At 70.1% G+C, this 225784-nt stretch carries 200 protein-coding genes, 2 tRNA genes and 5 pseudogenes (2 of these 207 running past the window's edge); 108 read left to right on the forward strand and 99 right to left on the reverse strand.

Annotation, left to right across the window (positions count from 1 at the left end; translation table 11 throughout):
- The 5 genes from GY170_RS03270 to GY170_RS03290 form a co-directional block, all read right to left on the reverse strand.
- On the reverse strand, positions 1-281 hold the beginning of the coding sequence (locus tag GY170_RS03270) for a translocation/assembly module TamB domain-containing protein (protein ID WP_163889923.1). 6010 nt of this gene lie to the left of the window's left edge; only the first 281 of its 6291 coding nucleotides appear in the window; it begins with the start codon at positions 279-281; its stop codon lies off the left edge, out of view.
- Positions 281-2077, reverse strand: a complete 1797-nt coding sequence (locus GY170_RS03275) for an autotransporter assembly complex protein TamA (RefSeq protein WP_163889925.1) — start codon at positions 2075-2077, stop codon at positions 281-283. The genes GY170_RS03270 and GY170_RS03275 overlap by 1 nt, the downstream gene beginning before the upstream one ends.
- 172 nt (positions 2078-2249) lie before the next feature.
- Complete coding sequence (tmk, locus tag GY170_RS03280) at positions 2250-2882, reverse strand: dTMP kinase (RefSeq protein WP_163889927.1); 633 nt, start codon at positions 2880-2882, stop codon at positions 2250-2252.
- A gap of 3 nt (positions 2883-2885) precedes the next feature.
- Positions 2886-4133: a D-alanyl-D-alanine carboxypeptidase family protein gene (locus GY170_RS03285; protein WP_163889929.1), complete on the reverse strand. Its 1248-nt coding sequence runs from the start codon at positions 4131-4133 to the stop codon at positions 2886-2888.
- A 61-nt stretch (positions 4134-4194) separates the two neighbouring features.
- Positions 4195-5073, reverse strand: coding sequence for an SPOR domain-containing protein (locus tag GY170_RS03290; protein WP_394351474.1), 879 nt, complete (start codon positions 5071-5073; stop codon positions 4195-4197).
- Between the two features lie 198 nt (positions 5074-5271).
- Here GY170_RS03290 and GY170_RS03295 point away from each other — a divergent pair.
- Positions 5272-5361: transfer RNA gene (locus GY170_RS03295), tRNA-Ser, on the forward strand.
- 366 nt (positions 5362-5727) lie between these two features.
- Here GY170_RS03295 and GY170_RS18340 read toward each other — a convergent pair.
- From GY170_RS18340 to GY170_RS03320, 6 genes and pseudogenes are all read right to left on the reverse strand, one after another.
- Positions 5728-6690, reverse strand: a complete 963-nt coding sequence (locus GY170_RS18340; RefSeq protein ID WP_235937803.1) for a recombinase family protein — start codon at positions 6688-6690, stop codon at positions 5728-5730.
- A pseudogene (locus GY170_RS18675) lies at positions 6675-7396 on the reverse strand (recombinase family protein). Before GY170_RS18675 ends, GY170_RS18340 begins: the two are co-directional and overlap by 16 nt.
- Positions 7393-7797 (reverse strand): annotated as a pseudogene (locus GY170_RS03305) (DUF2924 domain-containing protein). The pseudogenes GY170_RS18675 and GY170_RS03305 overlap by 4 nt, the downstream one beginning before the upstream one ends.
- A gap of 61 nt (positions 7798-7858) precedes the next feature.
- Entirely contained in the window at positions 7859-8026 is a 168-nt protein-coding gene (locus tag GY170_RS18680) for a DUF3489 domain-containing protein (protein WP_163889931.1), read from the reverse strand.
- A 467-nt stretch (positions 8027-8493) separates the two neighbouring features.
- Positions 8494-9870 (reverse strand): 5'-nucleotidase C-terminal domain-containing protein, encoded by a 1377-nt coding sequence (locus tag GY170_RS03315; RefSeq protein WP_163889933.1) that lies wholly within the window; start codon positions 9868-9870, stop codon positions 8494-8496.
- 82 nt (positions 9871-9952) lie between these two features.
- Complete coding sequence (locus GY170_RS03320) at positions 9953-13582, reverse strand: hydantoinase B/oxoprolinase family protein (RefSeq protein ID WP_163889934.1); 3630 nt, start codon at positions 13580-13582, stop codon at positions 9953-9955.
- A gap of 150 nt (positions 13583-13732) precedes the next feature.
- Here GY170_RS03320 and GY170_RS03325 point away from each other — a divergent pair, with 150 nt between their 5' ends.
- The 4 genes from GY170_RS03325 (at position 13733) to GY170_RS03340 (ending at position 17153) form a co-directional block, all read left to right on the forward strand.
- Positions 13733-14707 carry a TRAP transporter substrate-binding protein gene (locus tag GY170_RS03325; RefSeq protein WP_235923996.1) on the forward strand — a complete coding sequence of 325 codons (975 nt, stop codon included), beginning with the start codon at positions 13733-13735 and terminating at the stop codon, positions 14705-14707.
- A 71-nt stretch (positions 14708-14778) separates the two neighbouring features.
- A complete protein-coding gene (locus tag GY170_RS03330; RefSeq protein ID WP_163889936.1) occupies positions 14779-15330 on the forward strand; it encodes a TRAP transporter small permease in 552 nt (183 codons plus the stop codon).
- On the forward strand, positions 15330-16622 hold the full coding sequence (locus GY170_RS03335) for a TRAP transporter large permease (protein ID WP_163889938.1): 1293 nt from the start codon (positions 15330-15332) through the stop codon (positions 16620-16622). The genes GY170_RS03330 and GY170_RS03335 overlap by 1 nt, the downstream gene beginning before the upstream one ends.
- 3 nt (positions 16623-16625) lie before the next feature.
- Positions 16626-17153, forward strand: coding sequence for a winged helix DNA-binding protein (locus GY170_RS03340; protein WP_394351475.1), 528 nt, complete (start codon positions 16626-16628; stop codon positions 17151-17153).
- A gap of 178 nt (positions 17154-17331) precedes the next feature.
- On the opposite strand, the pseudogene GY170_RS03345 reads toward GY170_RS03340, so the two are convergent.
- A pseudogene (locus GY170_RS03345) lies at positions 17332-17582 on the reverse strand (TRAP transporter large permease subunit); the annotation flags it as partial.
- On the opposite strand from GY170_RS03345, the pseudogene GY170_RS03350 reads away from it, so the two are divergent.
- The 4 genes and pseudogenes from GY170_RS03350 to GY170_RS03365 all read left to right on the forward strand — a co-directional run.
- Positions 17579-17729, forward strand: a pseudogene (locus tag GY170_RS03350) (IS5/IS1182 family transposase); the annotation flags it as partial. The pseudogenes GY170_RS03345 and GY170_RS03350 sit on opposite strands and share 4 nt — an antisense overlap.
- 194 nt (positions 17730-17923) lie before the next feature.
- Positions 17924-18283, forward strand: coding sequence for an ArsR/SmtB family transcription factor (locus GY170_RS03355; RefSeq protein ID WP_235923997.1), 360 nt, complete (start codon positions 17924-17926; stop codon positions 18281-18283).
- Between the two features lie 41 nt (positions 18284-18324).
- Positions 18325-19734, forward strand: a complete 1410-nt coding sequence (locus GY170_RS03360) for an NAD(P)-binding domain-containing protein (protein ID WP_163889940.1) — start codon at positions 18325-18327, stop codon at positions 19732-19734.
- Positions 19731-20909 carry an MFS transporter gene (locus GY170_RS03365; protein ID WP_163889942.1) on the forward strand — a complete coding sequence of 393 codons (1179 nt, stop codon included), beginning with the start codon at positions 19731-19733 and terminating at the stop codon, positions 20907-20909. Before GY170_RS03360 ends, GY170_RS03365 begins: the two co-directional genes overlap by 4 nt.
- A 526-nt stretch (positions 20910-21435) precedes the next feature.
- Here GY170_RS03365 and GY170_RS03370 read toward each other — a convergent pair.
- Positions 21436-21546 (reverse strand): annotated as a pseudogene (locus GY170_RS03370) (IS3 family transposase); the annotation flags it as partial.
- 424 nt (positions 21547-21970) lie between these two features.
- Here GY170_RS03370 and GY170_RS18640 point away from each other — a divergent pair.
- Together GY170_RS18640 and GY170_RS18645 are read left to right on the forward strand one after the other, a co-directional pair.
- On the forward strand, positions 21971-22186 hold the full coding sequence (locus GY170_RS18640; protein WP_328800195.1) for an ATP-binding cassette domain-containing protein: 216 nt from the start codon (positions 21971-21973) through the stop codon (positions 22184-22186).
- Positions 22183-22566, forward strand: coding sequence for a creatininase family protein (locus tag GY170_RS18645; RefSeq protein WP_328799882.1), 384 nt, complete (start codon positions 22183-22185; stop codon positions 22564-22566). The genes GY170_RS18640 and GY170_RS18645 overlap by 4 nt, the downstream gene beginning before the upstream one ends.
- Before the next feature lie 264 nt (positions 22567-22830).
- On the opposite strand, the gene atzF is transcribed toward GY170_RS18645, so the two are convergent.
- Genes atzF through GY170_RS03415 form a run of 8 tightly spaced genes read right to left on the reverse strand, consistent with a single transcriptional unit; the run spans position 22831 to position 31082 of the window.
- Positions 22831-24648 carry an allophanate hydrolase gene (atzF, locus tag GY170_RS03380; protein WP_163889946.1) on the reverse strand — a complete coding sequence of 606 codons (1818 nt, stop codon included), beginning with the start codon at positions 24646-24648 and terminating at the stop codon, positions 22831-22833.
- A gap of 4 nt (positions 24649-24652) precedes the next feature.
- A complete protein-coding gene (locus GY170_RS03385; RefSeq protein ID WP_163889948.1) occupies positions 24653-24994 on the reverse strand; it encodes a cupin domain-containing protein in 342 nt (113 codons plus the stop codon).
- Positions 24987-25664 (reverse strand): cysteine hydrolase family protein, encoded by a 678-nt coding sequence (locus GY170_RS03390; RefSeq protein ID WP_163889950.1) that lies wholly within the window; start codon positions 25662-25664, stop codon positions 24987-24989. The genes GY170_RS03385 and GY170_RS03390 overlap by 8 nt, the downstream gene beginning before the upstream one ends.
- Complete coding sequence (locus GY170_RS03395) at positions 25661-27208, reverse strand: ABC transporter ATP-binding protein (protein WP_235937784.1); 1548 nt, start codon at positions 27206-27208, stop codon at positions 25661-25663. Before GY170_RS03395 ends, GY170_RS03390 begins: the two co-directional genes overlap by 4 nt.
- Positions 27205-27909 (reverse strand): biuret amidohydrolase, encoded by a 705-nt coding sequence (biuH, locus tag GY170_RS03400; RefSeq protein ID WP_163889952.1) that lies wholly within the window; start codon positions 27907-27909, stop codon positions 27205-27207. The genes GY170_RS03395 and biuH overlap by 4 nt, the downstream gene beginning before the upstream one ends.
- Positions 27910-27941: 32 nt before the next feature.
- Positions 27942-28865: an ABC transporter permease gene (locus tag GY170_RS03405; RefSeq protein ID WP_163889954.1), complete on the reverse strand. Its 924-nt coding sequence runs from the start codon at positions 28863-28865 to the stop codon at positions 27942-27944.
- Positions 28862-29971, reverse strand: a complete 1110-nt coding sequence (locus tag GY170_RS03410) for an ABC transporter permease (RefSeq protein ID WP_163889956.1) — start codon at positions 29969-29971, stop codon at positions 28862-28864. Before GY170_RS03410 ends, GY170_RS03405 begins: the two co-directional genes overlap by 4 nt.
- Position 29972: 1 nt before the next feature.
- Positions 29973-31082 carry a BMP family ABC transporter substrate-binding protein gene (locus GY170_RS03415; RefSeq protein WP_163889958.1) on the reverse strand — a complete coding sequence of 370 codons (1110 nt, stop codon included), beginning with the start codon at positions 31080-31082 and terminating at the stop codon, positions 29973-29975.
- Between the two features lie 126 nt (positions 31083-31208).
- Here GY170_RS03415 and GY170_RS03420 point away from each other — a divergent pair, with 126 nt between their 5' ends.
- The 6 genes from GY170_RS03420 to GY170_RS03445 all read left to right on the forward strand — a co-directional run bounded on the left by GY170_RS03420 (position 31209) and on the right by GY170_RS03445 (position 35845).
- A complete protein-coding gene (locus GY170_RS03420) occupies positions 31209-32120 on the forward strand; it encodes a LysR family transcriptional regulator (protein ID WP_163889960.1) in 912 nt (303 codons plus the stop codon).
- A 184-nt stretch (positions 32121-32304) separates the two neighbouring features.
- Complete coding sequence (locus tag GY170_RS03425; RefSeq protein WP_163889962.1) at positions 32305-32889, forward strand: TetR/AcrR family transcriptional regulator; 585 nt, start codon at positions 32305-32307, stop codon at positions 32887-32889.
- A complete protein-coding gene (locus tag GY170_RS03430) occupies positions 32886-33659 on the forward strand; it encodes an enoyl-CoA hydratase/isomerase family protein (protein ID WP_163889964.1) in 774 nt (257 codons plus the stop codon). Before GY170_RS03425 ends, GY170_RS03430 begins: the two co-directional genes overlap by 4 nt.
- Positions 33652-35136 (forward strand): class I adenylate-forming enzyme family protein, encoded by a 1485-nt coding sequence (locus GY170_RS03435; RefSeq protein ID WP_163889965.1) that lies wholly within the window; start codon positions 33652-33654, stop codon positions 35134-35136. Before GY170_RS03430 ends, GY170_RS03435 begins: the two co-directional genes overlap by 8 nt.
- The gene (locus GY170_RS03440) at positions 35133-35486 is read left to right on the forward strand and encodes a MaoC/PaaZ C-terminal domain-containing protein (protein ID WP_163889966.1); all 354 of its coding nucleotides are present in this window, start codon (positions 35133-35135) and stop codon (positions 35484-35486) included. Before GY170_RS03435 ends, GY170_RS03440 begins: the two co-directional genes overlap by 4 nt.
- On the forward strand, positions 35486-35845 hold the full coding sequence (locus GY170_RS03445) for a hotdog family protein (protein ID WP_203531148.1): 360 nt from the start codon (positions 35486-35488) through the stop codon (positions 35843-35845). The genes GY170_RS03440 and GY170_RS03445 overlap by 1 nt, the downstream gene beginning before the upstream one ends.
- A gap of 35 nt (positions 35846-35880) precedes the next feature.
- On the opposite strand, the gene GY170_RS03450 is transcribed toward GY170_RS03445, so the two are convergent.
- The 11 genes from GY170_RS03450 to GY170_RS03500 form a co-directional block, all read right to left on the reverse strand.
- Positions 35881-36648, reverse strand: a complete 768-nt coding sequence (locus tag GY170_RS03450) for an alpha/beta fold hydrolase (RefSeq protein WP_163889970.1) — start codon at positions 36646-36648, stop codon at positions 35881-35883.
- Positions 36645-37697, reverse strand: coding sequence for a branched-chain amino acid ABC transporter permease (locus tag GY170_RS03455; protein ID WP_163889972.1), 1053 nt, complete (start codon positions 37695-37697; stop codon positions 36645-36647). The genes GY170_RS03450 and GY170_RS03455 overlap by 4 nt, the downstream gene beginning before the upstream one ends.
- 7 nt (positions 37698-37704) lie before the next feature.
- Positions 37705-38736 carry a branched-chain amino acid ABC transporter permease gene (locus GY170_RS03460; RefSeq protein ID WP_163889974.1) on the reverse strand — a complete coding sequence of 344 codons (1032 nt, stop codon included), beginning with the start codon at positions 38734-38736 and terminating at the stop codon, positions 37705-37707.
- 37 nt (positions 38737-38773) lie between these two features.
- Positions 38774-39496, reverse strand: a complete 723-nt coding sequence (locus tag GY170_RS03465) for an ABC transporter ATP-binding protein (protein WP_163889975.1) — start codon at positions 39494-39496, stop codon at positions 38774-38776.
- The gene (locus GY170_RS03470) at positions 39489-40250 is read right to left on the reverse strand and encodes an ABC transporter ATP-binding protein (RefSeq protein ID WP_163889977.1); all 762 of its coding nucleotides are present in this window, start codon (positions 40248-40250) and stop codon (positions 39489-39491) included. Before GY170_RS03470 ends, GY170_RS03465 begins: the two co-directional genes overlap by 8 nt.
- A gap of 106 nt (positions 40251-40356) precedes the next feature.
- The gene (locus GY170_RS03475) at positions 40357-41538 is read right to left on the reverse strand and encodes a substrate-binding domain-containing protein (protein ID WP_163889979.1); all 1182 of its coding nucleotides are present in this window, start codon (positions 41536-41538) and stop codon (positions 40357-40359) included.
- Positions 41539-41764: 226 nt separating this feature from the next.
- Entirely contained in the window at positions 41765-42460 is a 696-nt protein-coding gene (locus GY170_RS03480) for an ABC transporter permease (protein ID WP_203531149.1), read from the reverse strand.
- A 33-nt stretch (positions 42461-42493) separates the two neighbouring features.
- On the reverse strand, positions 42494-42745 hold the full coding sequence (locus tag GY170_RS03485; protein WP_163889981.1) for a hypothetical protein: 252 nt from the start codon (positions 42743-42745) through the stop codon (positions 42494-42496).
- An 11-nt stretch (positions 42746-42756) separates the two neighbouring features.
- Entirely contained in the window at positions 42757-42981 is a 225-nt protein-coding gene (locus tag GY170_RS03490) for a hypothetical protein (protein ID WP_163889983.1), read from the reverse strand.
- Between the two features lie 302 nt (positions 42982-43283).
- Complete coding sequence (locus GY170_RS03495) at positions 43284-45737, reverse strand: beta-glucosidase (RefSeq protein ID WP_163889985.1); 2454 nt, start codon at positions 45735-45737, stop codon at positions 43284-43286.
- A 30-nt stretch (positions 45738-45767) separates the two neighbouring features.
- Positions 45768-46418, reverse strand: a complete 651-nt coding sequence (locus GY170_RS03500; RefSeq protein WP_163889987.1) for a GntR family transcriptional regulator — start codon at positions 46416-46418, stop codon at positions 45768-45770.
- 93 nt (positions 46419-46511) lie between these two features.
- On the opposite strand from GY170_RS03500, the gene GY170_RS03505 reads away from it, so the two are divergent.
- Genes GY170_RS03505 through GY170_RS03540 form a run of 8 tightly spaced genes read left to right on the forward strand, consistent with a single transcriptional unit; the run spans position 46512 to position 54986 of the window.
- Entirely contained in the window at positions 46512-47888 is a 1377-nt protein-coding gene (locus GY170_RS03505) for an acyclic terpene utilization AtuA family protein (RefSeq protein ID WP_163889989.1), read from the forward strand.
- Positions 47885-48277 carry an AtuA-related protein gene (locus tag GY170_RS03510; protein ID WP_163889991.1) on the forward strand — a complete coding sequence of 131 codons (393 nt, stop codon included), beginning with the start codon at positions 47885-47887 and terminating at the stop codon, positions 48275-48277. The genes GY170_RS03505 and GY170_RS03510 overlap by 4 nt, the downstream gene beginning before the upstream one ends.
- The gene (locus GY170_RS03515; RefSeq protein WP_163889993.1) at positions 48274-49833 is read left to right on the forward strand and encodes an ABC transporter substrate-binding protein; all 1560 of its coding nucleotides are present in this window, start codon (positions 48274-48276) and stop codon (positions 49831-49833) included. Before GY170_RS03510 ends, GY170_RS03515 begins: the two co-directional genes overlap by 4 nt.
- Before the next feature lies 1 nt (position 49834).
- On the forward strand, positions 49835-50722 hold the full coding sequence (locus tag GY170_RS03520) for an ABC transporter permease (RefSeq protein ID WP_163889995.1): 888 nt from the start codon (positions 49835-49837) through the stop codon (positions 50720-50722).
- A 1-nt stretch (position 50723) separates the two neighbouring features.
- Positions 50724-51668: an ABC transporter permease gene (locus tag GY170_RS03525; protein ID WP_163889997.1), complete on the forward strand. Its 945-nt coding sequence runs from the start codon at positions 50724-50726 to the stop codon at positions 51666-51668.
- Positions 51665-52672, forward strand: a complete 1008-nt coding sequence (locus tag GY170_RS03530; RefSeq protein WP_203531151.1) for an ABC transporter ATP-binding protein — start codon at positions 51665-51667, stop codon at positions 52670-52672. Before GY170_RS03525 ends, GY170_RS03530 begins: the two co-directional genes overlap by 4 nt.
- Positions 52669-53610, forward strand: coding sequence for an ABC transporter ATP-binding protein (locus GY170_RS03535; protein WP_163889999.1), 942 nt, complete (start codon positions 52669-52671; stop codon positions 53608-53610). The genes GY170_RS03530 and GY170_RS03535 overlap by 4 nt, the downstream gene beginning before the upstream one ends.
- Positions 53589-54986, forward strand: coding sequence for a carboxylesterase family protein (locus tag GY170_RS03540; protein ID WP_163890001.1), 1398 nt, complete (start codon positions 53589-53591; stop codon positions 54984-54986). The genes GY170_RS03535 and GY170_RS03540 overlap by 22 nt, the downstream gene beginning before the upstream one ends.
- A gap of 19 nt (positions 54987-55005) precedes the next feature.
- Here GY170_RS03540 and GY170_RS03545 read toward each other — a convergent pair whose 3' ends face one another.
- From GY170_RS03545 to GY170_RS03560, 4 genes are read right to left on the reverse strand one after another with little or no spacing between them, the layout of a single operon-like run.
- Positions 55006-55755: a sulfite exporter TauE/SafE family protein gene (locus tag GY170_RS03545; RefSeq protein WP_235937785.1), complete on the reverse strand. Its 750-nt coding sequence runs from the start codon at positions 55753-55755 to the stop codon at positions 55006-55008.
- A gap of 5 nt (positions 55756-55760) precedes the next feature.
- Complete coding sequence (locus GY170_RS03550; RefSeq protein WP_163890003.1) at positions 55761-57266, reverse strand: aldehyde dehydrogenase family protein; 1506 nt, start codon at positions 57264-57266, stop codon at positions 55761-55763.
- 17 nt (positions 57267-57283) lie between these two features.
- The gene (locus GY170_RS03555) at positions 57284-58672 is read right to left on the reverse strand and encodes an NAD(P)/FAD-dependent oxidoreductase (RefSeq protein WP_163890004.1); all 1389 of its coding nucleotides are present in this window, start codon (positions 58670-58672) and stop codon (positions 57284-57286) included.
- Positions 58673-58681: 9 nt separating this feature from the next.
- A complete protein-coding gene (locus GY170_RS03560; protein ID WP_163890006.1) occupies positions 58682-59068 on the reverse strand; it encodes a nuclear transport factor 2 family protein in 387 nt (128 codons plus the stop codon).
- Positions 59069-59343: 275 nt separating this feature from the next.
- Here GY170_RS03560 and GY170_RS03565 point away from each other — a divergent pair, with 275 nt between their 5' ends.
- From GY170_RS03565 to GY170_RS03600, 8 genes are all read left to right on the forward strand, one after another.
- The gene (locus GY170_RS03565) at positions 59344-60831 is read left to right on the forward strand and encodes an aminotransferase-like domain-containing protein (RefSeq protein WP_163890008.1); all 1488 of its coding nucleotides are present in this window, start codon (positions 59344-59346) and stop codon (positions 60829-60831) included.
- A 205-nt stretch (positions 60832-61036) separates the two neighbouring features.
- Complete coding sequence (locus GY170_RS03570; protein ID WP_163890010.1) at positions 61037-62602, forward strand: ABC transporter substrate-binding protein; 1566 nt, start codon at positions 61037-61039, stop codon at positions 62600-62602.
- An 87-nt stretch (positions 62603-62689) separates the two neighbouring features.
- Positions 62690-63712 (forward strand): ABC transporter permease, encoded by a 1023-nt coding sequence (locus GY170_RS03575; protein WP_163890012.1) that lies wholly within the window; start codon positions 62690-62692, stop codon positions 63710-63712.
- The gene (locus GY170_RS03580) at positions 63709-64710 is read left to right on the forward strand and encodes an ABC transporter permease (RefSeq protein ID WP_163890014.1); all 1002 of its coding nucleotides are present in this window, start codon (positions 63709-63711) and stop codon (positions 64708-64710) included. The genes GY170_RS03575 and GY170_RS03580 overlap by 4 nt, the downstream gene beginning before the upstream one ends.
- Entirely contained in the window at positions 64710-65708 is a 999-nt protein-coding gene (locus tag GY170_RS03585; RefSeq protein ID WP_163890016.1) for an ABC transporter ATP-binding protein, read from the forward strand. Before GY170_RS03580 ends, GY170_RS03585 begins: the two co-directional genes overlap by 1 nt.
- Positions 65705-66691, forward strand: coding sequence for an ABC transporter ATP-binding protein (locus GY170_RS03590; protein WP_163890018.1), 987 nt, complete (start codon positions 65705-65707; stop codon positions 66689-66691). Before GY170_RS03585 ends, GY170_RS03590 begins: the two co-directional genes overlap by 4 nt.
- Positions 66692-66711: 20 nt before the next feature.
- A complete protein-coding gene (locus tag GY170_RS03595; RefSeq protein ID WP_163890020.1) occupies positions 66712-68352 on the forward strand; it encodes an amidohydrolase in 1641 nt (546 codons plus the stop codon).
- On the forward strand, positions 68352-69257 hold the full coding sequence (locus GY170_RS03600) for a CobW family GTP-binding protein (protein WP_163890022.1): 906 nt from the start codon (positions 68352-68354) through the stop codon (positions 69255-69257). The genes GY170_RS03595 and GY170_RS03600 overlap by 1 nt, the downstream gene beginning before the upstream one ends.
- Before the next feature lie 196 nt (positions 69258-69453).
- Here GY170_RS03600 and GY170_RS03605 read toward each other — a convergent pair whose 3' ends face one another.
- Complete coding sequence (locus GY170_RS03605) at positions 69454-69981, reverse strand: cupin domain-containing protein (protein ID WP_163890024.1); 528 nt, start codon at positions 69979-69981, stop codon at positions 69454-69456.
- A 580-nt stretch (positions 69982-70561) separates the two neighbouring features.
- On the opposite strand from GY170_RS03605, the gene GY170_RS03610 reads away from it, so the two are divergent.
- The gene (locus GY170_RS03610; protein WP_328799903.1) at positions 70562-72043 is read left to right on the forward strand and encodes a fumarylacetoacetate hydrolase family protein; all 1482 of its coding nucleotides are present in this window, start codon (positions 70562-70564) and stop codon (positions 72041-72043) included.
- Between the two features lie 186 nt (positions 72044-72229).
- Here GY170_RS03610 and GY170_RS03615 read toward each other — a convergent pair whose 3' ends face one another.
- From GY170_RS03615 to GY170_RS03640, 6 genes are all read right to left on the reverse strand, one after another.
- Positions 72230-72529 carry a c-type cytochrome gene (locus GY170_RS03615; protein ID WP_163890026.1) on the reverse strand — a complete coding sequence of 100 codons (300 nt, stop codon included), beginning with the start codon at positions 72527-72529 and terminating at the stop codon, positions 72230-72232.
- Positions 72530-72799: 270 nt separating this feature from the next.
- Positions 72800-73393: a DJ-1/PfpI family protein gene (locus GY170_RS03620; protein ID WP_163890027.1), complete on the reverse strand. Its 594-nt coding sequence runs from the start codon at positions 73391-73393 to the stop codon at positions 72800-72802.
- Positions 73394-73457: 64 nt separating this feature from the next.
- Entirely contained in the window at positions 73458-74429 is a 972-nt protein-coding gene (locus GY170_RS03625; RefSeq protein WP_163890029.1) for a substrate-binding domain-containing protein, read from the reverse strand.
- Between the two features lie 36 nt (positions 74430-74465).
- Positions 74466-75464, reverse strand: a complete 999-nt coding sequence (locus tag GY170_RS03630; protein WP_163890031.1) for an ABC transporter permease — start codon at positions 75462-75464, stop codon at positions 74466-74468.
- Complete coding sequence (locus GY170_RS03635) at positions 75461-76999, reverse strand: sugar ABC transporter ATP-binding protein (RefSeq protein ID WP_235937786.1); 1539 nt, start codon at positions 76997-76999, stop codon at positions 75461-75463. Before GY170_RS03635 ends, GY170_RS03630 begins: the two co-directional genes overlap by 4 nt.
- 8 nt (positions 77000-77007) lie before the next feature.
- The gene (locus GY170_RS03640) at positions 77008-77655 is read right to left on the reverse strand and encodes a GntR family transcriptional regulator (protein ID WP_235937787.1); all 648 of its coding nucleotides are present in this window, start codon (positions 77653-77655) and stop codon (positions 77008-77010) included.
- A 301-nt stretch (positions 77656-77956) separates the two neighbouring features.
- Here GY170_RS03640 and GY170_RS03645 point away from each other — a divergent pair, with 301 nt between their 5' ends.
- The 6 genes from GY170_RS03645 (at position 77957) to GY170_RS03670 (ending at position 88607) form a co-directional block, all read left to right on the forward strand.
- Positions 77957-79159 (forward strand): iron-containing alcohol dehydrogenase, encoded by a 1203-nt coding sequence (locus GY170_RS03645; RefSeq protein WP_163890037.1) that lies wholly within the window; start codon positions 77957-77959, stop codon positions 79157-79159.
- Positions 79160-79171: 12 nt separating this feature from the next.
- A complete protein-coding gene (locus GY170_RS03650) occupies positions 79172-80635 on the forward strand; it encodes an NAD-dependent succinate-semialdehyde dehydrogenase (RefSeq protein WP_163890039.1) in 1464 nt (487 codons plus the stop codon).
- Position 80636: 1 nt separating this feature from the next.
- Positions 80637-81485 carry an alpha/beta hydrolase gene (locus GY170_RS18590; protein ID WP_163890041.1) on the forward strand — a complete coding sequence of 283 codons (849 nt, stop codon included), beginning with the start codon at positions 80637-80639 and terminating at the stop codon, positions 81483-81485.
- 52 nt (positions 81486-81537) lie between these two features.
- On the forward strand, positions 81538-82089 hold the full coding sequence (locus GY170_RS03660; protein WP_163891143.1) for an aminotransferase class I/II-fold pyridoxal phosphate-dependent enzyme: 552 nt from the start codon (positions 81538-81540) through the stop codon (positions 82087-82089).
- A gap of 267 nt (positions 82090-82356) precedes the next feature.
- Complete coding sequence (locus GY170_RS03665) at positions 82357-86373, forward strand: glycosyltransferase family 2 protein (protein ID WP_163890043.1); 4017 nt, start codon at positions 82357-82359, stop codon at positions 86371-86373.
- Entirely contained in the window at positions 86370-88607 is a 2238-nt protein-coding gene (locus GY170_RS03670) for a glycosyltransferase family 2 protein (protein ID WP_163890045.1), read from the forward strand. The genes GY170_RS03665 and GY170_RS03670 overlap by 4 nt, the downstream gene beginning before the upstream one ends.
- Positions 88608-88632: 25 nt before the next feature.
- Here the strand turns inward: GY170_RS03670 and GY170_RS03675 are convergent, their stop codons facing one another.
- From GY170_RS03675 to ytfQ, 6 genes are all read right to left on the reverse strand, one after another.
- Positions 88633-89640 (reverse strand): NAD-dependent epimerase/dehydratase family protein, encoded by a 1008-nt coding sequence (locus tag GY170_RS03675; RefSeq protein ID WP_163891145.1) that lies wholly within the window; start codon positions 89638-89640, stop codon positions 88633-88635.
- Positions 89641-89892: 252 nt separating this feature from the next.
- Entirely contained in the window at positions 89893-90645 is a 753-nt protein-coding gene (locus tag GY170_RS03680) for a FadR/GntR family transcriptional regulator (RefSeq protein ID WP_163890047.1), read from the reverse strand.
- Positions 90642-91619 (reverse strand): galactofuranose ABC transporter, permease protein YjfF, encoded by a 978-nt coding sequence (gene yjfF / locus GY170_RS03685; RefSeq protein ID WP_163890049.1) that lies wholly within the window; start codon positions 91617-91619, stop codon positions 90642-90644. The genes GY170_RS03680 and yjfF overlap by 4 nt, the downstream gene beginning before the upstream one ends.
- Positions 91616-92641, reverse strand: coding sequence for an ABC transporter permease (locus GY170_RS03690; RefSeq protein ID WP_163890050.1), 1026 nt, complete (start codon positions 92639-92641; stop codon positions 91616-91618). The genes yjfF and GY170_RS03690 overlap by 4 nt, the downstream gene beginning before the upstream one ends.
- Positions 92638-94161 (reverse strand): sugar ABC transporter ATP-binding protein, encoded by a 1524-nt coding sequence (locus tag GY170_RS03695; protein WP_163890052.1) that lies wholly within the window; start codon positions 94159-94161, stop codon positions 92638-92640. Before GY170_RS03695 ends, GY170_RS03690 begins: the two co-directional genes overlap by 4 nt.
- 68 nt (positions 94162-94229) lie before the next feature.
- Complete coding sequence (ytfQ, locus tag GY170_RS03700; protein WP_163890054.1) at positions 94230-95180, reverse strand: galactofuranose ABC transporter, galactofuranose-binding protein YtfQ; 951 nt, start codon at positions 95178-95180, stop codon at positions 94230-94232.
- Between the two features lie 218 nt (positions 95181-95398).
- On the opposite strand from ytfQ, the gene araD reads away from it, so the two are divergent.
- The 4 genes from araD (at position 95399) to GY170_RS03720 (ending at position 100681) form a co-directional block, all read left to right on the forward strand.
- Complete coding sequence (gene araD / locus GY170_RS03705) at positions 95399-97141, forward strand: L-arabinonate dehydratase (protein WP_163890056.1); 1743 nt, start codon at positions 95399-95401, stop codon at positions 97139-97141.
- A 148-nt stretch (positions 97142-97289) separates the two neighbouring features.
- Entirely contained in the window at positions 97290-98210 is a 921-nt protein-coding gene (locus GY170_RS03710) for a Gfo/Idh/MocA family protein (protein WP_163890058.1), read from the forward strand.
- Positions 98211-98228: 18 nt separating this feature from the next.
- Positions 98229-99146: a dihydrodipicolinate synthase family protein gene (locus GY170_RS03715; RefSeq protein ID WP_163891147.1), complete on the forward strand. Its 918-nt coding sequence runs from the start codon at positions 98229-98231 to the stop codon at positions 99144-99146.
- Positions 99147-99166: 20 nt separating this feature from the next.
- Positions 99167-100681, forward strand: coding sequence for an aldehyde dehydrogenase (NADP(+)) (locus GY170_RS03720; RefSeq protein ID WP_163890060.1), 1515 nt, complete (start codon positions 99167-99169; stop codon positions 100679-100681).
- A 93-nt stretch (positions 100682-100774) separates the two neighbouring features.
- Here the strand turns inward: GY170_RS03720 and GY170_RS03725 are convergent, their stop codons facing one another.
- The 5 genes from GY170_RS03725 to GY170_RS03745 all read right to left on the reverse strand — a co-directional run bounded on the left by GY170_RS03725 (position 100775) and on the right by GY170_RS03745 (position 106612).
- Entirely contained in the window at positions 100775-101812 is a 1038-nt protein-coding gene (locus GY170_RS03725) for an ABC transporter substrate-binding protein (RefSeq protein ID WP_163890062.1), read from the reverse strand.
- A 24-nt stretch (positions 101813-101836) separates the two neighbouring features.
- Positions 101837-103078: a DUF1501 domain-containing protein gene (locus GY170_RS03730; RefSeq protein ID WP_163890064.1), complete on the reverse strand. Its 1242-nt coding sequence runs from the start codon at positions 103076-103078 to the stop codon at positions 101837-101839.
- A 14-nt stretch (positions 103079-103092) separates the two neighbouring features.
- Entirely contained in the window at positions 103093-104808 is a 1716-nt protein-coding gene (locus tag GY170_RS03735) for a DUF1800 domain-containing protein (protein ID WP_163890065.1), read from the reverse strand.
- A 95-nt stretch (positions 104809-104903) separates the two neighbouring features.
- Positions 104904-105749, reverse strand: a complete 846-nt coding sequence (locus GY170_RS03740) for an ABC transporter ATP-binding protein (protein WP_235937788.1) — start codon at positions 105747-105749, stop codon at positions 104904-104906.
- The gene (locus GY170_RS03745) at positions 105746-106612 is read right to left on the reverse strand and encodes an ABC transporter permease (protein ID WP_163890068.1); all 867 of its coding nucleotides are present in this window, start codon (positions 106610-106612) and stop codon (positions 105746-105748) included. Before GY170_RS03745 ends, GY170_RS03740 begins: the two co-directional genes overlap by 4 nt.
- 145 nt (positions 106613-106757) lie before the next feature.
- On the opposite strand from GY170_RS03745, the gene GY170_RS03750 reads away from it, so the two are divergent.
- Both GY170_RS03750 and GY170_RS03755 read left to right on the forward strand, forming a co-directional pair.
- Positions 106758-107849, forward strand: a complete 1092-nt coding sequence (locus GY170_RS03750; RefSeq protein ID WP_167803285.1) for a LysR family transcriptional regulator — start codon at positions 106758-106760, stop codon at positions 107847-107849.
- A gap of 83 nt (positions 107850-107932) precedes the next feature.
- On the forward strand, positions 107933-109120 hold the full coding sequence (locus GY170_RS03755) for an alpha-hydroxy acid oxidase (RefSeq protein ID WP_163890072.1): 1188 nt from the start codon (positions 107933-107935) through the stop codon (positions 109118-109120).
- A 25-nt stretch (positions 109121-109145) separates the two neighbouring features.
- Here the strand turns inward: GY170_RS03755 and GY170_RS03760 are convergent, their stop codons facing one another.
- Entirely contained in the window at positions 109146-109475 is a 330-nt protein-coding gene (locus GY170_RS03760) for an L-rhamnose mutarotase (RefSeq protein WP_163890075.1), read from the reverse strand.
- Positions 109472-110323 carry an amidohydrolase family protein gene (locus GY170_RS03765; RefSeq protein WP_163890077.1) on the reverse strand — a complete coding sequence of 284 codons (852 nt, stop codon included), beginning with the start codon at positions 110321-110323 and terminating at the stop codon, positions 109472-109474. The genes GY170_RS03760 and GY170_RS03765 overlap by 4 nt, the downstream gene beginning before the upstream one ends.
- Positions 110324-110386: 63 nt before the next feature.
- On the opposite strand from GY170_RS03765, the gene GY170_RS03770 reads away from it, so the two are divergent.
- Positions 110387-111376: an aldo/keto reductase gene (locus GY170_RS03770; RefSeq protein ID WP_235923999.1), complete on the forward strand. Its 990-nt coding sequence runs from the start codon at positions 110387-110389 to the stop codon at positions 111374-111376.
- Here the strand turns inward: GY170_RS03770 and GY170_RS03775 are convergent.
- On the reverse strand, positions 111368-112270 hold the full coding sequence (locus tag GY170_RS03775) for a GntR family transcriptional regulator (RefSeq protein ID WP_163890079.1): 903 nt from the start codon (positions 112268-112270) through the stop codon (positions 111368-111370). The genes GY170_RS03770 and GY170_RS03775 overlap by 9 nt on opposite strands.
- A 136-nt stretch (positions 112271-112406) precedes the next feature.
- Here GY170_RS03775 and GY170_RS03780 point away from each other — a divergent pair, with 136 nt between their 5' ends.
- The 5 genes from GY170_RS03780 to GY170_RS03800 all read left to right on the forward strand — a co-directional run bounded on the left by GY170_RS03780 (position 112407) and on the right by GY170_RS03800 (position 117777).
- Positions 112407-113432 carry an ABC transporter permease gene (locus tag GY170_RS03780; protein ID WP_163890080.1) on the forward strand — a complete coding sequence of 342 codons (1026 nt, stop codon included), beginning with the start codon at positions 112407-112409 and terminating at the stop codon, positions 113430-113432.
- Positions 113433-113473: 41 nt separating this feature from the next.
- A complete protein-coding gene (locus tag GY170_RS03785) occupies positions 113474-114412 on the forward strand; it encodes an ABC transporter substrate-binding protein (RefSeq protein ID WP_163890082.1) in 939 nt (312 codons plus the stop codon).
- A 61-nt stretch (positions 114413-114473) separates the two neighbouring features.
- A complete protein-coding gene (locus GY170_RS03790) occupies positions 114474-115250 on the forward strand; it encodes an ATP-binding cassette domain-containing protein (RefSeq protein ID WP_163890084.1) in 777 nt (258 codons plus the stop codon).
- The gene (locus tag GY170_RS03795) at positions 115247-116257 is read left to right on the forward strand and encodes a zinc-binding alcohol dehydrogenase family protein (RefSeq protein ID WP_203531152.1); all 1011 of its coding nucleotides are present in this window, start codon (positions 115247-115249) and stop codon (positions 116255-116257) included. The genes GY170_RS03790 and GY170_RS03795 overlap by 4 nt, the downstream gene beginning before the upstream one ends.
- On the forward strand, positions 116254-117777 hold the full coding sequence (locus tag GY170_RS03800; RefSeq protein WP_163890086.1) for a UxaA family hydrolase: 1524 nt from the start codon (positions 116254-116256) through the stop codon (positions 117775-117777). The genes GY170_RS03795 and GY170_RS03800 overlap by 4 nt, the downstream gene beginning before the upstream one ends.
- Before the next feature lie 107 nt (positions 117778-117884).
- Here GY170_RS03800 and GY170_RS03805 read toward each other — a convergent pair whose 3' ends face one another.
- A complete protein-coding gene (locus GY170_RS03805) occupies positions 117885-118799 on the reverse strand; it encodes a cation diffusion facilitator family transporter (RefSeq protein WP_163890088.1) in 915 nt (304 codons plus the stop codon).
- A gap of 99 nt (positions 118800-118898) precedes the next feature.
- Positions 118899-119585 carry an SH3 domain-containing protein gene (locus GY170_RS03810; protein WP_235924000.1) on the reverse strand — a complete coding sequence of 229 codons (687 nt, stop codon included), beginning with the start codon at positions 119583-119585 and terminating at the stop codon, positions 118899-118901.
- A 103-nt stretch (positions 119586-119688) separates the two neighbouring features.
- Between GY170_RS03810 and GY170_RS03815 the strand changes: the two genes are divergently transcribed.
- Entirely contained in the window at positions 119689-120678 is a 990-nt protein-coding gene (locus GY170_RS03815; protein ID WP_163890090.1) for a 2-hydroxyacid dehydrogenase, read from the forward strand.
- Between the two features lie 176 nt (positions 120679-120854).
- On the opposite strand, the gene epmA is transcribed toward GY170_RS03815, so the two are convergent.
- Positions 120855-121889 carry an EF-P lysine aminoacylase EpmA gene (epmA, locus tag GY170_RS03820; RefSeq protein ID WP_163890092.1) on the reverse strand — a complete coding sequence of 345 codons (1035 nt, stop codon included), beginning with the start codon at positions 121887-121889 and terminating at the stop codon, positions 120855-120857.
- 101 nt (positions 121890-121990) lie between these two features.
- Here epmA and efp point away from each other — a divergent pair, with 101 nt between their 5' ends.
- The 3 genes from efp (at position 121991) to GY170_RS03835 (ending at position 123514) form a co-directional block, all read left to right on the forward strand.
- Entirely contained in the window at positions 121991-122557 is a 567-nt protein-coding gene (gene efp, locus GY170_RS03825) for an elongation factor P (protein ID WP_163890094.1), read from the forward strand.
- The gene (locus tag GY170_RS03830; protein WP_163890096.1) at positions 122535-123194 is read left to right on the forward strand and encodes an FkbM family methyltransferase; all 660 of its coding nucleotides are present in this window, start codon (positions 122535-122537) and stop codon (positions 123192-123194) included. The genes efp and GY170_RS03830 overlap by 23 nt, the downstream gene beginning before the upstream one ends.
- Before the next feature lie 110 nt (positions 123195-123304).
- The gene (locus GY170_RS03835; protein WP_163890098.1) at positions 123305-123514 is read left to right on the forward strand and encodes a CsbD family protein; all 210 of its coding nucleotides are present in this window, start codon (positions 123305-123307) and stop codon (positions 123512-123514) included.
- 60 nt (positions 123515-123574) lie between these two features.
- On the opposite strand, the gene panB is transcribed toward GY170_RS03835, so the two are convergent.
- The gene (gene panB / locus GY170_RS03840; RefSeq protein ID WP_163890100.1) at positions 123575-124396 is read right to left on the reverse strand and encodes a 3-methyl-2-oxobutanoate hydroxymethyltransferase; all 822 of its coding nucleotides are present in this window, start codon (positions 124394-124396) and stop codon (positions 123575-123577) included.
- Complete coding sequence (panC, locus tag GY170_RS03845; RefSeq protein ID WP_163890102.1) at positions 124393-125241, reverse strand: pantoate--beta-alanine ligase; 849 nt, start codon at positions 125239-125241, stop codon at positions 124393-124395. Before panC ends, panB begins: the two co-directional genes overlap by 4 nt.
- Before the next feature lie 555 nt (positions 125242-125796).
- Here panC and GY170_RS03850 point away from each other — a divergent pair.
- Both GY170_RS03850 and GY170_RS03855 read left to right on the forward strand, forming a co-directional pair.
- Positions 125797-126312: a hypothetical protein gene (locus GY170_RS03850; protein ID WP_163890104.1), complete on the forward strand. Its 516-nt coding sequence runs from the start codon at positions 125797-125799 to the stop codon at positions 126310-126312.
- Between the two features lie 123 nt (positions 126313-126435).
- Positions 126436-128934 carry a GcvT family protein gene (locus tag GY170_RS03855; protein WP_163890106.1) on the forward strand — a complete coding sequence of 833 codons (2499 nt, stop codon included), beginning with the start codon at positions 126436-126438 and terminating at the stop codon, positions 128932-128934.
- A 79-nt stretch (positions 128935-129013) separates the two neighbouring features.
- Here GY170_RS03855 and trpS read toward each other — a convergent pair whose 3' ends face one another.
- On the reverse strand, positions 129014-130033 hold the full coding sequence (gene trpS / locus GY170_RS03860) for a tryptophan--tRNA ligase (protein WP_163890108.1): 1020 nt from the start codon (positions 130031-130033) through the stop codon (positions 129014-129016).
- Between the two features lie 77 nt (positions 130034-130110).
- Between trpS and GY170_RS03865 the strand changes: the two genes are divergently transcribed.
- On the forward strand, positions 130111-130788 hold the full coding sequence (locus GY170_RS03865; RefSeq protein WP_163890110.1) for a rhomboid family intramembrane serine protease: 678 nt from the start codon (positions 130111-130113) through the stop codon (positions 130786-130788).
- A 130-nt stretch (positions 130789-130918) separates the two neighbouring features.
- Here GY170_RS03865 and murJ read toward each other — a convergent pair whose 3' ends face one another.
- The 3 genes from murJ to GY170_RS03880 all read right to left on the reverse strand — a co-directional run bounded on the left by murJ (position 130919) and on the right by GY170_RS03880 (position 136954).
- Positions 130919-132493 carry a murein biosynthesis integral membrane protein MurJ gene (gene murJ, locus GY170_RS03870; protein WP_163890112.1) on the reverse strand — a complete coding sequence of 525 codons (1575 nt, stop codon included), beginning with the start codon at positions 132491-132493 and terminating at the stop codon, positions 130919-130921.
- Positions 132494-132951: 458 nt separating this feature from the next.
- The gene (locus GY170_RS03875) at positions 132952-135777 is read right to left on the reverse strand and encodes a [protein-PII] uridylyltransferase (RefSeq protein ID WP_163890114.1); all 2826 of its coding nucleotides are present in this window, start codon (positions 135775-135777) and stop codon (positions 132952-132954) included.
- The gene (locus tag GY170_RS03880) at positions 135737-136954 is read right to left on the reverse strand and encodes a penicillin-binding protein activator (RefSeq protein WP_163890115.1); all 1218 of its coding nucleotides are present in this window, start codon (positions 136952-136954) and stop codon (positions 135737-135739) included. Before GY170_RS03880 ends, GY170_RS03875 begins: the two co-directional genes overlap by 41 nt.
- Positions 136955-137088: 134 nt before the next feature.
- Between GY170_RS03880 and rsmI the strand changes: the two genes are divergently transcribed.
- From rsmI to GY170_RS03900, 4 genes are all read left to right on the forward strand, one after another.
- Positions 137089-137946 carry a 16S rRNA (cytidine(1402)-2'-O)-methyltransferase gene (gene rsmI, locus GY170_RS03885; protein ID WP_163890116.1) on the forward strand — a complete coding sequence of 286 codons (858 nt, stop codon included), beginning with the start codon at positions 137089-137091 and terminating at the stop codon, positions 137944-137946.
- Positions 137947-137978: 32 nt separating this feature from the next.
- The gene (locus GY170_RS03890; RefSeq protein ID WP_163891157.1) at positions 137979-138335 is read left to right on the forward strand and encodes a YraN family protein; all 357 of its coding nucleotides are present in this window, start codon (positions 137979-137981) and stop codon (positions 138333-138335) included.
- A gap of 103 nt (positions 138336-138438) precedes the next feature.
- Positions 138439-139380 carry a glutathione synthase gene (gshB, locus tag GY170_RS03895; RefSeq protein WP_163890118.1) on the forward strand — a complete coding sequence of 314 codons (942 nt, stop codon included), beginning with the start codon at positions 138439-138441 and terminating at the stop codon, positions 139378-139380.
- A 7-nt stretch (positions 139381-139387) separates the two neighbouring features.
- On the forward strand, positions 139388-140335 hold the full coding sequence (locus tag GY170_RS03900; protein ID WP_163890120.1) for an alpha/beta hydrolase fold domain-containing protein: 948 nt from the start codon (positions 139388-139390) through the stop codon (positions 140333-140335).
- On the opposite strand, the gene GY170_RS03905 is transcribed toward GY170_RS03900, so the two are convergent.
- The 4 genes from GY170_RS03905 to cobU form a co-directional block, all read right to left on the reverse strand.
- Positions 140301-141812, reverse strand: a complete 1512-nt coding sequence (locus tag GY170_RS03905; RefSeq protein ID WP_163890122.1) for a YifB family Mg chelatase-like AAA ATPase — start codon at positions 141810-141812, stop codon at positions 140301-140303. The two genes, GY170_RS03900 and GY170_RS03905, sit on opposite strands and share 35 nt — an antisense overlap.
- Before the next feature lie 238 nt (positions 141813-142050).
- Positions 142051-142731, reverse strand: coding sequence for a glutathione S-transferase (locus tag GY170_RS03910; RefSeq protein ID WP_163890125.1), 681 nt, complete (start codon positions 142729-142731; stop codon positions 142051-142053).
- Positions 142732-142808: 77 nt separating this feature from the next.
- Positions 142809-143384 carry a histidine phosphatase family protein gene (locus tag GY170_RS03915; RefSeq protein WP_163890127.1) on the reverse strand — a complete coding sequence of 192 codons (576 nt, stop codon included), beginning with the start codon at positions 143382-143384 and terminating at the stop codon, positions 142809-142811.
- Positions 143381-143890, reverse strand: a complete 510-nt coding sequence (gene cobU, locus GY170_RS03920; RefSeq protein ID WP_163890129.1) for a bifunctional adenosylcobinamide kinase/adenosylcobinamide-phosphate guanylyltransferase — start codon at positions 143888-143890, stop codon at positions 143381-143383. The genes GY170_RS03915 and cobU overlap by 4 nt, the downstream gene beginning before the upstream one ends.
- Positions 143891-143984: 94 nt before the next feature.
- Between cobU and GY170_RS03925 the strand changes: the two genes are divergently transcribed.
- The 10 genes from GY170_RS03925 to GY170_RS03970 all read left to right on the forward strand — a co-directional run bounded on the left by GY170_RS03925 (position 143985) and on the right by GY170_RS03970 (position 153637).
- Positions 143985-144863, forward strand: a complete 879-nt coding sequence (locus GY170_RS03925; protein ID WP_163890131.1) for an RNA polymerase factor sigma-32 — start codon at positions 143985-143987, stop codon at positions 144861-144863.
- A gap of 115 nt (positions 144864-144978) precedes the next feature.
- Complete coding sequence (gene coaBC / locus GY170_RS03930) at positions 144979-146202, forward strand: bifunctional phosphopantothenoylcysteine decarboxylase/phosphopantothenate--cysteine ligase CoaBC (protein WP_163890133.1); 1224 nt, start codon at positions 144979-144981, stop codon at positions 146200-146202.
- A gap of 100 nt (positions 146203-146302) precedes the next feature.
- Positions 146303-146770, forward strand: a complete 468-nt coding sequence (dut, locus tag GY170_RS03935) for a dUTP diphosphatase (protein ID WP_163890135.1) — start codon at positions 146303-146305, stop codon at positions 146768-146770.
- 3 nt (positions 146771-146773) lie between these two features.
- Positions 146774-147856 carry a HesA/MoeB/ThiF family protein gene (locus GY170_RS03940; RefSeq protein ID WP_163890137.1) on the forward strand — a complete coding sequence of 361 codons (1083 nt, stop codon included), beginning with the start codon at positions 146774-146776 and terminating at the stop codon, positions 147854-147856.
- A gap of 414 nt (positions 147857-148270) precedes the next feature.
- Entirely contained in the window at positions 148271-149053 is a 783-nt protein-coding gene (locus tag GY170_RS03945; protein ID WP_235924001.1) for a transporter substrate-binding domain-containing protein, read from the forward strand.
- A gap of 4 nt (positions 149054-149057) precedes the next feature.
- Positions 149058-149846 carry an amino acid ABC transporter permease gene (locus tag GY170_RS03950; protein ID WP_235924002.1) on the forward strand — a complete coding sequence of 263 codons (789 nt, stop codon included), beginning with the start codon at positions 149058-149060 and terminating at the stop codon, positions 149844-149846.
- Positions 149843-150418, forward strand: a complete 576-nt coding sequence (locus tag GY170_RS03955; protein WP_163890143.1) for a sigma factor — start codon at positions 149843-149845, stop codon at positions 150416-150418. Before GY170_RS03950 ends, GY170_RS03955 begins: the two co-directional genes overlap by 4 nt.
- A gap of 13 nt (positions 150419-150431) precedes the next feature.
- Complete coding sequence (locus GY170_RS03960; RefSeq protein WP_163890145.1) at positions 150432-150806, forward strand: VOC family protein; 375 nt, start codon at positions 150432-150434, stop codon at positions 150804-150806.
- Between the two features lie 85 nt (positions 150807-150891).
- The gene (locus GY170_RS03965; RefSeq protein WP_163890147.1) at positions 150892-151428 is read left to right on the forward strand and encodes a hypothetical protein; all 537 of its coding nucleotides are present in this window, start codon (positions 150892-150894) and stop codon (positions 151426-151428) included.
- A 184-nt stretch (positions 151429-151612) separates the two neighbouring features.
- On the forward strand, positions 151613-153637 hold the full coding sequence (locus tag GY170_RS03970; protein ID WP_163890149.1) for a M3 family metallopeptidase: 2025 nt from the start codon (positions 151613-151615) through the stop codon (positions 153635-153637).
- A 2-nt stretch (positions 153638-153639) separates the two neighbouring features.
- On the opposite strand, the gene GY170_RS03975 is transcribed toward GY170_RS03970, so the two are convergent.
- From GY170_RS03975 to moaA, 3 genes are all read right to left on the reverse strand, one after another.
- Entirely contained in the window at positions 153640-153888 is a 249-nt protein-coding gene (locus GY170_RS03975) for a hypothetical protein (RefSeq protein WP_163890150.1), read from the reverse strand.
- A 133-nt stretch (positions 153889-154021) separates the two neighbouring features.
- A complete protein-coding gene (locus GY170_RS03980) occupies positions 154022-155266 on the reverse strand; it encodes a 3-deoxy-D-manno-octulosonic acid transferase (RefSeq protein WP_163890152.1) in 1245 nt (414 codons plus the stop codon).
- A complete protein-coding gene (gene moaA / locus GY170_RS03985; protein ID WP_163890154.1) occupies positions 155263-156261 on the reverse strand; it encodes a GTP 3',8-cyclase MoaA in 999 nt (332 codons plus the stop codon). The genes GY170_RS03980 and moaA overlap by 4 nt, the downstream gene beginning before the upstream one ends.
- A 172-nt stretch (positions 156262-156433) precedes the next feature.
- Between moaA and GY170_RS03990 the strand changes: the two genes are divergently transcribed.
- Entirely contained in the window at positions 156434-156955 is a 522-nt protein-coding gene (locus GY170_RS03990) for a D-galactarate dehydratase (RefSeq protein ID WP_163890156.1), read from the forward strand.
- 64 nt (positions 156956-157019) lie between these two features.
- Here the strand turns inward: GY170_RS03990 and GY170_RS03995 are convergent, their stop codons facing one another.
- On the reverse strand, positions 157020-158600 hold the full coding sequence (locus tag GY170_RS03995) for an ATP-binding cassette domain-containing protein (RefSeq protein ID WP_163890158.1): 1581 nt from the start codon (positions 158598-158600) through the stop codon (positions 157020-157022).
- Positions 158601-158779: 179 nt separating this feature from the next.
- The gene (locus GY170_RS04000; protein ID WP_163890160.1) at positions 158780-161446 is read right to left on the reverse strand and encodes a hypothetical protein; all 2667 of its coding nucleotides are present in this window, start codon (positions 161444-161446) and stop codon (positions 158780-158782) included.
- Between the two features lie 158 nt (positions 161447-161604).
- Between GY170_RS04000 and GY170_RS04005 the strand changes: the two genes are divergently transcribed.
- A complete protein-coding gene (locus GY170_RS04005) occupies positions 161605-162282 on the forward strand; it encodes a thiamine diphosphokinase (RefSeq protein WP_235937789.1) in 678 nt (225 codons plus the stop codon).
- On the opposite strand, the gene GY170_RS04010 is transcribed toward GY170_RS04005, so the two are convergent.
- From GY170_RS04010 to GY170_RS04030, 5 genes are all read right to left on the reverse strand, one after another.
- Entirely contained in the window at positions 162230-163138 is a 909-nt protein-coding gene (locus tag GY170_RS04010) for a DMT family transporter (protein WP_163890162.1), read from the reverse strand. The two genes, GY170_RS04005 and GY170_RS04010, sit on opposite strands and share 53 nt — an antisense overlap.
- A gap of 121 nt (positions 163139-163259) precedes the next feature.
- Positions 163260-163712 carry a baeRF12 domain-containing protein gene (locus GY170_RS04015; RefSeq protein WP_163890164.1) on the reverse strand — a complete coding sequence of 151 codons (453 nt, stop codon included), beginning with the start codon at positions 163710-163712 and terminating at the stop codon, positions 163260-163262.
- Positions 163713-163891: 179 nt separating this feature from the next.
- Positions 163892-165265: an L-serine ammonia-lyase gene (locus GY170_RS04020; RefSeq protein ID WP_163890166.1), complete on the reverse strand. Its 1374-nt coding sequence runs from the start codon at positions 165263-165265 to the stop codon at positions 163892-163894.
- A 1-nt stretch (position 165266) separates the two neighbouring features.
- Positions 165267-165932, reverse strand: coding sequence for a glutathione S-transferase family protein (locus GY170_RS04025; protein WP_203531153.1), 666 nt, complete (start codon positions 165930-165932; stop codon positions 165267-165269).
- Positions 165933-166002: 70 nt separating this feature from the next.
- The gene (locus GY170_RS04030; protein ID WP_163890168.1) at positions 166003-166356 is read right to left on the reverse strand and encodes a YbaN family protein; all 354 of its coding nucleotides are present in this window, start codon (positions 166354-166356) and stop codon (positions 166003-166005) included.
- A 992-nt stretch (positions 166357-167348) separates the two neighbouring features.
- On the opposite strand from GY170_RS04030, the gene GY170_RS04035 reads away from it, so the two are divergent.
- Both GY170_RS04035 and GY170_RS04040 read left to right on the forward strand, forming a co-directional pair.
- The gene (locus tag GY170_RS04035) at positions 167349-168815 is read left to right on the forward strand and encodes a TrkH family potassium uptake protein (protein WP_163890170.1); all 1467 of its coding nucleotides are present in this window, start codon (positions 167349-167351) and stop codon (positions 168813-168815) included.
- Positions 168816-168894: 79 nt separating this feature from the next.
- Complete coding sequence (locus GY170_RS04040) at positions 168895-170052, forward strand: M20 aminoacylase family protein (protein ID WP_163890172.1); 1158 nt, start codon at positions 168895-168897, stop codon at positions 170050-170052.
- A gap of 537 nt (positions 170053-170589) precedes the next feature.
- Here GY170_RS04040 and GY170_RS04045 read toward each other — a convergent pair.
- Positions 170590-171069: a DUF4177 domain-containing protein gene (locus GY170_RS04045; RefSeq protein ID WP_203531154.1), complete on the reverse strand. Its 480-nt coding sequence runs from the start codon at positions 171067-171069 to the stop codon at positions 170590-170592.
- A 108-nt stretch (positions 171070-171177) separates the two neighbouring features.
- Complete coding sequence (gene gatB / locus GY170_RS04050) at positions 171178-172692, reverse strand: Asp-tRNA(Asn)/Glu-tRNA(Gln) amidotransferase subunit GatB (RefSeq protein ID WP_163890174.1); 1515 nt, start codon at positions 172690-172692, stop codon at positions 171178-171180.
- A 173-nt stretch (positions 172693-172865) separates the two neighbouring features.
- On the opposite strand from gatB, the gene GY170_RS04055 reads away from it, so the two are divergent.
- Positions 172866-173651 (forward strand): transglycosylase SLT domain-containing protein, encoded by a 786-nt coding sequence (locus GY170_RS04055; RefSeq protein ID WP_163890175.1) that lies wholly within the window; start codon positions 172866-172868, stop codon positions 173649-173651.
- An 82-nt stretch (positions 173652-173733) separates the two neighbouring features.
- Here GY170_RS04055 and pepN read toward each other — a convergent pair whose 3' ends face one another.
- The gene (pepN, locus tag GY170_RS04060; RefSeq protein ID WP_163890177.1) at positions 173734-176280 is read right to left on the reverse strand and encodes an aminopeptidase N; all 2547 of its coding nucleotides are present in this window, start codon (positions 176278-176280) and stop codon (positions 173734-173736) included.
- Between the two features lie 95 nt (positions 176281-176375).
- On the opposite strand from pepN, the gene GY170_RS04065 reads away from it, so the two are divergent.
- The 5 genes from GY170_RS04065 (at position 176376) to GY170_RS04085 (ending at position 181131) form a co-directional block, all read left to right on the forward strand.
- Positions 176376-176615, forward strand: a complete 240-nt coding sequence (locus GY170_RS04065; RefSeq protein ID WP_163890179.1) for a hypothetical protein — start codon at positions 176376-176378, stop codon at positions 176613-176615.
- A 92-nt stretch (positions 176616-176707) separates the two neighbouring features.
- Positions 176708-178864, forward strand: a complete 2157-nt coding sequence (locus GY170_RS04070; protein WP_163890181.1) for a malate synthase G — start codon at positions 176708-176710, stop codon at positions 178862-178864.
- Positions 178865-179413 carry a sigma-70 family RNA polymerase sigma factor gene (locus tag GY170_RS04075; protein WP_163890183.1) on the forward strand — a complete coding sequence of 183 codons (549 nt, stop codon included), beginning with the start codon at positions 178865-178867 and terminating at the stop codon, positions 179411-179413.
- Positions 179410-180093, forward strand: coding sequence for an anti-sigma factor (locus GY170_RS04080; protein WP_163890185.1), 684 nt, complete (start codon positions 179410-179412; stop codon positions 180091-180093). The genes GY170_RS04075 and GY170_RS04080 overlap by 4 nt, the downstream gene beginning before the upstream one ends.
- A gap of 486 nt (positions 180094-180579) precedes the next feature.
- Entirely contained in the window at positions 180580-181131 is a 552-nt protein-coding gene (locus GY170_RS04085; RefSeq protein WP_163890186.1) for a fasciclin domain-containing protein, read from the forward strand.
- Between the two features lie 157 nt (positions 181132-181288).
- Here the strand turns inward: GY170_RS04085 and GY170_RS04090 are convergent, their stop codons facing one another.
- Entirely contained in the window at positions 181289-182299 is a 1011-nt protein-coding gene (locus tag GY170_RS04090) for a GT-B fold glycosyltransferase domain-containing protein (RefSeq protein ID WP_163890188.1), read from the reverse strand.
- A 244-nt stretch (positions 182300-182543) separates the two neighbouring features.
- Between GY170_RS04090 and gor the strand changes: the two genes are divergently transcribed.
- The 5 genes from gor (at position 182544) to GY170_RS04115 (ending at position 188930) form a co-directional block, all read left to right on the forward strand.
- Positions 182544-183905, forward strand: a complete 1362-nt coding sequence (gene gor, locus GY170_RS04095; RefSeq protein ID WP_163890190.1) for a glutathione-disulfide reductase — start codon at positions 182544-182546, stop codon at positions 183903-183905.
- Positions 183906-184471: 566 nt separating this feature from the next.
- Positions 184472-185701 (forward strand): FtsH protease activity modulator HflK, encoded by a 1230-nt coding sequence (gene hflK, locus GY170_RS04100; RefSeq protein WP_163890192.1) that lies wholly within the window; start codon positions 184472-184474, stop codon positions 185699-185701.
- A 1-nt stretch (position 185702) separates the two neighbouring features.
- Positions 185703-186956: a protease modulator HflC gene (gene hflC / locus GY170_RS04105; protein ID WP_163890194.1), complete on the forward strand. Its 1254-nt coding sequence runs from the start codon at positions 185703-185705 to the stop codon at positions 186954-186956.
- The gene (locus tag GY170_RS04110) at positions 186956-187150 is read left to right on the forward strand and encodes a DUF2065 family protein (RefSeq protein WP_163890196.1); all 195 of its coding nucleotides are present in this window, start codon (positions 186956-186958) and stop codon (positions 187148-187150) included. Before hflC ends, GY170_RS04110 begins: the two co-directional genes overlap by 1 nt.
- Before the next feature lie 241 nt (positions 187151-187391).
- The gene (locus GY170_RS04115; RefSeq protein ID WP_163890198.1) at positions 187392-188930 is read left to right on the forward strand and encodes a Do family serine endopeptidase; all 1539 of its coding nucleotides are present in this window, start codon (positions 187392-187394) and stop codon (positions 188928-188930) included.
- A gap of 183 nt (positions 188931-189113) precedes the next feature.
- Here the strand turns inward: GY170_RS04115 and GY170_RS04120 are convergent, their stop codons facing one another.
- The 4 genes from GY170_RS04120 to GY170_RS04135 are packed head-to-tail and all read right to left on the reverse strand — an operon-like array spanning position 189114 to position 191175.
- Complete coding sequence (locus GY170_RS04120; protein ID WP_163890200.1) at positions 189114-189422, reverse strand: phosphoribosyl-ATP diphosphatase; 309 nt, start codon at positions 189420-189422, stop codon at positions 189114-189116.
- Positions 189419-190213, reverse strand: a complete 795-nt coding sequence (gene hisF / locus GY170_RS04125) for an imidazole glycerol phosphate synthase subunit HisF (protein ID WP_163890202.1) — start codon at positions 190211-190213, stop codon at positions 189419-189421. The genes GY170_RS04120 and hisF overlap by 4 nt, the downstream gene beginning before the upstream one ends.
- Positions 190214-190252: 39 nt before the next feature.
- On the reverse strand, positions 190253-190540 hold the full coding sequence (locus tag GY170_RS04130) for a hypothetical protein (RefSeq protein ID WP_163890204.1): 288 nt from the start codon (positions 190538-190540) through the stop codon (positions 190253-190255).
- A gap of 53 nt (positions 190541-190593) precedes the next feature.
- Positions 190594-191175 carry a YdeI/OmpD-associated family protein gene (locus GY170_RS04135; RefSeq protein WP_163890206.1) on the reverse strand — a complete coding sequence of 194 codons (582 nt, stop codon included), beginning with the start codon at positions 191173-191175 and terminating at the stop codon, positions 190594-190596.
- Positions 191176-191273: 98 nt separating this feature from the next.
- Here GY170_RS04135 and GY170_RS04140 point away from each other — a divergent pair, with 98 nt between their 5' ends.
- The gene (locus GY170_RS04140; protein WP_163890208.1) at positions 191274-192425 is read left to right on the forward strand and encodes a THUMP domain-containing class I SAM-dependent RNA methyltransferase; all 1152 of its coding nucleotides are present in this window, start codon (positions 191274-191276) and stop codon (positions 192423-192425) included.
- Positions 192426-192716: 291 nt separating this feature from the next.
- On the opposite strand, the gene hisA is transcribed toward GY170_RS04140, so the two are convergent.
- Positions 192717-193442, reverse strand: a complete 726-nt coding sequence (gene hisA / locus GY170_RS04145; RefSeq protein ID WP_163890210.1) for a 1-(5-phosphoribosyl)-5-[(5-phosphoribosylamino)methylideneamino]imidazole-4-carboxamide isomerase — start codon at positions 193440-193442, stop codon at positions 192717-192719.
- 127 nt (positions 193443-193569) lie between these two features.
- Between hisA and GY170_RS04150 the strand changes: the two genes are divergently transcribed.
- Complete coding sequence (locus tag GY170_RS04150; RefSeq protein ID WP_163890212.1) at positions 193570-193968, forward strand: DUF2147 domain-containing protein; 399 nt, start codon at positions 193570-193572, stop codon at positions 193966-193968.
- Between the two features lie 155 nt (positions 193969-194123).
- Here the strand turns inward: GY170_RS04150 and GY170_RS04155 are convergent, their stop codons facing one another.
- From GY170_RS04155 to GY170_RS04170, 4 genes are all read right to left on the reverse strand, one after another.
- A complete protein-coding gene (locus GY170_RS04155) occupies positions 194124-195161 on the reverse strand; it encodes a zinc-binding metallopeptidase family protein (RefSeq protein ID WP_163890214.1) in 1038 nt (345 codons plus the stop codon).
- Positions 195162-195373: 212 nt separating this feature from the next.
- Positions 195374-196012, reverse strand: coding sequence for an imidazole glycerol phosphate synthase subunit HisH (gene hisH, locus GY170_RS04160; protein WP_163890216.1), 639 nt, complete (start codon positions 196010-196012; stop codon positions 195374-195376).
- Positions 196009-196596 carry an imidazoleglycerol-phosphate dehydratase HisB gene (hisB, locus tag GY170_RS04165; RefSeq protein ID WP_163890218.1) on the reverse strand — a complete coding sequence of 196 codons (588 nt, stop codon included), beginning with the start codon at positions 196594-196596 and terminating at the stop codon, positions 196009-196011. The genes hisH and hisB overlap by 4 nt, the downstream gene beginning before the upstream one ends.
- A gap of 61 nt (positions 196597-196657) precedes the next feature.
- Positions 196658-197488 (reverse strand): DUF6635 family protein, encoded by an 831-nt coding sequence (locus GY170_RS04170; RefSeq protein ID WP_203531156.1) that lies wholly within the window; start codon positions 197486-197488, stop codon positions 196658-196660.
- Between the two features lie 138 nt (positions 197489-197626).
- Between GY170_RS04170 and speB the strand changes: the two genes are divergently transcribed.
- Positions 197627-198607 (forward strand): agmatinase, encoded by a 981-nt coding sequence (gene speB, locus GY170_RS04175; RefSeq protein WP_163890220.1) that lies wholly within the window; start codon positions 197627-197629, stop codon positions 198605-198607.
- Positions 198591-199865, forward strand: coding sequence for a glycerate kinase type-2 family protein (locus tag GY170_RS04180; RefSeq protein WP_163890222.1), 1275 nt, complete (start codon positions 198591-198593; stop codon positions 199863-199865). Before speB ends, GY170_RS04180 begins: the two co-directional genes overlap by 17 nt.
- A gap of 304 nt (positions 199866-200169) precedes the next feature.
- Here GY170_RS04180 and GY170_RS04185 read toward each other — a convergent pair whose 3' ends face one another.
- Positions 200170-201918, reverse strand: coding sequence for a trypsin-like peptidase domain-containing protein (locus GY170_RS04185; protein ID WP_328799960.1), 1749 nt, complete (start codon positions 201916-201918; stop codon positions 200170-200172).
- 180 nt (positions 201919-202098) lie between these two features.
- On the opposite strand from GY170_RS04185, the gene GY170_RS04190 reads away from it, so the two are divergent.
- From GY170_RS04190 to GY170_RS04210, 5 genes are all read left to right on the forward strand, one after another.
- Positions 202099-203016 carry a glycine--tRNA ligase subunit alpha gene (locus tag GY170_RS04190; protein ID WP_163890224.1) on the forward strand — a complete coding sequence of 306 codons (918 nt, stop codon included), beginning with the start codon at positions 202099-202101 and terminating at the stop codon, positions 203014-203016.
- A 3-nt stretch (positions 203017-203019) separates the two neighbouring features.
- Positions 203020-203541 (forward strand): DUF6446 family protein, encoded by a 522-nt coding sequence (locus GY170_RS04195; protein ID WP_163890226.1) that lies wholly within the window; start codon positions 203020-203022, stop codon positions 203539-203541.
- Positions 203538-205595, forward strand: coding sequence for a glycine--tRNA ligase subunit beta (glyS, locus tag GY170_RS04200; protein WP_163890228.1), 2058 nt, complete (start codon positions 203538-203540; stop codon positions 205593-205595). Before GY170_RS04195 ends, glyS begins: the two co-directional genes overlap by 4 nt.
- 52 nt (positions 205596-205647) lie before the next feature.
- On the forward strand, positions 205648-208200 hold the full coding sequence (locus tag GY170_RS04205) for a putative PEP-binding protein (protein ID WP_163890230.1): 2553 nt from the start codon (positions 205648-205650) through the stop codon (positions 208198-208200).
- Positions 208201-208430: 230 nt separating this feature from the next.
- Positions 208431-209033, forward strand: coding sequence for a cell wall hydrolase (locus tag GY170_RS04210; protein ID WP_235924003.1), 603 nt, complete (start codon positions 208431-208433; stop codon positions 209031-209033).
- Here GY170_RS04210 and GY170_RS04215 read toward each other — a convergent pair.
- Complete coding sequence (locus GY170_RS04215) at positions 209024-210046, reverse strand: RluA family pseudouridine synthase (RefSeq protein ID WP_163890233.1); 1023 nt, start codon at positions 210044-210046, stop codon at positions 209024-209026. The two genes, GY170_RS04210 and GY170_RS04215, sit on opposite strands and share 10 nt — an antisense overlap.
- Between GY170_RS04215 and GY170_RS04220 the strand changes: the two genes are divergently transcribed.
- The 3 genes from GY170_RS04220 (at position 210045) to GY170_RS04230 (ending at position 213008) form a co-directional block, all read left to right on the forward strand.
- Positions 210045-210350: a DUF6476 family protein gene (locus GY170_RS04220; RefSeq protein ID WP_163890235.1), complete on the forward strand. Its 306-nt coding sequence runs from the start codon at positions 210045-210047 to the stop codon at positions 210348-210350. The two genes, GY170_RS04215 and GY170_RS04220, sit on opposite strands and share 2 nt — an antisense overlap.
- Before the next feature lie 720 nt (positions 210351-211070).
- Positions 211071-211925 carry a dioxygenase family protein gene (locus GY170_RS04225; protein WP_163890237.1) on the forward strand — a complete coding sequence of 285 codons (855 nt, stop codon included), beginning with the start codon at positions 211071-211073 and terminating at the stop codon, positions 211923-211925.
- A gap of 60 nt (positions 211926-211985) precedes the next feature.
- On the forward strand, positions 211986-213008 hold the full coding sequence (locus GY170_RS04230) for a uroporphyrinogen decarboxylase family protein (RefSeq protein ID WP_163890239.1): 1023 nt from the start codon (positions 211986-211988) through the stop codon (positions 213006-213008).
- Between the two features lie 79 nt (positions 213009-213087).
- Here GY170_RS04230 and GY170_RS04235 read toward each other — a convergent pair whose 3' ends face one another.
- Both GY170_RS04235 and GY170_RS04240 read right to left on the reverse strand, forming a co-directional pair.
- Positions 213088-213792, reverse strand: coding sequence for a glyoxalase superfamily protein (locus GY170_RS04235; RefSeq protein ID WP_163890241.1), 705 nt, complete (start codon positions 213790-213792; stop codon positions 213088-213090).
- Between the two features lie 190 nt (positions 213793-213982).
- Positions 213983-214059: transfer RNA gene (locus tag GY170_RS04240), tRNA-His, on the reverse strand.
- Positions 214060-214314: 255 nt separating this feature from the next.
- Here GY170_RS04240 and GY170_RS04245 point away from each other — a divergent pair.
- The 7 genes from GY170_RS04245 (at position 214315) to GY170_RS04275 (ending at position 222492) form a co-directional block, all read left to right on the forward strand.
- Positions 214315-215139, forward strand: coding sequence for a phytanoyl-CoA dioxygenase family protein (locus GY170_RS04245; protein ID WP_163890243.1), 825 nt, complete (start codon positions 214315-214317; stop codon positions 215137-215139).
- Positions 215132-216742 carry an MGH1-like glycoside hydrolase domain-containing protein gene (locus GY170_RS04250; protein WP_163890245.1) on the forward strand — a complete coding sequence of 537 codons (1611 nt, stop codon included), beginning with the start codon at positions 215132-215134 and terminating at the stop codon, positions 216740-216742. Before GY170_RS04245 ends, GY170_RS04250 begins: the two co-directional genes overlap by 8 nt.
- Positions 216743-216942: 200 nt before the next feature.
- Positions 216943-218238: an ABC transporter substrate-binding protein gene (locus GY170_RS04255; protein WP_163891175.1), complete on the forward strand. Its 1296-nt coding sequence runs from the start codon at positions 216943-216945 to the stop codon at positions 218236-218238.
- 61 nt (positions 218239-218299) lie between these two features.
- Positions 218300-219190 carry a carbohydrate ABC transporter permease gene (locus GY170_RS04260; RefSeq protein WP_163890285.1) on the forward strand — a complete coding sequence of 297 codons (891 nt, stop codon included), beginning with the start codon at positions 218300-218302 and terminating at the stop codon, positions 219188-219190.
- On the forward strand, positions 219187-220092 hold the full coding sequence (locus tag GY170_RS04265) for a carbohydrate ABC transporter permease (protein ID WP_163890287.1): 906 nt from the start codon (positions 219187-219189) through the stop codon (positions 220090-220092). Before GY170_RS04260 ends, GY170_RS04265 begins: the two co-directional genes overlap by 4 nt.
- Before the next feature lie 9 nt (positions 220093-220101).
- Positions 220102-221181 carry an ABC transporter ATP-binding protein gene (locus tag GY170_RS04270; protein ID WP_163890289.1) on the forward strand — a complete coding sequence of 360 codons (1080 nt, stop codon included), beginning with the start codon at positions 220102-220104 and terminating at the stop codon, positions 221179-221181.
- Between the two features lie 21 nt (positions 221182-221202).
- Positions 221203-222492 (forward strand): Gfo/Idh/MocA family protein, encoded by a 1290-nt coding sequence (locus GY170_RS04275; RefSeq protein ID WP_163890291.1) that lies wholly within the window; start codon positions 221203-221205, stop codon positions 222490-222492.
- A 16-nt stretch (positions 222493-222508) separates the two neighbouring features.
- Here the strand turns inward: GY170_RS04275 and GY170_RS04280 are convergent, their stop codons facing one another.
- Positions 222509-223306: a DeoR/GlpR family DNA-binding transcription regulator gene (locus GY170_RS04280; protein WP_163890293.1), complete on the reverse strand. Its 798-nt coding sequence runs from the start codon at positions 223304-223306 to the stop codon at positions 222509-222511.
- Positions 223307-223400: 94 nt separating this feature from the next.
- Between GY170_RS04280 and GY170_RS04285 the strand changes: the two genes are divergently transcribed.
- On the forward strand, positions 223401-224963 hold the full coding sequence (locus GY170_RS04285) for a glycoside hydrolase family 43 protein (protein WP_163890295.1): 1563 nt from the start codon (positions 223401-223403) through the stop codon (positions 224961-224963).
- 132 nt (positions 224964-225095) lie between these two features.
- Here GY170_RS04285 and GY170_RS04290 read toward each other — a convergent pair whose 3' ends face one another.
- Positions 225096-225784, reverse strand: partial view of a vitamin K epoxide reductase family protein gene (locus tag GY170_RS04290; RefSeq protein ID WP_163890296.1) — the 3' portion only. It continues 1768 nt past the right edge of the window; the window shows 689 of its 2457 coding nt (coding positions 1769-2457); the start codon falls outside the window, past its right edge; the stop codon is at positions 225096-225098.

The following is a 225784-nucleotide window of genomic DNA, read 5'->3' on the forward strand; positions in this document are numbered from 1 at the left end:
ACGCCGGAGATGATGAGCCAGACGCCCTCGGCATCCGAGATGATGATCCGCTCGATGGTGGCGCGCGAGGAGAGGGCCCCCTCGAAGCCCTCGATCACCACGCTGCGCCCGGTATCGGAGAGGGCGCCGGTGATAAGGCGGGTGATGAAATCCTGATCGGACGTCGCCTGCGCCGCCTCTTCAAGCAGGCTGAGCTCGCCATCCCCCTCCTGCGCCAGCGCGGGGCCGGCGAGAAGCGTCAGGGCGAGCGCGAGGCGGGCGAGGAGGGAGGAGATACGCATCAAAAGGACTGCCCGATACCAACATAAACATCGACGGAGCCGAAGGTGTCGTCCCCCGTCACCGGCGTCGCCACGTCGAGCCGGATCGGCCCGATGAGGGTGTTGTAGCGCACGCCGAGCCCGGCGCCGGCGTGCCACTCGTTGACCGACGGATCGAACGGGTCGGGCCCGACGAGCCCGGCATCGACGAAGGCCACGGCGCCGATCTTCTCTGTCACGGCGACGCGGGCCTCCGATTGCAGGCCGAGGAAGAGCGCGCCCCCCGTCTCCACCGTCGTCGGCCCCTCGCCGAAGTCGCGGGTGATCTCGACATCGAGCGACTGGTAGGGCTGGCCGCGCACGGTGCCGCCGCCGCCGGAATAGAAGAGGTAGTCCGCCGGCGCATCCTCGGGACCGACGCCGAAGACGGCGCCGGCCTGCCCGCGCAGCGCCACGACGACGCGCTCGCCGAAGCCGCGGTAGACGCGGGCGTCGGCATAGGTGCGCGCGCCGGAGCCGATGCCGGAGAGGCCGTAGAAGGGCGTCACCTCGAGGTCGATGTAGAAGCCCTCGGTGGCGTTCTGCGGATCGTCCCGCCGGTCGAGCTCTGCCCCGAGCGGCAGGGTGAGGAGCTGGTATTCCCGGGTGCGGAAATCCGTCTCCTCGCGGGCGTAGGTGTAGCCCGGACCAGCGGTGAAGATGAGATCCTCGAGGAAGACGGCGCGGGTGAGGCCGGTCTCGATGGAGAAGGCGTCGAGCGTGTAGCCCGGCTCCTGCAGGCGCTGCAGGACGACCTCGCCGGTGAAGTCGGTATCCCGCCGGAAGGTCGCCTGCCGGTCGAAGGTGGCGCGCAGGATGTAGTCGATATCGTCGGCATCTCCGGCGAGGCCGTTGATCTCCGCCGCCAGCTCCAGGCTCTCGGCGCCGCCGAGGAGGTTGCGGTGCAGCCAGGAGGCGCTGAGCGCCACGCCCTCGACGGAGGAGACCTCCGCCCCGAAGCTGAGGCGGCGGGGTGGCGCCTCCACCAGCTCGACGATCACGTCGAGCGTGCCGTCGGCGTTGTAGGTCTCCGCCTCGCGGACGGCGACGGTGGAGAAGGCGCCCGATTGCTGCAGCCGGCGGGTGGCGCGGGTGAGCACGTCGGGCGTGAAGGTGCGCCCCTCTGGCAGGTTGGCGATGGCGACGATGCGGTCCGTGCGCACATCCTCGTTGCCGGAGACGACGAGGTCGCCGAACGTCAGCTCCGGCCCCGGCTGGATGGCGACGGAGGCGTCGAGCCGTTGCTCGGGGTGGATTGCGGTGATGTCCTGCTCGCCCGGCTCGGCCTTGGCGTGGCCGATCTCGCGCCAGGCCTCCACCGCGGCGTCCACCGCGTCGGCGACGGCACCGGAATAGGCGGGCTCCCCGGGGGCGAAGCTCTCCGGCAGCTCGGTGCCGGGGGCCAGCGGCATGACCTCCGCCTGGCCGAAGATGAACTCCGGCCCCGGGCTGACGGTGATGGTGATGCGCTCGACGGAGGAAGGCGCCTCCAGCGGCTGGATCCCGGAGGCCTCGCGCCCGTCGACCTCGATGGAGATGACGCCGCTGTAGCGCCCCTCGGCATAAAGGCCGGTGAGCAGGCGGCGGTAATCGGCGCGGGCGGCGGCGACGTAATCCTCCGCCGAGGGCGGGCCGGACTCGGGGATATCGGCGGATTCGAGGGCGAAGAGCAGGGAGGCGTTCTGCAGCGTCTCGCGCAGGTCCTCCATCTCCTCCAGATCGGGGAGGATCAGCTCCACCTCCTGGGCGATGGCCGCGCCGCCGAGACATGCCGACATGACGCCCGCCGTTGCGAAACGTCTCACCCAACCGTCACTCGCGCCCATCTAGTCTCACCCGTCCCGCAAATTTGCCTCACAGTAACGCGTGGCGCGAAGAGGGCCAGTCAACTCTTTGATGGATGGCGCAGAACCGCCGGGCCGGGGAGGGGCAGGGCGGAGGCGTCGGTCCTCAGAGCACCGCCTGCGCGGCGTCGAGGATGTCGCCCGCCACCTCGTCCTCCGATCGGCCGGCGTCGATGACGCGGAAGCGCTCGGGCGCGGCGGCGGCGAGGGAGAGGAAGCCGGCGCGCGCCCGCTCCTGCATCTCCAGCCCGAAGCCTTCGAAGCGCAGCTCCCCGCCGCGCTGGATGCCGCGGGCGAGGGAGGTGGCCGGGTCGGCGTCGAGGAGGATGGTCATGTCCGGCTCCATCCCGATCATCAGCTCGTGAAGGGCATCGACCTTCGCCGTCAGGTCGCCGCGCGTCAGCCCCTGGTAGACGCGGGTGGAATCGGCGAAGCGGTCGCAGATCACCAGCTTGCCCTCGGCGAGCGCGGGGCGAATCGTCCGCTCAAGATGGTCGCGGCGGGCGGCAGTGAAGAGCAGGATCTCGGTCTCCGGCGACCAGCGGTCCTGCGCGCCGGTCAGCACCAGCTCGCGGATGACCTCCGCCCCCGGCGCCCCGCCCGGCTCGCGGGTGTGGGTGACCTCGTGCCCGGCCTCCCGCAGCGCGGCGACGAGGCGGCGGGCTTGCGTGCTCTTGCCCGAGCCGTCGATGCCCTCGAAGCTGATGAAGCGCCCCGCCGGGGCGCCCGGTGCCGCCACGGCTCAGGCGCCGTCGGCGGCGGCGGCATCCTCCGCCGTCTCGGCGGGGGCGGAGGCAGGGGCGAGCGCGCCGGCCTCGAAGGCCGGGTCCAGTTCCGCCGCCGCCTGCGGGGCGAAGCGGTTGAGCAGCACCAGCCCGGCGATGAGCATCCGCTCGCTGAAACCGCCGCGCGGCACGGCCTGCTGGGCGACCAGCGGCACGCGCACCTCGTCGAGGCCCTCGCGGGTCACGACCAGCTCTCCAAGCTCCTGCCCTTCGGCGATGGGCGCCTCGATCGGCTGCTGCCAGACCGCCTCGATCGAGGCCTCGCTGTTGCCGATCACCGGCATGAGCAGCGTCAGGTCGTCTTCCAGCACCAGCCCGACCTCGGAGACGGCGCCCATCCAGACGCGCGCATCGGCGATGCGGGTGCCGGCTTCCGACAGGGGAACCTGCGCGAACTGGCGGAAGGCCCAGTTGGTGATCCGCTCCGCCTCTTCGCGGCGCTGCTGCTCCGTCTCCATCCCCGTGATCACGAAGATGATGCGCCGGTCGCCCTGCTTGGCGGAGCCGACGAGCCCGTAGCCCGCCTCGGAGGTGTGGCCGGTCTTCAGCCCGTCTGCCCCGATGCCGAGGCCGAGGATCGGGTTGCGGTTCTGGCTGTTGGCCGGCACCCGCCCGTCGAACTCGAACTCCTGCTCGCCGAAGAGCGGGTAGAACGTCGGGTAGTCGCGGATGATGTGATCGGCGACGCGGCCGAGATCATGCGCCGTCATCCGGTGGCCGGCGGCGGGCCAGCCGTTGGAATTGGCGAAGGTCGAGGCGGTCAGCCCCAGCTCGATCCCCCGGTCGGTCATCATCCGGGCGAAGCCGGCCTCCGACCCGTCGGGCGAGAGCGCCTCCGCGAAGACGCAGGAGGCATCGTTGCCGGAGAGGACGATCACCCCCCGCAGCAGATCCTCCACCCGCACCCGCTCGCCCGCGCGCAGGAACATCGAGGAGCCGCCGTACTCGGCGCAATGCTCCGAGACGAGCAGCTCCTCCTCGACGGAGAGCCGGCCGGCGGCGATGGCCTCGAACGACAGGTAGAGCGTCATCAGCTTCGACATCGAGGCCGGCGGCAGCGGCGTGTCGGCGTTCTTCGACAGCAGCACCGTGTCGGAGGTGTGGTCATAGACCCAGGCGGCGCCGGCGGCCGTGTCGAAGGCCTGCGCCAGGGCCGAGGTGGCGCCGAGGCCGAAGGCCAGGGCGGCGGCAAGGATGCGTTTCATCGCGTCTCCCCTCATGTCGCGTCCTCTCATGTCGAGGCGGGGGCGTCGGCCCCCGGCGCGCTCAGTTGCGGGTGAAATAGGCGTCGGTAAAGCCGAGACCCTTCACCGTTTCGAGATCGGCGTCCCGCTCCGCCGTGCTGGAGGCGGGGCCGACGACGACGCGCCAGAAGGTCGTCCCCTGGCTTTCCTGCCGGATGACGGAGGCCTCGAGCCCGTTGGCGCGCATCGCCGTGGCGGCGTTGCCGGCATTCTCCTCGACCGAGAAGATGCCGATCTGGATGTAGGGCCGGTCCAGCGGGCTTGCGCTCGCCGGCACGGCGGCGGGCGTAGAAGCCGGTGCGGGGGCGGGCGCAAGGGTGGGGGCGGCGGCCGGGGCGGGCGCCGGCTCCATCGCCGGGGCCGCGTCCAGCTCCGCCGTGGTGATCTCGCCGCCCGACGCCTCGTCGAGTACCGCCTCGGGAGCGGTGGCATCGGTGGGCGCGGGCTCGGAGGCCGCCTCGCGGCGCAGGGCGGTCACGTTCAGCTCCGCCGGCGCGCCGGCCAGCATCCCCAGCGCCTCGGCGGCGTCGGAGGAGACCTGCAGCGCCGGGCCGACACTCTCCCGCTCGCGGCGGAAGAGGGCGCCGATGACGAACTGGCCGTTCTCGGTGTTGCGGATGATGACCCGCTCCGGATCGTCGACATCGGGATGGGCGACCCAGACGCCGCCGAGGCTCGGCCGGCCGTCCCAGAGCCCCGCTTCGGTGACCTGGAAGACCTCGGGCGCCTCGACATCGACCTCGACGAGCTCGGTGGTGCCGCCCGTGACGGGCGCCGCGGCGGCGCTGTCATCGGCGCTCAGGAACCCCGGCAGCTGCAGCCCGCCATCCTCGCAGCCTGCCAGCGTTCCGGCGAGGGCCAGCGCCAGCCAGACCTTGCGCCCCTCGGCGATGCCCATCATCCGTCCCCTCACCTCTTCTCCGCCCTTGCCGGACGGCCTGCTCCTCGTCGCCCCTTGTCCGGCGCTGGGCGCCGGCCGGGGCTTTGCGCGCGAGCATAGCGGCGCCGCCGCCGCAATGAAAGGCCGCCGGTGCGGGCCGGCCGGGCGGCGCTGCAGCGACTTGCAGCCGCCTGCGGGGCCGGCGATAACGCCCGGGCCGGAGGAGTGGCAGAGCGGTTGAATGCACCGGTCTTGAAAACCGGCGTGCGTGAAAGCGTACCGTGGGTTCGAATCCCACCTCCTCCGCCACTGACCCCTCTCTATCTATGCTCTGCCGCTTCGTGGCCAAAATCTTCCCAGATTTCCGGCCTCTTGCCGCGCGAGGCCACTTCATAGACCGGATCTGTGTGCCCGGCGTGGCCGCCAATCCTCCGCAAGTCTCAAAACGCTGATGGCCCCGGTTCGGTTTTTTCACCGGCGGATTTCCCTGCGAACAGGGATATGAGCAGGGAATTGGGGTGATTGTTGCAGCTGGAGGGGAGGTGGGTGCTCAGAAAGACGATGATCTACAAGGGCTTCCGGGTGCAATTCCCTAAGTAGTGGAACAGGGAATATTGCCGCTTGGAACAGGGACGTCTCTCTCGATATCAGTGAAAGAGTCGGTGTCGGCGAGGGTCAGCTGGAAAAGCCGAACAAGCGTTCTTGGTCAGCCCAGTCGAAAGGGAGCGTACTCCGCACCAGTTGATCGAGCGTCAGCTCCGGCGGCTGGGTCCCCGCAACGATAGCGCCCTGGATCTTCGGCGAGAGCGTCGCTAGCGCAATGATCCGAGACGCGTATCGCTCGGAGGTCTTGGCGTGCTGAGCAATGGTCCGGAGCGGCGCTCCCGATTTCATTCGATCAGCATAATCATGTGCCGCAGCCAGAGCGCGGACCATCGTCGCGTCTGCTGCTGGTTGTGCTTCACCGGCGATGATGCGGGTTTCGACACCACGCCTGCGGAGGGCGAGTGGCGTCTCGATCTTGAGCAACTCGTCGGGGAGGCGTTCGGCGGGAAGATCCAGGATATGTGCGAGTGTCGCGCGGTGGAGCTCGATTTCCAGCTGCTTCGAGCGAATCTTGCCGCCCGCGATCGCTGATCTGATGATCACGATACCCCGCTGTTTGATCCGCTTCGACAGACCGGCGGCAGCATTGGCGGCCGCCGCTGCATCGCTGGCGGTCGCTGCCTCGATGACCGAATGACGCTCCGCCTGTTCAGCGAGATGTTCTGCGATAGATCGCGCCACGGCCTCTTCGAAGCTTGCGGCTGGCAGCCGCCACCCGCTGCCATCGCGGTTGCCGGAGATGAGGCGGTGGGAGTTGCAGTAGCTGAAGCGCCGACCATGCCGTCGGGTATGCGTCGGCGTCAACGGATCGCCCGTTTCGTCCCTGAACTTGCCGGGGAGGGGAGAGGACGGTTGCGCGCCGGACGTCTTTGCTGGAACTCTGCCGCGTCGGCGCACGCTGGCGTCGATAAGTCGCTCCTGCACCTTATCCCACAGCGCCTCTTCGATGATCGCGGGGTGAAGTCCGGGCCACACCTGGTCCTTGTGCTTTACCTCGCCGCGATAGACAGGATTGGTCAGGATCCGGTGGATCTGCTCGCGGCTGAGGACAACCCCTGCGCGCGCCCGCTCGGGAAGAGGTGCAGCTTCGACCGGAGGCCGCGCGACGCTGCAACAGCAGCCGTGGCGCTGAGGCAACCATGCTCCAAGTAGAGATCGAAGAGCGCGCGCACCGCTGTCGCCTCCGCCTCATTGTCGACCAACTCGCGGCGGCTGCCGTCGGGGTGAGGGTCGTAGCCGAGTGGCGGCAGGCCGCCCATCCAGAGCCCCTTCTTCTTGGAGATAGCGATGTTGTCCCGGATCCGCTCGGCCGTCACCTCGCGCTCTAACTGAGCGAAGGAGAGAAGGACATGCAGCGTCAGCCGGCCCATGGAGGACGAGGTATTGAAGGCCTGCGTCACGGACACGAAAGAACATTCCTTTGCCTCGAAGCGCTCCACCAGCAGGGCGAAGTCTGCAAGGAGCGGGTCAGACGGTCGATCTTGTAGACGACCACCACGTCCATTCGGCCAGCGTCGATATCGGCGAGGAGGCGGCGAAGGGCAGGGCGGTCGAGCTTTCCGCCGGAGATGCCGCAATCGTCGTATCGCGTCTTGATGGGCATCCAGCCCTCGTGCTTCTGGCTCGCGATATAGGAGGCGCAGGCCTGGTGCTGCGCATCGAGGGAGTTGAACTCCTGATCCAGACCGTCCTCGGAGGATTTCCGGGTGTAGATCGCACAGCGCACCCGGGTGGTCATCTGCGCGCCCCGGTGAGGCCGAAGAAGCGGGGACCCGACCAATGAGCTCCCGTGATCTCTTTGGCGATGGCCGAGAGCGACCGCCAGTGCCGGCCGTTCCAGGCGAAGCCCTTCTCCAGCACTTCGACGACATGCGTCACTCCGTTCCACTACCGCAGCAGCCGCCAGCCCGGCTTCATCCTTTTCGTGCGCTCGGGAATGCCGGAGGATCGCGCCTTGGTCAGCTGCGACACGACACTCCTGCGCATCCCGCCAAGTTGCCGCGACTGGATTTCGAACGCCAGGAATCGACGAAGGAATACTTGGCTCATGCCCTTCGGTGGCATGGTGTTGAACATGGCCGACCAGGCGGCCACCAAGGCAGCCCGGTCCATCTCCTCGATGCCGGCGACCGCGATCACGTCGCCTCCGGCGCGTCGGCTGCGGTGATCCGGTAGATCGCGAGGCGCCCCTTTTCTTCGCTCACCTCCCGCTGGACTGTGACCCCGTCTTCCGCAAACCGCTCAGGGAAAGGCGAGCGCTGTGCTGCTGCCAGCCGGTTGCCATGCAGATGGACTCGAGGCTCGCGCCCTGCTTCCGCTCGAGGAGCTTGCGCACGCGAGTCTCTTGGTTTTCGGGCGATTTGGTCATCGTTGCGACTCCTGTAGACGGGCCCGCACCATGCAGGTTTCCCTACCGAGAAGCGCCTGGTCAACAGCCGGGCGTGGGTCACCAACGCTCTGCTTGCGAGGGAAGTCGAGTGGAATCGCGCTGGGGCTTTAACTTCATGGACGGCCCCTCTCGCGACCCTGCACACCAGGTGCGCAATCTGGTAGAGTGCTCTGATCTCCCACAAGATCGTCCACGACTGTGCTAGGAGTGCTGAACGCCAAGGTGGCTGCATGAAGGTCCTGGAAGGGCGGAATGCGACCATTCGCTGCGGTCGACACGAACGACCGGCTAGAACGGAGCGAGAACCTTCGATGCGATCCGCACCAAGGTCGCGGCAGGGCCGGAAGTGGCGTCTCGCTGCTTGCAGGACGAACGGCGAGGAAGGGCCTGTCTCAATGAAACACCGGCCTTCCTGGCGGTCCGACCACTGATTGAACTCTGCCCCGTCAACCCGAAGCGAGATGTCGCATCACGACCTCCTTCAGCTCCAGCCCTTCTACTTCCTGGAACGTCAGTCCGTCCGTTCCGAGGTAGGTTTCCTGGTTCGATGCCGGCCAGGAGTTCATGGCCAGTCGATAGATGGCATCAGGGTCGAGATCGACCTCGGCGACATGCATGTAATCGCCCGTCCGCGCGTCGAGGGAGGCCGCTGCGAACTGATTGGTGCGCGACAGGATCGTGGTGAGGTCCGCGCCGGAAATTTCTGTGACACTGATTCCGCCACCGAAGCGGATGAAGGCGTCGAGATCGTAGCGCGTGAGCGGCCCTTCGCTCAGCGGCGCGCCGAAGGTGGTGTGGCTGAGCATGGCAAGATCAGCCTGCGCCGCCTGCCGCACGGCCTCGGCGGCGACGAGGATGGAGGCGTGAAGGTCCAGCGTCTGCGGGATCCGCGCCAGCACCTCGCGATCCTCGGCGGTCAGGTGAGCTTCCATCTGCGCGGCGATCAGCGCGGCGAGGTCCGCGTCGCCGGACCCGGCCGGAATGTCCTCGGCGGTGTAGCTGGCCCGGACGGTGCCGGTCGCGCGGGTAAGGTCGATGCGGCCGAGCAGGGTGCCCCAGCTGGCGCCGTGGAAATAGAGTGCGTCCTGCGGCGTCATCTCGAAGGACAGATGGTCGTGGCCGCCCTGGATCACCGCCCCTGCCGGCAGCGCGCCCAGCACCGCCTTGTCCGGCGTCACGCCGGCATGGCTCATGACGACCACGAGGTCCGCCTCCGTCACGAGCTCGGGCAGCGCCTCTAGCGCGAACTCGGCCGGATCGGCGAAGCCGAGTGTGTCGCGCACCTCCTCGCGGTAGACGAAGGCGTTGGTGGTGGCGAGGCCGAGCAGGGCGATGTCGATATCGCCGAGCGTCAGCCGGTGGCCCGGCTCGGCGAAGTAGTCGCCCGTGCGGGTGTCGACGAGGTTCGAGACGACCTGCACGCCCATCTCCCGCGCCCGGGCGACGACGTCGGTCATATCGTCCATGATCGCCGTCTCGTGGTTACCGAGGTTCAGGATCACCGGCATCTCGGCCGCCGCCGCGCGCAGGAAGGCCCAGTCCGCCTCCGCGTCAGAGCGCAGCGCAACGACGTTCCCCCGCTCGAACACGTCGCCGTTGATGAGCAGTGCCATCGGCACGTCGGTGCCGGCCCGCGCCTGTCGAAGCCGGGCCAGGATCGCGGGCAACCGGGCATAGGGCGAGTGCAGGTCGGCGATGGTGAAGAGCACCGCGTCGCCGGCGGACTGGGCGCGTAGCGCGCCGGGGATGCTCGCGGCCGCGAGGGACGCCGCGCCGGCCTTGAGGACATGTCGTCTGTCGATGGCGGTGGTCAGAAAGGGCATGTGTCGCGTGCTCCGGTCGTTGGGAAAGGTATGGAAACGATGTCGGTGCCGCGAACGGCCCGGGCGGGTCTTCTGGTCATGATCATTCGGCTGCCTCGCGCCGCGCATTGGGCGCACCATAGCCGCCGCCGCCCGGCGTTTTCATGACAAAGACATCGCCGGGCTGGACCTCGGCGCGATCGTTGCCGGCGAGGGCCTCGGCGTTGCCGTCCGCCCGCTCCACAAGGTTCTCTCCCGGCAGCCCCGGAAAGCCGCCCGCCGCGCCGTGCGGCGCCGTGGCGCGGTGCGAGGACAGGACGGTCACCGTCATCGGCTCGAGGAAGCGCAGCCGGCGCACGATCCCGTCGCCACCCTGCCACCGCCCCGCGCCGCCCGAGCCGGAGCGGATCGAAAATTCCTCCACCCGAACCGGGAAGCGCGCTTCTAGCACCTCGGGGTCGGTCATGCGGGTGTTGGTCATGTGGCTGTGCACGGCGGAAGCGCCGTCGAAGCCCTCGCCGGCGCCGGTTCCGCCGCAGATCGTCTCGTAATTCTGGTGGCGATTGTTGCCGTAGACGAAGTTGTTCATCGTCCCCTGGCTGCCCGCGATCGCCCCGAGCGCGCCGTAGAGCGCCTCCGCGATGGCTTGGCTGACCTCGGTGTTGCCCGAGATGACGGCTGCGCCGGGGGCTGGGTTGATGAAGCAGCCCTCTGGCACGATCAGTCGGATCGGGGCGAGGCAGCCCTCGTTCAGCGGGATGTCGGTGCCAACGAGGGTGCGCAGGACGTAGAGCACCACGGCGCGCGTGATCGCGCGCGGGGCATTGTAGTTGCCAGCATCCTGCTGCGAGGTGCCGGTGAAGTCGATCACCGCCTCGCCCGCCTCCCGGTCCACGCGCAACGCCACCTCGATCTTCGCGCCGCCGTCGAGCGTGTAGGTGAATTGGCCATCCGGCAGGTCCCGCAGAACCCGTCGCACCGCCGCCTCGGCGTTGGCCTGCACGTGGCCCATATAGGCGAGCATCACGTCGCGGCCGTAGCGCCCCGTCATCCGACGCAGCTCGGCCAGGCCGGTCTCGTTCGCGGCCATCTGGGCCTTGATGTCGGCAAGGTTCTGATCGGGGTTGCGCGCCGGCCACTCCGCCGAGGCCAGCACCTCCCGCAGTTCGGCCTCGCGCAGCGCGCCACCGCGGGCGAGCAGGAAGTTGCGCAGCACAACGCCCTCCTCCTCGATCCGGCGGCTGTCGGGTGGGGCCGACCCGGGGGTGGTGCCACCGATATCGGCGTGATGGCCGCGCGAAGCGACGACGAATAGGATTTCGGCCCCTGCATCGTCCCACACGGGTGTGACGACGGTGACGTCGGGGAGGTGGGTCCCGCCGCGCGCCGGGTCGTTGGTGGCGTAGACGTCGCCGGGCCGCATACGGCCGGCATTGTCGCCGAGGACCGTCCGGACGCTCTCGCTCATCGAACCGAGGTGGACGGGCACATGCGGCGCATTGGCGACGAGGTTGCCAGAGGCGTCGAAGATAGCGCAGGAGAAGTCGAACCGCTCCTTGATGTTCACCGAATAGGCGGTGTTGGCCAGCGTCGCGCCCATCTGCTCGGCGATGGACATGTAAAGGTTGCCCATCACCTCCAGCAGCACGGGATCGGCTTCCGTCCCCTCGGGGCGGGTCTCGGCGCGCGGCTCGGTGCGGGTCACAATCAGGTTGCCGTAGCCGTCGGGCTGCGCGGTCCAGCCGGGTTCAATCATGTTGGTGCCGGTGGGCTCCACGACGAGGGCGGGGCCGGCGACGCGCTCGCCACTCGTCAGCGCCCCGCGATGCAGCACCGGCACCCCACGCCAGGCATCGCCGCACCAGATTCGCGCATCGGGCGCCGGGGCAGGGGACGTTTCAGGCTGCATCCCCGTCACCGCCTCGCCGGTGCGACCGATGGCTTCGACGCTGAGCTGCTCGATGGTCAACGGTTGATCCCCGGCGCCGAAGCCGAAGCGCTGGCGGTGGGCGGCATCGAAAGCGGCGCGCATGTCCTCCTGTGCGCCGAAGGGGACGGGCAGGGTCTGGAGGGCGATGCCGGCGCGGACATGCGCGGTGCGCAGGAGGGCGATGTCGTCGATGCCCTGCTCGGCCACCTCGCTCCGCGCGTCCGCGGCGATGCCTTCCAGCGCCTCCGCGGCGGCGCCCACCTCCTCCAGCGGCCGGCCCCACTGCACCTCGCGCAGCGCACGGATATCGGCAAGACCCATGCCCAAGGCCGAGAGCACGCCGGCATGGGGGTGGACGAAGACCGTGTCCATACGCAGCGCATCGGCCACCAGGCAGGCATGTTGCCCGCCCGCGCCGCCGAAGCACTGCAGGGTGTAGCCGGTGACGTCGTAGCCCTTCTCGACGCTGATCTTCTTGATCGCGGCGGCCATGTTCTGCACCGCGATGGTCAGGAACCCGGTCGCCAGCGCCTCCACGCTCATCGGCGGCTGGCCGGTCTCCGCGGCGATCTCGGCCGCCAGCGCCTCGAACGCCTGCCGCGGGGCGTCGGCATCCAGCGGCTGGTCGGCGCCGGGGCCGAACACCTTCGGGAAGAGCGCGGGCTGCAGCTTGCCGAGCACCACGTTGCAATCGGTCACCGTCAGCGGCCCGCCGCGGCGATAGGCGGCCGGGCCGGGATCGGCGCCCGCGCTCTCGGGCCCGACCTGAAGCCGCCCGTCCCGGAACGAGCAGATGGAGCCGCCGCCCGCCGCGACGGTGTGGATCGCCATCATCGGCGCCCGCATCCGGACGCCCGCCACCTCGGTCTCGAAGCTGCGCTCGAGCGTGCCGGCATAGTGGCAGACATCCGTGGAGGTGCCGCCCATGTCGAAGCCGATGAGCCGGTCATGACCCGCCGCCTCGGCGGTGCGGACCATGCCGACAACGCCGCCGGCCGGGCCGGAGAGGATCGAGTCCTTGCCCTGAAAGCGGTCCGCCGCCGTCAGCCCGCCGCTGGACTGCATGAACATCAGCCGCGGCCCGCCCTCTTCCTCGCGGCCCAGAGCCGCGGCGACGCGATCGACGTAGCGGCGCAGGATGGGCGAGAGGTAGGCATCCACCACCGCCGTGTCGCCGCGCCCGATCAGCTTGATAAGGGGGCTCGCCTCGTGGCTGAGCGAGACCTGGGTGAAGCCCTGCTGCCGCGCCATGCGGCCAATGATCCGCTCGTGCTCCGGCGCGCGCCAGGCATGCATGAGCGCCACGGCAATGGAGCGGACGCCGGTGCCGTAGATGCGGGCCAATTCGCGCCGGACCTGCACGGTATCGAGCGGCAGAACCGTCTCGCCGCCGGCATCCAGCCGCTCGTCCACCTCCACCACGGCTTCGTAGAGTACCTCCGGCAGGCGGATGTTGAGGTCGAAGAGGCGCGGGCGGTTCTGGTAGCCGATGCGCAGCGCGTCGCGAAAGCCGCGGGTGATGAACAGCACCGTCCGGTCGCCCTTGCGCTCCAAGAGGGCATTGGTGGCGACCGTGGTGCCCATCTTAACCGAGCGGATCGTGCCCGGCGGGATCGGCGCCCCTTCGGCGAGGCCGAGCACGCTGCGGATCCCGTGGACGGCGGCGTCCTCGTATTGCTCGGGATTTTCCGAGAGCACCTTTCGCGTGGTGATCGCCCCGTCCGGCGCGCGGGCGACGATATCGGTGAAGGTGCCGCCGCGATCGACCCAGAATTGCCATGCGCCATGGGGCTGCTCATTCATTGGTCATCTCCTGCATATCGTCGGCAAAACGCTTACGATTTGTTGACAAGATAATTTCGTGCGGTCAACCTCCATCTATCCGCTGCGCCGGAGAGCCGGCGTGGCGGAGCAAGATTCAACCGCTCAAGCGACTGACAGACAGGGACCCTCATGACCGCACACACGACAGCCCGGCTGATCGCCGGCCTTCTCGCCGCCACCGCCGTCCCGGCCGCCGCAGAGACCTGGGACATGCCGACTCCCTACGGCGACACCGTGTTCCACACCCAGAACATCATGGAGTTCGCAGAGGACGTGGCCGAAGCGACGGACGGCGAGCTCGAGATCACCGTGCACTCCGCCGGCTCTCTCTTTGCCCATCCCGAGATCAAGGATTCCGTTCGCCGCGGCCTTGCGCCCATCGGCGAGGTGCTGATGTCCCGGCTCGAGAACGAAGACCCGCTCTTCGGCATCGATTCCGTGCCCTTCCTTGCCGCGAGCTACGACGAGGCCGAGGCGCTTTGGGCGGCGTCGCGCCCCGCCATCGAGGAGAAGCTGGCCGAGCAGGGGCTGACGCTGCTCTTCGCCGTGCCGTGGCCGGGGCAGAGCCTCTACACGCAAGGCCCCGTCGAAAGCGTGGCCGACATGGAGGGCACCGCCTTCCGCGCCTACAACACCGCGACCGAGCGGCTGGCCACGCTGATGGGTGCCGTGCCGACGCAGATCGAGACCGGTGACATCCCCACCGCCTTCGCCACCGGCCGCGCCGACGCGATGATCACCTCGCCTTCCACCGGCGTCTCGTCGCAGGCCTGGGACTTCGTCTCCACCTATACCGAGCTTCAGGCCTGGCTGCCGAAGAACATGGTAATCGTGAACACCTCCTCCTTCGAGGGCCTGCCCGAAGAGGTGCAGACCGCCGTCATGGAGGCCGCCGAGGCCGCCGAGACCCGCGGCTGGGAGATGTCCGAGGCCGAGACCGAAGCGCAGATCGCCGCGCTGACCGAGAACGGGATGGAGGTGATGGAGCCCTCCGAGACGCTGTCTGCCGAACTCGCCGAGATCGGCGAGACGATGTCCGCGGAATGGAGCGAGCAGGCCGGCGAAGAAGGGCAGGCGGTGATCGACGCCTACCGCGCCGAGTAAGCGCCGTCCTCCGGGGCTGCCGCGCCGGCGGCCCCGGCACCCTTTTGCACGTCCGCGCATCGGAGCCCGCCATGCGATTGTTCCTCGACCGGTTATATGCCGGATCCCTCTTCGCCTCGGCGGCCAGCTTCGCCGCGATCGCCGGGCTCGTCCTCATCCAGGTTCTTGGCCGGCTGATCGACCGCGCCGCCCGGCTCGTCGGCGCGCCGCCGCCGGGGGTGACCGTGCCCTCGCTCGCAGAGATCGGCGGCTTCCTCTTCGTCGCCGGGGTGACACTGGGGCTGGCCGGCACCTTCGTGCGGGGCGGACATGTGCGGGTCTCGCTGCTGACGCGGGCGCTGCCGCCGGGCGCCGGGCGCGGGCTGTCGGCCCTCGTCGCGGCGGCGGCGCTGGGGCTTTCGGCCTTCGGAACATGGTCGAGCTGGCTGCAGACGGTGGATAGCTGGGTCTTCGACAGCGTCAGCTTCGGAATGATCCGCGTCCCGCTCTGGCTGCCGCAGGGCGTGATGACGCTGGGCCTCGCTCTGCTGACGCTGGCCGTGCTCGACGCGCTGATCCAGCTGCTGCGCGGTGCCACGCCGGCCTACGAGATCGGCGAGGCGGAAGCCGGGGGAGAGGGCTGATGGAGATCGCGACCCTCGCGCCGATCCTGATCGTGCTGCTCTTCGCCGCGCTGGCGGCGGGCCTGTGGATCGGCTTCGCGCTGATCGTCATCGGCCTCGTCGCCATGGCGGCGGCCTCGTCCGCGCCCGTCACGCTGGTCTTCGCCACCCGTGTCTGGGGCGGGCTGACGGTGTGGGATCTCACCGCCCTGCCGATGTTCATCTGGATGGGCGAGATCCTCGTGCGCTCGCGGCTCTCGGCGGACATGTTCGCCGGGCTCGCGCCCTTCACCCGCTACCTGCCGGGGCGGCTTCTTCACGTGAACGTCCTCGGCTGCGCGCTCTTCGCTGCCGTTTCCGGCTCGTCCGCCGCGACCACGGCGACGATCGGGCGCATGTCGGTGCCCGAGCTGACGGCGCGGGGCTACGATCCGCGCATCGCGATCGGCAGCCTCGCCGGATCGGGCACCTTCGGCTTCCTGATCCCGCCCTCGATCATCATGATCGTCTACGGCGCGGCGACAGAGCAATCCATCGCCCGGCTGTTCCTCGCCGGGCTGGTGCCGGGGCTGATGCTGGCCGTCCTGTTCTCGGGCTTCATCATGCTCTGGGCGACGACGCATCGCAGCGCCATGCCGGCAGACGAGCCGGGATCGGGCGATCCGCGCGCCGTGCTTCGCCTCCTGCCGGTCATCGGGCTGATCGCCGCCGTCATCGGCTCGATCTATGCCGGCATCGCCTCGCCGACCGAGGCGGCGGTCATCGGCGTCGCAGGTGCGCTCATCCTCGCCTCCGCCACCGGTGCGCTGGGCTGGCGCGGGGCGGGCGAGGCGCTCATCGCCGCCACCCAGACCACCTGCATGATCGCCTTCATCCTCGCCGGGGCCGCATTCCTGACCGTGGCCATGGGCTATACCGGCATCCCCCGCGCGCTGGCCGCTTGGATCGGCGAGATGGGGCTGTCGCCCTATGCCCTTCTCGCGGCGCTGACGGTGTTCTTCGTCGTCATGGGCATGTTTCTCGACGGCATCTCGATCGTTGTGCTCACCGTCTCGATCATCATGCCGATGGTGCTGGAGGCCGGGATCGACCCGATCTGGTTTGGCGTCTTTCTCGTCCTCGTCGTCGAGATGAGCCAGATCACCCCGCCCGTGGGCTTCAACCTCTTCGTGCTGCAGAAGATCACCGGGCGTGACATCCTTACCCTCGCGGCCTATGCCGCTCCCTTCTTCGGGCTTCTCGTGCTGGCCGTCGCCCTTCTGTCGGCCTTCCCGCAGATCGCCCTCTGGCTTCCCGGAACAATGCTGAACTGACCCATGACCCGCAAAGACGAAACCACAGCCATCGGCCCCGTCGTCAGCTCCGCGCATCTGGCGAATTCGGCGCTGCCCGAAGCGTCCGAGATGGAATTCGCCATCACCATGACCAACCACGCCTTCCAACGCTGGATGTCGCGCTGCATGGCGGCGGCGGGGGAGGCGGGGATGGCGCCGCTGGAAATCCTGATCCTGCATCTGGTCAACCACCGCGAGCGGCCCAAGACGCTGGCCGACATCTGCCTGGTGCTGAACGTCGAGGATACGCATCTCGTCAATTATGCGCTGCGCAAGCTGACGGAGCGCGGGCTGATCGACACGGGCCGCAAGGGCAAGGAGAAGACGGTCGCCATCACCGAGACGGGCGCCGCCCTCTGCAAGCGCTACGGAGAGGTGCGCGAGGCGCTGCTGATCCGCGGCCTCAAGGCGACGGGGCTGGACCCGCGCGAGATGTCGAACCTCGCCGCGCTCCTGCGCGCGCTGTCGGGCAGCTACGATCAGGCGGCGCGCGCGGCGGCGAGCCTCTGACGGGGAAGGGTGCCGGGCGTCGATCCTGTCGCCCCGACAGCGCGGTGGGCAGGTAGAGCGCCAGCCCCGGCATCGCGATCAGCTCCGCCGCCATCGCCAATATTGACAGCGCATAGGGCGCCGCGCCGACCATCACTTCAGACATTCGGCCCGATGTGCCGGCGCTTTGCACGACGTAGAGGAGTAAAGCCAGCGCCAGAAGGAGGCCTTGATCAGCCCGGCGGGGATGAGCTGCGGCACCGTGGTCGGGCTGAGCAAGCCGTAGACGATCACGTTGATCGACGGCGGGATCATGATGCCCAGCGTGGCGCGAGCCGCGACAGCGCCGGAGAAGAGGCGCGGGTCGTAGTTCAGCCGCTCAGCCTATGGCATCGCCACGGTGGCGACGGTCGGTGCGGTCGGGACGGAGGAGCCGGAGGTCGCCGAGAACCGAGACAAAAATGAACTGCATGAAGCTGCTCGGCCAGAAGCTAACTGCACGCGCTTTGACCGACAGACCGCGAGCTTCAAATCCGCGCTGCCATCCTGAACCGCTTCACCGCCCTCGGCATCCCCGTCACCCAACCCGTCCGCTGACCTCGGCAGCGAAAAGGGAAAGCGCGGCCTTAAGGCCTTCCGTGCAACAGAGCCAGTCGGAGGGTGAAGAACCGATCGTCGTCGCAGCGCCGCATTGCTGCTCCGAGCTCGACTGAGACTTGACTCATTTGATCTTCCCTACGGCTGTGCCAGCCCTTCTTTCGATAATTCTCGAAATTTGGCTTGACGGGCTCATGGACTGGCCACATCTTACTTCCATGAATTTAGAAATAGCCTCCCGCCAGCTCGAAGCGCTCGGCAACCAAACGCGTCTCGAGATCTACCGGACGCTCGTTCGTGCTGGCACGGGCGGGCGCACGGTGGGCCAGATCCAGGATCATGTCGGCCTGCCGGCGTCGACCCTGTCGCACCATCTGAAGCGGCTGATCGATCAGCGTCTCGTGCGGCAGGAGCGATCCGGGACAAGCTTGATATGTCATGCCGAATACCCGGCGATGACAGCCCTGATCGGCTTTCTGTCCGATGAATGCTGCGCCGATCAGACGCTGACCTATCGTACTGGAGATTGCCGGAAAGAGGCCACTGACGGCTGAAGTTTTGCGTTTTAATTCCATCATACTGGAAGGATCGAATAATGACCTATACTGCTGAACTCCCGGTCGCCGTGATCGGCGCCGGCCCTGTCGGCCTCGCCGCAGCCGCCCACCTTGTCTCGCGCGGGTTGGAGCCGCTGGTCTTCGAGCGCGGCGAGAGCGCCGCAGCCGCGGTTGCCGAATGGGGGCATGTGCGCGTCTTCTCGCCCTGGGAATACAACGTCGATGCCGCCGCGCGGACGCTCCTCGAAGGCACCGGTTGGACGATGCCCGACCCGGACTATCTGCCGACGGGCGCTGAATTGATCGCGGATTACCTCGCCCCGCTCGCGTCGCATCCCGACATCGCCCCGCGCCTTCGCCTCGGCGCGGTGGTGACCGCGATCACACGGCAGGGGCATTCCAAGCTCTCCAGCGTTGGTCGCGACCAGTCCCCGTTCGTGGTGGTCTGGACGGACGCTGCGGGCAGGCAACACCGCTCCATGGCGCGCGCCGTCATCGACGCCTCCGGCACCTGGCTGAGCCCCAATCCGATCGGTAGGGATGGTCTGCCGGTCGCCGGCGAGATCGAGGCGAGGGACCGGGTTGCCTATGGCATCCCCGACGTGCTCGGCAAGGCGCGGCCGGATCACGCCGGACGCCACACGCTCGTCATCGGGGCGGGGCATTCCGCCATCAACGCGGCGCTTGAGCTGATGGACCTGCAGGACGAAGAGCCCGCCACGCGCATCACCTGGGCCACGCGCTCCGGCGGCATCGAGCGCATTCTGGGCGGCGGGCTGGCCGACGAGCTGCCCGGCCGCGGCCGGCTGGGGCTCCGCGCGGCCGAGGCCGTCCAATCTGGCCGTGTCACCTTCCGCTCGCCCTTCATGGTGGACGAGATCGCCCGGCAGGGCGATGGCCTCACCATCACCGGAGCCGAGAATGGCCAGCCCACGAGCTTCGAGGTCGACCGCATCGTGGTCGCCACCGGCTTTCGCCCAGACCTCTCGATCCTCTCCGAACTCCGCCTGTCCCTCGACCCCGCCGTCGAGGCCACCCCCGCGCTCGCCCCGCTCATCGACCCGAACCTCCATTCCTGCGGCACGGTCCGCCCGCATGGCGTCGTCGAGCTGACCCAGCCAGAGACCGACTTCTACATCGTCGGCATGAAATCCTACGGCCGCGCGCCGACCTTCCTGATGACAACGGGCTACGAACAGGTGCGCTCGGTGGTCGCCGAACTCGCCGGTGACCCCGTGGCGGCTCGCGAGGTGCGGCTGAAGCTGCCCGAGACGGGCGTCTGCAAGGTGTCGTCCAGGCCCGCGCCTGTGTCAGGCGGATGCTGCGGCGGGGCACCGAAGGCGGACGCCTCCGCCTGCTGCGCCAAGGACGAGGCGTCCAAGGCGGAGGGCAAAGATGGTTGCGGTTGCGGCTGCAGCACCGAGAGTGAGGCCGAGCTCGCACAATGACACGCGCGGCGCGGCTGAGGACGGTCTCGGCCCTCGGCATCATCGAGATCTTCGCCTGGGGCACCAGCTTCTACCTGATCGCCGTCCTCGCCGGGCCGATCGGCGCCGAGACCGGCTGGTCCGGCGCCGCGATTTCCGCCGGAGTGTCTCTCGGCCTGCTGGTCTCGGGCCTCTTCGCCTCGCTCGTCGGCCGGAGGATCGAGCGGCACGGGGGGCGCCCCGTTCTCGCGGTGGGCATGGTCCTCCTCGCCTGCGGGCTGGGGCTGCTCGGGCTCTCCCGAAGCCTCCCGGCCTACTACCTCGCCTGGGCGATCATGGGGGCCGGTATGTCCTGCGGCCTCTACGACGCCGCCTTCTCGACCCTCGGCCGGATCTTCGGCCGAGACGCCCGATCCGCGATCACCCAGCTGACCCTCTGGGGCGGGTTCGCCAGCACGGTCTGCTGGCCCCTTTCGGCCTGGCTCGTCGAGGCCGTGGGCTGGCGCAGCGCTTGCTTCGCCTATGCCGGGTTTCACCTCGTCGTCACCCTGCCGCTCGCGCTCCTCGCGATCCCGCGGGCCGAGCCGCCGCCGCGCGGCGTGCCGAGGCGGCCCCTGCCGGTCGCGGCGGCGGTGCCGGTGACGGACATGCGGTTCCTCTGCCTCGCCACGGCCGGCGTCGTGCTGGCGATGCTCTCGACGATCTGGTCGGTGCATTTCGTGTCGATCCTGACGGCGACGGGCTACGGGGTGCCCGCAGCCATCGCCATCGGCACGCTCATCGGCCCGGCGCAGGTCGCGGCCCGCGTGCTGGAGATGATGGGCCGTGGCCGCCATCACCCGGTCTGGACGATGCTTGCCTCCACGAGTGCTGTCGTCGCCGGGTTCTCCGGCCTGCTCTTCGGCCTGCCCGCGGCCCTCGCGATGATCGCCTGGGGGGCCGGCAACGGCCTTTGGTCGATCGCGCGGGGTGCCCTGCCGCTCTCGGTCTTCGGCTCAGAAGGCTATGCGCGGACCATGGGACGCCTCGCGACCCCGGTGCTGATCTCCTCCGCCGCGGCCCCGTCCATCGGAGCATTGATGAAGGACGTTCTCACCGCAGACGCCATGCTGGGTGTCATGGCGACAGCATCCATCATCCCGCTTGCGATGGCCCTTGTCCTGCTGCGACACAAAAGGCCCGTTCTGGCTGTTTGAGATCGATCCCGATCATCGTGCCGCATGGAGGGCCGGCGACGAACATCCGGATGGGTCTGCGACGTCGGCGAAGCTGACACTATCGCCGAGATAATGCCGCGAGGTCGTTATGCCCCTTCAGGGGAGACTCACTGCAGCGCAGCCAATCCACTTGAACAGCAGCTTTGGGCCGGAAGGGGTCATCGTGGCTGACGAGTTCAAAGTCAGCATTGGGCCGGAAGAGTCCGGCAGGCCAACTATCCTCAGATGTCTGCGTCGGACCGAAACCGCAGACTCGCTTGGCTCGACCTGTCACGTGGAGGACCCTACTAGCTCGGCGCCACCCCACTAGTGCAGGCAACGGTCGGGCTAGTGGGGTGATAGCCCAGACGTTCGGCAGTTATATACTCTACAAAGCAACCGCCGTATTGCATCTTTGGTTAAAGGAGTTGCCGCGCGGGCATGATGGTCCATTGCGGCGACATTGGTATTAGCCCAGCCGTCCGCGCGATCACTCGGACCGGTTGAGTTCACGCGCCTCCGTTCCGAGCATCTCGCCCAGCGTCGACACGTCCAGCATCGTGTTTGCCAGGAGCTTCTTCAGCTTGGCATTCTGCTCTTCGAGGGCCGACATCCCTTTCGCAACTGATACGTCCACCTTCAGACGCATCAGATCGACGTCTTTCGGCGCCTCGGGGCCATGGAGAGGTAAAAGTCCACCCGCGTCTACTCGGGCTGACAAGCTCGGGCACCATGATCTGGTTGCCGACGAAGATGAGGTTGGAGAGAATCTGGAGTCCGGCATCATCTCGGACGGGTTCGACATCTCGACATCCTACACGCTGAATTTCGCGAATAATGGCGTCGGGATGGATCTTTACCCGGCATCCGGATGAAGACCTGACGGGCCCGGGCTTCGCCGCCGCCTCAGAGACCGACCTTTCACGGCAGCCCTCCAACCGGTTATTGCGCCCGTTCCGACCCGCCAGCCCGTCCTGCGATTGCAGGAGGTGGGCAAGATCTTCACCGGCTAGGTCCTCGCGCTCCGCCGCTTTAACCTCGAAGTTCGGCAGGGCGATTTCATCTCGCTCCTCGGCCCTTCGGGGTGCGGCAAGTCCGCCGCCTTGCGGCTGATCGCCGGGCTGATGCCGCCGACCGCGGGGCGCATCTCCCGGGGAGGCGGGCAGAAGGCCGACGACCTCGGCGTCGTCTTCGAGGAGCCGACGCTGATGCCCTGGGCGACGGTGGCGAAGAACGTCTTCCTGCCCTTCCGCAGGGGAAGAGCTTCAACTTCGTGAAGTCCCGCATCGAGGAGGCGCTGGCGCTGGTGGGGCCGGAGAGGTTCGGCGGCGCCTCCCCGCGCGACCTGTCGGGCGGCATGGCGATGCGCGTCTCCATCGCCCGGGCCCGCGAGCTGAGGGTGCAGGCGGGGATGTTCTGGGTGCGCCTCGGCTGGGAGGCCTTCGGGACGCCGGAGTGGCTCTATTCGGAGCAGGAGCGCAGCTTCGGCATCCATGGCGGCGACGCGGAGACGTCGCTGGTGCCGTACTTCCGGGCGGAGACGGTGGGCATGGGCGCCGCGGTGGACTTCCGCTCCACCGCGGAGACCTCCGCCATCTCGCCCACCGGCGCCGCCCAACCCCTGGAGAGCTTCGCCCCGTTGCGCCCGCCCTTCTAGGAGGCCCGACTTCGACAGTAGCACCGGCAGCTCATCCGCCTCCACGAGGGTGCGGCGACGGCGCAGACGACGAAATCGCCGATGCGCATTGCGGTAAGCCTCTGTCGCCACAAGGTCCATGTGCTCCTCGCGCACGTGGGCGAGAAGCGCATATCTCGTCCGGCTCCTCGACCTGGCAGTCGAGCAGCGTCGGCTCGAAGACCGGAACCATGCCGCCGCCGAAGGGGGCGTCCTTGACCGGAACCAATCCGGGGCGCTGCCAGCTCAGACTGGCAGCTCCTCCGCCGCCGCGAGGTAGGCCCGCCAGCCGCCATGAGAGGTGATGTCGGTCGCTCCCGCCGTCGCTGCCGCCTCGACGAGGAAGCCGGTGCAGCGCCCGCCGCCCTCCAGTGTCAGCGTGCCGAGCGTGAGGGGGGCGGGGATGCCGGCGAGGAAGGGGCCGAGGCCGGCGAGCGGCATGGCCCAGAGCTCGACCTCCACGGCCCGCCCGCCGCTGCCGACGCGCAGGAGCCCGGGCTTGGGCGGCGTGGTGCCGGGAAGGGCGAAGAGCCGGTAGTCGGCGCTGGTGCGCGCGGGGCCGAGGCAGCGGGCGCCGAGCGCCGTCAGCTCGCCATTGAGCGGCAGGCCCGACATGTGGGCGCCGACGGCAGCGACGACCGCCTCCCCCGGCCGGGCGCCGGCCGGAAAGTCCAGCGGTGCGGGGCGCGGCAGGCCATTGCCGGGTATGACGGCGGCGTCCCGCTCGATGCGGGCGGCAAGCGCGACGAGCCGGCCGTCATGGCCAGCGGGAGCGAGAAGCGTGACGCTGCCGGGCCGGCTGGCGGGGCCGGGCGCGGTGGGGACGGCGAGGGCGCAGAGGTCCATCAGGTTGACGAAGTTCGTGTAGGTGCCGAGCCGGCTGTTCGGTCCGACCGGGTCCTCCTCGATCTCGGCCATCGTGACGGGCCCGGGGATGGTTGGCACGCAGAGCGCATCCAGCCCCTCCAGCGCCGGCTCCGCCGCGCGCCGAAGCTCCGCCAGCCGGTAGAAGCCTCGGAAGGCGTCGACGGCGGTGAGCCGGTCGGCGGCGGAGATGATGCCCTTCGTGACCGGGTGGAGCGCGCCGGGCCGGCCGCGGTACGTCTCCTCCACCGCCGCCATCCGCTCCGCGACCCAGGCGCCGGAATAGAGCATCTCGGCGATCTCGAAGCAGGGGGAGAGGTCCACCTCCACCAGCCGCGCGCCGAGGGCGGTGAGGCGGGCAACGGCGGCATCGAAGGCGGCCTCCTCCGCGGCGTCGCCGAAGAAGCGGCGGGAGGCGGCGTCGGGGACGCCGATGACCGGAGCGGGCGGAGCGTCCAGCGCCGGGGCTGGGAAGCGGCGGGCGTAGGCGTCGTCGGCGTCGTAACCGGCAGCGACCTGCAGAGCCGTCCAGCTATCGGCCACGCCCGCGGAGAAGATGGAGATGGTGTCGAGCGTCCGGCAGGCGGGGACCATGCCGCTGGCGCTGAGAAGGCCGAGCGTTGGCTTGACGCCGACGATGTTGTTCAGCGCCGCCGGCACCCGCCCGGAGCCTGCCGTGTCCGTCCCGAGCGCGAGGGTCACGATCCCCTGCGCCACCGCCACGGCGGAGCCGGAGGAGGAGCCGCCGGGCACCAGGCTTGGGTCCAGCGCATTGCGGGGGGCGGGGTAGGGCGAGCGGACGCCGACGAGGCCGGTCGCGAACTGGTCGAGGTTGGTCTTGCCGATCACCAGCGCTCCGGCGGCGCGGAGGCGGGCGACGACGAAGGCATCGGTGTCCGGCCGGTAGGCGAAGGCGGGGCAGGCGGCGGTGGTGGGCAGACCGGCGACGTCGATATTGTCTTTCACCGCGATGGGCACGCCCCAGAGGGGGTGGGTCTCGGGGTCGAAGGGCGGCAGGGCAGCGGCCTCGGCCGCCACCTCCGACTCTGGCCGAAGGGTGATGAAGATGCCCCCGTCGGCCACGGCGCGGATGCGGGCATAGACCTCCGCGATCACCGCTTCCGCCGGCTCGCCGGCAGCATAGCGCCTCCGTAGCGCCGCGGCCCCGAGGTCCGGCGCGCCTACACTCTTTGCATCCATGACGTCAGCCTTCTTGCAGAAATTCCACCGGCCGGGACCAGCTGAGGAGCGCCACGCACCCCTCCCTTGACCAAACCGAATGTTCGCTCCCTTCCGGGTTCATCACGACGCTCCCGGCGGGATAGTCCCCGCGCTCGTCGCTCTGGCTGCCAGCGAGCACCTGCACGATCTCCAGCCCCGCATGGCGGTGGCGCGGGGCGCGGGCGCCGGAGGCGTAGCGCAGGAGCGCCACCTCCGGCGGGCCCGCGGCGAGGCGGCAGATCTCGATCCCCTCGCGGAAGGGGGCGAAGGGCAGATCGTCCCAGCCGCCCGAGAGGAGCGCGGGGTAGACCCGAGACTCAGGCATCGGCCACGGCCGGGGCGAGAGCGGTGAGGATCGTCTCCACCGGGGTCGTCCAGCCGACGATGGCGCCCTGGGCGCGGATCATGGCGAGCGTGGCCGCCTTGAATTCCGGGAAGTAGCTCTCCGTCGCATCCTCGGCGAGGAGGCTGTCGAAGCCTCTGTCGTTCGCCTCGCGCATGGTGGTCTGCACGCAGACCTCCGTGGTGACGCCGGCGAAGATCAGCGTGCGGGTGCCGAGCGCGGCGAGGTGGTCGGAAAGGTTCGTCGCGTAGAAGGCGCCCTTGCCGGGCTTGTCGATGACCGTCTCGCCCGGCAGCGGCGCCAGCTCCGCCACGATCTCCGCCCCCGGCTCGCCGGCGATGAGCACGCGGCCCATTGGCCCGGGGTCGCCGATGCGCAGCGAGGGTGCCCCCCGCAGCCGCTTGGCGGGCGGGCAGTCGGAGAGGTCGGGGGCGTGGCACTCGCGCGTGTGGATCACCGGAACGCCGGCGGCGCGGCAGCCGGCGATGAGCCGGGCGGTCGCCGGGATGATCGCCTGCAGGCGCGTCACGTCATTGCCGAGCGAGGCGCCGAAGCCGCCGGGCTCCACGAAGTCGCGCTGCATGTCGATGACGATGAGCGCCGTCGTGGCCGGGTCCGCCTCCAGTGCGAATGGCTGGGCATCGATGATCATGCGTGGCCTCCCATGTGGCGCCCGAGCGTCGGGATGTCGGCCTCCGCCGCGGCGCATTCGTAGACGATCCGGCCTTCGGACATCACCAGCACCCGGTCCGCCAGTTCGAGGATCTCGTCGAGATCCTCGCTCATCAGCAGCACGGCGGCGCCGGCGTTTCGCGCCGCCATGATCCGCGAGCGGATCTCGGCGACGGCGATGAAGTCGAGCCCGAAACAGGGGTTGGAGATGATGAGCAGGTCCACCTCCCCGTCCAGCTCGCGCGACAGGACAGCGCGCTGCACGTTGCCGCCGGAGAGGGCGGCGATGGGCGCCTCGACGGAGGTTGTCTTGACCTTGTAGTCCGCCACCAGCCGCTCCGCCCGCCGGCGCATCTCTCCCGGGGCGAGCCAGAAGCGCGTGCCGGCACCGGCGGCCTCGAAGCTGCGGAAGCCGATGTTCTCCGCCACGCTCATGCGGGGGGCGCAGGCGTTGTGCAGCGGCTCCTCCGGCAGGTAGCGCACCTTCAGTCGCCGCTCCTCGCCGCGGGTGGCGCGGTAGGGGGCGCCGTGGACGCGCATGGTGCCGGCGCTCGTGGCGCGCTGGCCGGTGAGGATCTCCATCAGCTCCATCTGCCCGTTGCCGGAGATGCCGGCGATGCCGACGATCTCGCCGGCGCGGACGCTGAGGCCGTCGATGGCGATTTCCTTCAGGCCGGAGCGGTCGCGGGCGCGGATGCCGACGAGCTCCAGCACCGGCGCGCCGCTCGTCTCCGCCCGTGCGGCGGGGGCGGCGGGCCTGGCGTCGCCCATCATCATCGCCGCCATGTCGGCATGGGAGAGGTCGGCCACCAGGCCGCTACCGACATGGCGCCCGCGGCGGAGCACGGTCACCTCGTCGGCAAATGCCGTCACCTCGCGGAACTTGTGGGTGATCATCAGGACGGAGAGCGCGCCCGAGGCGCAGAGCGCCTTCACATGGCCCAGCACCTCGTCCGCCTCGTCGGGGGTGAGCACGCTGGTCGGCTCGTCGAGGATCAGGAAGCGCCGGCCGAGGTAGAGCTGCTTGAGGATCTCCAGCTTCTGCTTCTCGCCCGCCGCCATCCGGTGGACGGGCTCTGTCAGCGGCACGCGGAAGGGCATGGCATCCATGAAGGCGCGGAGCGCCGTCAGCTCCTCCGCCCAGTCGACCACCGCCGGGACGTCGGCGCGGGAGATGACGAGGTTCTCCGCCGCCGTCAGCGCCGGAACCAGCGTGAAATGCTGGTAGACCATGCCCAGCCCCTTGGCGTGGGCATCGCGCGGGTCGCGCACGTGGCCGTCGAAGCCGTCGATCAGCAGATCGCCGGAGGTGGCGTGGTAGAAGCCCATGATGCACTTCACCAGCGTCGACTTGCCGGCCCCGTTCTCGCCGAGGAGGGCGTGGAAGGAGCCGGGGCGCACCTTGATGGAGACGGCGTCGAGCGCCGTGAAACTGCCGAAGCGCATGGTCATGCCGACCGTCTCGATGCCGACGGCGCCGCGGCGGACGCGGCTCGCCGCCTCGGGGAGGGCAGGGGCGTTCACGGCAGCACCGCGAGCAGGTCGGCGGAGGTGGCGACGGCGCCGAAGACGCCGCCCTGCATCTTGATCATCTCGATGGCGGCGGCGTGGTTCGCCGGGTCCGTCGCCGCGCAGCAATCGGTCAGCATGACGCACTCGAAGCCGCGGTCATTCGCCTCCCGCATCGTGGTGTGCACGCAGACGTCGGTGGTGATGCCGGTCAGCACGATGTTGTCGATGCCGTTCAGGCGCAGGATCATCTCCAGATCCGTCGCGCAGAAGCTGCCCTTGCCGGGCTTGTCGATGATCACCTCGCCCGGCTCCGGCGCCAGCTCGTCTATGATCTCCCACCCCGGCTCGCCGCGGGTGAGGATGCGGCCGCAGGGGCCGGGGTCGCCGATGCCGGCGCCGATCTGGCGGGAGCGCCAGCGCTTGTTGGCCGGCAGGTCGGCGAGATCGGGGCGATGCCCCTCCCGCGTGTGGATCACCATGTAGCCCTTCTCGCGGAAGGCGGAGAGCAGGCGGCGGATGGGCTCGATCGGAGCACGGGTCAGCGAGATGTCGTAGCCCATCGCATCGACATAGCCGCCGGGGCCGCAGAAATCCGTCTGCATGTCGATGACGATGAGCGCCGTGTTTGCCGGCCTGAGGTCTCCGTTCCACGGCCAGGCATAGGGGGCGGAGGCGATGGTGGTGCCGGCCGGCGTGTCGGACATGACGTTCATGGATCTGCGCTCCCGGGGGCAGGTGATGAAGATTACTTGGTGATCGAAAGTTCGCGCGGTGCGCCGGTGAGCGCCCCGGACTTCGAGGAGGAGAGGACGAGGACGATCAGTGTCAGCACGAAGGGCGCCGCGTAGAAGAGGTAGTAGCCCTGGGTGACGCCCACCGATTGCAACGCCGGCCCCAGCGCCCCGGCGGCGCCGAAGAGGAGGGCGGCGAAGAAGGCGTTGATCGGCGACCAGCGGGCGAAGATCACCAGCGCCACGGCGATGAGGCCCTGCCCGGAGGAGATGCCTTCGTTCCAGGAGCCGGGGTAGAAGAGCGACAGGTACGCCCCGCCGATCCCCGCCAGCGCGCCGCCGAAGGCGGTGGCGAGGATGCGCACCCGAGCGGGGCGGATGCCGAGGGCGCGGGCGGCGTCGGAGCTATCGCCGACGACGCGCAGCGTCAGCCCGATCCGCGTCTTCCGCAGCATCCAGGCGAGGGCGACGGCCAGTGCCGCGCCGACGAGGAAGAGGACGTTCACCCGCAGCGCCGCCTGCACCTGCGGCAGGTCGCTCCACCAACCGAGGTTGATCGCCGGCAGGTCGGGGGCGACGGGCTGGATGAAGGGCTTGCCGAAGAAGAAGGCGAGCCCGGTGCCGAGCAGCATCAGCGCGATGCCGATGGCGATGTCGTTCACCTTGGGCAGCGAGCAGAGGAGGCCGTGGACGAGCCCGAAGAGCAGCCCGGCCAGCGCCGCCGCGCCGACGCCCGCCCAGGCGGAGCCGGTGAGGTAGGCCAGCGCGTAGCCCGCCATCGCGCCGAAGACGAGCGTGCCTTCCAGCCCGAGATTGATGCGCCCCGACCGCTCGGTGATCACCTCGCCGAGGGAGACGAAGAGGAAAGGGGTGGAGACGCGGATGGCGCCGCCGATCATCGCCAGGGGCACGGCCCAGAGGCCGATATCGCCATTCATGCCCGCTCTCCCCGGCTGAGCCAGCGCGTCAGGTCGAGCCGGCCGGTGAAGGTTTCGCTGGCGAGGATCGCCACGAAGATGAAGCCCTGCAGCACCGTCATCGTCGCGTCCGGCAGCTCCATCCGCCTCTGGACGAGGCCGGAGGAGGCCTCGATCCCGGCGAGGAGCAGGGCGACGGGGATGATGGCGAGCGGATTGTGCCGCGCGAGGAAGGCGATGAGGATGCCGGTATAGCCGTAGCCCGCGGCCAGCGAGGCATTGGCCGAGCCGTGGACGGCGGAGACCTCGAAATATCCTGCGAGACCCGCGCAGGCTCCGCCGAGCGCAGTGAAGCCGACGACCAGCTTCGTCACGGGTAGACCCTGCACCTGAGCCGCCCGCACGTTGCCACCGGCGATGCGGGCGGAGAAGCCGAGCGTCGTGCGCTCGATCAGCACCCAGGCACCGATGCAGGCGAGGAACGCGACGGCCAGCCCCCAGTGCACGCTGAAGCCCGGCATGTCGCCCACCCGCAGCGCCTCAGCCAACGGCGCGGTGGAGGGCTTGTTGAGCGAGGCGGCATCGCGGAGCGGGCCCTCGACGAGGTGATTCATCAGCGCGATGGCGATGTAGGCCATGAGCAGCGAGGCGATGGTCTCGTTCACCCCGCGCCACTGGCGCAGCGCCCCCACGGCGCCGATCCAGAGCCCGCCGATCAGGGCGGCGCCTAGTGCCATGAGCGGCATTGCGATCAGCGCCGGCCAGCCGCCGAGCACCGCACCGAGGCCGCCCGCCATCACACCGCCGAGGACGATGGCGCCCTCGCCGCCGATCACCACCAGCCCCAGCCGCGCCGGGATGGCGACGCAGAGAGCGGCGAGGAGGAGAGGTGCGGCGCGGGCGAGCGTGTTCGTCCAGGAGAAGCCGGTGCCGAAGCCGGCCTGGTAGACGAGGGTGTAGAAGGTCCACGGGTTCTTGCCGAGCAGCACCAGGAACAGCGCAAAAGCGGCAAAGCCGGTGACCAGCGCCGCGAGCGGCAGGAGCACCCCCTCAGCCCGCCCGGCGAGGGGCACCAGCCACGCTCGGGCGGACCGGGCCGGTGCCGTGATCTCCACCCCCGCCGACATCTTACGACGTCGACCCGATGACGCCGTCGACGAGGTAGTCCATCGATTCGAGCTCCACATCGGTCTCGAGGTAGGAGACGCCGTCGGCAGCGATGACGTTGCCGCTGTTGTCGGCCAGCGGGCCGTTGATGACCGCGTAGTCGCCGGCCATGATCTCCGCCTGCACCGCCTCGAACTGGGCGCGGGCGGCGTCCGTCACCGCGGGGCCGAGGGGGGACATCTTGATGAAGCCCTCCGCCAGCCCGCCGCGCACGAAATTGGGGATCGGCTCGCCGGCGAGCGTTTTGGCGACCATGTCGGTATAGACCGTCGCCCAGTTCCACTCGGCGCCCGTCAGGTAGAGCTCTGGCGCCAGCGCCGACTGGTCGGCGTGGTAGCCGCAGACATAGGCGCCGCGGGCGGCTGCCGTCTCGATCACCACCTTCGGGCCGTCGACGTGGCAGGTGATGACATCCGCCCCGGCATCGGCAAGCGCGTTGGTCGCCTCCGCCTCCTTCACCGCCATCGACCATTCGCCGGTGAAGATCACCTGGCATGTGATCTCCGGGTCCACCGCCCGGGCGCCGAGGAGGAAGGAGTTGATGTTCAGCAGCACCTGCGGGATCGGCTTGGCGGCGACGAAGCCGATCTTCTTCGAACTCGTCATGTGCCCGGCAACGATGCCGTTCAGGTACTGGCCCATGCCGATATAGCCGAAGTAGGAGCCGACATTCTCCGGCATCCCCGGCGTCCAGAGGCCGCCGCAATGCTTGAACCGGACATCGGGGTATTTCGGCGCCACCTCGAGGATGTGGGGGTCGAAATAGCCGAAGGAGGTGGGGAAGAGCAGCGAGGCGCCGTCGAAGTTGATCATCGACTCCATCGTCTGCTGCACGTCCTGCGTCTCGGCGACGTTCTCCTCCTCGATGACGGTGACGCCCTCCATCGCCTTCACGGCGGCGGCGCCCTGGGCGTGGGCCTGGTTGTAGCCGTAATCGTCGCGCGGTCCGACATAGATGAAGCCGACCGTCAGCCCGCCCTGCGCCCGTGCCGGCAGGCCCATGGCCGCGGCGCCGGCGAGCCCGGCGGAGGTGGTCAGGAAACGTCTGCGGGTCAGGAAGTCTGCGGCCATGGGAGCACCCCTCTCTCGGCGGTTCCGGCGATTCTGCGGCCGGGTTGAGGGAAGGTTACGCTATGAACTGCTGATGTCTGCTGCTAAGTCGGCACCATTGTGGTGCAGGAATTGCAGCGGTGACGAATGAGGCATCTGGAGACGCTGGAGTTCATCGAGGCGATCCACCGCGCCGGCTCGATCCGCGGTGCGGCGGACTCCCTCTCGCTCACCTCGACGGCCCTCAACCGCCGCCTGCTGGCGCTGGAAGGGGAGCTGGGCGCGCCGATCTTCGAGCGTCTCCCCCGGGGCGTGCGGCTCTCCCCCGCAGGAGAGCTCCTGATCCAGCATATCCGCGGCCAGCGGGCGGATCTGGAGCGGGTGCGCAGCCAGATCGCCGACCTGAAGGGCGAGCGGCGGGGCCATGTGAAAGTGGCCTGCTCGCAGGCGCTGTTGCCCTACTTCATGCCCCGCGAGATCAGCGCCTATCGTGCCGAGCACCCGCTGGTGACCTTCTCCGTCAATCTGCGCGACCGCTACCGCGCCGAACGGGCGCTGGTGGCGCATGAGGCGGATATCGCGCTCGTCTTCGAGCCGGTGCGCCTGGCCGATGTGCAGGTGCTGGCGACGGCGCCGCAGCCCGTGCACGCCGTCATGGCGCGCAGCCACCCGCTGGCGGCCAAGCGCGTCGTGCGCCTCTCAGACCTCGCCGCCTTCCCCGTGGGGATGCCGAGCGAGGAGTTCGGAGTGCGCTACCTCCTCGACATCGCCATGCGCCGCTCGTCGGTGAAGCTGACGCCGCTGATCGAGTCCGACAGTTTCGAGTTCCTGCGCTGCTACCCGGGGCCGGAGCTGATGGTGACCTTCCAGATCCCCATAGGCCTGCCGGCGGACGATGGCCGCGAGCCCATCGTCACCCGCCCGATCGACACGCGCGACGTACCGGCGGGCCTTCTCTACCTCGCGCAGATGCGGGGCCGCACCCTGCCGGTCGCCGCCGCAAACTTCGCCCGCCAGCTCGCCCGTGCACTGGACGCGGCGGAGCCAAAGGGGGAATAGCAGGGCACGACAGGGCCGTGCCCGGCTCGATGTAGTGCGAAAGCGCCATGAGCCATGACGCGGCGATCATTCTGGTCAGAATTCTCTTCGTCATCTCTTCCGCTGCACCTCAGACACCTTTGTCGGGGCGGCGCCGTTGCTCAAGACTCTTGTGCCGTGAAACATGAACCGATATTCATGTGCCATGGCAACGGCACCCAAGACCACGCGCGGATCGGCGCGGCGAGAACAGATCCTCCGGTCGGCGGAGAAGGTGATTGGCGAGAAGGGGTTCTCCGCTGCGTCCATCGCCGAAATCACGGGTGACGCGAAGACCGCACTGGGGACATTCTACATCTACTTCGGGTCCAAGGAGGAGGTCTTTCGGGAGCTCCTCGACGAGATGGGGCATCTGACCCGCAGGGTGATGACCGACGCCGTGGCCGGCGCCCCCGACCGGCTTGAGGCCGAGCGACGGGGCCTGCTGGCCTTTCTGCGGTTCGTTGCCGAGCGACCCTCCCTCTACAGCATCGTCGAGCAGGCGCGCTTCGTCGATCAGGAGGCGTACCGCAACTACTTCTCCCGCTTCGCGGCAGCCTACTCGGTGCAGCTCGAAAGGGCCGAGGCCGCGGGCCATGTCCGTCCCGGCAACGCGGAAGTCCGGGCCTGGGCGCTGATGGGCATCGCCAGGAGCCTCGGCGACCGGTTCGGCCTGGCGGAAGAGCAGGGCGACCTTGAGGCGGTCGCCGACGCGGCCTTCGACATGATCCGCGACGGGCTTGCGCCGTGAGGAGCGAGCAGGTCCAGCTCGATCCCGCCGAGGACGGCGTCCTCCGGCTGACGCTCTGTGCGCCACGTGCCAACGCGCTGACGCCGGAGCTGCTCGATGCCATCCGCGCGGCGCTGGACTCGGTCGATCGCGCGGGCCCGTCGACGCTGATCGTCGCCGGCGGGCGCAACTTCTGCTCGGGCGGCGACGTGGCGCGGTTCCTCGATGCCGCGGATCGCGGAATGGCGAAGGACTACGCCCGCCAGGTGGTGCCGGCCCTGCAGGAGGTGGTGCTGCGCCTGTTCGGCCTGTCCGCGACCGTCGCCGTCGCGGCGCGGGGCGCGATCACCGGCGGCGGGGCTGGGCTGCTCTTTGCTGCGGACTGCGCCGTGCTGGCCCCCGATGCCTTCGTCCAGCCCTTCTACGCGCGTATGGGCTTCGCCCCCGACGGAGGCTGGACGGCCCTGCTGCCCGACCGGATCGGGCGCGCGCACGCCGGGGCCTGGATTGCGACCGACCGCAGGCAGGATGCAGAGGCGCTGAAGGGCCTCGGCATATGCGACGCCGTGGATGCTGACCCCGAGGCGGCGGCGCTGCGCCTGCTCGATGGCACATCCGCCGGGACCCGGATCGCCGCGAAGCGGCTGCTGAGGGACGAGACGACGCTCAAGGCCGTCGCCGCCGCGCTCGACGCGGAAACCGCGGCATTCCTCGACCGGATAGACACCCCGGATGTCGCCCGGCGCATGGCGGACTTCGTGGGAGTTTCCAGGGACGCGGCGCATGTTTGACGCCGTTCCCGACATGGCTGCCAAGCGGGCGGAGCTTTCGGGCGACACGCTCGCCTTTCGCGACACGAGGACGGGGCGCGACTGGACCTTCCGCGAGGTGGACGCCGCCGCCAACGGCGCCGCCGGCGCCCTCCGGGACCGAGGGCTTGTGGAGGGCGACCGCATCGCCTGTCTCTGCCTGAACGGGGCGGGGTTCTTCGTGTTGCTCCTGGCCTGCCAGAAGGCCGGGCTGATCCTGTGCCCGCTCAACTGGCGTCAGCCGGCCGCCGAACTCGCCGACGCGGTGGCTCTGATGACGCCGCGGTTGATCCTGCACGACGACGCCATGGCCGATCTCGCGGCCGCCGTGGCGGAGGAGGCGGCAATCCCCGCGGCCTCGTTCGATGAGGGGGCCGCGCTCTGGCAGCCGGGGCAGCCCGGCTCCGTGGGCATGATCCCGGCCGACCGGCCCTGGTATCTGCTCTGCACCTCCGGCACGACCGGGCGACCGAAGGCGGTGATCCAGACGGCGCGCATGGCCTGGGCCAACGCGGTCAATATCGGGCAGGCGATCCACCTGACCGCCGCGGACCGGTCGGTGAACTTCCTGCCGATCTTTCACACCGCGGGCATCAACCTCTACACGATGCCCGTCTTTCTGACCGGGGGCAGCTCCACGATCCTGCCGAAATTTGAGCCGCAGGACATTCTGGGCCTGCTGCGGTCGGGCGGCGTCACGCAGTTCTTCGGTGTGCCGGCGATCTACCAGGCGTTCAGCCTGTCCCCGGACGTGGGCGACGTGGACTGGAGCGGCGTGAGGTGCGGCTGCGGCGGCGCGCCGCTGCCCGAGCCGCTGATCCGCTTCTTCGCGGAGCGGGGCGCGAAGGTGCTCAACGGCTTCGGCATGACGGAAACCGGCCCGACGGTGTTCCTGATGGACGAGGCCAATGCCGAGGCCAAGATCGGCTCGGTCGGCCGACCCCAGATGCTGACGGAATGCCGGCTCGACGGTGTGCCGGACGGCACGCCGGGGGAGGGCGAGATCCTGCTGCGCGGCCCGAACGTCACGCCCGGCTACTTCGACAACCCCGAGGCGACCGCCGCCGCCTTCGCCCCCGGCGGCTGGCTGCGCAGCGGCGATGTCGGCCAGCGTGACGCCGACGGGTTCCTGCGCATCGTCGACCGGATCAAGGACATGTACATCTCGGGCGGCGAGAACGTCTATCCGGCCGAGGTGGAGCGGGTGCTGGTCGAACATCCCGACGTTCTGGAGGCCGCCGTGATCGGCGTGCCCGACGAGAAATGGGGTGAGACGGGCGCCGCCTTCCTCATTGCGCGCCCGGGCCACCGGATCGAGCCGGAGGCGTTGCGCGCCTGGTGCCGCGCGCGGCTGGCGGCCTACAAGATCCCCGCAACCGTGCAGGTGCTGGAGGACTTCCCGCGCACCGCGGCGGGCAAGGTGCGCAAACCCGATCTCAGGGCGAGGAACGAACGATGACCGAGTTGCGACAGACATGGCGCCCCACGCAGGCGGAGTTCCAGCGCTTCGCGGACGTGTCGGGGGACGACAATCCCATCCACGTCGATCCGGAGTTCTCCGCCCGCACCGCCTTCGGCCGGACGGTGTCGCACGGGATGCTCATCTACACGAAGCTCTGGGGCATGGTTCTCGCCGCCCGGCCCGGCGCCGCCGTGGTGCGCCAGACGATGATGTTCCCCAACCCGGCCTTCGCGGAGGAGGAGGTGCAGCTCGTCGTGGCGGGCGAGCTGCCGGGCAGCGTGACGATGCGGGCGGTGCGCGTCTCGGACGGGGCGGAGCTGTTCACCGGCGAAGCGGAGGTGTCGTGATGAAGATCGGCGAGCGCAGGGAAATCCGGCGTGTCTTCACCACCGAGGATGTCGGCGCCATTGCCGCCCTCGGCGGTGGCACAGCCGGTGACACGGTCCCCGAGCCGCTGATCGCAGCCCTGTTCTCCTATCTTCTCGGCGTCGAACTGCCGGGGCCGGGCACGAACTACCTCAAGCAGGAGATCGTGTTCGCAGCCCCCGCCCCTCTGGGTGCGCCCCTTGTCGCCTCTGTCGAGGTGATCCGCCTGCGTCCGGAGAAGGGTCTTGTGGATCTCTGGGCCGCTGCGCGCCTGGAGGACGGGACATTGGTGGCCGAGGGCCGGTCGCTGGTGAAGTTCGCGGATTTGGCGAAGGCCTGACGCTGGCTTCCCCGGATCGTGCGGGGCACCGCGGCCTATGCGCCCGCCAGCTCCGCATCGAGGGCCCGCACCATTGCGGCGAAAGCGTCCGGCTCCTCCAGATGCGGCGAGTGGCCCGACTGCTCGAACCGGACGATTTTGGCGCCGGGCTGCTCGGCCAGCCACTCAGCCGTCGCCGCGGGATAGACGCGGCTGCGCGCCCCATGGGCCACGCGCCAGGGCACCTTGACGCCGCGCGCGGCGGATCGCAGATCCATCGCCATCATCTCGTCCCAGTAGGCCGCCATCTTCGCCGGATCGTTCGAGAGGACCTGCGCCAGCGCGTCCGCCCGGCTGAAGCCCGGCGCGCCCGACCTGTCCGCGAACATGGTCGTCGCGATCTTCTCGGCCCAGGCGGGCCAGTCGTGGTGGATCTGTTCGGTATTGCGGCGCAGCCGCTCCGGCGTCTGGCCCAGCATCCCCAGATCCCAGCCCTCGGTATTCACGGGGCGGGGGCTCATGTCCACGGTCACGAGCCCGGCCACACCCGCGCCGCCGTGCCGCTCCAGCCAGGCCCAGGCCACGGCCGCGCCCATGGACCAGCCGATGAGGATGGCACCGGGGCCGGCTGCCGCGATCTCGTCGTCCAGCATGTCCACCGCCGCCGCGAGCGACGCCGTGCCGCTGCGCGCGGCCCCGTGCCCCGGCAGATCCGGCGCGCGGGCCCGCGGCCCCAGCCGCCGGGCGAGATCCTCGAAGACCGCGCCGCGCATCGTCCAGCCATGCAGCAGGATGACGGGGCGGGACAGGCCGCCGTCCGTCATCGTCCGCCCCGAAGCCGACCGACGATCCCGGAGGGGAAGAAGTAGACGCTGAGGATGAACAGCACGCCCAGCCACAACAGCCACCGGTCCGGATCGAGCAGGCGCGACAGCATCGGGATCGCCATGGTCGCGTCCGCCGCCGACCCCATGAGGTCCTGCAGGTAGGTCTGCGCCAGCACCATCACCGTCGCCCCGATCGCCGCGCCCCAGATCGTGCCCATGCCCCCGATGACCACCATCAGCAGCAGATCCAGCATGATCTCGAAGCTCAGCGTCGTCTCCGGCCCCACATAGCGCAGCCAGAGTGCGAAGAGGCTGCCGGCCAGCGCCGCCATGGCTGCCGAGATGCAGGTCGCGATGGTCCGGTAGCGCACGACCCGGTAGCCGATCGCCTCGGCGCGGAAGTCGTTCTCGCGGATCGCCTTCAGCACCGTCCCGAAGGGGGAGTTGACGATCCTGAGGAGCACGAAGAACAGAGCCAGCGAAATGAAGAAAACCACGTAGTAGTTCAGGATCTTGCCGGTGATGTTCACGCCCATGACCTCACCCATCCGGTTCGCAGGTCCCAGCGCGCGGGGGATCTGGAAGGTGAAGCCGTCCTCGCCCCCGGTGATCGACGACAGCTGGCTGACGAGGACGGCCACGGCCGAGGCGACAGCGAGCGTGATCATCGCGAAGAAGATCGCCCGCACGCGCAGCGAGAACAGGGCGATGATGAAGGCCAGGGCCGCCGCCAGAACTGCCGCCGCCAGCGAGCCCAGGATCAGCGGCCCGAACCCGCGCCCCATGTGCTGCGACGCGAGGCCGACCCCGTAAGCGCCCATCCCGAAGAACATCGTATGGGCGAAGCTGACGACGCCGGTGTAGCCCAGCAGAAGGTCATAGCTGGCCGCCAGGAGGATGAAGATCGAGATGCGCGCCGCCGTCTCGAGCGCGCGGACGCCGGGGAACAGGAAGGGCGCGAAGAGCAGCCCCAGGAAGATGGCCAGTAGCACCAGTGTCAGGATGCGCGAGCGCGGCCGGTCGCCTGAGATGAGACGCATCAGCATGAGGGCCTCACTTCGCCTTGACCACGGGCATCATGCCCTGCGGACGCCACATGAGGATCGCGGTCAGCAGCGCGATATTGGAAATCAGCGCCAGCTTCGGTTCGAGGAAGGCGATGTAGTTTTGCAGAAGCCCCACCAGCAGCGCGCCGATGAAGGCCCCCTCGACCGAGCCCAGGCCGCCGATGATGACCACGATGAAGACGAGGATCATCATCTCCTCGCCCATGCCCGCGGTGATGACCTCCTGGTAGAGGCCCCACATCACCCCGCCGAGCCCCGCCAGCGCCGAGCCGGCGATGAAGACCCCGATGAAGACGAGCCGCAGGCGGTAGCCGAGCGCCTCGACCATCTCGCCGTTCTCGACGCCCGCGCGGACGATGAGGCCGATCCGGGTGCGGCGGAACACCAGCCGCATGACGACGAAGAGAACGAGCCCGATCGCAACCGCCAGCAGGCGGTATTTCTCCAGCGCGGCGCCCCAGAAGGTGACGGCGCCCTTGAGCATCTCTGGCCGGGCGAAGAAGATCTCGTCCGGGCCCCAGATCACGTGGATCAGCTGCTCGATGACAATCAGGCCGCCGACCGTCACGAGAATCTGCTTGAGATGGGCGCCGTAGACGGGCTTCACGATGACCCGCTCGAAGGCCCAGCCCAGCATGCCGGTGATCGCCATCGCCGCCAGCACGGCCAGCAGGACGACGCCGAGGTTGAGCAGCAGGGACGGCGCCTGCGCCCATTCGGCCAGGGCCAGGACGACGCTGATGCCGACGAAGGCCCCGACGGAGATGAAGGCGCCGTGCCCGAAGTTGATGACGTCCATCAGGCCGAAGACCAGCGTCAGACCCGAGGCCATGATGAAGATCATCATGCCCATCGCCAGCCCCGACACCGTGAGCGTCAGCCAGCTGGACGGATTGCCGATGGCGAGAAATCCCAGGACGAGGAGGATCGGCACCAGCAGCACCGGCATCGCCTTCGCGATGCGCTCGCCCAGGGGCAGGTCGGCCATCCTCGGCCGGTGATCGGGCGCGGCACTCATGCCCGTTGCTCCAGAATTCGGTTTTCTCCCGCAAGCATCAGCCCGCCTCCATGCTGAGACCCATCAGCCGCTCCTGCAGCCCTGCATCCGTGGCCAGTTGCTCCATCTCGCCAGCCCAGACGATCCGCCCGTCATCCATGACGGCGGCGAAATCGCCCAAGGCTTTGGCCACCGCGAAGTTCTGTTCGACCAGCAGGATCGACGCGCCCTGTCGCTTCAGGTCCCGCAGTGCGCCCGCCATGGTCGAGACGATGGCAGGGGCAAGGCCCTTGGTCGGCTCGTCGATCAGGAACAGCCTGCGTTCCTCGGCCATCGCCCGCGCGATGGACAGCATCTGCTTCTGCCCGCCCGACAGCGTTCCCGCCGGCGACCGCCAGAAGGTGCGCAGCGGCGGGAAGGCCTCGAAGATCCGGTCGCGCCGGCCTGTGTCCAGCGGGCCGGAGGCGGCGGCGAGCACCATGTTCTCCTCGACCGTCAGGTCCGAGAAGATTCCCATGTCCTCGGGAACGTAGCCGATCCCGGCCCGCGCCCGCTCCGACGTCTTGAGGGCGGTGATGTCGTCGCCGTCGAAGACGATCCGCCCCTCGCGCGCGGGCCAGTGGCCGATGATCGTGCGCAGGGTCGTGGTCTTGCCCACCCCGTTGCGCCCCAGCAGCATCGTGACGGCGCCGCGCGGCACCTGAAGATCGACGCCGTGCAGAATATGATACTGCGCGATGTCGGTATGGACGTTCTCTATCCGGAGGATCGCGTCAGACATCGCTGAGCCCCTTGCCCATGTAGGCCTCCTGCACGACATCCGAGGCCATGACCTCGGCAGGGTCGCCATCGGCCACCAGCTCGCCGTTGTGCAGCACGATGATCCGGTCGGCGAGGGTGCGGATCACGTCCATCTTGTGCTCGACCAGCAGGATCGTGCGGTCGGTATCGGCCTTCAGTTCGGCGATGAGGTCGAGCACCACGGGCGCCTCGTCCGCGCTCATCCCCGCGGTCGGCTCGTCGAACATGTAGACCTTGGGGTCGAGCGCGATCAGCATCGCCACCTCCAGCTTGCGCTGGTTGCCGTGGCTGAGTTCGCTGACGGGCTGGTCGCGGACATTGTCGAGCCGGACGCGTTCGAGAACCGACGTCGCCTCGGTTGTCAGTGCCTCGTGGCTCGTCGCCATGGAAAAAAGCGACCCACGGACCGGCCGGTGCGCCTGGATCGCGAGACGGACATTCTCCAGCACCGAAAGGCCGGGGAAGAGGCTGGTCAGCTGGAACGCACGGCCCAGCCCGCGGCGGCAGCGTTCCGACGCCGAAAGCCGGTCGATCGGCTCGCCCATCAGGCGGACAGTGCCGGAGCTCGCCGGGATCTGGCCGGAGATCAGGTTGAAATAGGTGGTTTTCCCCGCGCCGTTCGGGCCGACGATGGCCGTCAGCTCGCCTGCGCGAAAGGCGCAGGTCACGGCGTCGACGGCGACATGCCCGCCGAAGCGCACCGTCAGGTCCTGGGTCTGCAGAAGGTCGGTCATCGATCGTCCCGTGGAATTGCATCCAAGGCGGAGCTGTCTCGAAAAAGTGCAAAATCGCGTCCGGCTGCGGACGGTGGCGGGGCCCGTGCGGGCCCCGCCACGCGGATCAATTCCGGATCGGAATGTCCATGTCGTCGATCCCCAGTTCGCGGACGAGGACCGGCACGCCGTAATCCTTGCCCTCCTGCACCTCGGTCGTGAAGTGATACATCGACTGCAGCGCCTGGTGATCCTCGGGGCGGAACATCATGGTGCCCTTCGGGGTCTCCCACTCCATGCCTTCCATCGCTTCGATCAGCGCCTCGGTATCGTCGGCGCCGCCGGCCCTGCGGATGGCTTCGACCACGGCGATGCCCGCTGCCATCCCGCCCGCGGTGAAGAAGTCCGGCGGCGAGTCGTAGCGCTCCATGTGCTGCTCGACGAGCCAGTCGTTCACCTCGTTGTCGGGGATCTCGTAGTAGTAATACGTCGCCCCTTCGAGGCCCGGCAGTTCCCGGTACGCGGTCAGCGCGGCGAGGATGTTGCCGCCCGTCGCGATCTCGACGCCGTAGCGGGACGGGTCCATCGCGTTGATCTTGCCCATCGGGTTGCCGCCGCCGGCCCAGATGATGAACAGCTTCTTGTCGCCGTCTTCACCCTCCATCGCGTTGAAGATCCGCTCGGCGGCTGCGGTGAAGTCTGTGGTGTCCGTCGGCACGTATTCCTCGTGCACGATCTCGGCGCCGGTGTCGGCGAGAGCCTCCCGGAAGGCCGCCACGCCGTCGCGCCCGAAGGCATAATCCTGCGCGAGCGTCGCGATCTTCACGTCCTCGCCGCCAAGGGCGACCGCGTTCGCGATGGCATCCTGCGAGGAGTTCCGCCCGGTGCGGAAGATGTAGCGGTTCCACGCCTCTCCGGTTATCGAGTCCGCCACCGCGGGTTCCACGATCAGGAGCCGCTCATATTCCTGCGCCACCGGCAGCATCGCCAGCGCGACACCCGAACTGACCCCTCCGACCGCGATCTGCGCATCGTCGTCGCCATAGGCTTCCGCCAGCACGGCGCGCCCTGTGGCCGGATCGGCCTGCGTATCCTTTTCGATGACGGTGATCGGCTCGCCGTCGATCTCCATCGTGCCATCGGTCGCATATTCGAGCCCGAGCATCAGCCCGATGTGGCTCTGCTCCGCATAGGCCTCCAGCGCTCCGGTCTGGCCATAGACATGCGCGATGCGAATGTCCGCCTGTGCTGCTGTTCCGCCGATCGCGAGCGCAATCGCCGCGGCCCCCGCGCGTTTCAATGTCGACATACCAGTCTCCTCCCTGGTTTCTGTGGAGATGTTGGAACATGAACGCTCATTCAGGTCAAGGTCGGGATCGCTGCCACGCTACGCCCTCAACCCCTTTCCGCGCTCCCGCGCTATGGAGGGGTCAGAGGATCTGCTTGAGCGGGGCAGGACGGCGTAGCCTGCGATCATGCCCCAGCCGAACCCGATCCGCTACCTCAGGACCCGCCGAGACATCATCTGCCTCGCGTTAATGCTCTATGTGCAATTCCCCTTGCCCAGTCGGCAAGCCGAGTCTGGTTCGAATCCGTCTGACAGCAACGCCACTAGGCTGCCCGTATGGAGACAGGCTTTCCCCTTCGTATAGCCGACATTTCATTGGCGTTGGCCGAACGGCGGCTTTGGGCAAGCCGAGCCCGGGGATGGCGAAGACCCGCCCGATGATGGCCGCGCCGCCGAGCAGCCCGATGAACTGCACCGACAGCACGGTGAGCGCGGCGGGCATGGCGTTGCGCAGCACGTGGCGGAAGAGCACCGAGCGGGGGCTCACGCCGCGGGCGCGCAGGGTGCGCACGTAATCCTGCCGGAGCGCGTCGATCACAGCGCCGCGCACCTGCTGCGAGGAGGAGGCGATGCCTGAGAAGGCCAGCGCCGCGACCGGAAGCACCAGCGAGGCGAGACAGGCGGAGGGCGAGGCGCCGAAAGAGATGTTTCCCGTCGCCGGCAGACAGCGCAGCTCCACCGCGAAGAGGACAACCAGCATCAGCGCCAGCCAGAAGTACGGCAGGGCGAAGCCGATCACGCCGCCCACCTGGATCAGCCGGTCGGACCAGCCGCCGCGAACGGCCGCGGTGACCCCGAGGAGCGCCGAGAGGATCGCCATGAACGCGACCGCGATGCCCACGACGGAAAGCGTGACGGGCAGTCGACGCCCGAGCTCCTTCACGACGCGGGAATTCGAAGTCCACGAGCCGCCCAGCTAGAGAAGTACTTCGGCCGCCCGCTCGTCGAGCGTCATGCGCGCGGGGTTCGGCCGACGCTCTTCGGGATCAAGGTGCTCTCCGCCTCGCTGCGGCAGATGCGACAATGGGAGCTGACGGACGAGGAGCTTCGCGCGGAGGGCATTGGCATCGGTGCCGGGCCGGTCTCGCGCTCGATCATCCTGCCGGTCGTCATGGTCGAGATGCACCGGCGCTTCCCCCAGATCGTCTTCGAGATGGTGCGCGCTCATCCCACCGATTCCTATGAGGGCGCTGGCGAGCCATCGGGCATGATCGTCAGCAGCGTCTCGAAGGCGGGCTTCCAGTAGGACACCCGGTCGCCGATCTCGATCTTGTCCCGCTCGAAGGTGGTGTTGTCGAGCTGGTTCGCCAGGGCGATGACGTCCGGGCCGTTGGTGGCTTCGGCGGTGGCCGGGCCGAACGACATGAGTATCGCCGCCGAGGCAGCGGTCAGCAATCTGGGCATTATCCCCTCCCTAAATCCTCGCGCCCGCTCGCTTTCCTCATGCAAGGCCGGGCCTGTGGGTGAAGCGGATCGTGGGCGGGAGTTGCGCTGAAAGCGCAATAAGTTCGATCAGCTATGCGCCGGCCTTATCGCAGCTGCCTCCGGGCTCGGACGCCGGCACGCAGGTTGAGTAGGCCAGTGGCCCGTCCCATGCTGGCCACGAAGCTCGGGCATCTCCCGCATCACGAGCGAAACAGAGGGTCGCTTCCAGCCGCGGTGATGGCCGGGACATCCGCGATGGCGGATGTCCCGGTCCCGGGGCGTCAGCGGGGCAGGCGCGCGTCCGCCAACTCCAAGGTAGCCGTCAGCGGCAGATCCGCTGCCGAGGTTCCGGCCAAGACGGTGTAGCGCCCCGGCGCGACGTGCCAGTCCCCCGCCGTCTCGTCGAAATAGGCGAAGGCGCGGGCGGGGAGCGGCAGCACCAGCTCGCGGCGCTCGCCCGGCTCCAGCGCCACCTTGGCGAAGGTCTTGAGCTCCCGCGCCGGGCGCTCCACCGGCGGTGCTTCTGCGCCGACGTAGAGCTGTACCACGGTGCTGCCGGCGCGGCCGGAGGTGTTCTCCACCGTCAGCCGCGCCTCGGCACCGTCTTCGGCGGCCGTTACAGACAGGCCCGACAGCGCGAAGCTGGCGTAGCTGAGGCCGAAGCCGAAGGGGAAGAGCGGGGCGATGCCCTTGGCGTCGTAATGGCGGTGGCCGGTGAAGACGCCCTCCTGGTAGCGCACGTGGCCGTCCACGCCCGGATAGACCGTGGGGTCATTCGTCCAGGTCGGGTTGTCCTCGATGCGCAGGGGGAAGGTCTGCGGCAGGCGGCCGCCGGGCTCGGCATCGCCGAAGAGCACGTCGGCGATGGCATTGCCGGCTTCCTGGCCGGGGTACCACGCCTGCAGCACCGCCGCCGCCTCGCCGAGCCACGGCATCTCCACCGGGCCGCCGGTTTGCAGCACCACCACGGTGCGCGGGTTGGCAGCGCAAACGGCGGCAACGAGCTCGTCCTGCCGGCCGGGCAGGCGGATGTCCTCGAGGTCGGAGCCCTCGGTGTCCCACTCTCCCGAGCGACCGACGAAGACGAGCGCCGTCTCGGCCTCGCCCGCGATCCGCGCCGCCTCGGCGATGGCGTCGTCGCCGAGCGGCTGGCCGATGCCGGCGCGGAGGGCGGAGAAGGTGAGCATCTTGCCCTCGCTGGCGGCGAACTCGGCGGTGACCTCGTAGCTGCGTCCGGCCTCCAGATTGACCTCGCCCACCACCTCGTCGGAGCCTTCCTCGAAGAAGGTGCGGCCGCGGGTGAAGTCGCTCATGGCGTCGGCGACGACCTTGCCATCGACCAGCATCCGGGCCGGGCCGGTGGCATGGATGCCGAAGCGGTAGGGGCCGGTTTCCTCGGGGGTGAAGCTGCCGGTGAGGCGGGCCGAGAAGCGGGTCGGGTTCACCTTGCCATTGGCCACGGGCGGCACCCAGAAGGCCTCGGCGCTGGCCATCTCCTCGCTGTGGACGGGCTCTCCCGACAGCTCGGTGCCCTCGAAGAACTCCGCCTTGAGCGGTCCCTGCCAGATCGGCTCCCACCGGTGGTTGGTGCAGCCGGGCGCGAAGGTGAGGGCGCTCTCGCCCAGCCGCTCGGCCAGCCCCTGCCAGGGCGAGACGCTGTAATGCGGATTGAGCTGTGCCGAGCCGCCGCCCATGATGCGGGCTGCCTTGGCATTGGGGCCGATCACGGCGATCTGGCCCTTGGGCAGGCTTAGCGGCAGCAGGCCGTCGTTCTTGAGCATCACCGTGCCCGCCGCGCCGGCCCGGCGGATGAGGGCGCGGGTCTCGGGGCGGTCATCGGCGACCTCCTCGAAGGGATGCTCGCCCTCCAGCAGGCCCACCCGCTCCATCAGGCGGAGCACGGCGAGGGCGCGGGTGCGCACCACCTCGGCGCTGACCTCGCCCGCCTGCACGGCGGCGACGAGTTTCTCGCCGCGGTCGCGCGTCGGCCCCGGCATCTCGAGGTCGAGCCCCGCCTTGACCGTCTCGGCGGTGGAATGCGAGCCGAACCAGTCGGACATGACGATGCCGTCATAGCCCCAGTCGCCGCGCAGCACCTCGTCCAGAAGCCACGGGTTCTCAGAGGCATAGGTGCCGTTCAGTTTGTTGTAGGCCGACATGAGCGCCCAGATGCCGGCCTCCTTCACCGCGGCCTCGAAGGGGCGCAGGTAGATCTCGCGCATCGCCCGTTCGGAGATGTCGGAGCTCATGGTGGTGCGCTCGATCTCGCTCTCGTTGCCGGCGTAATGCTTCATAGTCGCCGCGATGCCCTTGCCCTGCAGGCCGCGCACATAGGCCGCGCCGAGCTGGGCGGTCAGCTCCGGGTCCTCCGAGTAGCATTCGAAGTTGCGCCCGTTGGTGACGGAGCGCTGGATGTTCACGGTGGGCGCCAGCGAGACATGGGCGCTCTTCGATTTGACCTCGTCCGCCAGCGCCGCGCCGATCTCTTCGGCCAGCTCGGGATCCCACGTCGCGCCGAGGGCGATGCCCACCGGGAACGCCGCCGCCGAGACGCCGCCGATCAGCCCGCCGCCGCCGCGCGCGCCGTTCGGCCCGTCGGTCACGCGCAAGGTGCCGATGCCGAGGCGGGGGATCGGGTTGACCGACCAGAAATCCTGGCCCGAGAGCAGGGAGACCTGCTCCTCCAGCGTCAGCTCGTCGATCAGGGCATCCGCGGTGCGGGGGGTGTCTGTCATCGGTGCTATCCTTGAAGGCTGAAAGGGGGCTCAGACGGCGTAGGCGCTGAGGAACACGTTCTTGGGGCCCGCGATATGCCGGCTGATAATCTCCGCCAGCTCGGGCCCGTCGCTCCGCCGCAAAGCTTCGATCATCTCGCGATGTTCGGCTATGGCGCGCTGGCGTTCGCGGGCGAAGGGGAAGGCGCGGGTGCGGATCGGCTGGGTCGTCACCGTGTAATGGTGGATCGCCTCGGCCAGCTGCGGGTTGCCGCAGGCGCCGTAGATGGCGGCGTGGAAGCGGTTGTTCTGCTCGAAGATCAGCTGCATGTCGTCGGCCTCGCATGCGGCCTCGTGCGCATCGGCGATCCGGGTCAGCTCGGCCAGCAGCGCCTCTGGGGCAGGGGCGGTGAAGCGCAGGGCGGCGCGCCGCTCCAGCGCGTCGCGGATCTCGTAGAGCGCCTCGACCTCCTCGGCGGGGTAGTCGCGCACGCGGATGCCGCGGTTGGGCTGGCGCTCGGCGAGGCCCTGCTTTTCCAGCTCGTCGAAGGCGCGGCGTACGGCGTGGCGGGTCGCCCCCGTCTCCGCGATGACGTCGTCCTCGATCAGGCGCTCGCGCGGGTGCCGGCGGCCGAGGATGATGTCCTGGCTCAGGCTTTCCGTGATCTGTGCCCAATCGGGGCGGGCGGTGTCTTTCGCCATGTCTGTCCTCGCTCTGAGGCCAGACTAGCCCAAGAAAAGGGGCGATTCAATTAGCGTTGACATTATCGAGAATCTTGATGATAACTCCCGGCCATGGGGGAGACACCGTTCATCATTGGCAGTGGCGCCGGCTTTTCGGGCGACAGGATCGACGCGGCGCAGCCCGTTGTCGCAGCGATGGCGGCGATGGGGCAGGGCGGGGCGCTGATCTTCGAGACGATGGGCGAGCGCACGCTGGCGCTGGGGCAGGTGGCCCGCGCCGCCGACCCGCAGGCGGGGTATGACCCCTACCTGCCGCAGTACCTCGGTCCGATTCTGAAGCCCGCGCTCGACGCCGGCATCCGCATCGTCGGCAATTTCGGCTGCGCCAATCCCGAGGGTGCGGCCCGCCTCATCGCAGCCATGGCGAAGGAGCGGGGCCTCACCCCCCGCATCGCCGTGGTGACGGGCGACGATCTGCTCGGCAGCCCCGCGCTGGACGATGCCGTGGCCTGGGATGGCGACGGCACGCTGGCCCAGCCGTCGGGGGAGCCGGTGGCGGTGAACGTCTACATCGGCGCCGCGCCCATCGCCGAGGCGCTGAAGGCCGGTGCCGATATCGTGGTGACCGGGCGCATCGCCGACCCGGCTTTGGCGCTCGGCCCGCTCGTGGCGCATTTCGGCTGGGATTTCGATGATTTAGACCGCATCGCCGCCGGCACGCTCGTCGGGCACCTTCTCGAATGCGGCAGCCAGGTCTCTGGCGGCTATTTTGCCGACCCCGGCGTGAAGGACGTGCCGAACCTTGCCGATGTGGGCTTTCCCCTCGCCGAAGTCTCGGCCGATGGCAGCTTCGTCGTCACCAAGCCCGCCGGCACTGGCGGGCGCGTCGACCGGATGACGGTGCTGGAGCAGATGCTCTACGAGATCCACGATCCCGCCGCCTATCTCACCCCGGATGTGGCGCTCGACCTGACGCAGGCGACGATCACCGAGGTGGGCGAGAACCGCGTCGCCGTCGCGGGAGCCCGGGGCCATGCCGCGCCCCAGCGGCTGAAGGCGACGGTGAGCTACCGCGGCGAATGGCTGGGCGAGGCCGAGATCTCCTACGCCGGCCCCAATGCCCGCGCCCGCGCCGAGCTGGCGGCGGAGGTGATCCGCACCCGCGTCTCCCGCGCGCCCGAGCCGCCGCGGATGCGGGCCGATATCCTCGGCACCGTCAGCGTCTTCGACGATGACGGCGGCTCGCTTCGCGCCGCAGATCGCGGCCCGGCAGACGGTGAATACCGCGTGCGCTTCGCCTTCGGCGGCAGCGAAACGGCCGTCCGCGCCGCCAACCATGAGGTGAACGCGCTCTATTGCTGCGGCCCGGCGGGCGGCGGCGGGGTGCGCATCTCCGCCGTGCCGCGCTTCGTGACCCGCTCCGTGCTGGTGCGCCGCGAGGCCGTGCGCCCGCACGTCGCCTTCTACGGCGAGGAGGTGCCGGCATGAGCGTGCGTGTTCCCCTGCACCGGCTGGCCCATGGCCGCACCGGCGACAAGGGCAACCGGCTGAACGTCAGCGTCATCGCCTATGACGCCGCCGACTGGAACACGCTCACCGAGCAGGTGACCGAAGCGCGCATCCTCGCGCTCTTCCGTCACCGGGGCGCCAGCTCGGCCACCCGCTACCTGCTGCCGCATCTGGCGGCGATGAATTTCGTGATCGAAGACGCGCTGGAGGGCGGGGTGAACTCCGCGCTCGCCGTCGACACGCATGGCAAGACCCTCTCGTTCCACGTGCTGGGGATGGCCGTAGAGATCAGTGCCGCGCGCGCTGCAGAGCTGGGCCTGGAGGAGACGGGGCCCACAAAACGATACCAGGAGGAGACCACGACATGAGACATTCGATGACACGTCTTGGCACGAAGGCCGCGCTCTTGGCCGGTGCCGCGATGATCGCCGGCGCCGCCGCCGCGCAGGAGCAGGGCGGCACGCTCACCGTCGGCATCAGCCAGATGCCGCCGCAGCCCGACCCGGTTGTGACGACCTTCGGCATCAACTGGATGACCGCCGCCGTCGTCTGCGAAGGGCTCTTCGCCGTCGACAACAGCTGGACGCCGCAGCCCATGCTGGCCGAGAGCTTCGAGTACAGCGACGACGGCACTCTGCTGACGATCACGCTGCGCGATGGCCTCACCTTCCAGTCCGGCGAGCCGCTCACCTCGGCCGACGTGGTCGCCTCGCTCGAGCGCTTCCGCGCCGCCGCCGGCATCGGCGCCTCCTTCGCCGCGGTGACGGAGAGCATCAGCGCCCCCGACGACATGACCGTCGAGATCCAGCTGACCGGCCCGACGCCCATCGTCCCCGGCCTGCTGGCCGGCACGCAGGCGGTCATCATGTCCGCCTCGTCCATCGGCGACGCATCGGCGACCGAAGCCCTCTCCGGCCTCGATTGCACTGGCCCCTACACGCTCACCGATTACCGCGCCGACCAGGGCGTCACGCTGACGCGTTGGGAAGACTACCAGCCCCGCGAGGAGGAATCCTCCGGCGAGGCCGGCATGAAGCACGCTTGGGCCGACGAGATCATGCTGCGGCTGATGCCGGAACCCTCCGTCCGCCGCGACAGCCTCGTCACCGGCGAGATCGACGTGGCGATGGAGCTGCCGACCGACTTCTACGAGCAGCTGGAGAGCGCCCCGGGCGTGCAGCCGGTCATCGTCGCCAACAACCAGTCGCTGACGGCGGTGTTCAACACGCAGGAAGGCGTGATGGCCGATGTGAACCTGCGCCGCGCCATCTACCACGCGCTGGAGATGGAGCCGATCATGCTCGCCTCCGTCGGCAACCCCGAGTTCTACGAGATCGACGGCAGCTGGATCCCCGACCCGAACAGCTTCTGGTACACCACCGCCGGCATCGACGAGTTCGGCCAGCCCGACCCGGCGAAGGTGGAGGAATATCTCGCGGCCTCCGATTACAACGGCGAGCCGATCCGCTGGCTGGTGGCCTCCGAGCAATACCAGAAGCACTTCCTGACCGCGGTGACCGTGGCCCAGCAGCTGGGCGACTACGGGATCAACGTGGAGATCCAGGAAAACCCGATGGCGAACTACATCCAGATGCGCGCCGATCCGACGCAGATGGACGCTTTCTCCAGCTTCCTGCCCACGTATATCGACCCGACCTCCATCGCCTACCTGAACCCGACCTACCCGGGCTTCTGGACCGACCCGGAGAAGATGGAGCTGATGGCCCAGCTCGCCGAGACCATCGACCCCGATGAGCGCAAGGCGATCTTCGAAGAGGTGCACGCGCTGGCCTACGACCAGTTCCCCTTCATCAAGTACGGCACCGAGGCCAACATGTACGGGGTGCGCGAGGGCGTCGAAGGCTACACGACCACGGCCGTGGGCGGCTACACCTTCTACAACTACGCTCCGCCGGCCGAGTAAGATGACGGCGGCTGACACACAGGCAGAGGCGCGCGAAGCCATTCGCGCGCCTCGGGCCCCCAGCTTCCTGCAGAGGTTCGTGCGCAATCCCACGGCGGTGCTGAGCTTCGCGCTACTGGTCGCCTTCGCCCTCATGGCGATCTTCGCGCCGCTCATCGCGCCGGGCGACCCGATGCGGGTGAACCCGGTCGTGCGCTTCACGCCGCCGGGCGCAGAGTACTTCTTCGGCACAGACAACCTCGGCCGCGACGTGTTCCGCATCGTCGTGCACGGCTCGCGCACCACGCTGCTCGTCGGCCTCGTCGTCACCGTCATCTCCATGGGGCTGGCGACGATCCTCGGCCTGCTCTCGGGCTTTTACCGGGCGGTCGACGTGATCCTGATGCGCTTTGTCGACGGGCTGATGGCCTTCCCCGGCATCGTGCTCGCCACGGCCGCCGCCGGCTTTCTCGGACCGGCCATCTCCACCGTCATCATCTCGCTGACCATCGTGCTCATCTCGCCCTCCCTCCGCGTCGTGCGTGGGCAGGTGCTGGTGGTGCGCGAGGCGCAGATGATCGAGGCCGCCCGCGCCACCGGCGTGCCGACCGGGCGTATCTTCCGGCGCTATATCCTTCCGGCGGTGATGTCGCCGATCCTTGTGCAGGCCTCGTTCATCTTCTCCGCCGCGGTCCTTGGCGAGGCCGCCCTCAGCTTCATCGGCGTCGGCATCGGCCCGACCGACATCTCCTGGGGCAATGCCCTGACGGAGGCGCGCAACTACATCAGCCAGGCGCCGTGGATCGTCATCTTCCCCGGCCTCGCCCTCATGCTCACCATTCTCGCCCTCAACCTCTTGGGCGACAGCCTGCGCGATCTGCTCGATCCGCGCCTGGCAAGGAGGCGCTGACATGCTGCGCTATCTCGCGAAGCGGTTCCTGCTCATTCTGCCCACGATCTTCGTGCCGCTGATCATGGTCTTCCTGCTCCTGCGCCTCGCCCCCGGCGACCCGGCGGGGATGATGCTGGGCGATCAGGCCACCGCCGACCAGCTCGCCGCTCTCCGCGCCGAGCTGGGGCTCGACCAGCCGCTGCCGGTGCAGTTCCTGCTCTGGCTCAAGGGCATCTTCACGCTCGACCTCGGCAATTCGATCTTCTTCCGCGAGCCGGTGATGGAGGTGATCCCCCGCTATGCCGGCGTGACGATCCTGCTCACCCTCGTGGCGCTGACGCTGGCCATCGTGATCGGCGTGGTCATGGGCGTGATCTCGGCGCTCAACCGCAACAACCCGGTCGACCGGGGCGTGGTGACCAGCGCCGTCCTCGGCATCTCGCTGCCGGAGTTCTGGTTCGCGCTTCTGCTCATCTTCCTCTTCTCCGTCACCCTGCGCTGGTTCCCCGTTTCGGGATGGACGCCGCCCTCGGCCGGGCTCATCGCCTTCGGGGCGTCGATCTTCCTGCCGGCGCTGGCGCTCGGCATCCGCCAATCGGCGCTGATGACGCGGATGATGCGCTCCTCGATGCTCGACGTGATGGACGAGCCCTACATCACCACCGCCCGCGCCCAAGGGCTGCCCGAGCGCAAGGTGATCGGCAGCTACGCCATGCGCACCGCCTCGATACCCGTGCTCACCGTTGCCGGCCTTGCCGCCGGTTACATGCTGGGCGGGGCCGTCGCGATCGAGATCGTCTTCGCGCTGCCGGGGCTGGGGCGGATGCTGGTGGAGGCCGTCGCTCGCCGCGATTACCCGCTGGTGGAGGGCGGGGTGCTGACGATCAGCCTCGTGCTGGCCGTGCTGAACCTCGTCATCGACCTGCTCTACGCTGTGCTCGACCCAAGGATCCGCTACCAATGAGCCCGCTCGACATGACCGCGGCGCCCGGCGCCGGAACCGAGACCAAGGTGGTGCTGGAGGCCGAAAACCTCGGCGTCGCCCTGCCCATCGACGGCAAATACGTGCCCATCACCACCGATGTCTCCTTCTCCGTCCGCCGGGGCGAGGCGGTGGCGCTGGTGGGGGAGAGCGGCTGCGGCAAGTCGATGACCGCCAGCGCCATCATGGGCCTGCCGCCGCGCGGCGCCAAGGTGACGGGGCGGCTGCGCATCAACGGCCGCGACGTGCTGGACCTCTCGCCGAAGCGCCGCCGCGCGCTTTGCGGCAGCGAGATCGGCTTCATTTTTCAGGAGCCGATGACGGCCCTGCACCCGACGCTGCGCATCGGCCGGCAGATGACCGACACGCTCTGCCACAACCTCGGCCTCTCGAGGAGCGCGGCGATGACCCGGGCGGCGGAGCTGCTCGACCTCGTCGGTATCCCGCGCCCGAAGGACATCCTGAAGGGCTATGTGCACCAGCTGTCGGGCGGCATGCGCCAGCGCGTGATGATCGCGCTCGCCCTCTCCTGCGACCCCTCGCTGGTGATCGCCGACGAGCCCACCACGGCGCTCGACGTGACCATCCAGGCGCAGGTGCTCGACCTGATGGAGAAGATGCGCCGCGAGTTCGACGTCGCCATGCTCTTCATCACCCATGACCTCGAGGTGGTGGGCGATTTCTGCGACCGCGCCGTCGTGATGTATGCCGGCGACGTGGTGGAGACGGCGACGGCGGCGGAGGTGACGCGCGCGCCGCATCACCCCTACACCCGCGGTCTGATCGACGCGGTGCCCGGCACCGGTCTTGAGCGCCTCGTGCCCATCGGCGGCAGCGTGCCGCAGATCGGTGCATGGCCCGAGGGCTGCCGCTTCGCGCCCCGCTGCTCCCGCGCGACGGAGAAATGCGCCATCCGCCCCCCGCTGGAGGGAGCCCCGATGCCCGACGTGCGCTGCTGGCACCCCCTGACGGAGGAGAGGACATGAGCGCCCCCGCCCTCCTGGAGACGAAGGGTCTCACCAAGTCCTTCGGCAACGTCAAAGCCGTCCGCGATGTCGACCTCAGCATTCCGCGCGGCTCGACCTTCGGGCTGGTGGGCGAGAGCGGCTCGGGCAAGTCCACCGTTGCCCGGCTCGTGCTGCGCCTCATCGAGCCGACCTCGGGTGAGATCCGCTTCGGCGAGACGGACCTGCGCGCCCTCAAGGGCGACAAGCTCCGCCGCCAGCGCCGGAAGATGCAGATGATCTTCCAGGACCCCTTCGGCTCGCTCAACCTGCGCATGACCGTGGGCGAGACGCTGACGGAGCCGCAATCGGTGCATGGCCTCGGCCGCAATGACGCCGAGCGTCGCGCCCGGGGCGAGGCGCTGCTGGCCGAGGTTGGCCTGCCCGCCGCCGCGATGGATCGCTTCCCGCACGAATTCTCCGGCGGCCAGCGCCAGCGCATCGCCATTGCCCGCGCGCTGGCGACGGAGCCGGAGCTGATCGTCGCCGACGAGCCGGTGAGCGCGCTCGACGTCAGCGTGCAGGCGCAGATCCTCAACCTGATGCGCGACATGCAGGCCGAGCATGGCACCACGATGCTCTTCATCAGCCATGACCTGCGTGTTGTGCAGTACATGTGTGACCAGATCGCAGTCATGTATCTCGGCGAGATCATGGAGAGGGGGCCGCGCCACCGCATCTACGAGATGCCGCAGCACCCCTATACGCAGGCGCTGCTCTCTTCCGTGCCGGGCTCGCCCAAGGAAGACGGCAAGCGCGCCAAGCTGAAGGGCGAGATCCCTTCGGCGCACAGCGTGCCCTCGGGCTGCGCCTTCCGCACCCGCTGCCCGCATGCCTTCGATCGCTGCAAGGTCGAGGTGCCGGTGATGCATCAGCTCGGCGAGGGGCAGGAGGCGGCGTGCCACCTGCTGGACCGGTGAGCACGGTCACCGCCCCCGCCGGGCGGATCACGGGGTTCGAGGAGCGCGGCGCCCGCGTGTTCCTCGGCATCCCCTACGGGCAGGCGCCCGTGGGAGAGCTGCGCTTCCGCCCGCCGGAGCCGGTGGGGCCGGGAGAGATCGACGCCACGCGCCCCGGCGCCGCGCCGCTGCAGGTGATCCGCCCGCGGCCCGACTGGGCCGGGCAGGGGCGCGAGGAGCCGATGGGCGAGGATTGCCTCAACCTCGATCTCTATGCGCCGCCCGAAGGCCGCGACCCGGCGCCGGTCATCGTCCATGCCTACGGCGGGGGCTTTCAGGGCGGCAGCGCCGGCAGCGGCGCCATCGACGGCGCCGCCTTCGCCGCCCGCACCGGCTGCCTGCTCATCCGCCCCAACATGCGCACCGGCGCGCTGGGCTTCCTGCACCTCGCCGAGCACTTCCCCGAGCTCTCCGCCACCAACCGCGGCATGCTGGATCTCGCGCTGGCCCTCGACTGGGCCCGCGAGAACGTGGCCGCCTTCGGGGGCGACCCCGGACGGATCACGCTCGTCGGCATGTCCTCGGGCAGCTTCACCGCCACCGCCCTCTTCGGCGCGCCGGAGCCGCCGCCTGTTCATGCGGGATGGCTGATGTCCGGCCCCGCGAGCCGCATCGTGCTGCCGGAGACGGGGGCCGCCATCGCCGAGGGTTTCCTCGAGCGCGCCGGGGTGCGCCCAGGCGACCTCGCCGCGCTGCAGGCGCTTCCGGTGGAGACGATCCTGCAGGCGCAGGAGTCCGGGCTCGCCAGCGACCTCGGTGAGCGCAACGCGCCGGGCGGGCGGACGCTCGGCATCGTGCTCGACGGCGTCACCCTGACCCGCCACCCGATGGAGGCGCTGACCGCAGGGGCAGGGCAGGGGGCGGGCCTCGTCTTCGGTTCCACCGCGGAAGAGGCGCGAATGTGGTATGCCTTCGGGATCATGGGCGAGACCGACGCGGCCAAGCTTCGTCAGACCATCGCTCGCTTCGCCCCGGATCGCGTCGAGGCCGAGCTGGCCGCGCTGGAAGCCGCCCAACCCGGCGCCAGCCCCGCGGCCCACGAGGAGGCCTTCCTCACCGAGCGCATCTACGCCGGCCCCGCCCGCGCCTCGGCCGAGGCGCAGCGGCAGGGCGGCGGGGCGGGAGCGAGCTATACCTTCGGCTGGGCGCCCTCCGGGGAGCTGGCGAAGCTCGGTGCCTCGCACGGCTTCGACGAGCCCTTCGTCTTCGGCAGCGCCGCGCCCTACATGGCGGGCAGCCCCGACGCTCTGAGCCTCGCCGCCGAGATGGAAGGCGCGCTGGTCGCGTTGGCCGAGACGGGCCAGCCGGGCTGGCAGGGGCACCGCCGCTTCGGCTGAGGTAGCGACCACTATCTGGTCAGGACCACCCCGCAAGCGCCGCGAGGCCGCGCACCGCGGAGAGCAGCGCGGTCGCCAGGAGGATGGCGAGGGCGATGCCCTTGTAATGCGTCTCCGCGGTGCGGCGGAAGATCTCGCCGCCCAGCCATGTTCCGGCAAGCATGACAGGCAGCGCCAGCAGCGCGTGGAGGACGGCGCTTCGGGTGACGAGGCCTGACAGGGCGAAGCCGGGCAGGGCGATGGCCGATGTCACGAAGAAGAAGATCATCAGCGACGCGCGCATGCGGGCCGGGGGCGTCGCGGCGCGGATGAAATAGGCGATGGCGGGCGGGCCGGGCATCGCCGCCAGCCCGCCGAAGAAGCCCGACGCCGCGCCCACCGGCAGCGCGAGGCCGAGGGCGGCGTCGGGCGACGGGCGGGGCGGGCGCAAAAGGGCGGGGACGGCGGCGAAGACGATCAGGCCGAGCACCAGCCGCATGACATCGGCATCGAGCCAGCGCAGCGTCAGGATGCCCAGCGGCGTGCCGGCGAGCGCCCCGAGTGAGAGCCACAGGATCTGCCGTCGGTCGATCTGCCGGCGCAGCGTCACGATGTCCCGCAGGCCGATCAGCGCCTGCAGGAGGACGCAGATCACCACCGCCTCCTCCGGCGGCAGCACGAGGCTCAGCATCGGCACCGCGGCGAGCGCGAAGCCGAATCCGGTGAGCCCGCGCAGGATCGCGGCGAGGCCGACGAGGGCGCAGGCGATCAGGGCCAGCGGCACGGTCACCCGCGTCAGTCCATCGCCATGATGACCGTCTTCTTCCGGGTGAAATGCTCGAGCATCGATTCCAGCGATGCCTCCTTGCCGAGGCCGGAGCGGCCGAAGCCCCCATAGCTCAGGTTCGGCTGGATGGTGAAGCCGGCATTGACCTGCACGAAGCCCGCGTTCAGTGCCTTCGTCCCCTTCAGCGCTCGGGAGAGGTCGCGCGTCCAGATCGAGGCAGCGAGGCCGTAGGTCGTGTCGTTCGCCTGCTCCAGCACCGCGTCCCAATCGTCCCACGGCTGGATGACGGTGACGGGGCCGAAGATCTCCTCCCGCACGACGGGGGAGGCCGCGTCGATGTGCAGGATGAGCGTGGGCTGGAGGAAGAGGTCGGGCGCCACGCCCGTCCCCGGCAGCGCGCCGCAGCGGATCACCTCCGCCTCCGGCGCCGCGTCGGCGAGGGAGAGGTAGCGCTCGACCGTCGCCTTTTGCGCCGGGGAGACAATGGTGCCCACGTCGGTCGCCTCGTCCAGCGGGTCGCCGATGACCAGCGCGTCCAGCCGGGCGCGGAGGCCGGCGACGAAGGGCTCGTAGACCGAGCGGTGCACGTAGAGCCGGCTGGCGGCGGTGCAGCTCTGCCCGGCGCGGGTGAAGCGCATGCCCGTCACCGCGCCGTCGATGGCGCGGTCCAAGTCCACGTCGTCGCAGACGATCATCGGGCTCTTGCCGCCGAGTTCCAGGCTCACCGGGATCAGCCGGCGGGCGGCGGCGGCGTGTATCGTCTCTCCCACCTTCTCCGAGCCGGTGAAGGTGATCTTGGCCACGTCCGGGTGGTCGCAAAGGGGCTGGCCGCAATCCGGCCCGGTGCCGACGACGACGTTCAGCACGCCGGGCGGCAGGTGGGCATTCAGGATCTCTGCGGCGGCCAGCGTCGCGAAGGGCGCCACCTCCGCCGCCTTCACGACGACGGTGTTCCCCGCCACCAGCGCCGGCGCGATCTTCAGCATCATCAGCACCAAGGGCACGTTCCAGGGCAGGATCGCGGCGATGACACCCAGCGGCTCGCGGGTGGTGACGGCGAAGGTGTCGGGGCGGAAGGGGAGCGTCTCGCCCTTCAGCTCCGAGCCGAGGCCGCCGAACATCTCCAGCAGGTCCGCCGCGACGGCCAGCTCGCCCCGGCATTCCGTGCGGATGGCCTTGCCCGTCTCGCGGGCGAGGAGGCGGGCGAGAGGCTCTGCCTCCGCCATCAGCGCGCGGGCGGCGGCCTGCACGGCGCGGCCGCGGTCGCGGGCCGGGGTCTCCGCCCAAGCCTCGCCCGCCGCCTTCGCCGCGGCCACGGCCGCCTCCACCTCGGCGGCTCCGCTGGCGGCGGTGCGGCCGAGGGCGCGCATCTGCGCCGGCTCCAGCACCTCCAGCGTTTCCGCCGCCGGCACCACCGCGCCGTCGATCAGGTTCACGCCCTCGAGGCGGGCGAGCCAGGCGGCGGCGAGGTCTGACGGGTCGGCGCCGCTGTCGGCGGCGGGGAGGTCTGTCATGGCGGGCTCCTTTGAAGTCACAACCGCTCGTCGCGGAGGTGGTACCAGCGGTAGAGAAACCGCTGGCCGATGCGGCGGAAGGGGGTGAGCGGGCCGTGATGCTTCAGCTCTCCCTTGAAGATCGGCAGGTCGGGCAGGCTCTCGCCGGCGACGAGCTGCGCCATGCGCCGGCCGGCCTGGGCGGAGTACATGACGCCGTTGCCGCCGTAGCCCATGGCGTAGAAGACCGCCTCACCGGCGCGCGGACGGGTGATGCGGGGCATCTGGTCGTGGCTGACATCGACCCAGCCCCACCAGGAGTAATCGAATTCTATCCCCGCCAGCGCCGGAAACTTCCGCTCCAGCCCGGCGCGGAGCGAGGCGACATGCCGCTCCTGGGGCGCGTCGCGGCCGGTGATGGCGCCCCGGCTGCCGATCTGCAGCCGGTCGCCGGGGAGGAGGCGGTAGTAGTGGCGCAGCGTCCGCGTGTCGGTGATCGGCGCCCGGGTGGCGAAGCCGCAGGCGGCGAGCTCGGCGGCGGTGAGCGGGCGGGTGACGACGGAGTTGGAGATGATGGGCAAAAGCCGCGCGCGGGTGACCGGGCTCATCGCGCCGGCGGTGTAGGCGGCGGTGGCGATGGCAATGGCCTTGGCGCGGATGGTGCCCTGCGGGGTGGTCAGCCGGTAGCCGCTCCCCTCCCGCACCCAGCCGGCGACGGGGGAGCCGGTGTGGATGCGCACGCCGAGGCGCCGCGCCTCGCGGTGGTAGCCGAAGGCGAGCTTGCCGGCATGGATGGCTGTCCCGTCCGGCTCCCAGAGCGCGCCGGCGGCCTCCTGGTCGTGCACGGCGCGGGCGAAGACCTCCTCGCGGGGGAGGAACTCGGCGGGGTAGCCGAACTGCTCGCGGTAGCACTCCGCCTCCGCCTGCAGGGCCGGGACGGCCTGCGGCTTGTGGGCGATGTAATAGTGGCCGCCGCGCTGGGCCTCGCAGTCGATGCCCCCCTCCTCGATGACCCGCTCGAAATAGGCGAAGGCCTCCTTCATCTCGCGGTGCAGCCCCTGCGCCATCTCCAGCCCGTATTCCCTGATCCAGCCGGAGCGCTTGAGCCGCCCGGCGGAGATCTGCGCCTGACCGCCATTGCGGCTGGAGCAGCCCCATGCGGTGCGGTTCGCCTCCAGAACGGCGACATCCATGCCGTAGTCGCGGGCCAGCGCGATGGCGCAGTTGAGCCCGGTATAGCCGGAGCCGACGACGGCGACGTCGCAGGTCACCTCGCCCTGCACCGGGCCGTCATCTTCCGGGGCGGGGCCGGCGGTGTCGATCCAGTAGGTGGGGGCATAGTCGCGCCCGCGGCCCGGGCCCGGATCCATGATCGGGTCATAGCTCGGGTCGTAGGCGGTGGGGCCGAGGGCGGTCATGTCGTTCATCGCGGGGCCTCAGGCGGCGAAGGCGGGACGGGCCTTGCGGAAGGCCTGCTTGCGCACGATCAGCCCATCTCGAAGCGTGAAGAGGTCTGCTCCCTCCGCCTCCGTCCGCATTCCGGCGGCGTCGGTTCCGGAGAAGACCCACTCGCTCACGGCGCGGTCGCCGGCGACGAGGTGCGAATGGTGCGCCCAGTGGGCATCGGGCATCGCCTGCCAGACGCCCTCAAAGGCTGCCGCGATGGCGTCGCGCCCCTCGAAGCGGGTGCCGAAGACCTCCGACCCGCCGACGGCGAAGAAGACGGCATCGGGCGCGAAGAGGCGCATGACGCCGTCGATGTCGTGCCGGTTGAAGGCGTCGAAGGTCGCGGCGAGATCCGCGGCTGTCAGGGTTGCTGTCATCGGGGGTTCCTCGCGCGTCTGGGCCTGATCCGAGTCGCTACCAGCGGCATCCCGGGCGGCACACGGCCAGCCCGGCGGTTCGGATTGGGCCAGCGCCCGCACCCGCCGCCGCCCCCGCCGCCCCCCGGGCCGCCTTCCGACGGCCCAATCCTTGGGCAGCCTGCCGCAGGAACGGGCGCCGGTGCCGCGCCGCGGCATGGCAGCGCTGGGGCAGGGCGGGCCACCGGCGCCGCGGGGCGTAGGATGAGGCGCATCATCCGAGGGAGACGGGGCCCATGTCAGGCGCGCTCACATTGGTGGACAAGTCGGCGGCCGAGCCCATCCAGGCGCAGCTGCGCCGCTCGCTCATCACCGCCATCCAGAGCGGCCGGCTTTCGCCCGGGCAGCGCATGATGCCTTCCCGCCAGCTCGCGCAGCAGGTGGGCATCGCCCGCAACACGGTGACGCTGGTCTATGACGAGCTCGTCGCGCGCGGCTATCTGGAGCCGGTCCCGCGCAAGGGCTACTTCGTCGCCGAGGTGCGCGAGGCGGGCGCGCGCACCGCCGCGGTGGCGCCCGGCCAGCGGCCGAACTGGAACGCCAAGCTCCGCCAGCGGCCGGCGCGGCTGCGGCACATCGTGAAGCCCTCCAACTGGCAGGACTACGCCTACCCCTTCATCTACGGGCAGGTCGATCCGAAGCTCTTCCCCTACAACATCTGGCGCGCCTGCTCGCGCGATGCGCTGGGCCGCGGCGCCATCGACTGGTGGTCTGCGGACCGCGCGGTCGACGACGACCCGATGCTGGTGGAGGAGATCCGCAATCACATCCTGCCCGAGAAGGGCATCTACGCCGAGCCCGACGAGATCCTGATCACGCTCGGAATCCAGCACGGCATCTACCTGCTCGGCCAGCTCCTCGTCCGCCCCGGCGCGCGGGTGGGGGTGGAGACCCCCGGCTACCCCGACGCCCGCCACATCTTCGACGCCGCGGGGGCGGAGCTGGTGGAGATGGCGGTCGACGAGGATGGCGCGCGGATGGACCACCCCGGCCCGCTCGACGTGATGATGATCACGCCGACCCACCAGTGCCCCACGATGGTCACCATGAGCGCCGCCCGCCGGGAGGAGGTGCTCGCCCGCGCCCGGGCCGACGACGCCATCGTTATCGAGGACGATTACGAGGGGGAGACGACCTTCACCGAGGGCCTGACCTCCCTCAAGTCGGCCGACAGGGACGGGCGCGTCGCCTATCTCGGCACCCTTTCCAAGGTGCTGGCGCCGGGGGTGCGGCTGGGCTTCATGGTCGCCGACCGGACCCTTGTCGCCGAGGCGCGCTGGCTGCGGCGGCTGATCAACCGCTCCGCTCCGCTCAACAACCAGCGCACCGCCGCGATCTTCCTCGCCGAAGGGCACTACCTCGGCCTCATCCGCACCATCCGCTCCGCCCATGCCGCCCGCTGGAAGGTGCTGGCCGAGGGGGTGGACCGGCATCTGCCGGGCTTCCGTCGCAGCGCCGGCACCGGCGGCTCCAGCGTCTGGCTGGAATGCCCGCCGGAAGTGGAGGCCGGCGCGCTCGCCGCCCGCGCGGCGGAGCTGGGGGTGCTGGTGGAATCGGGCGATCCTTTCGTGCGGCCGCAGGAGCGGGGCCGCTTCATCCGCCTCGGCCTCGCCTATATCGACGAGGGCCTCATCGACGCGGGCCTGCGCCGCATCGCCGAGGCGGCGCGGGACGTCGCCGGCCGGCCCGCCGCGCCGCCCCCGCTGGCCCCGCTGGAGGCATGAGGGCGGCCGCTCTGCCCGTTCTGCGGGCATCTGCCTCCGCACTCTGCCCGCTTGCGCGCCCGCCCATCCCGCTGGCCCAGCGCGGCGCTGGCTTGGACCAGTCCAATGCAGGTTGCTGGACCAAGAATTGTGCGGGACCCTGACCAATCATCGGGCAAGTCAACTTCCGCTCCCCTCCCACTCGAACGCACGGACGCAGGCAGACATGAAACATTTCCTTCGCCCACTTCTCGCCGCCACGGTCTCCCTCGCGGCGCTCAGCGCCCAGGCGGCTCCGGAGGATGGCGGCACGCTCATCGTCGGCTCGACGCAGGTGCCGCGCCACTTCAACGGCGCCATCCAGTCGGGCACCGCCACGGCCATGGCCTCCACCCAGATCTTCGCGAGCCCGCTGCGCTACGATGCCGAGTGGAACCCGCAGCCCTACCTCGCCGAGAGCTGGGAGGTGGCCGAGGACGGGCTTTCCGTCACGCTGCACCTCACCCCGGGCGCGACTTTCCATGACGGCGAGCCGATCACCTCGGCGGACGTCGCCTTCTCGATCCAGACGATCAAGGAGAACCACCCGTTCCAGACGATGCTCGCCCCGGTGGAGAGCGTCGACACGCCGGACGAGCTGACGGCGGTCATCAACCTCGCGCAGCCCCACCCGGCGCTGCTGCTCGCCATGTCGCCGGCGCTGATGCCGATCATCCCCGAGCATGTCTACGGCGAGGGCGACATCCAGGCGAACCCGGCCAACCTGGAGCCCGTCGGCTCCGGCCCCTTCGTCTTCGAGGAATACCGGCAGGGCGAGTTCTACCGGCTGTCGAAGAACGAGAACTTCTTCATCGAGGGCCGCCCCTACATGGACGAGGTGATCGTGCAGATCATCGGCGATCCGGCGAACCTCGTCCTCTCCACAGAGCGCGGCGACATCGACTATTACCCCTTCGCCGGCAGCCCGCGTGACATCGAGCGGCTGCAGGGCGTCGACGGGCTGATCGTGACCGACGAGGGCAATGACGGCTTCGGCGCGCTGAACTGGCTCGCCTTCAACACCGCCAAGGCGCCTTTCGACGATGCCCGCGTCCGGCAGGCAATCGGCTTCGCCATCGACAAGAGCTTCATCAACGACCGCCTTATGGCCGGCCTGGTGTCGGATTCCACCGGCCCCATCGTGAACTCCTCGCCGCTGGCGACGGACGAGGTGGAGACCTACGCCGTCGATCTCGACCGCGCCAATGCCCTCCTCGACGAGGCGGGCCAGATGCCCGACGGCGACGGCATCCGCTTCACCATGACGGTGGATTACCTGCCCGGCTCCGTCGAGATGGGCCGCAACCTCGCCGAATACCTGCGCTCGCAGTTGCGCCAGATCGGCATCGAGGTGGAGGTGCGCGCCTCGCCCGACTTCCCCACATGGGCGCAGCGGATCTCCAGCTACGATTTCGACGTGACGACCGACAGCGTCTACAACTGGGGCGACCCGGTGATCGGCGTGAACCGGACCTACCTGACCAGCAACATCCGCGAGGGCGTCATCTGGTCGAACACGCAGCAATACTCGAACCCGCGCGTCGACGAACTGCTGGAGCAGGCGGCGATGGAGAACGACCCCGCCGCTCGCGCCGAGCTCTACAAGGAGTTCCAGCAGATCGTCGTGGAAGATGCGCCGATCCTCTACCTCAACGTCGCCCCCTTCTTCAGCATCTACAAGGAGGGGCTGGCCGACATGCCGCTCTCGATCTGGGGCGCCGCGTCGCCCTGGGACGAGATCTACTGGGAGTAGGGCCACTCACACCTGCTCCCCGGCCGCCCGCGCTCCTCTCCCGGCGCGGGCGGCCGCCTATCCCCGCCTGACGCCGGAGTGCGCCCGATGTCCCGCTACCTTCCCGCCCTGTCGAGACTGGCCCAGGCCCTCGGGCTGCTCCTCGCGGTGATCGTCCTCAACTTCCTGCTGATCCAGCTGGCCCCCGGTGACCCGGTGGACGTGATCGTGGGAGAGATGGGCGGCGCCTCGGAGGAGGTCATCGCCCTGATGCGGGCCGATTACGGGCTCGACAAGCCGGTGCTGACGCAGCTGGCCATCTACGTGGGCAAGGTGGCGACGGGGGACTTCGGCTACAGCTACTACTTCAACCAGCCCGTCCTCACGCTCATCCTGCAGCGGCTGCCGGCGACGATCCTGCTGGTCCTCTCCGCGCTGAGCATCGCGGTGCTGGCCGGCACGCTCCTCGGCATCTTCTCTGCCCGGCGGCCGAAGGGCCTGCTTTCGCACGCGGTGACAATCTTCTCATTGGCCGGCTACTCGGCGCCCGTCTTCTGGACGGGGCTGATGCTGCTGATCCTCTTCGCCAACGTCTGGCCGATCTTCCCCGTCTCCGGCATGACCAACATCCGCGGCTCCGGCGGGCCGGTGGGCGCGGTGCTCGACGTGGCGCACCACCTCGTGCTGCCGGCCGTGACGCTGGCGACGATCTACATCGCCTCCTATTCCCGCCTCGCCCGCGCCTCGATGCTCGAGGTGCTGGGGGCCGATTACATCCGCACCGCGCGGGCCAAGGGCCTCTCAGAGCGGCGGGTCGTCTACGGCCACGCTTTGCGCAACGCGCTGATCCCGGTCGTGACCATGGTCGGCCTGCAGTTCGGCCAGCTCTTCGCCGGCGCCGTGCTGGTGGAGACGGTGTTCAACTGGCCCGGCCTCGGCCGGCTCGCCTACGAGAGCATCCTGCGACGCGATTACCCGACGCTGCTCGCCATCCTCTTCTTCTCCGCGGTGCTGGTCATGGTGGCCAACGAGCTCACCGACCTCGCCTACCGCAAGATCGACCCGCGCATCGGCGGCGCCTCGCGCCGCCGTCGACGGGCCAAGCCGCAGCCCAAGGGAGCCTCCGCATGAGCCCCGCTGAAGCCACCCGCCGCAGCTCCGTCGCCCCGGCCGTGCCGGCCCGGCCCGATGCCCCGGCGCCCGAACGCCCGGAAGCCGCGCCGCCGGCGGAGGCCCGCGCGGCCCCGCCCGCCGCGCCCCCCGAGGCCCCGGCCGACACGCCGCGGCCGTCGAACCCGGCCAAGGAGTTCGTCCAGGTCTTCCTGCGCAACGGCACCGCCGTCATCGGCTTCGTCCTCCTCGTCCTCATCGCGGTGATGACGTTTGCGGGCCCCGCAATCTACCCGGTGGACCCCTACACGATGGTCGATCTGCCCTTCGCCGAACCTTTCGGCCCCTATGCGCCGCTCGGCACCGATTACCTCGGCCGCGACATCCTCGCCGGCATCATCGAGGGCGGGCGGGCGACGTTGACGGTCGGCGTCACCGCCGCCGTCCTTTCCGTCGTCATCGGCATCCTCGTGGGCGCTCTGGCGGGCTACTTCGGGGGCTGGATGGACCGGTCGCTGATGAAGGTGACGGAGTTCTTCCAGATCCTGCCGGCGCTGATGCTGGCCATGGTGCTGGTGACGATCTTCACCGCCTCGCTGACGACGATCACGCTGGCCATCGGCATCGTCGCCTGGCCGCAGGTGGCGCGGCTGGCCCGGGCGGAGGTGATGCGCATCCGCAAGATGGATTACGTCGCCGCCGCCACCACCGCCGGCGCCCGCGATGCCTACCTGATCTTCCGCGTCATCCTGCCGGGCGCCATGCCGCCGCTCGTCGTCGCTGCCGGGCTCGCCGTCGGCACGGCGATCCTCTTCGAGGCGGGCTTGAGCTTCCTCGGCCTCGGCGACCCCAACACGATGTCCTGGGGCCTGATCATCGGACAGAACCGCAACTACCTGCTCGACGCCTGGTGGACGGTGACCTTTCCCGGCCTCGCCATCTTCCTCACCGTGCTCGGCATCTCGCTCGTCGGCGACGGCATCAACGATGCGCTCAACCCCAAGCTGAGGAGGCGCTGATGGCCCCTGTTCTGGAGATCCGGGACCTTCAGGTCGGCGTAGATACCGGCCGCGAGGTGCTCTCGGTGCTCGACGGCATTTCCCTCTCGCTGGAGCCCGGCCGCACCATCGGCATCGTCGGCGAAAGCGGCTGTGGCAAGTCGATGACGGCGCTGGCGACGATGGGACTGCTGCCCGACCGCTTCGCCATCACCGGCGGGCAGATCCTCTTCGAGGGGGAGGACCTCGCGTCCATGCCTGACCGCCAGCGCCGGCGGCTGCGCGGCAACGCGCTGTCGATGATCTTCCAGGAGCCGATGACAGCGCTCAACCCGGTGCTCACCGTGGGCCGGCAGATCGGCGAGGTGCTGGAGCTGCACCAGGGCCTCTCGGGCCACGAGGCGCGCCAGCGGGCGCTGGACATGCTGCGCGCCGTGCAGATCCCCGCGCCCGAGCGGCGGCTGGACAACTACCCCCACGAGCTGTCGGGGGGCATGCGCCAGCGGGTGATGATCGCCATCGCGCTCGCCTGCCGGCCGAAGCTCATCATCGCCGACGAGCCGACGACGGCACTCGATGTCACCGTGCAGGCGCAGATCTTCCGCCTCCTGCGAGAGCTGCAGGGCGAGACGGACACGGCCATCATGCTCATCACCCACGATCTTGGCGCCGTGGCGGAGATGGCCGACGACGTCGCCGTCTTCTACGCCGGCAAGTGCATCGAGACGGGGCCGGTGGCGCAGATCCTGCAGCACCCCTCGCACCCCTACACGCAAGGCCTGATGGTCTGCACGCCGACGATGCGGCTCGGCGCCGCCGCGCTGGCAGAGAGCCCGCCCGCCCTCGGCGAGATCGCCGGGATCGTGCCTCCGGTCGGCCGCTTCCCCAAGGCCTGCCGCTTCGCCCCGCGCTGCCCGCTCGCCGACGACCGCTGCCGCACGGAGGACCCGCCGCTGCGCGCCCTTGGCGCCGCCCATGCCGCGCTGTGCTGGAAAGCCGAAGAGGAGGCCTTCGCATGACCGAGACCCTGCTGAGCGTCGAGGACCTCAAGGTCCACTTCCCGCTCGCCAGCGGCGACGTGGTGCACGCCGTCGACGGGGTGACCTTCGACGTCGCCCGCGGCGCCTGCTTCGGCATCGTCGGCGAGAGCGGCTCGGGCAAATCCACCGTCGCCCGGGCGCTCATGCGGCTGGAGGACCCGACGGAGGGGCGCATCACCCTCGGGACTGACGAGATCTCGTCCCTCTCCGGCGACAGGCTGCGGGCGCTGCGCCACCGCTTCCAGATGATCTTCCAGGACCCGTATTCCTCTCTTAACCCGCGCCTGCGCGCCGGGCAGGCGGTGCGCGAGCCGCTCGACCTCATGGGCCTCGACATCAAGGGCGGGCGCGAGCAGTGGGTGCGGCAGTGCTTCGCCGACGTGGGCCTGCACCCGGACAGCACGCGCCTCTTCCCCCACCAGTTCTCCGGCGGGCAGCGGCAGCGGCTCTCCATCGCGCGGGCGCTGGCGACGCAGCCGAGCCTGATCGTCTGCGACGAGCCCGTTTCCGCCCTCGACGTCGCCATCCAGGCGCAGATCCTCAACCTTCTCCGCCGCATTCAGCGCGAGAAGTTCCTCACCTTCGTCTTCATCTCCCACGACCTCGCCGTGGTGCAGAACATCTGCACCGAGGTGGCGGTGATGTATCTCGGCGAGTTCGTCGAGCGGGCACCCACGGGGCAGCTCTACGCTGCCGCCAAGCATCCCTACACCTGGTCGCTGATGGCGGCGGCGCTGACGCCCGAGAACAGCCGCCGCGCCGGGGAGCGCTTCACCATCACCGGCGAGCCGCCGAGCCCCATCGACCCGCCGAAGGGCTGCCGCTTCGCCGGCCGCTGCCCTTTCGCCACCGACACATGCGTGGCCGAGAAGCCGGCCATCCGCGACTTCGGCGGCGGCCACACCGTCGCCTGCCACTACGCCGGCGAGCTGACGCCTCCGCTCGAAGAGCTGGCCGCCTGATCCCTCCCCAAGGACGCCCCATGACCACCACCATCTATTCCGCCGCCAAGATCATCACCATGAACCCCTCGCGCCCCGAGGCCACCCACGTGGCCGTGCGCGATGGCCGCATCCTCGGCGTCGGCACGCTGGAGGAGCTGGCGGGCTGGGGCGACCACGAGCTGGACGATCGCTTCGCCGACAAGGTGCTGATGCCCGGCCTCATCGAGGGCCACGCCCACACGATGGAGGGCGCACTCTGGAACTTCACCTATGTCGGCTGGTTCGACCGGATGGACCCGGACGGGAAAACCTGGGACGGCCTGAAGAGCATCGACGACGTCGTCGCTCGCCTCAGCGAGGTCGAGGCGGCGATGGACGACCCGGACGCCCCGCTCCTCGGCTGGGGGCTCGACCCGATCTACATGGACAACGTGCGCATGACGCGCGCCGATCTCGACCGCGTCTCCTCCACCCGCCCCGTCGGCATCCAGCACGCCTCGGGCCACATCCTCAACGTCAACACCAAGGCGCTGGAGCTGGCCGGGATGCTCAAGACCGGCCACAACCACCCCGGCATCCCGCTGGGGGCCGATGGCCTGCCCACCGGCGAGCTGAAGAGCCCCGAGATCATGCTGCCCGTCGGCAAGTACGTGGGCATGGACCGCGCCTTCCTCGCCTCCGACGAGCAGGGGCTGATCAACTACGGGCGCCTTTGCGTGCGCGCGGGTGTGACCACCTCGTCGGACCTCGGCGCCCAGCTGACAGACGAGATCACCGCCATGTTCAAGCGCGTCACCGGCGCGCCCGACTACCCCGCCTGCATCGCCGCCTTCCGCATCGCCATGGGGCTCTCGCCGAAGGACCTTGTCGAGCAGGTGACTGCGCTCAAGGAGCAGAGCACCGACAGGCTGGAACTCGGCCGCATCAAGGTCGTCTCCGACGGCTCGATCCAGGGCTTCTCGGCCCGCCTGCGCTGGCCCGGCTATTACAACGGCGCCCCCAACGGCATGTGGTACATCGCGCCCGAGCAGCTGAGGGAGATCTACACGCTCGCCCTGAAGGCCGGCATCCAGGTGCACACCCACACCAACGGCGACGAGGCCACGCAACTGTGCATCGACACGCTGGAGGCCGCGCTCCGCGACGCGCCCGACCGTGACCACCGTTTCACGCTGCAGCATTGCCAGCTCGCCAGCCAGGAGCAGTTCCGCAAGATGGCGCGGCTGGGGATGGGAGTGAACCTCTTCGCCAACCACCACTACTACTGGGGCGACGAGCATTACCGGCTCACCGTCGGCCCCGAGCGGGCGGAGCGGATGAATGCCTGCCGCTCGGCGCTGGATGAGGGCGTCATCATGGCGATCCACTCCGACGCCCCGGTCACGCCGCTCGGCCCCCTCTTCACCGCCTGGGCCGCCGTCACGCGCCTCACCGCCAGCGGCCGGGTGCAGGGCGAGGCGCAGAAGATCACCGTCGCCGAAGCGCTCTACGCCATCACCATGGGCGCCGCGGTGACGATGAAGATGGACCATCTCATCGGCTCCATCGAGGCCGGCAAGCGCGCCGATTTCGCGGTGCTGGAGGAGGACCCGACGGCGGTCGACCCGATGGCGCTGAAGGACGTGCCGGTCTGGGGCACCGTGCAGGGCGGGCGCGTCTTCGCCGCCTCGGGCATCTGATGGACCTGCCGGTCACGATCATCGGCGGCTACCTTGGCGCCGGAAAGACCAGCCTCGTCAACCACCTCCTTCGCCACAACGAGGGCCAGCGCCTCGCCGTGCTGGTCAACGAATTCGGCGACCTGCCCATCGACGCCGACCTCATCGAGGCGGAGGAGGACGGGCTGATCTCCATCTCCGGCGGCTGCGTCTGCTGCGCCTTCGGCAGCGACCTCATCGGCGCGCTGGAAGACGTGCTGGCGATGGACCCGCGCCCCGACCACCTCTTGATCGAGGCCTCCGGCGTCGCGCTGCCGGCCTCCATCGCGACCACGACGGGGCTGATGGCCGGGATGCGCAGCGATGCCATGCTCGTCCTCGCCGATGCCGACCAGATCCGCCGCAACGCCGCCAACCCCTACCTCGCCGACACGATCGAGCGCCAGCTCGGGCAGGCGGACATGGTGCTTCTGACCAAGCTCGACCTCGTGACGGAGGACGAGCGGGCCGATGTCACCGCCTGGCTGAAGGAGCGGGCGCCCCGCACCCGCCTCCTCCCCGTGACCCGCGGCGAGGTGCCGATCACCGCCGTCCTCGGGTCCATCCCCCTACCAGCCCGCGGCCACCGCCCCGGCGGCGGCGCCCACGGCCTGTTCGAGAGCCTCGTCATGGAGCCGGGCCACCCCCTCGACGCCGCCGCCCTGGCGGAGGCCCTGGCGAAGGAGCCGGGCGTGACGAGAGCGAAGGGGTTCGTTCCGACGTCGGAGGGCATGATGTTGATCCACGTGGTGGGCAACCGCTGCCAGACAGAGCCGGCCTCGGAGGTCCGCGCGCCCGCCGTCGTCTGCATCGGCCTGAAGGGCGAGTTCGATGCGGACCGGGTGAGGGAGGCGTTCGACCGGTGCGCTTTGGCCAGACAGGCGTGAGGGATGGATGTGCTGGTCGCGCCGGCTGGTTGCGAAGTAGGCTGAGATTGTTGCTTGGCTTCGCGGTCGCAGAACAACTCCTCGAGAAGGCCTGAAACGACGCAGCGAAGACGTTTCTGTCGCCGCATAACAAGCCCGACGGCTCGGTCGGTCGACTTTGCCGCCCGCGAACGGCATGCCGTTCGAGCGATCTGCGCTATAGAACGCGGCTGCAGCCGAGGCACCCCAACGCAGCGGGCGGCCCGCTCGAGCCGCCCGCCGAAGTGCCTCCGTCCAGCTCAGCGGCGGGCGCGGGCGTCTTCGGAGAGACCATGTAGGCTTCCTTGGCCTCAATATCGCGGGCCACGCCGATGATCATCATGTCCAGCGGCTCGTCCCCGGTCGCGGAGAAGGCGCGGGACTCGCCGAGGGCGGCGGGGATGGCCCGCCCGGCCATGATCTCCACCGTCTCGTCGTCGATGGTCGCCTCTCCGGTGCCGGAGATCACGTAGAATACCTCGCTCATGTCCTCCTTGCTCACCGGGCCGATGGTGGCCTCGCCTTCGAGCGCCACGCGGTCGACGTAGGACCAGGCGGTGAAGAAGGAGCAGGGGGCGATGGCGCGGTTGTAGATCACCGTGCCGGTGCCGCCGTCGAAGCTCTCGAACTCGCTCTGGGCCGTCGCGATGCTGGTGGAGGCCATGAGCGCGGCCACGGCGCCAAGCGCCATCAAGCGGGTTGTCATCGTCGTCTCCTCCCTGAGAACTGATGGCCGCATCCTCTCAGGCCCCCCGTGGCCCGGCTACGCGACATTCCGCAGGCGATGTGCGCCAAGCCACAGGGCGGGGCGCAGGTCCCGTGGGACTGTGGGAATCGACACAGGCGCGGGGCGAGCAGACGTTGACGCCTCGCGGCGCGGCGTGCCTCATTGCGGGGCAATGGCCTGCCGGGGAGGAGGGGTCTGTCGCGCGAGACGGAATCGGGGCTTTGGGAGAGGCGCCACGATGGGTTTGACGGAGACTTCGATTCACAATTGCAGGCACTCTCGGGGCACACCGACCCGGGCGAGGCCTTTCGCGCGACGGCCGCGTAAATCGCCGAGCTGATCTACTACGATCACTTTGACATCGCGATCATGCTGCCGGACCAGGCGGAGCACGTCTTCTACGAGGTCGGCCCGCGCACCAGCTGGAGCGACCTGCTCCGCAATCCGCTCGCCACCGACCGCAGCCCGGCGCGGCTGCTGATGCTGCGCAAGGTGCCCAACCTGCTGACGGCCGACGCCATGGTGGACCCGCGCTTTCACTGCCGAGTACCAGGCGCTGATGGATATCGCGCTAGGCCTGACGGACAAGTTCATCGCCGAGGTGCGGGGCCACTCGATCCGCGGCGTGCAGAACCGGCTGACGCATCTCTGCGAGACGCTCGACATCATCCAGCAGGATGACGCCCCCGGCCCGCAGAGCTACAATTCCCGCGCGCGCCATCAATCTGGCCGTGCAGCGCGATCACCTACAAGATCCTCAGCGTCGAACAGGACAAGTTCGAGGCCTGGTTCGAGACCCGCAAAGCATGACATCCTGCGAAGGTCGGAGGACCGGCTGGCGCAGGCCAAGGAGAGAGACATGACCCAGTCGCTGCTGAATGCCGACACCCTGCTGCCCACCGATGCCGGGGAGGCGGCCCTCGTCGGGCGCGTCTGGCTGCCCGGGGTGGAGGGGCCCGCCGTCGTGCGGCTGGAGGGCGACCGGCTCATCGACATCACCGCGAGCTTCCCCACAATCTCCGCCCTCTGCGACAGCCCGCAGCCGGCGGAGGCCGCACGGCAGGCCCCGGGGGAGCCGGTGGGGACACTGGCGGACGTGCTTTCCAACACCGGGCCGGACGGCGCGCTGGGCGAGGGGCCGCACCTGCTGGCGCCGGTCGACCTGCAGGCGATCAAGGCGGCGGGGGTGACCTTCGCCGCCTCGATGCTGGAGCGGGTCATCGAGGAGAGGGCCCGCGGCGCGGCCGAGGCGGCGCAGAGCTTCCGGGCGGAGATCGACGCGCTGATCGGCAATGACCTGCGGGCGCTGAAGCCGGGCAGCGAGCAGGCCGAGGCGCTTAAGGCGATGCTGGTCGAGCGCGGTGCCTGGAGCCAGTACCTCGAGGTCGGCATCGGGCCGGACGCGGAGATCTTCACCAAGTCTCAGCCCATGTCCGCCATCGGCGCCGGGGCCGCCGCCGGGCTGCACCCCAAATCCGCCTGGAACAACCCGGAGCCCGAGGTGGTGCTGGCGGTCTCCTCCTTCGGCGCCATCGTCGGCGCGACGCTCGGCAACGACGTGAACCTGCGTGACGTCGAGGGCCGCTCGGCGCTGCTCCTCGGCAAGGCCAAGGACAACAACGCCTCCTGCGCCATCGGGCCGTTCCTGCGGCTTTTCGACGGGGGCTTCTCGCTGGACGACGTGCGCAGCATGGAGATCGCGCTGCATATCGAGGGCGAGGACGGCTTCGAGCTGACGGGCAGCTCCTCGATGGGCGAGATCAGCCGCGACCCGGAGGATCTGGTGGGCCAGATGATCGGCCCGCAGCACCAGTACCCGGACGGCGCGGTGCTCTTCCTCGGCACGATGTTCGCGCCGGTGAAGGACCGCAAGTCCGAGGGCGGCGGCTTCACGCATGACTACGGCGATGTCGTCACGGTCTCGACACCGAAGCTGGGGCGGCTCGTCAACGTCATGCGCGCGAGCAGCGATTGCCCGGCGTGGACGTTCGGGGCAGGGGCGTTGATGCGTAATCTGGCGGGGCGGGGGGTGTTGGGGTAGGGGGCGGCGCTTACACCTCGGCTGGGTAAAGGTGGGTTACGAACCCACACTACGTCGCCCGGAGGATGGGTTTGTAACCCTCCTTCCAAGGGCTCCGCTCCTTCTTGCCCATGCGGCAACAAGGCCGCCGACCAACGTGCGAGGCGGTCGTGTGGGGCGGAGGGCGCGGTGGGTTATAAACCCACCCTACGAGTGCCACCGGCCCCCGCGCCGGCAGCGGCCTGCGGCGACGGCGTTGTCGGTCACCGGGGGGTAGTCGCTGCCCCAGTTGCTGCGGATGAAGGTCATCACGGCCGCGACGGTGTCATCGGAGAGGACGTCGCCGAGGGGCGGCATGCAGCTGTAGCCGTTGACGATGGTCTCGGCGACGTCCCGCGTCTGGCCGAAGAGCGGGTTGTCCTGGAGCGACGGGCCGACGTCGCCGGAGCCGTCGATGGCGTGGCAGCTCGTAGCAGGTGGACATGTAGACGCCGCGAATGGCGTCATGGATGAAGCTCCGGTAGACCGGGTCGCCTTCCGCGATCAGAATGTACTTCTTTGCCATCTCCGCCTTCTTTGTGGAGCCCCGGCCGCTTGCAGGCAGTTGGGCCGAATAGCAACGGCTCTGGTGGTTGGGCTGCTCGTCGGGGGAGCCAGTAATTGGCCCTGTCGCCACCGGGGAAGGTGGACAGACTGCTATCGCAGCCATTTGCAGCCGGTCTGGCTGACATTTGCAGCCGCCTGGTCTTCCGGGCGGCTGCAACTCTACTCAGCTTCTCAGCTGTGGCGGATCTCGGTGCCCAGCACCTTCAGGCATTCGCGCATGAAGGCGGCCAGCGCCGTCCAGCCCTTGGCGGAAACCATGTTGCCGTCGACATAGGCCTCCTTGGGGTCGGCGTCGTAATAGGTGCCGCCGACGGCGACCACCTCGGGCGCGCAGGCGCCGAGGCCGGCGACCGTGCGGCCCTTGAGCACGCCGGGGACGGCCATGAGGATCTGCACGCCGTGGCAGATGGTGAAGATCGGCTTCCCGGTGTCGTGGAAGTGCTTCACGATGGCCTGCACGCGCGGATCGGTGCGGATGTATTCCGGCCCGCGCCCGCCGGCGGCGTAGACGGCATCGTAGCTGTCGAGCTCGGCCTCGGCCTCGGAGAAGGTCTTGTTGATCTCGGCGTTGTGGCCGGGCTTTTCCGTGTAGGTCTGGTGGCCTTCGAAATCGTGCAACGAGGTGGCGATGACCTCGCCGGCACTCTTGTCGGGGCAGACGACGTGAACCGTGTGGCCCACGGCCTCCATCCCCTGCTGGTAGACGTAGATCTCGTATTCCTCGGTGAACTCACCGCACAGCATGAGGATTTTCTTGCCGCTCATCTGCTCTCTCCTGAATTGGGTCGCGGGGTCGCCCGGCCGCATGCCGGCCGGGCGAGAGGTGGGCTCAGAACGGCGAGTCGGGGAAGTAGAACTGCTCGGCGTTCTCGGGCGTGATCAGCGGCGCATCCAGCAGGAAGGAGCCGCGCATCGGCGCCTGGCCGGCGAATTGCGCCGCGGTCATGAACATGGCCGAGGCGATCATCGACGGCGGGTAGGGGGTGGAGATGGGCGTGCGCTCGTCGCCGTCCATCACCATCTCGATCACCTGCTTCATGCCGTTGCCGCCGAGGGCATATTGCACATCCGTCCGCTCGGCCTGGTCGACGGCTTCAAGGACGCCGAGGAGCATGTCGTCATCGTTGGCCCAGACGGCGTCGATGTTGGGGTAGCGGGCGAGGTAGTCCTGCATCAGCGTGAAGGCTTCGTCCTGGTTCCAGTTGGCGTACTGGATGTCGAGGATCTCGATGTTCGACTGGTCGATCACCTCGGTGAAGCCCTGGATGCGCTCGTCGTCGATGACGGTGGGGATGCCGCGCAGGACGACGATCTCGCCCTCGCCGCCGAGCTGCTCGACGAGCCATTCGGCGGTGTTCGCGCCGACGGCGATGTTGTCGCCGGCGACGTAGAGATCCTGGATCGACGGATCGGAGAGGCCGCGGTCCACCACGGTGATGAAGGTGCCGCCCTGGGCGACCGTTTCCACCGGGCCGGTCAGCTCTTCAGAGGTGAAGGGCAGGATGACCAGCGCGTCGAGATCGTTGGTGGCCGACAGATCTTCCAGCGCCGAGACCTGCGCCGTGGCGGAGGAGGCGGTGGAGACGATCACGTCGATGTTCGGGAAAGCCGCTTCGATCTGCTGCTCGGCCTGCTCGGCGTGGTAGACGACGCCGCCGGTCCAGCCGTGGGTGGCGGCGGGGATCGACACGGCGATGGTGTACTCGATGTTCTGCGCGTGTACGGCGGCGCCGGTGGCGGCCCCCGCCACGAGCGTGGCGGCGGACAGCAGCATGCGTGCCCTTGTCGTGTGGATAGTCATGTTTCGTTTCCTCCCTGTTGAAATCGTCACCCGCACTCAGCGGGCGTTCGTGAAGCGGTGCGCAAGCATGGCGATGATGATGATCGCGCCCTGCACCGCGGCCACGAGGTACTCAGACACCATGTCCGACAGGACCATGACGTTCGCGATGACCTCGAGGATGAGTGCGCCGGCGACGGAGCCCAGGATGCGGCCCTTGCCGCCGCGCAGGAGCGTTCCGCCGATGACGACAGCCGTGATGACCTGAAGCTCCCAGAGCTGGCCGGTGGTCGGCGTGGCGGCGCCGAGCCGCGGCACGTAGCAGATGGCGGCGACGGCCACGCAGAAGCCCTGGATGACGAAGGCCATCGTGCGCACGCGGCCCACATGCACGCCCGAGAAGCGGGCGACATCGTCGCTGGATCCGGCGGCGGTGACGCGGCGCCCGTACTTCGTGCGGTAGAGCAGGAAGCTGCCGACCGCGATGACGACGATTGTCATCAGGACGGGGTAGGGGATGCCGAGGAAATCGCCGAAGTAGACGGGCCGGTAGGCCTCGCGCAGCGACCGGTCGATGGGGATCGAGCCGCCGTCGGAGAGAAAGGTGATGAAGGCCCGGAAGATGCCCATCGTGCCGAGCGTGACGATGAAGGGTTCTATCTTCCCGACCGTCACGATCACGCCGTTGAGCAGCCCGCAAAGCGAGCCCACCACCAGCGCCACCCCGGCGCCGGCGAGGATGGCCCAGTTGCCCAAGGCGGGCACCATGGCGTTCATCGACATGATCATGATGCCGGTGACGAAGGCCATCATCGAGCCGACCGACAGGTCGAGCCCGCCCGAGGCGATCACGAAGGTGGCGCCGACAGCGATGATTGCGATGAAGGCGCTGCGCGTGACGACATTGAGCAGGTTGTTCGCCGACAGGAAGTTGCTGTTGATCAGCGCGCCGAGGATCACGATGACCGCCAGCGCGATGAAGGGCGCCAGTTCTCCCCAGCGGATGCCCTGACGGCGCTTCTCCGGCGCCGCTGTGATGTCTGCCGTGCTGCTCATGCGATTGCTCTCCCCCCGGTCCGGTCGCGGCTGCTGGCCGCGGCGTAGACCACCTTCTGTTCCGTGATCTCCTCGCCCGTCAGCTCCGCCACGAAGCGGCCGCCGCGCATCACGAGCACCCGGTCGGCGAGGCCGACCAGCTCGGGCAGTTCCGACGAGATGACCACGCAGGCCTTGCCCGCCTGCACCAGCGCGTCGATGAACTTGTAGATCTCGCTCTTGTTGCCGATATCGATGCCGCGCGTCGGCTCATCGATGATGACGACCGACGGGTCGGTCATCATGACCTTGGCGAGCAGCAGCTTCTGCTGGTTGCCGCCGGAAAGCTGCCCCGCCTCAAGCGTCAGGGCGCGCACGCGGATGTCGTATTCCTCGACGGCCTCGCGCAGGGCGCGGGTCTCGCCCGCGCGGTCGAGCATGATGCCGGGACTGACGCTATCCAGCGCCTGCAGGGTGAGGTTCGGCGCCAGCCGCTCGCGCAGCAGCAGGCCTTTGCCCTTGCGATCCTCGGTCAGGTACACGAGCCCGGCATGCATCATGGCTTCGACGCTGGGCCGCGCGATGGTGGTGCCGTTCACTTGAATCGAGCCGGCGTGGCTCGGCCGTAGCCCCATCAGCCCCTCGATCAGCTCGGTCCGCCCGGCGCCGATCATGCCGCCGATGCCCAGCACTTCGCCGGGGCGCACCTCGAACGAGGCCTCGACCTTGCCGTGATCGACCGAAAGGTCCTTCACGACGAGAAGGGGGGCCGCGGAGGAGAGGCCGCGCTTGGGCGGGTAGAGCATCGAGAGCTCGCGCCCGACCATCAGCTCGGCCATCTGGCGCTGGTCCAGCTCCGATGCCGGCCATGTGCCGATCATCTCGCCATCGCGCAGCACCGTCACCCGGTCGGCCAGCTGCTCGACCTCTTCCAGCCGGTGCGAGATGTAGAGGACGGCGACACCCTGGCTGCGCAGCGTGTCGACCACGCCGATCAGCGCCTCGACCTCTTCATTCGCCAGCATGGCGGTGGGCTCGTCGAGGATCACCACCTTGCGGTCGTCGAGCAGGGCGCGGGCGATCTGGATGAGCTGCTGCTGGGCGAGCGGCATGTCGGAGACGATGTCGGCCGGGTGCGCATTGGCGCCGACGCGGGCCAGCACCTCGGCGGTGCGGCGGTTCATGGCGCGGTCGTCCACCATCAGCCCGCGGGTCAGCTCGCGGCCGAGAAAGAGGTTCTGCGCCACGGTCAGATCGGGGGCGAGCAGGATCTCCTGGTGCACCAGCACCACGCCCGCGGCCTCGGCCTGCACGGAATCGGCGAAGTCGACACGGGTGCCGTCCATCTCCAGATGGCCTGCCGTGGGGCGGGCATGGCCGGAGAGCAGGCGCATCAGCGTCGACTTGCCGGCGCCGTTCTCGCCGATGATGGCATGCACCTCGCCGGGGCGGATATCGAGGGTGACATCCTTCAGCACGGTGATCGGCCCATAGGCCTTCGCCAGCCCCTCGGCCCGCAGAACGGGCAGGGCGGTGGTTTCAGCCAGGGCGTGCACGGCGGCGTTCATTCGAAGGCCGCCGCCAGCCGGTCGCGCGAGCGCGCGATATGATCGTGCATCGCCGCATGGGCGGCATCGGCATCGCCGGCGCGGAAGGCTTCGAGCAGGCGCTCGTGCTCTTCCAGCGCCTCCTGCGTGACGCGGGAGTGGAACATCAGGCGGAAGATGTGCAGGTGCACATGCTGATCGGTCAGCGCCTGCCGGACGGTCTCGTTGTCTGCGATCTTCAGGATCTCTTCGTGAAACTGCGCGTCCGCCCGGGCGAAGCGCGAATAACGGCTGTTGCGGTCGACCGGCTGCTCGCCCTTCTCCATGTCGGCGGCGGAAAGCTCGAGGCGATGCAGCAGCTCGGGCGTGAGGTTCAGGCAGGCCTGGCGCGCGCTCTCCGGCTCTACCATCAGGCGGAACTTGTAGAGATCGTCGAACTGCTTGTGGGTCAGCTGCGGGGCGGCGGAATAGCCGATGAGATGCGCCTTGCGCACCAGCCCCTCCCGCTCCAGCCGGGCCAGCGCCTCACGGACGGGTGTTTGAGAGACGTCAAGTTCGCGAGCCAGCCCGTCGATGGGCAGGCGGGCGCCGGGCGGAATCTCCAGCGACATCAGCCGCTCGTAGATCCGCTCATGCACGCCGTCGACGATGCTCGCCGGGCGCACGAGGCTGCCTCTTCCTGCTCTCTCCGTAGCGACTGCCACCCCGGTTCTCCTCCCGATCAGCGTCCTTGACAGGCCAGAGGTTAACACCGATAGGATATCGAATGTCAAATGCAATATCATATACGATATGGTCTTGCGGCGATTTGGTGGGGTCGAACGCCTGACGGATCGCGGTGTAGCGCTTTGATATGAAGCGGGATTTCTGGCGCATCGCCGTGCCGGCGAGACCCGCAGGAATTGGAGAAGCCAGCCCGGGGGGAGCCATCGGGCGGGCGTCAGACGCGAAGGCGGAGGAGTTACCATGGCGATATTCGGCACGATCAGAGCCCCCAGAGAGCTGATCTTCGGGGCAGGCCAGCGCCGGGCCCTCGGGCGCATCGCGGCAGGCCTGGGGAAGCGGGCGCTGATCGTCACCGACGAGAGGCTCGCCGGCGATGCCGACTTCCGCCAGATGGTCGCCGATCTGGAAGAGGCGGGCCTCGCTACGCAGGTCGATGCCTCCACGCTGCCCGACGTACCCGTCGCCACCGCCATTGCCAGCGCCGAGGCGGCGAAGAGCTTCTCCCCCGATCTGGTCATCGGCGTCGGCGGCGGCTCCTGCCTCGACATGGCCAAATGCGTGGCGCTGCTGCTCAGCCACGGTGGCAAGCCGCAGGATTACTACGGTGAGTTCATGGTGCCCGGCCCCGTGCTGCCGCTGATCGCCATTCCCACCACCGCCGGCACGGGATCGGAGGTGACGCCCGTGGCCGTTCTCTCCGACGATGCGCGCCAGCTGAAGGTCGGCATCTCCTCGCCGCATCTCATCCCCACCGCCTCGATCTGTGACCCCGAGCTGACGGCGACCTGCCCGCCGGGCCTCACCGCCATCGCCGGGGCCGATGCGCTGACCCATGCCATCGAGGCCTTCACCGCCATCCGCCGCGAGCCGGTTGCGGGGCTGGCGCAGGAGCGGGTGTTCGTCGGTAAGAACACCACCTCCGACCATTTCGCCCTGCAGGCCATCGGCCTGCTCTGGGAGGGGCTGGAGCGCGCGGTGACCGACGGCAGCGACGCCGAGGCCCGCGCCCAGGTGATGCTCGGCGCCACCAATGCCGGGCTGGCCTTCGGCGTGGCCGGCACGGCCGCTGCCCATGCCATCCAGTACCCCGTCGGCGCGCTCACCCACACGGCGCATGGCGCCGGGGTGGCCTGCCTCATGCCCTATGTCATGGCGTGGAACGCGCCGAAGATCGCGCCGGAGCTGGAGCAGATGGCTGGGGTGATGGGCCTCGGCGGCGGCGCGGATGTCATCCCCGCCATCGCCGCGCTCTTCGCCCGCATCGGCATCCCCGCCACGCTTGCCGATCTCGGCCTCGCCGAAGACAAGCTCGACTGGGTGGCCGAGCAGAGCTGCGGCATCGCCCGGCTCATCCAGAACAACCCAAACCCGCTGCCGCCGGAAGACATGCGCCGCCTCGTCGGCGCCGCCTATCACGGCGAGACCGCCGCCCTGACTGCCTGATCGGAGACCAATATGACGCTCGATACCCCGCACAAAGGCTATGCCGACCCCGCCCTGCATGCGCAGGGGCTCTATATCGGCGGCGAATGGCGCGCCGGCGGCGGCATCCCGGTCACCGACCCCTCCACCGGCGAGACGCTCGCCGAGGTGGCCGATGCCGGCGAGGCCGAGGCCGCCAGCGCCGTCGAGGCTGCCGCTGCCGCCGCGCCGGGCTGGCGCAAGACGCCGCCGCGCCAGCGCTCGGAGATCCTGCGCCGCTGGTTCACGCTGATGACCGAGCATGCCGAAGAGCTGGCGCTGCTCATCAGCCTCGAGAACGGCAAGGCGCTGCCCGATGCGCGCGGCGAGGTGGCCTATGCCGCCGAATTCTTCCGCTGGTATGCCGAAGAGGCGACGCGCATCGGCGGCGAGTTCCGCCACACGCCCTCGGGCGCGCATAACATCCTCGTCGATCATGAGCCCATCGGCATCGCGGTGCTGATCACGCCGTGGAACTTCCCCGCCGCCATGGCCACCCGCAAGATCGGCCCGGCGTTGGCGGCCGGCTGCACGGTGATCCTGAAGCCCGCCTCCGAGACGCCGCTGACCGCCTATGCCATGGCGCGGCTGGGGGAGGAGGCGGGCGTGCCGCCGGGCGTGGTGAACGTGCTGACGACGAGCAACCCCGGCCCGGTGACCAGCGCCATGCTGGCCGACCCGCGAGTGCGCAAGCTCTCCTTCACCGGCTCCACCGGCGTCGGGCGGACCCTGCTGGCCGAGGCGGCGAAGACGGTTGTGAGCTGCTCGATGGAGCTCGGCGGCAACGCGCCCTTCCTCGTCTTCGACGATGCCGATCTGGAGGCGGCACTGGACGGCGCCATGGTCGCCAAGATGCGCAACGGCGGCGAGGCCTGCACGGCGGCCAACCGCTTCTACGTGCAGGCGGGCATCCACGACGCCTTCGTCGCAGGGCTGACGGAGCGGATGGCAGGCCTGACCCTCGGCGCCGGCTACGAGGACGGCGTGCAATGCGGGCCGATGATCACCGACAAGGCGGTGGAGAAGATCGACCGGCTGGTCCGCGACGCGGTAGAGCAGGGCGCAAAGGCCACCACCGGCGGCGCCCCGCTGGACCGCGCCGGACACTACTACCCGCCGACCGTGCTGCAAAACGTGCCCGCCGGCCTCACCATCTCGCGGGAGGAGATCTTTGGCCCCGTCGCCGCCATCAGCCGTTTCGAGACGGAGGAGGAGGCGGTGAGCCTCGCCAACGACACCGAATACGGGCTGGCCGCTTACGTCTATTCCCGCGACATCATGCGCGCGATGCGGGTGGGCCGCGCCATCGAGACGGGTATGGTGGGCATCAACCGTGGCCTCATGTCCGATCCGGCGGCGCCCTTCGGCGGCGTCAAGCAGAGCGGGCTCGGCCGCGAAGGGGGCGTGACCGGCATTCTGGAATTCATGGAGCCGAAATACTTCGCCGTGGAGTTCTGACATGACGGCGCCGGACGGCCCGGATCTCTACCGCAACCGGGATTTCATCCCCGATTTCGATGCCATCATGGCGGAGACCGAGGCGCGCAGCCGCGCTCTTGCCGCCAGGGTGCGCATCGAGCGCGATGTCAGCTACGGGCCGGGGCCGCGGCAGACCCTCGATCTGGTCTTCCCGCCCGGGCTCTGCGAGGGCGCGCCGCTGCACATGTTTATCCATGGCGGCTATTGGCGGGGGGGCAGCAAGGAGGCGCATACGCTCGTCGCGGCTCCTGTCATCGAGGCGGGCGGCATCGCGGCCATCGTCAGCTACGACCTCATGCCCCGCACCCGCCTCGCCGCCATCGTGGCGCAGGTGCGCGAGGCGGCCCGCCATCTTGTCTGGATGGCGCCGGAGCTCGGGGCCGACCCGACCCGCTTCACGGTGAGCGGCCATTCGGCGGGCGCCCACCTCGCCTCGCTGCTCGCGGCGAAGGCGCCGGGAGAGGAGGCGATGCCCGAGCTGCCGCCGATCAAGTCCATGCTGCTGGCGAGCGGCATCTACGACCTCACCGGCATCCCCGGCAGCTTCCTGAAGGACGAGGCGGAGATGCGCGACGACGAGGCGGCGGCCTGGTCGCCACTTTCCGCCGAGCACAGGGCTGGACCGCTGCGCATCCTCACACGAGGCGAGGCGGAGACGGCGCCGTTTCAGGATCAGGCTGGGGCGCTGGCGGCGCGGCTGACGGCCGAGGGCCAGCCGGTGGAGCTCCGGCAGGAGGCCGGCCACAACCACCTGACCATCGTGCTGGGCCTCGCCGACCCGGATGCCCCGCTGGGCGCGCGGCTGGCGGAGATGGTGGCGGCGAGCTGATCCTCCAAGTTCGCGGACGGCGTGACATGCAGTTGCGCAGAGCGGGCGCCAGATCCTCTATGGCGGCGTCCCCTTCTCGCACCTCGCTGCCGAGGAGGGCGCCTTCGAGCGCACGTTTACGCTGCTCGGCCCCAGCAAGACCGAGTTGCTGACCGGCTACCGCGTAGGCGTCGTCGTCGGCTCGGCTGCGGCGATGCGGGCGGTGGAGAACGTCTTCTCCGTCACGTCCCTCCGCGCCCCGGCCTACGGGCAGCATGTGCTGAAAGGCTGGCTCGGCCCCGACGAGGCCTGGATCGCCGAGCGGATAGCGGCCTTCGCCGCCCTGAGAAAGCAGACGACGGACCGGCTGGCGCGGGTGCCCTGGCTGAAGGTGCACCCTCAGGACGGAACGGCCTACCTCTGGGGCGACGTGTGCGAGCTCGGCCTGCCGGACATCGAGATTGGCCGCACGCTGGCGCGCGACGCGGCGGTGCTGGTCAGCATGGGCTACCAGTTCGGCCCGTCCTCGAACGGCTTCATCCGGATCTGCTACGCCCGCGGGCCGGTCGGCTGGGCCGCAGCGCTGGGCCGGATGATCGAGGCGCTTGAGGCGCGGGCCCGCTAGGGGCCGGGTCCGGCCCACGGATCGGGGAGGTGTCTGCTCAAGCAGTCATCACCTGCCGCCGAGCGGCGCCTCCGCCCCCGGGGAAACCTTTCTCCTGCAGCCTCCCGGATGTACCTTCCCCCCGATCCATAGAATGACGGTCCCGGGGGATAGACATGCGCGCCACGACATCCATGCGTGCGAACCGGGACTCCCGCTCCCTTGCTGCGATGCGGCAGACCCTGTTACCCGGGCAGCCCATCCTCGATCCGTGCGGAGACAGCGCCAGTGCATGACTTGCCCCAACCGGGCGGCGCCGCCGCGCCGCGCATCCGCCTCGTCTCCTGCGTCGGGGTGGGGCTGGATCTGGCGTTCCTGCCGCATTTCCTCCGCCACTACGCGGGGCTGGGGATAGAGCCGGCCCACATGCACTTCATCCTCAACGCGGGGGAGGAAGAGGGCGCGGCGCTGGAGCGGGCCGAGGCGATGCTGGCCGAGTTCGGCGCCGCGCCGCCGCGCCTCTGGCGGGGCACCTACAGCAGCGAAGCCATGTGGGCCGAGCGCCGCGCCCTGCAGAGGGAGGTGGCGGCGCCGGAGGAGTGGATCGTCAATTCCGACGTCGACGAGCACTACAGCTTCCCCGCGCCGCTCCCCGAGATCGTGGAGCACTGCCGGCAGGTCGGCGCGACCTGCGTCCAGGGTCTGCAGATCGACCGCTTCGCTGCCGATGGCACGCTCGCCCCGGTGGCCGACGCGCCGGCGCTGGCGGAGCAGTTCCCGAGCGAAGGGGAGGCCTCCTTCCACATCTTCGGCGGCGGCAAGCATCAGGGAATCTCGGGCACCACCAAGATCATGCTGCACCGGGCCGATGTCTTCCCCCGGCGGGGCGGGCACAATCCCGAGGGGCTGACGAAGGATTCCCGGGGGGCGGCGAGCGCCGACGGCCCGCGCTTCCTCGCCGGGCGGCCGCTGCACACGTTCCGCGAGATCGCGGACCCGGCGTTCCGCTTTGCCTTCCCCTTCCAGAGCGCCCACTACAAGTGGACCGCCGCGCGCCTGCCGAGCATCGAGCGCCGGCTCTCGGCGGCGGAGGTCAGCCCCGCGGGGCGGGAGTTCGGCGGCAAGGTGCAGGACTACATGGCGCAGAACGGCCGCATCCGGCTGGACGACGTGGCCCTCCGCGCCCCCGGCGACCGGCCCGAACCGAACTGGCGCGGCGCCATGGCCGCCCTGCGCCACGGGATGAGCGACGTCTTCGTCGTCATCCGCGCCGCCGGAGAGCGGACGGAGGATCTCTGCCGCGAGCTGGTGCGCGCCGAGCTGCCCGATGCGCAGATCGCCCTGATCCGCGAGGTGCCCTTCGCCGCCGCCGTGCGCCGCGCCTTCGAGCTCGGCGTGGCGGCGGGGCGGGACTGGACGCTCTGCCTCGACGCCGACGTCCTCCTCCGCCCCGGCGCCCTTGCCGAGCTGCTCGCTGCCGCCCGCGCCCAGCCGGAGAACACCTTCGGCGTCTGCGGCCGCGTCGCCGATCCTCTGCTCGGGCAGTGGCGCGTCGCCGGCCAGCACCTCTATCGCACGAAGTGGCTGGGCAAGGCGCTGGAGGAGGTCCGCTTCGATCCCGAGCAGCGCCGCCCCGAGAGCCACGTGAAGCGGCAGATGAAGGGCAGGGGGCACGACTGGGCGGATGTGGACGTGGCCATGGGCCTGCATGACGCCGAGCAGTCCTTCGCCGACATCTTTCGCAAGGTCGTCGTCCACACGCGCAAGCATGACCGCTTCATGGGCTATGCCCGCCGCTACTGGGAGCGGCTCGGTGGCGGAGACGCCGATCTGCGCGTCGCGCTCTGGGCGCTGGAGGCGCCGGAGCGCATCGCCGACGTGCGCCCCCCGCAGGGCGAGGGTGCCCGCAACGTCCAGATCGACCGCCGGCACTTCCCCGAACGGATCGACGCCTTCCTCGGCGAGGTCGGGCTGCAGGAAAAACCGCCCCTCGTCGCCGATGCCTTCGGGCCGGAGGAGATCTCCCGGCGGCTGGAGGCTTTCGCCGAGGCGCCGGAATGGCTGGAGGACCGCGAGCAGATCGAGGCCGATCACGCGCGGGAGGTGACGCGCCGCGCGCAGCGGCCCCGGCTGATCTCCTGCATCGGGGTGGACGGGCCGGGCGATGGCGACCTGCCTTTGCTGCCGCATTTCCTGAAGCACTACCTTCGCCTCGGCATCTCCAGGGGCCGCATCCACCTGATCCTCAACGCCGCCAGCGCCGACAGCCCGAACCTCGCGCGCGCCCGCGAGATCGTGGGGCGCTTCGGCACGGCGCCCCCGGAGGTCTGGGTCGGCCCCTATACCAGCGGCGACATGTGGGATCGCCGCCGCGCCCTGCAGCAGAAGGTCGCCGGCCCCGACGACTGGATCGTCAACGCCGATGCCGACGAGTTCCACGCCTATCCCGCCCCGCTCGACGAGGTCACCGAAGTCTGCGCCGAGCTCGGCGTGCGCTGCGTGCAGGGGCCCTTCGTGGACCGGATCGCCTCTGACGGCAGGCTGGCGCCGGTGGAGGAGGGCCGGCCGCTCTTCGCGCAATTCCCCCTCGCCGCCGACGTGGGCGGCGCCATCGGCAAGCGCCCCGGCGCCGAGGATGCCACGGGCACCGTCAAGCTGATGCTGCACCGGGGGGATGTGGTGCCGGGCCTCGGCGGGCACAGCGTGCAGAACGTGCGCCCCGCGGCGCTGGTCTACAACCTGCCGCTCCAGCAGTTCCCGCGCATCAAGGCACCCGAGTGGCGCTTCCGCCTGCCGTTCCTTGTCTGGCACTTCAAGTGGACGGCCGGCCTCGCGGAGGGGCTGGAGGCGCGGCGGAGCACCGCCGGCGCCAGCGCCGCGGGGTCGAGCTATGGCGGGCGCATCCTCGACTACCTCCACGAGACCGGCGGCCGGATCGTGCCGGAGCATGTGCGGCTGGCGCCCGAGGGGATCGGAGAGGCCCACGAGGGCTGGCGGGACGAGGTCACCGCCCTCGCCGAGGCGGGGGCGCGGCTGCGGCCCGTCCGGACGCGCGCCGTCCGGCAGCGCAAGGCGGCGGAGGCCACCGCGGCCTCCCTCGCGCCCGGCTGGCGGGTGCGCCAGCTCACCTTCGGCAGCGCCGGGGGCGCCTTTCATGCGCACAGCTACTACGACATCCCTGTCCTGAGCGATGACGCCAGCCGCGTCGCCGCCTACCGCATGGGCATCGAGGGGCGCTGGATGACACCGCGAGACGCGGTCGAGATCGGCATCGTCGATGTCGAGCGCGGCGGCTTCGCGCCCGTCGGCACCAGCCATGCGTGGAGCTGGCAGCAGGGGCCGATGGCGCAATGGCTGCCGGGGGACAGGGGCCTCGTCTGGAACGACCGCGCCAGCGTCGGCGCAGAGGGGGGCGATGCTTTCGTCGCCCGGCTCTACGACACGGCAACGGGGGAGACGTGCACGCTGCCGAGGCCGGTCTACTGCCTCGCGGCCGGCGGGCAGGTGGGCCTGTCGCTCAATATGGCCCGGCTCGACAAGGTGCGCCCCGGCTACGGCTATCCCGGCGGCGCGGGCACCGGGCTGGACGAGGGCGCGCCGGAGGGCGACGGCATCTGGGCCGTCAGCCTCGTCAATCCCGACGCGCCGCCCCGCCTCCTCCTGCCGCTGTCGCGCGCGGTGCAGGTTCTGGCCGCCTGGCTGCCGGAGGCGGAGCGGGAGGAGCACCTCTCCGGCGCGCTCGTCCACTGGTTCAACCACGCCAAGGTCTCTCCCGACGGCAGGCGCTTCACGGCGAAGCTGCGCTGGCGCGCCGCCGATCTGAAGAGCCGCTGGACCGGGCTGATGGGGGTGAGCATCACCTGCGGCATGGATGGCGAGGACATGGCCATCCTCGCCCGCGGCACCAGCCACGTCATGTGGGACGGGCCGGACAGGCTCTACTTCTGGCACCAGGCGGAGAAGAGGTTCGTCACCATGACCGATGCTGTGCCTGAGGGCACGAACGGCGCCGTGCCGCACCCCGATCTCATCACCGCCAACGTCCACTTCCGCCATATTCCGGATGCGCCGATGTTTGCTGTCTACGACACCCCCTACGAGCCGGAGATCGACGTGATGTGGCTGGACCGCCAGACGGGCGAGGCCGAGCGGCTGGCCCGCTTCCATAACCACCAGCCCCCGCACGGCCCCTACCGCTGCGACCTGCACCCCGTCCCCTCCCGCGACGGGCGGCGGATCATCGTCACCTCGCTGCAGGATGGCGGCCGACAGATCTATGTGCTGGAGCGGGAGGCGAGCGCGTGAGCCGCCCGCGCCTCATCCTGACGATCCTCGTGCGAGACGAGGCCGACATCATCGCGCAGAACGTCGCCTGGCACCTCTCGCAGGGCGTCGACCACGTGATCGTCACCGACAACGGCTCGAGTGACGGCACCTCCGATGCACTGCGCCCCTTCCTGCAGGGCGGCGCACTGACGCTCCTCCACGAGCCGTCCGATGCCTACCTGCAGGACGCCTGGACGACCCGGATGGCCCTTATGGCACGGGACGAGCTCGGCGCCGACTGGATCATCTGCAGCGATGCCGACGAGTTCTGGCGCGCGCCTTCGGGGAATCTTAAGGACGCCCTGCCGGAGGGCGAGGACGCCCCGGCCATGCTCACCTGCCACCGCCACAACATGATCTGCCCGCGCGACGCGCTGGAGACGGGGCCATGGGCGGACCGGCTGGTCTACCGGGCGGTGGACCCGCCGGCGATGGTCGCCCCGCCGCAGACGATGGAAGAACTGCACGCGATCCGCTTCGAGCACCCCTACTTCCAGTACCGCCTGCCGCCGAAGATGCTGTTCCGCGCCCGGGGCCTGACATCCATCGCCCGCGGCGCGCATGGCGGGGGCTATGCCGGCGAGGCGACGAAGGCGGACAGCGCGGTGGAGATCCTCCACTATCCCATCCGCTCGCGGCGCGCCTTCGAAGCCTCCGTCCGCCAGATCGGCGGGGCGATGCGGCGCAACGCGGGTACGGCGCTGCAGACCTCGTGGAAGTACCGCCGCTGGCTGGCGATGACGGAGGCCTCCGGCAGCATCTGGCCCGCCTTCGCCGAGGCGCTGCCAGACCGCCAGCGCCTCGCCCGCGACGTGGAGGCCGGGCGGCTGGTGCGCGACCTGTCGATGAGCGAGGCGCTGGCGCAGCTCGACGTGCCGGCCCCGATGGTGGAGGGCGAAGCGCCTGCGGTGCCGGCGCAGCGGGTGGAGCCGGGCCACATGGGCTCGCTCCTCCTCGTCACCGGCCCCGACGCAGGGGTGGATGCGGCGCTCGCCGAGCTGCTCATTGCCCGGGGCGCGACGCCGCCCCTCGCCCCGCCGCGCCGGCTGAAGAGCCTGGGCGAGGCGATCCTCGTCGAGATGGGGCGAGGGGGGCGCGATCTGCGCGCGGCCCCGAAGGGCTGGTTCGACCGGCCCATCGCCCGGCAATACCAGCAGACGCTCTTCGAGGCGCTGGTCGAGAGCTTCGCCGACCTCAACGACGCCGTCGTCCACGGTCCCGAGCTCGCCGCGCTCCTGCCCCTCTGGGAGGGCATTGCCCGCGACTGGCAGCTGGGCCTGCGCACCGTGCTCGCCATCGGCAACCCCTCGCAGGAGGTCCGCGCCTGGCACAGGGCGACCGGCCTCCCCCTGCCCATCGGCGCGCTGATCTGGGCGCGCCGCGCGCTGGACGCCGAGCGCCACAGCCGCGGCCTGCCGCGGGTGATCGTTCTGCACGATGACCTCTTGGGCGACTGGCGTGCCTGCGCCGGTGCGCTCGAGGGGCAGCTCGGCCTGACGGCCCCCGCGCCTCACCGGGCCCCGGATGACCAGATCGAGGCCCTGATCTCCCGCCTGAAGGCGCCAAGCGCCGCCACGGTCAACGACGCGCTCGCCGATCCAGCGCTGCCCGATTTCGTCAAGGAGGTCTTCGAGACCCTCCGCGCCCTCGCGGCCTCTCCTGAGACCGACCATTCCACCACCCTCGACCGCCTCGGCGCCACGCTGGATCAGGCCTGCGCCCTCCTCGGCCCCGCGCTGGCCTCTTCCGGAGAGGTAGAGGCCGAGCCCGCATTGCAGGGCCAGCCCGACGCCACGGAGACGAGCCAAGCGCTGGAGGCCAGCCAGACGCAGAATGCCCGCCTGACCCTCCTCCTGCGCTGCCGTGCCCGGCTCGTCGCCCCCTCGCGCCCCGGTCTCCGGCAGCGCGCCCGCGACCGGCTCTCCGGCAGCGACGCCGACGTGCGCGCGGTCCGCGAGGCGCCCGAGTTCGACGCGGAGTGGTATCGCAGCACCTATCCCGATGTCTCGGCGCACGGCATCGACCCGGCCCAGCACTTCCTGCGCTTCGGCGCGCGCGAGGGCCGCAACCCCGGCCCGGGCTTCGATACGCTGCGCTATTACGAGGCCAATCCGGATGTGCTGGAGTGCGGCGCGCTCGCCTTCCTCCACTACATTCGCCACGGGCGGGAGGAAGGCCGCGCGATCTTTCCGGCGGAGCCTCTGCCGGTGTAGCAATAGCGCCCTCGACGCCCCCCGCTCAGCGAGGGACGTCGTAATACTCGCAATACCAGTCGACGAAGGCGGCCACGCCAGCCGCCACGCCCGTCTTCGGCGAATAGCCCGTCAGGCTGTTCAGCAGCCGCGCATCGGCCCATGTCGCCGGGACATCTCCGGGCTGCAGCGGCATAAGGTTTCGCTTCGCTTCGCGCCCGGTGGCCGCCTCGATTGTCTGGATGAAGTCATCCAGCCGAATTGACGTCGAATTGCCGATATTCACCACCCGCCATGGCGCGACCGGCGAGAGGCTGTCGCCCTCGAACTCCTCGCCAATTCGAGGGGGTGCGTCCATCAGCAGGCGAATGCCTTCGACGAGATCGTCGATATAAGTAAAGTCACGTCGCATGTCCCCGAAATTGTAGACGTCGATCGGCCGCCCCTCGAGGATCGCTTTCGTGAAGCGGAACAGGGCCATATCGGGCCGGCCCCAGGGGCCGTAGACGGTGAAGAAGCGGAAGATGGTCGTCGGCAGATTGTGCAGATGCGCGTAGGAATGCGACATCGCCTCGGTCGACTTCTTCGTCGCCGCGTAAAAGGACATCTGGTGATCGGACGCCTTCGTCTCCGCATGCGGCATGCCGGTATTGGGCCCGAAGACGGACGAGGTCGACGCCAGCAGCATGTGCTTCGGCGGATGGGCGCGGGCGGCTTCCAGAAGCTCGAATGTGCCGATGACGTTGGTTTCCAGATAGGACCGGGGGTCTTCGATGGAATGGCGCACGCCCGCCTGCGCGGCGAGGTGGAAGACGACATCGGGCGCCACCTCCTCGAATAGATCCCGCAGCAGCCCCGGATCTTCAATTCGGCCATTCACCACCCGGAAGCCGCCCCGCTCCAGCAGCATCTCCTGCCGGCGCCGTTTCAGGCTGACGTCGTAATAATCCGACAGGGAGTCGACACCGACCACCTCGAATCCATCGGCCAGGAGCCGCTTGCAGAGGTGATAGCCGATAAAGCCGGAGGAGCCGGTGACGAGAATGGTAGAGATGGTCGTGCTTCCTGAAGAGGGCCGTACGTCTGGCTCAGTGTCATTTGTCCCGGGCGGCGCGGCACCGTTTTTGCTCCGGTGGCTACAGGTAGTCTACCTTTCCCCCGCGACACCATGAATTGCGCGGCTCCGGGCCTTTCCGCTGAGTGGCAAGGTGAAGGGGCGCGGTCAATCGCGGGCCCGGCCGCGATCGAGCGGTCGCCGGCGGGCGGGGGCAAGTTCTGGATGTGGGCGAACGCCGCCCGGCCGACCCTAGCGCCCCTGCGCCCGGTTCCCGGTCACGGCGCTGGAAATGCGCTCCCAGCCCAGCGTGATGACGGAGCGCATGGCCTCGCGGGCAGCCTCCTCGTCTCGGGCGGCGATGGCATCGACAATCCGCTCGTGGCGGGCGGCGATGTCGGCGCGGCGGCGGTTGTTGGCGGCCGGGGAGGAGAGGCGGAGGGCGGAAAGGAGCGCCGCCTCGATCAAGGCGCCGACGGAGTGGAAGAAGGCGTTGCCCGTCGCCTCCAGCACCGTGCGGTGGAAGTTGAGATCGGCGAGGGCGAAGGCCATCTCGTCCTCCGCCTCCGCCATCCGGGAGACCTGCGCGCGCATGCCGGCGATCCGCTCCGGCTCTGCGCGGGTGGCGGCGAGGCCGGCGGCGAAGGGCTCGAAGGACAGGCGCATCTCGGAGAGCTGCTGGAAGAAGGCGTCGTTGCCCTCGACCGAGAGATGCCAGCGCAGCACCTCGGCGTCGAACATGTTCCAGTGCTGCGCGGGGCGGACGGTGGTGCCCACCCGGGCGCGTGCCTCGATCATGCCCTTGGCGGCCAGCGTCTTCATCGCCTCGCGCAGCACGGTGCGCGAGACGCCGAAGCGATCCATCAGCTCTTCGTCGCGTGGCAAGTGGGCGCCTTCGGCATAGCTGCCGTCGACGATCTCGCTCCCCAGCGCTTCGACCACCTGGCCATGGCTGCCGCGCACGACGGGGGAGAGCAGTTGGTGGGGGCGCGAGGCCCGTGTCATGTCTGCGCTGTCCCCGCGAATTGCTGCCGCCCGAGCGCGAGCAGCCCTTTCTGGAGCAGGATGAACATCAATAGCAAGGCGCCAATGGCAATCTTCGTCCACCAGGAGGAGAGGGAGCCGTCGAAGACGATGTAGGTCTGGATCAGACCCATCGTCAGCACGCCGATCAGCGTGCCGACCACCCAGCCCGAGCCGCCCGTGAGCAGCGTGCCGCCGATGACGACGGCGGCGATGGCGTTCAGCTCCACCCCCACGGTGGCCAGCGGGTAGCCCGAGGCGGTGTAGATGGAGAAGACGATGCCGGCGAGGCCCGCCATGAAGCCGGAGAAGGCGTAGATCAGCACCGTGGTGCGCCCCACCGCCACGCCCATCAGCCGCGCCGTGTGCGCGCCGCCGCCGAGGGCGAAGACGGAGGTGCCGAAGCGGGTGCGGTGGGCGAGGATCATGCCGACGACGACGGAGAGCAGCATGACGATGCCGAGCAGCGTCAGCCGCCCCTTGCCGGGCATCAGCCAGTAGAGCCGGCGGAGCGTGTCGTAGAACTCGTGGTCGATCGGCACGCTGTCGATCGTCAGCATGTAGGCGGCGCCGCGGGCGAGGAACATGCCGGCCAGCGTCACGATGAAGGGCGGCATGCCGAGCCCGTGGATCAGCCCGCCCATCGCCGCGCCGAAGAGCGTCGTCACGGCGAGGAGGAGGGGGAAGACCACCAGCGGATGCAGGCTGGTGTCGCGCAGCACGACGGAGATGAAGACGCCGGAGAAGGCGATGACGGAGCCGACAGAGAGGTCGATGCCGCCGGAGATGATGACCACCGTCATGCCGACGGCGACGATGCCGAGGTAGGCGTTGTCCGTCAGCAGGTTGCCGATGACGCGGGTGGAGAGCATCGCCGGGAACTGGATCCAGCAGATCAGGTAGGCGACGAGGAAGATCGCGATGGTGGCATAGAGCGGCAGGGCGCGCGTGTTCATTCCCGGGCCTCCGTGGCCGAGCCGGCCGGGGCCGGCTCCTTGCGCCGCCGCGAGAGGGCGGCGGAGATCCGGGGCGACAGGCGCGGCGATTGCAGCACGAGGATGATGACCACCAGCCCGGCCTTGATGACGAGGTTGTATTCCGACGGGAAGCCCGCCAGCAGGATGCCGGTGTCGATGGCCTGGATGATCATGGCGCCGATCAGCGAGGCGATGATCGAGAAGCGCCCGCCGAGGAGCGAGGTGCCGCCAATGACCACCGCGAGGATCGCGTCGAGCTCCAGCCATAGGCCGGCGTTGTTGGCGTCCGCCCCGCGGATGTCGGCGGTGGCGACGATGCCCGCGACGGCGGCGCAGATGCCCGAGGCCATGTAGACGAAGACCAGCAGCACCGTGGCGTTGACGCCCGAGAGGGCGCTGGCGCGCCTGTTGATGCCGACGCTCTCGATCAGCAGGCCGAGCGCGGTGCGCCGGACCAGCAGCGTGAAGAGGATACCGACGGCGAGCCACAGGATCACCGGCGTCGGCACGCCGAAGATGGTGCCTGAGCCGAAGAAGGCGAAGCCGTCATGGCTGAAGGTGAGGATGCGCCCCTCGGTGATCATCTGGGCGATGCCGCGCCCGGCGACCATGAGGATCAGGGTCGCCACGATGGGCTGGATGCCAACCAGCGCCACCAGCACACCGTTCCACAGCCCGCAGGCGAGGCCGGCGGCCAGCGCGATGAGCAGCGCCGCGACGAGCGGGTAATCGTTGCTGATCGCCCAGGCCCCGGCCGCGCCGCAGATGGCCATGACGGCCCCGACGGAGAGGTCGATGCCGCCCGTGGCGATGACCAGCGTCATGCCGACAGCGAGGAGGGCGACGGGGGCGCCGCGCTTGAGCACGTCGATGGCGCTGCCGACGAGGCGGCCGTCCACCATCTCCACCGACAGGAAGCTGGGGAAGAAGGCGGTGATCAGCGCCACCACGGCCAGCAGCGTCAGAAGCTGCGGCAGGATACGGCGGATCCCGGCGCTCATCGGGCCACCTCCGCGGCCGGCGCCGCTGCCGGCGCATCGCTCGCGGCGATGGCGCGGACGATGGCGTCCGTCTCGATGTCTTCGCCGACGAGTTCGGCGACGTGCTCGCGGTCGCGCACCACGATGATCCGGTCCGAGGCGGCGACGAGCTCGTCGAGCTCGGAGGAGATGAGCAGGATGGACATGCCGCTCTCCACCACCTCGCCGATCAGGCGCAGGATCTCGGCATGGGCGCCGACATCAATGCCGCGCGTCGGCTCGTCGAGGATGAGGAAGCGCGGGTTCATCGCCAGCCAGCGGGCGAGGACGACCTTCTGCTGGTTGCCGCCGGAGAGCTCGCCGACCGGCTTCTCGGCGCCGGAGGTGCGGATGTCGAGCCGCTCGATGTAGCGCTCCGCCAGCTCGCGCTGCTCGGCGCGGGGCAGGGGGCGCCACCAGCCGCGGCGGGCCTGCAGGGCGAGGGCAATGTTCTCGCGGACGGAGAGCTCGCCGATGATGCCGTCTGTCTTGCGATCCTCCGGCGCGTAGCCGAAGCCGGCGGCGATGGCTTCGCGCGGATTGCGCAGGCTGACGGGGCCGTCGTCGTCATGTGCCTTGCCGCTGTCGGGCGGCGTGCGGCCGAAGAGCATGTCCGCCGTCTCGGTGCGGCCGGAGCCGAGGAGGCCGGCCATACCGATCACTTCCCCGCGGCTGACGGTGAGGTCGAAGGGGGCGATCTTGCCGCGCCGGCCGGTGCCGTCGAAGGTCAGCACGCTCTGCTGCGCGGTCTTCGTCGCGTGGCGGCGATGCTCCGCCTCCTCCAGCTCGTGGCCGAGCATGTGGTGGATGAGGTCGAGCCGGCTCACCTCCGCCGTCTCGGCGGTGACGATGTGCTGGCCGTTGCGCAGCACCGTCAGCCGGTCGGTGAGGGAGAAGACCTGGTCGAGGAAATGGCTCACGAAGATGATGCCGAGCCCCCGCTCGCGCAGGTCGCGCACGACGGAGAAGAGCATCTCCGTCTCGGCGGAATCGAGGCTGGCGGTCGGCTCGTCGAGGATCAGCACCTTGCCGGAGAGGGCGACCGCCCGCGCGATGGCGACGATCTGCTGCACCGCGACGGAATAGGCGCCGAGCGACTGGGCGACGTTCACATGGTCCAGCCCGTAGCCGGAGAGCATCTCCTCCGCCTGCGCCCGCATCTTGCGGGTCTGCACGAGGCCGGCGCGCGAGGGCTGGCGCCCGAAGGTCAGGTTCTCGGCGACCGAGAGGTTCGGCAGCAGGTTCACCTCCTGGTAGACCGTGCCGATGCCGAGCGTCTGCGCGTCATGGGTGGATTGCGGAGCGACGGGGCGACCGTCGAGCAGGATCTCGCCCGCGTCGCGCTCATAGACGCCGGTCAGGCACTTGATGAGCGTCGACTTTCCGGCGCCGTTCTCTCCGAGCAGGGCGTGGATCTCCCCCGCCCGCAGATCGAAGCTCACGCCGTCGAGGGCGCGGGTGCCGGGAAAGCTCTTCGTCAGGCCGCGAATGGATAGAAGCATGGGGCAGGCTCTCGCGTGAGGACAGGGGGGGGCGCGGAATGATCCCGCGCCCCCACCCCTTGTCCTGATCAGTAGCCGAGGTCCTTGCGGCGCTCGTACTCGCCCATCGGGTCATCCTCGGGCGTGTAGAGCTGGCTGTCCGTCTGGATGAACTTCTCCGGCATCGTGCCGTCGGCCATGTAGGCTTCCAGCGCGTCGAAGGCCGGGCCGGCCATGTTCGGCGTCAACTCGACGGTGGCGTTGGCATCGCCCTCGGACATGGCGAGGAAGATGTCCGGCACCGCGTCGATGGAGACGATGAGGATGTCCTCGCCCGGGTTGAGGCCGGCCTCGTTGATCGCCTGGATCGCGCCCAGCGCCATGTCGTCGTTATGGGCGTAGAGCGCGCAGATGTCGGCGCCGCCGCCTTCGGCCTGCAGGAAGCTCTCCATCACTTCCTTGCCGCCGGAGCGGGTGAAGTCACCCGTCTGGGAGCGCACGATCTCGATGTTGTCCGCGCCCTCGATGGCGTTGCGGAAGCCCGTTGCCCGGTCGATGGCGGGCGACGAGCCGGTGGTGCCCTGAAGCTCGACCACGCGGCACTCTTCGCCGCCCACTTCATCAACCAGCCACTGGCCGGCCACTTCGCCCTCGTGGACGAGGTCGGAGCCGACGGCGGTGAGGTAGAGCGAGGGGTCGCTGTCGACCATGCGGTCGAGCAGGATCACGGGGATCTCGGCCTCGGCGGCCTCTTCCAGCACGCTGTCCCAGCCGGTGGCGACGACGGGCGCGACGAAGATCGCATCCACGCCCTGCGCGACGAAGGAGCGGATGGCGGCGATCTGGTTCTCCTGGCGCTGCTGCGCGTCGGAGAAGCGCAGATCGATCCCGCGGGCCTCCGCTTCCTGCTGGGTGACGGTGGTCTCGGCGGCGCGCCATCCGGATTCAGAGCCGATCTGCGAAAAGCCGACAGTCTGGGCAGAGGCTGCCGTGCCCAGCGCCGCGAATGCGACGCCGGCCATAAGTGCCTTGGCGGTCATATGTTCCTCCCTGGAATCATTCGCTCCGAAGAGCTATTGCTAAAAAGTCATATAGTAGTATTTTTGGCAAGCCTTTTATGAAGACACGCCCCGCGGCCCGGAGGAAAGTACTTGTATATCAATGAGAATCCCCGATCCTTGGCGGGTGGGGCCCAAAGGCCGAAGGCCGCGGAAACCGCGATGAAACCCCTGATGAAACCCCTGCGGAGGACCCGGTCATGACCTTCACGCCCGCCCCCTGGCCCCGGCACCTGCGCTCGTCCGAATGGTACTCCGGCACCGGCCGGGACACGATCTATCACCGCGGCTGGCTGAAGAATCAGGGCTATCCGCATGACCTGTTCGACGGCCGCCCGGTCATCGGCATCCTCAACACCTGGTCGGACCTGACGCCCTGCAACGGCCACCTGCGCGAGCTGGCCGAGAAGGTGAAGGCCGGCGTCTGGGAGGCAGGGGGCTTCCCCGTCGAGGTGCCCGTCTTCAGCGCCTCGGAGAACACCTATCGCCCGACGGCGATGATGTTCCGCAACCTCGCCGCCATGGCGGTGGAGGAAACCATCAGGGGCCAGCCCATCGACGGCGTCGTGCTGATGGTCGGCTGCGACAAGACGACGCCGAGCCTGATGATGGGCGCCGCCTCCTGCGACCTGCCGTCCATCGTCATCTCCGGCGGGCCGATGCTGAACGGCTGGTTCCGCGGCAAGCGCGTCGGCTCCGGCACGGCGCTCTGGCAGATGAGCGAGGCGATCAAGGCCGGCGAGATGAGCGAGGCCGATTTCCTCGAGGCGGAGCAGGCGATGAGCCGCTCGACCGGCACCTGCAATACGATGGGCACCGCCTCCACCATGGCCAGCATGGCCGAGGCGCTGGGCATGGCGCTCTCCGGCAACGCCGCCATTCCGGCGGTCGATTCCCGCCGCCGCGTCATGGCGCAGCTGACGGGCCGGCGCATCGTGCAGATGGTGAAAGACGACCTGAAGCCCTCCGACGTGCTGACGCGGCAGGCCTTCGAGAACGCCGTGCGCACCAATGCCGCCATCGGCGGCTCCACCAACGCTGTCATCCACCTCCTCGCCCTCGCGGGCCGCGTCGGCATCGACCTGACGCTGGAGGATTGGGACAGGCTGGGCCGCGACGTGCCCACGATCGTCAACCTCATGCCCTCCGGCGAGTACCTGATGGAGGAGTTCTTCTATGCCGGCGGCCTGCCGGCGGTGCTGCGCCGCCTCGGCGAGGCGGGGCTCCTCCACCGCGAGGCGCTGACGGTCTCCGGCGGGCCGGTCTGGGACGAGGTCTCGGGCGCCGAGTGCATCGGCGACGAGGTGATCCTGCCGGCCGAGAAGGCGCTGACGGCCTCGGGCGGCATCGCGGTGCTCAAGGGCAACCTCGCGCCGCAGGGCGCCGTGCTGAAGCCCTCCGCCGCCAGCCCGCACCTCTTGGTGCACCGGGGCAGGGCGGTCGTCTTCGAGGATATCGACGATTACAAGGCGAAGATCACCGACGAGGCGCTCGACATCGACGAGACCTGCGTGATGGTGCTCAAGAACTGCGGGCCGAAGGGCTACCCGGGCATGGCGGAGGTGGGCAACATGGGCCTGCCGCCCAAGGTGCTGCGCAAGGGGATCACCGACATGGTGCGCATCTCTGATGCCCGCATGTCCGGCACGGCCTACGGCACCGTCATCCTCCACGCCGCGCCCGAGGCGGCGGCCGGCGGGCCGCTCGCCGTGGTGCGGACGGGCGACATGATCGAGGTCGACGTGCCGAACCGGCGCCTGCATCTCGACATCGCCGACGAGGAGCTCTCCCGCCGTCTCGCCGCGTGGCAGGCGCCGGCGACGGCCGTCTCCGGCGGCTACGCGCAGCTCCACCATCGCCACGTGATGGGGGCGGACACGGGCGCCGACCTCGACTTCCTCGTTGGGTGCCGCGGAGCGCCTGTGGGGAGGGACTCGCATTGAGCGGGACTTGCGGTTGTGAGTCCGGGTGGAGGGGGGCTGTCTGCCCCCCGCTGCCTGCGGCAGCCCCCCCGAGGATTTTGTCGGACCAAAGACAGGGGCGCCGGGGCGCGGGCTCGGGTGAGGAGAGACCGGGAAAGGGAGGAGGCGCATGAGCCAGAAGGTGGGCCTCGTGGGGATCGGCAAGATCGCCCGCGACCAGCATATCCCGGCCATTGCCGGCAGCGAGGAGTTCGAGCTGGCGGCGACGGCCAGCCGCAACGCGGGCGTCGATGGCGTGGCCGGCTACGGCTCCCTCGCCGAGCTGCTGGAGGCGGAGCCGGACGTCGGCTGCATCTCGCTCTGCACCCCGCCGCAGGTGCGCTACGCCGATGCCCGCGCGGCGCTGGAGGCGGGACGCCACGTGATGCTGGAGAAGCCTCCGGGCGCGACGCTCAGCGAGGTGCATGACCTTCAGGCGCTCGCGGCCCACAAGGGCGTGACGCTCTTCGCCAGCTGGCATTCGCGGATGGCGGCGGCCGTGCTGCCCGCCCGCGCCTGGCTGTCGCAGCGCGACGTCACCGCCATCCGCGTCAGCTGGCGCGAGGATGTGCGCCAGTGGCATCCGGGGCAGGACTGGGTGTGGCAGGCCGGCGGGCTCGGCGTGTTCGATCCCGGGATCAACGCGCTCTCGGTGCTCACCGCCATTATGCCGCGCGCCATCCACCTCGCCGAGGCGACGCTGGACTTCCCCGAGAACCGCGACACCCCCGTTGCCGCCGATCTCACCTTCCGCGACCCGCTGGGCGCGGAGGTCACCGCCCGCTTCGACTGGCTCCACGAGGGGCCGCCGGAATGGGACATTCACATCGAGGCGGGCGAGAGCGCGCTCCTCTCGCACGGCGGGGCGCGGTTCTCCGTCGCCGGCGAGGAGATCGCCGGCGGGGAGGACAGGGAGTATCCCGGTCTCTACGCGCGCTTCGCGGAGCTCATCGCGGCGGGCGAGAGCGAGGTCGACCTGTCGCCGCTCACCCATGTCGCCGATGCCTTCACGCTCGGCCAGCGGCGCAGAGCCGCCCCCTTTCACTGGTAAGATGAGGCCCCAATGGACCTGACACAGCCCCTGACCGGCATCCTGCCCGTCGCGCCGACGCCCTTTCTCGACGACGGCAGCCTCGATGAGCCGGGCATGCGCAACGTGCTCGACTGCCTGATCGACCAGGGCTCGGATGCCATCTGCATCCTCGCCAACTACTCCGAGCAGTTCGTCCTCTCCGACGAGGAGCGCGCCCGCCTCGCCCGGCTGTCGCTGGAGCATGTGGCCGGCCGGGTGCCGGTGATCGTGACCATCAGCCACTTCTCCACTGCCATCGCCGCCGCCCGCGCGGCGGAGGCCGAGGCGATGGGTGCCGCGATGGTCATGATGATGCCGCCCTACCACGGCGCCACCCTGCGCGCGGCGGAGGAGGATCTCTTCGACCACTTCGCGCGCGTGAGCGACGCCGTCTCCATCCCCATCATGGTGCAGGATGCCCCGCTCTCAGGCGTGGCGCTCTCGGTGCCGCTGCTGGCGCGGATGGCGCGGGAGATCGAGCATGTCAGCTACTTCAAGATCGAGACGCCCTTCGCCGCCGACAAGCTCGCCGCCTTGCGAAAAGCAGGCGGCGACGATATCGTCGGCCCCTTCGATGGCGAGGAGGCGGTGACGCTGCTGGCCGATCTCGATGCCGGCTGCACGGGCACGATGACCTCCGGCCTGCTGCCGGAGCATATCCGCCCCATCGTCATGGCCCACCGGGCCGGCGAGGCGGAGGAGGCGCTCCGCCTGTGGACGCGGGCCCTGCCGCTCATCAACCACGAGAACCGCCAGTGCGGGCTGCGCGCCTGCAAGACGGTCTACGCCGCCGGCGGTGTCATCCGCTCCGACCATGTGCGCCATCCGCAGGCGCCGCTGCCGGAGCGCACGAAGGCGCGGCTTCTCGCGCTTGCCGCCGATCTCGACCTCATCGCCCTGCGCTGGGGCAAGTAGAACAGCAAAGGACAGCAGACATGACATATTCTCCCCACGGCCATCACCTGATCGCCGGCGAGCGCGTCGGCTCGGACGAGCACTTCTCCTCCCAGCCCGCCTCCGGCGAGGCGCACCAGTTCAGCACCGGCACGGTGGAGCTGGTGGACCGCGCGGCGAAGGCCGCCGAGGCCGCCTTCTCCAGCTATGCCGCCACCACCCGTGCCCAGCGGGCGAAGCTGCTGCGCCGCATTGCCGACGAGATCGAGGCACGGGGCGAGGACATCACCGCGATCGGCACCAGCGAGACCGGCCTGCCGGCCGCCCGGCTCGAGGGGGAGCGGGGGCGCACCACGGGCCAGCTGCGCCTGTTCGCCGATCACATCGAGGACGGCGCCTATCTCGACCGTCGCCACGACACCGCGCTGCCGGATCGCAAGCCGCTGCCCCGGCCCGACCTGCGCACGATCCAGCGGCCCATCGGCCCCGTTGCCGTCTTCGGCGCCTCCAACTTCCCGCTCGCCTTCTCCACCGCCGGCGGTGACACCGCCGCGGCGCTGGCGGCCGGCTGCCCGGTCGTCGTGAAGGGCCACGGCGCCCACCCCGGCACGGGGGAGATCGTGGCCGACGCCGTCGTCGCCGCGATCCGCGCCGAGGGGCTCGACCCGGGCATCTTCTCGCTCGTGCAGGGCGGCACGCGGAAGGTCGGCGAGGCGCTGGTGCAGCACCCGCTGATCAAGGCCGTCGGCTTCACCGGCTCGCTCACCGGCGGGCGGGCGCTCTACAACCTCTGCGCCGCGCGGCCCGAGCCGATCCCCTTCTTCGGGGAGCTGGGCTCGGTCAATCCGATGTTCGTCCTGCCCGAGGCCGCCAAGGCGCGCGGCGAGGAGATCGGCAAGGGCTGGGCCGCCTCGCTCACCATGGGGGCCGGCCAGTTCTGCACCAACCCCGGCATCGCCGTGGTGGAGCGGGGCCCGGCGGGGGACGCCTTCGTCGGCGCCGCCAAGGCCGCGCTGGAGGAGACGGGCCCGCAGGTGATGCTGACCGAAGGCATCGCGAAGGCCTACAGCGAGGGCAAGGAGCGCTTCGAGAGCCGCAATTCCGTGCGCCCGGTCTTCACCACCCCGCAGGAGGGGCGCACCGCCACGCCGAACCTCTACGAGACGGACGCCTCCGTCTACCTGCAGGATCACGCGCTGGGCGAGGAGGTCTTCGGGCCGCTCGGCCTCGTCATCCGCACCGAGAGCGCCGATGACATGGCGCGCCTCGCCGAGGGGCTCGAAGGGCAGCTGACGACGACGCTGCACCTCGACGCCGGCGATAGCGAGGTCGCGGGCAAGCTGCTGCCGATCCTCGAGCGGAAGGCCGGGCGCATCCTCGCCAACGGCTTCCCGACGGGCGTGGAGGTGGCCGACGCCATGGTGCACGGCGGGCCATACCCGGCCTCGACCAACTTCGGCGCGACGTCGGTGGGCACCCTCTCCATCCGCCGCTTCCTGCGCCCGGTCTGCTACCAGAACATCCCCGAAGCGCTGCTGCCCGACGACTTGAAGTGATCCAAAGGCCCGCGGGCCGCTGACCAACGCAGAACGCCCGGCGCAACCAAGCGCCGGGCGTTCCTGTGTCTCGGGGGGGGGGCGCCGCCGCGATTACATCCGCGCGTCGAGCCCCTCGCCGCCCTGGGTGCCGAGGTTCTCCAGCGCCCGCTCGGTGTAGCTGGTGTCGACCAGCTGATCGGCGGAGAGGACGGGGACGTCCGCGAAATCGGGGTTGGCGTAGATGAAATCGACCGAGGTTTGCAGCTCGGCCGGATCGAAGCAGCCGTTGATGCACCAGCGGGTCGTCAGGAACTCCGCGTTGCGCTCGATGCTCTCGGGCGCGAGGTCCGGCCGGGCCGCGACGGCGGCCTCGACCCAGCGCTCTGGGTGGGCCTCCATCTCGCGGGCGGTGTCGATCAGCGCCTCCGTCAGCCGCAGGAGCGCCTCGTCCTTCTCGGCGATCGTGTCCTCGTGCACGGCGAGGAACTTCGACATCGGCGGCGCGAAGGCGGAGAAGCGGTCGGCATCCATCAGGACATGGATGCCCTCCGTCCCCTCGATGGAGCCGTAGGTGCCGAAGGAGACGGTCGTCGCATCCACCTGCCCGACGGCCAGCGCCTGCACGCGCACGGCCGGGGCGCCGATGGCGACGTAGGAGGGCGCGTCCTGCGAGACACCCATGCCGCGCAGGGCGGATTGGGTGAGGTTGTGATCGAGGCTGCCGTTGTCGGCGATGGCGTAGGTGCGGCCCTCCAGATCCTCGACGGACTGGATGTCGTCCTTGGCGGCGATCAGGAAGGGGCTGCCGGTGGAGGTGGCGACGATGCCGCGGATCGGGAAGTCGTTCTGCGCGACGAGGCGGATGGCGGCATCCATGCCGATGTCGGCGGCGTCCACGTCACCCGATTGCAGCGCGGCGGCGGCCTGCGGCGTGCCGTCGAGGGCGACATAGGTGACGTCCAGCCCATGCTCCTCGTAGAAGCCGAACTCCTCCGCGAGGCGGAAGACGGAGCCGGTGGTGACGTTGAAGTTGGCGTCATCGACGGCCAGCGCGATGGTCAGCTCCAAAACGTCATCCTCCTGGGCGACGGCCATGCTGGCCGCGACGGCAGCGAGGGTGGAGGCGAGGAAGAGGCGGCGCGGGATCATGTGGTGTCCTTCCGGGAAGCGGGGTCAGGCGGCGCGGCGGAACACCGGCAGCGGATCGAAATCGTCCTTGAGGACGGCGGAGACATCCTCCTGCCCCATCCAGCCCCGGATGAGGGTGGAGTAGATGCGGCGGAAGTCGGTGGTGTAGCGGAGGTTGCCTTCCTCGAGGTCGGTGAGGCTGGGCATGCCGCCGTAGTGGCCGCCCTCGATGGGCTTGCCGAGGATGAAGGCGGGGCCGGCGGTGCCGTGGTCGGTGCCGAGCGAGGTGTTCTCGGCGACCCTGCGGCCGAACTCGCTGAAGGCCATCAGCACCACGTCGTCGGCGCGGCCCAGCCGCTCCATGTCGCGCATGAAGGCGGCGATATGATCGGCGGTATAGGACCAGAGCCGCGAGTGCAGGTCGCCCTGGTAGACATGCGTGTCGAAGGCGTTGTTGCGGTAGGGCACGTAGTAGACGCGGGTGGGGAAGTCGGCGGCGATCAGCGCCGCCACCCGCTCCAGCCCCCAGGGGACGAGGCCGTAATCGACCGGCGTCTGGTAGGCGCTCCATGCATCGCGCACGAGCCGTTCGGACTTGCTGGCCGAAGCGGCGATCTCGAAGAGAAAGTCGAGCGAGGCATTGCCGCCGCCATTCCCCCGCCGATCGACCGCCGCCATCGCCTCCGCCTCGGCCTCGAAGGCGCGGCGGGTGAACTTCTGCGGGTCGTCGAAGACGAGGGGCACATGGTTCATCGCGCGCACGGCGAGCGACTGGTGGTCGTCGATATTGACGAGGAAGTTGCTGCGGTGGCCGAGCGGGTCGATGGCATCCGCCATGCGCCCGAGCCAGCCGTTGGCCTCGCCGCTGTTGGGCGCGCCAGTCTGCCAGAAGGCCATCGACGAGAAATGCGAGAAGGACGGCTGGTCGTAGCCGACGCCGTGAACGATGGCCATCTGGCCATCTTTCCACAGCCGTTCGAAGCCGCTCATCGTCTTCTGGAAGGCGAAATGATCGTCGATGGCGATGGATTTCTCGGGCCGGATGCCGAGGTTCGGGCGGGCGCGGTAATAGGCATCGTCGGCATAGGGGATGACGGTGTTCAGCCCGTCATTGCCGCCGGAGAGCTCGACGATCACGAGGATGCGCTCGCCGGCCGCCTTCTCGGTCGTCTTTGACCAGACGGGCGAGGTGGTGATGCCGCCCGCGCCCTCCATGACCATGCTGCCATAGCCGGAGCGGAGCAGGCCATCTTTCTCGTCGCGGGTGAGTTTCGGTGTCTTTGCCATCGGGTCCTCCCGGGTCAGGCGAGCTGATACTGGGGGGCGCACATGATGCCGTGCGCGACCAGTCTCAGGCCGAATTCCATGTAGCCTTCCGCCTCGGCGAGGTCGGAGGTGCCGAGCTCCTCCTCCAGCATCTCCACCAGCGCGGCGCGGGCGGCGCCATCGAGCGGGATGGGCAGGAAGCGGGCGCAGAGCGCGTCGACCGCCTCTTCCGCCGTGGTCGCGCCAGCCGCTTCGACCATTTCGGTCAGCGAGAATTGCGCGGGCCGGCGGGGAATGGGCTTGAGCTTTCGCATCGCCTCCTGCCAGCCCATGACGCTGGCATAGCGGGTGTTGAACGTCTCCCGGATGCCGTCGGCAGAGCTGGGGGCCGCGCCCTCTTCCAGCGTCGCCCCGGTGATCTCCATCCCCTCGTTGAGGTTGCGGTTGACGCGCCGCACCTCGCCGCCGGGGTTCAGGTTGGGGTCGCGGAAGGAGATCATGTCGGGGAACATGACGTCCTTCGCGAAGTTGCCGCGCTCGAAGAGCAGGCCCGGCGTGATCCACGCGCGCCCCTCGCTCCACCCCGCCACGGTCGGCGGCACCAGCAGCACCTGGCCCAGCGTCTCGCCGACGCTGGAAGGGTCGGGCACACCGGGCAGCTCGCTCAGCCCCAGCTTGCGGTAGGTGGTGATGATCAGCTCCGTAGGGGAGTGGATATGCGTCGCCACCGAAGGCTCGGCATAGAAATCCTCCGACAGGAACAGCCTGCGCAGAAAGGGGCGGATCTCGTAATCGCCGTCGCGCAGGAGCGCGCCGAGGCGCTGGGCAAAGGCCGGCGCGATCTCCTCACGCACGAAGAAGCGGTAGATCTTCGAGGCGATGTAGATCGCCGTCTGTTCCTGCTGGAGGATGATGCGCAGGATGTCGTCGCCATTGAAGCGCCCGCGCTGGCCGAGGAAGCGCTTCTCGCCGTCGTCGTGCAGGGCTTCATCGAAGGCGAAGGCCAGATCGTCATTCGTCCAGCCCGTGAAGGCGCGGGCGGCCTCGCGGATGTCATCCTCGGTGTAATTGCCGACGCCCATGGTAAAGAGCTCCATCACCTCGCGGCCGAAGTTCTCGTTGGGCGCGCCCTTCACGTTGTGGGTGGCGTCGAGGAAGACGAGCATCGCCGGGTCTTTCGACACCGCCTCCAGGAGGTCACGGAAGGAGCCGAGGGCGCCGGCGCGCAGCGTCTCCAGCTGCTGGTGGATCTTGCGGTAATCGCGGAGCTTTTCCTCGCTGGTGGCGAAATGGCCGTGCCAGAAGAGGGTCATCTTCTCTTCCAGCGGGTGGGGCGAGGTCAGCATCCGCTCCATCCACCAGAAGGCGAGGCGGCGGGTTTCGAGCTTCGTCGCGCGCAGCCAGTAGAAGAAGCGGTTCGTCACCGGCTGCAGGGGGCGGTTGCCGCCGGGCTTCACCTTTACGCCGAGCGCCGCACCCTCACGCTCGGCCGCCTCGGTGGCGGCGGGGCGAGAGGGCGGGAAGTCGGCGAAGCTCGGCTCCCAGAAACCGGATTCCTCGAAGGCGGGCAGGGGCGATGCGCCCGGTGCGCCGGTGAGCATATGCTCGACAGCGGCCTCGGGGGTCATCGCGGCGAGGGCATCCACATCGCCCGGCGTGCCGCCGAAGCCGGCGCGGTTCAACAGGTGCAGGGCGCGCTCGCGCGACCAGTCGTTGGCGCTGACCGGGGCCAGCTCTTCCGTTCTTGGCATTGGACCTCCCAGCACCGCCCTCCCGCGGTGCGTCTTGGAGGACAAGCTAGGGCAACCGGGCAGATCCGGCGCTCTATCAATGCCATAGAAAAGCGTTATCGGCTTTGGTCGTCCCCGTCCGCGCCCATGCCGGAGAGGGCGCCGGCCAGCTCTTCCAGCGCCGCGCCATCGCGCGCCATGGCGTGGATACGCTCCCACAGGGCCTGGCGCAGCGCGGCAAAGGCGGGCTGGCCGCGGGGGTCATGCTCCCAGCGCGGCTCGGGCAGATCGACCGGCATGATCGTGTCCATCCGGCCGGGGCGCGGGCGCAGCACGATCACCCGCTGCGAGAGGATCACCGCCTCGTCGATGTCATGCGTGACGAAGACAATTGCCATCTTCCGGCGCGACCACAGGCGCAGCAGCTCTTCGCGCAGCGTCTCGCGCGTCATGGCGTCGAGGGCGGCAAAGGGCTCGTCCATCAGCAAAACCTCGGGCTCCACCGCCAGCGCCCGGGCGAGGCCGACACGCTGCTGCATGCCGCCCGACAGCTGGTGCGGATAGGCCTCGGCAAAGTCGCGCAGGCCCACGGCGCCGAGGAGGGAGCGGGCGCGTGTCTGCCGCTCGGCCTTGGGCAACCCGCGCAGGCTAAGGACGAATTCGATATTGCCCGCGATGGTCCGCCACGGCAGCAGGCGGGCGGACTGGAAGACCATGGCGATGTCGGTGCTCGGCCCCGGCGGGCGGCCCTTGACCAGCACCTCGCCCTCGTCCGCCTCCGTCAGCCCGTCGATGAGGCGCAGCAGCGTGGTCTTGCCGCAGCCCGAGGGGCCGACAAGGCTCACGAACTCGCCGGGCGCCACGTCGAAGGAGATGTCCTCCAGCGCCCGGACACGGCCGTCGCCGAAGCTCTTGCTGACCCCCTTGAGGGAGATCAGCGGCTGCCGCCCGCCCTCACTCACAGCGACAGGCGCCAGCGCCCGAAGCGCCGCTCCGCCAGGCGCAGGGCGATGGTGATGAGCGAGCCGAGCGCCATCATGACGATGACGACGGCGAAGTAGCGATCCATCTGGAAGCGGTTGCCGGCCTTGATCATCTCTCCCCCCAGCCCCGACTGCGCCATCGTCAGCTCGGCGATGACGGTGCCGACGATGCAGACGGCGGCGCCGATGCGCAGGCCGGAGAGGATCGACGGCATGGCATCGGGCACCATCACCTGCCAGAAGAGCTGCCGCCGCGCGGCGCCGAAGCTTTGCGCCATCTCGATGAGATCCTTGTTGGCATTGGCGATGCCGCCCGTCGTGTTGATGAGGATGGGGAAGACGGCGGCGTTCCACACCACCACCACCTTCGCCTCGGTGTAGAGGCCGAACCAGACGATCACGAGCGGGATGAAGGCAGCCCCGGGCGTGGCGTTGATGGCGTTGACGAAGGGGTCGAACACCCGCCCGATCCGGGGAAAGCCGCCGAAGAGGATGCCGATGCCGATGCCGGTGCTGGCGGCAAGGATGAAGCCGAGGCCGAGTACGGTGAGCGATTGGCCGAGCGCGCGCAGCATGGTGCCGTCGCTCCACATGATGATGCTCTCGCGGACGACATCCACCGGGCTCGGCATCACGAGGTTGCCGGAGGTTATGTTGAGCAGCTGCATCCCGGCGATGATCGCGACGAGAATCGCCACCTGCCAGCCCAGCGTCGCCCGGCGCCCCGAGGCGCGGGGCTTGCGGCGGGCGGGCGGGCGCACGGGGGCGATCGCCGGCGCGGGCTCCGCCGACGGGGCGCCCGCCGGGGACGCCGTCTGTGTGGCGCGGTCCGGCGCTGCCATGTCCTGCCCTTCCTCGATGGTGCCGGCGGCCCTGTCGCGGGGCCGGCTGGCTTCCGATGTGGCACAAGTGTTAGCCAGCGCAATAAATGAGGCCCATTGGAAAGGCGGATATGCCACATTGCAGACGCCCGCCCCCCGCCCGCCTATGACGGACCAGCCGGACGAGGAGACGGAGGGCCAAGCCATGAAAGACGCGCCCGAACCAGCGGCCGCCGATCGGGCGGAGAGCGACGCGCCCCGCGCCCCGCGGTCCGGCAGCGGGCCGACGCTGCACCAGCTGCGCATCTTCCGCGCCGTCGCCCGGGCGGAGACGCTGACGCGGGCCGCCAAGGACCTCGGCCTCACCCAGCCGACGCTGTCGCTGCAGCTCGGCAAGCTGGAATCCACCGTCGGCACGAGGCTCTTTCACCGCCGCCCCGGGGAGATGGCGCTGACGGAGGCGGGGGAGTTCCTGCTGCCGCATGTCGAGCAGATGCTGCGCATCCTCACCGAGGCGGAGGACGGCATGGCCCGCTTCCGCGGCGGCTACCAATCCGTCCTGCGGCTGGCGGGGCTCGATTCCGTCCTTCGCGGCGTGCTCCCCGTGGCGGTGGGGCAAATGCAGGCGGCCTATCCCGACATCAGCTTCGACATCCGCGAGAGCGCCCCGGCCGAGGTGGTCGAGCTGCTCCATGCGCGGCGCATCAACATCGGCCTCGTCGCCGCGAACTCGCTCGGCGGCGCGGCGGGGGCCTTCGAGCAGCTGCCGATCATGGAGGACCCCTACGTCCTCGTGGTGCCGGATGGCCTCGATCTCGACGGGGTGCGTGACCCTGACGTTGAGCTGTCGGCCGCGCAGCGGGCGGTGCTGCGGCGCTCGGTGCACTTCGTCTTCGGCAGCTCTCATGGCACCCGGGTGAGCGACTGGTACGACCGGCTCCTGCCCGGCCACAGCCCCATCGCCCATTGCCGCAGCTTCGACACCGCGCTCAGCTTCGTGCGGGCGGGGACGGGCGTGTGCATCGCCCCGGCGCTCGCCACGCTCGGCGGCGCCGCCCAGCTGGAGGGGGTGCGCCGCTACCGCATCGACGTGCCGCCCCGCCGCATCCTCGCGCTGCTCCTCGCCCAGCAGCGGCGGCTGGAGCCGGTGGCGACGCTCGTCTCGCAGCTGCAGGAGGCAGGCGCCGCCTGGAGCTTCGACGGGGTGCGCCGGGCGCCGCCCTTCCTCTCCACCCCGCTGCCCGGAGGGGCCGGCTAGGCCCGGGCGCGCGGCTTGCCGCATGGACGGCGCGGCGCCGCGGCGGTAGAGGATGACCCCAGAATGTCGCAGGAGAAACAGGCGTGAGACTGGCCGACTGCCACAACTTCCATGATTTCCGCCGCCTCGCGAAGCGCCGGCTGCCGAGCCCGATCTTCGACTATATCGACGGCGCGGCGGACGACGAATCCACCTTCGCCCGCAACCGCGCCGCCTTCGACGAGGTGGACCTCGTGCCCAACATCCTGCGCGGCGTGGATGAGGTGGACCTCTCCACCACCGTCCTAGGCCAGAAGCTCGACCTGCCGGTCTACTGCTCCCCCACCGCGCTGCAGCGGCTCTTCCACCACGAGGGCGAGCGCGCCGTCGGCGCGGCGGCGGAGACCTACGGCACGATGTTCGGCGTCTCCTCCCTCGGCACGGTGAGTCTCGAGGAGCTGCGTAAGAAGCACAGCACGCCGCAGGTCTACCAGTTCTACTTCCACCGCGACCGGGGGCTGAACCGCGCGATGATGGAGCGGGCGAAGGAGGCGGGCGTCGAGGTGATGATGCTGACGGTGGATTCGATCACCGGCGGCAACCGCGAGCGCGACAAGCGCACCGGCTTCTCCATCCCCTTCCGCCTCAACGCGCGCGGCCTGACGCAATTCGCCCTCAAGCCGGCCTGGGCGCTCAACTATGTCACTCACGAGAAGTTTGCGCTGCCCCAGCTCGACGCCCACGTGAAGATGGGCAGCGGCACCGCCTCCATCGGGCAGTACTTCACCGAGATGCTGGACCCCTCGATGACATGGGACGACGCCGCCGAGATGGTGGACCTCTGGGGCGGGCCCTTCTGCCTGAAGGGCGTCATGGCGCCGGAGGATGCGGTGCGCGCCGCCGAGATCGGCTGCCAAGGCATCGTCATCTCCAACCACGGCGGCCGGCAGCTGGATGGCTCGCGGGCGCCCTTCGACCAGCTGGACGAGATCGTGCAGGCGGCGGGGGAAAGGCTGGATGTGATCCTCGACAGCGGCGTCACGCGGGGGACCCATGTGCTCAAGGCGCTTTCGCTTGGCGCCAAGGCGGTGGGGCTGGGGCGCTACTACCTCTTCCCGCTGGCCGCCGCCGGCCGCCCGGGGGTGGAGCGGGCGCTGGGCCTGATGCGCGATGAGCTGATCCGGGGCATGCGGCTCATGGGCCGCACGCGGGTGGACCAGCTGACCCCCGACAACCTGCGCTTCCGCAGCGGGGCGATGGCGATGGCCCGGGCTGGGCAGACGCCGGGCTGAGAGCGCCGGCTGAGGGCGCGCCGCCTCAATCGAGGTGGAAGACCTCCTCCATCGAGGCCCACCACTCCCCCTCCGCCCGGCTGTCGAGCGGGCGCTGCATCGGGCCGCAGACGGCCCACCACTCCCGCGTGACAGGGTCGGCGGCGATGGCGGCATTGTCGGCCTCGAAGTCGCTGCCGGTATATTCCCAGTAGCTGAACATCAGGTTCTCCGGCTCGCGCAGGAAGATCGAGTAATTGGTGATGTGCGAGGCGCGCAGCCGCTCCAGCACCTTTGGCCAGACCTCGGCGTGAAGGCGCTTGTACTCGGCGATGTGCTCCGGCCGGATGCCGATGACGAGGCCCATGCGCGTCATGCCCGCGCCTCCTCGGTCTCGCCCTCGTCCAGCGCGTAGAAGCGCGCCGCCGTTCCGCCGAAAATGGCGTCGCGGTCGGCGCGGCCGAGGCTGGCGGTGAGCTCCTGCGCCGCCTCCAGCCAGCCGCGATAATCGCCGGCCAGCTCCAGCACCGGCCAGTCGCTGCCCCACATCAGCCTATCGGGGCCGAAGGCGGCGAGGACATGCTCGAAGACCGGGCGCAGCGTTTCCGCCGTCCAGCCCGGGCCCGCCTCGTTGGCGAGGCCGGAGAGCTTGCAGCAGACCTGCGGGTGCGCGGCGAGGACGGCCATCCCCGCCCGCCAGTCGGCATCCGGCTCCGCCCCGTCGAAGTCCGGCTTGGCGCAATGGTCGATGACGATGGGCAGCTCGGGGATCTCCTCGGCCAGCCGCGCCAGCGCGTCGAGGTGGCGGGGCAGGGCGAGCGCGTCGAGCCGCAGCCCGGCGGCAGCGACCTTGCGCAGCCCGGCGAGCACCTCCGGCCGGAGGATCCACTCCGTCTCCGCGATGTCCTGCAGCATGGGGCGGATGCCGCGCAGCTTGGGGTGGGCGAGGCGGGCGAGCTGGCCCTCCACGTCGCCCGTCAGGTCCAGCCAGCCGATGACGGCGCCGATCAGTGGCGTCTCGTCGGCGAGAGAGAGCATGAACAGCGTCTCCTCGCAGGTCGGCGCCGCCTGGACGAGCACGGTGCGGGAGACGCCGCAGGCTTCGGCGAGGGGAGAGAGGTCCGCCGGCAGGATGTCGCGGCGGATGGGGGCCACGCTGTCGTCCATCCAGGAGTAGTCGCCCCGGTCGATCCGCCAGAAGTGCTGGTGCGCGTCGATGATCATGAAGCCTCCTTGCGAGGCGCCTGTGTACTGAATTATAACAAACCTAAATCAGCGGAGGAAAGCATGTCAACGACATCCATGGCAGGGCGCCTCGAGGCGCGCCGGGTGGGGCAGACGTCGGTGGAGGTGACGGAGGTCTCCTTCGGCTGCGCCAGCATCGGCAACCTCTACCGCGAGGTCTCCGAGGGCGACGCGGCGGCCGTCCTGCAGGCCGCCTGGGACGCCGGCATCCGCTATTTCGACACGGCGCCGCACTACGGGCGGGGCCTGTCGGAAATGCGGCTCGGCCAGTTCCTCAAGGGGCGCGAGGGCGTCACCCTCTCCACCAAGGTCGGCCGCGTCCTGCGCCCCGCCGCCGCGCCGATCGCCGAGGCGGATGGCTACGTGTACCCCGCGCAGAACGACGTGCGCTACGATTACTCCGGCGATGGCATCGAGGAGAGCCTCGAGCAGAGCCTCGGCCGGCTTGGCGTGCCGCGGGTCGACATCGTCTATGTCCACGACATCGGCCGCTACACGCATGGCGCCGCCAATGCGGGGCACATGGAGGCCTTCCTCGGCTCCGGCTACGAGCGGCTCGTCCGCCTGAAGGAGGCGGGGCGGATCGGCGCCTTCGGCCTTGGCGTCAACGAATGCGAGGTCTGCCTCGAGGTGATGGACCATGGGCCCATCGACGTCATCCTGCTCGCCGGGCGACTGACCCTGCTCGACCGCTCGGCGGAGGCGGCGCTCTTGCCGCGCTGCGTGGCGGAAGGGACCAGTCTCGTGCTCGGCGGCGTCTTCAACTCCGGCATCCTCGCCACCGGGCCGGTGGAGGGGGCGACCTACGACTACGGCCCCGCCCCGCAGCCGGTGCTGGATCAGGTGGCGGCGCTGCAGGCGCGGGCGGAGGCGGCGGGCCTGCCGCTGGCCACCGCCGCGCTGCACTTCGCACGCCGGCAGCCGGCGGTGGCGTCGGTGCTGCTGGGGACGGCCAAGGCCTCCACCCTCCAGCGGAACCTCGCGGCGCTGGCGGAGGAGCTGCCAGAAGGGGCGGAGGCCGCGCTAGCCTAACTCGTGGTAGCGCAGCGAGGAGAGGAGCGTCGTCTTGGAGGTGCGCAGGTGACGCTCCGCCGCCGTGTGGGCCTCGGCGGCATCGCGGGCCTCCAGCGCATCGATGATGGCCAGATGCTCCTCGATGGCGGCGGCGTTGCGCACCTTCTCCTCCGCCTTGTCCCACATGTAGTGGTAGTGGAAGATCAGCGAGATGACCTTCTGAAACTCCTCGACGAAGCGGTTGCGGACGACGGAGTTGATGACCTGGTGGAAGCTCTCGTCGAGCTTCGAGAACTCGTGGAAATCCGCGTCGATCCGCTCGCGCAGGTCCTCGTGCGCAGCGCGCAGCCGGGCGAGGCGCGGCCAGATGTGGTGATCCACCGGCATCTCCGCCGCCACGCGCACGGCGTGCAGCTCCAGCACAGAGCGGAATTCTGAGAGCTCGATGGCGAACTCCTTGGTGAAGCCCCGCAGCGTCCAGCCGCCCTGCCGCCGCCGGGCGACGAGGCCGAAGCGGCTGAGGCCGGCGAGGAACTCCTTCAGCTCGTGCTGCGGCACGGCGAACATGCGCGACAGCTCTGCGACGGAGAGCGGCGTGTCGGCGGGGACATCGAAGCGCAGCACCCAGTCGAGGAAGCGCTGCTCCAGATCGTCGGAGGAGGGGCGGGAGTCGGGCACCTCGATCCTGTCCTCCCGCGTCGGCGGGCGCAGCAGGCGCTTCTCGCGCCCCTCCCATGAGATCACGCCCCGCTCCTGCAGCCGGGCGAGGCAGCGGCGCACCACGGTGCGGCTGACATCGGCGACGTCGCCGAGATCCTTCTCCGATGGCACGGAGGCGCCGGGGGGCAGCGCCTCGCAGTAATCCAGGAGCTGGTTGTAGGCCTCCCGGAAGCGTGTGTCGCTGCGTGCCAAGGCTGGGGATCTCCTCTCTCCGGGGTTGAACCAGTCGGTTCGGAACGTCCGTCTCCAATTATAAAAAACATTTGACGGAGCGCAACGTGGCGCTTAACCGTTCTTAATAATTAAGCGCCGAACGGGAGGAGGCGTCATGTCAGATGTGAGCAAGCCGGTGGGCCGGCTGCGGGCGCCGGGCGCCATGGGCGGCTTCGCCCAGCTTCAGCGGCTCTCCGCCATCCTGACCCTGCTGCTGCTGGTCGTGGGCTTCTCCCTCGCCAGCCAGCCCTTCCTGTCGATCAACAACGCGCTGACGATCCTGCTGCAGACCTCCGTCATTGGCCTGCTCGGCATCGGCATGACCATGGTCATCATCACCGGCGGCATCGACCTCTCCGTCGGTTCGGTGCTCGCCCTCTCCGGCGTCGTCAGCGCCTTCGCGGTGAAGGCGGGGCTGCCGGTGGTGCCGGCGATGACGGCCGGCGTGGTGATGGGGGCGGCTTGCGGCGCCTTCAACGGGCTCGTCATCACCAAGCTGCGCATCCCGCCCTTCGTGGCGACGCTGGGCATGATGCTCATCGCCCGCGGCCTCGCCCTGCAGCTGACCGGCGCCACGCCGATCTCCGGCCTCGGCGACGCCTTCGGGCAGCTGGGCAACGGCGCGCTCTTCCGCGTGGTGGAGATGCGCGACAACGGCTTCCCGCGCGTCGTCTTCCCCGGCATCCCTTACCCGGCGATCCTGCTGCTCGTCGTCGCCATCGGCGCCGCCTACCTGCTGCGCCGCCGGCAGATCGGGCGGCACATCTATGCCACCGGCTCCAACGAGGAGGCGGCGCGCCTCTCCGGCGTGCGCACCGACCAGACGAAGCTTTACGCCTACACCATGTCGGGCGCGCTGGCGGGGCTGGCGGGCAACGTGCTGATGTCGCGCCTGGTCACCGCCCAGCCGAGCGAAGGCGTGATGTACGAGCTCGACGCCATCGCCGCGGCCGTGATCGGCGGCGCCTCGCTCTCCGGCGGGGTGGGGACGATCGCCGGCACCATGATCGGCGCCTTCATCATCGGCATCCTGCGCAACGGCCTCAACATGGCCGGCGTCTCCGCCTTCATCCAGCAGATCGTGATCGGCCTCGTCGTCATCGGCGCGGTGTGGATCGACCAGATGCGCAACCGGACGTGACCGGGACCGCAGAACCCAGGCGTTCATTAGGGAGGAACAACATGAATAGCCTACGTCTCGCACTCGCCGCCTCGGCGGTCGCCCTCGCGGCCGGCGCCGCCAGCGCGCAGGAGATCGCGGTCATCGTGAAGACCACGAACTCCAACTTCTGGCAGAACGTGAACAAGGGCGCCCAGGCCGCCATCGAAGGCGCCGACGGCTACACGATGAGCTTCGACGGCCCCGCCGCCGAGAGCAACATCGCCGACGAGGTGAACCTCGTCGAGAACGCCATCAACCGCGGCGTGGCCGGCATCGTCCTCGCCCCGTCCGACCCCGAGGCCCTCGGCCCCGTTGTGCAGCGCGCCTTCCAGTCGGCCATCCCGGTCGTCATCATCGACAGCGCGCTGGCCGAAAGCTACCAGGACAGCTACCAGGCCTTCCTCTCCACCGACAATTGCGCCGCCGGCGAGCAGGTCGCGCAGCGGATGATCGAGGAGGCCGGGACGGAGGGCAAGGTCGCCATCATGTCCTACGTCGCCGGCGTCGGCTCCGAGATCGGGCGCGTGGGCTGCTTCACCGACTACCTCGCGGAGAATTCGAACCTCGAAATCGTCGGCCCCTACTACTCGCAGAGCCAGATGGCGACGGCGCTCAACCAGACGACCGACGTCCTCTCCGCCAACCCCGATCTCGTCGGCATCTTCGGCGCCAACGAGCCGACCGCTGTCGGCATGGGCCGGGCCATCGTGCAGGCCGGCCGCGCCGGTGATCTCGTGGCGCTCGGCTTCGACGGCAACGAGGATCTGCAGCAGTTCGTCCGCGACGGCGTGTTGGAGGCGATCGCCGTTCAGGGCTCCTTCGCCATGGGCGAGCTGGGCGTCGAGACGGTGATCGACATCCTCGATGGTGGTGACGTCGAGAGCTTCATCAACACCGGCGTCGTCATGGTCGATGCCGACAACATCGACACCGACGAGGCGCAGAACGTCCTCTACTGAGCACTTCGGGGGAGGCCGCACGCGGCGGCCTCCCCCTTCCACCCCGCAGAAGGCTGACCCCATGGCGCAGCAGCCGCTCGTCGAGATGATCGACATCGAAAAGCACTTTGGCGGCGTCCGCGCTGTCGACCATGTCTCCATCGACCTGCATGCCGGCGAGGTCGTCGGGCTGCTCGGCCATAACGGCGCCGGCAAGTCCTGCCTCATGCGCATCCTCTCGGGGGCCATGGTCCCCAATGGGGGCGAGATCCGGGTGGCCGGGGAGGCGGTGACCTTCACCGAGCCGACGGATGCCCGCGCCCGCGGGATCGAGACGATCTACCAGACGCTGGCGCTGGCCGATCACCTCGACGCGCCGGCGAACCTGTTCCTCGGACGCGAGCTGAAGACGCGTTTCGGCAACCTCGACGAGGCGCGGATGCTGGAGGCCGCCCGCGAGGTGCTGGCCCGGCTGAACCCGAATTTCAAGAACCTGGCGGACCCCGTCTCCAGCCTCTCCGGCGGGCAGCGGCAGGTCATCGCCATCGCGCGCGCGATCTACTTCGACACCAAGATCCTGATCATGGACGAGCCGACCGCCGCCCTCGGCCCCTCCGAGACGCGGATGGTGGCCGACCTGATCCTGAAGCTGCGGGAAGAGGGCATCGGCATCTTCCTTGTCAGCCACGACATGCACGACGTTTTCGATCTCTGCGATCGCGTCGTGGTGATGAACAAGGGCCGCGTCGTCGGCGCCCATGCCATCGACGAGGTGACGAAGGACGATGTCCTCAGCCTCATCATCAAGGGCGAGCTGCCGGCCGACTGGTCGGCCCGCAACCTGGAGCCCGCATCATGAAGGACGCTGCAACCGGGCAGATGCCCTGTGTCCTCTGTGCCGAACCCGGCCGGATGGAGCTCGCCTCCCGCCCGCTGCCGACGGAGGCGCCGGAGGGCTGGGTGCTCGTTGACATCGCCGCCATCGGCATCTGCGGGACGGATTACCACATCTACGAGGGCAAGCACCCCTACCTCGCCTATCCGCGCGTCATCGGCCACGAGCTTTCCGGCCACCTCGTCGAAGGGCCACGGGCGGGGGAGCTGGTGGTGGTGAACCCCTACATCTCCTGCGGCACCTGCCGCGCCTGCCGGCGGGGGAAACCCAATTGCTGCGTGCGGATCGAGGTGCTCGGCGTGCACCGCGACGGCGGCATGTGCAGCCGCATCGCGGTGCCGGAGGGCAACGTCTACCCGGCCGAGGGGCTGACGCCCCTGCAGGCGGCGATGGTGGAGTTCCTCGCCATCGGCGCCCATGCCGTCTCCCGCTCCGGCGTGGGGCAGGGGGATGTCGTCCTCGTCACCGGAGCCGGGCCCATCGGCCTCGGCGCCGCCATCTTCGCCCGCCTCGCCGGGGCCGAGGTGCACCTGATGGACCTCTCTCAGGCCCGTCTGGACCTCGCGCGCGACGCCTTCGGCTTCGCCCTCTCCCACCGCCCGGGGGACGACGTGCTGACGGGCGAGCTGGCCGAGGGGTTCGACGTCGTCTTCGACGCGACGGGCAATGCCTCGGCCATCGAGGCCGGCTTCCCGCTTCTCGCCCATGGCGGCACCACGGTGCTCGTCAGCGTGGTGAAGGACGACATCACCTTCTCCGACTCCGAGTTCCACAAGCGCGAGGCGCGGATCATCGGCTCGCGCAACGCCCTGCAGGCGGATTTCGAGCGGGTGATGGAGGCCATCCGCGCTGGCCATATCCCGACGGAGGCCATAACATCGCAGGTTCTGACGCTCGGCGACCTGCCCGCGCGCTTTGACGCGTTGACGCGGGATCGCGAGCATCTGGTAAAGGTTCTCGTCACACCATGACCTCCGCCCCTGCTTCGCCCGTCCTGCGGCTCAACAGCCGCGACAATGTCGCTGTCGCGCTTCGCGACGTCCCCTCCGGCACCGCGCTGCCGGACGGTCTGACCGCCGGGGAGGGTATCCCCTCCGGCCACAAGGTTGCGCTGGTGCCCATCGCGCCCGGCGAGCCGGTGCTGAAATACGGGCAGATTATCGGCGTCGCCACGGCCGAGATCCCGGCGGGCGCGCATGTCCATGTGCAGAACCTCGGCATGGGCGACCATGACCGCGACTATGCCTTCGGCGCCGCCGCCACGCCCCTGCCGGAGGCCGGTGCGCCCGCCAGCTTCCGCGGCTTTCACCGGCCCTCGGGGCGGGTGGGCACGCGCAACTACATCGGCATCCTGACGTCCGTGAACTGCTCGGGCTCCGTCGCCCGCTTCATCGCGCGCGAGGCGGAGCGGTCGGGGCTGCTGGACGCGTTTCCTAACGTCGACGGCATCGTGCCCATCGTCCACGGCACCGGCTGCGGCATGTCCGGCAAGGGCGAGGGCTACCAGACGCTCTTCCGCACGCTGGCGGGCTACGGTCACAATCCCAACTTCGGGGCCATCCTCATGGTGGGTCTGGGCTGCGAAGTCATGCAGATTTCCGACCTCGTGGACCGGCAGGTGCTCAAGGACAGCGCCCGCTTCCGCTACATGACCATCCAGGGCAGCGGCGGCACGCCGGCCAGCATCGAGCGGGGACTCGCCGTGCTGCGCGAGCTGGCCGCCGAGGCCGACAAGGCGGTGCGCGAGGAGGCGCCGGCCTCCGCCCTCGTGCTCGGCATGCAATGCGGCGGCTCGGACGGCTACTCGGGCATCACCGCCAATCCCGCGCTCGGCCACGCCTCCGACCTGCTGGTCCGGCAGGGCGGCATCTCGATCCTTTCCGAGACGTCGGAGATCTACGGCGCCGAGCACCTGCTCACCCGCCGCGCCGTCGACGAGCCGACCGGGCGCAAGCTGATCGACCTCATCGACTGGTGGGAGGATTACACCGCCCGCAACTTCGGCGAGATGGACAACAACCCCTCCCCCGGCAACAAGCGGGGCGGGCTGACGACGATCCTCGAGAAGAGCCTCGGCGCCGTCGCCAAGGGCGGCACGGCACCGCTCGCCGGCGTCTACAAGTACGGCGAGCCGATCGACCGTCCGGGCTTTGTCTTCATGGACAGCCCCGGCTACGACCCCTGCTCGGTCACGGGGCAGACAGCCTCCGGCGCCAACCTGATCGCCTTCACCACCGGGCGCGGCAGCGTCTCCGGCTACCAGCCGGTTCCATGCATCAAGATCGCGTCGAACTCCGAGCTCTTTCGCCGGATGGAGCCCGACATGGATGTCGACTGCGGCACCATCCTTGCGGGCGAGACCATCGAGGGGAAGGGGCAGGAGATCTTCGATCTCATGCTGCGCATCGCCTCGGGCGAGGAATCCAAGAGCGAGGCGCAGGGCTTCGGCGAGGTCGAGTTCGTCCCTTGGCAGATCGGCGCCGTGATGTAGGCGCTCCGGCCGCTCCGGCGGCCGGTGAATCCCGTTTCGCCGCTCAGCGGGGTAGCCAGCTCGCAACGGGGCGCGAAGGTCAGCGCGCTCTCGCCCTGCCGCGTCGCCTAGGAGCCGGACCTCCGCCCGTCGTCGGGGTGAGGCTCGACCCCCACCGGGTCCTTGTGGATCAGCACGTCCGCCTCAGGGTAGATGGCGACGATGGCGCGGCGGAGGGCGGCGCCGATGTCGTGCGCCTGCTCCAGCGTCTGGGCGCCATCGAGCTCGATATGCAGGTTCACGAAGAGGCGGGAGCCGGAGCGGCGGGTCTTCAGGTCATGGTGCCCGAGCACGCCGGGGAAGCTGCCGGCGAGGCGGGCGATGCGCGACAGCACGTCCGGGTCCACCCGCCTGTCCATGAGCGCGTCGAAGGCCACGTGCCCGATGCCGATCGCGCCGCGCAGCAGGAACACCGCCGCCCCGATCGCCACCAGTGGGTCGAGCCATGTCCACCCCCACAGGGCGGAGGCGGCGAGGGCGGCGAGCGCACCGAGCGCCGGGATCAGGTCTCCCGTGTAGTGGAGGGCATCGGCGGCGACGACGCGGTTGCCCGTCAGGCCGGCCACCCGTCGCTGCCAGAGGACGAGGCCGAGCGTCATCACGATGGAGAGCAGCATGACTGCCAGCCCCACGCCCTCCGCCTCCAGCTGTGGCGGGTCGCCGGAGGTGAGGCGGGCGAGGGCGGTGACGAGCAGCAGCAGCGCCGAGGCGGTGATGAAGGCGGCCTGCGCGAGGCCGGCGATATCTTCCACCGCCGAGTGCCCGAAGGCATGGTCCTCGTCCGCCGGGCGGGCGGCGTAGGCGACGGCGAGGAGCCCGCCGCCGGACATCAGCAGATCCAGCGCGCTGTCGGCCAGCGAGGCCCCGATGGAAAGGGCGCCCGTCTGCAGCAGCGCCCAGAGTTTGAGCAGCACCAGCAGCCCGGCCGTGCCGACGGCCACGATGCCGGCGGAAAGGTTCATGCGGTGCGCGCGGGTGGCCATGGGCGCCTTATCGAGTCTGTCGCGCCGTCCGGCAAGAGCGGCGGCGCGGCGGGGGATGGAACTGGCGGGAAGAGACGGGGGCGATCGACAGTTGCGCCCTCAGTCGAGAACCTCGTCCGGGAAGACGCCCCAGAGCGCCGTCTTCTCCGCCCAGCCGCGATAGCCGGAGACACTCAGCTGGCACCAGTCGCGCGAGCATTCGTTCAGCCGGGCGACGACGCCCTGCTCCAGCTCGGCCACCACCGGCGCCCCTTCGTCTCCCCGGCGGCGAAGAATCGTGCGGTCCTGCGCCACCAGCACGTTGCGGGTGCCGGAGATCAGCGCGTAGTGCACCCAGCCGCCGAGCCCCTCGGCATCCTCCACCCGGCGCCAGTGGCCGAATTCCGCCGTCACCATCAAGGGCATGCCGCGGCGCACGAAGACCCAGTCGATCCGGTGGGAGAGGGAGGGGCCGCGGCGCACGTTCCCCTCCGACGTCTTCAGCGTCACGAAGCGGGGGAGGGGCAGGTGGGTCACCGGCCCGAGCTGCGCGCCGGGGTCGGCGGAGGCGAGCTCCGGTGGCGCGGCGGCCTCGGTGAGCTGGTCTTCCGTCACCTCGCCGGCCGGGTCCGGCGCGGCGGCGGGCGTGGCATTCTCGATGGCAGCGACGATGCTCTCGGGGCGGGCGAGGGGGCGCAGCTCGGCGCCGGCGGCGCCCGGCAGGGCGATGATCGCTGCCGCGACCAGGCCGCTCAGCCGGGGGGCCATTGCGCCGGGCCAGCTCATCCGCCGCGAAACCGCTCTCATGCCACTCCTCGATTCTCGCCTCGCCTCGGGAATTCTTGTGCCCCCGCCGGCTCATCGTGCAATAGACCGGGAAGGGGTGCGGGGAAAAGCGGAAGGCGGGGCAATGGCGAACAAAGCGCTGAGTGTGGTCACGACGCGACGGCTGCCCGCGCCCGTGGAGGCGCGGATGGGCGACCTCTTCGACGTGCACCTGAGGCAGGATGACGACGGCCCGATGCAGCGCGAGGCGCTGCTTTCCGTCCTCCCCGGCGCCGAGGTGCTGGTGCCGACGCTCTCCGAGCAGATCGACGCGGGGATGCTCGACGTCGCCGGCGACAGCCTCCGCCTCATCGCCAATTACGGCGCGGGGGTGGATCATATCGACGTCGCCGCGGCGCGCGAGCGGGGCATCCTCGTCACCAACACGCCGGGCGTGGTGACGGAGGATACCGCCGACATGACCATGGCGCTGATCCTCGCCGTCACCCGGCGGATGACCGAAGGGCTGGCGATGATGCAGGCCGGGGAGTGGAACGGCTGGTCGCCGATGACGCTGCTCGGCGGGCGCGTCGGTGGACGGGCGCTCGGCATCCTCGGCATGGGGCGCATCGGGCAGGCGGTGGCGCGGCGGGCGCGGGCCTTCGGCATGTCGATCCACTACCACAACCGCAGCCGCCTGCGGCCGGAGATCGAGGAGGCGCTGGGCGCCCGCTACTGGGAGAGCCTCGACCAGATGGTCGCCCATCTCGACGTGCTCTCCATCAACTGCCCGCACACGCCCTCGACCTATCACCTGATGAACGCCCGGCGGCTGAAGCTGATGAAGCCGACGGCGGTGATCGTGAATACCTCACGTGGCGAGGTGGTGGACGAGAACGCGCTGACCCGGGGGCTGCGCGCCGGCGAGCTGGCCGGGGCGGGGCTCGACGTCTACGAGGGCGGCGCCGACATCAATCCGCGCCTGCGCGAGCTGCGGAACGTCGTGCTCCTCCCCCACATGGGCTCCGCCACCGTCGAGGGCCGCATCGAGATGGGCGAGAAGGTCATCGTCAACATCCGCACCTTCCAGGACGGCCACCGCCCGCCCGACCTCGTCATCCCGGCGATGACGTGACGGCGACCCAGCGGAGCGCCTGCGGCGCACACCTTTCAGTGCGATGAGGGGGCTGTCTGCCCCCTCAAACTCCCCCGAGAGGTATTTCGAAAAGGGCGAGACACAGGGGCGGGCTGCTTTCGCCCTTTTTGCAAATACTCCGGGGGTGAGGCCGCAGGCCGAGGGGGCTGGCCCACTCAGCCCGGCACCGGCGCCCAGAGCACCGATTCGATATTCGGCGCTCCGGTGGCCAGCACCACCAGCCGGTCGAACCCCAGCGCGATGCCCGAGGCGGGCGGCATGATCTCCAGCGCCGAGAGGAAGTCCTCGTCGAGCGGGAAGGCGCTGCCGTAGCGGCGGCGGCGCTCCTCCATGTCGGCGGTGAAGCGGGAGCGCTGCTCGGCGGCGTCGGTCAGCTCCCCGAAGCCGTTGGCCAGCTCGACGCCGCAGGCATAGAGCTCGAACCGCTCGGCATGGGCAGGGTCGCCGGGGGCGCGGCGGGCGAGGGCGGCCTCGCAGGCGGGGTAGCGGTCGAGGATCGTCGCGCGGCCGAGGCCGAGCCGCGGCTCCACCTTCGCCGTCAGCACCTTGGCGAAGAGGTCGGCCCAGCTGTCATCCTCTGCCGCGCGGATGTCCTTTGGCAGCTCCGCCGCGAGGGCGGCGCGGTTGCCCAGGCCCTCGGCGTCCAGCGTGGCGTCCAGGTCGATCCCCGCATGGGCGGCGAAGGCCTCCGCCACCGTCACCCGCTCCGGCGGCAGGGCGGGGTCGCATTCCGCTCCGCGCCAGCGCAGGGGGCCGCCGCCGACCTCCCCGGCGAGGCGGAGGAGCGCGGCGCAATCCTGCCACAGCGCCTCGTAGGGGGCGCCGGCGCGGTACCATTCGAGCATGGTGAACTCGGGGTGATGCAGCGGACCCCGCTCGCCGCCGCGCCAGACATGGCCCATCGAGACCAGCCGCTCCTCCCCCGCCGCGATGAGCTTCTTCATCGCGAATTCCGGCGAGGTGTGCAGGTACATCGCGCGAGACCTGCCGTCAGGCAGGGCAAGCTCCGCCGCCAGCCCGTGCAGGTGCACCTCGTTGCCGGGGCTGGCCTGCAGCGCCGCCGGGTCCGCCTCGAGGAAGCCCTCGCCTGCGAACCATCCCCGGATGCGCCCCATGAGCGCCGAGCGGGCCCTCAGCAGCGGGGCGCGGGCCTCGTGCCGGGCGGGATGCCACCAGGGCCTGTCGGTCATCTCGCGCTTCCATCTGGAATTGCCGTCGATATTCGGCTAGGCCCTCGGGCCACGGAGATCAATGCCCCGAAAGGCCGCCGGCCGGGGGACGGGAGACCATCTTGAAAGTCATCGCCTCGCAGATCCGCAAGGGAAACGTGCTCGACATCGACGGCAAGCTCTACGTCGTGCTCACCGCCAACAACTTCCACCCCGGCAAGGGCACGCCCGTCACGCAGGTCGACATGCGCCGCATTTCCGACGGCAACAAGGTGTCGGAGCGGTGGAAGACCACCGAGGGCGTCGAGCGCGCCCACGTGGAAGAGATGAAGTTCACCTTCCTCTACGAGGACGGGGAGGGCTTCCACTTCATGCAGCCCGACACCTACGAGCAGGTGACGGTAACGCCCGACGTGATCGGCGACAGCAAGGTCTTCCTCACCGACGGCATCGAGGTGATCCTCGCCATCCACGAGGAGATCGCCATCTCCATCGAGCTGCCGCAGAAGGTGGTGGTGGAGATCGAGATGACTGAGCCGGTGGTGAAGGGGCAGACCGCCTCCTCCTCCTACAAGCCGGCCGAGTGCACCAACGGCCTGCGCATCATGGTGCCGCCGCATATCGATGCCGGCACCCGGGTCGTCATCAATACCGACGACCTCTCCTATGTCGAACGCTCCAAGGAGTGAGCCGCCGGGCGGCCGCTTCCGGCGCGCCTCCTACAGCCAGTTCGGAGAGGACCGCTTCGTCCTCGCCTATTTCGGCGAGCGGCGGGGCGGCACCTACGTGGATGTCGGCTGCTTCGACGCGTGGAAATTCTCCAACACCGCGCTCCTGCACGTCGATTACGGCTGGCGCGGCCTGAACATCGACGCCAGCCCCCGCGCCGTCGAGGCGCTGCGGGCGGCGCGGCCGGAGGACCGGACGCTCCTGTGTGGCGTCGGCGAGGCGGCCGACGCGCTGACCTTCCACATCTTCGAGCGCGGCACCGTCAGCACCTTCGATGCCGAGGCCGCGGCCCGGCTGGAAGCGGCGGGCGAGCCGGTGATCGAGCGGCGCAAGGTGCCGGTGCGGTCGCTGGGCGATATCCTCGAAGAGGCGGAGATCGCAGAGATCGACTTCCTCGACGTCGATTGCGAGGGCTGGGACTTCTCCGTCCTGCGCTCGCTCGACTGGCGTCGCTGGCGGCCGAAGCTCGTCTCCGCCGAGCTGGGCGGCTTCGACATCACCGATCCCTACGGCAGCGGCGCCGCCGGGTTCATGCACCAGCAGGGCTACGAGCTGGTCTCCTACATCGGCCCCAGCGCCTTCTTCGCGCCCCTCTGACGCGGCCCGCCCGGCCCGATCACATCTGACCGTGAACGGAACCCGGGCCGGAGCGCCGGCGTTGTCTCATCAAAGCCCCCACACGGGGCTGATGAAAAGGAGGTACCGATATGAATTGGGACCAGATTCAAGGCAACTGGAAGCAGTTTAGCGGTCGTGCCCAGGCTGAATGGGGCGATCTGACCAACGATGATCTCGACCGGATCAACGGGGATCGCACCCAGCTCGAAGGGCTGATCCAGGAGCGCTACGGCAAGACCAAGGAAGAGGCCAGCAAGGCCGTCGACGATTGGCATGCCCGCCAGGATGCCAAGACCTGATCTGACTTGATCCAGGCCTCTATATACAGAGCCGGGTCCCCTAACGGGGGCCCGGCTTTTTCATGTCTTGGGCTTGTAGACATGCTCCGGCCCGGGGAAGCTGCGCTCCCGCACCTCGGCCGCGTAATCCTTCACCGCCGCCTCGATGGCCTCGCCGAGGGCGCCGTATTGCTTGACGAACTTCGGCACCCAGGGCGTCAGCCCCAGCATGTCCTCGAGCACGAGGATCTGCCCGTCGCAGGCGGGGGAGGCGCCGATGCCGATGGTGGGGATGTCCACCGCCTTGGTCATCTCCACCGCCAGCGGCTCCACCACGCCTTCGACCACCACCGCGAAGGCGCCGGCCTCGGCCACGGCCTTGATGTCGTGGATATGGGCGGGCCAGCTGTCCTCGTCGCGCCCTTGGGTCTTGAATCCGCCGAGCGTGTGGGTGCTCTGCGGCGTCAGGCCGACATGCGCCATCACCGGAATGCCGCGCTGGGTGAGGAAGTGGATCGTCTCCGACATGCGGGCGCCGCCCTCGAGCTTCACGGCGCCGCATTGCGTTTCCTTCATGATCTCGGCGGCGTTGCGGAAGGCGACGTTCGGGCTCTCCTCGTAGGAGCCGAAGGGCATGTCGACGACGATCAGGGCCCGCTTGGTGCCGCGCACCACGGCGCGGCCATGCATGATCATCAGGTCCATCGGCACGCCGACGGTGCTCTCCATCCCGTGCATCACCATGCCGAGGCTGTCGCCGACGAGGATGAAATCGGCGTAGCGGTCGACGATGGCGGCGGTATGCGCGTGGTAGGAGGTCAGGGAGACGATGGGCTCGCCCCCCTTGCGACGCGCGATCTCGGGCGCCGTGGTGCGGCGGATCTGTTCGGGCTGGACACTCATGGGTGGATCTCCCGCTGGTCGATGAGAAGGATGCCGCCGAACTCGGCGGAGATCATCAGCCCAAGCGGGCCGGTCACGGCGCCGCTGGCGGGCTCGAAGCTGTCCGGGTGCACGATGTCGAGCCCGGTGAGGCGGGCGCGCGGCTCCTCGGCGACGATCTGGCGGACGAGCTCGCCGATGCCCTCCACCGTGGCGCCGCCGCGCGCCACCAGCGCCGCCGCGCCCTCCAGCGCCCGGTGGAGGACGGGGGCGGCGGCGCGATCCTGGGGGGGCAGGCGGCGGTTGCGGGAGGACATGGCGAGCCCGTCTTTCTCGCGCAGCGTGGCGACGGAGCGGATGTCGACGGGCATGTGCAGGTCGCGGACCATCCGGCGGATGACCGCGAGCTGCTGGTAATCCTTCTCGCCGAACCACGCGGCATCGGCCTGCACGATGTTGAAGAGCTTGGTGACGACGGTGGCGACCCCGCGGAAGTGGCCGGGCCGGACGGCGCCATGGAAGACCCGGGCGAGGGCGGTCGTCTCGACGATGGTCTCGTCGCCGGGCGGGTAGATCTCGCCCACGTCCGGCAGGAAAACGGCATCCACGCCGGCGGCCTCGAGCATCGCCAGATCCTCCGCCTCGGTGCGCGGGTAGGTTTCGAGATCTTTCGGATCGCCGAACTGGGTGGGGTTCACGAAGATGGTGGCGACGACGCGGTCGGAGGCGCCCCGCGCCTCGGCCACCAGCGCCATGTGGCCGGCATGGAGGGCGCCCATCGTGGTGACCAGCCCCACCCGCTGGCCGGCCTGCCGCCATCCGGCGACCTCGGCGCGGATGTCGGCAATGGTGCGGCAGAGTTTCATGCGGCCTCCCCCCAGGTCTCGGCGGCGCCAGAGATAGGGCGCCGGCGCACGGGGGGCAACCGCAGTGCGGGGGAGGGGGCGGTGAGACGCCGGCCTGCGGGCGCAGGGCGCGCGCCTGCCCGTGGGGTGGCGCAGCGACGCTGCCGCTCCTTGATTTATGCCAGCCTAGCCCCTCCCCGCGGCCCGCTGAGCACCCAGCCCCACCAGAGCGCCAGCCCGCGGGACGGGCAGGCGCTCGCCCTGCGCCTTTGGCGCGCACCGGGCGGGGACAAGCTCGGGCCGGCCACCATCGTCGACCGACGGGTTGCACCGACGCGATGACCGGGCACCCTCTACGTAGGGTGGGTTTCCAACCCACCTCTCCCCTCTCCACCGGGCGACTCCTTCACAGGCGCTAGGCGGGCGCCGGCCCGTGGGGTGGCGCTGCGACCTTGCCGCTGCGCGCTTTATACCAACCCAGCCCACCACCTGCCCCAGGAATGAGCCGGAGCTGCCCCATTTGTGCCGGCCTTCCCCGGCATTCCCCGGGAGGGGATCGGGAGAGGAGGGACCGGCATGGTGCTCAGAACGCTAAACTACTTTGCGCTCACCGCCGCCGTCACCGTGAACAGCGGACTGGTCACGGGCGGGGAGTCGCCGCTCAACGCCGTCTTCGGCACCGATATCGGCATCGATCTTTCCTCCGGCGACCTCTACGGCATCGACCTCGATTTCCTCGAAGACGTCGCCGCCACGCCCTTCGGGCAGGAGATGTCGAGATACGTCACCGCCATCGTCGGCAACCTCATCAACGACGGCGGCGGCTTCGACGAGTACAACCGCCTCGTCGCCGAGGGCTCCGTCCCCCAGCTCTTCCCCGAGGAGCTGACCAATCCCGGCGCCGTGCCAGACACCGTCCCCGGCTACGACGCGTACCTCGCCGAGCTGGAGGCGCAGGACCCCGACGCTGGCGAGGAGCAGCCCACCATCGTCCAGGTCTCCTCCGGCACCCTGCCCGGGCAGAGCACGACGACGCCCGCGGGCGCCAGCGGCGGCGAGGTGCGCATCCGCCGTGCCGGCGCGCTGGACTGAGCCGCCGCCGGCGCGCCGGCCCCCGCGCCCCCCACGTCGCATTTCGCCCGCGTTGCGTCGCCGCATCCTGCCCTTCGCGCCCCGATCCGCGCCAGAAAGGCGCCGGCAACCCGGGGAATCCTCATGAAGACGCACGTCAAAGCTCTTGTGGTCGGCGGCGGCGCCGTCGGCACCTCCATCGCCTATCACCTCGCCCGCGCCGGCTGGGCCGACGTGATGCTGCTGGAACGCGACGAGCTGACCTCCGGCTCCACCTGGCATGCCGCGGGCCTCCTGCCGCTCTTCAACATGAGCTACGCGACCACCCACATCCACAAGTACTCCGTCGATTTCTACAAGACGCTGGAGGAGGAGACGGGCCTCGACGCCGGCTTCTTCGTCGTCGGCAACCTGCGCATGGCGCAGACCGATGCCCGGATGGACGAGTATCGCCTCTACTCCGCCACGGCGGAGACGGCGGGTGTGCATCACGAATGGCTGACGCCAGGGGAGATCAAGGAGCGCTGGCCGCTGGTGCGCACCGAGGACCTCAAGGGCGCGCTCTTCCACCCGCAGGACGGCTACATCAACCCCGCCGACGTGACGATGGCCATGGCCAAGGGCGCCCGCCAGCGCGGCGTGACGATCGAGCGCAAGTGGCAGGTCGATGGCTACCGCTGGACGGGCTCCGAATGGGAGGTGACCGTCTCCAAGATGGTCGAGAAGGGCGGCAACCTCGTGGTTTCCGACGAGCAACAGGTGATCCATGCCGAGCATGTGGTCACCGCCACGGGCAACCACGCGCAGCGCACCGCGCGGATGCTGGGCATCAAGATCCCCGCCATCCCGGTCGAGCACCAGTTCATCGTCACCGAGCCGGACCCCGCGCTGGTGGAGTTCCGCAAGACCAACCCCCAGCACCCGGTGCTGCGCGATGCCGACGCCAAGTGGTACGTCCGCGAGGAGCGCGGCGGCTGGATCCTCGGCCCCTACGAGGAAGGCGCCCCCTCGCGCTTCTCCTTCGGCGTGCCCGACAGCTTCCGCGCCGACCTCTTCCCCCTCGATCTGGAGCGGATCGAGGAGGAATACATGTCGATGATCCACCGCATCCCCTCCTCGGAGGAGGTGGGGCTGAAGGACGATTTCAACGGCCCGATCTGCTACACGCCCGACGGCAACCCGCTCGTCGGCCTGGCGCCGGGCCTGCGCAACATGTGGCTGGCCGAGGGTTTCTCCTTCGGCATCACCGCCGCTGGCGGCACCGGCCATTACCTCGCGCAGATGATGGTGGAGGGCGAGGCCGAGATCGACATGGCGTCGCTCGACCCCAAGCGCTTCGGCCCGTGGATGACGACCGAATACGCCGAGAAGAAGAACGAGGAGGCCTATTCCCACGTCTTCATCCTGCACCACCCCGACGAGGAGCGCCCGGCGGCGCGCCCCCTGCGCACCTCCCCCGCCTATGACCGGCAGAAGGCGCGCGGTGCCCAGTTCGGCGCGGTCAACGGCTGGGAGCGGCCGAACTACTTCGGCCTCGTCGAAGCGCCGGAGAGCTTCGACCATGACGCCCGCAGCTTCCGCCGCGGCGCGTGGTGGGAATTCGCCGAGAAAGAGGCGAAGGCCGTCCGCGAGACTGCCGGTCTCATCGACGCGACCGCCTTCACCAAGCACGTGCTGAAGGGCCCCGGTGCCACCGCCTTCCTCGACTGGTTCACGACGAACCGTCTGCCGAAGGTGGGCCGCATCAACCTGACCTACGCGCTGACGGCGGCGGGCACGACGCGGACGGAGTACACCATCGTCCGGCAGGCCGAGGACACCTACTACCTCGTCTCCGCCGGCGCCTGGCATGCCTACGATCAGGACTTCCTCATCAAGGCCATCGAGGACAAGACCGCCGAGTTCGGCTCCATGTACCTCGCCGACGTGACGACGCAGTACGGCGTCTTCGCGCTGGCCGGGCCGAAATCGCGCGACATCCTCGCCAAGCTGATCCGTGACCCCGAGCCTGAGACGGCGCTCTCCAACAAGCGCTTCCCGTGGCTCTCCTCGCGGGGGGTGGAGCTGGGCATGGTGCCCGTCACCGCCATCCGCGTCGCCTATACCGGCGAGCTGGGATGGGAGCTGCACCACCCGATCGAGATGCAGAACCACCTCTTCGACCGCCTGATGGAAGCCGGCGAGCCGGAGGGGATGAAGCTGGTCGGCGCCCGCGCGCAGAACTGGCTGCGGCAGGAGAAGAGCTACCGCGCCTTCGGCACCGAGCTCGGCCGTGACGCGACGCCGCTGGAGGCGGGGTTGGACCGCTTCGTGGATCTCTCGAAGGAGTTCCACGGCAAGGCGGCGATGGAGGCCATCGGCCTGCGCTCCAGATGCGTGACGCTGCTCATCGACGGCCCGGCGGATGCCGACCCGTGGGGGCGCGAGGCGATCCTGCATGACGGGCAGATGGTCGGCCGGTTGACCTCCGGCGGCTGGTCCGTCGGCTTCGGCAAGCAGATCGGCATGGGCTACGTGCCGCCGGCGCTGGCCGAGCCGGGCACGCGGCTGCAGGTGCGCATGTTCCGCGAGCTCTACGAGGCCGAGGTCGCCGAGGATTCCCCCTACGACCCGACCAACGCCCGCATCCGGGCGGACGGGTAGGGGGCTCGCCCGGCCCCGCTACAGGGGGGCCGGGGCTCATCTCAGGTGCCGCGGGCGGCCGTCAGGAATCGGGGGGCCGTCAGGAATATTGCAGGCCGACGATCTCGTAGGTCTCGCGGAGGATCGGCCGGGCAATCTCCCGTGCGCGCTCGGCGCCCCGCTCCAGCATGCTGTCGATCTCGGCCTTGTCGTCCATCAGGCGGCGCATCTCGCCGGAGATCGGCGCCAGCTTCTCGACGGCGAGGTCGGCCAGCGCCGGCTTGAACTTGCCCCAGCCTTCGCCGCCGAACTCCGCCAGCACCGCCTCGGTGCTCTGGTCGGAGAGGGAGGCGTAGATGGCGACGAGGTTCTTCGCCTCGGGCCGGCCGGCGAGGGCGGAGACCTCTTCGGGCAGCGGCTCGGGATCGCTCTTGGCCTTCTTGAACTTCTTGGCGATCGTGTCCGCGTCATCGAGCATGTTGATGCGCTCCATGTCGCTCTCGCCCGACTTGCTCATCTTCTTCGTGCCGTCGCGCAGGTTCATGATGCGCATGCCCGGCCCCTCGATCACCGCCTCGGTGAGGGGGAAGAACTCGCGCCCGAAATCGTGGTTGAACTTGGCGGCGATGTCCCGCGTCAGCTCGACATGCTGCTTCTGGTCCTCCCCCACGGGGACGTGGGTGGCGTGATAGAGCAGGATGTCGGCGGCCATGAGGCTAGGATAGGCGTAGAGCCCCAGCGACACCGCTTCGGCGTTCTCGCCGGCCTTGTCCTTGAACTGGGTCATCCGGTTCATCCAGCCGACGCGGGCGACGCAGTTGAAGATCCACGCCAGCTGCGTGTGCTCGGGCACGCGGGCCTGGTTGAAGAGGATGCTCTTCTCCGGATCGATGCCCGCGGCGAGCATGCCGGCCGCGATCTCCCGCGTGCCGTCCGCCAGCTCCGCCGGCTCCTGCCAGACGGTGATGGCGTGCAGATCGACGACGCAATAGATCGTCTGGTAGGACGGCCCCTGCATCCCCACCCACGGCTTGATGGCCCCGAGATAGTTGCCGAGGGTCAGCCCGCCGGAGGGCTTGATCCCGGAAAAGACGCGCGGGGGGAAGGTGGGGGCGGTCATGGTTCTGCGCTCGCTGGAAAAAGGCTGCCGGACCGTTTAGCAGCGCATTTCAAAACAGGTCAACCGGAGCCACCCCCATGGAGCGTGAGAGCGCCATCAATGCCCTGCCCTGGCCCGTGATGGCCATCGGCGCCTTGATCGTGGCGGTGGAGCTGGTGCTGAGCCTCGCCCAGTACGGCCTCGTCGGCGGGCCGACGGGGATCGGCTGGCGGGTGGAGGCGATCCAGCGCTTCGGCTTCTCCCCCGCCGTCTGGGAGCAGGTGGCGCTGCGCGGCAATTTTGCGCCGGACATGCTCTGGCGCTTCCTCACCTACCTCTTCGTCCACGGCTCGGCGGTGCAGGCGCTCTTCGGCGGCGCGATCCTGCTGGCGCTCGGCAAGTTCGTGGGCGAGGCGCTGGGCTCCGCCCGGCTGCTGGCGCTGATCGTGGTGACGGGGCTGGCGGGGGCGGTGGCCTTCGGCCTCTTCGTGCCGGGGCAAATGCCGCTCTTCGGCCTCTGGCCGGTCGATTACGGTCTGATCGGCGCCTTCACCTACCTCACCTGGCTGCGGCTGAAGATGACCGGCGGCAACCAGCTCACCGCCTTCCGCCTGATCGGCGTGCTCCTCGGCCTGCAGCTCGTCTTCTCGCTGCTCTTCGGCAACAACCCGACCTGGGTGGCGGAGCTCGGCGGCTTCGTGGCCGGCTTCCTGCTCGCCATCCCGCTCGCCCCTGGCGGCTGGTCCCGCCTGATCGAGCGCGTCCGCACGCGCTGACGCCGGCCCCGGCCCGCCTCCCGCCCACCCCGGCGCGCCGGGGCCGGCTCGGGGGGAACCTCATTCATCTGGCCGAAAATACCTCGGGGGTGTGGGGGCAGAGCCCCCACGACGTTTGCGTCCCGGTGCCCTACCGCGCCCGCCGGAAATTGCGCCGGAACTCCGACAGCCGGAACCCGCCGAAGAGGTGGCCGAGCGCGAAATACGCCGCCATCCCCGCCGCCACGAGCCCGGCCAGCGCCACGTAGCGCCAGACAGGGGTGCCCAATGGCTGGGCGAGGAGCAGGGCGAGCCCGTAGAGCAGGGCCCCCATCCCCAGCGCCGCGGCGAACATGCGCGGCAGGCGGCGGCGGGCGCGGCTGTCGAGCTCGGCCGCCGCGCCCATGCCCCGGGCCCCGCGCCAGAGAAGGGCGACCATCGCCCAGGCGGCGAGCGTCGTCGCCCAGGCGGCGGCGGAGAAGCCGATGACCGGGGCGAGGCCGACGGCGACGGCGGCGTTCACCGCCATGGCGACGAGGGCGTAGTTGAAGGGCGTGCGCGTGTTCTCGCGCGCGTAGTAGAGCGGCTGCAGCGCCTTCTGGAGCACGAAGGCCGGCAGGCCGAGCCCATAGATCGCCAGCGCCGTGGCGGTGGCGGCGCTGTCCTGCGCGTCGAACGCGCCGCGCTCGAAGAGCACGGAGATGAGTGGCAGCGGGATCGCCACCAGCGCCACGGCGGCGGGCAGCGTCAGCGCCAGCGACAATTCGACGGCGCGGGAGAAGGCGTCCTGCCCGCCGGCCTCGTCGCCGGCCGCGAGGCGGCGCGAGAGGTCGGGCAGCAGCACGATGCCGATGGCGATGCCGACGGTGCCGAGCGGCAGCTGGTAGAGCCGGTCGGCGTAGTTCAGCCAGGCAACGGCGCCGTCGAAGAAGCTCGCCACCTGCCGCCCGACGAGCAGGTTCACCTGCACGACGCCGCCCGCGAGGGCCGCGGGCACGGCGATGCGGAAGAGGCGCCGCAGGTCCGGCGTCAGCCGCGGCCGGCGCAGCGCGAGGCGAAAGCCGGCGCGGCGCGCCGCGATCCAGACGAGGGCGAGCTGCGCGACGCCCCCCACCGGCACCGCCCAGGCGAGGGCGAGGCCGAAGCGCTCCACCGGCGCCTCGCCCACCCGGTCCCCGAAGAGGGCCCAGCCGATGGCGAGGGCGGCGAGGAAGATCATGTTGAGGAGGGCGGGCGCCGCGGCGGCGGCGAGGAAGCGTCCCGCGGCATTCAGCACGCCGGAGAGGAGGGCGGCCAGCGAGATGAACAGGATGTAGGGAAAGGCGATGCGCCCGTAGGCGACGGCCAGCGGGAAGCGCTCGTCCTCCAGGAAGCCCGAGGCCATGGCGATGACGAGGAGCGGCATGAGCAGGATGCCCACCACCGAGAAGAGGGTCAGCAGGAAGGCCATCCCCGCGAAGGCGTCCTGCGCGAAGATCTCCGCCTCGTCGGCATCCGCCTCCAGCTTCTTGGAGAAGAGCGGCACGAAGGCCATGTTGAAGGCGCCCTCGGCGAAGAACCTCCGGAACATGTTGGGCAGCGAGAAGGCGACGAGGAATGCCTCCGCCACGGGCCCGGCGCCGAGCGCGGCGGCGATGGCGATGTCACGGACGAAGCCGAAGACGCGCGAGAGCAGCGTCCAGCCGCCGACGGTGACGAAGCCGCGGATGAGGGTGGGGGCCTTCATCGGCCGGGCGCCGCGATGAGAGGGAGAGGCGGCCAAGCCGCCGCGCCAATTGCCGAATGCCGCATCATCGCTGCCCCACCTGTCGCCTCTTCGCGGGCGTCACGGGACGGGAGCATAGGCGCTTCGGGGGTGGGGCGCCAGCGGGGGTGTTGGGGGCGGTGGGGTGGAAACCCGCCCTACAGGCGACGTCGCCGCTCTTCCCCCCGCGCGGAATCAAGGCCGCAGGCCGCCGCGCGAGCGCCGGCCCGTCCCGGCGGGCTGGCGCTCTGGCTGAGCTTGGTGCTTAGCCGGGATCGGGGAGGGGCTTGGCTGGTATAAAGCACGCAGCGGCGCGGATGGAGCGCCACCCCACGGGCCGGCGTGAGAGGGCAGAGCTCTTGGCGGGCGGGGTGGTGGGTTGGAAACCCACCCTACGGTGTCGTCGCGTCCGGCCAACCTATTGGGCCAACCCTGCGGACCTACGCCCGCGCTCGCTCTGCCCCTACCGTGATCGCTTCGCGCAGGCGCTTCTCCACCTGCGCGCGCTTGCCTTCGGAGAGGAATTTCAGGCCGAACATGTCCTTCACGTAGAACGTGTCCACTGCCTGCTCCCCGTAGGTCGCGATGACCGCCGAGGAAATGTAGACGTTCATGTTCGCCAGCTGCCGCGTGAGATCATAGAGCAGGCCCGGGCGGTCTCGGGTGTCGACCTCGATCACCGTGAAGATGTCCGACGCGTCGTTGTCGAAGGTGATCGACGTGGGCACCGTGAAGCGCGCCTCGCGCTTCTTGATCTTGTCGCGGCCGCGGATGGCGTCGCGGGTGACGACCTCGCCCTTCAGGGTGCGCAGGATCGTCTGGTGCAGGCGGGGCAGGCGCTCGGCCTCGTAGGGGTGGCCCTCGGCGTCCTGCACCCAGTAGGCGGCGTTCGCGAAGCCGTCGCGGGTCGTATAGATGCGCGCATCCACCACGTTCGCCCCGGCCAGCGCCAGCGCGCCCGTCACGCGGGAGAAGATGCCCGGGTGATCGGCCATCGAGAAGAGCACGCGGGTCGCGTCGCGGTCCTCGTCGGGGTGCAGGTCGATGCGGATCTCGTCAGGCCCCAGCTCTCGCAGCATCTCGGCGATGCGCAGGTGCGCCTCCGTCGGCAGGCCCTGCCAGTAGGGGCCGTAATGGCGGGCGATCTCGGCGCGGATCTCCCTCGCGTCCCAGCCCTCCATGGCGGCGCGCAGATCCCGCTTCGCCTCCGCCTCCAGCGCGGTGCGGTTGAGGGCCTCCAGCCCGTTGGCGAGCGCCTGCTCCGTGCCCCGGTAGAGGCCGCGGATGAGCATCGCCTTCCAGTTGTTCCAGGTGCCGGGCCCGACGCCGCGGATGTCGCAGACGGTCAGCACCGTCAGCAGGTCGAGCCGCTCCTTGCTCTTCACCAGCTTGGCGAAGTCGCGCACCGTGCGCGGGTCGGAGATGTCGCGCTTCTGCGCCATGTCGGACATGAGCAGGTGGTAGCGCACCAGCCACTCGACCGTCTCCACCTCCTTCTTGCTCAGCCCCAGCCGGGGCCCGACGCGGCGGACGATCTGGGCGCCGAGGATGGAGTGATCCTCGTCGCGCCCCTTGCCGATGTCGTGCAGCAGCACGGCGACGTAGAGCACCTTTCGGTTGACCCCGCCCTCGAGGATGCGGCTGGCGATCGGCAGCTCCTCCTTCAGGAGGCCCCGCTCGATCTGCGCGAGGGTGGAGACGGCCTGAATGGTGTGCTCGTCGACCGTGTAATGGTGGTACATGTTGTACTGCACCATGGCGACGATGTGGTGCCATTCGGGGATGAAGGCGCCGAGGACGCCTATCTCGTTCATCCGCCGCAGCGCCCGCTCGGGGTTGCCGTGCTTCAGGAGCAGGTCGACGAAGAGCCGGTTGGCGGTGCGATCCTCGCGCATGTCGTCGTCGATCAGGTCGAGGTTCGCCGCCACGAGGCGCTGGCTGTCGGCATGCACCAGCGTGCCCGTCCGCAGCGCCTGCTCGAAGATGCGCAGGATGTTGAGCTTGTCGGCGAGGAAGAGCGCCTCGTCCTCCACCGTCAGCCGGTTCTGGCGGATGCCGTAGGGCGGCTTCACGCGGGGGCGGCGGCGGACGAGGTTGGCCAGCATAGGCGCCGCCTTTATGTGCAGCGCCTCCTGCGCCGTCATCATGATGCGCGTCAACTCGCCAACTTGGGTGGCGTGGCGGAAGTACTCCGTCATGAAATGCTCGACGGCGCGGCGGCCGCCCTTGTCGCGGTAGCCCATCCGCTCGGCGACCTCGACCTGAAGGTCGAAGGTCAGCTGGTCCATCGCCCGGCCGGCCAGCACGTGCAGGTGGCAGCGCACGGCCCAGAGGAAGTCATCCGCCGCGGCGAAGGCGGCATATTCCTCCGGCCGGAAGACGCCTTTGCGCACGAGGGCCGAGGCGGAACGGGCATCGTAGACATACTTGCCGATCCAGTAGAGCGACTGCAGGTCGCGCAGGCCCCCCTTGCCCTCCTTCACGTTCGGCTCGACGACGTAGCGCTGACCGCCCTGCTTGCGGTGGCGCTCGTCGCGTTCCTTCAGCTTGGCGGCGACGAAATCACTCTCCGTCCCCGTGAAGAGATCGCGGCGCAGGCGGCGGGTCAGCTCCTCCGTCAGCTCCGGGTCACCGACGAGATGGCGCGTCTCCAGCAGCGTGGTGCGGATCGTGTAATCCTCGCGGGCGAGGCGCAGGCAATCCTTTATGGTGCGGGAGGCGTGGCCGATCTTCAGCTTCAGATCCCACAGCAGGTAGAGCATCGATTCGATGAGGCTCTCCGCCCAGGGGGTCATCTTGTGGGGCGTCAGGAAGAGCAGGTCGACGTCGCTGTGCGGCGCCATCTCCCCCCGGCCGTAACCGCCGACGGCGACGATGGCGATGCGCTCAGCGTCGCCCGAATTGGGCTGCGGGTGCAGGTGCGTGCTGCACACCTCCAGCACCATCGTGACGATGCAATCGGTCAGCCAGGCGATCGAATGGGTGATTGGCGCGGCGCGGCGCGGCTGCTCCTCCAGCGCCTCCTGGATGGCGGCCATGCCCCGCTTGCGCGCCGCGGTGAGGATCTGCGCCGCCGCGGCGCGCACCTCCTTCGGGCCGGTGGCGGCCGCAATGGCCTCCGCCAGATCGGCGCGGACGGCGCCCGCATCGAAGATCGCCTCCGGCGGGCGACAAAGTCCCTCCGGAGGCGGCGCGGCGTGGGTGGAGATCGCGGGAGCGGCCGGCCTAGAAGCCGAAACCGCCGAAGCTGCTGGGTGCCGGGTCAAGGATGACCACCTGACTGTTCTGGATGGAGGCGACCGCGAGGCCCCGTTCGGTGGTGCCGTCGGCGAGCAGGCGGAAGATGCCTTGCGTGCCCGAGAAGCCCTGCGGCTGGGTCAGCGCGGCGCGGCTGAGCGCGTCGGACCGGCCCGAGGCGGCGAGGGCGCCGACGGCGGCGATGCCGTCATAGGCCAGCCCGGCCACGGGGTGGGGCGACTCGCCGTAGGTGGCGGAGTAGTGCCGCTCGAACTGCGAGGAGGTCGCCTCGTTCGGCAGCGTGAAGAGCCCGCCCTGCAGGCCGGGGAGCGACAGTGCCTGCGGCACGGCATCCCAGCGGGTCAGGCCGAGGTAGCGGGCGATGTCGGGCGTCAGCCCGTTGTCGGGCAGGGCCGTGGCGATGATCGGCAGATCGGCATTGACGCCGGCGGTCAGGAAGATCGCATCCGCCCCGGTGGAGCGGGCGGCAGCGGCGATGCCGGGCGCGGCGGCGAGGATGTCCGCCTGCGTGAGCGCGTAGCTCTGCACCGCGGCGACGGTGCCGCCGAAGCGGTTGACGGCCGAGACGATGGCATCGCGGCCGACCTGCCCCTGCAGGTCATCACCATGGGCGACGAGGTAGGTGTCGAGACCCTGGCTGGTGCCGTAGCTCACGAGGCGGTTGGCGATGTTGCCGAAGGTCGGGCCGAGGATGAAGACGTTGCCGCCTGCGATGTCGGCGTTGTTCGAGAAGGCCAGCACGTTCACGCCCGTGCCGGCGGCGGCGACGCCGGCGGCATTGGCGTTCTCGGCATAGAGCGGGCCGAGGATGATTTTGGCGCCGTCGTTGATCGCCTGCACGGTGGCGGAGGTGGCGCCGGAGGGCGAGGCGGCCGTCGGGTAGACGCGCAGGTCGATCTCGGCGCCGTTGAGGTCGCTGATCGCCAGCCGCGCGGCATTCTCCAGCGAGCTGGCGACGAACTCGTCCGTCTGCGAGCCGGAGCCGGAGGGGACGAGCAGCGCGACAGGCACCGCCTCGCCCGCGCCGAGGCTGGGGGCGTTGCCGCCCGCGGGGCCGCCCGCCACGTCGGCACAGGCGGCGAGCCAGGCGAGCGACAGGATGGCGGTGACACGGGTGGCGAGCCGGCCAGCGGCGCGGGCGAGCCGCGGGGCCCGCTTGCCGGGGGCCGTGAGTTGGGCGAACATGGACATCTCTCCCTCGGGTCCGGGGGTGTTGCGCCGCCCGGAGATTCCTTGCGCCGGGCCCTGCGCGCGGGCATGCGCGCGGCTCCGGCAGTGACTTGAGGGTATCATAGGGCGGGGGGCGAAAGGGTCTAGGCATGAAATCCGGCGAACAGCCCGTCCCCCCGGGCCTGCACCTCGTGTCGACGCCCATCGGGGCCGCGGCCGACATCACCTTGAAGGGGCTGGACCTTCTGGCCCGCGCGGACGCATTGGCGGCCGAAGACACGCGCACGGCCCGCCGGCTGATGGACATCCACGGCGTGGCCCTCGGCCACCGCCGCCTGACGGCCTATCACGACCATTCCGGCCCCGAGACCCGTGCCCGCCTGCTGGCCCCGCTGGAGCAGGGCGGCTCGCTCGCCTATGTCAGCGAGGCCGGCACGCCCTTGGTCTCCGACCCCGGCTTCGCGCTGGTGCGTGACGCGGTGGCGCGCGGCATCCCCGTGCATGCCGCGCCGGGCGCCTCGGCCGTGCTCGCCGCCCTCGCCGTCGCCGGCCTGCCGACGGACCGCTTCACCTTCCTCGGCTTCCTGCCGCCGGGGGCGGAGCAGCGGCGGACGGCGCTGGCGGAGCTGAAGGCGCATCCCTTCACCATGGTGCTCTACGAAAGCCCGCGGCGGGTTAGGGAAATGTTTACCGATTTGGTGAATATTCTGGGGGATGAACGGCCGGCCGCGCTGTGCCGGGAGCTGACGAAACGCTTCGAAGAGGTGCGCCGCGGCAGCCTCGCCGAGCTGGCGGAGGGGCTGGTCGACGAGCCGCGAGGCGAGATCGTCGTGGTGATCGGCGGTGCCCCGGCCGGGGCTGGCGGGTCCGAGGAGCTGGAAGAGGCGCTGCGCTCGGCGATGGAGACGATGCGTGTGAAGGATGCGGCGACGGCGGTGGCCGGGGCGCTCGGCCTGCCGCGCCGGCAGGTCTACCAGGCGGCGCTGGAACTGGAGAAGAACAGATGACGATGACAGCCTCGACTCTTCAGGCGCGCGCCCTGCGCGGACAGGTCAACTACCGCGCCGGCCTCGCCGCCGAGGAGATCGTGGCGGAGCATTACCGCGCCGATGGTCACGAGGTGATGGGCCAGCGCTGGCGCGGGCAGGGCGGCGAGATCGACATCATCGCCGAGGACGGAGAAGAGGTGGTCTTCATCGAGGTGAAGAAGGCCGCCACGCATGACGCCGCCGCCCTCCGCCTCTCTCGCCGCCAGCAAGAGCGGATCATGCAGGCGGCCTGTGAATACGTGGGACAACGCCCCGCCGGTCTGCTCACGCCCTTTCGCGTCGACGTGGCGCTTGTCGATGCCATCGGCCGGGTCGAGGTGCTGCACAACGCGGTGATGGCCGACTGACCTCTCGCGGGGCGCGGCTGTCCCCGCCGTCAATGCGATGCCGCCTTGCAGCTTCCCGCCCGATGGGCGAGGCTCGCCGCCGCCTGACATGCGGAGAGTTGCCATGGGCCTCAAGGTCGCCTTCCAGATGGATCCCATGGAGCGGGTCGATATCGACGCCGATTCCAGCTTCCGCATCGCGCTCGAGGCGCAGGCGCGGGGGCACGAGCTCTTCATCTACGGGCCGGACAAGCTCGCCTTCCAGGAGGGCCGGGTGACAGCGCGGGGCCGGCGCGCGGAGCTACGGCGCGAGAAGGGCAACCACGTCACCTTTGAGGCGGAGGAGGAGGTGGACCTGAAGGCGTTCGACGTCGTCTGGCTTCGTCAGGACCCGCCCTTCGATATGTCCTACATCACCTCCACCCACCTGCTGGACATGATCCACCCGGAGACGCTGGTGGTGAACGACCCCTTCTGGGTGCGCAACTACCCCGAGAAGCTGCTCGTCCTCACCTTCCCCGAGCTGACGCCGCCCACGACCATCGCCCGCGATCTCGCAACGCTGCGCGCCTTCCGCGCCCGGCACGGCGACATCATCGTCAAGCCGCTCTACGGAAACGGCGGCGCTGGCGTCTTCAAGCTGCACGAGCAGGACGGCAACCTTGCCTCGCTGCACGAGATGTTCAGCCAGATCAGCCGCGAGCCGCTGATCGCGCAGAAATTCCTGCCCGCCGTCACCAAGGGCGACAAGCGGGTGATTCTCGTCGACGGCGAGCCCATCGGCGCCATCAACCGCGTCCCGCAAGCGGGGGAGACCCGCTCGAACATGCATGTCGGCGGCCGCGCCGAGAAGGTGGAGCTGACGGAGCGCGACCGCGAGATCTGCGCCCGGATCGGCCCGCTCCTGAAGGAAAAGGGGCAGATCTTCGTCGGCATCGACGTCATCGGCGACTGGCTGACCGAGATCAACGTCACCTCCCCCACCGGCCTGCAGGAGCTGGAGCGCTTCGACGGCACCAACGGCGCCGCGCTGATCTGGGAGGCGATCGAGGCGCGGCGGGCGTGAGATGGCGATGAGCCCCTCCTGGCAGCTGCGGCTGGTGATGGCGGGGCTGCGCCTGGGCGTCCGCCCGGCCATCACGCTCGCCCCCAGCCCCACCCTCCTGCGCGCGGGCTTCTGGCTGGGCAGCCGCATCCTGCTGCAGGCGCCGAGCGGCGCCGCGCCGAGGCCGATCGGCTTTCGCGGCGCCGAGGGGAGGCTGGAGGCGCTCTGGCTCGGCCAGCGGCCCGAGCCGGGCCTTCCCGTGACGCTCTACCTGCACGGCGGCGGCTACATCGCCGGCAGCCCCCAGACGCACTGGAAGATGGCGGCGCGGCTGGCGCGCGCCATGCCCGTCTTCCTCCCCGCCTACCGCCTCGCGCCCGAGCACCCCGCCCCCGCCGCCTTCGACGACGCGCGCGCCGCCTTCGCCCATCTCGTCGCGGCGGGGCACGCGCCGGGGGACATCCGTCTTGCCGGGGATTCCGCCGGGGGCGGGCTGGCGCTGGCGCTGATGGCGGCGCTGGCGGAGGAGGGCACGCCGCCCGCTGCCGTTGCCGCCTTCTCGCCGATGACGGATCTTACCTTCTCCGGTACCGCGCTCCGCGAGAATGCCGCGCGCGACCCCATGTTCCCCGCCGCCCGCGCCGCGGAACTGGGGGCGATGATCCTCGGCGAGGGGCCCGGCGCGCTGCCGGCGACGGACCCGCGCCTGTCACCGCTCTACGCCACCTTTGCCGCCCCGCCGCCCCCCGTGGCCATCTGGACCTCCGACTGGGACCTGATGCGAGACGACGGGCTGCGCATGGCCGCCCGACTGCGCGAGGCGGGCGGGGCCGTGGCGCTGCGCGTGGCCAGGGCCCGGCCGCACGACTGGGCGTGGTTCGGCGACCTCGTGCCCGAGGCGATGGAGACGCTGGCCGAGGCGCGGGCCTTCCTTCTGGAGCCTAGGCAGGTGGTTCGATCTGCAGGCGAAAGCTGATCGCCTCGGCGATGTGGTTGCGGCCGACGGCCTCGGCCCCCGCGAGATCGGCGATGGTGCGGGCAACGCGCAGGACCCGGTGATAGCCGCGGGCGGTGAGGCCGAAGCGCTCCGCCGCGCGGACGAGAAGGTCGCGGCCATCCGCGTCGGGGGCGGCGATCTCCTCCAGCAGGCGGCCCTCGGCGTCGGCGTTCAGGCGTACCTCGCCGGAGCCGAAACGCGCCGCCTGCCGCTCCCGCGCCGCTGAGACGCGGCCGGCGACGACCTGCGAGGTTTCGCCGTTGGAGGGCAGGTCGAGGTCACGAAAGGCGACGGGCGGGACGTCGACGCGCAGGTCGAACCTATCCATCAACGGCCCCGAGATGCGGCCGAGGTAGTCGCCACCGCAATTGGGCGCCCGGTTGCAAGCGCGGTTGGCGTCGGCGAGGTGGCCGCATTTGCAGGGGTTGGCGGCGGCGATCATCAAAAACCGGCAGGGGTAGCGGACATGCGCGGCGGCGCGGGCGATGACCACCTGCCCGGTCTCGATGGGCTGGCGGAGCGTCTCCAGCACCTGGCGGGAGAACTCCGGCAATTCGTCGAGGAAGAGGACGCCGTTGTGGGCGAGGGAAATCTCCCCGGGCGCCGCCTTGCGCCCGCCGCCGGCGATGGCGGGCATGGAGGCGGTATGATGCGGCTCCCGGAACGGGCGCGTGCGGGAGATGCCGCCCTCGGAGAGCAGGCCGGCGAGGGAGTGGATGGTGGAGGTCTCCAGCGCCTCCTGCGGCGTCAGCTCGGGCAGGATGGAGGGCAGGCGGGCGGCGAGCATCGACTTGCCGGAGCCGGGCGGGCCGACCATCAGCATGTGGTGGCGCCCGGCGGCGGCAATCTCCAGCGCCCGCTTGGCGCGCTCCTGCCCCTTCACCTCCGCGAGGTCGCGGCCGGCCGGCCCTTCCTCCACCGTGCCGGGGGCGGAGGGCTGGAGCGGGCGCTCACCGGTGAGGTGGCCGATGACCTCGCCGAGGGTGCCGGCGGCGATGACCTCCGCCGCGCCGACCCAGGCGGCCTCCGGCCCCGTCTGGCGGGGGCAGAGGAGGCCGAGCCCTTCGGCCGCGGCGGCCATGGCGGCGGGCAGGGCGCCGGCGACGGGGGCGAGCGTGCCGCTGAGGGCAAGCTCGCCGATGGCGACGCGCGCCTCCACCGCCTCCGTCGGGACGACATCGAGCGCGGCGAGGACCGCGAGGGCGATGGGCAGGTCGAAATGGGCGCCTTCCTTGGGGAGGTCGGCAGGCGAGAGGTTGATGACGATGCGCCGGGAGGGCAGGGCCACGGCGAGGGCGCCGAGCGCGGCGCGCACCCGCTCCTTCGCCTCGCTGACCGCCTTGTCGGGCAGGCCGACGATGGAGAAGGCCGGCAGGCCCGGTGCCAGGGCGCATTGTACCTCGACCAGCCGCGCCTCCACACCCTCGAAGGCCACTCCGTAGGCCCGCGCCACCATAGGTTCCCCATCCGTTACCTCGGGCGAGGGTGCGGCAGGGGTGGTTTAGGAAAGGTAAACGAGCCTTTGCGCGAGGAGGCGGGGGGCGCAGCGCCGGGCACGCCTCCCGCCCACCCACCCCGGCGCGCCCGGCGCTGCTGGCGCGGGGGGACGGGCGTGGGAGGGGGCTCTGCCCCCGCCTGCGGCCCCCCGGAGGTATTTGGAAAAGGGCGAGAGGGGGCGGAGGCCCTGGGCCACCTCAGGCGGGCCAGGGGGCTTCGGGCAGGTCCTGCTGGTAGGGGAGGCAGTCGTAGTGCGTCGCCTGGCCCTCGGCGCGCCATTGACGCAGGTGCGGCTCTCGCAGGTGCGCGGAGACATAGGCGGCGGCCACGGGGCCGACCGGCAGGGCATAGGTGGCGATGCGGGTGGCGACGGGGGCGTAGAAGACATCCGCCAGCGAGTAGCGGCCGAAGAGCCAGGGGCCGGCGCTGCCATGGCGTTCCCGCGCGAGGGACCAGAGCTGCTCGAGGCGCGCGAGGTCCGCCAGCACGTCGGAGGAGGGGGAGAAACCCTCCCATGCGTGGCGCAGGTACATGGGGCAGGCGCTCCGCAGGGCCGCGAAGCCGGAGTGCATCTCGGCGGTGATGGAGCGGGCGAAGGCGCGGGCGACCGGGTCCTCCGGCCAGAGGCCCGCGTCCGGGTGACGCTCGGCGAGGGTTTCGGCCATGGCGAGCGTGTCGAAGACGACGTGGCCCTCTGGCGTGATCATCGCCGGGACGAGCCGGGCCGGGGCGGCGGCGGCGAGGTCCTCCGCCATGGTGCCGGCGTAGAGGCCGACCTCCGTCACGCGGAGGGGAATGTCGAAGGCGGCGAACATCAGCCAGCCGCGCAGCGACCAGCTGGAGAAGGAGCGGTCGCCGATGAAGAGCTCGTAGGTCATGGGGTCTCCCGGGGTTGTCCGTCGCAGGCTAGCGGCGCCGGGAGATCACGGGAAACGATGAATACTGCTGGCGCCCATCACGCCGCGTGATTGACGCGCAGCACCTCCGGCGGCGCCCGGCGCAGGGTGGTGACGGAGAGCGGCGCGATGTTCTGGGCTATTGCGTCGAGCGGTGAGAGGCCGGCGGCGCGGGCGTATTGGGTGAGGATCGTGCCGATATGGGCGACGGCGATGAAGGTGGCGCCGGGATGCGCGGCCTCCAGCGCCGCGACGGCCGCCTCGACGCGGGCGGCAGCGGCGTTCCAGCTCTCGCCCTCCGGCGGGGAGTGGGGACCCGGATCCTCCCAGTAGGCGCGGGAGAGATCGGGCCAGCGGGCGGCGATGGTGTCGAACGTCTGGCCGTCCCAGGCGCCGAAGTCGAACTCGCGCAGGGCCGGCTCGTCGGGAAGGCGGGTGCGGCCGGCGACGGCGAGCGCGTCCGCCGTGGCGGAGGCGCGGGTGAGGTCGGAGGCGACGAGGAGCGCGCCCTCCGGCAGTACGGCGTTCAGCCGGGCGAGAGCGGCGACGTCAGATAGATCCGCCGGCACGTCGCGCCATCCGGTGAAGGCCTTCTGGTGCGTCGGCCCGTGGCGGACCCAGTGCCACGTGCTCATTTCAGCCTCAGCGGCAGGCCGGCCCAGACGGCGATGGCCTCGTCCGCCGCCGCCGCGAGGCGCTGGTTGAGCCGGCCCTGCGCCTCGCGGAAGGCGCGGGCGAGGGCATTGTCCGGCACCGGGGAGAGGCCGATCTCGTTGGTGACGATCGTCACGCGGGCGGGGCAGGCGACGAGTGCGGCCAGCAGACGCTCCTCCGCGGCCTCCAGATCGTCACCGGCGAGGAGGCGGTTCGTCAGCCACATGGTTGCACAATCGATGAGCATGGCCTCGCCGGGTGCGGCAGACTGTAGCGCCTCCTCCAGCCTGTGCGGCGCCTCAACCTCTCGCCAGCTATCGCCCCGCCGGGCGCGATGAGCGCGGATTTTATCCGACATTTCAGCATCATGCGCTTCCGCCGTCGCCACGTAGACGGGGCGGCCGCCGTCTTGCAGCACCCGCCGCTCGGCATGGGCGGACTTGCCGGAGGCGGCGCCTCCGATCACCAAAGTCAGGGTCTCGGCCATTTTCTCCCGAACCGTTCCGCCTCTCGCGCGTTTGACAATCGACAATGGCGCCACAGGAGAGGAAGGGCCAGCCCCGGCTGGCTGAACAGAGCAGATGGCACACAAAGATCCCGATCACGACCTCAAGGACGAGGCGCTGCGCGCCGAATGGCTCGACGCCGAGACCGAATTCGACCTCGCCCGCCGCTGGCGTGACCACCGGGATGAGCGGGCGTTGCACCGGCTCACGACGGCCTACTTAAGGCTCGCGATCTCGGTGGCAAGCCGCTACCGCCGCTACGGCGCTCCGATGGCCGATCTGGTGCAGGAAGCGTCGCTCGGCCTCATGAAGGCCGCCGAGAAATTCGACCCCGAGCGGGGGCTGCGCTTCTCGACCTACGCGATATGGTGGATCCGCGCCTCGGTGCAGGATTACGTCATGCGCAACTGGTCGCTGGTGCGCACCGGCTCCACCGCCTCGCAGAAGTCGCTGTTCTTCAACCTGCGCCGCGTCTCTGCCGAGATCGACGCCGATGCCGCCTCCGAGGGGCGCGAGGTCTCGCCGAACCAGCGGGCCGACGCAATCGCCACGGCGCTGGGCGTGCCGAAGCGCGATGCGGAGATGATGATGGGCCGGCTGGCCGGCTCCGACTTCTCGCTCAACGTCGCCCAGGGCGGCGACGAGGAGGGTGGCCGCGACTGGATCGAGACCATCCCCTCCGATGGAGAGGACCCGGAGACAGAGGTCTCCGGCCGGCAGGGGCTGCAGGCGCTGCAGAAGTGGCTGACGGGCGCGATGAGCGGGCTCAGCGAGCGCGAGCGCTTCATCCTGCGCGAGCGCCGGCTGACGGAAGACCCGCGCACGCTGGAGAGCCTCGGCGAGGAGCTGGGCCTGTCCAAGGAGCGGGTCCGCCAGCTCGAGGCCGGCGCTTTCGGCAAGATGCGCCGCGATCTCGAGGCGAAACAGCCGGGCCTGCGCGACCTGCTGCACTGAGCGCGGATCTCTGGACCCGGGGGCCGGAAACCATGTGGTTTCCGCGCCCGGCCCGGGCCGGATTGCCCCGGGCGGGCGGAGCGCCTAGGCTCGCGGCCGTTCCCCGGAGGCGCCCGTGCTCGCAGGCCGACATATCCTTCTGATCATCGGCGGCGGCATCGCCGCCTACAAGGCGCTGGAGCTGATCCGGCGCCTGCGCGATTCCGGCGCTGCCGTGACGCCGGTGATGACTCGCGCGGCGGCGGAATTCGTCACGCCCCTCTCCGTCGGCGCGCTGGCGGGGCGCGAGGTGATCACGGAGCTATTCGACCTCTCACAGGAGGCGAAGATGGGCCATATCGAGCTCTCGCGCGCCGCCGATCTGGTGGTGGTGGTCCCCGCGACGGCGGACCTGATGGCGAAGATGGCGGGCGGCCATGCCGATGACATGGCCTCGACGCTGCTCATGGCGACGGACAAGCGGGTGCTGATCGCCCCGGCGATGAACGTGCGGATGTGGGAGCATCCGGCGACGAAGCGCAACGAGGCCACCCTCAGGGGCGATGGCATCCTCTTCGTCGGCCCCGACGACGGCGCCATGGCCTGTGGTGAGTTCGGCCCCGGCCGCATGGCGGAGCCGGCGGCGATCCTCGCCGCCATCGACGCGGCGCTGAAGATCGGGCCGCTGAAGGGGCGCCACGTGCTCGTCACCTCCGGCCCCACCCATGAGCCGATCGACCCGGTGCGCTACATCGCCAACCGCTCCTCCGGCGCGCAGGGCGCCGCCATCGGCGCGGCGCTGGCTGCGCTGGGCGCCGACGTCACCTTCGTCACCGGCCCGGCTGAAGTGCCGCCGCCGCTTGGCGTGCGCGTGGTCAGGGTCGATACCGCCGCCGAGATGCTCGCCGCCTGCGAGGCCGCCCTGCCGGCCGATGCCGCCATCTGCGCCGCCGCCGTGGCGGACTGGCGGGTGGAGGGCGCCTCGGGCCAGAAGCTCAAGAAGGCCCCCGGCGCCCTGCCGCAGCTGCAGCTAGCCGAGAACCCCGACATCCTCGCACGCCTCTCCGCCCCCGGCCCGCGCCGGCCCCGTCTCGTCATCGGCTTCGCGGCCGAGACGGAGAGGGTGGCCGAGCACGCCACCGCCAAGCGCGAGCGGAAGGGCTGCGACTGGATCCTCGCCAACGACGTCTCCCCCGGCACCGGCATCATGGGCGGCACCGAGAACGCCGTGACGCTGATCACCGGCGCGGGGGCGGAGGACTGGCCGCGCATGACCAAGGCCGAGGTGGCGCGCAAGCTCGCGAGCCGGCTGGCGGAAGCGCTGGAGGAGGGGGCGGATGCCTCCGGCGGGAGTATTTGAAAAAGGGCGAGAGCCAAGAAGGCAGATTCACCTGGCCCGAAATACGTCGGGGGTGAGGCCGCAGGCCGAGGGGGCAGCGCCCCCTGATGACGGGAGTCACATGGACATCACGGTGAAGATCATCTGGGACGAGGGCGCCGACACCGGCCTGCCTCTGCCCACCTACGAGACGGCCGGCGCGGCCGGCGCCGACCTGCGTGCCAACCTCGCGGAGGAGGCGCGGGAGGAGGGCGTGGACCTCGCTCCCGGCGAGCGGATGCTGATCCCGACGGGGCTGCGCGTGGCGGTGCCGGAGGGCTACGAGCTGCAGGTGCGGCCCCGCTCGGGGCTGGCGCTCAAGCATGGGCTGATGGTGCCGAACACGCCGGGCACCATCGACAGCGACTACCGGGGGCCGCTGGGGGTGATCCTGCTCAACGCCGGGTCGGAGCCCTTTCGGGTTACGCACGGGATGCGCGTCGCCCAGGCGGTGCTGGCGCCGGTGACGCGGGCCGAGTTCCGCATCGTCGAGACGATGGAGGAGACGGAGCGCGGCGCCAGCGGCTTCGGCTCCACGGGAACGGGCTAGGCGATGCTCTTCGTCCTCTTCCTCGCTCTGGTGCTCTGGGGGCTGGGGCTGATCCTCGGCGCCAGCCGGCAGGCGCGGCTGGTGATGCTGGGCGTGCTGATCGGGGCGGTCCTGGTGATCCAGGTGGCGCTGCCGGCAGCGCACCCGCTGCGGGTGGCGACCGGGGGCGACGTGCGGCTCTGGCTGCTGGTGATCGCGGGGCTGGCGATCGCCGCCGTCTACCGGGCGGGCCTGCGCTGGCTCCGGGCGCGCGCCCGGCCGGCGCCGGTGGCCGCACCTGCGGCCGTGCCAGAGGAGGAGGCCGCGCCGGATCGTACGGCGCCCTTCGCGGAGGCGGAGCTGACCCGCTACGCGCGGCACATCATCCTCAAGGAGATCGGCGGGCCGGGGCAGCGGCGGCTGAAGGAGGCCTCGGTGCTCGTCGTCGGGGCCGGCGGCCTCGGCGCGCCGGCGCTGCAATATCTCGCGGCGTCGGGCGTCGGGCGGATTGCCATTGCGGACGGAGACGTGGTGGAGGAGACCAACCTGCAGCGGCAGGTGATCCACACCGAGGCGATGGTCGGCCGCCCGAAGGTGGAGAGCGCGGCGGCGGCGCTGCGAGCCTTGAACCGCCACGTGGAGGTGGTGCCCATCGCCGAGCCGGTGACGGAGGAGAACGCCGCCGATCTGATCGCCGGCCATGACCTTGTCCTGGACGGGACGGACAGTTTCGCCACCCGCTACGCCGTCAACGCCGCCTGCGTCGCGGCGCGCGTGCCGCTGATCGGCGCGGCGCTGACGCCGTGGGAGGGCCAGATCTCGCTCTGGCACCCGGCGGCGGGCGGCCCCTGCTACCGCTGCGTCTTCCCAGAGGCGCCGGCGGCCGACCTCGTCCCCTCCTGCGCCGTGGCCGGCGTGGCAGCGCCGCTGCCGGGGATCCTCGGCGCCATGATGGCCATGGAGGCGGTGAAGCTGCTGACAGGCGCGGGGGAGACCCTGCTGGGGCGGCTGATGATCTACGACGGCCTCTACGCGGAGAGCCGGGTGATCCGGGTGCAGCGGCGGACGGAGTGCCCGGTGTGCGGGGAGGTGGCGGCGGCGGGCTAAGGATCCTCAGGATACGCCCGGGCTCTTCCCCCGCCCGGAATGAAGCCGAAGGCGTCGGGCGAGCGCCTGCCCGTCCCGGCGGGTTTGCGCTCTGGTGAAGCTGGGCGCCTTGCTCGGATAGAGGAGGGGCTTGGCTGGCATAAAGCGCTGCAGCGGCCCGGTCGGAACGCCACCCCGCAGTCAGGCGCTCGCCCGGCGCTCGGGCGTGGCAAGGGGAAAGGCGGGGTGGGTGCGCTGGAAACCCATCACCGGGCCACGGCACCGCAAAAAGTTGATCGCCCGCCGAACGCTGCCGTCCCGGCCGGCCCAGACCGTGCCCGCTCACCCACCACCAGCCCGACCGCCCCTTGCCTTGCCGCCGCCGGCGGCCATACTCCCGCGCCAATGCCTGACCTCAACAGGGAGTCCCCGACCATGCGCCTCACCCTCGCTGCCGCCGCCCTCGCGGCCCTCTCCACCCAGGCCGTTGCCCAGGATCTGCCGGATCTCGGCGGGCAGGAGATCGTCGTCGCCACCGAGAACGCCTACCCGCCGCTGCAATTCCTCGATTCCGAGGGCACGCCCATCGGCTGGGAATACGATGCCATGGCCGAGATCGCCGAGCGGCTGAACGCCACCGTCACCTACGAGACCATCTCGTGGGACGCGATGATCCCCGCCGTATCCGAAGGCCAGTTCGACATGGGCATGACCGGCATCACCATCCGCGAGGACCGCGCCGAGGTCGTCGACTTCTCCGACAGCTACATGACCTCCCAGATGATGATGATCGTCCGCGGCGACGAGGAGCGCTTCACCGACGCCGCCTCCTTCGCGGCCGACGATGACCTGCTGATGGCCGCCCAGCCCGGCACCACGCCTTTCTATGTCGGCGTCTACGACGTGCTCGATGGCGACGAGGCCAACCCGCGCATCAAGCTGTTCGAGACCTTCGGCGCCGGGATCGAGGCGCTGCGCAACGGAGATGTCGACCTCGCCCTCTCCGACAGCACGGCCGCCGAGGGCTACGTGAGCGCCTCCGATGGCGGGCTGAAGATAGTCGGCGAGCCGCTCGGCACCGAGGATTTCGGCTTCATCTTCCCGCAGGGTTCCGAGCTGGTCGAACCGATCAACGCCGCCATCGCCGCGATGCGCGAGGATGGCACGCTCGATGCCCTCAACCAGACCTGGTTCGTCGACTACGAGATGGGCGAGTAACGGCTTGCTGCCTCCGCCCCCGCAGGAGCGGGAATTCCCCTGGTGGCTGGCGATCCTCGCCGTCACCGGGGTCTACCTCTTCTGGCAGGTGCTGACGGAGGAGCACTACGCGCAGGTGTTGCGCACGCTCCGCCGGGGCATCTGGATCACCGTCCTCGTCACCGTCATCTCCTATGCCGGCGCCTGCGCGTTGGGGCTGGGGCTGGCGACCATGCAGCTCTCGAAGAGCCGCATCCTGCGCCAGACCTCGCGGCTCTATGTCGAGGTGATGCGCGGGGTGCCGATCCTCGTGCTGCTGCTCTACGTCGCCTTCGTCCTCGCCCCCGCCCTCGTCTCGCTGTGGAACTGGGCGACCGCCTGGACGGGGTGGGAGCCGATGCGGGGCCGCGATTTCCCGCTCCTCTGGCGGGCGGTGATCGCGCTGATCCTCGCCTACAGCTCCTTTCTGGCGGAGGTGTTCCGCGCCGGGCTCCTCGCCATCGACAAGGGCCAGCTCGAGGCGGCGGATGCGCTGGGGCTGAGCCGCTGGCAGCGGTTCCGCCTCGTGACCTTTCCGCAGGCCTTCCGGCTGATCCTGCCGCCGCTCGGCAATGATCTCGTGGCGATGGTGAAGGACAGCTCGCTCGTCTCCGTCCTCGGCGTCACCGACATCACGCAGCTCGGCAAGGTCACCGCCGCCGGCAACTTCCGCTATTTCGAGACGTACAACGTCGTCGCCCTCCTCTACCTGACGATGACCATCGGCCTCTCCCTTGCCCTGCGCCGCGTCGAGCGCGGGATGACGCGGCGATGACGCCGGCGGCGCGCGCCCGGCTGATGGCCACCGCGCGAGCTGCCTCGCGGCGGGAGGAGGATGCGGAGGATCTGCTGCAGGAGGCGCTCGTCGCCGCCTGGGCCGCCGGCCGGCTGGAAGATGGCGCCTACGTCACCGGCATCATCCGCCGCCAGGCCGCCATGGCCGCCCGCGGTGCCGCCCGTCGCCGCGCCCGCGAGAGCGCCTGGGCCGCGCTCCCCGCCGCTTCGTCGGAAGAGGCGGAGGAGGCGCCGCTACCGCCCCTGCCGCCGGCGCTGGAGCGGGTGGCCCGGCTGGCGCAGGCCGGCTGCACGCGGGCCGAGATCCGCTGGCTCCTCGGCCTCACCGATGCGGCGCTCCGCCAGCGGCTCGCGGCCCTGCGCGGCAAGCTCGCCGGGCGCCCCCTGCCGCCGCAGATCGCCGGCGCCGGCGGCGCCCGCCGCGCCGATCTGCGCGCGGTGCTGGCGCGCCGGCCGGAGGCGCGCTTCGCCAGCCACGATCCCGACGGGCATCTTTTTCTCGCCATGCCCTCACAAAGCGGCCCGCGGCGGCAACAACAGGGCAGGCTTTGACAGGAGGGGCGCGATGCTCACCAAGCACAAGATCACCAACATCTTCTACTGGGTCACGGATCTCGACCGGACAGAGGCCTTCTGGCGCGATGCCGTCGGGCTCGATGTCCAGCGTGTGGGGGAGGGGGAGGAGAGCTTCCTCACCGCCCCCACGGCCGGCGGCGTCGACCTGCTCTTCTTCCCCGGCGAGGTGAAGGCGGGCAATTGCCCGATGATCGTCTTCGACCTGCCCGAGGGCGGCATCGACGCAATGGTCGACGCGCTCCTCGCCAAGGGGGCCGCGCTGATGACGCCCGTCAGCCACGCCCCCGGCGGCTGGTCCGCCGAGCTGACGGACCCGGACGGGCATGTCCTCTCCCTCTACCAGGAGGACACGCAGCCGCGCTGATCTCCTGCACGAGCGCTGCGCGGGCCACGGCCCGTGCCTTGCTATCCTCGGGGGCGACTCACTGGCCCGCGACGGAGGCAAGGACATGGACAGGATATCGAAACTCAGACCCTGGCGGCTCATCGGCTGGGGAGCGGCGGCGGCGCTCCTGCTGGCGCCGCTCGTGGCGATGCAGTTCGGAGACGAGGTGGCCTGGACGGGCGGCGATGTCCTCTTCGCCGCGCTGATGCTCGGCGGCGGCGGCCTCGCCTTCGAGCTGGCCATCCGCCGCCGTCGGCCCCTCGCCTACCGGGCGGCGATGGCGCTGGCGCTCGGCGCGGCGATCCTCCTCCTTACCGTGATCGGCGCCGTCGGCCTCCTCGGCAGCGAGGCGAACCCGGCGAACCTTCTCTATCTCGGCGTGACCGCCCTCGGTGCCGGCGGCGCGCTCGGCTCCGGCCTGCGCCCCTCCGGCATGGCGCGCACCGCCGCCGGCATGGCCGCGGCCCAGGCGCTCATAGCGCTTGCCGCCCTCGCCGCCGGCTGGGGCGGCGGCAGCTCCCCTCTGGAGATCCTCGCCCTCAACGGCCTCTTCGTGGCGCTCTTCTCCACCTCCGCCCTCCTCTTCGATCGCTCCGCCTGACAGGGGGGGGCGCCCCCGCCCCTTGGCTCCCGCCGCCCCCTCCCTTCGACTTCCAAGTATTCCTCCGGGGGGCGGCCAAAGGCAGCGGGGGCGGACAGCCCCCCTGCCACGCCGGGCTCCGGGCCTTGCGGCGGCCCCCCGCGCCCAATACCTCCTGTTTCAACCCGCTCAAGGAGGCTCCGCGATGACCAACCCGCTTCTGCAGCCCTGGGAGACGCCCTTCGGCCTGCCGCCCTTCGACGCCATCACCGATGACGACTGGGCCCCGGCCGTCGACGAGGCCCTCGCCCGGGCCCGCTCCGGCATCGAGGCCATCGCGGCCAACCCCGAGCCGCCGACCTTCGCCAATACCATCGAGGCGATGGAGCTGAACGAGGCGGAGCTCGGCGGCATCCTCGGCGCCTTCTACGGTGTCGCCGGGGCCGACTCGACGCCGGCCCGCGAGGCCCTGCAGCGCGAGTTCGCGCCCAAGCTCTCCGCCTATTCCTCGCAGATCATCACCAACCGGCCGCTCTTCGAGCGCATCGACAGCCTCTGGGCTCAGAAGGACACGCTCGGCCTCACGCCCGAGCAGGAGCGGGTGCTCCTGCTGACCCGCCGCTCCTTCGTGCGCGCCGGCGCCCAGCTGGAGGGCGCGGAGGCGGAGCGGATGACGGAGCTGAAGTCGCGCCTCTCCGTCCTTGGCACCCAGTTCACCCAGAACCTGCTCGCCGACGAGCGCAGCTGGTCGATGGAGATCCCGCCGGAGGACTTCGCCAAGCTGCCGTCCTTCGTGCAGAGCGCCGCCACGGCAGCGGGGGAGGAGGCCGGCACCGGCCCCGTCGTCACCACCTCGCGCTCGCTCATCACGCCCTTCCTGCAGTTCTGCGACAACCGCGAGCTGCGCCGCCGCGCCCATGAGGCCTGGGTCTCCCGCGGGGCGCGGGGCGGCGAGACGGACAACCGCTCCCTCGCGGCCGAGACGCTGGCGATGCGCGAGGAGCGGGCAAGGCTCCTCGGCCACGCCAGCTTTGCCCACTGGAAACTGGAGCCGGAGATGGCCGGCACCCCCGAGGCGGTGCGCGACCTGCTCATGCAGGTCTGGGCTCCCGCCCGCGCCGCCGCCATGACCGATGCCATCGTGCTGGAGAACATGCTCCACGCCGACGGCCACGAGGGCCCGCTGGAGCCGTGGGACTGGCACTATTACTCCGAGAAGCGCCGCGTCGCGGAGCACGATCTCGACGAGAGCGCGCTCAAGCCCTACTTCCAGCTCGATCGCATGATCGAGGCCGCCTTCGCCGTCGCCCATCGCCTCTTCGGGTTGGAGTTCGCACCGGCCGAGGGCCCGCTCTACCACCCCGACGTGCGCATGTGGGAGGTGACCCGCGACGGCCGCCATGTCGCGCTCTTCATCGGCGATTACTTCGCCCGCGGTTCCAAGCGCTCCGGCGCCTGGTGCACGGCGATGCGCCAGCAGCAGCGGCTCGAGGGGGAGGGGACGCCCATCGTCCTCAACGTGTGCAACTTCGCCAAGCCGCCCAAGGGCCAGCCGGCGCTGCTCTCATGGGACGACGCGCGCACCCTCTTCCACGAGTTCGGTCACGCGCTGCACCAGATGCTCTCCGACGTCACCTACGAAAGCATCTCCGGCACCTCCGTCGCCCGCGATTTCGTCGAGCTGCCGAGCCAGCTCTACGAGCACTGGCTGGAGGTGCCGGGCGTGCTGGACGAGTTCGCCACCCATGCCGAGACGGGAGAGCCGATGCCGGCCGAGCTGCGCGACCGGGTGCTGGCGGCGGCGACCTACGACATGGGCTTCTCGACGGTAGAATATGTGGCCTCCGCCCTCGTCGACCTCGCCTTCCACGACGGCCCCGCCCCGGCGGACCCGATGCAGCGGCAGGCCGAGGTGCTGGAGGAGATCGGCATGCCCCGCGCCATGGTCATGCGCCACGCGACGCCGCACTTCGCGCACATCTTCTCGGGCGACGGCTACTCGGCCGGCTACTACAGCTACATGTGGTCCGAGGTGATGGACGCCGACGCCTTCGCCGCCTTCGAGGAGGCGGGCGATGCGTTCGACCCGGCGCTGGCGAAGAGCCTTGAGGAGAACATCCTCTCGAAGGGCGGCAGCGAGGACCCGGCCGAGCTCTACACCCGCTTCCGCGGCCGGATGCCGGGGGTGGAGCCGCTGCTCAAGGGCCGGGGGCTGGTCGCCGCCGAGTAGGCTCAGCCCTCGCGGGCGGCGCGGACGTCGTCGGCGAGACGGCGGATGAGCTTCAGCTCGTCCGCCACCGACTGCTCGATGGAGAAGGCATCGTCGGGCACGGCGCCGGGGTCTTCCGAGGACAGCTCGACATGGTCGCGCTGGTCGAGGAAGGCGTCGAGATCGGGGTCGTTGAGCGTCGCCACGATCCGGGCAAGCAGCTTGCGCTGGGCGAGGATGCGGCCCTCGAGGCTCTCTGGTGTCACGCTCATCGTCTCTCCCTCCTTGATCACAGGCGCAACGCCGCCGGGCGCCGCTCCGTTCCCCTGCCCGCGGCCTGGTCACGCTCCCACGCCCCCACCCCGCCTGCCCGCGCTGCGGGCTGACGGTGCGCAACTGGCAGGCTCAGGCGAGGAACCCCGCCACCCGGTCCAGCGCCGCGCGGAAGCGTTCCGCCTCCACCTCGGCCACCTCGGCCCCGGCCGCGCCATCCGGGCCGTCGCCGCGCAGGGCCGCCAGCACCGCGGCGCCGAGGCTCTCCGCCGTCACCTCCCGCGCCGCGCCGGCGCGGGTGAGGGCGGCGTAGGCGGGGGCGGCGCTCTCCACGTGGCGGCCGTGGAGGAGCGGGCGGGAGAGGCGCGCCGGCTCCCACGGGTTGTGGCCGCCGACGGGCACCAGCGAGCCGCCGAGGAACACCGCCCCGGCGAGCCGCATCCAGAGCCCGGTCTCCCCGAAGCTGTCGGCGAGGTATACGGGCCCCGCCGGCCTCTCCCCGGCGGAGCGGCGGGGCGGCCCGCCGGCAAGGGCGGCGACGGGGCCGGCCCGCTCCACATGCCGGGGCACCAGCAGGAGCAGGGCGTCGGGCCGCTCAGCCCGCACCGCCTCATGCGCCCTCAGCACCAGCTCCTCCTCGCCGGGATGGGTGGAGATGGCGGCCCAGACGGGCCGCTCTCCCAAAGCGGCGCGCAGCGCCGCCAACTCGCCCTCATCGGCCGGCGGCGGCGGAGCCGCCGCCTTGGCATCGCCGCCGTCGAAGACGGCGGCCGCGCCGAGCGCCGTCAGGCGCGCGGCGTTCTGCGGGCCCTGCGCGGCGACGAGGCCGAAGGCCGAGAAGAGCCGCGCCGCGCTTGTCGCCCGCCCCTGCCAGCGCGCAGCCGAGCGCGCCGAGAGGCGCGCGTTGACCAGCGCCAGCGGGACGCCCCGCGCCGAGAGGCGCAGGATCGTTTGCGGCCAGATCTCGCTTTCGGCGAAGGCCACCGCGTCCGGCCGCCAGTGGCCGAGGAAGCGACGCAGCGGCCCCGCCGCGTCCAGCGGCGCGAACTGGTGCAGCGCCCCCTCCGGCAGCCGCGCCGGCAGGATCTCTGCCGCCGCCGCCGTCCCCGTTGTCAGCATCACGCCCGAGCCCCGCCGCCGCAGCTCCGACGCCAAGGGCAGCAGCGACAGCCCCTCACCGACCGAGGCGCCGTGCAGCCACACCAGCCGGCCCTCCGGCCGGGGCAGGCTCGCCCGGCCGTCCCGCTCGGCGATGCGCTCGCCCGGCACGCCGGCGCGCGCCAGCCCCCGCGCCACGCTGCGCAGCAGGAGCGGCGCCGCGAGGTTGGCGGCGGTGCAATAGGCGGTGAGGAGAGGGGTGCCCGCGGGCGGGTTCATCCCCCGGTGTGGCTCATGTGCCGGCTGACGCGGCCGGCCACATCCTGCCGGGAGTAATCGAAGTCATGGCCCTTGGGCTTGAGCGCGATGGCCGCGCGGATCGCCTCTTCGAGCGGCGCATCGGCCTCCGAGGCGCGCAGCGGGCCGCGCAGGTCCGAATGGCCCTCCTGCCCGAGGCAGGTGTAGATCTCGCCCGTGCAGGTGATGCGCACGCGGTTGCAGCTCTCGCAGAAGTTGTGGGTCAGCGGTGTGATGAAGCCGATCTTCTGCCCCGTCTCCTCCAGCCGCACGTAGCGCGCAGGGCCGCCGGTGCTCTCCGCCAGCCCGTCGAGGTGGTAGCGCTGCGCGAGCTGGGCCCGCAGGTCGCTCAGCGGCCAGTACTGGCCGAGGCGATCCTCGTTGCCGATGTCGCCCATCGGCATGACCTCGATGAACGTCAGGTCATGCCCCTCGGAGGCGCACCATTCGACGAGGTCGAAAAGCTCGCCGTCGTTGAAGCCCTTGAGCGCCACGGTGTTGATCTTCACCTGCAGCCCCGCCTCCTTGGCGGCGCGCAGCCCCTCCATCACCTGCGGCAGGCGGCCCCAGCGGGTCACCTGCTTGAACTTGCCCTCGTCGAGCGTGTCGAGCGAGACGTTCACGCGCCGCACGCCCGCCGCCGCCAGCTGGTCGGCGAAGCGGGACAGCTGGGAGCCGTTGGTGGTGAGCGTCAGCTCCTTCAGCGCGCCGGATTTCAGGTGCCGGCCCATCGCCTCGAAGAAGGTCATGATGCCGCGCCGCACGAGCGGCTCGCCGCCGGTGATGCGCAGCTTCTCGACGCCGAGGCGGATGAAGGCCGAGCACAGGCGGTCCAGCTCCTCCAGCGTCAGGAGCTCCTTCTTGGGGAGGAACTCCATGTGCTCGGACATGCAGTAGACGCAGCGAAAGTCGCAGCGATCGGTCACGGAGACACGCAAGTAGCGGATGTCCCGCTGGAAGGGGTCAGTCAGCACCATGGACGGAACCTAGGGGCGCGGGCAGGGACAAGCAAGCGCAGCGGCCGGCCCATCACGTTGGCAGGAGCGGGGAACCGGCGCGGGGGGGGCCTCCAGCCGGCCCGAACAACATGCCGCTCGGCGCGTGCGCATACCATTGCGCCGCGCGCGGGCGCCGCCTAGGCTCTGGCCCATGACACGTGCCCTGCTTCTCGCCCTCCTGCCGCTCGCCGCCTGCACCCAGGCGCAGATCGACGGCTTCTTCGCCCCCGCCGGCACCGCCGCGGACACTCCTGCGCAGGAGGCGGCCCAGCCCGCCCCGGCACCGACGCTCAACCCCACGCCGCCGCCGCCGCCGCCCCAGACGGCGACCACGGCGGAGGAGTTCGACACCACCTCCGAGGAGGACAGAGCCGCCGCCCTCGCCGAGCCGCCCGCGGCGGAGGAGGTGCGCCTCGGCACCGCCATCGGCTCCCTCGGCGATGCCGCCGACCCGGGCATCTGGATCGAGACCGGCTACGTGACCGAGCTGACATGGGGCCGAGTCGAGGTGGCCTCCACCGGCAAGACGATCAGCCTCGAGCTGCGCCCCTCCGGCGGTGAGCCGGGCGCGGGGGCGGAAGTCTCCCTGCCGGCGATGCGCCTTCTGGAGGTGCCCTTCACCGAGCTGCCGGAGCTGGTGATCTACGAATTGCCGGGCGGCGCCCCCGCCTGAATCGCGGCCTGATTGGCCGGGGCTTCCACCCGGCCGAAACGCCAGCCCCCTCGGCGCGGCCCGATTAGGCCAGCCGCCCCTCATCCATCCGCAGCCACCGGTCGATCCCGATCGCCTCCAGGAAGGCGCTGTCGTGGCTGGCGACCAAGAGCGCGCCCGGGTACTCCGCCAGCGTCTCCTCGAGCATCTCCACCGCCTCGATATCGAGATGGTTCGTCGGCTCGTCGAGGATCATGAGCTGCGGCGCCGTCGGCCCGCCGAGCGCGAGGGCGAGGCCGAGACGCAGCCGCTCCCCGCCGCTGAGCGCCGAGACCGGCTTCTCCGCCGCCACGTTGCGGAAGGCGAAACGGGCGAGGAGGGCATGAGCTGCCTCCACCTCCAGCCCCGGCAGCAGGCGGCGGACCGCGCCGAGCAGCGTCTCCTCCTGCCGTAACCCGGCGACATGCTGGTCGAGCACGGCGAGGGCGGGCGGGCGGCGCAGCTCCCCCGCCTCCGGCTCCAGCGCGCCGCGGACGAGGGCGAGGAGGGTGGACTTGCCGGCGCCGTTCGCCCCCTCCAGCGCCACGTGCTCGCCGGCGCGCATCTCCAGCGACAGGGGGCCGAGCGCGAAGTCGCCGCGGCGGAGCGCCACCTCCCGCAGCGAGAGCACCGTGCCATGCGCCTCGCCCGCTTCCGCCGTGATGGCGAGCGGCGGGCGCCGGGCGATGCGGGCGGCGGCCCTGTCCCGCGCCTCCTGCGCCGCCGCCTCCTGCCGGGCGGCGAGGGAGCGGCCGGCGCCGCCTGTGGCCTCCGCCCGCTCCTTGCGGGCATCGAGCAGGATCTTCGGCTGATCTCCCTTGGCCCGGCTGGCGCGGCCGGCCTTATCGCGCCGCGCCTGCCGCTCCGCCCGCGCCTGCGCCGCGGCGCGTGTCTGGCGAAGCGCGCGCTCCGCCTCGTCCAGCGCAGCCGCCTCGCGGGCGCGGCGGGCGCCCTGCGCCTCGGCGAAGGCTGGCCAGCCGCCGCCGAAGAGCGTGCAACCGGCGGGCGACAGCTCGAGGATGCGGTCCACCCCGGCGAGCAGGGCGCGGTCGTGGCTGGCGAGCACCACGCCGCCGGGCCAGCCCGCCACCAGCTGCGCCACGAGGTCGCGGCCGGCGCTGTCGAGGTTGTTGGTCGGCTCGTCGAGCAGCAGCAGGTCCGGCTGGTCGAGGTGCAGCCGCGCGATGCCGGCGCGGGTGCGCTCGCCGCCGGACAGCTCGCGGAGCGGGTGGGGCAGCATCGCCTTCTCCAGCCCGGCGGAGGCGAGGGCGGCGGAGAGTCGGGCGGGCAGGTGCCAGTCCGCCTCGGCGAAGTCGGCTTCGCTGCCGGCGCCCGCCTCGATCCGCTCCAGCCGGGAGAGCGGGGCGGCGACGCCGAGCGCCTCGGCGAGGGGGAGGCTCTCGTCGGGCCAGCTCTGCCGGAGCCGCCCGATGCGGCCGCTGCGCGTGATGCGCCCGGCCGCCGGCGCGGCGCCAGCCATCACGGCGAGCAGCGTCGACTTGCCGGCGCCGTTGGGGCCGACGAGGCCGGTGCGCTCGGCACCGAAGGAGAGGGAGAGGCCCGAGAGGAGCGTCTCGCCGTCAGGCGTGGCGAGGCGGATGTTGGAGAGCGTGAGGAAGGCAGGCATGGGTCACCGGTGCGGTCGTTGCGAAAAGGGCGACGATCGGTCGGGTGAACTCCATCTTGGCCTCCATGCCTTGCGTGAGGGGCAGAGATGCCGCCCGGGGGCCTGAAAATCAAGGCGCCCGGCCGTGAAAAGGGCCGGCGCTGGGGCCGGCCCTTCGGGGTCTTTAAGGGGAAGGGCGGTCAGCCCGCCCGCCGCTCCGGGTGAAAGCGGCTGGTGCCGGAGAGGGCGAAGCGGCCGGAGCGGACCTTCACGATCCGCCCCTGCCGGAGCAGGGTGCCGAAGCTGCGCAGCCCCTCCTCGCGGGAGAAGCCCTCGGGCGCCGCCTCGCCGACGAGGCGCATCAGCTGGGGCCGGGAGAAATCCTCCGCTCCCTCGATCTGCGCCGTGTAGGCGGCGGCGGCCTCCAGGAGGTCGGAGAGCGATTCGGCGCCGGCCTCGGCGGCATAGGCGGGGAAGCTCTCCTCCGCCTCGGCCTCCTGCGGCTGCGGCGCGGGGCGGGGCGGCTCGACGCTCTCCCCCGGCATGACACGGCGCGGGCGCACCGGGGCGGCGGGGCTGGCCTCGGCCGTGCCCCGGCTCTCCGCGGTGTCGACCCGCTGCGAGGCGACGAGCTTCAGGGGCGCGGTGCGCGGCCGCTCCGACGGCTGGTCGGCGCGGACGGGGCGGCGCGGGCGCACCACCTGGTCGAGATCGTCGCGGAAGGCGGCGAGCTTGCCCTCACGCCCATCCCCCTCGCCGAGCCGGCGGGCGGCCTCGGTGGCGGCGACGGCGGCCTTGAGCTGCGCGATGGCGGCGCGGCGGCGCGAGTTGCCCGGCTCCGCCAGCTGGTCCTCGGTGCGCGACAGGATGCGGTCGAGCCCGGCGCCATCGGCCTCCGGCGCGTTGGAGAAGGGGCGGGGGTCGTCCCATGCGGGGCGGTCCTGGCCGAGGGGATCGTCGCGCTCGGCTGTGGCGGGGGCGTCGTCCTCGTCGTTCTCGCTGCCCCAGGCCTCGTCGTCCGCCTCGGAGTGGAGGGCGGGGGCCGGCTCGGCCTCCTCGGCACCGGAGAAGAGGGACTCGCCGTCGTCGGCGCTCTCCTCGCCATCCCAGCCTTGCGCCGGGGTGGGCCAGGCGTCGGCATCGTCCTCGTTGTCGGAGAGGTCGTCCTCCGGGATGTTCTCGGAAACCGGCGCGTCGGCGGGGGCGTCTTCGGCCATCACGTCATCAGACGGCGCCTCGGTGGACTCGTCCTCAACCTCCGGAGCGGCCTCGGCGGCCGGCTCGGGAGCCTCCCCGAATTCCTCCGCCAGCGCGGCGTCCAGCTCGGCCTCCCAGGCCTCGTCGGCCGATGTCGGGGTGGCGATCTGCGACGACTGGGCGCGCGCGGGGGCGGCTTCGTCCTGCGCCCAGTCCTGCAGCTCCGCCTCGGCGGCGGCCAGCTCGTCGATGTCGGGCGAGGAGCTGTCGGTTGCCTCCGGCTCCGGCTCGGGCGCAGTGCGGAAGGCGGTGGGCTCGGGCAGGGGGGCGGGGGCCGACTCCGCCGCCTCGCCGGCCGCCTCGGCCATCGCGGCGTCGAGGTCGGCGTCCGCCCCAAGCTCGGCTTCCAGAGCTGCCAGCTCGGCGAGGAGGGCCGCCTCGTCGGTGTCGGAAAGCGTGCCGACGTATGGCGAATCGGTTTCCTCGGCGCCGACAGGCTCACTCTCCGGCAGGGCGGGGCCGACCTGATCGGCGGGCGCCTCGGCACCCGGCTCGGGCGCCGTTTCCGGCGCTTCGGGGGCCGAGGGCTCGGTGGTCGCCTCGAACGGGCCCTGCTCGACGGGCGCCGGGGCATGGTCGTAATCGGCCTCGCCGGCGATGGTGTCGTAGGGCATCGCCAGTTCCTGCGAAGGCGTCTCCTCGACTTCGGGCACCTCTGCGCCGGCCTGCTCCGCGTCACCGGCGGCGAGCTGAGCCTCGAGATCGGCCAGCTCCTCGTCGGCCAGAGCCTCCTCGGGCAGGTCGTCGGCCGTCACATCTTGCTCGGGCGCGACCTCTTCCGCGGGTGCCTCGTCAGCCACCACCGCGTCGGGGGCGTCCTCCCCCTCGGACACGTCGAGCAGGAGCGCGACCTCGTCGGCCAGCGCCGGGTCGGACGCGCCGACCAGCGCGCTGTCCGCGGAGAGGGCCTCAGTGGGAGCGGTCTCGTCCTGAGAGACGGCCGGAGCCTCGGGCTCGGGCGTCTCTTCGAGCGCCGGTTCCGCCTCGGCGGGGGCAGGGGTCTCGGGCGCATCGTCCATCCCTTCGTCAGCGGAGACATCCTCCGCCGACCAGTCCCGGGCGTCTTCGGCCGGCACCGTCTCCTCTTCGACCTCGGCCAGCTCCGCCTCTTCCGGCTGCCCGACGGCCTCGCCGGCTGCGGTAGCGGCGCCGCTGCCGACGACGGCGCGAATGCGAGCGAGCTTGTCGGCGACGTTGCCGCCACCGGCGTTCCGCAGCTGGCCCGGGCTCGGCGGCATGGCGGGCGTGGCCTCCTCCGCCGGCTCCTCGACGGGGGACTCGGCCTTCACCTCGGGCTCGGCAGTCTCCGCCTCCGGCTCTTCCTCCGCCTGAGGCACCGCAGCGGGCGCGGCGAGCTGCGCCGCGCGCAGGACGATGCCGCCCTCCTCGGTGCGCGCCTCCACCCTCCGCGCGATCTCGCGCTCGGCGATGCGGGCGAGCATGTCGGCATCGGGCGTGGCGGGCTCGGCGCCGAAGTAGCGGTCATCGGCGGCGAGGTCGCGGAAGTACTCCGCGATGGCCTTCATCGTGCCGAAGGAATCGTCGAACCCTTCCAGGGTGCAGCTGAATGTCCCGTATGAGACGGTGAGGATCTTGCTGGACCCGACCATGTCGTCACTCGCTTCTGATTGCCTCTCGGTACAGGAGGCCTGTTCCGGGCGTCCTTGACACGCCATACAGGGCCACGAAGTAGGTCCCCCATGGCGGATTTCGGGACCTTTTCGGGGCAGTCGGCGGCGAATACGGGAATATTGTGGCAGGCTCCGGAGTGATTGTCAGCAGCGCACCGGTCACGCTCGTGGGCGGCGGCCCGGTGTCGGGGACGGCGCTGGCGGCGGCGCTGCGGCTGGCGCCGCGGCTCGTCGCGGCCGATGGCGGGGCCGACCGGCTGCTCGCCGCGGGGCACCGGCCGGAGGCGGTGATCGGCGACATGGATTCCATCTCGCCCGGCGCCCGCGAGGTGCTGTCGGACCGGCTGATCGAGGTCTCCGAGCAGGAGACGACCGACTTCGACAAGGCCCTGCGCCACATCGAGGCGCCGCTGGTGCTCGCGCTGGGGATGCGCGGCGGGCGGCTCGATCACGAGCTGGCGGCGCTCTCCGTCCTCGCCGCGCGACCGGACCGGCCCTGCGTACTTCTGGGCGAGGAGTACCTCGCCTGCCTCTGCCCGCCGGAGCTGCGGATGGACCTGCCCGAGGGCTCCGAGCTGTCGCTCTTCCCGCTCGCCCCCTGCCGCTGTGAGAGCGATGGTCTGCTCTGGCCGACGGCGGGGCTCGACTTCGCCATCGGCGGGCGGATCGGCACGTCGAATGCCGTCACCGGCCCGGTCTGGCTCAAGCCCGATCGGCCGGCGATGCTGCTGATCCTGCCCCAGGTGGCGCTGGAGGGTCTGGTCAGGGCACTGCCGGCGTCGCCAGCCTGGCCGTCCGCCGCTCCCGCCCGATGATGTAGAGCCCGGCGCCGATCGTCAGCGCGATGCCTGCGGAGGCCATGGGCCCCGGCAGATCGGCGAAGATCGCCCAGCCGATGAGCGTGGCGAAGGGGATCTCCAGGTATTGCATCGGGGCGAGGGTCGCCGCCGGCGCGAAGCGCAGTGAGGCGGTCATCATCAGGTGGGCGGCGGTCCCCGTCAGCCCCAGCGCCAGGATCAGCCCCCAGCCGGTGAGGTCCTGCGGGGCCCAGGCGAAGGCCCCGGGGGAGCCGGCGAAGATTAGTGCCAGCGGCAAGAGCACGACACTGGCCATCGCCCCGCTGACCGCCTGAAGCGTCACCGGTCCGACCTCCCGCGCGACGGCGCGGGTCGCCAGCATGAAGAGCGCGAAGATCACCGCGACCCCCAGCGGCAGGAGAGCGACCACCCCCGCCTCCCTCAGGTTCGGCTGCAGGACGAGGAGCGTGCCGACGAAGCCGACGGCGCAGGCGCCGAGGCGGTGCGGCCCGACGCTCTCCCCCAGCACGGCCCATCCGAGCAGCAGCATGAGGAAGGGCATGACGAAGGCGATGGCCACCGCATCCGCCAGCGGCAGGTAGAGGAGGGCCGTGAACATCGCTGAGATGCCGGCCACGTGCAGTGCCGTGCGCACCGCCGTCAGCAGCAGCACCCGCCGCCCGAGCAGCAGCGTGCCGCCGGTGAGCAGCACCATCGGCACCAGCACCGCCGCCTGCACGGCGAAGCGGATGGTGACGAGCTGGCCGACGGAGAGGCTGGTGCCCAGCAGCTTGGCCAGCGAGTCGCCGAAGGGGGCGAGCACGCAGAAGGCGAGCATCAGGAGGATGCCGAGGAGGGGACGATCGGTGGCCATGGGCGCGACGCTAGCGAATGCGGCACGGCGCGTCCATGGCGGGGCGGGAGGGGCCGGGGGGCGGGCGATACCCTAGCCCCCGGCCCCCCGAACATCTTCAAAAGACAGCGAGAGCCGCCGGTCAGGCCGCCGTCAGCACCTTCTCGATCTGGTCGACGGGATGGCCCGTGAGCGTCTTCGGGATCTCGGCCACGATCTTCGATTCCACCTCCTTGTGGAGCTTGTGGCGCATCTCGCCCAGCACGACGGGCGGCGCGACGAGCACGAGGCTCTTGTAGACGCCCTTGTGGGCCATCTTGTAGAGCCGCTCGGCCATCTCGTCGGCGAAGCGTTCCTTGGCGATGCGGTGCCAGTCGGCATCCTCGACGGCGCTCTTCTGGACGCGCCCGCCCCCGTCGTTGAGCCGGCCCGGGCGGTCGGTGCCCTGCTCGCGCGTCGGCGGGTTCTCCTCATGGAATTCGCGGACGACCTGGAGGTTCGGATGTTCCTCGTCGCCCTCGTTGCGGAAGAGCAGCGCCTTCTCGCCGTCGGCGACCATCACGTAAATATCGTGAGTGAGTTTCAGTTCGGACATGGGTGAATCCTCCGTTCTTCGCGGTCTTGCGACCTTCGAAAGAGAGAACGCCCTCGGACCACGGCGCGTTCCGTTGCCCCAGCCCCCGTCTTTGGTCCTCAAAATCCCGGGGGTTTGGGGGCAGAGCCCCCAACGCACTAATGGAATGCGCCGCAGGCGCTCCGCTGAACAACCGGCCTTCAGCAGTTCGGCACGTTCACCGCGAGCCCGCCCAGCGAGGTCTCCTTGTACTTCTCGCTCATGTCCCCGCCCGTCTGCCGCATCGTTTCGATCGCGGCGTCCAGCGGCACGAAATGCTGCCCGTCGCCGCGCAGGGAAAGCGAGGCGGCGGAGATCGCCTTGATGGCGCCGAGGCCGTTGCGCTCGATGCAAGGGACCTGCACGAGCCCTTTCACCGGGTCGCAGGTCATGCCGAGGTGATGCTCCAGCGCGATCTCGGCGGCATTCTCCACCTGCTCGGGCGTGCCGCCGAGCACGGCGCAGAGCCCGGCGGCGGCCATGGCGGAGGCGGAGCCGACCTCGGCCTGGCAGCCGCATTCGGCGCCGGAGATCGAGGCGTTGTACTTGATCAGCCCGCCGATGGCGGCGGCGGTCAGCAGGAAGTCGGGCAGGCGCGAGGGCTGGGCGAGCGGCACGTGCGTCAGCCAGTATTTGATGACCGCCGGCACGACGCCGGCGGCGCCGTTCGTCGGCGCCGTGACCACCTGCCCGCCGGCGGCGTTCTCCTCGTTCACCGCCATGGCGTAGGCGCTGATCCAGTCGTTGATGATATGCGGCGGGGCGAGGTTCTGCCCGGCCTCGCGCTTGAGCGCCTCGTGGATGGCGGCGGCGCGGCGGCGGACGTTCAGCCCGCCGGGCAGGGTTCCGCCCGAGGCGAGGCCCCGCTCCATGCAGGCCTCCATCACGGACCAGAGGCGGGAGATGCCCGCCTCCAGCTCCGCCCGGCTCATCCGGCTTTCCTCGTTGGCGCGCTTCATGGCGGCGATGGAGAGGCCGGAGTCCCCGGCCATCGCCAGCATCTCGGCGGCGCTCTTGAAGGGGTAGGGGACGGGCGGGCCGCTATCCTTGTCCTGCCCCTCCGCCAGCTCCGCCGCCGTCAGCACGAAGCCGCCGCCGACGGAGTAATAGGTGACCTCGGTGATCACGTCACCCTGCGCGTCCAGCCCCTGCAGGACCATGCCGTTGGCATGGCCGGGCAGGGGGGCGCCGTAGTCGAAGCGCAGGTCCTCCTCGGGGTCGAAGGCAAGGCGGGGCAGGCCCTCGGGCTCCACCGCCTTGTCGGCGCGGATGGAGGAGAGCGCCGCCTCGGCCTTCTCCGCCTCGTAGGTGCCGGGGGTGAAGCCGGCGAGGCCGAGGATCGTCGCCCGGTCCGTCGCATGGCCGATGCCGGTGAAGGCGAGCGAGCCGTGGAGCGTCGCGCGCAGGCGGGAGACGGTGAAGGGCTGGGCACGCAGGTGATCGAGGAAGCGGGCGGCCGCCACCATCGGCCCCATCGTGTGGGACGAGGAGGGCCCGACGCCGACCTTGAACATCTCGAAGACGGACAAAAACATCTTACAGCGCCGCTCCTTCCTTGGGCCGGCAGGGCTGCGGCGCCGTGAAGGGGCGGGGGCCGAGCCCCTCCGCCTCGGCGACGCGGGCGGTGGCGGGCAGCGCCTCCATCCGTGCCGCCAGCGCCTCCAGATTCGGCCAGCCGGAGAGGGGCGGCCAGCCCGGCCCCGGGTAGAGCTGCAGCCAGCGCAGCTGCGGCGCGAGATAGCAATCGAGGAGGCCGGGCGCCTCGGCCGCCATGAGGGGGGCGAGATGCGCCTCGGCCATGTCCAGAAGCGCCGTCATCCGGGCCTCCGTCTCCTCCGGCGAGGCGAATGGGAACTGGCCGGGGTAGAAGCGGGCGCGCAGGCCTGTGTGCATCGTGTTGGAGAGCCAGAAGAGCCAGGTGAGCGCGGGGCCCCGCGCCGCGGCGCCCGGCGGCGGGAAGAGCGGCGCGCCGGTCTCGGAGAGCCAGAGCAGGATGGCCGCGGTCTCGAAGAGCGGGCCGGAGGGCGTCTCCAGCACCGGGATGAGGCCCATCGGGTTCAGGGTGAGGTACTCAGCCCCCCGCTGCGCCTGCGCCCTCCGGTCGACGAGGCGGGTGCGGTAGGGCCGCCCCTGCATCTCCAGCGCCAGGCGCACGGAGAGCGAGGCGTTGTCGGGGGCGTAATGGAGGACGAGCTCGGTCATGATGCCAGTTGATCAGGTGAGAGGGCGGGGCGCCAAGCGGAGACAGACCTGCCGGGAGCGGAAAGCGACGTCAGTCGGGCCGCGTGAGGATGAAGGCGGCACCGGCGCCCATCCCGGCGAGCTGCACGAGGATCACCCAGAGCGGCAGTCGGAGGATGAGGCTGAGCGCGAGGATCGCCGCCATGCTGGCGCAGGCGATGATCTTTGCCCGGCGCGGGATGGCGCCCCGCTCCTCCCACTCGCGGATCGGCGGGCCGAAGCGGGCGTGGGAGAGGAGCCGGGCATGGAGCGCCGGGCTGGAGCGGGCGAAGAAGTAGGCTGCGAGGATGAGGAAGACGGTGGTCGGCAGCCCGGGCAGGACGATCCCGACGAGGCCGAGGCAGATCATCAGCCACCCGAGCCCGATATAGACCCACCGCTTCATCGCCCGCCCTCTCGCTGCCGGGCCGAAGTGGCCCCGGCCGGGACGGGCGTCAAGGGGTGGGGGGTGGTGTTGAGAGCTGGCGGCCGGTGGGCTCGCCGTGCCCTCGTAGGGTGGGTTTGCAACCCACCGTGGCCGACGTCGCCGCTTCTCCCCCCGCCCGGTACGCGCCAAAGGCGCAGGGCGAGCGCCTGTCCGTCCCGCGGGCTGGCGCTCTGGTGGGGCCTGGTGCGTCGCTCGTGTCGGGGAGGGGTGTGGCGGGCATAAAGTTCGCAGCGGCACCGTCGGAGCGCCACCCCACGAGCCGGCGCTCGCCCTGCGCCTGAGAGGAGAGCGCCTGGTGGAGAAGGGGGCGGTGGGTTGGAAACTCACCCGACGGGTCTGGGTGCCCTATCGTCCCACCGGTTCCCATCCGGCTCGATGACAGCGACCGGTCCAAAGCTCCTGCCCACGCCCGGTACGCGCCAAAGGCGCAGGGCGAGCGCCTGCCCGCCCCGGCGGGCTGGCGCTCCGGTGGGGCTTGGTGCGTCGCTCGGGGCGGGGAGGGGAGGGGTGTGGCAGGCATAAAGCGCGCCGCTCGACCGTCGGAGCGCCATCCCACGGGCAGGCGCTCGCCCTGCGCCTGCAATCGGAGTGCGAGTTGGAGCGCGGCAGGTGGGTTGGAAACCCACCCTACGTGCCGGGTGCTCTATCGTCTCACCGGTGTTCCCCCTGCTCGACGATGGCGACCGGTTTGAATTCGTCCCACGCGCTGCGACTGAAACCGGCGGCGCGGGTGGAGAGGGGTGCCGGGCTGAAACCCGGTCGACGGCCCGGCCGGGAGGGCAGGGGGCCGCCGGATCGCGGCGCAGCCAGCCCACGCCTGTGAGCGAGGCCGTCCCGTTCCAACCACCGGCGCCCCCCACCCACGCCCTGCGCTCCCCCGGCTACGCCCGGCGCCGGCGATGCGCCGGTCTCATTGACATCGCTCGAGGGGCGCGCCAACGCTGCCGCCCATGCTCGACCTGCGCCCCGTCGGATATGTCATCGGCCTTCTCGTCGCGGTGCTCGGGCTGACAATGTTCGGGCCCTTCGTCGCCGACGTGGTGGCGGGCAACGGGCAGTGGGCGACCTTCCTCGAAAGCGGCGTCGTCACCGTCCTCACCGGCGGCATGATGGCGCTGGCCTCGTCCAACGGGGTCAAGGAGGGGCTGACGCTCCGGCAGACGTTCCTGATGTCCGCCGGCGTCTGGCTGGCGCTGCCGGCCTTCGGGACGCTGCCCTTCCTCATCGGCCTGCCCAACATGACGCTGACCGATGCCTTCTTCGAATCCATGTCGGGGCTGACGACCACCGGCGCCAGCATCCTCGGCGGCGGCACCGTGCACGGGCCCATCGACGATCTGCCGGAGGGAATCCTGCTCTGGCGCGGCATCCTGCAATGGATCGGCGGCATCGGGGTGATCGTCTTCGCCATGGTCTTCCTGCCCGAGCTGAAGGTCGGCGGCATGCAGGTCTTCCGCTCCGAGGCCTTCGACACCATGGGCAAGATCCTGCCCCGCGCGGCCGAGATCGCCTCCTCCATCTCTGTCATCTACGTCGCCCTCACCCTCGCCTGTGCGCTGTCCTACATGGCGACGGGGATGATCCCCTTCGATGCCATCGTCCACGCGATGACCACCGTCTCCACCGGGGGCTTCGCCAACACCGACGCCTCCTTCGGCGCCTACGGGGCCGGGGCGCATTACGTCTCGGCGCTGTTCATGATCCTCGCGGCGCTGCCTTTCGTGCGCTACGTGCAGCTCATCGGCGGGCAGGGGCTGCCGCTGGTGCGCGATGCTCAGGTGCGCGGCTTCCTCGTCGTCATCGCCGTCTGCGTGATCTTCGTGACCATGGCGCTCTTCCGCCTCGTCCACGGGGTGGAGGAGGTGGCGTTCCGCGAGGCGCTGTTCAACGTCGTCTCCATCATGTCGGGGACGGGCTATGCCTCGGCCAACTACATGACATGGGGCAGCTTCTGCGTGACGCTGTTCTTCTTCATCGGGCTGATCGGCGGCTGCGCCGGCTCCACCGCCTGCTCGGTAAAGATCTTCCGCTACCAGATCCTCCTCGTCTCCATCGGCGCGCAGATCCGCAAGATCTACAACCCGCACGGGGTCTTCGTGCCGCGCTACGACGGGCGGCCGGTCAGCGAGGACGTGCTGAACTCCGTCATGGCCTTCTTCGTGGCCTTCATCATCTCGGTCGGCATCGTCTCCGTCTGCCTGTCGCTGACGGGGCTCGACTTCATCACCTCCGTCTCCGGCGCCGCGACGGCGCTGGCCAATATCGGCCCCGGCCTCGGCAACGAGATCGGGCCGGCGGGGAACTTCGGCGGGCTCAACCCGCTGGCGAAGTGGATCCTGAGCCTGTCGATGTGGTTCGGCCGGCTGGAGATGCTCGTCGTGATGGCGGTCTTCACCACGCGGATGTGGCGCGACTGACGAGCGTGCGGGCGGGGGTTGCGGTCCGCCCGGCGGGGCGCGAGATTGTGGCATCCTTCCTCAGCCCGAGAGTCCCCCCATGCCCATCCGCAACCGATTTGCCGAGCTCCTCCCCGAGATCACCGAATGGCGCCGCGATCTGCACGAGCACCCCGAGATCCTCTTCGAGACGCACCGCACCTCGGCGCTGGTGGAAGAGAAGCTCAAGGCCTTCGGCTGCGACGAGGTGGTGACGGGCCTCGGCCGGACGGGCGTCGTCGCGCTCATCAAGGGCCGCGAGCCCGGGCGCACCATCGGCCTGCGCGCCGACATGGATGCGCTGCCGATCACCGAGGAGACGGGCGTGCCCCATGCCTCCAAGACCGCCGGCGCCATGCATGCCTGCGGCCATGACGGCCATACGGCCATGCTGCTGGGAGCCGCCAAGTACCTCGCCGAGACGCGCAACTTCGCCGGCACCGTCGCCGTCATCTTCCAGCCCGCCGAGGAGGGCGGCGGCGGTGGCCGGGAGATGTGCGAGGACGGCATGATGGAGCGCTTCGGCATCGAGGAGGTCTACGGGATGCACAACTGGCCGGGCCACCCGGTCGGCGAGTTCGCGATCCGGCCCGGCGGCTTCTTCGCCTCCACCGACCAGTTCGAGATCGAGGTCGTGGGCCGCGGCGGCCACGCCGCCAAGCCGCACGAGGGCGTCGACCCGACGGTGATGGCGGCGCAGCTCGTGCTGGCGATGCAGACCATCGTCTCCCGCAACGCCGACCCGGTGAAGCAGATCGTGGTCTCGGTGACCTCCTTCGTGACGTCGAGCCAGGCGTTCAACGTCATCCCGCCGAAGGTGACGCTGAAGGGTACCGTCCGCACGCTGGCGCCGGAAATGCGCGAGCTGGGCGAGACCCGCATCAAGGCGCTGGCCGCCTCGCTCTGCGAGGGCTTCGGCGGCGAGGCGCGGGTGCGCTGGATCCGCGGCTACCCGGTGATGGTCAATGCCGAGACGGAGACGGAATACGCCCGCGAGGCCGCCCGCAAGGTGGCCGGGGACTGCGCGGAGGCCGACCTCGTGATGGGCGGAGAGGACTTCGCCTACATGCTGGAGGAGCGGCCGGGCGCCTATATCCTCGTCGGCAACGGCGACACGGCGGCGGTGCACAACCCGAGCTACGACTTCAACGACGAGGCGATCCCGGCGGGCTGCTCCTTCTGGGCGGAGATCGTGGAGCAGCGGCTGCCGTTGAGCTGAGGCGGGAGAGGGCGGGGCGGCCTCGCCTTCGGCAATCGCCCGCCCGCCCTCTGTATCCCTGTCCGCGCTGACTCCAGCGTGAGGAGGGTTGAGAGGAGGGCTCCATCTGCTGAGAGGCCGTTTGCTGGCAGGTCTGCCTAAAAACAGGCCTCGCCCATGGTGAGGGCGAGTCGCCCCGCGTCAAGGAGCTTCGCCCGCCTCTGGCGGCGCCTGCGGCGTCCTTGACCCGGGACGACTCGCGGTGCGCCGGGGGCGGGAGGGGGCCTTGCGTCTGACCGCCATGGTGCGACCGTTGAGCTAAGACCCCGGCCCGGTGCGCGCCAAAGGCAGGGCGAGCGCCTGTCCGCCCGGAGGGCTGGCGCTCTTGTGGGGCTTGGTGCTCAGCGGCGAGCTGGGAGGTGTGCGGTTGGCATAAAGCGCGCAGCGGCAACGTCGGAGCGCCACCCCAAGGGCAGCCACTCGCCCTGCGCCCGTGAGCGTTACGCAGGAAAGGCTGGGCGACTTGGCTTCGGGACGAAAGACCCCCCCCCCCCCCGCCTATTCGGCTGCGTGCTTCGGATCCTTGCCGTCGTCGTCGCGGCGGGCGGCGAGGACGGGGCGAGTGAGGGTGCCGCCGATGCGGTCGGGCGCGGGAGGCTCGATGCGCGAGGGGCCGTAGGGCGCGAGGGGAGAGGGCTCCGTCGGCGCCTCCGGCTCCGGCTCCGCCGCCGGTTCGGGGGCGGGGAGGGCGGCCGTGGTCTCGGCGGGCGCGGGCTGGGCCGGCGCGGGCTCGGCGGCCGTCTCGGCGAGCGGACGACGGAAGACCAGCAGGTTCTGGTAGACCACCGTCTTGCCGGCGAGGCCCGAGCGCTCCTCGCTGGGCAGGGTGTCGGTGCGCAGGTATTCCCACCCCTCGGCGCCCAGCTCGTTCATTGTGGCTTCCAGCACATGGGCGAAGCGCGCCTCCGGCGACTTCACACCCTTGCTCTTCGTGCCCTTCTTCGGCGCCGGCACGACGCGGTATTCGTAACAAAGCATGACAGATATCCCAAAATCCCGCCTTCGGCCTTAGCAGGCGCCGCCTGCAAGGCCAAGCGGCGAGGGCGCGCGGCCCCCGCCGGCGCCCGCTCCCGTGCGGGGCGGCGCCTAGAGGCCCAGCTTGGCGGAAACGATCTCGTTCACCGCCTTGGGATTGGCCTTGCCGCCGGTGGCCTTCATCACCTGCCCGACGAACCAGCCGGCGAGCTTGGGATTGGCGCGGGCCTTCTCCACCTGCGCGGGATTGGCCGCGATCACCTCGTCCACCGCCGCCTCGATGGCCCCGGTGTCGGTGACCTGCCGCATGCCGCGCTCCTCGACGATGACGGAGGGATCGCCGCCCTCGGTGTAGACGATCTCGAAGAGGTCCTTGGCGATCTTGCCCGAGATGTCGCCCTTCACGATCAGCCCGATGATGCCGCCGAGCTGCGCCGGGGTCATCGGGCTTTCCGTGATCGCCTTGTCGCCGTCGCGCTTGAGGCGGCCGAAGAGCTCGTTGAGCACCCAGTTGGCGGCCAGCTTGCCGTCGGAGGCGGCGGCGACCTCCTCGAAATAGGCTGCGCTCTCGTGCTCCGCCGTCAGGACGGAGGCGTCGTAATCCGACAGTCCGTAATCGGCGATGAAGCGGGCCTTCTTGGCATCCGGCAGCTCGGGGAGGGAGGCTTCGATATCGTCCACCCAGGCCTGCTCGATCTCCAGCGGCAAGAGGTCGGGATCGGGGAAGTAGCGGTAGTCATGCGCCTCTTCCTTGGAGCGCATGGAGCGGGTCTCGCCCTTCTCGGCGTCGAAGAGGCGGGTCTCCTGCGTGACGGACTTGCCGTCCTCCAAGAGGGCGATCTGGCGGCGCGCCTCGTATTCGATGGCCTGCTGGATGAAGCGCATGGAGTTCATGTTCTTGATCTCGCAGCGCGTACCGAGATGGCTGAAATCCTGGCTTTCCATGTAACGCTCGTAGTCGCCCGGCCGGCAGACGGAGACGTTGACGTCCGCCCGCAGGTTGCCGTTCTGCATGTTGCCGTCGCAGGTGCCGAGGTAGCGCATGATCTGCCGAAGCTTCAGCACATAGGCCGCCGCCTCCTCCGGCCCCCGGATGTCGGGGCGGGAGATGATCTCCATCAGCGCGACGCCGGTGCGGTTAAGATCGACGAAGGAGAGGGACGGGTCCATGTCGTGGATCGACTTGCCGGCATCCTGCTCGAGGTGGATGCGCTCGATCCGCACGAGGCGCGCCTTACCGTCGCCGAGTTCCACCAGCACTTCGCCCTCGCCCACGATGGGGTGGTAGAGCTGGCTGATCTGGTAGCCCTGCGGCAGGTCGGGGTAGAAATAGTTCTTACGGTCGAAGGCGCTGTGCAGGTTGATCGCGGCCTTCAGCCCCAGCCCGGTTCGCACCGCCTGCGCCACGCAGCCCTCGTTGATGACCGGCAGCATCCCCGGCATGCCGGCATCGATGAAGGAGACGTTGGAGTTGGGCTCGGCGCCGAACTGCGTCGACGCGCCGGAGAAGAGCTTGGCCTTCGTGGAGACCTGGGCATGGACCTCCATGCCGATCACCAGCTCCCACTCGCCGGTGGCGCCGGAGATGAGCTTCGGCTTGGGGGATTCGTAGGTCAGATCCAGCATGGCGCGGCCTCGTCCGGTTCGGGATGCGGATGAATAGGCAAAGCAGCGCCGACCCGCAAGCCTCGGGTGGGGCAGGGGAATCTGCCTCCGCGTGTGGGCGCCTGGCCGCCAAGCTGTTCATTTCGCCGGCTTTTCAGTTGAAGCCGGGGGCGACTCGCACCATCTTGCCCGGCATGTCTGCCCTGCGCGTCGCCTCTCTGCTCGCCGCCGCCCTTCTCGCCACGCCCCTCCGGGCCGAGCTGGTCACCCCAGCCTGGCCCCCGGCTGCGCTGGCCGAAGCACCGGATGCGCGCCCGACCCTCCGCCCGGAGTGGATCGAGCGGATTCCGCCGGTGCAGACGGGCGCCACCGTCCGCCCCGTGGCCCGCGACCCCTTCCTGCCAGCCGCCCGCTGGGGCGGCAGCGCCCAGGCGATGTGGACGCGCGCCGCCCTCTCCGCGATGGACGATCACGGCGAGCCGCTGGTCGACACGCTGCCCCGCGACATCGGAACGTGGTGCCCCGGCTATGCCACGGCGAGCGAGGAGAACCGGCAGGCCTTCTGGGTCGGCCTCCTATCCGCCCTCGCGTGGTACGAGAGCACGCACCGGCCGACGGCCGTGGGCGGCGGCGGGCAATGGTTCGGCCTGACGCAGATCTACCCGCCGACGGCGCGCTCCTACGGCTGCCGGGCCGAAACCGGCGGCGAGCTCAAGGATGCCGAGGACAACCTCAGCTGCGCCATCCGCATCCTCGCCACCACCGTGCCGCGCGATGGTGCCGTGGCGCTGCACGACGGCCGCTGGCGGGGCGTCGCGGCCGACTGGGGGCCGATGACCAGCTCGGTCAAGCGGGCGGCGATGGCGGAATGGACGAGCCGGCAGAGCTATTGCCAGGTGCACCTCGCCCCCGAGGAATCCGCCCGGCCGCTGGCCCGGCCGGCGCATCTGGGCGAGATCACGACGGCGATGAACGACTGACCGCCGGGAGGGGCACGAATTCCGCCCCCCGGTCAGGCCGCGCGCATCCGCCTCCCTCAGGCCGAGCGCATCCGCAAGACGCTTAGCTCGCCCGCATCCGCACGACCATCTCGCGTAGGTCGCGGCTCAGCCCCTCTGCCTCCGCCACCCGCGCCAGCTGGGCCTGGATCATCTCCTGCCGCCGCTCCCCGTAGCGCTTCCACGTCTGGAAGGCGGTGGAGAGGCGGGCGGCGATCTGCGGGTTCACCTTGTCTGTGCGGATCAGCCAGTCGGCGAGGAAGGCATAGCCCTCGCCGCTGGCGTCATGGAATCCGGCGGCATTGGCCGGCAGGGCGCCGATGACAGCGCGCAGGCGGTTGGGGTTCTTCGCGTTGAAGGCCGGATGCTCCGTCAGCCGGCGCGTCACCTCAAGCGCCCGCTCGGGCGCGGCGAGCTGCACCTGCTGGCTCATCCACATGTCCATCACCAGCTCGTCGCCGCGCCAGCGCTCCTCGAAGGCCGCCAGCTCCGCCTCGCCGGAGCCGATGGAGAGGAGGGCCTGCAGCGCGCCGAGCGAGAGGGTCATGTTGTCCGCCCGCGCGAACTGCTCGCGGGCCGTGTCGCCGCCATCGCCGCGCGACAGCAGCGAGAGGGCGGCATTGGCCAGCAGGCGCTTGCCCGACTGCTCGGCATCGGGGGCGTAGGGCCCCTCCGTCTGCGCCTCCATGTAGGTGCGCTGCAGCGCGCCGACATGCATCCGCGCTACGGCATCCTTCAGCGACTCGCGGGCCTTGTGGATGCGGGCCGGGTCGGCGGCGCGGCCGGCGGCGGCCTCGTCGGCGGCCAGCTCGTCCTCGCCCGGCAGGCCGAGGAGGCGGGCCCGCAAGGCCGGGTCGAGCCCGTGTTCCGCCAGCACCTGCCCGATGGCGCCGAGGTAGACATGCGAGGGCGAGCTGCCCTCGTGCATCATCTGCTGCAGCGTGCGGCGGGCGAGGGCGCGGCCGGCATCCCAGCGGTTGAACGGGTCGGTGTCGCTGGCGAGGAGGAAGGCCTCCTCCGCCGCCGTTGTCTTGCGGGTGACGATCACCGGGGCGGAGAAGTCGCGATTGATGGAGAGGATGGGCCGCGCGCCCAGCCCCTCGAAGGTGAAGCTCTGCCGCGGCTCCGTCAGCTCCAGCACCTGCGTCGGCACAGCCTCGTCCCCGTTGGGGGAGAGCAGGCCCACGGCCACCGGCATGTGGAAGGGCAGCTTGCGCTCCTGCCCCGGGGTGGGGGGCGTCTGCTGCTCCAGCGTCAGGGTGTAGGTGCCGTCCTTGAAACTTTCCTCCACGTTCAGGCGCGGGGTGCCGGCCTGGGAATACCAGCGCTTGAACTGGCTGAGATCGCGGCCCGTCGAATCCTCGAAGACGCGCAGCCAGTCCTCCACCGTCGCCGCCTCGCCGTCATGCCGCTCGAAGTAGAGATCGAGCGCCTTGCGGTAGGCCTCCGGCCCGACGAGCCGGTGGAGCATGCCGATCACCTCGGCGCCCTTCTCGTAGACGGTCACGGTGTAGAAGTTGTTGATCTCGACGAAGCTCTCCGGCCGCACCGGGTGCGCCAGCGGCCCGCCATCCTCGCGGAACTGGTGCGAGCGCATGAGCCCGGCATCCTCGATCCGCTTCACGGGGGCGGAGCGCATGTCGGAGGTGAACTGCTGATCGCGGAAGACGGTCAGCCCCTCCTTGAGCGAGAGCTGGAACCAGTCACGGCAGGTGATGCGGTTGCCCGTCCAGTTGTGGAAATACTCGTGGGCGATGACCGCCTCGATCCGCTCGTAGGTGCCGTCGGTCGCCGTCTCGGGGGAGGCGAGGACGAGCTTGGAGTTGAAGATGTTCAACCCCTTGTTCTCCATCGCGCCCATGTTGAAGTCGCTCACAGCGACGAGGTTGAAGATGTCCAGGTCGTATTCGCGCCCGTACTTTTCCTCGTCCCAGCGCATCGACTTGATGAGCGCCTCCATGGCGAAGTCGCACTTGCCGAGATCGGCCTCGCGGACCCAGATGTTCAGCTCCACGTCCTTGCCGGAGGCGGTGGTGAACGCGCCCGGATGCGCCTTCAGATCGCCCGCCACCAGCGCGAAGAGGTAGGCCGGCTTCGGCCAGGGATCGTCCCACTCCGCCCAGCCCTCGCCCTCGCCGGCCTTGTTGCCGTTGGAGAGCAGCACCGGCATGTCGCTTTCGACGCGCACGTGGAAGGGCGCCATCACGTCGGGCCGGTCGGGGTAATAGGTGATGCGGCGGAAGCCCTCGGCCTCGCACTGGGTGCAGTAGATGCCGCCGGACATGTAGAGGCCCTCGAGCCGCGTATTGTCCTCCGGAGAGATCTCCACCTCCGCCTCGAAGGTGAAATCGCCGGCGGGGACGTCGCAGGTCAGGCCCTTGTCCGTCACCTCGGGGGTGATCTCCTGCCCGTCTATCCTCGCCGAGATCAGCGTCAGATCCTCGCCGTGGAGGAAGAACGCCTGCTCCGGCGCGCGCGGATTGCGGCGGAAGCGCAGGCGGGAGATGACGCGCGTTGCCGTCGGGTGAAGGCGGAAGGTCAGCTCCGTGCGCTCCACCAGCCAGCCCGGGGGCGTGTAGTCGGCGAGGTGGATGGTCTCGGTATCGCTCATGGCTTGCCGCCTTGTCATCTGGGCGAGAAAAACTAGCTTCTTCCCTAAATCCCCCCTGCAGGGGCCGCAACATAGTCAGCGCGGAAGGAGTGCAAATGTCCGCTTCCGAAACCAACACCGAAGAATCTGCCAAGCGCCACAAGGGCCCGCTCATCGGCATCGGCATCGCCGTGGCGATCGGCGCTATCATGGGCATCGCCATGGCGGTCACCGCCGTGATGCGCGGCGACGATCCCGAGGGGGCGGATCAGCAGATGAACTCGCTCTCGGGTGAGCTCGAGCCGGCGGAAAGCGCCGTCGAAGAGCCGGTCGGCCTGGAAGGGACGGACGAGTAACGCGCTGTCTGCGCAACTGGCCGTCAGCTGCGGGGTTGTCCGCGCGCGCCGTTTCATGTCTGCTTCGTCCGGATTGATCGAGGGAGACAGGTATGGGTGAGCGCATCGAGCGGGCAGGCCTTCAAGTGGCGCCGGAGCTGGCGCTCTTCATTGAAGACAAGGCCCTGCCGGGCACGGGCGTTTCGCCCGATGCGTTCTGGCAGGGCTTCGCCAGCCTCCTCACCGATCTCGCCCCGAAGAACCGCGCCCTCCTGTCCAAGCGGGAGGAGATGCAGGCCGCCCTCGACGACTGGCACAAGGCCCGCGCCGGGCAGCCCGTCGATGCGCAGGCCTACCGCGCCTTCCTGTCCGAGATCGGCTATCTCGTCCCCGAGGGCGAGGACTTCCAGATCGAGACGACGAACGTCGACCCGGAGATCGCCGAGATCCCCGGCCCGCAGCTCGTCGTCCCGATCACCAACGCCCGCTTCGCCCTCAACGCCGCCAATGCCCGCTGGGGCTCGCTCTACGATGCGCTATACGGCACCGACGCGCTGGGCAGCCTGCCGCAGGGCAGGGGCTACAACCCCGACCGCGGCGCGCAGGTGATCGCCCGCGCCCGGGCGCATCTCGATGAAGTGACGCCGCTCGCCGAGGGCTCCTGGGCAAACGCCGAGGGGCTGAGCGTGGAGGAGGGCGCGCTCGTCGTCACGCTGCCCCACGGGGCGACGGGCCTCAAGGACCCGGCCCAGTTTGCCGGCTACATGAAGGACGATCTCTGCGAGCTGCAGGTGCTGCTGCGCGCCAACGGCCTTGGCCTCGAGATCCTCGTCGACCGGACGACGGAGATCGGCAAGAGCGACCCCGCCGGCATCTCCGACGTCTGGCTCGAATCCGCGATGTCCAGCATCATGGACTGCGAGGACAGCGTCGCCACCGTCGATGCCGAGGACAAGGTGCTCGCCTATTCCAACTGGCTCGGCCTGATGAAGGGCGACCTTGAGGAGACGTTCGAGAAGGGCGGCGAGACGGTCACGCGCAAACTGAATCCCGACCCGGAGTACCTGACCCCCGCCGGCGAGCCGATGTCGGTCAAGGGCCGCGCCCTCATGCTCGTCCGCAATGTCGGCCACCTGATGACCAACCCGGCGATCCTGCTCCCCGATGGCTCCGAGGTGCCGGAGGGCATGATGGACGCCATGGTGACGACGCTCATCGCCATACACGACATCTCCAAGACGGACGGCCCCCGCAACTCCCACAAGGGCTCCGTCTACGTGGTGAAGCCGAAGATGCATGGGCCGGAGGAGGTCTCCTTCGCCGTCGAGATTTTCGACCGGGTGGAGCAGGTGCTCGGCCTGCCGGCGAACACCGTGAAGCTCGGCATCATGGATGAGGAGCGCCGCACCTCCGCCAACCTCAAGGAGTGCATCCGGGCGGCGAAGCATCGCGTCGCCTTCATCAACACCGGCTTCCTCGACCGGACGGGCGACGAGATCCATACCTCGATGGAAGCCGGCCCGATGGTGCCCAAGGGCGAGATGAAGGATCAGCCCTGGATCAAGTCCTACGAGGATCGCAACGTCGACATCGGCCTCGCCTGCGGCCTCAAGGGCCGCGCCCAGATCGGCAAGGGCATGTGGGCCATGCCCGACAAGATGGCGGCGATGCTGGAGGCCAAGATCGGCCACCCGCAATCCGGCGCCACCTGCGCCTGGGTCCCGTCGCCCACCGCCGCCACGCTGCACGCGACACATTACCACAAGGTGAACGTCCTCTCCCGGCAGGACGAGATCGCCGCCGGCGGCGCCCGTGGCACGCTGGAGGACCTGCTGACCATCCCGCTCGCCACCGGCCGCAACTTCTCCGATGATGAGGTCAAGCGGGAGGTCGAGAACAACGCCCAGGGCATCCTTGGCTACGTCGTCCGCTGGATCGACCAGGGCGTCGGCTGCTCGAAGGTGCCCGACATCCACGATGTCGGCCTGATGGAGGATCGCGCCACCTGCCGCATCTCCTCCCAGGCGCTGGCCAACTGGCTGCACCACGGGGTGGTGAGCGAAGAACAGGTGATGGCCGCCATGAAGAAGATGGCCGAGGTGGTCGACCGTCAGAACGACGGCGACCCGGCCTACCGGCCCATGGCTCCCGGCTTCGACGGCATCGCCTTCCAGGCGGCGTGTGACCTGGTTTTCAAGGGCCGCGAGCAGCCCTCGGGATATACCGAGCCGGTGCTCCATGCCCGGCGGCTGGAGCTGAAGGGCAGCTGAATGGCCACACGCGGTCAGGTTGAAGAGTGGATCGGCCGCTGCGCCCTCGGCGACAGGAAGGCCTTTGTTCAGCTTTACGATGCGACAAGCGCGAAACTCTTCGGTGTCGCGTTGCGTGTCTTGAATGATCGCGCCGAGGCGGAAGAGGTGCTTCAGGAGATCTATGTCCGCATCTGGCAGAACGCCGGTCGGTATGCCTCCAACGGGCTCAGCCCGATGTCCTGGCTGATCACCATCGCCCGCAACAGGGCCATCGACCGGCTGCGCGCGCGCAAGAGCGGCGGCGGCCGGGGAGAGATGGAAGAGGTGGCGGACCTGGCCGATGCGGCGCCGGGCCCGGAGGCGCAGACCATTGCCGCCGGCGAGGCGGCGCGTCTCGCCGCCTGCCTCGAAACCCTGCCCGAAGGTCGGGCAGAGGCTGTCCGCCGCGCCTACATGGAGGGTGAAACCTACGCCGAGCTGGCGGAGAGGTTCGCCGTCCCCCTGAACACGATCCGCACCTGGCTTCGCCGGGGGCTGATCTCCTTGAGAGAGTGCCTGTCGGTATGAGCGACATCGGAGGACCCATCGGCGACGACCCGCGGCTGACGGCCGCGGAGTATGCGCTCGGCCTCCTGACCGGGGACGAGGCGCGCGCCTTCGAAGCCGAGATGGCGAAGGACCCGGCCCTCGCCGCCGAAGCGCTGGGCTGGGGCGAGCGGCTGGCCCGGCTGGCCGAGACCGAGGTGCCCGACGTGGCACCGCCGAAGGCCCTTCGCCGCAAGGTCGAGCGCCGCGTCTTCGGCCGCTCCCGCCGCCGCCCGCTCTGGATCGGCCTCGGCGGACTCGCGGCCGCCGCCGTGGTGGCGGTCGCGGTGATCACGGTCGGCCCGCAGTTCACGCCCGGCGCGGCGCAACCGGAATATGTCGCGACCGTCTCCTCCGACGACGAGTCGCTGGTGATGCGCGCCGCCTACCAGTCGCAGACGGGTCTCCTCGATCTGGTGCTGGAGAGCGGCGAGCCGCCCCCGGGCCGGGTGCTGGAGCTCTGGGCCATCGCCGGCGACGAGGCCCCGGTCACGCTCGGCATCCTTGCCCTCGGCGAGCACCAGGTCCCGCTATCGCCGGACCTCGCCTCCGCTCTGAACAGCGGCCTCGTCCTCGCCATCACCGACGAGCCCCCCGGCGGCGCCCCCGGCGGCGTCCCCACCGGCAACATCATGGCCGCCGCTCCGCTGACCTCCGTCTAAGCGGACCAACTGCTTCATGGGCGCACCGTCAGGCTGAAGTCGGCGCGGGCTGCGGCGCACCCGCCCCGCGCCTGACATGGGTTCCTCCTCGGCGAGCCTCACCTCCGCCCACACCTGACCAAACCCCGCCATGACAGCACCGCGCCGCCCGCTCTGCGCCCTCCTGTCTTTGGTCCAACAAATCCTCCGGGGGTCCAAAACCCCCGGTCCCCCACTCTCAACCCTCTCCGACCTTGAACCTGACGGGCTGCATCTGCCCCTTCGCTTGTCTGAGCCGGACCAAGCTGGCCTCCTTGTCCTCGCCGCCGCCGAGAAGCCCCGACTTTTCGATGCCGCCCGCCAAAAAATAAATTTCTAAAATTCAGATAACTACCACCTTCCTCCACCACTTTTTTCAGAAATCTGAAACTCCTCGCCGTGGCCTCCCGTGTCTGCTGGCAAGGTCGCGGCGATGGGCTGCGGCTAAAGAAAACTCGGAGGTACTACATGTTCCGCTCAACCGTTACCGCGCTCGCCCTTTCCGCCGCTGCCGCCACCGGCGCCATCGCTCAGGACAACCCCACCGTCGGCGGCGCGCCGATGATGGCCGACATGAACATCGTCGAGAACGCGATGAACTCCCCGGTGCACACCGTGCTCGTCGGCCTCGTCTCCGCCGCGGGTCTCGCCGAGACGCTGCAGGGCGACGGCCCCTTCACCGTCTTCGCGCCGACCGACCAGGCCTTCGCGCCGATCGGCCAGGAGACCGTCGACACGCTGCTGATGCCCGAGAACCAGGAAATGCTGCAGGACATCCTGCTCTGCCACGTGGTCGGCGCCGAGGCCACCTCGACCGCCATCGTCGGCATGATCGAGGATGACGGCGGCCGTCACCCGGTCGAGACGCTCGGCTCCTGCACCCTGACCGCCTACATGGAAGACGGCATGGTCATGCTCGAGGACGAGAACGGCAACGTCGCCACCGTGACGACCGCCGACGTCATGCAGTCCAATGGTGTGATCCACGTGATCGACACCGTGATGATGCCGGCCATGTAAATGAGCCGGGCATGGGGACGGGGCGCGTGATCTGCCCCTCCCCGGAGCGTGCGCCGGATCCGTACCCGGGCCGCGCGTTCCCCTCCCGCTCCCCCGCGGGGGCCGGACCCGGAGGCATCGCCTCCGGGTCCGTTCGATTCCGGGGGCAGGGCGGCCGTCACCGCACCCAGTGGCCCGCCTCCCTGATCGCCTTGCGGATCTCCGCCTCGTCCTTTGGCAGCGCCTGCCGGTCGAACATCGCCCGCACATCGGCCCCCTGTCCGCGAAAGACCATCCGGTGGATCGGCGCGTGCTGCTTGAGGAGCTTCTTGATCCGGTTTGGCGCCGCCACCTCTTCCAGCACCTGCACCACCTGGTCGCTCTCGCGCGCATAGAGGAGGGGGAAGAGCCGGTAATGGCAGGTCAGGTTACCATCCAGACCCGCCAGCTCCGGCCCCGGTCGCCCGCCGCCGAGGGAGTGGATGACGAGCGGCAGCACCACCTGGTCGAGCCAGGGGTCCAGCGGCTGGATCGCCAGCTCCTCCGGGGGCGCGTCTCGCACCGCCACCGCCCAGCTGGCGAACCGGCGGTGGAATTCGGCCGGGTCGGGCCCGAGGAACCAGCCGGCATTGAAGTAGAGGTAGCGCTCCCAGTGCTCGTCGGGCTGGGAGAGGTCGAGAGAGCCCTCGAACTCCAGCCCGAAGCGGTCGTAGAGGGAGCGCCAGATGGCGGTGTAGCCGGGCCAGTAGAGCTCCTCCACCGGCCAGGTGCCGGTGCGACGCATCGAGGCGGTGGGGCGGGAAAAGTCAGCCGCGAGGTCCGCCAGCTCCCCCGTCACCAGCGTGTCGCTGTCGAAGAAGAGGAAGGGCTCGCCCCCGGGCAGCAGCGCCAGCGCCTCGATCTTGTTGCCCTGCGGATAGCGCTCTCCGAAGAGCCGCGCTGTGAAGGGGCGGACCTCGGCGCCAAGCCGCTCCAGCTCCGCCCGCACATCGGGCGCGATGGCCGTCTCGCTCCGCCAGAGCCCGCCCCGCTCCGGCTCCGCCACGATCAGCCGGCCGTTCCAGCGTGGAGACATGGCCCGCAGCGAGGCGGCGAAGAGCAGCGCCTCGTATTGCAGCCGCCCCGCCTGCGCGACGATGAGGATGTTGAAAGGCCGGGGCGCCCCGCCGGGAGCCGTCTCGTCCGCCATTGTTCCGCCCCTGCCTGAGAACCGCGGCCATCCTATCGCCCCGAGGCCCCGCAGGTAAACGCACCGCCCGGACCATCCCCCCGCCTCAGTCTCTCGCCCTTTTGCCAAATACCTCCGGGGGGCCGAAGGCGGGGGCAGCGCACCCTCTGGCCTCTCCACCCGCACCCGCCCTCTCCCCCCGCCCGTCTGGCCTCCCCGCCCGATCCGTGGGATAGGAGCGGCAGGCACAAAAGGGGACCGGACCATGGCGGATTTCGACGTGGATCTCTTCGTGATCGGCGGCGGCTCGGGCGGCGTGCGCGCCGCGCGGGTGGCGGCGCAGGGCGGCGCGACGGTGGCGCTGGCGGAGGAGAGCCGCATGGGCGGCACCTGCGTCATCCGCGGCTGCGTGCCCAAGAAGCTGATGGTCTTCGCCTCCGCCGCGCCCGCCGCCTTGCAGGAGGCGCGCGCCTATGGCTGGGAGGTCAGCGAGGGGAGCTTCGACTGGCCCGCCTTCCGCACCCGCCTCGATACGGAGCTGGATAGGCTGGAGGGGATCTACCGCTCCGGCCTGCAGAACGCCGGCGTCACCATCCATGACCAGCGGGCCGTGCTGATCGACCCGCATACCATCGAGCTGGCGGACGGCACCCGCGTCACCGCGCGGCATATCCTCGTCGCCACCGGCGGGCGGCCGTTCCGGCCCGAGATGGCGGGGGCGGAGCACGCGATGGTCTCCGACGATCTCTTCCACATGGAGGCACTGCCGAAATCGATGCTGATCATCGGCGGTGGTTTCATCGCCTGCGAGTTCGCCGGCATTCTCGCCGGGCTCGGCGTGGAGGTGACGCAATACTACCGCGGCGAGCAGATCCTGCGTGGCTTCGACGGAGAGGCCCGGGGGCTGGTGGCCGACGGGATGCGCCACCGCGGCGTCAACCTGCATTGCGGCACGACGCTGCTGGAGGCCGAGGAGCGCGAGGGCGGCATCTGGGTGAAGGGCACCAACGGCGACGAGGCGGTCTACGAGCGCGTCCTCTTCGCCACGGGCCGCGTGCCCAACACCGCCGGCATCGGGCTGGAGGAGGCGGGGGTGCGTCTCGGCCGCCACGGGGAGATCCTCGTCAACGAGTACAGCCAGACGGATGTCCCCTCGATCTACGCGATCGGAGACGTCACCGGCCGCATCAACCTCACCCCCGTCGCGATCCGCGAGGGGATGGCCTTCGTCGAGACGGTGTTCAACGCCAACCCCACCCCGGTGGATCATGAGCTCGTCCCCTCCGCCGTCTACACCCAGCCGGAGCTGGGGACGGTCGGCCTGACGGAGGAGGAGGCGACGACGCGCGGCCCGGTTGAGGTCTACGCCACCTCCTTCCGCCCCATGCGCTCGGCCTTCGCCGGCTCGCCCGAGCGGGTGATGATGAAGCTGATCGTCGATGCCGAGACGCGCATCGTCCTCGGCTGCCACATCGTGGCGCCGGAGGCGGGCGAGATGATCCAGCTCGCGGCCATCGCGGTGAAGATGGGCGCGACGAAGGAGCAGTTCGACCAGACCTGCGCCGTCCACCCGACGATGGCCGAAGAGCTCGTAACGATGCGTGTTCCCGCCCGCCGGGTGGGCTGAGGGGGGCTGCTCAGCGGGGCGTCGGAGGGCTTTGGCTGGCATATGGCGCGGCGCGGCAGCTGAACCATCCCGCGAGCCGGCGTGCGCGGAAGCGTTTCCGGTGGGTCGGGATCGTGGGTTATAAACCCACCCTACGATCACGCGACTTCCGGTCAACGTCGCCGCTCTTCCCCCTCGCGCGGAATCAAGGCCGCAGGCCGCCGCGCGAGCGCCGGCCCGTCAGGGCGGGCTGGCGCTCTGGCTGGGCTTGGCGCTCAGCACGCGGGGAGGGGCTTGGCAGGCATAAAGCGCGCAGCGGTGCCGTTGCTGCGCCACCCCACGGGCCGGCGTGAGAGCGATGCGCCTTTGGCTGGCGGAGAGGCCACCCGGACTTTCCGTCATCCCCTGAGCCCATCGCAACGGCCTCATTCCTTCCCGATCCGCCCGAGCACGCGCCCGCACGCCCCCCTTCACCCTGCGGGAACGTGAGGGGTGCGTTATCCCCAACGCCGCTTGAATCTTCGGCCCTCACAGTCCAAGTGGGAGGGCAGGCCCGATCAGCCGGGTCAAGGGAGAGTAAGGAGCCGATGGCAGGCAACAGCCAGGGACCCTGGGGCGGCGGTGGCCGCGGCCCGGGAAATGGAAATGACGAAAATGGCCAGGGCGGTGGACGTGACGGCGGGCGCCGGCCCGGCGGGCGTCGCCCCGGACAGGACGGACAGCAGGGGTCCATTCCCGAAATCGACGACCTGATGAACCGCGGCCGCGAGCAGCTGCGCGTGCTGATGGGCGGCGGCGGCAACAACCGTGCGCCCAACAACGGCACCGGCGGTGGCGGCGGGGGCGGTGACTTCCGCATCACCCGTGGCACCGTGGGCATCGCGGCGCTCGTCGTCGTGGCGCTCTGGGCCTTCATGTCCTTCTACACCGTGCGCCCCGAGGAGCAGTCGGTCGAGCTTCTGTTCGGCCGCTATTCCTCCACGGGCGATCCGGGCCTCAACTTCGCGCCCTGGCCGTTCGTCACGCATGAGGTGGTCAACGTCACCTCCGAGCGGACGGAGAGCATCGGCACATCGGGCACGGAGCGTGACCAGACGGGCCTGATGCTGACGACCGACGCCAACATCGTCGACATCAACTTCCAGGTGGTGTGGAACGTGGCCGACCCGGCCCGCTTCCTCTTCAACATCGCCGAGCCGGAAGAGACGGTGCAGGCCGTGTCGGAATCCGTCATGCGCGAGGTCATCGCCGCCTCCACTCTGGCGCCGATCCTCAACCGTGACCGGGGCCTGATCGCCCAGCAGGTGCAGGAAGGCATTCAGGACACGCTCGACGAGTACGAGAGCGGCATCAACATCGTCCGCGTCAACCTCGAGAAGGCCGACCCGCCCATGCAGGTGATCGACGCCTTCCGCAACGTGCAGGCCGCCGAACAGGAGCGGGATCGTCTGCAGCGCCAGGCCGATGCCTACTCCAACCGGGTGCTCGCCGAAGCCCGCGGTCTCGCCGCGCAGATCGTCGAGCAGGCGGAAGCCTACCGGGCGGAGACCGTCAACGACGCGCTCGGTCAGGCCAGCCGGTTCTCCTCTGTCCTCGAAGCCTACAACACGGCCGAAGACGTGACTCGCCGCCGTCTCTACCTCGAGACGATGGAAGAGGTGCTGGGCGGGGTGAACAAGATCATCCTCGATCCGACCGTCGCCGGCGGCACGGGCGGGCAGGGGGTCGTGCCCTATCTGCCGCTCAACGAGCTGGGCCGGTCGTCGCCGTCCGCGGCGGCACCCAACTCCGCGTCCACGCAAACGGGGGGCAACTGACATGCGCCGTGCCATCTACATCATCCCCGCGGTCGTCATCGTCCTGCTGGTCGCGCTCTCCTCGCTCTACGTGGTGAACGAGAAGGAGAAGGCGCTCGTCCTGCAGTTCGGCCAGATCGTTACGGTGAAGGAGGATCCGGGCCTCGGCGTTCGCATCCCCATCATCCAGGACGTGGTGCGCTACGACGACCGGATCCTCAGCCTCGACACGCAGACGATCGAGGTCACGCCCTCGGATGACCGGCGCCTCGTGGTGGATGCCTTCGCGCGCTACCGCATCGCCGATGTCGTCGCCTTCCGCCGCGCCGTCGGCGTGGGCGGCATCGCCACGGCGGAGAACCGGCTCGCCTCGATCCTCAACTCGCAGATCCGCGAAGTTCTGGGTGCCGACCAGGTGACGTCCGACACCATCCTCTCCGCCGACCGGCGGCTCCTGATGACCCGCATCCGTGACCAGGCCCGCGCCTCGGCCATGAGCCTCGGCATCGACGTGGTCGACGTGCGGCTCAAGCAGACCAACCTGCCGCCGCAGAACCTCGATGCCACATTCAGCCGGATGCGCGCCGAGCGTGAGCGTGAAGCCGCGGACGAGGTGGCCCGAGGCAACGAGGCGGCGCAGCGTGTGCGTGCCCTCGCTGACAGGACGGTCGTCGAGACGAGCTCCGAAGCCGAGCGCGAGGCGCAGATCACGCGAGGCGAGGCCGATGCCGAAGCCAACCGGATCTTCGCCGAAGCCTACGGCGCCAACCCGGAGTTCTTCGACTTCTACCGTTCGCTGCAGGCCTACCGGGCGGCGCTGTCGAACAACAACTCCTCGATGGTGATGACGCCGGACAGCGAGTTCTTCGACTACCTGTACTCGGACGACATCGCCGCGCCGAGCCTGCCCGCGGGCGACGGCAGTGCCGATCTGGTGGAGCTGGACGAGCCCGGCAGCAGCGCCGGCGTTCCGGCCATCGAGCCGCAGGACGCCACGGAGACGGCCGCGGAGACGACGGGGTCGCAGGACGACGCCGCCGCCGACGAGGGCGCCACAGAAGCTGATGACGGGGACACGGCTGGCACCGTCACTACCATCACCCCCACGGTGGTGGAGCCGGAGGCGACGACGCCCGAGGCCGACGAGCCGGTGACGGACGAGCCGCTGACAGACGAGGGCGCCACGGAAGACGGCGCCGATGTCATCGACCTGTCGGGCGACGCGACCGTCCTTGAGGACGACAGCGAAGAGCTGGCCCCGGCCGCCGGCCAGTAATGGCCACCCTGCTTCTTGCCCTCGGCCTCCTTCTGGTGGCCGAGGGTCTTATATGGGCGCTGGCGCCCGGCCTCATCGAGGCGATGCTCGCCGCCCTCCGCTCCATGGACATTCCGCAAAGACGGATGGTCGGCCTCGGCGCGATGGCGCTCGGGGCTGTCTTCGTCTGGGCGGCGAGCTTGCTCGGCGCCTGAGTCGGGGCGGGCCCCCAGGAGCCTCCCGTGGCCGCCCTGCCGCCCATCACAGGCAATTCACGCTTTGTCTCCAGGCCGTTAACCCGTTCATCACGGAGGCCTCACATGCCGGGCGCGGCTATTCACATGGCGTTGACGCTCTGCAATGAGCGATTGTGCACCGCCCCCCTAAGACGGCATGGTCGGCCCCATTCCGATCCCGGCTGACGCCATGGTGCGCCGGGACGGCCCGAATTCAGCAATGGAGACTCAACAAGTGTCGACCAGGTCCAAAATCATCACCGCCGGGCCGCTCGGCCTTGGCGCCGCTGCCGTCGGTCTGACCCTCGCCTTCGCGCCCGATCTCGTCGGCGCCCAGGACGGCGCGACCAACCCCGAGGTCACGACCCAGAGCGAGACGCCGCCGCTCGGCACCCCCGGCCTCGACCGCCCCGAATCCTTCGCCGAGCTGGCGCAGATCGTCAGCCCCGCGGTGGTGAACATCACCACCACCACGATGGTCGCCGGCGGCACGATGCCGGAGGGGATGGTCCCCGAGGGCTCGCCCTTCGAGGATTTCTTCCGTGACTTCCAGGATCGCGGCGGCCAGGCCCCGCGTCGCAGCCAGGCGCTCGGCTCCGGCTTCGTCATCTCCTCCGACGGCTACGTGGTCACCAACAACCACGTCATCGAAGGCGCCGACGAGATCGAGATCGAGTTCTTCTCCGGCGACACCCGTCCGGCGGAGCTGGTGGGCACCGACCCCAACACCGACATCGCGGTGCTGAAGGTGGATGCCGACGACATGCCCTATGTCGAGTTCGGCAACAGCGACGATGCCAACGCCGAGGTCGGCGACTGGGTCATGGCCATGGGCAACCCGCTCGGCCAGGGCTTCTCAATCTCCGCCGGCATCATCTCCGCCCGCAACCGGGCCCTCTCCGGCACCTATGACGATTTCATCCAGACGGACGCCGCCATCAACCGCGGCAACTCCGGCGGGCCGCTGTTCAACATGAACGGCGAGGTCATCGGCGTGAACACGGCGATCCTGTCGCCCAACGGCGGCTCCATCGGTATCGGCTTCTCGATGGCCTCCAACGTCGTCACCCGCGTCGTCGACCAGCTCATCGAGTTCGGCGAGACGCGCCGCGGCTGGCTCGGTGTCCACATCCAGGACATCACGCCCGACATGGTCGACGCCATCGTCGGCATCGACTCCACCGAGGGTGCCCTCGTGACGGATGTGCCGGAAGGCCCGGCCGCCGAGGCCGGCGTCATGGCCGGTGACATCATCCTCAGCTTCGACGGCAACGCGGTGGAGAGCACCCGCGAGCTGGTCAACATCGTCGGCAACTCCGCCGTCGGCGAAGCGGTCGATGTCGAGGTGCTGCGCAATGGCGAGATGGAGACGCTGTCCGTCACGCTCGGCCGCCGCGAAGGCAATGTCGACGTCATGCCCGCCTCGCAGGAGGGGGAGCCGGAGGCGCCGCAGAGCGAAGAGGTGATGGGGCTCGATCTCTCCGAGATCACCCCCGAGCTGTCCGAGGAATACGGCCTTGGCGACATCTCCGGCCTGCTGGTGACGAATGTCGACCCGGTCTCCGACGCCGCCGAGAAGGGCATCCTGCCCGGTGATGTGATCACCGAAGCCGGCCAGCAGCCTGTCGCCTCGATTGACGATCTCACCACCCGCATCGAGGAGGCCCGCGACGCCGGCCGCCGCTCCCTCCTCCTGCTCATCCGCCGCGACGGTGACCCGCGCTTCGTGGCCGTGGTGATCGACGACGCCGAGGAGTGATCCCGGCAAATAGAACAAAGGAGGGGCGCCCGCTGGGGCGCCCCTTTTTCTTTGCGTGGGTGGTGGGTGGAGCCGGTCGGGTTCGGCCTGTGCATGGGAAGAGGCCCGGCACCGCGCGCAGCAGCGCCCGCGTCATCGGCCAAATAATGTGAGTGTCAGGCGCGGCCGCCGAGGGCCAGCCGGTCAGCCCCGGGACGCCTTCTCGGCGATCCCGCTCTGGCCTTCGCGCCGGGCCAGCTCCGCCTCGATATCGTCCAGCGTCACGCCCCGCGCCTGGCACATCACCAGCAGGTGGAAGAGCACGTCCGCCGCCTCGGAGGTCAGCCGCTCCCGGTCGCCCTTCACGGCCTCGATGATGGCCTCCACGGCCTCCTCGCCGAACTTCTCGGCGCATTTCTCCGGCCCCTTGGCCAGCAGCTTCGCCGTCCAGCTCTCCTCGGGGTCGGCCGCGGCGCGGGCAGCGATGGTCTCGGCGAGGCGTGTGAGGCTCATGGCGCGGCCATCGGCGGGGCAGGGGCTTCCGGCACCGGCCGGATCGGCAGGCCGGCGGCGGCCATGTGGTCCTTCGCCTCGGCGATCGTGTGGGTGCCGAAGTGGAAGATCGAGGCGGCCAGCACCGCCGAGGCCCCGCCCTCCGTCACCCCCTCGACGAGGTGATCGAGGTTGCCGACGCCGCCCGAGGCGATGACGGGGATCGACACCGCCTCCGTCACCGCGCGGGTCAGGCCGAGGTTGAAGCCGGCTTTCGTTCCGTCCCTGTCCATCGAGGTCAGCAGGATCTCCCCGGCGCCGTGGGCCTCGGCCCTGCGGGCGAACTCCACCGCGTCGATGCCGGTCGGCCGGCGCCCGCCATGGGTGAAGATCTCCCAGCGGCCGGGCGCGACCTCCTTGGCGTCGATGGCTACGACGAGGCACTGGGCGCCGAAGCGCTCCGCCGCGCGGGCGACCACGGTGATGTCAGCCACGGCGGCGGAGTTGAAGCTCACCTTGTCGGCGCCCGCGAGCAGCAAGGCGCGTACGTCATCGGCGCTCTTCACTCCGCCGCCTACGGTAAGCGGCATGAATATGCTCTCCGCCGTCCGGGTGACCAGATCGAACATCGTGCCCCGGTTCTCATGTGTGGCATGAATGTCGAGAAAGCACAGCTCGTCCGCGCCGGCGGCATCGTAGGCGCGCGCCGCCTCCACCGGATCGCCGGCATCGCGCAGATCGACGAAGTTGACGCCCTTGACGACGCGGCCGTCGGCGACATCGAGGCAGGGGATGAGGCGGATCTTCAGCATGGCGCTGTCATAGGCCGGGCTGCAGCTTCTGGCCAGAGTTCACGTCCGCCTCCGCCGTGCCCGAAGAGCGGAGATGCCGCCGATGACCAGCATGACGAGGCCGACGAGCGCCACGGGCAGCGAGAGCAGCATGTACCAGCCAGCCACGAACATCGTGTAGAGCGTGCCGCCGATGTCGCGCCCGCCGACGAGGCATGGGTTGGTGAACCCCTCGTGCAGCTCGCAGCCGGCGCGCTCGGCGATGAAGCTCGCCAGCGCTACCGAGGCCACGGGGGCGAGGCCGATAGCCAGCAGGATGAGGCCGAGGATAAGGAGTCTCCGGGTCATGCCGTGCAGTCTTATCCGCCTGCACTGCGGGGGGAAGGGTGCCCGCCCCGGGCTCAGTGCGGCGCCTCGCCGCGTGCCAGCTGGGCGAGGAAGGTCTCCATCCGCTTCGCCCGTGTCTCGGGCCGCTTGGCGCTATGCAGGCGATAGTAGATCAAGAACAGCTCGGCCCGCTTGAGGCTGGCGTAGCGGGCCTTCGCCTCGGGCCGCTCCTCAAGCGCCGCGAGGAAATCCGCCGGCACCTCCATCTCCGCCCCCGCCGCATAGGCCGCATCCCAGCGGCCATCGGCGCGGGCGGCCTCCACCTGCGCGAGGCCGGGCGGCTGCATCCGCCCCTCGGCGATCAGCCGCTCGGCATGGGCGACGTTGCGGGCCGACCAGGGGGAGCGCGGGCGGCGCGGTGTCATCCGCTGCAGCCAGCTCGCCTCGTCGAGCGGCTTCTTCTGCCCGTCGATCCAGCCCCAGATCAGCCCGGCGATCACGCAATCGCCCCACGCGACGGAGGGGACGCCCGAGTCCTTCTTGTAGAGCCGCACCCAGAGCTCCGTCTCGCTGGCATGATGCTCGGCCAGCCACGCCTCCAGTGCGGCGGCATCGGCGAAGGGCTCGCCGGCAATCTGTGGTGACTTGCTCGGCATGGTCTCTCCTCTGTCGCCCGCTCCCACCTTGGCCCGCCGCGCCGTCGGCGCCAAGCTTTGCGCTCGGCATCGCCGCGGTGCGGCTGTAAGGGGGCGGCATGAGAGAGACATTCGAGATCTTCCTGGCCACGCAGCCGGGGCTGGAGCCTCTGCTGGCCGCCGAGGCGCGCGAGGCGGGCTTCGGCCCGGTGGCCGAGGTCGCCGGCGGTGTCACGATCCAGGGCGGCTGGCCCGAGGTCTGGCGCGCCAACATCTGCCTGCGCGGCGCCGGCCGGGTGCTCGCCCGCATTGGCGGCTTCCCGGCGCTGCACCTCGCCCAGCTCGACAAGCGGGCGCGCAAGTTCCCCTGGGGAGAGGTCCTGCGCCCCGACGTGCCGGTGAAGGTGGAGGTGACGACCAGCCGCGCCTCGAAGATCTACCACGCCGGCGCCGCCGCCGAGCGTGTCGCCCGGGCCATCACGGAGGAACTGGGCGCCCCCCTCGCCGGCGCCGGCAAGGCGGCTCCCGAGGCGGAGGAGGAGGGCCCGGAGGAGGCGCCCGTCCGCCTCCTCGTGCGGATCGAGCGCAACCTCGTCACCTTCTCCGTCGATACCTCCGGCGCGCCCCTGCACCGGCGCGGCCACAAGGTCGCCGTCGGTAAGGCGCCGATGCGCGAGACGATGGCGGCCCTGTTCCTGCGCGCCTGCGGCTACACGGGGGCGGAGCCGGTGCTCGACCCGATGTGCGGCTCCGGCACCTTCGTCCTCGAGGCGGCGGAGATCGCCTCCGGCCTCCGCCCCGGCCGCAGCCGCCCCTTCGCCTTCGAGCAGCTGGCCGCGGCGGACCCCGCCGCCATCGCCCTGCTCCGCCAGAGCGAGGCCGAGACCCCGGCCCACATCTTCCACGGCAGTGACAGGGACCCCGGCGCCATCCGCTTCTCGACCGAGAATGCCGCCCGCGCCGGCGTGGCAGAGCTCTGCCGGTTCGAGGCCCTCCCGGTGGCGGAGCTGACCCGCCCCGAGGGCCCGCCCGGCCTCGTCATCGTCAATCCGCCCTATGGCGAGCGGATCGGCAATCGCGGCGTCCTCGTCGGGATGCACAAGGTCCTCGGCGAGCGCCTGCGCGCCGGTTTCTCCGGCTGGCGCGTCGGCCTCGTCACCTCCGACGAGACGCTCGCCCGCGCCACCGGCCTGCCCTGGCAACCCCCCGGCCCCCCGGTCCCCCACGGCCCCCTCAAGGTCCGCCTCTGGCAGACCACCCCGATCCCCTGACCCCGGCACCATCTGCCGCCCGACCGATTATCCACGGCCCCGGGCGCATCGCCCGCACGCGCAATCGGCTTGCCTTGGCAGTCCCCGACCCGCCGATCTCCCCGGCCTTTAGACTTCCGTCCCCGGTAAATCGCGCCGCTCCCCTGACGCCGACACCGCCCGCCGCCCAGCCAAAGCCCGACGCCCCGGGCGCACCGCCCGACGCCCCCTGTCTTTAGTCCAATAGAATCCCGGGAGGCTCCGGGGGGCTGGCCCCCCCGGTCCCGCACTCACCGCTCTCACAACGCCGGATCAGCGCCCGCCCAGCATCTCCAGCGCCGCCGCGAGGTCGATCGCCCCTTCGTAGAGCGCCCGCCCGGAGATCGCGCCGGCGATCACCCCGGTCTCCTTCAGCGCCGTCAGGTCACCCATCGAGGACACTCCGCCCGAGGCGATCACCGGGATGCTCACCGCCCGCGCCATTGTCTCCGTGGCGGCGACGTTCGGGCCGCCCATGGCGCCGTCGCGGTCGATATCGGTGTAGATGAGGGCGGCGACCCCGGCATCCTCGAAGCTGCGGGCGAGGTCCGTCGCCTCCACCTCCGTCTCTTCCGCCCAGCCCTTCGTCGCCACCCGGCCGCCGCGTGCGTCGATCCCCACCGCCACCTGGCCGGGGAAGGCTCGGGCGGCTTCGCGCACAAGCTGCGGCTCCTCCACGGCCACGGTGCCGAGGATCACCCGGGCCAGCCCCTTGTCCAGCCACGCCTCGATGGTGGCCATGTCGCGGATGCCGCCGCCTAGCTGCATCTCCACCCCGGGGCAGGCGGCGAGGATCGCCTCGACCGCCGCGCCGTTGACGGGGCGGCCGGCGAAGGCGCCGTTGAGGTCGACGAGGTGCAGCCAGCGGCAGCCCGCCGCCACGAAGGCGCGCGCCTGATCGGCGGGGCTGTCGTTGAACACCGTCGCGTCGTCCATCTCGCCGCGCAGCAGGCGGACGGCCTGGCCGTCTTTGAGGTCGATGGCGGGGAAGAGGATCATGGCCGGGCTCCGTTCTCAGCTCGCCGGCGGGGTGCCACGCGGCAGGCGGGAGGGCAAGCGACCTCACGTAAGACTTGCCGCGCCGCCTGTCCCTGCGTCACCAAATGCGGGGAGGAGGAGACCCATCATGACCCGACTGACCACCCGCATCGCGGCCCCGCTCATCGCCCTCGTCGCCCTCGCCGGGGCTGCTTTCGCGGACCCCATCGAGGGCCTCTGGCAGACCGAGGTGGACGACGGCGCCTATGCCCTCGTCACCATCGCCCCCTGCGGCAGCGCCTATTGCGGGGTGATCTCGCGCACCTTCAACGCCGGCGGCGAATACCAGGCGGAGACGATCGGCCGCCAGATCGTCATCGACATGGTCCCGCAGGGCGGCAATGCCTACGAAGGCCAGGTCTGGCGTCCGTCGAACGACAAGATCTATCTCGGCAAGGTGGATGTGAACGGTGACCGGATGCAGCTGCGCGGCTGCGTCGCCGGCGGCCTCTTCTGCGCCTCTCAAACTTGGGCCCGCGTCGGCTGATCTCGTGAAGGGCCGGCCCGCACCCAGCTGGCCGGCCGGTCAAACCCTTGCGGCGTGAGGCGCGCCAGCCCTTCGACCCGCTGCTCTCGCCCTTTTCCAAATACCTCTCGGGGGGCTCCGGGGGGCAGACAGCCCCCCGGTCCTGCCCTCTCAGCCTAAGCTTCGCCGGCCTCTCCGGGCACCTGCCGCACCGCCCTATGCGCGAAGGCGAGCTTGTCGCGCACGCCCTGCGGCAGCACGAAGGGGTAGAGGTCGGGCAGGTCCATCGTTCGGTTGACGTGGTTCACCGCGATGGTCAGGTCCACGGCGCGGGTGAGGAGAGCTTCGGTGTCCGTCTCGGCATAGGCATCCGTTGCCGCCGGCGCCGGGTCGCTCTTGCGGCGGAACATGCCGCGCCGCTGCGGGAGCGCCTCGCCCGATTTCAGCGACAGGCCCACGGCCGCGGCGCTGTCGGCGAGGTCGACGAGGTGGAGCAGGTGCGCGATCGTCTCCGCCCAGTCCTCGTGCGGGTGCGAGGTGGCGTAGCTGGTGATATGCGTCTCGTCCGCCGGCTTCGGTCCGGCGTAGTGGCGCTGCAGCGCCGCGCCGTAATCCTCCCGCTCGTCGCCGAAGAGCTCGCGGAAGGCGGCGAGGAAGTGCTCTTCGGCGCCCGGCACATCGGCCAGCCGCTCGAAGAGGAAGTGCGCGATCTCGTGGCGCATGTGGCCGATCATGGTGCGGTAGAGCTCGCCCATGTTCTCCTGCCGCTCGGCGCGCACGCTCTGCTGCGCCTCGGAGACGTTGATGGTGATCGTGCCACTCTCGTGGCCCATCGTCACCGGGATCTCGCCGCCCGCCGTATCCTCGGACAACAGCTTGAAGACCGGCCGCTCGCCCGGGTCGGCATCGGTGAACCAGCCCCAGCGGCCGAGGTTGGCGAGCATCCAGCGCTTGGCCAGCTCGGTATCGGACCACAGCGGCAGGTTGTCCGGCGCGCGCAGGTCGGGGACGACCTCCGTCATCGCGCAGGAGCGGCAGAGCTCGCCCCCTTCGGCCAGCCAGTTGCAGCCGATGTCACTGCGGTGGGCGCAGAATGTCCCCTCTGCGGTGAAGGCCTGCCGCTCCGGGTCGAAGGCGACCTCCGCCCCGCAGCCGCAGGTGGTGTTCTGGAAGTATAGCGGCGCCTTGCAGGCGGGGCAGGTGAAGATTTGCACGGGGTCGGGCTCCTGAAGGTGGCGACAGGGAAGCGAAGGGCAGGGCAAGAGGTTCCGCCGGTCGCGAAGTTTCTCGCCGCGTCGCGGAGAAAAGCGGGGGGCGGCGTCGCAGGAAGGCGGGCCGGGGAGGGGGGCTGTCTGCCCCCCGCCGCCGCTGGCGGCCCCCCCGAGGATTTTTCGGACCAAAGACGAGGGGGTGCGCGGCGCGCCGGTCAGGGCGCCCAGCGCAGGAAGTTGGCGATGAGGCGCAGGCCCTGGGCCTGGCTCTTCTCGGGGTGGAACTGGGTGCCGGCTACATTGCCGCGTGCCACGATGGCCGTGATGTCGGCGCCGTAGCCGACATGGGCGAGGCGGTCGGCCGGGCTGTCCACCTGCATGGCGTAGGAATGGACGAAATAGGCGTGATAGCCGGTGGAGAGGCCCTCAAGCAGCGGGTGCTCCTGCTCCAGCACCAGATCGTTCCAGCCCATGTGGGGGACCTTCAGCCCCTCCGCGCCCGGCTCGATCCGGCGGATGGTGCCGTCGATCCAGCCGAGGCCGGGCGTCTCCTCGTACTCGTAGCCGGTCGTGGCGAGGAGCTGCATGCCGACACAGATGCCGAGGAAGGGGCGGCCGCGGGCGTGGACAGCCTCCTGCAGCGCCTCCTCCATGCCGTCGATGGCGCGCAGGGCCCGGGCGCAGGCGGGGAAGGCGCCGTCGCCGGGCAGCACGATCCGGTCCGCGGCCGCCACGACATCGGGCGACTCCGTCACCGTCACCGCCCCGGCGCCCACCTCCGCCGCGATCCGCTCGAAGGCCTTGCGGGCGGAGTGCAGGTTGCCGCTCTGGTAGTCGATCAGCGCGACGCTCACAGCGCCCCCTTCGTCGAGGGGATGGCGCCGGCGCGGCGCGGATCGGGCTCCACCGCCTGCCGCAGGGCCTGGGCGAGGGCCTTGAAGGCCGCCTCCGCCACGTGGTGGGCGTTGACGCCATGCAACTGGTCCACGTGCAGCGTTATGCCGCCATGTGTGGAGAGCGCCTGGAAGAACTCGCGCACAAGCTCGGTGTCGAAGGTACCGATCTTCGGCGCCGCGAAGGCGAGATTCCAGATCAGGTAGGGCCGGCCCGAGAGGTCCAGCGCCACGCGGATCTGCGCATCGTCCATCGGCAGGTGGCAGGCGCCGTAGCGGCGGATGCCGGCCTTGTCGCCGAGCGCGCGCGTCAGCGCCTGGCCGAGGGCGATGCCGACGTCCTCCACCGTGTGGTGGTCGTCGATGTGCAGGTCACCCTCCGCCCGGATGGCCATGTCGATCATCGAGTGGCGGGCCAGCTGGTCGAGCATGTGGTCGAAGAAGCCGATGCCGGTGGCGATCTCGCCCTTGCCGGTGCCGTCGAGATCGACGCGCACCTCGATCTCGGTCTCGCTGGTCGTCCGGCTGATCTCGCCCGTGCGCATGGGGGCCTCCTCGCTCGCGTGTGGCGGCTTATAGGCCGCACGCGGGCGCGGCGCCAAGGGCTCAGGAGCGGAAGGCGCGGGCGACCGTGGTGGCGAGGTCGGCCGCGTCGCCGATCCGGGCGATGTAGGGCTCCTTGGGGGAGAAGCCCTTCGCCCGCCCCTCCAGCGCACCGATCAGCCGGCGAAGGCGCCGCTGGTGCAGGCCGAGCGCCGTTTGCACCGGGTCCGCCACCACGCCGGCGAAGGTGGTGAGGAGGGCGCCGAGCGCGGCGAAGCCCAGCATCACCCCCAGCGTCAGCCCGCCGGGGGCGGAGGCGGGGAAGAGCGCGTACCAGCCGGAGCCGAGCGCCGCGCCCAGAGGGAAGGCGGCGATGGCGGCCGACTGCGCGAAGCCGAGCGCCACGGCCGGCGCGAAGGAGAGCATGCCCGGCGTCAGGCTCTTGAACAGCACCGCCCCGGTGCCGAGCGTGCCGATCTGCGTCGTCAGCTCCGCCATTGCGCCGCGGCTCTCCGAATAGGCGGCGAGATGCGCCTCCAGCGCCTCCACATCCGACAGCGGCGCGAGAAGCTCGGTGCGGATCAGCGCCGAGATGCGCGCCGAGAGCGCCGTCCGCAGCACCAGCGGGCGCTTGGCCAGCCACGCCGCCGCCCCGCGCAGGCCGACGGCGCGCAGGAGCGGCTGGGCGAGCCGCGAGAGGATCTGCAGCGGCGCCAGCGCCACGTTGGCCGGGGCGCGCAGCAGGTCCCACCCGAGGGCGGCGCGGTGCAGCCGCAGCGTCCCCCGCAGCGAGAAGTGGCGGGCCACGAAGCCTTCCACGTTCTCCCGCGCCGCCTCGAACGGGTCGGGCGGGGCGATGTCGCTGAGCGCCTCTGCTGTGGCAATCGGGTCCATGCCCTTCCATATGGGGCGCCCGGCCCGCCAGAGGAAGCCCGCCCTTGGTCCGATACATCCCTGGGGTGAGCCGGCCCTGCCGGCGAGGGGGCAAAGCCCCCTTCCTTCCCTGCCAAAAAGCGGCTTAGCTCGCCTTTCATGGAGGATCGCTTCAACCAGCCCCTCGGAGGCAACCAGATGCCGCGCCCCGGCGGCCCGGCGACCTTCATGCGGCTGCCCGCGGCGGAGGGGCCGGAGGGGCTCGACGCCGCCATCCTCGGCGTGCCGATGGATATCGGCGCCTCCAACCGCGCCGGCACGCGTCTGGGGCCCCGGCAGATCCGCGACGAGAGCCGGATGCTGCGGCCCTTCAACATGGCGACGGGGGCGGCGCCCTTCGCGCATTGCCAGATCGCAGATATCGGCGACGTTCCGGTGAACCTCTTCAACCTGGAGGCCTCGGTGGAGATCATCCGCCAGGCCGTCGGCCGCGTCGCGGCGGCGGGCGCCGTGCCGGTGACGCTCGGCGGCGATCACACGCTCACCTTCCCGGCCCTGCAGGGCGTGGCAGAGGTGCACGGGCCGCTGGCGCTGGTGCACATCGATGCCCATGCCGACGTCAACGAGGAGATGTTCGGCGAGCCGCTCGCCCACGGCACCCCCTTCCGCCGCGCGGAAGAGGCGGGCTGCCTGCTTAACGACCGCGTCGTGCAGATCGGCCTGCGGGGGACGGGCTACGCGCCCGAGGATTACGACTGGGGCCGCTCCCTCGGCTGGCAGATCGTCACCGGCGAGGAGGTTGCGGGGCGCGACCTCGGCCGCCTGATGGCGCAGGTGAAGGCTCTGGTCGGGGACGCGCCGCTCTACATCTCCTTCGATATCGACAGCCTCTCGCCCGGCACCGCGCCCGGCACGGGGACGGCGGAGGCGGGCGGCCTCGCCGACTGGCAGGCGCTGCAGATCATCCGCGGGCTGGCCGGCTGCAACCTCGTCGGCTGCGACCTCGTGGAGGTCTCGCCGCCCTACGACACCTCCGGCAACACCGCGGTCATCGCGGCGGCGCTGGTCTACGAGATGCTGTGCATCCTACCCGGCGTGCCGCAACGCCCTCCTCCGAGGCGACATGACTTCGATTTCTGACCCCCGCGCCTTTCTCACCGAGCTGTTCGAGGCCGCCATCGCCGCCGCCGATCCGGGCCGGGCGCTGGAGGGGGCCATGCCGGAGCGTCCCAGGGGGCGGACGGTGGTCATCGGCTGCGGCAAGGGCGCGGCGCAGCTCGCCCGCGCCTTCGAGCAGCGCTGGGATTGGCCGCTGGAGGGGCTCGTCGTCACCCGCTACGGCTACGGCGCGCCGCTGGAGCGGCTGGAGCTGCGCGAGGCCGCGCATCCCGTGCCGGACGAGGAGGGGCTGCGGGCGGCCAAGGACGTGCTCAAGCTCGTGCAGGGGCTGACGGAGGATGACCTGGTCGTGGCGCTGATCACCGGCGGCGGCTCGGCGCTTCTGCCCGCGCCCGGTCCGGGGATGAGCCTTGCCGACGAGATCGCGGTGACGGAGGCGCTCTTGCGCTCCGGCGCGCCGATCTCGGTGATGAACGTCATCCGCAGCGAGCTGTCGCTGATCAAGGGCGGGCGGCTGGCGCTGGCGGCGGCGCCGGCGAAGGTCGTCTCGCTGATCGTCTCCGACGTGCCGGGCGACCGGCCCGAGCAGGTCGCCTCCGGCCCGACGGTGCCGGGCGCCGGCCCGCAGAGCCGGGCGGAAGCGCGCAAGCTGGTGGAGGCGTGGCGCATCCCGCTGCCCGAGGCCGCGCGCCTCGCGCTGGCGGGGGAGGACAACCCGGCGCCCCTGCCCATCGACGCCGGATTCGCGCGGCACGAGTGGCGCATTATCGCTTCCGCCGGCCGCTCGCTGGAGGCGGCGGAGGACGTGGCAATCGCCGCCGGCATCGGCTGCGCCATCCTCTCCGATTCCATGGAAGGCGAGTCGCGGGAGGTGGCCAAGGTCCACGCCGCGCTCCTGCGCGAGGTGGCGGGCCGCGGCCGCCCCTTCGTGCCGCCGCTGGTGCTCCTCTCCGGCGGAGAGACGACGGTGACCCTTGGCGGATCGGCGGGCCGGGGCGGGCGGAACAGCGAGTTCGCGCTGGCGCTGGCGCTGGCGGCGGAGGGCGAGCCGTTCCACGCGCTGATCGCCGACACGGACGGCATCGACGGCAGCGAGTCCAACGCCGGCGCTTTCGTGGACGGCGACAGCGCGGCCCGCCTTCGGGCGCTGGGCCAGGATCCGGCCGCCCTGCTGGCCGGGCACGACGCCTATTCCGCCTTCGAGGCGCTGGGAGACCTCTTCGCCCCGGGGCCGACAGGGACGAACGTCAACGATTTCCGGGCGATCCTGATCGGGTAGGGGGCTTCCGCTTCGTAGGGTGGGTTTCCAACCCGCCGTCGCGCAACGCCGCCGCTTTGTCCCCCGCCCGGTCCGCGCCAGAGGCCCAGGGCGAGCGCCGGCCCGTCCCGCGGGCTGGCGCTCCGGTGACGGTAGCGCGGAGCTTGGAGCGGGGAGGTGGTGGTGCCATAAAGCGCACAGCGGCGTCGTTGGGCGCCACCCCACGGGCCGGCGCTCGCCCTGCGCGGCGGATGGTGTGCCCGGGGGAGGTCGGGGTGGTGGGTTAGAAACCCACCCTACGGGGTCAAACCGCCCGCGCCCCCGCCTACTCCCAGCAGCTCACCAGCACCGTCACGTCTCCCGCGTGGCGGGTGAGGCGCTCGGGGGAGACGGGGGTGGCGCGGGTCTCGGCGACGGGGGTGACGCCGACCGATTGGAGCGCCGGAAGGATGGCGTCCGTCTCCACCAGGAAGCTGACGTCGGCGGGCAGCTCGGTGCCGCCGGGCGCCGCCGGCTCCGTCAGCATGCCCAGCACCGCGCCCGTGCCGTCGAAGACCGGGCCGCCGGAATCGCCCGGCTCGGCGGCGAGGGATAGGCGCTTGAGGTCCTCCTCGCCGTTCAGCCCGCGGATGTCCGCCAGCTCGCCGAAGGTCAGCGCCGGGGTCGCCAGCACGCCGCCGAAGGGGAAGCCGGCCACGGCGACCTCGTCGCCGATCAGTGGCACGCCCGTCTGAAACGCCGCCACCGAGAGCGGCGCCAGCGGTGTCCGCGGGCGCAGCAGCGCCAGCCCCCGGCCCGGGTCGCTCGCCGCCACCTCGGCATCCGTCCCGTCGATGGAGACGGCGCCGCAGCCCTCCACGGCCGCCGCCGTCGTCAGCACCGCGCCATCCTCGGAGATAAAGAAACCGGTCCTCGTGCGCAGCGGCTGGCGCACCGCGAGGCCGGAGACGAGGTCGATCGCCTGGTCCTCGCCCGGGGGCGCCACGGCCTGGTCGAGCACGCCGGGTATGCGGGTGAAGGTCGGGCGGATCTCGGAGAGGATACGCGTGAAGCGCTCCTCGTCGCCGGCGATCCAGAGGAGGGCGAAGCCCTTGATCTGCCCGTCCTCGTGCCACGCCTCGACGAAGGAGTGCCGATCCGGACCCACACCCTCGACGGTGAAGTGGGTGGCATCGCGCGAGCGGGGGCCCTCCGGCGGGATGACCTCCAGCGTCTGCATGATCTCGTAGAGGCCGAAGAACCGGTCCTGGTCTCCCGGCTGGCTGATGAGCAGCATCTCCACCGGCAGATCCGGGCTCGCCGGCTCGTAGCGGGCGAAGGGGGGCGCGTAGTCGGCGAAGGTGACGGCGCCGCGGGGCATGACCATCTCGATCCCCGCCTGCGCGTCGCGGACTCGGCCGAGATCCATGCCGTCGAAGACGGCGTTGTAATCGGCGAAGAGCGCGGTGCGCTGGGACGTGGTGAGCACGCCCGTCGCCTCGAAGCCCTTCGACTGCTGCCAGGCGGACATCGAGCCGCGGGTGCCGCGGCCGAAGGCGCCGTCGATGGGGCCGTCGTAGAAGCCGGCCCAGCGGAGCGCCACCTGCAGCTCCTGCCGCTCGGGCCCGGTGAGCCGTGCCTCGCTCTGGCGCGCCTCGGCCGGGGTCTCGTCGGGAGCGGGCTGCGGCTCTGCCGGCTCGGCGACCTGCGGCTCCTCTGCCGACGGCGTCGCGCCCTCGGCGGGCGTCACGCCCTCGGGCAGGGGCTGGGCCACCTGCGAGGCGCCGACGCCGATGGGCCAGAACTGCTGGCGGTAATTGCTGCCGGTGGCGATGAAGCTGTCGTTGGGGATGGCGCCGGAGGAGCGCAGCTGCCCCAGCACCGTCTGCGCATCGGGGCGCGTGTAGGGGCCGATGGCGATGCCGTACCAGCCGGAGGCGAGCGCGTAGCCCACCACGTCCGGCAGCGTGGCGGCATACTCGCGCACCCGCGCCTCGGCGGAGGACAGGGTCGGCCGCGCCTCCACCTGCACCCAGACACTCTCCTGCGCCATCGCGCCGCCCGCCGCACCCAGAGCCCACAGAAGGGCCGTCACCCGCAATCTCTTCACGTCACCATATCTCGCGCTGCCTTCGCCGTTCTGCCCCCTTTAGCGGCGCCGACGGGGCCTCGCACCCGAAATTGCCGTGTGCGCGGCCGATTGGCCCCCGGCGTGGCGCGATTGACCCGTCCGCCCGGGGGGACTATCCCCCGCCCGTCACCGAGGAGCATGGACATGGCCGACCGCCCAAGGAGCTTTCAGGAGATCATCCTGCGCCTGCAGACCTACTGGTCGGGCCAGGGCTGCGCGATCCTGCAGCCCTACGACATGGAGGTCGGCGCCGGCACCTTCCACCCGGCCACGACGCTGCGTGCGCTGGGCGACAGGGCCTGGGCCGCGGCCTACGTGCAGCCCTCGCGCCGCCCGACCGACGGGCGCTACGGCGAGAACCCGAACCGGCTCCAGCACTACTACCAGTACCAGGTGATCCTGAAGCCCTCGCCGCCCGACCTGCAGGCGCTCTACCTCGGCTCCCTCGAGGCCATCGGCATCGACATGGCCAACCATGACATCCGCTTCGTCGAGGATGACTGGGAGAGCCCGACGCTCGGCGCCTGGGGCCTCGGCTGGGAGGTCTGGTGCGACGGGATGGAGGTGAGCCAGTTCACCTACTTCCAGCAGGTCGGCGGCCACGATTGCCACCCCGTCTCTGGCGAGCTGACCTACGGGCTGGAGCGGCTGGCCATGTACGTGCTCGGCGCCGAGCACGTGATGGAGATGCCGTTCAACGACCCGCAGTCGCCCATCCCGCTGACCTATGGCGACATCTTCCGCCAGACGGAGGAGGAGTATTCCCGCCACAACTTTGATGCGGCGGATACGGAGAAGCTGCTGGGCGATTTCGAGCGGGCGGAGGCGGAGTGCCACGCTCTCCTCTCCCTGCCGGAGGAGGACCCGAAGACGGGCAAGCGCATCGTCCTCGCTCACCCGGCCTATGACCAGTGCATCAAGGCCAGCCACATCTTCAACCTGCTCGACGCGCGGGGCGTGATCTCCGTCACCGAGCGGCAGGCCTATATCGGCCGGGTGCGGGCGCTGGCGAAGGCCTGCGCTGACGCCTTCGTCACCACGGACGCGGCGAAGGCCGCCTGACGCATGGCCCGTCTCGCCATCCTGTTGATGCTGGTCGTCGCCGCCGCCGTCGGGCTCGGAATGTGGTACCTGCAGACGCGGGCCTTCTACTTCGAGGTCGGCCCCGAGGTTGCAGAAGTGCAATTGACGGAGCTCGCGACCGGCCAGCCCGTGCCAGTGACGTTCGAAAATTACCAGGGGATCGACGCCGACTCCTCCCCCATCCGCTACCGCGCCTGCTTCCAGCTGCCCGAGGGCATCGCGCTCGGCGCCTTCCAGCCCTATCCCGCCGCGGAGCCGCTGACCGGCCCCCGCTGGTTCGATTGCTACGACGCCAACCAGGTGGGCGACGACATCGAGGAGGGGCTGGCGACGCCGCTCCTCGGGCAGGGCGACATCGAGTACGGCGTCGACCGCGTCGTCGCCGTCTACCCCGACGGCCGGGCGATGTCCTGGCACCAGATCAACCCCTGCGGCGCCGCCGTCTACGATGGCGAGCCGGCGCCGGAAGGCTGCCCGCCCCCGCCCGAGGAGTATGTCCGATGAAAGAGCTGCTGATCGAGCTGTTCAGCGAGGAAATCCCGGCGCGGATGCAGGGCAAGGCCTCGGGCGACCTCAAGACGCTCGTCACGGACGGCCTCGTCGAGGCCGGGCTCACCTATGCCTCCGCCGCCGCCTTCGCGACGCCGCGCCGGCTGGCGCTCGTCATCGAGGGGCTGAGCGAGGCGAGCCAGGAGAGCCGGGAGGAGCGCAAGGGCCCCAAGGTCGGCGCGCCCGAGAAGGCCATCGAGGGCTTCCTGCGCTCCACCGGGCTCACGATGGACGACCTGCAGGTGCGCCCCGACAAGAAGGGCGAGGCCTACTTCGCCACCATCGTCACCCCTGGCCGCGGCGCTGCGGAGATCGTCGCCGAGGTGCTGGAGAAGACCATCCGCACTTTCCCGTGGCCCAAGTCGATGCGCTGGGGCTCGGGGAGCCTGCGCTGGGTGCGGCCGCTCCATTCCATCCTCTGCGTCCTCTCCGACGAGGGCGGCGCCGAGGTGGTGCCGCTGGAGCTGGACGGGCTGGTCGCGGGTGACCGCACGCAAGGCCACCGCTTCATGGGGCCGGCGGCCTTTTCCGCCCAGTCCTTTGAGGATTACGAGGCGAAGCTGAAGACCGCCCGCGTCATCCTGCGCCCCGATGCGCGGGCCGAGGCGATCTGGCACGACGCCACCCACCTCGCCTTCGCCAAGGGGCTGGAGGTGGTGGAGGACAATGGCCTCCTCGCCGAGGTCGCCGGGCTCGTCGAGTGGCCGGTGGTGCTGATGGGCGGCATCGAGGATGAGTTTCTCGGCCTGCCGCCGGAGGTGCTGCAGACCTCGATGAAGGAGCACCAGAAGTTCTTCTCGGTGAAGAACCCAAAGACGGGCCGCATCGAGGCCTGGGTCACCGTCGCCAATATCGAGGCAGAGGATGGCGGCGCCGCCATCCTCGCCGGTAATTCCCGCGTCCTGCGCGCCCGCCTGTCGGACGCGAAGTTCTTCTGGGACAATGACCTGCGCGAGATCCGTGACCGCGGCCTCGCCGGCATGGCCGAGGGGCTGGCCAACGTCACCTTCCAGTCGAAGCTGGGCAGTCAAGCCGACCGCGTGGCGCGGATCGAGGCGCTGGCCCGCCTCATCGCGCCCATGGTCGGCGCCGAGGCGGAGCAGGCGGCCGAGGCGGCCCGCATCGCCAAGGCGGACCTGCGCTCCGAGATGGTCGGCGAGTTTCCCGAGCTGCAGGGCCTCATGGGCCGCTACTACGCCGCCGAAGGCGGCCATGCGCCCGAGGTCGCCGCCGCCGTGCAGGAACATTACGCCCCCCTCGGCCCGTCGGACGATGTGCCCACCGCCCCCGTCTCCGTCGCGCTGGCGCTGGCCGACAAGCTCGACACTTTGGCGGGCTTCTGGGCGATCGACGAGAAGCCGACCGGCTCGAAGGACCCGTTCGCCCTCCGCCGCGCGGCGCTCGGCGTGATCCGCCTGATCCTCGCGAACGACCTGCGCCTGCCGCTCGACGAGCTGATCGGGCAGGCGAACCGCGGCGCGGACATGGCCGATCTGATGCGCTTCTTCCATGAGCGGCTGAAGGTGCACCTGCGCGATGCCGGCGTGCCCCACGACGTGATCGACGCCTGCCTCACCAAGGAATCGGCGGATCTCGCCCTCGTCACCGCCCGCGCCAAGGCGCTGGCCGACGTGCTGAAGACGGATGACGGCGAGAACCTCGTGCAGGGCTTCAAGCGCGCCAACAACATCCTCTCGCAGGCAGAGGCCGCCGACGGGGTGGAATATTCCTTCGGCGCCGATCCCAAGTTCGCCGAGGAGGCGGAGGAAAAGGCCCTCTTCGCCGCCCTCGACGCGGCGGAGGCGAAGATCACCCCGGCGCTGGAGGCGGAGGATTACGCCGCCGCCATGTCCGCCATGGCTGCCCTCCGCGCGCCGATCGACGCCTTCTTCGAGGCGGTGCAGGTGAATGCCGACAACCAGCTCCTGCGCCGCAACCGCCTGAACCTGCTCAGCCGCATCCGCAGCGTCTGCCTCGCGGCCGCCGATCTGACCCGTCTGGAAGGGTGAGCTTGATCGGCGGGCGCGAAGGCGTAAGGTGCCCGGGGAGGACCATGCCGCAATGCAGCAACACGCGCGGTTCGAGACGGTCACGCTGATCACGCCGACGGCGCGCATGGCGCCGTCCGTGCATGGCGGCCGGGCGAAGTGCCTGCAGCGGCTGGTGCGCCTCGGCTTCAACGTGCCCACCACCGTCGCCCTCTCCTTCGACGCCGTGCACGAGATCGCCCTCGGCAAGGCGCCGCCCGTGGCGGAGATCCTGGAGCCCTTCGGTCCGGCGCCGCTCCTCTGCGTGCGCCCCTCCAGCCAGGACCAGGACTGGGGCGGCCCCTCGGCCATCCTCAATATCGGCATGAACGATGCCCGACACGCCCGGCTCTGCGAAAGCATCGGCGAGGAGGCGGCCAACGCGCTCTACCTGCGCTTCATCCAGTCCTACGCCGAGCATGTCGCCCGGCTGGATCCGGATCTCTTCCACCTCCCCGACACGCCCACGGCAGAGGCCGTCGCCGCCATGCGCGCCCTCTACGAGGAGGAGATGGAGGAGCCGTTCCCCGACACGCCCGAGGTGCAGCTGGCCGAGGTGCTCCGATCCATGGCCCGCGCGTGGAAGGGCACCTCGGCCCGGCTGCTGCGCCAGTCGAAGGGCGCGCCGGCGGATGCCGGGCTCGGCCTCGTCGTGCAGGCGCTGGCGCTGGGCGTGGGGCCGGGGGAGAGCGGCTCGGGCGTCATCGCCTTCGTGAACTCCGAGACGGGGGAGCCGCAGATCACCGGGCGCTACCTGCGCCAGAGCCAAGGGCGCGAGGCGCTTTCCGTCTCCTCCGGGGCGCTCTACATCACCCGCGACGCGCGCGGCAAATCGCTGGAGGAGGAGGCGCCGGAGGCCTTCGCGGAGTTGGTGGCGGCGGGCGAGCTCTCCCGCATCCGCCTGCGCGAAGAGATGCAGGTGGAGTTCACCATCGATTCGGGCCGCGTCGCCATCCTCGATGCCGTCCGCCTGCCGCGCGGCCCCCGCGCCGCTGTGAAGATCGCGGTGGAGCTGGCCAGCGACGGCATCATCGCCCGCGACGAGGCGGTGATGCGCGTGCCGGCCAGCGCGCTGACGGCGCTCCTCCACCCGCAGGTGGACCCGGGCGCAAGGCGAGACGTCGTCGCTCGCGGCATCGCCGCCTCCCCCGGCGCCGCGACGGGACGCCTCGTGCTGACGGCGCAGGAGGCGCAGGAGGGCGAGGCGAGGGGCGAGCCCTGCATCCTCATCCGCCGCGAGACCTCGCCGGAGGATATCCGCGGTATGCAGGCGGCGGAGGGGATCATCACCATCCGCGGCGGCATGACCTCTCACGCCGCGGTCATCGGCAGGGGCATCGGCCTGCCTTGCGTCGTGGGGGCAGGGGACCTCTCCATCGACCGGCAAGGCCATGTGCAGGCGCCCGGCGGGCGGGTGCTCAAGCCCGGCGACTGGGTGACGATCGACGGCTCCACCGGGGAGATCCTCGCGGGCGAGGCGAAGCTGATCGAGGCGGGGATGGATGACAGCTTCCGCACCCTCCTCACCTGGGCAGACCAGCACCGCGACATCGGCGTGCGTGCCAATGCCGATACGCCGGGAGACGCGCAGGTGGCCCGCCGCTTCGAGGCCGAGGGCATCGGCCTCTGCCGGACCGAGCACATGTTCTTCGAGGACGGGCGCATCGGGCTGATGCGCGAGGTCATCTTCTCCGAGACGGAGGAGGAGAGCAAAGCCGTCCTCTCCCGCCTGCTGCCCCTGCAGCGCGGCGATTTTATCCGCCTGTTCGAGATCATGCAGGGCCAGCCGGTCTGCATCCGCCTCTTCGATCCGCCGCTGCACGAGTTCCTGCCCACCGACAAGCGCGGGCTGAAGGACATGGCCGAAGGGCTGGGCAAGCCCTTCGCCGACGTGCAGGCGCGGGTGGAGGCGCTGACGGAATACAACCCGATGCTGGGGATGCGGGGCGTGCGCCTCGGCATCGCCGTGCCGCAGATCTACGAGATGCAGGCCCGCGCCATCTTCGAGGCCGCCATCGAGGCGGGGCGCGCCGGCGAACCGGTGGTGCCGGAGATTATGATCCCCCTCGTCTCCGCCGCCAAGGAGGTCGAGGTGGTCAAGGGAATGGTCGAGGCGGTGGCCGCCGCCGTCCGCTCCGAGACCGGCGCCACCTTCGACTACCGCCTCGGCGTGATGGTGGAGACGCCGCGCGCTGCGCTGCGCGCCGCCGACATCGCCGCCCATGCCAGCTTCCTCTCCTTCGGCACCAACGACCTGACGCAGATGGCCTATGGCCTCAGCCGGGATGACGCGGGCCGCTTCATGGGCGCCTACGTCCGCCGCGGCGTCTACGAGGAAGACCCCTTCCACCTGCTCGACGTCGAGGGGGTGGGGGAGCTGCTGCAGATCGGCGCTGCCCGCGGCCGCGCCACCCGGCCGGACATCACCGTGGCGATCTGCGGGGAGCATGGCGGCAGCCCGCGCGCCATCGAGTTCTGCCGGGGGGAGCGATTCACCTATGTCTCCTGCTCGCCCTACCGGGTGCCCGTGGCGCGCCTGTCGGCGGCCCAGCTGGCCATCGCGGAGCGCCAGGCGCGGAGCAATTAGGCGCTACGGGTTGTGGTTCTGGCCAATAAGTGCCGCTATTGATTGTAGTTTCTGTCAAAGTTTAGGCGAGATTCCGCCGGTTCCATCGCTCCGGCGGGACCCGGATTCGACCTGTTAAGCCGCAGGGCCTAACCACGCCCTGCTCGCGCGGGGCAGACCGCGCCCGAGGGGATGACAGGACGATGCAGCTCGCACAGGCGGGAATCCGGGCGCTGCGTGGCGCCTTTTTCATGCTGGCACTCATGGGGCCGGGGATCGCTTCGGCGGACGGACAGCTGGCCGGCCAGCTCTCCGACCTCATGGGGCAGGAGCGTCAGGCGCTCTCGGCCACGCCCGAGGCGCGGCTGCTCGCCGTGACGGCACCCTCCGAGGACCGGCTCGCCGCGATGGGCGACCTCGCCTACACGGAGGCCTTCCTCACCCAGCTGCCCACCGCCTCCGGCGGCGCCGAGTGGCAGTGTCTGACAGAGGCGCTCTACTTCGAGGCGCGCGGCGAGAGCGCGCAGGGCCTCTTCGCGGTGGCCGAGGTGATCATGAACCGGGTCGATTCGGGGCGCTTCCCCGGCTCCGTCTGCGGGGTAATCCACCAGGGCACTGGCGCGCAGTACCAGTGCCAGTTCACCTATACCTGCGACGGCACGCCCGAAGTGGTGCACGAGCAGGCGGCATGGGCCCGCGTGGGCAAGGTCGCGCGGCTGATGCTCGACGGGGCCGACCGGGAGCTGACCAACGGCGCGACCTACTATCACACCACCGCCGTGCGCCCCTCCTGGGCCCGCAGTTTCCCGCAGACGGCGCAGATCGGCGCCCATCTGTTCTATCGTCAGACCTGAGCGCGCAGCGCCGCCAGCAGTGCGGCGAAATCCTCCGGCGGCGCGGCGGTGAAGCTCATCCGCCCGCCCGCCGGATGCTCGAAGCCCAGCGACGCCGCGTGCAGCGCCTGCCGCGGGAAGGCATCGACGGCGGCGGCGAGCTCCGCCCCCAGCGCCTTCGCCGGCGCCTTGCGGCGGCCGCCATAGGTCGCATCCCCGACAAGAGCATGACCGATATGGGACATGTGCACGCGGATCTGGTGCGTGCGCCCCGTCTCCAGCCGGCAGTCGCAGAGGGCGAGGGAGGTGGGCGCGCCGAAGCGCTCCATCACCCGCACGCGGGTGACGGCGTGGCGCCCCTGGCTGAAGGAGACAGCCTGCCGCTGCCGGTCGGTCTTGTGCCGCCCGAGGAGGGACTGGATCTTCAGCACCTCGCCGCTCTCGAAGCTCGTCCCCTTGATGCCGTTCAGCCGCGGATCGCCCGGATCGGGCGCGCCGTGGCAGAGCGCGAGGTAGCTGCGCTCGACGCTGTGCGCCGCGAACTGGGCGGAGAGGGCGTGGTGCGCCCGGTCGGTCTTGGCGACGACGAGCAGGCCGGAGGTATCCTTGTCGATCCGGTGGACGATGCCGGGCCGCTTCTCCCCGCCGATCCCCGCAAGGCTGTCGCCGCAATGGGCGAGGAGGGCATTGACCAGCGTGCCGCCGGGGGAGCCGGGGGCGGGGTGGACGACCATGCCGGCGGGTTTGTCGAGGACGATGAGGTCGTCATCCTCGTGCAGGATCTCGAGCGGGATCGCCTCCGCCGCCGTCTCCACCTCGGCCGGGGCCTCGATCTCGATCTCCACCAGCGCGCCCTCGGCGACGGGCGCCTTGGGGGAGGGGGCGGGGGCGCCGTCGATCAGCACGGCGCCGTCGGCGAGAAGCCGGGCGAGGCGCGAGCGGGAGAGGGCCGCCTCCACTGGCACATCGCGGGCCAGCGCCCTATCAAGCCGGGCGGGGGGCTGAGGCCCGATGCGAAAGGTGAGGCGCGGCATGCATGATCCGGGCGAGGAGAGCGGCCTGCCGCCGCAACTGCTCTGGCTGAAATGGCTGGTGATCACGCTGGCGGGCGTGATGATCGTGGGCTTCGTGCTGCTCATAGCGATGCTGTTGGTCCGCCTCAATGCCCCGAGCCCCGGCCTGCCCTTGCCCGACGCTATCGTCGCGCCCGCGGGCGAGGCGGTGGAGGCGGTGACGGCCGGGCCCGGCTGGTACCTCATCGTGACCCGCTCCGGGCTGGTGGTCGCCTACGACCTCGAGGGCCGGGAGCTGCGGCGCATGCAGCTCCCCGAGGGTTAGGCCCGCCCGCCCCGGCCCGCCTCCCGCCCACCCACCCCGGCGCGCCGGGGCCGGGTTTGGGCGGCCCCGGGGACCCCGCCTGAGCTTTTCCCGCGCCCGGTACGCGCCAAAGGCGCAGGGCGAGCGCCTGCCCGTCCCGGCGGGCTGGCGCTCTGGCTGGGCTTGGTGCGGAGCGGCGTGCGGCGGCGGGCTTGGCGGGCATAAAGTGCGCAGCTGGACCGTTGGAGCGCCACCCCACGGGCAGGCGCTCGCCCTGCGCTTGCGGATGGAGGTGCGGTGTAGTGAGCGGGGCGGTGGGTTGGAAACCCACCCTACGGGGACATCGCTGAGAGCTTGGAGTCGCGGCGACCGGCCTGAGCTGTTCCCCCGCCCTGTACACGCCAAAGGCGCAGGGCGAGCGCCTGCCCGTCCCGGCGGGCTGGCGCTCTGGCTGGGCTTGGTTCTCCGCTCAGGGCGGGGAGGGGTCTTGCGGGGATAAAGTGCGCAGCTGGACCGTTGGAGCGCCACCCCACGGGCAGGCGCTCGCCCTGCGCCTGCGGATGGAGGTGCGGGGTAGTGAGCGGGGAAGGTGGGTTGGAAACCCACCCTACGCAGAGCGCCCGCGCCACCTCGCCGCACCGCTGCCCGCCCATTTGCGCATTGCGGCGCTGCCGCCTTTCCGCGAAGTTGGCGCCTGCGCGAGGAGGCGCGGCGCATCTGGCAATTCGGGAGGGAAAGCCGATGGATCTCAACGAATACAACCTGACGCAGAGGGTGAAGGACTCCTTCGAGACGGAGGAAGGCAGCCGCCTGAAGTTCCTCCTCGAGGGGTTCATCGACCACCTGCACGATTACACCCGTGAGACGAAGCTTACCCATGACGAGTGGATGGCCGTCCTCATGTTCCTCTACAACTGCGGGCAGATCTCCACGCCGGAGCGGCACGAGTTCATCCTGCTCTCCGACGTGCTCGGCTGGTCGGCCCTCGTGGACATGATCAACACCCGCGGCGGCGCCACCGAAGGCTCCAACCTCGGGCCCTTCTACCTCGACAACGCGCCCAAGCTGGAGCTGGGCACCGACCTCTCCGACGGGCGGCCCGGCGTCACCGTGCTGATGCATGGCAAGGTGCAGGACACGCTGAAGAAGCCGCTCGCCGGCGCCATCGTCGACACCTGGCAGGCCGACAGCGCCGGCACCTACCCGATCCAGGAGGAGGGGCAGGACAAGTACGACCTGCGCGGCATCTTCAAGACCGACGATCAGGGCCGCTACTGGTACACCACCGTGCTCCCCAAGCCCTACACCGTGCCCTACGACGGCCCGGTGGGTGACCTGCTCCGGGCCGGCAAGCGCCACTCCTGGCGAGCGCCGCACCTGCACTACATCCTGCGCGCCGAGGGCTACCGCGCCATCACCACGGAGATCTTCTTCGAGGGGACGGATTACGTGGATAACGATGCCGTCTTCGGCGTGCGCAACTCGCTCATCGCCAAGGTGAAGCCGGTGAAGTCGGGCGATCCGCTCCCCTTCGAGACGGATCGCAAGCCCGATGCCATCATCGAGTTCGATTTCACGCTGGCCCCCGAGGGCTGAGAAAAGCTAGATACAGGGCGGGGCGGAGGAGCCCCGGCCTGCAATTCCCGGAGGATCCCCATGCTGTTTCCGACCTCTCTCGTCGGCTCCTACTGCCAGCCCGAATGGCTGATCGACCGCGAGAAGCTGAAGGGGCGCTTCCCGCCCCGGACCCGTGCGAAGGAGCTGTGGCGTATCCCGGAGCAGCATCTGGAGGAGGCGCAGAACTCCGCCACCATCGAGGCGATCAAGCTGCAGGAAGAGGCCGGGCTCGACATCATCACCGATGGCGAGATCCGCCGCGAGAGCTACTCCAACCGCTTCGCCAACGCGCTGGAGGGGGTCGACCTCGACAACCCCGGCACCGCGCTCGACCGCTCGGGAGAGCCGAACCCGGTGCCCCGCGTCACCGGTGACATCCGCCGCATGCACGCCGTGGAGGTGGAGGACCTCAAGTTCCTCCGCCAGCATACGGATCGGAAGGTGAAGATCACTCTGCCGGGGCCCTTCACCATGTCGCAGCAGGCGCAGGACGATCACTACGGTGACCCGCGCGCCCTCGCGCTCGCCTATGCCGCCGCGGTGAAGGAGGAGATCGCCGATCTCTTCGCCGCCGGTGCCGACGTGGTGCAGCTCGACGAGCCCTACATGCAGGCCCGCCCCGAGGCGGCCGAGGACTACGGGCTGGAGGCGCTGAACGCCGCCCTCGACGGCGCCGCGGGCACCACGGCCGTGCACATCTGCTTCGGCTACGCCGCCATCATCCATGCCCGGCCGGAGGGATACTCCTTCCTGCCGCAGCTTTCGGGCTGCTCCTGCAACCAGATCTCCATCGAGACGGCGCAGTCCGAGCTCGATACCTCGGTGCTGGAGAATCTCCGCGGCAAGTCCATCATCCTCGGCGTGCTCAACCTCGCCGACATGGAGGTGGAGACGCCGGAAGTGATCGCCGCCCGCATCCGCCGCGCGCTGCCCTACGTGGACGCCGACAAGGTGATCGTCGCCCCCGATTGCGGGCTGAAGTACCTGCCGGCTGACGTCGCCTTCGGCAAGATGAAGGCGATGGCCGAGGGCGCGAGGATCGTCCGGGCCGAGCACGGCTGACGCTTGCCGGACCTGCCGGTCCGTCTCGCAGGTCTTTGGGGGGGCTCCGCCGGCTGGCGGGGCCCCTTCCTTTTGGCGGTCAGGCGCTTTCGCGGAAGTCGAGGTTGCGCGGCGCGTCCAGGTGCTGGCTGTTGCGGGCGGTGATCGGCACGTCCTCCCCCACCGCCTCCACCGAGACGTCGCGGGCCCAGGCGCGGCCGTAGCCCCGAAGGAAGAAGCCGTAGTGGACGCTGCCGGCGCCGTCCGGCACCTCCAGCACCATCTGCCGCTCCGTCCAGCCCGCCGTGCCCGTCAGCCCACCGCCCCGGTTCAGCATGTTGTCGAAGCGCATGGTGCCGGTGCCGGGCGCATCGACCCGAAAGAAGGCCGTCACCTCGTCGGCCGCCTCGCATCGCAGCGAGACGGACAGGCGGAGGCGCTGCCCGAGGTAAGGCTCGGCGCGCAGGCTCTGCATCAGGACGGCAATCTTGCCGGCAAGGTCGGCGCCCTCGCCGCGCGGCGGGATGCTCTCGATGAGGGCGACCCCGGGGGCTGCGGGGTCGAGCCCCAGCCGATGGGTCACGCCGTTGATGGCCTCCCCGGTCATCCCCCAGCCCGCGGGAAGCCGCAGCGGCGTCCCAACGGGCCCTTGGCCGATCTTCGCGGCGAGGGTGTTCCAGTCGGCGAGGCCGAACTGGCGGGCGACCAGCTCGAGGCTGGCGGAGTGGGAGAGGGGGATGCCCTGCTCGGCCAGCGCCTCGCGCAGGGTCCGGGCCATGGGTTTGGCGTCGAGATAGGTTCGCATGAAGCGACCTCCATGTCAGCGCGGCTTGGGCGTCGGTGCTCGCATTGCCGGAGGTGCCGCGCGAAGATGGGGGCGATCTCGAGGCTGACATCCCGCGCCTTCACCCTGACCCGAAGGACGCGAGCGGCGGGCGGCGCGGCGGCCCGCAGTCAGGCTAGCCGGGGAAGGGGGATCGGGCAAGATGGAAGAGTGGTACCGCCACCCCGGCTCGAACGGGGGACCTCTTGATCCACAATCAAGCGCTCTAACCTACTGAGCTATGGCGGCACGACGGGGCTCCCGATACAGGCGCCCCCGCGTGATTGCAAGGCGGATGTCCGATTCCGCGCGCCTCCTAGCCGGCTCCTCGCTTTGCGCTCCCGTGCATCGACGGGGGCGCGGCGTCGCCGCCAAGCGCTGGCGCACCCCTCCACACCGACGCCCAATCAATTCCGAGCAGAAAACTGCTTCACCCGATTGAACATGAGCGAAGGTGGTGGAACACTCGGCGTCAAGCGCCCGGGAGAGGGCAGGGAGGATGACATGACGGACCGGCAAGACCAGAGCGCCCAGCGGCAGCTCGACGATTACCTCTTCGATCTGCAGGGCTACCTGATTCTCAGGGGGGCCCTCTCGGGGGAGGAGCTGGCCGAGGCGAACCGCGACTACGACACGCTCCAGCGCGACCGGGCGCATCCCGGCGGTCCGGTGGTGGTGAGCGATCCCGGCCGGCAGGAGGGGCTGATGTTCCAGCAGCTCTACGAGATGGGCGGCGTCTGGGAGCGAATGCTCGACCACCCCTCGTGGTTCGACCATTGCCTGCACTACATCGGCACCGACGATCCGGATAATTTCGACGGCCACCACGGGCCGGCCTTCATCGACGAATGCTTCGGCACCATCCGCGGCCCCGGCGGCGCGCAGCGCCTCCATTCGGGCGGAGAGAAGGGGACGATCCGCACCCAGTACCGCTACCATGCCGGCAAGTTCCACTGCGGGCAGGTCAACGTGCTGATCGCGCTGAACGATATCGGCCCCGGCGACGGGGCGACCGTGGTCGTCCCCGGTTCGCACAAGTCCAACCTTCGCCACCCGCAGACGGTGCCGCGCGAGCGCTACGGTGAGGAGCTGTCGGCCGATGACACCGCCGGCGGCATCGAGGCGCATCTGAAGGCGGGCGACGCGCTGCTCTTCGTCGATGCCATCATGCACGGCTCCGCCCGGCGGACGAACGAGGGCGAGCGGCGCGTCTGCGTCTATCGCTACGGGCCGAGCTGGGGCTACTTCCGCCACAAGTGGCGCCCCTCCGACGGGCTGATGGCCCGCCTCTCCCCCGACCGTCGCAAGCTGGTGAACCCTCATGCCTGATCTCCTCGACCGCCTCCGCGCCCGCCCCGCCCCCACCGGCCCCCATGCCGAGGCCTGGGGCCGGGCCGACGTGCGCTTCGCCAGCTCCAACGAAGGGCTGGAGGCGCGCCATGCCGCCGCCGTGGCGGAGCTCTTCACCTGCATCCGCGCCATCGCCGGCGGCCCGCCCATTCTGCAGGAGGGCGGCAATTACCCCGGCTGCTGGCTGGAGAGCACCGGCACGATCAATGCCGAGCATCTCTCCCGCTTCCTGCCCGGCATCGCGGCGGATACCTTCGCCAGCTTCGCGCGCCTGCAGCGCGAGGACGGGCTTTTCCCCTACAAGATCACCGCCGATGGCCCCAGCTTCCGCCAGATCCAGACGGTGACGCCGCTGGCCCGCTCCGTCTGGCATCTCTACGGGCTGACGGGGGATCGGGATTGGCTTGCGCGGCTCTACAAGGCCATGGCGGCCAACGACGCCTGGCTCGCCCGCACGCGAGACACGCGCGGCACCGGTGGGGTGGAGGCCTTCTGCACCTTCGACACCGGCCACGACGAATCCGCCCGCTTCTGGCACCTGCCGGATGGCTGCCGGGACTTCGATTCGTCCCGCTATGACGTCGACAACCCCCGCCTGCCGCTCGTCGCGCCCGACCTCACCGCCAACGTCGCCTGCCAGCGCCGCTACCTCGCGCAGATGGCGGCGGAGCTGGGGGAGGATCCGGGCCCGTGGGAGGAGAAGGCCGAGGCCAGCGAGGCGGCGCTCTGGCGCGAATGCTGGGACGAGGCGGACGGGCTCTTCTACGACCGCGACGCCACCGGCGCGCACCTCAAGGTGCAGGGTGACGTGCTGCTGCGCGTGCTGGCCTGCGAGATCGGCGACGATACCGTCTTCGAGGCTGCCGCCCGGCGCTACCTGCTCAACACGCGCAAGTTCTTCGCGCGCTATCCCTTCACCTCCATCGCCCTGGATGATCCGCGCTTCGATCCCGATTTCGCCCGCAACTCCTGGTGCGGGCCGTCGAACTTCCTCACCCTGATCCGCGCCCACCACGCCTTCGAGGCGCATGGCGCGCATGTGGAACTGGGCTTCGCCATGCAGCCCATCCTCGGCGCCATGGCGACGTGGGACCGCTTCCCCCAGACGCTCTCGCCGTTCTCGGGGGAGCCGGGCTTCACCGACAGCTACAGCCCCTCGATCCTCGCGCTGCTCGACTTCACCGAGCGGCTTTGCGGCATCTTGCCGCGCCCGGGGGGCGAGCTTTGGTTCTCCACCGCCGCGCCCGCGCAGCTCCTCCATCACGCGCCGGAGGCGGCGACGGCCTATGGCCGCAGCCATGCCGGCGCGCGCTTCGAGCTGGTGGTGGAGGGCGGCGAGGGCCGGGCCTTCCGCGACGGCGCGCCGCTCTTCACGCTGCCGGCCGGCGTGCGGGCGGTGACGGATGCCTCGGGCGCGCTGACTGCGCTTGTCGGTCTCGCCGCCGGCGGGCGGGAGGGGGAGGTGGTGACGCCCGATGGCGCGCTGCCCTTCCGCATCGGCCCCAACGAGGTTCTGTCGCTCGGGACAGGGGGCTTCGAGCGCAGCCGGGCGCCCTCGCTGATTCCCCCTCAATCGAGCTGAAACCGGCGCAGAAGGCGCCGTCGGCCCGCCGCGCCGCCGCTCCCGAAGGGGCGTAGCGGCGCGCGTTCTCGATAGGTTAATCGATCATAACCGCTCATTTCCGCTCGGCTTCGCTCAGTTTCTGCGTTGCGGCGATTGAAAAAGATTGACTGACAATCTTTTTTGCCAGAAGCTGAAGATAATTAAGGGAGGAGAAATATATGACTCAGCTTACTCGTCGGCGCTTCATGCAGACCACCGCGGCGGGGGCAGCGGCCTCTGCGCTCGGCGGCCGGGCCTTCGCGCAGGACACCGCCCAGATCCGCCACTTCTGGTGGGGCAACCCCGAGCGGGATCGCCGCACCTTCGCCGTGATCGACATCTTCAACGAGGCGCATCCCAACATCCAGGTCACGGGCGAGACGGTCGGCTTCGGCGACTACTTCCCCAAGTTGACCACGCAGATCGCCGGCGGCAACATGCCTGACGTGATTCAGCACGGCTACGGCGCCATCTTCGAATACATCGAGCGCGGCGCCATCCTGCCTCTCGACGAATACGTCGGCAACACCATCGACCTGAGCGGCATCGACGACTCGGCCATCCAGGCCGGCACCTTCGACGGCCAGCTCTACGCCCTCTCCATCGGCGCCAACGCGCATATGGCGATGTACAACAAGGCCATGTACGAGGCCGCCGGCATCACCGCCGGTGACGGCTTCGACCCCTATGGCTGGACGTATGACGACGTGAAGCGCATCGCCGTCGCCGTCTCGGAAGCCACGCCCGACGGTGTCTACGGCACCGACGACAACACCGCCAACTGGCAGAACTTCTCCGACTTCGTCGTGCAGCGCGGCGGCCAGCTCTACAACGAGGACGATACCATCGGCGCCACCGTCGAGATGCTCGTCGAGTACTGGAACATCTGGAAGGACATCCGCGACGCGGGCGGTGCCCCTCCGGGCCCCGCCTCCGCCGGGCTCGTCAGTGCCGACATGGCCGACTGGGGCATCGTCACCGGCCAGACAGCGACGACCTACCAGTGGTCAAACCAGCTCGTCGGCGTGCAGGCGCTGCTGCAGGATCCGGTCGGCGCGGCGATGTTCCCCAACACCGCCGACATGGTGCCGGGCTCCTACGTCCAGCCCAGCCAGTTCATCTGCCTGACGCGCGACACCTCCAACGCCGAGGCGGCGACCACCTACATGAACGCCTTCGTCAACATGACCGAGATGACCAACGTTCTCGGCCTCGAGCGCGGCATCCCGGCCAACACCGAGGCGCGCAACGCCCTCATCCCCACCCTGACGGAGGCCGAGGCGGCCTCGGTCGAATACTTCGACGGCATCCGCGGCAAGACCGCCGAGCTGCCGCCGCCGTTCCCCTCCGGGGCGAACGAGGTGGAGGAGACCTACAAGCGTGTTGCCACCGGCGTGCTGCTGGAGCAGTCGTCGATGGAAGACGCCGCGCAGGACTTCATCGACCAGGCCAACTTCGTTCTCAGCCGCAACTGAGACCGATCCCTCCAACCGAGAAGGGGGCGCCCGCAGCGGGCGCCCCTGGAAGGCACTCCTGATGCAAAAATTCCTCAGAAAGAGCGGGCCGGCCTACCTGTTCCTCACCCCGTGGTTTCTGGGGTTCTTCTGCCTGGCGCTGGGGCCGATCCTCGCCTCGCTCTACCTGTCGTTCACCAAGTACGACATCATCAACCCGCCGGTCTGGCAGGGTCTGGCCAACTACGAGTTCATGTTCTGCTGCGACCGCCGGTTCAAGCAGGCGTTCTCGGTCACCTTCGCCTTCGTCTTCCTCTCCGTGCCGCTGAAGCTGGCCTTCGCACTCGGCGTGGCCATGGTGCTCGACAAGGGCATCCGCGCCATCGGCTGGTACCGGGCGCTCTTCTACCTGCCCTCGATCCTCGGCGGCTCCATCGCCGTGGCGATCCTCTGGCGGCAGCTCTTCGACTATAACGGCGTGGTCAATTCCTTCCTGCGGATCTTCGGCATCGAGGGGGAATACTGGCTCTCCGACCCGAATTATTCGCTCTACACCATCGTGCTGCTGGCCATCTGGCAGTTCGGCTCGCCGATGCTGATCTTCCTCGCCGGCCTGCGCGCCATTCCGCAGGATCTCTACGAGGCGGCGGAGATCGACGCGGCCGGCAAGTGGCGGCAGTTCTTCTCGATCACCATCCCGATGCTGGCGCCGGTGATCTTCTTCAACCTCGTCCTGCAGATGATCGAGGCGTTCAAGAGCTTCACCCATGCCTTCGTGATCTCCGGCGGCAACGGCGCGCCGCTCGACAGCCTGCTCTTCATCACGCTCTACCTCTACCAGGAAGCGTTCAGCTACTTCCGCATGGGCTATGCCTCGGCGCTCGCCTGGGTGCTGCTCCTCATCATCGCCGTCTTCACCGCCGTCGCCTTCTGGACGTCGAAATACTGGGTTCACTACGAGAGCGACCGATGACCGACGCCGCACAGACACAACCGTTCGATGCCGTCGCCATGGCCGCGGAGCTGCGCCAGAGAAAGCGCAGCCGCGACCGCCGGGCCGGCCTGCTCAAGCACGGCTTCCTGATCCTGTGCACCATCATCATGGTGTACCCGCTGATCTGGATGGTCTCCGCCTCGCTGAAGCCCGACAACGAGATCTTCTCGGAGGCGCTGCGCATCCTGCCCCGGACGCTCCAGCCGGAGAACTACCCCGAGGGCTGGAACGGGCTGACCGTCAGCTTCACGCGGTTCTTCCTCAACTCCAGCTTCGTCACCATCCTCGCGGTGATCGGCAACCTGATCTCCTGCTCCTTCGCCGCCTACGCCTTCGCGCGGCTGGAGTTCACGGGGAAGAATGCCTTCTTCGCGATGATGATGGCGACGCTGATGATCCCCTACCACGTGGTGCTCATCCCGCAGTACCTGCTCTTCCTCGAGATCGGCTGGGTGGACAGCTACCTGCCCCTGATCGTGCCGAAGTTCCTCGCCACGGACGCCTTCTTCGTCTTCCTCATGGTGCAGTTCTTCCGCCAGCTCCCCCGGGAGCTGGACGAGGCGGCGATGATCGACGGGTGCAGCCCCTTCAAGATCTACTGGGCCATCATCCTGCCGCTCAGCCTGCCGGCCATGGCCACCGCGGCGATCTTCACCTTCATCTGGACGTGGGAAGACTTCCTCGGCCCGCTGATCTACCTCAACGACGTCAACGACTACACGGTGCCGCTCGCCCTGCGCATGTTCCTCGCGCAGGACTCGGTCTCGGAATACGGGCAGATGTTCGCGATGAGCGTGCTGTCGATCCTGCCGATCGTGGTGTTCTTCGTCATCTTCCAGAAATTCATCATCCGCGGCATCGCCATGAGCGGACTCAAGTAAGGGGGCGACATGGCAAACGTCAGCATCCACAACCTCGTCAAGCGCTACGCGGCCGCCGAGGTCATCCACGGCATCAACCTGGAGATCGAGGATGGCGAGTTCCTCGTCCTCGTCGGCCCCTCGGGCTGCGGCAAGTCCACGCTCCTGCGGATGATCGCGGGGCTGGAGGAGATCTCCGACGGCACCATTTCCATCGGCGACCGCGTCGTGAACGACGTGCCGGCGGCGCAGCGCAACCTGTCGATGGTGTTCCAGTCCTACGCGCTCTACCCGCACATGTCGGTGCGCAAGAACCTCGCCTTCGGCCTGAAGAACCTCAAGATGCCGAAGGCCGAGATCGAGCGCCGCTCCAGCGAGGCCGCGCGCATCCTGCGCATCGAGGAGCTGATGGAGCGCAAGCCCCGCCAGCTCTCCGGCGGGCAGAAGCAGCGGGTCGCCATCGGCCGCGCCATCGTGCGCGAACCCTCGCTCTTCCTCTTCGACGAGCCGTTGTCGAACCTCGACGCCGAGCTGCGCGTCCAGATGCGGGTGGAGCTCTCCGGCCTCTACGAGCGGCTCGGCACAACGATGGTCTACGTCACGCACGACCAGACGGAGGCGATGACCATGGCCAAGCGCATCGCCGTCATGCGCGCCGGCATCGTCGAGCAGCTGGGCACGCCCTACGAGCTCTACAACTTCCCGCGCAACCTCTTCGTCGCCACCTTCATCGGCTCGCCGAAGATGAACATCTTCGAGGGCGAGGCGCGCGGCGACAGCGTGGTGATCTCCGATTTCGGCCAGCTCTCGCTCGGCCATCCCGTCACCGGCGCCGTCTCCGTCGGCATCCGGCCGGAGCATCTGACGCTCGGCGCGGGCGGCGACGTCTTCGCCGAGGGGCGCATCAACCTGGTGGAGTACCTCGGCTCGGAGATCTTCGCCTATGTCGACCTGCCCTCCGGCAAGCAGGTGCTGGTGCACGATCACGGCCGCTCCGCCCTGAAGCGGGGCGACACCGTCTCGCTCTCCTTCACCCGCGAGGCGGCTCATTACTTCGACGCCGACGAGAATCGCCTGCCCATCTTCGACCGCGCCGCCGCGGCGGCCTGAAGACAGCTGAAGGACACCCCAATGTCTTACGCACTCGTGGGCACCGGTGCCCGCCACAAGATGTTCACCCGCGCCGTGACGGAGACGTTCGGCACGCCCTCCGACCTCCTCGGGCTCTGCGACAGCAACACCGTCCGCCTCACGCGCTCCGCCGCCTCGGTGCCGGAGAGCGGCAACGGCGTCGCCACCTACGCGGCGGAGGATTTCGACCGCATGCTGGCGGAGCAGAAGCCCTCCACCGTCATCGTCACGGTGCCGGACAACCATCACCACGACTACATCGTCCGCGCGCTCCATGCCGGCTGCGACGTGGTGACCGAAAAGCCGATGACGATGGATCTTGAGAAGCTCAAGGCCATCCTCGACGCGCAGGAGGAGACGGGGCGCAAGGTCACCGTGACCTTCAACTACCGCTACACCCCGGCGCGCACGCAGCTGAAGGACATCCTCATGAAGGGGACGATCGGCGAGATCACGGCGGTCGACTTCCGCTGGCATCTCGACCGCGTCCACGGGGCTGACTACTTCCGCCGCTGGCACCGCAACAAGGAAAACTCCGGCGGCCTGCTCGTCCACAAGGCCACCCACCATTTCGACCTGATGAACTGGTGGCTGGGCAGCGAGCCTGTGACGGTGCAGGCCAACGGCCAGCGCGGGTTCTACACGCCGCAGATGGCCGCGGAGCTCGGCCTCGCCGATCACGGCCCCCGCTGCCAGGAATGCGATCTGCCCTGCGACTACCGGCTCGACATCGCCGCCGACGAGGCGCTGCGCGAGCTCTACCTCGAGGCGGAGGGACAGGACGGCTACATCCGCGACAAGTGCGTCTTCGATGCGGACATCACCATCGAAGACCTCATGCAGCTCTCCGTCGCCTACCGCAGCGGCGCCACGATGACCTACTCGCTCTGCGCCTATTCCCCGTGGGAGGGGCTGGAGATCCTGTTCTACGGCACCAAGGGCACGCTCTCGCACCGGCATGTCGAGGTGCACGGCGTCTTCGGCGGCAAGCGCGACGTGGCCGTGAGGGACAACATGGAGACCACGCTCCACCTCGCCGGCCAGCCGCCGCAGAAGATCGACGTCTGGCATGGCGAGGGCGATCACGGCGGCGCCGACCCGGTGATGCTGGGCTACCTCTTCGACGAAGGCGCGGGGGAGGATCCCTACGGCCGCACGTCTACCCATGTCGACGGCGCCTGGTCGATCCTCACCGGCATCGCCGGCAACCGCTCCATCGCCGAGGGCGGCAGGACGGTCGAGGTCGACGCGATGCTGGCGGAGGCCGGCATCCGGCTGCCGCGTGCCTGAGACGGCCCCTGCCGGCTCAGCCGGCCCGGGCCTTCTCGGCCGCTGCCTCGGCCACCACCAGCCGGATCCCGGCCTCCTGCACCATGGCGCGATGCTCGGCCGTGATCCCGTCATCGGTGACGATGGTGGAGACGCGGCTGAGCGGGCAGAGCACGAGGCTGGAGCGGGCGTCGAACTTGGAGCTGTCGACCAGCAGGATCAGCTCGTCGGCCTGGTTGATGAGCTTCTCCTCGGCCTGCACGACGAGGTTGTCCGCCTCCATCACCCCGCGCCGGCCCACGCCCTGCGCCCCCATGAACATCTTCTGCGCCACGAAGTGCTTGGAGCCGTCGTTCTCGAAGGGCGACAGGATGATGTTCTGCTCGCGGTACACCGTGCCGCCGGGGACGATCACGGTGTTCTGGCTGTGGCTGAGCAGGTGGTCGGCGATGGGGAAGGAATTGGTGAAGACCTGCAGGCTGCGCGGCGTCAGGTAATGCACCATCTGGAAGGTCGTCGTGCCGCCGTTGATGATGATCGCCTCGCCGTCGTGGCACAGCTCCACCGCCGCCTGCGCGATGGCCCGCTTCTTGCCGACGTTGACGTTGCGGTTGAGCGAGAAGGGCTGCCCGGCGAGGCGCGGCCCGGTCACGGGCGCCAGCGCCTCGGCCCCGCCCCGGCGCTTGCGCAGCTTCTTCTGCGCGTCGAGCGCCGAGATGTCGCGGCGGACGGTCGCCTCCGAGCTCTGCGTCAGCCCGACGAGATCGTGGATCGTCGCCAGGGGCCGTTCCTGCAGGACGGAGAGAATGATCATGTGTCGTTCGGCTTCATGCATGCGGTCATCTAGCCGCGTTTCCCGGTCAGACCCAAGATGAAAACGCCCATCGGCGATCAGCCATGGCCCCTCCCTGACAGAATTTGAGCGATATATGCGCCAGAACCCCATCCTGCCCGGTTTTCACCCCGATCCCTCCATCGTCCGGGTGGGGGAGTGGTACTACCTCGCTACCTCCACCTTCGAGTGGTTCCCCGGCGTGCGGCTGCACCGCTCCCGCGATCTGTCGAACTGGGAGCTGGTCGGCCACGCCCTCGACCGCGCCGATCAGCTCGACATGCGCGGCAACCCCGATTCCGGCGGCGTCTGGGCGCCCTGCCTGACCCATGCGCACGGGCGCTTCTGGCTCGTGTACACCAACATGCGCCGCCACCAGGGCTCGGTGAAGGACGCCTTCAACTACGTGGTGACGGCCGAGAGCATCGAAGGCCCCTGGAGCGCGCCGGCCTTCCTCAACGCCTCCGGCTTCGACCCCTCGCTCTTCCATGACGAGGACGGGCGCAGCTGGCTCCTCCAGATGTACTGGAGCCACGAGGCCCCGCATTTCGCCGGCATCTGGGCGCAGGAGTTCGACCGGGAGGCGATGGCGGTGACGGGCGAGCGGCATCTCGTCTTCGAGGGGACCGATCTGGCGCTGACGGAGGGGCCGCATGTCTACAAGCGGAACGGCTGGTACCACCTGCTGACGGCCGAGGGCGGCACCGGCTACGGCCATGCCTGCACCTGGGCCCGCTCCCGCTCCCTCCTCGGCCCCTACGAGCTGCACCCGCAGGCGCAGATCCTCACCTCGAAGGATGACCCGGACCACCCCATCCAGCGGGCCGGCCACGGCGACGTGGTGGAGGCGGCGGATGGCCGCACCTGGCTCGTCCACCTGATGGGCCGCCCGCTTGAGGGCCCCGGCGGTGACCGCCGCTGCGTCCTCGGCCGCGAGACCGGCATCCAGGAATGCGAGTGGCGCGATGACTGGCTCTGGGTCAAGGGCGGCCCCGCCCCCTCGGCGGAGGTCGACCTGCTCCCCGCGCCCCCGCCGGAGCCGGAGGAATTCGACTTCAAGGACGGCCTGCCCAAGACCATGCAATGGCTCCGCACGCCGGAGCCGGAGCGTCTCTTTACCACCGGGGCAGGGGGCCTCACCCTCTTCGGCCGCGAGAGCATCGGCTCCTTCCACGAGCAGGCCCTCGTCGCCCGCCGGCAGACGGAGGTCAGCTACCGCGCCGAGACGGAGGTCTCCTTCGACCCCGCCGACAGCCGCGAGCAGGCCGGCCTCACCGCCTATTACTCCCGCCACGCGCTCTACTTCCTGCACCTGACCCGGCTGGAGGGCCGCCGCGTCCTCCGCCTGATCGCGGCGGAGGCGAACAGCCGCGGCGGCACCTACTCCTACCCCGGCGAGGTGGTGGCGGTGCCGGACGGCCCCGTGAAGCTGGCGGTCGAGGTCGCCCGCGAGCGCCTCTGGTTCGAGGCTAATCTCGCCGACGGCTGGCGTCGCGTCGGGCCTGAGCTCGACGCCACCATCCTATCCGACGAAGCCAGCGTGGGCACCGGCGGCGGCTGCTTCACCGGTGCCTTCGCGGGCGTGTGTTGCGTCGACATGAATGGCCACGCCCGCCCCGCCACCTTCCCCTACTTCCGCTACCACCCTCGCCCCGACTGACCGGGGCGCCCCCCCTCTCCGCCGGCACCCTGTTTCATCTGGCCAAAAATACCGCGGGGGTCCGGGGGCTGGCCCCGGTCCCGCAATCTCCACCAGCGCCGTCCACCGGATCTCGGGACCCAACGGGACCTCTCAGACGACCAGCCGCGACCAGCTCCCGTAACGATGCCTCACCGGCCCGCGCGGCACGGAGGCGGCGATGAGCAGCAGCCCCGCGCCGATATCGGCGCCCCGCTGCAGCCATGTCCCCTCCATCACGAAGGCGCAGATCACCAGCGCCGCGCCGAGGCAGATGTTGAGGAAGCGCGCCGGCCGCGCCGCCTCCGCCATCGCCGTGACCGCGATGGTCACCGCCAGCGCGCCGATCAGGTGGTCGGTATTGGCGAGCATGCCCGAGGTGCCGAGCGTCAGCCGCGTGAACATCAGCCAGATGCCGATCGCCACGCTCAGGCCCAGCCCCCATGTCACGCCCATGCCGCCGCCCAGCATGTCGGCGATCAGCCGCCCCGGCGGCTGCTCGAAGCTCTCCAGCGTCCGGTCGTCCGGGCCCTCGTCGGTATCCCCGGCGAGGAAGACCCGCAGCAGCGGCTGCCCAGCCCGCTTGCGGCGGGCGAGGAACTGGCAGGTGGCGATCAGCTCATCCACCGAGTAGGGGATCTGGATCAGCATCGCCGCCGCCGTCAGCAGGCAGAGCGTGCACCATGTGCCGAGCAGGATCGGCTGGATGATGATGAAGGTGATGGAGATCACGCCGAGCGGCACGATCATGATGCCGAAGATCAGCACCAGCCACGGCATCGTCCGCCAGCGCCGGGCCGAGC

It is taken from the genome of Pseudoroseicyclus tamaricis (genome assembly GCF_012070395.1).
Taxonomy (GTDB): domain Bacteria; phylum Pseudomonadota; class Alphaproteobacteria; order Rhodobacterales; family Rhodobacteraceae; genus Pseudoroseicyclus_A; species Pseudoroseicyclus_A tamaricis.

Excerpts from the sequence above, each read along its gene's own strand:
- GY170_RS03275 (WP_163889925.1), bottom strand. The coding sequence starts at position 2,077 with ATGTCGGCATGTCTCGGCGGCGCGGCCATCGCCCAGGAGGTGGAGCTG.
- GY170_RS03285 (WP_163889929.1), bottom strand. The coding sequence starts at position 4,133 with ATGAAACGCATCCTTGCCGCCGCCCTGGCCTTCGGCCTCGGCGCCACC.
- GY170_RS03290 (WP_394351474.1), bottom strand. The coding sequence starts at position 5,073 with ATGATGGGCATCGCCGAGGGGCGCAAGGTCTGGCTGGCGCTGGCCCTC.
- GY170_RS18680 (WP_163889931.1), bottom strand. The coding sequence starts at position 8,026 with ATGACCAAATCGCCCGAAAACCAAGAGACTCGCGTGCGCAAGCTCCTC.
- GY170_RS03315 (WP_163889933.1), bottom strand. The coding sequence starts at position 9,870 with ATGCCCTTTCTGACCACCGCCATCGACAGACGACATGTCCTCAAGGCC.
- GY170_RS03320 (WP_163889934.1), bottom strand. The coding sequence starts at position 13,582 with ATGAATGAGCAGCCCCATGGCGCATGGCAATTCTGGGTCGATCGCGGC.
- GY170_RS03325 (WP_235923996.1), top strand. The coding sequence starts at position 13,733 with ATGACCGCACACACGACAGCCCGGCTGATCGCCGGCCTTCTCGCCGCC.
- GY170_RS03330 (WP_163889936.1), top strand. The coding sequence starts at position 14,779 with ATGCGATTGTTCCTCGACCGGTTATATGCCGGATCCCTCTTCGCCTCG.
- GY170_RS03335 (WP_163889938.1), top strand. The coding sequence starts at position 15,330 with ATGGAGATCGCGACCCTCGCGCCGATCCTGATCGTGCTGCTCTTCGCC.
- GY170_RS03340 (WP_394351475.1), top strand. The coding sequence starts at position 16,626 with ATGACCCGCAAAGACGAAACCACAGCCATCGGCCCCGTCGTCAGCTCC.
- GY170_RS03355 (WP_235923997.1), top strand. The coding sequence starts at position 17,924 with ATGGACTGGCCACATCTTACTTCCATGAATTTAGAAATAGCCTCCCGC.
- GY170_RS03360 (WP_163889940.1), top strand. The coding sequence starts at position 18,325 with ATGACCTATACTGCTGAACTCCCGGTCGCCGTGATCGGCGCCGGCCCT.
- GY170_RS03365 (WP_163889942.1), top strand. The coding sequence starts at position 19,731 with ATGACACGCGCGGCGCGGCTGAGGACGGTCTCGGCCCTCGGCATCATC.
- atzF (WP_163889946.1), bottom strand. The coding sequence starts at position 24,648 with ATGGATGCAAAGAGTGTAGGCGCGCCGGACCTCGGGGCCGCGGCGCTA.
- GY170_RS03385 (WP_163889948.1), bottom strand. The coding sequence starts at position 24,994 with ATGCCTGAGTCTCGGGTCTACCCCGCGCTCCTCTCGGGCGGCTGGGAC.
- GY170_RS03390 (WP_163889950.1), bottom strand. The coding sequence starts at position 25,664 with ATGATCATCGATGCCCAGCCATTCGCACTGGAGGCGGACCCGGCCACG.
- biuH (WP_163889952.1), bottom strand. The coding sequence starts at position 27,909 with ATGAACGTCATGTCCGACACGCCGGCCGGCACCACCATCGCCTCCGCC.
- GY170_RS03405 (WP_163889954.1), bottom strand. The coding sequence starts at position 28,865 with ATGAATGGCGATATCGGCCTCTGGGCCGTGCCCCTGGCGATGATCGGC.
- GY170_RS03410 (WP_163889956.1), bottom strand. The coding sequence starts at position 29,971 with ATGTCGGCGGGGGTGGAGATCACGGCACCGGCCCGGTCCGCCCGAGCG.
- GY170_RS03415 (WP_163889958.1), bottom strand. The coding sequence starts at position 31,082 with ATGGCCGCAGACTTCCTGACCCGCAGACGTTTCCTGACCACCTCCGCC.
- GY170_RS03420 (WP_163889960.1), top strand. The coding sequence starts at position 31,209 with ATGAGGCATCTGGAGACGCTGGAGTTCATCGAGGCGATCCACCGCGCC.
- GY170_RS03425 (WP_163889962.1), top strand. The coding sequence starts at position 32,305 with ATGGCAACGGCACCCAAGACCACGCGCGGATCGGCGCGGCGAGAACAG.
- GY170_RS03435 (WP_163889965.1), top strand. The coding sequence starts at position 33,652 with ATGTTTGACGCCGTTCCCGACATGGCTGCCAAGCGGGCGGAGCTTTCG.
- GY170_RS03440 (WP_163889966.1), top strand. The coding sequence starts at position 35,133 with ATGACCGAGTTGCGACAGACATGGCGCCCCACGCAGGCGGAGTTCCAG.
- GY170_RS03445 (WP_203531148.1), top strand. The coding sequence starts at position 35,486 with ATGAAGATCGGCGAGCGCAGGGAAATCCGGCGTGTCTTCACCACCGAG.
- GY170_RS03450 (WP_163889970.1), bottom strand. The coding sequence starts at position 36,648 with ATGACGGACGGCGGCCTGTCCCGCCCCGTCATCCTGCTGCATGGCTGG.
- GY170_RS03455 (WP_163889972.1), bottom strand. The coding sequence starts at position 37,697 with ATGCTGATGCGTCTCATCTCAGGCGACCGGCCGCGCTCGCGCATCCTG.
- GY170_RS03460 (WP_163889974.1), bottom strand. The coding sequence starts at position 38,736 with ATGAGTGCCGCGCCCGATCACCGGCCGAGGATGGCCGACCTGCCCCTG.
- GY170_RS03465 (WP_163889975.1), bottom strand. The coding sequence starts at position 39,496 with ATGTCTGACGCGATCCTCCGGATAGAGAACGTCCATACCGACATCGCG.
- GY170_RS03470 (WP_163889977.1), bottom strand. The coding sequence starts at position 40,250 with ATGACCGACCTTCTGCAGACCCAGGACCTGACGGTGCGCTTCGGCGGG.
- GY170_RS03475 (WP_163889979.1), bottom strand. The coding sequence starts at position 41,538 with ATGTCGACATTGAAACGCGCGGGGGCCGCGGCGATTGCGCTCGCGATC.
- GY170_RS03485 (WP_163889981.1), bottom strand. The coding sequence starts at position 42,745 with ATGAGCGCGCACCATCTCGAAGACGATCTGGGGGAAGCGCCGGTGCAT.
- GY170_RS03490 (WP_163889983.1), bottom strand. The coding sequence starts at position 42,981 with ATGCCCAGATTGCTGACCGCTGCCTCGGCGGCGATACTCATGTCGTTC.
- GY170_RS03495 (WP_163889985.1), bottom strand. The coding sequence starts at position 45,737 with ATGACAGACACCCCCCGCACCGCGGATGCCCTGATCGACGAGCTGACG.
- GY170_RS03500 (WP_163889987.1), bottom strand. The coding sequence starts at position 46,418 with ATGGCGAAAGACACCGCCCGCCCCGATTGGGCACAGATCACGGAAAGC.
- GY170_RS03505 (WP_163889989.1), top strand. The coding sequence starts at position 46,512 with ATGGGGGAGACACCGTTCATCATTGGCAGTGGCGCCGGCTTTTCGGGC.
- GY170_RS03510 (WP_163889991.1), top strand. The coding sequence starts at position 47,885 with ATGAGCGTGCGTGTTCCCCTGCACCGGCTGGCCCATGGCCGCACCGGC.
- GY170_RS03515 (WP_163889993.1), top strand. The coding sequence starts at position 48,274 with ATGAGACATTCGATGACACGTCTTGGCACGAAGGCCGCGCTCTTGGCC.
- GY170_RS03520 (WP_163889995.1), top strand. The coding sequence starts at position 49,835 with ATGACGGCGGCTGACACACAGGCAGAGGCGCGCGAAGCCATTCGCGCG.
- GY170_RS03525 (WP_163889997.1), top strand. The coding sequence starts at position 50,724 with ATGCTGCGCTATCTCGCGAAGCGGTTCCTGCTCATTCTGCCCACGATC.
- GY170_RS03530 (WP_203531151.1), top strand. The coding sequence starts at position 51,665 with ATGAGCCCGCTCGACATGACCGCGGCGCCCGGCGCCGGAACCGAGACC.
- GY170_RS03535 (WP_163889999.1), top strand. The coding sequence starts at position 52,669 with ATGAGCGCCCCCGCCCTCCTGGAGACGAAGGGTCTCACCAAGTCCTTC.
- GY170_RS03550 (WP_163890003.1), bottom strand. The coding sequence starts at position 57,266 with ATGACAGACCTCCCCGCCGCCGACAGCGGCGCCGACCCGTCAGACCTC.
- GY170_RS03555 (WP_163890004.1), bottom strand. The coding sequence starts at position 58,672 with ATGAACGACATGACCGCCCTCGGCCCCACCGCCTACGACCCGAGCTAT.
- GY170_RS03560 (WP_163890006.1), bottom strand. The coding sequence starts at position 59,068 with ATGACAGCAACCCTGACAGCCGCGGATCTCGCCGCGACCTTCGACGCC.
- GY170_RS03565 (WP_163890008.1), top strand. The coding sequence starts at position 59,344 with ATGTCAGGCGCGCTCACATTGGTGGACAAGTCGGCGGCCGAGCCCATC.
- GY170_RS03570 (WP_163890010.1), top strand. The coding sequence starts at position 61,037 with ATGAAACATTTCCTTCGCCCACTTCTCGCCGCCACGGTCTCCCTCGCG.
- GY170_RS03575 (WP_163890012.1), top strand. The coding sequence starts at position 62,690 with ATGTCCCGCTACCTTCCCGCCCTGTCGAGACTGGCCCAGGCCCTCGGG.
- GY170_RS03580 (WP_163890014.1), top strand. The coding sequence starts at position 63,709 with ATGAGCCCCGCTGAAGCCACCCGCCGCAGCTCCGTCGCCCCGGCCGTG.
- GY170_RS03585 (WP_163890016.1), top strand. The coding sequence starts at position 64,710 with ATGGCCCCTGTTCTGGAGATCCGGGACCTTCAGGTCGGCGTAGATACC.
- GY170_RS03590 (WP_163890018.1), top strand. The coding sequence starts at position 65,705 with ATGACCGAGACCCTGCTGAGCGTCGAGGACCTCAAGGTCCACTTCCCG.
- GY170_RS03595 (WP_163890020.1), top strand. The coding sequence starts at position 66,712 with ATGACCACCACCATCTATTCCGCCGCCAAGATCATCACCATGAACCCC.
- GY170_RS03600 (WP_163890022.1), top strand. The coding sequence starts at position 68,352 with ATGGACCTGCCGGTCACGATCATCGGCGGCTACCTTGGCGCCGGAAAG.
- GY170_RS03605 (WP_163890024.1), bottom strand. The coding sequence starts at position 69,981 with ATGACAACCCGCTTGATGGCGCTTGGCGCCGTGGCCGCGCTCATGGCC.
- GY170_RS03610 (WP_328799903.1), top strand. The coding sequence starts at position 70,562 with ATGGATATCGCGCTAGGCCTGACGGACAAGTTCATCGCCGAGGTGCGG.
- GY170_RS03615 (WP_163890026.1), bottom strand. The coding sequence starts at position 72,529 with ATGACGCCATTCGCGGCGTCTACATGTCCACCTGCTACGAGCTGCCAC.
- GY170_RS03620 (WP_163890027.1), bottom strand. The coding sequence starts at position 73,393 with ATGAGCGGCAAGAAAATCCTCATGCTGTGCGGTGAGTTCACCGAGGAA.
- GY170_RS03625 (WP_163890029.1), bottom strand. The coding sequence starts at position 74,429 with ATGACTATCCACACGACAAGGGCACGCATGCTGCTGTCCGCCGCCACG.
- GY170_RS03630 (WP_163890031.1), bottom strand. The coding sequence starts at position 75,464 with ATGAGCAGCACGGCAGACATCACAGCGGCGCCGGAGAAGCGCCGTCAG.
- GY170_RS03645 (WP_163890037.1), top strand. The coding sequence starts at position 77,957 with ATGGCGATATTCGGCACGATCAGAGCCCCCAGAGAGCTGATCTTCGGG.
- GY170_RS03650 (WP_163890039.1), top strand. The coding sequence starts at position 79,172 with ATGACGCTCGATACCCCGCACAAAGGCTATGCCGACCCCGCCCTGCAT.
- GY170_RS18590 (WP_163890041.1), top strand. The coding sequence starts at position 80,637 with ATGACGGCGCCGGACGGCCCGGATCTCTACCGCAACCGGGATTTCATC.
- GY170_RS03680 (WP_163890047.1), bottom strand. The coding sequence starts at position 90,645 with ATGACACGGGCCTCGCGCCCCCACCAACTGCTCTCCCCCGTCGTGCGC.
- yjfF (WP_163890049.1), bottom strand. The coding sequence starts at position 91,619 with ATGAACACGCGCGCCCTGCCGCTCTATGCCACCATCGCGATCTTCCTC.
- GY170_RS03690 (WP_163890050.1), bottom strand. The coding sequence starts at position 92,641 with ATGAGCGCCGGGATCCGCCGTATCCTGCCGCAGCTTCTGACGCTGCTG.
- GY170_RS03695 (WP_163890052.1), bottom strand. The coding sequence starts at position 94,161 with ATGCTTCTATCCATTCGCGGCCTGACGAAGAGCTTTCCCGGCACCCGC.
- ytfQ (WP_163890054.1), bottom strand. The coding sequence starts at position 95,180 with ATGACCGCCAAGGCACTTATGGCCGGCGTCGCATTCGCGGCGCTGGGC.
- araD (WP_163890056.1), top strand. The coding sequence starts at position 95,399 with ATGACCTTCACGCCCGCCCCCTGGCCCCGGCACCTGCGCTCGTCCGAA.
- GY170_RS03710 (WP_163890058.1), top strand. The coding sequence starts at position 97,290 with ATGAGCCAGAAGGTGGGCCTCGTGGGGATCGGCAAGATCGCCCGCGAC.
- GY170_RS03720 (WP_163890060.1), top strand. The coding sequence starts at position 99,167 with ATGACATATTCTCCCCACGGCCATCACCTGATCGCCGGCGAGCGCGTC.
- GY170_RS03725 (WP_163890062.1), bottom strand. The coding sequence starts at position 101,812 with ATGATCCCGCGCCGCCTCTTCCTCGCCTCCACCCTCGCTGCCGTCGCG.
- GY170_RS03730 (WP_163890064.1), bottom strand. The coding sequence starts at position 103,078 with ATGGCAAAGACACCGAAACTCACCCGCGACGAGAAAGATGGCCTGCTC.
- GY170_RS03735 (WP_163890065.1), bottom strand. The coding sequence starts at position 104,808 with ATGCCAAGAACGGAAGAGCTGGCCCCGGTCAGCGCCAACGACTGGTCG.
- GY170_RS03745 (WP_163890068.1), bottom strand. The coding sequence starts at position 106,612 with ATGGCAGCGCCGGACCGCGCCACACAGACGGCGTCCCCGGCGGGCGCC.
- GY170_RS03750 (WP_167803285.1), top strand. The coding sequence starts at position 106,758 with ATGACGGACCAGCCGGACGAGGAGACGGAGGGCCAAGCCATGAAAGAC.
- GY170_RS03760 (WP_163890075.1), bottom strand. The coding sequence starts at position 109,475 with ATGACGCGCATGGGCCTCGTCATCGGCATCCGGCCGGAGCACATCGCC.
- GY170_RS03765 (WP_163890077.1), bottom strand. The coding sequence starts at position 110,323 with ATGATCATCGACGCGCACCAGCACTTCTGGCGGATCGACCGGGGCGAC.
- GY170_RS03770 (WP_235923999.1), top strand. The coding sequence starts at position 110,387 with ATGTCAACGACATCCATGGCAGGGCGCCTCGAGGCGCGCCGGGTGGGG.
- GY170_RS03780 (WP_163890080.1), top strand. The coding sequence starts at position 112,407 with ATGTCAGATGTGAGCAAGCCGGTGGGCCGGCTGCGGGCGCCGGGCGCC.
- GY170_RS03785 (WP_163890082.1), top strand. The coding sequence starts at position 113,474 with ATGAATAGCCTACGTCTCGCACTCGCCGCCTCGGCGGTCGCCCTCGCG.
- GY170_RS03790 (WP_163890084.1), top strand. The coding sequence starts at position 114,474 with ATGGCGCAGCAGCCGCTCGTCGAGATGATCGACATCGAAAAGCACTTT.
- GY170_RS03795 (WP_203531152.1), top strand. The coding sequence starts at position 115,247 with ATGAAGGACGCTGCAACCGGGCAGATGCCCTGTGTCCTCTGTGCCGAA.
- GY170_RS03800 (WP_163890086.1), top strand. The coding sequence starts at position 116,254 with ATGACCTCCGCCCCTGCTTCGCCCGTCCTGCGGCTCAACAGCCGCGAC.
- GY170_RS03805 (WP_163890088.1), bottom strand. The coding sequence starts at position 118,799 with ATGGCCACCCGCGCGCACCGCATGAACCTTTCCGCCGGCATCGTGGCC.
- GY170_RS03810 (WP_235924000.1), bottom strand. The coding sequence starts at position 119,585 with ATGAGAGCGGTTTCGCGGCGGATGAGCTGGCCCGGCGCAATGGCCCCC.
- GY170_RS03815 (WP_163890090.1), top strand. The coding sequence starts at position 119,689 with ATGGCGAACAAAGCGCTGAGTGTGGTCACGACGCGACGGCTGCCCGCG.
- epmA (WP_163890092.1), bottom strand. The coding sequence starts at position 121,889 with ATGACCGACAGGCCCTGGTGGCATCCCGCCCGGCACGAGGCCCGCGCC.
- GY170_RS03830 (WP_163890096.1), top strand. The coding sequence starts at position 122,535 with ATGTCGAACGCTCCAAGGAGTGAGCCGCCGGGCGGCCGCTTCCGGCGC.
- GY170_RS03835 (WP_163890098.1), top strand. The coding sequence starts at position 123,305 with ATGAATTGGGACCAGATTCAAGGCAACTGGAAGCAGTTTAGCGGTCGT.
- panB (WP_163890100.1), bottom strand. The coding sequence starts at position 124,396 with ATGAGTGTCCAGCCCGAACAGATCCGCCGCACCACGGCGCCCGAGATC.
- panC (WP_163890102.1), bottom strand. The coding sequence starts at position 125,241 with ATGAAACTCTGCCGCACCATTGCCGACATCCGCGCCGAGGTCGCCGGA.
- GY170_RS03850 (WP_163890104.1), top strand. The coding sequence starts at position 125,797 with ATGGTGCTCAGAACGCTAAACTACTTTGCGCTCACCGCCGCCGTCACC.
- GY170_RS03855 (WP_163890106.1), top strand. The coding sequence starts at position 126,436 with ATGAAGACGCACGTCAAAGCTCTTGTGGTCGGCGGCGGCGCCGTCGGC.
- trpS (WP_163890108.1), bottom strand. The coding sequence starts at position 130,033 with ATGACCGCCCCCACCTTCCCCCCGCGCGTCTTTTCCGGGATCAAGCCC.
- GY170_RS03865 (WP_163890110.1), top strand. The coding sequence starts at position 130,111 with ATGGAGCGTGAGAGCGCCATCAATGCCCTGCCCTGGCCCGTGATGGCC.
- murJ (WP_163890112.1), bottom strand. The coding sequence starts at position 132,493 with ATGAAGGCCCCCACCCTCATCCGCGGCTTCGTCACCGTCGGCGGCTGG.
- GY170_RS03880 (WP_163890115.1), bottom strand. The coding sequence starts at position 136,954 with ATGTTCGCCCAACTCACGGCCCCCGGCAAGCGGGCCCCGCGGCTCGCC.
- rsmI (WP_163890116.1), top strand. The coding sequence starts at position 137,089 with ATGAAATCCGGCGAACAGCCCGTCCCCCCGGGCCTGCACCTCGTGTCG.
- gshB (WP_163890118.1), top strand. The coding sequence starts at position 138,439 with ATGGGCCTCAAGGTCGCCTTCCAGATGGATCCCATGGAGCGGGTCGAT.
- GY170_RS03900 (WP_163890120.1), top strand. The coding sequence starts at position 139,388 with ATGAGCCCCTCCTGGCAGCTGCGGCTGGTGATGGCGGGGCTGCGCCTG.
- GY170_RS03905 (WP_163890122.1), bottom strand. The coding sequence starts at position 141,812 with ATGGTGGCGCGGGCCTACGGAGTGGCCTTCGAGGGTGTGGAGGCGCGG.
- GY170_RS03910 (WP_163890125.1), bottom strand. The coding sequence starts at position 142,731 with ATGACCTACGAGCTCTTCATCGGCGACCGCTCCTTCTCCAGCTGGTCG.
- GY170_RS03915 (WP_163890127.1), bottom strand. The coding sequence starts at position 143,384 with ATGAGCACGTGGCACTGGGTCCGCCACGGGCCGACGCACCAGAAGGCC.
- cobU (WP_163890129.1), bottom strand. The coding sequence starts at position 143,890 with ATGGCCGAGACCCTGACTTTGGTGATCGGAGGCGCCGCCTCCGGCAAG.
- GY170_RS03925 (WP_163890131.1), top strand. The coding sequence starts at position 143,985 with ATGGCACACAAAGATCCCGATCACGACCTCAAGGACGAGGCGCTGCGC.
- dut (WP_163890135.1), top strand. The coding sequence starts at position 146,303 with ATGGACATCACGGTGAAGATCATCTGGGACGAGGGCGCCGACACCGGC.
- GY170_RS03940 (WP_163890137.1), top strand. The coding sequence starts at position 146,774 with ATGCTCTTCGTCCTCTTCCTCGCTCTGGTGCTCTGGGGGCTGGGGCTG.
- GY170_RS03945 (WP_235924001.1), top strand. The coding sequence starts at position 148,271 with ATGCGCCTCACCCTCGCTGCCGCCGCCCTCGCGGCCCTCTCCACCCAG.
- GY170_RS03955 (WP_163890143.1), top strand. The coding sequence starts at position 149,843 with ATGACGCCGGCGGCGCGCGCCCGGCTGATGGCCACCGCGCGAGCTGCC.
- GY170_RS03960 (WP_163890145.1), top strand. The coding sequence starts at position 150,432 with ATGCTCACCAAGCACAAGATCACCAACATCTTCTACTGGGTCACGGAT.
- GY170_RS03965 (WP_163890147.1), top strand. The coding sequence starts at position 150,892 with ATGGACAGGATATCGAAACTCAGACCCTGGCGGCTCATCGGCTGGGGA.
- GY170_RS03970 (WP_163890149.1), top strand. The coding sequence starts at position 151,613 with ATGACCAACCCGCTTCTGCAGCCCTGGGAGACGCCCTTCGGCCTGCCG.
- GY170_RS03975 (WP_163890150.1), bottom strand. The coding sequence starts at position 153,888 with ATGAGCGTGACACCAGAGAGCCTCGAGGGCCGCATCCTCGCCCAGCGC.
- GY170_RS03980 (WP_163890152.1), bottom strand. The coding sequence starts at position 155,266 with ATGAACCCGCCCGCGGGCACCCCTCTCCTCACCGCCTATTGCACCGCC.
- moaA (WP_163890154.1), bottom strand. The coding sequence starts at position 156,261 with ATGGTGCTGACTGACCCCTTCCAGCGGGACATCCGCTACTTGCGTGTC.
- GY170_RS03990 (WP_163890156.1), top strand. The coding sequence starts at position 156,434 with ATGACACGTGCCCTGCTTCTCGCCCTCCTGCCGCTCGCCGCCTGCACC.
- GY170_RS03995 (WP_163890158.1), bottom strand. The coding sequence starts at position 158,600 with ATGCCTGCCTTCCTCACGCTCTCCAACATCCGCCTCGCCACGCCTGAC.
- GY170_RS04000 (WP_163890160.1), bottom strand. The coding sequence starts at position 161,446 with ATGGTCGGGTCCAGCAAGATCCTCACCGTCTCATACGGGACATTCAGC.
- GY170_RS04010 (WP_163890162.1), bottom strand. The coding sequence starts at position 163,138 with ATGGCCACCGATCGTCCCCTCCTCGGCATCCTCCTGATGCTCGCCTTC.
- GY170_RS04015 (WP_163890164.1), bottom strand. The coding sequence starts at position 163,712 with ATGTCCGAACTGAAACTCACTCACGATATTTACGTGATGGTCGCCGAC.
- GY170_RS04020 (WP_163890166.1), bottom strand. The coding sequence starts at position 165,265 with ATGTTTTTGTCCGTCTTCGAGATGTTCAAGGTCGGCGTCGGGCCCTCC.
- GY170_RS04025 (WP_203531153.1), bottom strand. The coding sequence starts at position 165,932 with ATGACCGAGCTCGTCCTCCATTACGCCCCCGACAACGCCTCGCTCTCC.
- GY170_RS04030 (WP_163890168.1), bottom strand. The coding sequence starts at position 166,356 with ATGAAGCGGTGGGTCTATATCGGGCTCGGGTGGCTGATGATCTGCCTC.
- GY170_RS04035 (WP_163890170.1), top strand. The coding sequence starts at position 167,349 with ATGCTCGACCTGCGCCCCGTCGGATATGTCATCGGCCTTCTCGTCGCG.
- GY170_RS04040 (WP_163890172.1), top strand. The coding sequence starts at position 168,895 with ATGCCCATCCGCAACCGATTTGCCGAGCTCCTCCCCGAGATCACCGAA.
- GY170_RS04045 (WP_203531154.1), bottom strand. The coding sequence starts at position 171,069 with ATGCTTTGTTACGAATACCGCGTCGTGCCGGCGCCGAAGAAGGGCACG.
- gatB (WP_163890174.1), bottom strand. The coding sequence starts at position 172,692 with ATGCTGGATCTGACCTACGAATCCCCCAAGCCGAAGCTCATCTCCGGC.
- GY170_RS04055 (WP_163890175.1), top strand. The coding sequence starts at position 172,866 with ATGTCTGCCCTGCGCGTCGCCTCTCTGCTCGCCGCCGCCCTTCTCGCC.
- pepN (WP_163890177.1), bottom strand. The coding sequence starts at position 176,280 with ATGAGCGATACCGAGACCATCCACCTCGCCGACTACACGCCCCCGGGC.
- GY170_RS04065 (WP_163890179.1), top strand. The coding sequence starts at position 176,376 with ATGTCCGCTTCCGAAACCAACACCGAAGAATCTGCCAAGCGCCACAAG.
- GY170_RS04070 (WP_163890181.1), top strand. The coding sequence starts at position 176,708 with ATGGGTGAGCGCATCGAGCGGGCAGGCCTTCAAGTGGCGCCGGAGCTG.
- GY170_RS04075 (WP_163890183.1), top strand. The coding sequence starts at position 178,865 with ATGGCCACACGCGGTCAGGTTGAAGAGTGGATCGGCCGCTGCGCCCTC.
- GY170_RS04080 (WP_163890185.1), top strand. The coding sequence starts at position 179,410 with ATGAGCGACATCGGAGGACCCATCGGCGACGACCCGCGGCTGACGGCC.
- GY170_RS04085 (WP_163890186.1), top strand. The coding sequence starts at position 180,580 with ATGTTCCGCTCAACCGTTACCGCGCTCGCCCTTTCCGCCGCTGCCGCC.
- GY170_RS04090 (WP_163890188.1), bottom strand. The coding sequence starts at position 182,299 with ATGGCGGACGAGACGGCTCCCGGCGGGGCGCCCCGGCCTTTCAACATC.
- gor (WP_163890190.1), top strand. The coding sequence starts at position 182,544 with ATGGCGGATTTCGACGTGGATCTCTTCGTGATCGGCGGCGGCTCGGGC.
- hflK (WP_163890192.1), top strand. The coding sequence starts at position 184,472 with ATGGCAGGCAACAGCCAGGGACCCTGGGGCGGCGGTGGCCGCGGCCCG.
- hflC (WP_163890194.1), top strand. The coding sequence starts at position 185,703 with ATGCGCCGTGCCATCTACATCATCCCCGCGGTCGTCATCGTCCTGCTG.
- GY170_RS04110 (WP_163890196.1), top strand. The coding sequence starts at position 186,956 with ATGGCCACCCTGCTTCTTGCCCTCGGCCTCCTTCTGGTGGCCGAGGGT.
- GY170_RS04115 (WP_163890198.1), top strand. The coding sequence starts at position 187,392 with ATGGAGACTCAACAAGTGTCGACCAGGTCCAAAATCATCACCGCCGGG.
- GY170_RS04120 (WP_163890200.1), bottom strand. The coding sequence starts at position 189,422 with ATGAGCCTCACACGCCTCGCCGAGACCATCGCTGCCCGCGCCGCGGCC.
- hisF (WP_163890202.1), bottom strand. The coding sequence starts at position 190,213 with ATGCTGAAGATCCGCCTCATCCCCTGCCTCGATGTCGCCGACGGCCGC.
- GY170_RS04130 (WP_163890204.1), bottom strand. The coding sequence starts at position 190,540 with ATGACCCGGAGACTCCTTATCCTCGGCCTCATCCTGCTGGCTATCGGC.
- GY170_RS04135 (WP_163890206.1), bottom strand. The coding sequence starts at position 191,175 with ATGCCGAGCAAGTCACCACAGATTGCCGGCGAGCCCTTCGCCGATGCC.
- GY170_RS04140 (WP_163890208.1), top strand. The coding sequence starts at position 191,274 with ATGAGAGAGACATTCGAGATCTTCCTGGCCACGCAGCCGGGGCTGGAG.
- hisA (WP_163890210.1), bottom strand. The coding sequence starts at position 193,442 with ATGATCCTCTTCCCCGCCATCGACCTCAAAGACGGCCAGGCCGTCCGC.
- GY170_RS04150 (WP_163890212.1), top strand. The coding sequence starts at position 193,570 with ATGACCCGACTGACCACCCGCATCGCGGCCCCGCTCATCGCCCTCGTC.
- hisB (WP_163890218.1), bottom strand. The coding sequence starts at position 196,596 with ATGCGCACGGGCGAGATCAGCCGGACGACCAGCGAGACCGAGATCGAG.
- GY170_RS04170 (WP_203531156.1), bottom strand. The coding sequence starts at position 197,488 with ATGGACCCGATTGCCACAGCAGAGGCGCTCAGCGACATCGCCCCGCCC.
- speB (WP_163890220.1), top strand. The coding sequence starts at position 197,627 with ATGGAGGATCGCTTCAACCAGCCCCTCGGAGGCAACCAGATGCCGCGC.
- GY170_RS04180 (WP_163890222.1), top strand. The coding sequence starts at position 198,591 with ATGACTTCGATTTCTGACCCCCGCGCCTTTCTCACCGAGCTGTTCGAG.
- GY170_RS04190 (WP_163890224.1), top strand. The coding sequence starts at position 202,099 with ATGGCCGACCGCCCAAGGAGCTTTCAGGAGATCATCCTGCGCCTGCAG.
- GY170_RS04195 (WP_163890226.1), top strand. The coding sequence starts at position 203,020 with ATGGCCCGTCTCGCCATCCTGTTGATGCTGGTCGTCGCCGCCGCCGTC.
- glyS (WP_163890228.1), top strand. The coding sequence starts at position 203,538 with ATGAAAGAGCTGCTGATCGAGCTGTTCAGCGAGGAAATCCCGGCGCGG.
- GY170_RS04205 (WP_163890230.1), top strand. The coding sequence starts at position 205,648 with ATGCAGCAACACGCGCGGTTCGAGACGGTCACGCTGATCACGCCGACG.
- GY170_RS04210 (WP_235924003.1), top strand. The coding sequence starts at position 208,431 with ATGCTGGCACTCATGGGGCCGGGGATCGCTTCGGCGGACGGACAGCTG.
- GY170_RS04220 (WP_163890235.1), top strand. The coding sequence starts at position 210,045 with ATGCATGATCCGGGCGAGGAGAGCGGCCTGCCGCCGCAACTGCTCTGG.
- GY170_RS04215 (WP_163890233.1), bottom strand. The coding sequence starts at position 210,046 with ATGCCGCGCCTCACCTTTCGCATCGGGCCTCAGCCCCCCGCCCGGCTT.
- GY170_RS04225 (WP_163890237.1), top strand. The coding sequence starts at position 211,071 with ATGGATCTCAACGAATACAACCTGACGCAGAGGGTGAAGGACTCCTTC.
- GY170_RS04230 (WP_163890239.1), top strand. The coding sequence starts at position 211,986 with ATGCTGTTTCCGACCTCTCTCGTCGGCTCCTACTGCCAGCCCGAATGG.
- GY170_RS04235 (WP_163890241.1), bottom strand. The coding sequence starts at position 213,792 with ATGCGAACCTATCTCGACGCCAAACCCATGGCCCGGACCCTGCGCGAG.
- GY170_RS04245 (WP_163890243.1), top strand. The coding sequence starts at position 214,315 with ATGACGGACCGGCAAGACCAGAGCGCCCAGCGGCAGCTCGACGATTAC.
- GY170_RS04250 (WP_163890245.1), top strand. The coding sequence starts at position 215,132 with ATGCCTGATCTCCTCGACCGCCTCCGCGCCCGCCCCGCCCCCACCGGC.
- GY170_RS04255 (WP_163891175.1), top strand. The coding sequence starts at position 216,943 with ATGACTCAGCTTACTCGTCGGCGCTTCATGCAGACCACCGCGGCGGGG.
- GY170_RS04260 (WP_163890285.1), top strand. The coding sequence starts at position 218,300 with ATGCAAAAATTCCTCAGAAAGAGCGGGCCGGCCTACCTGTTCCTCACC.
- GY170_RS04265 (WP_163890287.1), top strand. The coding sequence starts at position 219,187 with ATGACCGACGCCGCACAGACACAACCGTTCGATGCCGTCGCCATGGCC.
- GY170_RS04270 (WP_163890289.1), top strand. The coding sequence starts at position 220,102 with ATGGCAAACGTCAGCATCCACAACCTCGTCAAGCGCTACGCGGCCGCC.
- GY170_RS04275 (WP_163890291.1), top strand. The coding sequence starts at position 221,203 with ATGTCTTACGCACTCGTGGGCACCGGTGCCCGCCACAAGATGTTCACC.
- GY170_RS04280 (WP_163890293.1), bottom strand. The coding sequence starts at position 223,306 with ATGCATGAAGCCGAACGACACATGATCATTCTCTCCGTCCTGCAGGAA.
- GY170_RS04285 (WP_163890295.1), top strand. The coding sequence starts at position 223,401 with ATGCGCCAGAACCCCATCCTGCCCGGTTTTCACCCCGATCCCTCCATC.